The organism is Alkalihalobacillus sp. FSL W8-0930 (genome assembly GCA_037965595.1).
Classification (GTDB): Bacteria; Bacillota; Bacilli; order Bacillales; family Bacillaceae_D; genus Alkalicoccobacillus.
On the sequence record CP150183.1, the window covers coordinates 2,536,216 to 2,766,901 of the forward strand.

219 protein-coding genes, 1 tRNA gene, 1 pseudogene, 3 riboswitches and 6 other annotated features (2 of these 230 running past the window's edge) are annotated in these 230,686 nt (G+C 41.2%); of the genes and pseudogenes, 37 read left to right on the top strand and 184 right to left on the bottom strand.

Features of this window, described 5'->3' with window-relative positions:
• The 3 genes in view from NSQ54_13550 to NSQ54_13560 are tightly spaced (at most 15 nt apart) and all read left to right on the top strand, a layout consistent with a single transcriptional unit that may run on beyond the window.
• On the top strand, positions 1-40 hold the 3' portion of the coding sequence (locus tag NSQ54_13550; protein ID WYP25338.1) for a hypothetical protein. It extends 1,220 nt beyond the left edge of the window; the window shows 40 of its 1,260 coding nt (coding positions 1,221-1,260); its start codon lies off the left edge, out of view; the stop codon is at positions 38-40.
• Entirely contained in the window at positions 33-3,038 is a 3,006-nt protein-coding gene (locus NSQ54_13555; protein ID WYP25339.1) for a DEAD/DEAH box helicase, read from the top strand. The genes NSQ54_13550 and NSQ54_13555 overlap by 8 nt, the downstream gene beginning before the upstream one ends.
• Before the next feature lie 15 nt (positions 3,039-3,053).
• Positions 3,054-3,212 carry a hypothetical protein gene (locus NSQ54_13560; GenBank protein ID WYP25340.1) on the top strand — a complete coding sequence of 53 codons (159 nt, stop codon included), beginning with the start codon at positions 3,054-3,056 and terminating at the stop codon, positions 3,210-3,212.
• Between the two features lie 44 nt (positions 3,213-3,256).
• Here the strand turns inward: NSQ54_13560 and NSQ54_13565 are convergent, their stop codons facing one another.
• The 9 genes from NSQ54_13565 to NSQ54_13605 form a co-directional block, all read right to left on the bottom strand.
• Entirely contained in the window at positions 3,257-3,739 is a 483-nt protein-coding gene (locus tag NSQ54_13565) for a BsuPI-related putative proteinase inhibitor (GenBank protein WYP25341.1), read from the bottom strand.
• A gap of 12 nt (positions 3,740-3,751) precedes the next feature.
• Positions 3,752-4,573: a YitT family protein gene (locus NSQ54_13570; protein WYP25342.1), complete on the bottom strand. Its 822-nt coding sequence runs from the start codon at positions 4,571-4,573 to the stop codon at positions 3,752-3,754.
• Positions 4,574-4,610: 37 nt separating this feature from the next.
• Entirely contained in the window at positions 4,611-5,378 is a 768-nt protein-coding gene (gene yjfP / locus NSQ54_13575) for an esterase (protein WYP25343.1), read from the bottom strand.
• A gap of 139 nt (positions 5,379-5,517) precedes the next feature.
• Positions 5,518-5,793, bottom strand: a complete 276-nt coding sequence (locus NSQ54_13580; GenBank protein ID WYP25344.1) for a hypothetical protein — start codon at positions 5,791-5,793, stop codon at positions 5,518-5,520.
• A 74-nt stretch (positions 5,794-5,867) separates the two neighbouring features.
• Positions 5,868-6,239 (bottom strand): rhodanese-like domain-containing protein, encoded by a 372-nt coding sequence (locus NSQ54_13585; protein ID WYP25345.1) that lies wholly within the window; start codon positions 6,237-6,239, stop codon positions 5,868-5,870.
• Positions 6,240-6,291: 52 nt separating this feature from the next.
• Entirely contained in the window at positions 6,292-7,380 is a 1,089-nt protein-coding gene (locus NSQ54_13590) for an AI-2E family transporter (protein ID WYP25346.1), read from the bottom strand.
• 187 nt (positions 7,381-7,567) lie between these two features.
• The gene (locus NSQ54_13595; protein WYP25347.1) at positions 7,568-8,134 is read right to left on the bottom strand and encodes a hypothetical protein; all 567 of its coding nucleotides are present in this window, start codon (positions 8,132-8,134) and stop codon (positions 7,568-7,570) included.
• Positions 8,135-8,202: 68 nt separating this feature from the next.
• Positions 8,203-9,666: an acyl-CoA carboxylase subunit beta gene (locus NSQ54_13600; GenBank protein WYP28563.1), complete on the bottom strand. Its 1,464-nt coding sequence runs from the start codon at positions 9,664-9,666 to the stop codon at positions 8,203-8,205.
• Between the two features lie 276 nt (positions 9,667-9,942).
• A complete protein-coding gene (locus NSQ54_13605) occupies positions 9,943-10,773 on the bottom strand; it encodes an arginine deiminase family protein (protein ID WYP25348.1) in 831 nt (276 codons plus the stop codon).
• Between the two features lie 116 nt (positions 10,774-10,889).
• On the opposite strand from NSQ54_13605, the gene NSQ54_13610 reads away from it, so the two are divergent.
• Positions 10,890-11,084 carry a hypothetical protein gene (locus NSQ54_13610; protein ID WYP25349.1) on the top strand — a complete coding sequence of 65 codons (195 nt, stop codon included), beginning with the start codon at positions 10,890-10,892 and terminating at the stop codon, positions 11,082-11,084.
• A gap of 29 nt (positions 11,085-11,113) precedes the next feature.
• On the opposite strand, the gene NSQ54_13615 is transcribed toward NSQ54_13610, so the two are convergent.
• From NSQ54_13615 to NSQ54_13710, 20 genes are all read right to left on the bottom strand, one after another.
• Positions 11,114-11,254 carry a lmo0937 family membrane protein gene (locus NSQ54_13615; GenBank protein ID WYP25350.1) on the bottom strand — a complete coding sequence of 47 codons (141 nt, stop codon included), beginning with the start codon at positions 11,252-11,254 and terminating at the stop codon, positions 11,114-11,116.
• Between the two features lie 87 nt (positions 11,255-11,341).
• Positions 11,342-11,638 carry an IDEAL domain-containing protein gene (locus tag NSQ54_13620; protein WYP25351.1) on the bottom strand — a complete coding sequence of 99 codons (297 nt, stop codon included), beginning with the start codon at positions 11,636-11,638 and terminating at the stop codon, positions 11,342-11,344.
• Positions 11,639-11,845: 207 nt separating this feature from the next.
• Positions 11,846-12,214 (bottom strand): response regulator, encoded by a 369-nt coding sequence (locus NSQ54_13625; protein WYP25352.1) that lies wholly within the window; start codon positions 12,212-12,214, stop codon positions 11,846-11,848.
• A gap of 16 nt (positions 12,215-12,230) precedes the next feature.
• Positions 12,231-12,671, bottom strand: coding sequence for a chemotaxis protein CheW (locus NSQ54_13630; GenBank protein WYP25353.1), 441 nt, complete (start codon positions 12,669-12,671; stop codon positions 12,231-12,233).
• A 23-nt stretch (positions 12,672-12,694) separates the two neighbouring features.
• Positions 12,695-14,698 carry a chemotaxis protein CheA gene (locus tag NSQ54_13635; GenBank protein ID WYP25354.1) on the bottom strand — a complete coding sequence of 668 codons (2,004 nt, stop codon included), beginning with the start codon at positions 14,696-14,698 and terminating at the stop codon, positions 12,695-12,697.
• Positions 14,699-14,779: 81 nt separating this feature from the next.
• Positions 14,780-18,079 carry a UvrD-helicase domain-containing protein gene (locus tag NSQ54_13640; GenBank protein ID WYP25355.1) on the bottom strand — a complete coding sequence of 1,100 codons (3,300 nt, stop codon included), beginning with the start codon at positions 18,077-18,079 and terminating at the stop codon, positions 14,780-14,782.
• Positions 18,076-20,937 carry a PD-(D/E)XK nuclease family protein gene (locus NSQ54_13645; GenBank protein WYP25356.1) on the bottom strand — a complete coding sequence of 954 codons (2,862 nt, stop codon included), beginning with the start codon at positions 20,935-20,937 and terminating at the stop codon, positions 18,076-18,078. Before NSQ54_13645 ends, NSQ54_13640 begins: the two co-directional genes overlap by 4 nt.
• A 4-nt stretch (positions 20,938-20,941) precedes the next feature.
• A complete protein-coding gene (locus tag NSQ54_13650; protein WYP25357.1) occupies positions 20,942-21,391 on the bottom strand; it encodes a GNAT family N-acetyltransferase in 450 nt (149 codons plus the stop codon).
• A gap of 24 nt (positions 21,392-21,415) precedes the next feature.
• Positions 21,416-21,787 carry a DUF1516 family protein gene (locus tag NSQ54_13655; GenBank protein WYP25358.1) on the bottom strand — a complete coding sequence of 124 codons (372 nt, stop codon included), beginning with the start codon at positions 21,785-21,787 and terminating at the stop codon, positions 21,416-21,418.
• Positions 21,788-22,019: 232 nt separating this feature from the next.
• Positions 22,020-22,670: a phosphate signaling complex protein PhoU gene (phoU, locus tag NSQ54_13660; protein ID WYP25359.1), complete on the bottom strand. Its 651-nt coding sequence runs from the start codon at positions 22,668-22,670 to the stop codon at positions 22,020-22,022.
• 36 nt (positions 22,671-22,706) lie between these two features.
• Positions 22,707-23,489: a phosphate ABC transporter ATP-binding protein PstB gene (pstB, locus tag NSQ54_13665; GenBank protein WYP28564.1), complete on the bottom strand. Its 783-nt coding sequence runs from the start codon at positions 23,487-23,489 to the stop codon at positions 22,707-22,709.
• A 19-nt stretch (positions 23,490-23,508) separates the two neighbouring features.
• On the bottom strand, positions 23,509-24,318 hold the full coding sequence (pstB, locus tag NSQ54_13670) for a phosphate ABC transporter ATP-binding protein PstB (GenBank protein ID WYP25360.1): 810 nt from the start codon (positions 24,316-24,318) through the stop codon (positions 23,509-23,511).
• A 32-nt stretch (positions 24,319-24,350) separates the two neighbouring features.
• Complete coding sequence (pstA, locus tag NSQ54_13675) at positions 24,351-25,238, bottom strand: phosphate ABC transporter permease PstA (GenBank protein ID WYP25361.1); 888 nt, start codon at positions 25,236-25,238, stop codon at positions 24,351-24,353.
• Entirely contained in the window at positions 25,238-26,179 is a 942-nt protein-coding gene (pstC, locus tag NSQ54_13680) for a phosphate ABC transporter permease subunit PstC (GenBank protein ID WYP28565.1), read from the bottom strand. Before pstC ends, pstA begins: the two co-directional genes overlap by 1 nt.
• Positions 26,180-26,256: 77 nt before the next feature.
• Positions 26,257-27,198: a phosphate ABC transporter substrate-binding protein gene (locus tag NSQ54_13685; GenBank protein ID WYP25362.1), complete on the bottom strand. Its 942-nt coding sequence runs from the start codon at positions 27,196-27,198 to the stop codon at positions 26,257-26,259.
• Positions 27,199-27,405: 207 nt separating this feature from the next.
• Complete coding sequence (locus NSQ54_13690) at positions 27,406-27,882, bottom strand: DinB family protein (GenBank protein ID WYP25363.1); 477 nt, start codon at positions 27,880-27,882, stop codon at positions 27,406-27,408.
• An 85-nt stretch (positions 27,883-27,967) separates the two neighbouring features.
• Positions 27,968-28,510, bottom strand: coding sequence for an AraC family ligand binding domain-containing protein (locus NSQ54_13695; GenBank protein WYP25364.1), 543 nt, complete (start codon positions 28,508-28,510; stop codon positions 27,968-27,970).
• 11 nt (positions 28,511-28,521) lie between these two features.
• Positions 28,522-29,148 carry a methylthioribulose 1-phosphate dehydratase gene (locus tag NSQ54_13700; protein ID WYP25365.1) on the bottom strand — a complete coding sequence of 209 codons (627 nt, stop codon included), beginning with the start codon at positions 29,146-29,148 and terminating at the stop codon, positions 28,522-28,524.
• Positions 29,145-29,828 carry a 2-hydroxy-3-keto-5-methylthiopentenyl-1-phosphate phosphatase gene (locus tag NSQ54_13705; GenBank protein WYP25366.1) on the bottom strand — a complete coding sequence of 228 codons (684 nt, stop codon included), beginning with the start codon at positions 29,826-29,828 and terminating at the stop codon, positions 29,145-29,147. The genes NSQ54_13700 and NSQ54_13705 overlap by 4 nt, the downstream gene beginning before the upstream one ends.
• Positions 29,829-29,830: 2 nt before the next feature.
• On the bottom strand, positions 29,831-31,054 hold the full coding sequence (locus tag NSQ54_13710) for a 2,3-diketo-5-methylthiopentyl-1-phosphate enolase (GenBank protein ID WYP25367.1): 1,224 nt from the start codon (positions 31,052-31,054) through the stop codon (positions 29,831-29,833).
• Positions 31,055-31,130: 76 nt separating this feature from the next.
• Positions 31,131-31,239: riboswitch (SAM riboswitch) on the bottom strand.
• Positions 31,240-31,427: 188 nt separating this feature from the next.
• A riboswitch (SAM riboswitch) is annotated at positions 31,428-31,573 on the top strand.
• Positions 31,574-31,655: 82 nt separating this feature from the next.
• Here NSQ54_13710 and NSQ54_13715 point away from each other — a divergent pair.
• From NSQ54_13715 to NSQ54_13745, 7 genes are all read left to right on the top strand, one after another.
• Positions 31,656-32,759: a sugar ABC transporter substrate-binding protein gene (locus NSQ54_13715; protein ID WYP25368.1), complete on the top strand. Its 1,104-nt coding sequence runs from the start codon at positions 31,656-31,658 to the stop codon at positions 32,757-32,759.
• A gap of 8 nt (positions 32,760-32,767) precedes the next feature.
• The gene (locus tag NSQ54_13720) at positions 32,768-34,270 is read left to right on the top strand and encodes a sugar ABC transporter ATP-binding protein (protein WYP25369.1); all 1,503 of its coding nucleotides are present in this window, start codon (positions 32,768-32,770) and stop codon (positions 34,268-34,270) included.
• Positions 34,263-35,249 (top strand): ABC transporter permease, encoded by a 987-nt coding sequence (locus NSQ54_13725; GenBank protein WYP25370.1) that lies wholly within the window; start codon positions 34,263-34,265, stop codon positions 35,247-35,249. Before NSQ54_13720 ends, NSQ54_13725 begins: the two co-directional genes overlap by 8 nt.
• Before the next feature lie 14 nt (positions 35,250-35,263).
• Positions 35,264-36,475, top strand: a complete 1,212-nt coding sequence (gene mtnK, locus NSQ54_13730) for an S-methyl-5-thioribose kinase (GenBank protein ID WYP25371.1) — start codon at positions 35,264-35,266, stop codon at positions 36,473-36,475.
• Between the two features lie 12 nt (positions 36,476-36,487).
• On the top strand, positions 36,488-37,549 hold the full coding sequence (gene mtnA / locus NSQ54_13735; GenBank protein WYP25372.1) for an S-methyl-5-thioribose-1-phosphate isomerase: 1,062 nt from the start codon (positions 36,488-36,490) through the stop codon (positions 37,547-37,549).
• 54 nt (positions 37,550-37,603) lie between these two features.
• Complete coding sequence (locus NSQ54_13740; protein WYP25373.1) at positions 37,604-38,725, top strand: FAD-binding oxidoreductase; 1,122 nt, start codon at positions 37,604-37,606, stop codon at positions 38,723-38,725.
• Between the two features lie 253 nt (positions 38,726-38,978).
• Positions 38,979-40,724 (top strand): methyl-accepting chemotaxis protein, encoded by a 1,746-nt coding sequence (locus tag NSQ54_13745; protein ID WYP25374.1) that lies wholly within the window; start codon positions 38,979-38,981, stop codon positions 40,722-40,724.
• Positions 40,725-40,820: 96 nt separating this feature from the next.
• Here the strand turns inward: NSQ54_13745 and NSQ54_13750 are convergent, their stop codons facing one another.
• The 10 genes from NSQ54_13750 to NSQ54_13795 all read right to left on the bottom strand — a co-directional run bounded on the left by NSQ54_13750 (position 40,821) and on the right by NSQ54_13795 (position 48,015).
• Positions 40,821-41,483: a uracil-DNA glycosylase gene (locus tag NSQ54_13750; protein WYP25375.1), complete on the bottom strand. Its 663-nt coding sequence runs from the start codon at positions 41,481-41,483 to the stop codon at positions 40,821-40,823.
• A 68-nt stretch (positions 41,484-41,551) separates the two neighbouring features.
• Positions 41,552-41,722 (bottom strand): hypothetical protein, encoded by a 171-nt coding sequence (locus NSQ54_13755; protein WYP25376.1) that lies wholly within the window; start codon positions 41,720-41,722, stop codon positions 41,552-41,554.
• Between the two features lie 149 nt (positions 41,723-41,871).
• Positions 41,872-43,020 (bottom strand): amidohydrolase, encoded by a 1,149-nt coding sequence (locus tag NSQ54_13760; protein WYP25377.1) that lies wholly within the window; start codon positions 43,018-43,020, stop codon positions 41,872-41,874.
• Between the two features lie 97 nt (positions 43,021-43,117).
• Positions 43,118-43,399: an AbrB/MazE/SpoVT family DNA-binding domain-containing protein gene (locus NSQ54_13765; GenBank protein ID WYP25378.1), complete on the bottom strand. Its 282-nt coding sequence runs from the start codon at positions 43,397-43,399 to the stop codon at positions 43,118-43,120.
• A gap of 330 nt (positions 43,400-43,729) precedes the next feature.
• Positions 43,730-44,011 (bottom strand): 50S ribosomal protein L27, encoded by a 282-nt coding sequence (rpmA, locus tag NSQ54_13770; protein ID WYP25379.1) that lies wholly within the window; start codon positions 44,009-44,011, stop codon positions 43,730-43,732.
• 6 nt (positions 44,012-44,017) lie between these two features.
• Positions 44,018-44,353: a ribosomal-processing cysteine protease Prp gene (locus tag NSQ54_13775; GenBank protein ID WYP25380.1), complete on the bottom strand. Its 336-nt coding sequence runs from the start codon at positions 44,351-44,353 to the stop codon at positions 44,018-44,020.
• An 8-nt stretch (positions 44,354-44,361) separates the two neighbouring features.
• Positions 44,362-44,670: a 50S ribosomal protein L21 gene (gene rplU / locus NSQ54_13780; protein WYP25381.1), complete on the bottom strand. Its 309-nt coding sequence runs from the start codon at positions 44,668-44,670 to the stop codon at positions 44,362-44,364.
• Between the two features lie 12 nt (positions 44,671-44,682).
• Positions 44,683-44,760: a sequence feature (ribosomal protein L21 leader region), on the bottom strand.
• An 83-nt stretch (positions 44,761-44,843) separates the two neighbouring features.
• Positions 44,844-46,331, bottom strand: coding sequence for an Rne/Rng family ribonuclease (locus NSQ54_13785; GenBank protein ID WYP25382.1), 1,488 nt, complete (start codon positions 46,329-46,331; stop codon positions 44,844-44,846).
• A gap of 33 nt (positions 46,332-46,364) precedes the next feature.
• Positions 46,365-47,246 carry a M50 family metallopeptidase gene (locus tag NSQ54_13790; GenBank protein WYP25383.1) on the bottom strand — a complete coding sequence of 294 codons (882 nt, stop codon included), beginning with the start codon at positions 47,244-47,246 and terminating at the stop codon, positions 46,365-46,367.
• Complete coding sequence (locus tag NSQ54_13795) at positions 47,239-48,015, bottom strand: M23 family metallopeptidase (GenBank protein ID WYP25384.1); 777 nt, start codon at positions 48,013-48,015, stop codon at positions 47,239-47,241. Before NSQ54_13795 ends, NSQ54_13790 begins: the two co-directional genes overlap by 8 nt.
• Before the next feature lie 151 nt (positions 48,016-48,166).
• Here NSQ54_13795 and NSQ54_13800 point away from each other — a divergent pair, with 151 nt between their 5' ends.
• The gene (locus tag NSQ54_13800) at positions 48,167-49,084 is read left to right on the top strand and encodes an aldo/keto reductase (GenBank protein WYP25385.1); all 918 of its coding nucleotides are present in this window, start codon (positions 48,167-48,169) and stop codon (positions 49,082-49,084) included.
• Between the two features lie 72 nt (positions 49,085-49,156).
• On the opposite strand, the gene NSQ54_13805 is transcribed toward NSQ54_13800, so the two are convergent.
• Entirely contained in the window at positions 49,157-49,651 is a 495-nt protein-coding gene (locus NSQ54_13805) for a MogA/MoaB family molybdenum cofactor biosynthesis protein (GenBank protein ID WYP25386.1), read from the bottom strand.
• Positions 49,652-49,750: 99 nt separating this feature from the next.
• Here NSQ54_13805 and NSQ54_13810 point away from each other — a divergent pair, with 99 nt between their 5' ends.
• Positions 49,751-50,200, top strand: coding sequence for a cyclic pyranopterin monophosphate synthase MoaC (locus NSQ54_13810; GenBank protein ID WYP25387.1), 450 nt, complete (start codon positions 49,751-49,753; stop codon positions 50,198-50,200).
• Between the two features lie 50 nt (positions 50,201-50,250).
• On the opposite strand, the gene NSQ54_13815 is transcribed toward NSQ54_13810, so the two are convergent.
• The 20 genes from NSQ54_13815 to NSQ54_13910 all read right to left on the bottom strand — a co-directional run bounded on the left by NSQ54_13815 (position 50,251) and on the right by NSQ54_13910 (position 69,623).
• The gene (locus NSQ54_13815) at positions 50,251-50,769 is read right to left on the bottom strand and encodes a type 1 glutamine amidotransferase domain-containing protein (protein WYP25388.1); all 519 of its coding nucleotides are present in this window, start codon (positions 50,767-50,769) and stop codon (positions 50,251-50,253) included.
• A gap of 163 nt (positions 50,770-50,932) precedes the next feature.
• Positions 50,933-51,727 (bottom strand): septum site-determining protein MinD, encoded by a 795-nt coding sequence (gene minD, locus NSQ54_13820; protein ID WYP25389.1) that lies wholly within the window; start codon positions 51,725-51,727, stop codon positions 50,933-50,935.
• A 28-nt stretch (positions 51,728-51,755) separates the two neighbouring features.
• The gene (minC, locus tag NSQ54_13825) at positions 51,756-52,445 is read right to left on the bottom strand and encodes a septum site-determining protein MinC (protein ID WYP25390.1); all 690 of its coding nucleotides are present in this window, start codon (positions 52,443-52,445) and stop codon (positions 51,756-51,758) included.
• 129 nt (positions 52,446-52,574) lie between these two features.
• A complete protein-coding gene (gene mreD, locus NSQ54_13830; GenBank protein WYP25391.1) occupies positions 52,575-53,099 on the bottom strand; it encodes a rod shape-determining protein MreD in 525 nt (174 codons plus the stop codon).
• Between the two features lie 2 nt (positions 53,100-53,101).
• Complete coding sequence (gene mreC, locus NSQ54_13835) at positions 53,102-53,980, bottom strand: rod shape-determining protein MreC (protein ID WYP25392.1); 879 nt, start codon at positions 53,978-53,980, stop codon at positions 53,102-53,104.
• A 13-nt stretch (positions 53,981-53,993) separates the two neighbouring features.
• Positions 53,994-55,034: a rod shape-determining protein gene (locus tag NSQ54_13840; GenBank protein ID WYP25393.1), complete on the bottom strand. Its 1,041-nt coding sequence runs from the start codon at positions 55,032-55,034 to the stop codon at positions 53,994-53,996.
• 155 nt (positions 55,035-55,189) lie between these two features.
• Positions 55,190-55,873 carry a DNA repair protein RadC gene (gene radC / locus NSQ54_13845; protein WYP25394.1) on the bottom strand — a complete coding sequence of 228 codons (684 nt, stop codon included), beginning with the start codon at positions 55,871-55,873 and terminating at the stop codon, positions 55,190-55,192.
• Positions 55,874-55,935: 62 nt separating this feature from the next.
• Positions 55,936-56,508, bottom strand: coding sequence for a Maf family protein (locus tag NSQ54_13850; GenBank protein ID WYP25395.1), 573 nt, complete (start codon positions 56,506-56,508; stop codon positions 55,936-55,938).
• Between the two features lie 142 nt (positions 56,509-56,650).
• Positions 56,651-58,606, bottom strand: a complete 1,956-nt coding sequence (locus NSQ54_13855) for a S9 family peptidase (GenBank protein ID WYP25396.1) — start codon at positions 58,604-58,606, stop codon at positions 56,651-56,653.
• A gap of 73 nt (positions 58,607-58,679) precedes the next feature.
• On the bottom strand, positions 58,680-59,717 hold the full coding sequence (locus NSQ54_13860) for a hypothetical protein (GenBank protein ID WYP25397.1): 1,038 nt from the start codon (positions 59,715-59,717) through the stop codon (positions 58,680-58,682).
• Positions 59,718-59,820: 103 nt separating this feature from the next.
• Positions 59,821-60,612, bottom strand: coding sequence for a hypothetical protein (locus tag NSQ54_13865; protein WYP25398.1), 792 nt, complete (start codon positions 60,610-60,612; stop codon positions 59,821-59,823).
• Positions 60,609-61,232, bottom strand: coding sequence for a hypothetical protein (locus NSQ54_13870; GenBank protein WYP25399.1), 624 nt, complete (start codon positions 61,230-61,232; stop codon positions 60,609-60,611). Before NSQ54_13870 ends, NSQ54_13865 begins: the two co-directional genes overlap by 4 nt.
• A complete protein-coding gene (gene pilM, locus NSQ54_13875) occupies positions 61,232-62,203 on the bottom strand; it encodes a pilus assembly protein PilM (protein ID WYP25400.1) in 972 nt (323 codons plus the stop codon). Before pilM ends, NSQ54_13870 begins: the two co-directional genes overlap by 1 nt.
• Before the next feature lie 31 nt (positions 62,204-62,234).
• On the bottom strand, positions 62,235-63,002 hold the full coding sequence (locus tag NSQ54_13880) for an A24 family peptidase (protein WYP25401.1): 768 nt from the start codon (positions 63,000-63,002) through the stop codon (positions 62,235-62,237).
• A gap of 204 nt (positions 63,003-63,206) precedes the next feature.
• Positions 63,207-63,647: a prepilin-type N-terminal cleavage/methylation domain-containing protein gene (locus NSQ54_13885; GenBank protein ID WYP25402.1), complete on the bottom strand. Its 441-nt coding sequence runs from the start codon at positions 63,645-63,647 to the stop codon at positions 63,207-63,209.
• A 66-nt stretch (positions 63,648-63,713) separates the two neighbouring features.
• Positions 63,714-63,797: riboswitch (cyclic di-GMP riboswitch) on the bottom strand.
• A gap of 74 nt (positions 63,798-63,871) precedes the next feature.
• On the bottom strand, positions 63,872-65,080 hold the full coding sequence (locus NSQ54_13890; protein ID WYP25403.1) for a type II secretion system F family protein: 1,209 nt from the start codon (positions 65,078-65,080) through the stop codon (positions 63,872-63,874).
• Positions 65,080-66,120 carry a type IV pilus twitching motility protein PilT gene (locus tag NSQ54_13895; GenBank protein WYP25404.1) on the bottom strand — a complete coding sequence of 347 codons (1,041 nt, stop codon included), beginning with the start codon at positions 66,118-66,120 and terminating at the stop codon, positions 65,080-65,082. Before NSQ54_13895 ends, NSQ54_13890 begins: the two co-directional genes overlap by 1 nt.
• A gap of 15 nt (positions 66,121-66,135) precedes the next feature.
• Positions 66,136-67,794 (bottom strand): ATPase, T2SS/T4P/T4SS family, encoded by a 1,659-nt coding sequence (locus tag NSQ54_13900; protein ID WYP25405.1) that lies wholly within the window; start codon positions 67,792-67,794, stop codon positions 66,136-66,138.
• Positions 67,784-69,142 carry a hypothetical protein gene (locus tag NSQ54_13905; GenBank protein ID WYP25406.1) on the bottom strand — a complete coding sequence of 453 codons (1,359 nt, stop codon included), beginning with the start codon at positions 69,140-69,142 and terminating at the stop codon, positions 67,784-67,786. Before NSQ54_13905 ends, NSQ54_13900 begins: the two co-directional genes overlap by 11 nt.
• A 10-nt stretch (positions 69,143-69,152) precedes the next feature.
• Complete coding sequence (locus NSQ54_13910; GenBank protein WYP25407.1) at positions 69,153-69,623, bottom strand: hypothetical protein; 471 nt, start codon at positions 69,621-69,623, stop codon at positions 69,153-69,155.
• 153 nt (positions 69,624-69,776) lie between these two features.
• On the opposite strand from NSQ54_13910, the gene NSQ54_13915 reads away from it, so the two are divergent.
• Genes NSQ54_13915 through NSQ54_13925 form a run of 3 tightly spaced genes read left to right on the top strand, consistent with a single transcriptional unit; the run spans position 69,777 to position 72,360 of the window.
• Complete coding sequence (locus NSQ54_13915; GenBank protein ID WYP25408.1) at positions 69,777-70,142, top strand: type II secretion system protein; 366 nt, start codon at positions 69,777-69,779, stop codon at positions 70,140-70,142.
• Positions 70,139-70,561, top strand: a complete 423-nt coding sequence (locus tag NSQ54_13920; protein ID WYP25409.1) for a hypothetical protein — start codon at positions 70,139-70,141, stop codon at positions 70,559-70,561. The genes NSQ54_13915 and NSQ54_13920 overlap by 4 nt, the downstream gene beginning before the upstream one ends.
• Positions 70,552-72,360 carry a prepilin-type N-terminal cleavage/methylation domain-containing protein gene (locus tag NSQ54_13925; protein ID WYP25410.1) on the top strand — a complete coding sequence of 603 codons (1,809 nt, stop codon included), beginning with the start codon at positions 70,552-70,554 and terminating at the stop codon, positions 72,358-72,360. Before NSQ54_13920 ends, NSQ54_13925 begins: the two co-directional genes overlap by 10 nt.
• Positions 72,361-72,403: 43 nt before the next feature.
• Here the strand turns inward: NSQ54_13925 and NSQ54_13930 are convergent, their stop codons facing one another.
• The 13 genes from NSQ54_13930 to hemA form a co-directional block, all read right to left on the bottom strand.
• Entirely contained in the window at positions 72,404-73,726 is a 1,323-nt protein-coding gene (locus NSQ54_13930; GenBank protein WYP25411.1) for a folylpolyglutamate synthase/dihydrofolate synthase family protein, read from the bottom strand.
• 95 nt (positions 73,727-73,821) lie between these two features.
• Positions 73,822-74,007, bottom strand: a complete 186-nt coding sequence (locus tag NSQ54_13935; GenBank protein ID WYP25412.1) for a hypothetical protein — start codon at positions 74,005-74,007, stop codon at positions 73,822-73,824.
• Positions 74,008-74,115: 108 nt separating this feature from the next.
• Entirely contained in the window at positions 74,116-76,758 is a 2,643-nt protein-coding gene (locus NSQ54_13940; GenBank protein ID WYP25413.1) for a valine--tRNA ligase, read from the bottom strand.
• Between the two features lie 42 nt (positions 76,759-76,800).
• Positions 76,801-77,027: a binding site (T-box leader), on the bottom strand.
• Positions 77,028-77,353: 326 nt separating this feature from the next.
• Positions 77,354-78,010, bottom strand: a complete 657-nt coding sequence (locus NSQ54_13945) for a hypothetical protein (protein WYP25414.1) — start codon at positions 78,008-78,010, stop codon at positions 77,354-77,356.
• Positions 78,011-78,105: 95 nt separating this feature from the next.
• A complete protein-coding gene (ysxE, locus tag NSQ54_13950) occupies positions 78,106-79,119 on the bottom strand; it encodes a spore coat protein YsxE (protein ID WYP25415.1) in 1,014 nt (337 codons plus the stop codon).
• Entirely contained in the window at positions 79,116-80,027 is a 912-nt protein-coding gene (locus NSQ54_13955; GenBank protein WYP25416.1) for a hypothetical protein, read from the bottom strand. Before NSQ54_13955 ends, ysxE begins: the two co-directional genes overlap by 4 nt.
• A gap of 19 nt (positions 80,028-80,046) precedes the next feature.
• Entirely contained in the window at positions 80,047-81,114 is a 1,068-nt protein-coding gene (gene spoVID, locus NSQ54_13960; protein WYP25417.1) for a stage VI sporulation protein D, read from the bottom strand.
• A 139-nt stretch (positions 81,115-81,253) separates the two neighbouring features.
• Positions 81,254-82,543, bottom strand: coding sequence for a glutamate-1-semialdehyde 2,1-aminomutase (gene hemL, locus NSQ54_13965; protein WYP28566.1), 1,290 nt, complete (start codon positions 82,541-82,543; stop codon positions 81,254-81,256).
• 12 nt (positions 82,544-82,555) lie between these two features.
• Positions 82,556-83,542 carry a porphobilinogen synthase gene (hemB, locus tag NSQ54_13970; GenBank protein WYP25418.1) on the bottom strand — a complete coding sequence of 329 codons (987 nt, stop codon included), beginning with the start codon at positions 83,540-83,542 and terminating at the stop codon, positions 82,556-82,558.
• Positions 83,543-83,548: 6 nt separating this feature from the next.
• Positions 83,549-84,343, bottom strand: coding sequence for a uroporphyrinogen-III synthase (locus NSQ54_13975; protein WYP25419.1), 795 nt, complete (start codon positions 84,341-84,343; stop codon positions 83,549-83,551).
• On the bottom strand, positions 84,327-85,256 hold the full coding sequence (gene hemC / locus NSQ54_13980; GenBank protein WYP25420.1) for a hydroxymethylbilane synthase: 930 nt from the start codon (positions 85,254-85,256) through the stop codon (positions 84,327-84,329). The genes NSQ54_13975 and hemC overlap by 17 nt, the downstream gene beginning before the upstream one ends.
• Before the next feature lie 27 nt (positions 85,257-85,283).
• Entirely contained in the window at positions 85,284-86,099 is an 816-nt protein-coding gene (locus NSQ54_13985) for a cytochrome c biogenesis protein (protein WYP25421.1), read from the bottom strand.
• 16 nt (positions 86,100-86,115) lie between these two features.
• Positions 86,116-87,498 carry a glutamyl-tRNA reductase gene (hemA, locus tag NSQ54_13990; protein WYP25422.1) on the bottom strand — a complete coding sequence of 461 codons (1,383 nt, stop codon included), beginning with the start codon at positions 87,496-87,498 and terminating at the stop codon, positions 86,116-86,118.
• Positions 87,499-87,764: 266 nt separating this feature from the next.
• Here hemA and NSQ54_13995 point away from each other — a divergent pair, with 266 nt between their 5' ends.
• Together NSQ54_13995 and NSQ54_14000 are read left to right on the top strand one after the other, a co-directional pair.
• Entirely contained in the window at positions 87,765-88,220 is a 456-nt protein-coding gene (locus NSQ54_13995; protein ID WYP25423.1) for a hypothetical protein, read from the top strand.
• 180 nt (positions 88,221-88,400) lie between these two features.
• Positions 88,401-89,747 (top strand): IS4 family transposase, encoded by a 1,347-nt coding sequence (locus NSQ54_14000; GenBank protein WYP25424.1) that lies wholly within the window; start codon positions 88,401-88,403, stop codon positions 89,745-89,747.
• A gap of 397 nt (positions 89,748-90,144) precedes the next feature.
• On the opposite strand, the gene yihA is transcribed toward NSQ54_14000, so the two are convergent.
• The 15 genes and pseudogenes from yihA to ilvD all read right to left on the bottom strand — a co-directional run bounded on the left by yihA (position 90,145) and on the right by ilvD (position 109,606).
• Positions 90,145-90,726, bottom strand: a complete 582-nt coding sequence (gene yihA, locus NSQ54_14005; GenBank protein WYP25425.1) for a ribosome biogenesis GTP-binding protein YihA/YsxC — start codon at positions 90,724-90,726, stop codon at positions 90,145-90,147.
• A gap of 4 nt (positions 90,727-90,730) precedes the next feature.
• Positions 90,731-93,052 carry an endopeptidase La gene (gene lon / locus NSQ54_14010; GenBank protein WYP25426.1) on the bottom strand — a complete coding sequence of 774 codons (2,322 nt, stop codon included), beginning with the start codon at positions 93,050-93,052 and terminating at the stop codon, positions 90,731-90,733.
• Between the two features lie 206 nt (positions 93,053-93,258).
• Positions 93,259-94,929 (bottom strand): ATP-dependent protease LonB, encoded by a 1,671-nt coding sequence (lonB, locus tag NSQ54_14015; protein WYP25427.1) that lies wholly within the window; start codon positions 94,927-94,929, stop codon positions 93,259-93,261.
• A gap of 147 nt (positions 94,930-95,076) precedes the next feature.
• A complete protein-coding gene (gene clpX / locus NSQ54_14020) occupies positions 95,077-96,351 on the bottom strand; it encodes an ATP-dependent protease ATP-binding subunit ClpX (GenBank protein ID WYP25428.1) in 1,275 nt (424 codons plus the stop codon).
• 89 nt (positions 96,352-96,440) lie between these two features.
• Positions 96,441-96,599 (bottom strand): annotated as a pseudogene (locus NSQ54_14025) (ClpX C4-type zinc finger protein).
• A 331-nt stretch (positions 96,600-96,930) separates the two neighbouring features.
• The gene (tig, locus tag NSQ54_14030) at positions 96,931-98,223 is read right to left on the bottom strand and encodes a trigger factor (GenBank protein ID WYP25429.1); all 1,293 of its coding nucleotides are present in this window, start codon (positions 98,221-98,223) and stop codon (positions 96,931-96,933) included.
• A 156-nt stretch (positions 98,224-98,379) separates the two neighbouring features.
• On the bottom strand, positions 98,380-99,444 hold the full coding sequence (locus tag NSQ54_14035) for a tetratricopeptide repeat protein (GenBank protein ID WYP25430.1): 1,065 nt from the start codon (positions 99,442-99,444) through the stop codon (positions 98,380-98,382).
• Between the two features lie 163 nt (positions 99,445-99,607).
• Positions 99,608-100,186, bottom strand: coding sequence for a 3-isopropylmalate dehydratase small subunit (gene leuD, locus NSQ54_14040; GenBank protein ID WYP25431.1), 579 nt, complete (start codon positions 100,184-100,186; stop codon positions 99,608-99,610).
• Positions 100,187-101,602, bottom strand: a complete 1,416-nt coding sequence (gene leuC / locus NSQ54_14045; GenBank protein WYP25432.1) for a 3-isopropylmalate dehydratase large subunit — start codon at positions 101,600-101,602, stop codon at positions 100,187-100,189.
• A gap of 24 nt (positions 101,603-101,626) precedes the next feature.
• Positions 101,627-102,715, bottom strand: coding sequence for a 3-isopropylmalate dehydrogenase (gene leuB / locus NSQ54_14050; protein ID WYP25433.1), 1,089 nt, complete (start codon positions 102,713-102,715; stop codon positions 101,627-101,629).
• 12 nt (positions 102,716-102,727) lie between these two features.
• Positions 102,728-104,275 carry a 2-isopropylmalate synthase gene (locus tag NSQ54_14055; GenBank protein ID WYP25434.1) on the bottom strand — a complete coding sequence of 516 codons (1,548 nt, stop codon included), beginning with the start codon at positions 104,273-104,275 and terminating at the stop codon, positions 102,728-102,730.
• Positions 104,262-105,284 carry a ketol-acid reductoisomerase gene (gene ilvC / locus NSQ54_14060; protein ID WYP25435.1) on the bottom strand — a complete coding sequence of 341 codons (1,023 nt, stop codon included), beginning with the start codon at positions 105,282-105,284 and terminating at the stop codon, positions 104,262-104,264. Before ilvC ends, NSQ54_14055 begins: the two co-directional genes overlap by 14 nt.
• A 62-nt stretch (positions 105,285-105,346) precedes the next feature.
• On the bottom strand, positions 105,347-105,868 hold the full coding sequence (ilvN, locus tag NSQ54_14065; protein WYP25436.1) for an acetolactate synthase small subunit: 522 nt from the start codon (positions 105,866-105,868) through the stop codon (positions 105,347-105,349).
• The gene (ilvB, locus tag NSQ54_14070; GenBank protein WYP25437.1) at positions 105,865-107,601 is read right to left on the bottom strand and encodes an acetolactate synthase large subunit; all 1,737 of its coding nucleotides are present in this window, start codon (positions 107,599-107,601) and stop codon (positions 105,865-105,867) included. Before ilvB ends, ilvN begins: the two co-directional genes overlap by 4 nt.
• 79 nt (positions 107,602-107,680) lie before the next feature.
• Positions 107,681-107,936, bottom strand: a binding site (T-box leader).
• Between the two features lie 2 nt (positions 107,937-107,938).
• Complete coding sequence (ilvD, locus tag NSQ54_14075) at positions 107,939-109,606, bottom strand: dihydroxy-acid dehydratase (protein WYP25438.1); 1,668 nt, start codon at positions 109,604-109,606, stop codon at positions 107,939-107,941.
• Between the two features lie 341 nt (positions 109,607-109,947).
• Between ilvD and NSQ54_14080 the strand changes: the two genes are divergently transcribed.
• Together NSQ54_14080 and NSQ54_14085 are read left to right on the top strand one after the other, a co-directional pair.
• Positions 109,948-110,358 (top strand): hypothetical protein, encoded by a 411-nt coding sequence (locus NSQ54_14080; GenBank protein WYP25439.1) that lies wholly within the window; start codon positions 109,948-109,950, stop codon positions 110,356-110,358.
• An 87-nt stretch (positions 110,359-110,445) separates the two neighbouring features.
• Positions 110,446-110,874 carry a hypothetical protein gene (locus tag NSQ54_14085; protein ID WYP25440.1) on the top strand — a complete coding sequence of 143 codons (429 nt, stop codon included), beginning with the start codon at positions 110,446-110,448 and terminating at the stop codon, positions 110,872-110,874.
• A 444-nt stretch (positions 110,875-111,318) separates the two neighbouring features.
• Here the strand turns inward: NSQ54_14085 and NSQ54_14090 are convergent.
• The 12 genes from NSQ54_14090 to NSQ54_14145 all read right to left on the bottom strand — a co-directional run bounded on the left by NSQ54_14090 (position 111,319) and on the right by NSQ54_14145 (position 121,917).
• A tRNA-Gly gene (locus NSQ54_14090) sits at positions 111,319-111,389 on the bottom strand.
• Positions 111,390-111,716: 327 nt separating this feature from the next.
• Positions 111,717-112,226 (bottom strand): metallophosphoesterase, encoded by a 510-nt coding sequence (locus NSQ54_14095; GenBank protein WYP25441.1) that lies wholly within the window; start codon positions 112,224-112,226, stop codon positions 111,717-111,719.
• A gap of 14 nt (positions 112,227-112,240) precedes the next feature.
• Entirely contained in the window at positions 112,241-112,840 is a 600-nt protein-coding gene (locus NSQ54_14100) for an XTP/dITP diphosphatase (GenBank protein WYP25442.1), read from the bottom strand.
• On the bottom strand, positions 112,830-113,600 hold the full coding sequence (gene rph, locus NSQ54_14105; protein WYP25443.1) for a ribonuclease PH: 771 nt from the start codon (positions 113,598-113,600) through the stop codon (positions 112,830-112,832). The genes NSQ54_14100 and rph overlap by 11 nt, the downstream gene beginning before the upstream one ends.
• Positions 113,601-113,716: 116 nt before the next feature.
• Entirely contained in the window at positions 113,717-114,811 is a 1,095-nt protein-coding gene (locus NSQ54_14110) for a GerMN domain-containing protein (protein ID WYP25444.1), read from the bottom strand.
• A 142-nt stretch (positions 114,812-114,953) separates the two neighbouring features.
• Positions 114,954-115,754: a glutamate racemase gene (racE, locus tag NSQ54_14115; GenBank protein WYP25445.1), complete on the bottom strand. Its 801-nt coding sequence runs from the start codon at positions 115,752-115,754 to the stop codon at positions 114,954-114,956.
• A 44-nt stretch (positions 115,755-115,798) separates the two neighbouring features.
• On the bottom strand, positions 115,799-116,242 hold the full coding sequence (locus NSQ54_14120; GenBank protein WYP25446.1) for a MarR family transcriptional regulator: 444 nt from the start codon (positions 116,240-116,242) through the stop codon (positions 115,799-115,801).
• Positions 116,243-116,402: 160 nt separating this feature from the next.
• Positions 116,403-118,124, bottom strand: a complete 1,722-nt coding sequence (gene ptsP / locus NSQ54_14125) for a phosphoenolpyruvate--protein phosphotransferase (protein WYP25447.1) — start codon at positions 118,122-118,124, stop codon at positions 116,403-116,405.
• 3 nt (positions 118,125-118,127) lie between these two features.
• Positions 118,128-118,391, bottom strand: a complete 264-nt coding sequence (locus tag NSQ54_14130) for a phosphocarrier protein HPr (GenBank protein ID WYP25448.1) — start codon at positions 118,389-118,391, stop codon at positions 118,128-118,130.
• A 389-nt stretch (positions 118,392-118,780) separates the two neighbouring features.
• On the bottom strand, positions 118,781-120,013 hold the full coding sequence (locus NSQ54_14135) for an ABC transporter permease (GenBank protein ID WYP25449.1): 1,233 nt from the start codon (positions 120,011-120,013) through the stop codon (positions 118,781-118,783).
• Positions 120,006-120,695, bottom strand: a complete 690-nt coding sequence (locus NSQ54_14140; GenBank protein WYP25450.1) for an ABC transporter ATP-binding protein — start codon at positions 120,693-120,695, stop codon at positions 120,006-120,008. The genes NSQ54_14135 and NSQ54_14140 overlap by 8 nt, the downstream gene beginning before the upstream one ends.
• Positions 120,688-121,917 carry an efflux RND transporter periplasmic adaptor subunit gene (locus NSQ54_14145; GenBank protein ID WYP25451.1) on the bottom strand — a complete coding sequence of 410 codons (1,230 nt, stop codon included), beginning with the start codon at positions 121,915-121,917 and terminating at the stop codon, positions 120,688-120,690. The genes NSQ54_14140 and NSQ54_14145 overlap by 8 nt, the downstream gene beginning before the upstream one ends.
• A 260-nt stretch (positions 121,918-122,177) precedes the next feature.
• On the opposite strand from NSQ54_14145, the gene NSQ54_14150 reads away from it, so the two are divergent.
• Complete coding sequence (locus tag NSQ54_14150; GenBank protein WYP25452.1) at positions 122,178-122,402, top strand: response regulator transcription factor; 225 nt, start codon at positions 122,178-122,180, stop codon at positions 122,400-122,402.
• Positions 122,403-122,454: 52 nt separating this feature from the next.
• Here the strand turns inward: NSQ54_14150 and sdhB are convergent, their stop codons facing one another.
• From sdhB to NSQ54_14165, 3 genes are read right to left on the bottom strand one after another with little or no spacing between them, the layout of a single operon-like run.
• On the bottom strand, positions 122,455-123,204 hold the full coding sequence (sdhB, locus tag NSQ54_14155) for a succinate dehydrogenase iron-sulfur subunit (GenBank protein WYP25453.1): 750 nt from the start codon (positions 123,202-123,204) through the stop codon (positions 122,455-122,457).
• Positions 123,201-124,970: a succinate dehydrogenase flavoprotein subunit gene (gene sdhA / locus NSQ54_14160; GenBank protein ID WYP25454.1), complete on the bottom strand. Its 1,770-nt coding sequence runs from the start codon at positions 124,968-124,970 to the stop codon at positions 123,201-123,203. Before sdhA ends, sdhB begins: the two co-directional genes overlap by 4 nt.
• A gap of 42 nt (positions 124,971-125,012) precedes the next feature.
• Positions 125,013-125,621: a succinate dehydrogenase cytochrome b558 subunit gene (locus NSQ54_14165; GenBank protein WYP25455.1), complete on the bottom strand. Its 609-nt coding sequence runs from the start codon at positions 125,619-125,621 to the stop codon at positions 125,013-125,015.
• Between the two features lie 378 nt (positions 125,622-125,999).
• Here NSQ54_14165 and NSQ54_14170 point away from each other — a divergent pair, with 378 nt between their 5' ends.
• On the top strand, positions 126,000-126,407 hold the full coding sequence (locus NSQ54_14170) for a YslB family protein (protein WYP25456.1): 408 nt from the start codon (positions 126,000-126,002) through the stop codon (positions 126,405-126,407).
• 61 nt (positions 126,408-126,468) lie between these two features.
• On the opposite strand, the gene uvrC is transcribed toward NSQ54_14170, so the two are convergent.
• From uvrC to NSQ54_14200, 6 genes are all read right to left on the bottom strand, one after another.
• Positions 126,469-128,244, bottom strand: a complete 1,776-nt coding sequence (gene uvrC / locus NSQ54_14175) for an excinuclease ABC subunit UvrC (protein ID WYP25457.1) — start codon at positions 128,242-128,244, stop codon at positions 126,469-126,471.
• A gap of 91 nt (positions 128,245-128,335) precedes the next feature.
• Positions 128,336-128,650, bottom strand: a complete 315-nt coding sequence (trxA, locus tag NSQ54_14180) for a thioredoxin (protein WYP25458.1) — start codon at positions 128,648-128,650, stop codon at positions 128,336-128,338.
• Positions 128,651-128,748: 98 nt separating this feature from the next.
• The gene (locus tag NSQ54_14185; protein WYP25459.1) at positions 128,749-129,540 is read right to left on the bottom strand and encodes an amino acid ABC transporter ATP-binding protein; all 792 of its coding nucleotides are present in this window, start codon (positions 129,538-129,540) and stop codon (positions 128,749-128,751) included.
• A 17-nt stretch (positions 129,541-129,557) separates the two neighbouring features.
• The gene (locus NSQ54_14190) at positions 129,558-130,766 is read right to left on the bottom strand and encodes an amino acid ABC transporter permease (GenBank protein WYP25460.1); all 1,209 of its coding nucleotides are present in this window, start codon (positions 130,764-130,766) and stop codon (positions 129,558-129,560) included.
• A 5-nt stretch (positions 130,767-130,771) separates the two neighbouring features.
• The gene (locus NSQ54_14195) at positions 130,772-131,947 is read right to left on the bottom strand and encodes an ABC transporter permease subunit (protein ID WYP25461.1); all 1,176 of its coding nucleotides are present in this window, start codon (positions 131,945-131,947) and stop codon (positions 130,772-130,774) included.
• Between the two features lie 91 nt (positions 131,948-132,038).
• On the bottom strand, positions 132,039-133,106 hold the full coding sequence (locus NSQ54_14200) for an amino acid ABC transporter substrate-binding protein (GenBank protein ID WYP25462.1): 1,068 nt from the start codon (positions 133,104-133,106) through the stop codon (positions 132,039-132,041).
• Positions 133,107-133,448: 342 nt separating this feature from the next.
• Between NSQ54_14200 and NSQ54_14205 the strand changes: the two genes are divergently transcribed.
• Entirely contained in the window at positions 133,449-134,795 is a 1,347-nt protein-coding gene (locus tag NSQ54_14205; protein ID WYP25463.1) for an IS4 family transposase, read from the top strand.
• A 633-nt stretch (positions 134,796-135,428) separates the two neighbouring features.
• Here NSQ54_14205 and NSQ54_14210 read toward each other — a convergent pair.
• The 8 genes from NSQ54_14210 to NSQ54_14245 form a co-directional block, all read right to left on the bottom strand.
• Positions 135,429-135,845 carry a DUF350 domain-containing protein gene (locus NSQ54_14210; GenBank protein ID WYP25464.1) on the bottom strand — a complete coding sequence of 139 codons (417 nt, stop codon included), beginning with the start codon at positions 135,843-135,845 and terminating at the stop codon, positions 135,429-135,431.
• Positions 135,846-135,860: 15 nt separating this feature from the next.
• Positions 135,861-138,221 (bottom strand): endonuclease MutS2, encoded by a 2,361-nt coding sequence (locus NSQ54_14215; GenBank protein WYP25465.1) that lies wholly within the window; start codon positions 138,219-138,221, stop codon positions 135,861-135,863.
• Between the two features lie 16 nt (positions 138,222-138,237).
• Positions 138,238-139,965, bottom strand: a complete 1,728-nt coding sequence (polX, locus tag NSQ54_14220; GenBank protein WYP25466.1) for a DNA polymerase/3'-5' exonuclease PolX — start codon at positions 139,963-139,965, stop codon at positions 138,238-138,240.
• A 79-nt stretch (positions 139,966-140,044) separates the two neighbouring features.
• Positions 140,045-140,590 carry a CvpA family protein gene (locus tag NSQ54_14225; protein WYP25467.1) on the bottom strand — a complete coding sequence of 182 codons (546 nt, stop codon included), beginning with the start codon at positions 140,588-140,590 and terminating at the stop codon, positions 140,045-140,047.
• Positions 140,591-140,611: 21 nt separating this feature from the next.
• Positions 140,612-140,872, bottom strand: a complete 261-nt coding sequence (zapA, locus tag NSQ54_14230; GenBank protein ID WYP25468.1) for a cell division protein ZapA — start codon at positions 140,870-140,872, stop codon at positions 140,612-140,614.
• A 173-nt stretch (positions 140,873-141,045) separates the two neighbouring features.
• A complete protein-coding gene (pheT, locus tag NSQ54_14235) occupies positions 141,046-143,466 on the bottom strand; it encodes a phenylalanine--tRNA ligase subunit beta (protein ID WYP25469.1) in 2,421 nt (806 codons plus the stop codon).
• A gap of 18 nt (positions 143,467-143,484) precedes the next feature.
• Positions 143,485-144,519: a phenylalanine--tRNA ligase subunit alpha gene (gene pheS, locus NSQ54_14240; GenBank protein ID WYP25470.1), complete on the bottom strand. Its 1,035-nt coding sequence runs from the start codon at positions 144,517-144,519 to the stop codon at positions 143,485-143,487.
• Positions 144,520-144,565: 46 nt separating this feature from the next.
• Positions 144,566-144,796 (bottom strand) — a binding site (T-box leader).
• A 68-nt stretch (positions 144,797-144,864) separates the two neighbouring features.
• Positions 144,865-145,620, bottom strand: a complete 756-nt coding sequence (locus NSQ54_14245) for an RNA methyltransferase (protein WYP25471.1) — start codon at positions 145,618-145,620, stop codon at positions 144,865-144,867.
• A 112-nt stretch (positions 145,621-145,732) separates the two neighbouring features.
• On the opposite strand from NSQ54_14245, the gene sspI reads away from it, so the two are divergent.
• Positions 145,733-145,939 (top strand): small acid-soluble spore protein SspI, encoded by a 207-nt coding sequence (sspI, locus tag NSQ54_14250; GenBank protein ID WYP25472.1) that lies wholly within the window; start codon positions 145,733-145,735, stop codon positions 145,937-145,939.
• A 263-nt stretch (positions 145,940-146,202) separates the two neighbouring features.
• On the opposite strand, the gene NSQ54_14255 is transcribed toward sspI, so the two are convergent.
• Positions 146,203-147,285: a M42 family metallopeptidase gene (locus NSQ54_14255; protein ID WYP25473.1), complete on the bottom strand. Its 1,083-nt coding sequence runs from the start codon at positions 147,283-147,285 to the stop codon at positions 146,203-146,205.
• 175 nt (positions 147,286-147,460) lie between these two features.
• On the opposite strand from NSQ54_14255, the gene NSQ54_14260 reads away from it, so the two are divergent.
• Positions 147,461-147,856, top strand: coding sequence for a sigma-w pathway protein ysdB (locus NSQ54_14260; GenBank protein WYP25474.1), 396 nt, complete (start codon positions 147,461-147,463; stop codon positions 147,854-147,856).
• 87 nt (positions 147,857-147,943) lie between these two features.
• Here the strand turns inward: NSQ54_14260 and NSQ54_14265 are convergent, their stop codons facing one another.
• From NSQ54_14265 to dnaE, 34 genes are all read right to left on the bottom strand, one after another.
• The gene (locus tag NSQ54_14265) at positions 147,944-149,482 is read right to left on the bottom strand and encodes a cation acetate symporter (protein WYP25475.1); all 1,539 of its coding nucleotides are present in this window, start codon (positions 149,480-149,482) and stop codon (positions 147,944-147,946) included.
• On the bottom strand, positions 149,479-149,736 hold the full coding sequence (locus NSQ54_14270; GenBank protein WYP28567.1) for a DUF485 domain-containing protein: 258 nt from the start codon (positions 149,734-149,736) through the stop codon (positions 149,479-149,481). The genes NSQ54_14265 and NSQ54_14270 overlap by 4 nt, the downstream gene beginning before the upstream one ends.
• A 439-nt stretch (positions 149,737-150,175) precedes the next feature.
• Entirely contained in the window at positions 150,176-150,727 is a 552-nt protein-coding gene (locus tag NSQ54_14275; GenBank protein ID WYP25476.1) for a VTT domain-containing protein, read from the bottom strand.
• A 28-nt stretch (positions 150,728-150,755) separates the two neighbouring features.
• Positions 150,756-151,040, bottom strand: a complete 285-nt coding sequence (locus tag NSQ54_14280) for a DUF1294 domain-containing protein (GenBank protein WYP25477.1) — start codon at positions 151,038-151,040, stop codon at positions 150,756-150,758.
• 65 nt (positions 151,041-151,105) lie between these two features.
• Positions 151,106-151,465, bottom strand: a complete 360-nt coding sequence (gene rplT, locus NSQ54_14285; GenBank protein ID WYP25478.1) for a 50S ribosomal protein L20 — start codon at positions 151,463-151,465, stop codon at positions 151,106-151,108.
• Between the two features lie 34 nt (positions 151,466-151,499).
• Complete coding sequence (gene rpmI, locus NSQ54_14290) at positions 151,500-151,700, bottom strand: 50S ribosomal protein L35 (protein ID WYP25479.1); 201 nt, start codon at positions 151,698-151,700, stop codon at positions 151,500-151,502.
• Between the two features lie 38 nt (positions 151,701-151,738).
• A complete protein-coding gene (gene infC / locus NSQ54_14295; protein ID WYP25480.1) occupies positions 151,739-152,242 on the bottom strand; it encodes a translation initiation factor IF-3 in 504 nt (167 codons plus the stop codon).
• 122 nt (positions 152,243-152,364) lie between these two features.
• Positions 152,365-152,482, bottom strand: a sequence feature (ribosomal protein L20 leader region).
• Between the two features lie 61 nt (positions 152,483-152,543).
• Positions 152,544-152,924, bottom strand: coding sequence for an OsmC family protein (locus NSQ54_14300; GenBank protein ID WYP25481.1), 381 nt, complete (start codon positions 152,922-152,924; stop codon positions 152,544-152,546).
• 26 nt (positions 152,925-152,950) lie between these two features.
• Positions 152,951-154,867: a threonine--tRNA ligase gene (gene thrS / locus NSQ54_14305; GenBank protein ID WYP28568.1), complete on the bottom strand. Its 1,917-nt coding sequence runs from the start codon at positions 154,865-154,867 to the stop codon at positions 152,951-152,953.
• Between the two features lie 313 nt (positions 154,868-155,180).
• Positions 155,181-156,050 carry a putative sporulation protein YtxC gene (gene ytxC / locus NSQ54_14310; GenBank protein ID WYP25482.1) on the bottom strand — a complete coding sequence of 290 codons (870 nt, stop codon included), beginning with the start codon at positions 156,048-156,050 and terminating at the stop codon, positions 155,181-155,183.
• A 180-nt stretch (positions 156,051-156,230) separates the two neighbouring features.
• A complete protein-coding gene (gene mqnC, locus NSQ54_14315) occupies positions 156,231-157,343 on the bottom strand; it encodes a cyclic dehypoxanthinyl futalosine synthase (protein ID WYP25483.1) in 1,113 nt (370 codons plus the stop codon).
• A gap of 98 nt (positions 157,344-157,441) precedes the next feature.
• The gene (dnaI, locus tag NSQ54_14320) at positions 157,442-158,368 is read right to left on the bottom strand and encodes a primosomal protein DnaI (protein ID WYP25484.1); all 927 of its coding nucleotides are present in this window, start codon (positions 158,366-158,368) and stop codon (positions 157,442-157,444) included.
• Positions 158,369-158,370: 2 nt separating this feature from the next.
• Positions 158,371-159,819, bottom strand: a complete 1,449-nt coding sequence (locus NSQ54_14325; GenBank protein ID WYP25485.1) for a helicase DnaB — start codon at positions 159,817-159,819, stop codon at positions 158,371-158,373.
• A gap of 221 nt (positions 159,820-160,040) precedes the next feature.
• A complete protein-coding gene (nrdR, locus tag NSQ54_14330; GenBank protein WYP25486.1) occupies positions 160,041-160,496 on the bottom strand; it encodes a transcriptional regulator NrdR in 456 nt (151 codons plus the stop codon).
• A gap of 80 nt (positions 160,497-160,576) precedes the next feature.
• Positions 160,577-160,978: a DUF1499 domain-containing protein gene (locus NSQ54_14335; protein ID WYP25487.1), complete on the bottom strand. Its 402-nt coding sequence runs from the start codon at positions 160,976-160,978 to the stop codon at positions 160,577-160,579.
• A 104-nt stretch (positions 160,979-161,082) separates the two neighbouring features.
• Positions 161,083-161,463 carry an adenosylmethionine decarboxylase gene (gene speD / locus NSQ54_14340; protein ID WYP25488.1) on the bottom strand — a complete coding sequence of 127 codons (381 nt, stop codon included), beginning with the start codon at positions 161,461-161,463 and terminating at the stop codon, positions 161,083-161,085.
• Between the two features lie 220 nt (positions 161,464-161,683).
• Positions 161,684-162,706, bottom strand: coding sequence for a glyceraldehyde-3-phosphate dehydrogenase (locus NSQ54_14345; protein ID WYP25489.1), 1,023 nt, complete (start codon positions 162,704-162,706; stop codon positions 161,684-161,686).
• 145 nt (positions 162,707-162,851) lie between these two features.
• Positions 162,852-163,442 (bottom strand): dephospho-CoA kinase, encoded by a 591-nt coding sequence (coaE, locus tag NSQ54_14350; protein WYP25490.1) that lies wholly within the window; start codon positions 163,440-163,442, stop codon positions 162,852-162,854.
• A gap of 10 nt (positions 163,443-163,452) precedes the next feature.
• On the bottom strand, positions 163,453-164,094 hold the full coding sequence (ytaF, locus tag NSQ54_14355; protein WYP25491.1) for a sporulation membrane protein YtaF: 642 nt from the start codon (positions 164,092-164,094) through the stop codon (positions 163,453-163,455).
• 66 nt (positions 164,095-164,160) lie between these two features.
• On the bottom strand, positions 164,161-164,988 hold the full coding sequence (gene mutM / locus NSQ54_14360) for a DNA-formamidopyrimidine glycosylase (protein WYP25492.1): 828 nt from the start codon (positions 164,986-164,988) through the stop codon (positions 164,161-164,163).
• Between the two features lie 30 nt (positions 164,989-165,018).
• Positions 165,019-167,649, bottom strand: a complete 2,631-nt coding sequence (gene polA, locus NSQ54_14365) for a DNA polymerase I (GenBank protein ID WYP25493.1) — start codon at positions 167,647-167,649, stop codon at positions 165,019-165,021.
• Between the two features lie 258 nt (positions 167,650-167,907).
• Positions 167,908-169,695, bottom strand: a complete 1,788-nt coding sequence (locus NSQ54_14370) for an ATP-binding protein (protein WYP25494.1) — start codon at positions 169,693-169,695, stop codon at positions 167,908-167,910.
• Positions 169,688-170,407: a response regulator transcription factor gene (locus NSQ54_14375; GenBank protein ID WYP25495.1), complete on the bottom strand. Its 720-nt coding sequence runs from the start codon at positions 170,405-170,407 to the stop codon at positions 169,688-169,690. The genes NSQ54_14370 and NSQ54_14375 overlap by 8 nt, the downstream gene beginning before the upstream one ends.
• Positions 170,408-172,025: 1,618 nt before the next feature.
• On the bottom strand, positions 172,026-172,970 hold the full coding sequence (mdh, locus tag NSQ54_14380; protein ID WYP25496.1) for a malate dehydrogenase: 945 nt from the start codon (positions 172,968-172,970) through the stop codon (positions 172,026-172,028).
• A 45-nt stretch (positions 172,971-173,015) separates the two neighbouring features.
• The gene (gene icd / locus NSQ54_14385) at positions 173,016-174,287 is read right to left on the bottom strand and encodes an NADP-dependent isocitrate dehydrogenase (GenBank protein WYP25497.1); all 1,272 of its coding nucleotides are present in this window, start codon (positions 174,285-174,287) and stop codon (positions 173,016-173,018) included.
• 95 nt (positions 174,288-174,382) lie between these two features.
• A complete protein-coding gene (citZ, locus tag NSQ54_14390) occupies positions 174,383-175,498 on the bottom strand; it encodes a citrate synthase (GenBank protein WYP25498.1) in 1,116 nt (371 codons plus the stop codon).
• Positions 175,499-175,681: 183 nt separating this feature from the next.
• Positions 175,682-176,155 (bottom strand): DUF441 domain-containing protein, encoded by a 474-nt coding sequence (locus NSQ54_14395; GenBank protein ID WYP25499.1) that lies wholly within the window; start codon positions 176,153-176,155, stop codon positions 175,682-175,684.
• Positions 176,156-176,272: 117 nt separating this feature from the next.
• Positions 176,273-176,668, bottom strand: coding sequence for an FxsA family protein (locus NSQ54_14400; GenBank protein ID WYP25500.1), 396 nt, complete (start codon positions 176,666-176,668; stop codon positions 176,273-176,275).
• A 68-nt stretch (positions 176,669-176,736) separates the two neighbouring features.
• Positions 176,737-178,491 carry a pyruvate kinase gene (gene pyk / locus NSQ54_14405; protein WYP25501.1) on the bottom strand — a complete coding sequence of 585 codons (1,755 nt, stop codon included), beginning with the start codon at positions 178,489-178,491 and terminating at the stop codon, positions 176,737-176,739.
• 62 nt (positions 178,492-178,553) lie between these two features.
• Entirely contained in the window at positions 178,554-179,513 is a 960-nt protein-coding gene (gene pfkA / locus NSQ54_14410) for a 6-phosphofructokinase (protein ID WYP25502.1), read from the bottom strand.
• 162 nt (positions 179,514-179,675) lie between these two features.
• The gene (gene accA, locus NSQ54_14415) at positions 179,676-180,638 is read right to left on the bottom strand and encodes an acetyl-CoA carboxylase carboxyl transferase subunit alpha (GenBank protein WYP25503.1); all 963 of its coding nucleotides are present in this window, start codon (positions 180,636-180,638) and stop codon (positions 179,676-179,678) included.
• 19 nt (positions 180,639-180,657) lie between these two features.
• The gene (accD, locus tag NSQ54_14420) at positions 180,658-181,506 is read right to left on the bottom strand and encodes an acetyl-CoA carboxylase, carboxyltransferase subunit beta (GenBank protein ID WYP25504.1); all 849 of its coding nucleotides are present in this window, start codon (positions 181,504-181,506) and stop codon (positions 180,658-180,660) included.
• A gap of 281 nt (positions 181,507-181,787) precedes the next feature.
• On the bottom strand, positions 181,788-183,023 hold the full coding sequence (locus NSQ54_14425; protein ID WYP25505.1) for a malic enzyme-like NAD(P)-binding protein: 1,236 nt from the start codon (positions 183,021-183,023) through the stop codon (positions 181,788-181,790).
• 174 nt (positions 183,024-183,197) lie between these two features.
• Positions 183,198-186,518: a DNA polymerase III subunit alpha gene (gene dnaE, locus NSQ54_14430; protein ID WYP25506.1), complete on the bottom strand. Its 3,321-nt coding sequence runs from the start codon at positions 186,516-186,518 to the stop codon at positions 183,198-183,200.
• Positions 186,519-186,617: 99 nt separating this feature from the next.
• Between dnaE and NSQ54_14435 the strand changes: the two genes are divergently transcribed.
• The 3 genes from NSQ54_14435 to NSQ54_14445 all read left to right on the top strand — a co-directional run bounded on the left by NSQ54_14435 (position 186,618) and on the right by NSQ54_14445 (position 187,756).
• Positions 186,618-186,950 (top strand): YtrH family sporulation protein, encoded by a 333-nt coding sequence (locus NSQ54_14435; protein WYP25507.1) that lies wholly within the window; start codon positions 186,618-186,620, stop codon positions 186,948-186,950.
• Entirely contained in the window at positions 186,950-187,456 is a 507-nt protein-coding gene (gene ytrI / locus NSQ54_14440; protein ID WYP25508.1) for a sporulation membrane protein YtrI, read from the top strand. Before NSQ54_14435 ends, ytrI begins: the two co-directional genes overlap by 1 nt.
• Before the next feature lie 87 nt (positions 187,457-187,543).
• Positions 187,544-187,756: a hypothetical protein gene (locus NSQ54_14445; protein ID WYP25509.1), complete on the top strand. Its 213-nt coding sequence runs from the start codon at positions 187,544-187,546 to the stop codon at positions 187,754-187,756.
• Positions 187,757-187,801: 45 nt separating this feature from the next.
• On the opposite strand, the gene NSQ54_14450 is transcribed toward NSQ54_14445, so the two are convergent.
• Positions 187,802-188,734 (bottom strand): bifunctional oligoribonuclease/PAP phosphatase NrnA, encoded by a 933-nt coding sequence (locus tag NSQ54_14450; GenBank protein WYP25510.1) that lies wholly within the window; start codon positions 188,732-188,734, stop codon positions 187,802-187,804.
• A gap of 100 nt (positions 188,735-188,834) precedes the next feature.
• Between NSQ54_14450 and NSQ54_14455 the strand changes: the two genes are divergently transcribed.
• Complete coding sequence (locus tag NSQ54_14455) at positions 188,835-189,122, top strand: YtpI family protein (protein WYP25511.1); 288 nt, start codon at positions 188,835-188,837, stop codon at positions 189,120-189,122.
• A gap of 62 nt (positions 189,123-189,184) precedes the next feature.
• On the opposite strand, the gene NSQ54_14460 is transcribed toward NSQ54_14455, so the two are convergent.
• The 3 genes from NSQ54_14460 to NSQ54_14470 all read right to left on the bottom strand — a co-directional run bounded on the left by NSQ54_14460 (position 189,185) and on the right by NSQ54_14470 (position 191,583).
• Positions 189,185-190,489: a DRTGG domain-containing protein gene (locus NSQ54_14460; protein WYP25512.1), complete on the bottom strand. Its 1,305-nt coding sequence runs from the start codon at positions 190,487-190,489 to the stop codon at positions 189,185-189,187.
• 83 nt (positions 190,490-190,572) lie between these two features.
• On the bottom strand, positions 190,573-190,818 hold the full coding sequence (locus tag NSQ54_14465) for a hypothetical protein (protein ID WYP25513.1): 246 nt from the start codon (positions 190,816-190,818) through the stop codon (positions 190,573-190,575).
• 81 nt (positions 190,819-190,899) lie between these two features.
• Complete coding sequence (locus tag NSQ54_14470; protein WYP25514.1) at positions 190,900-191,583, bottom strand: metal-dependent hydrolase; 684 nt, start codon at positions 191,581-191,583, stop codon at positions 190,900-190,902.
• Between the two features lie 126 nt (positions 191,584-191,709).
• Here NSQ54_14470 and NSQ54_14475 point away from each other — a divergent pair, with 126 nt between their 5' ends.
• Entirely contained in the window at positions 191,710-192,819 is a 1,110-nt protein-coding gene (locus NSQ54_14475; protein ID WYP25515.1) for a Xaa-Pro peptidase family protein, read from the top strand.
• A 260-nt stretch (positions 192,820-193,079) separates the two neighbouring features.
• Here the strand turns inward: NSQ54_14475 and NSQ54_14480 are convergent, their stop codons facing one another.
• The 16 genes from NSQ54_14480 to ezrA all read right to left on the bottom strand — a co-directional run bounded on the left by NSQ54_14480 (position 193,080) and on the right by ezrA (position 208,686).
• A complete protein-coding gene (locus tag NSQ54_14480; GenBank protein ID WYP25516.1) occupies positions 193,080-193,460 on the bottom strand; it encodes a hypothetical protein in 381 nt (126 codons plus the stop codon).
• Positions 193,461-193,471: 11 nt separating this feature from the next.
• The gene (locus tag NSQ54_14485; protein ID WYP25517.1) at positions 193,472-193,627 is read right to left on the bottom strand and encodes a hypothetical protein; all 156 of its coding nucleotides are present in this window, start codon (positions 193,625-193,627) and stop codon (positions 193,472-193,474) included.
• A 67-nt stretch (positions 193,628-193,694) separates the two neighbouring features.
• Complete coding sequence (gene argH / locus NSQ54_14490) at positions 193,695-195,074, bottom strand: argininosuccinate lyase (GenBank protein ID WYP25518.1); 1,380 nt, start codon at positions 195,072-195,074, stop codon at positions 193,695-193,697.
• Entirely contained in the window at positions 195,071-196,285 is a 1,215-nt protein-coding gene (locus tag NSQ54_14495) for an argininosuccinate synthase (protein WYP25519.1), read from the bottom strand. Before NSQ54_14495 ends, argH begins: the two co-directional genes overlap by 4 nt.
• 305 nt (positions 196,286-196,590) lie before the next feature.
• Entirely contained in the window at positions 196,591-197,781 is a 1,191-nt protein-coding gene (locus tag NSQ54_14500; GenBank protein ID WYP25520.1) for an acetate kinase, read from the bottom strand.
• A gap of 244 nt (positions 197,782-198,025) precedes the next feature.
• A complete protein-coding gene (locus NSQ54_14505) occupies positions 198,026-199,006 on the bottom strand; it encodes a class I SAM-dependent methyltransferase (protein ID WYP25521.1) in 981 nt (326 codons plus the stop codon).
• Positions 199,007-199,113: 107 nt separating this feature from the next.
• On the bottom strand, positions 199,114-199,614 hold the full coding sequence (tpx, locus tag NSQ54_14510) for a thiol peroxidase (GenBank protein WYP25522.1): 501 nt from the start codon (positions 199,612-199,614) through the stop codon (positions 199,114-199,116).
• Between the two features lie 82 nt (positions 199,615-199,696).
• Positions 199,697-200,122, bottom strand: coding sequence for a GerW family sporulation protein (gene ytfJ / locus NSQ54_14515; GenBank protein WYP25523.1), 426 nt, complete (start codon positions 200,120-200,122; stop codon positions 199,697-199,699).
• Between the two features lie 26 nt (positions 200,123-200,148).
• Positions 200,149-200,778, bottom strand: coding sequence for a DUF2953 domain-containing protein (locus NSQ54_14520; GenBank protein ID WYP25524.1), 630 nt, complete (start codon positions 200,776-200,778; stop codon positions 200,149-200,151).
• A gap of 77 nt (positions 200,779-200,855) precedes the next feature.
• A complete protein-coding gene (locus NSQ54_14525; GenBank protein ID WYP25525.1) occupies positions 200,856-201,455 on the bottom strand; it encodes an RDD family protein in 600 nt (199 codons plus the stop codon).
• Between the two features lie 15 nt (positions 201,456-201,470).
• Entirely contained in the window at positions 201,471-202,454 is a 984-nt protein-coding gene (gene sppA, locus NSQ54_14530; protein ID WYP25526.1) for a signal peptide peptidase SppA, read from the bottom strand.
• Positions 202,455-202,511: 57 nt separating this feature from the next.
• Positions 202,512-204,113 (bottom strand): amidohydrolase, encoded by a 1,602-nt coding sequence (locus tag NSQ54_14535; protein WYP25527.1) that lies wholly within the window; start codon positions 204,111-204,113, stop codon positions 202,512-202,514.
• Positions 204,114-204,244: 131 nt separating this feature from the next.
• Positions 204,245-204,448 (bottom strand): alpha/beta-type small acid-soluble spore protein, encoded by a 204-nt coding sequence (locus tag NSQ54_14540; GenBank protein ID WYP25528.1) that lies wholly within the window; start codon positions 204,446-204,448, stop codon positions 204,245-204,247.
• A gap of 82 nt (positions 204,449-204,530) precedes the next feature.
• Entirely contained in the window at positions 204,531-205,736 is a 1,206-nt protein-coding gene (thiI, locus tag NSQ54_14545; protein WYP25529.1) for a tRNA uracil 4-sulfurtransferase ThiI, read from the bottom strand.
• Positions 205,733-206,884 (bottom strand): cysteine desulfurase family protein, encoded by a 1,152-nt coding sequence (locus tag NSQ54_14550; GenBank protein ID WYP25530.1) that lies wholly within the window; start codon positions 206,882-206,884, stop codon positions 205,733-205,735. The genes thiI and NSQ54_14550 overlap by 4 nt, the downstream gene beginning before the upstream one ends.
• Positions 206,885-206,997: 113 nt before the next feature.
• Positions 206,998-208,686 carry a septation ring formation regulator EzrA gene (gene ezrA / locus NSQ54_14555; protein WYP25531.1) on the bottom strand — a complete coding sequence of 563 codons (1,689 nt, stop codon included), beginning with the start codon at positions 208,684-208,686 and terminating at the stop codon, positions 206,998-207,000.
• A 255-nt stretch (positions 208,687-208,941) separates the two neighbouring features.
• On the opposite strand from ezrA, the gene hisJ reads away from it, so the two are divergent.
• Complete coding sequence (hisJ, locus tag NSQ54_14560) at positions 208,942-209,754, top strand: histidinol-phosphatase HisJ (GenBank protein ID WYP25532.1); 813 nt, start codon at positions 208,942-208,944, stop codon at positions 209,752-209,754.
• 52 nt (positions 209,755-209,806) lie between these two features.
• Here the strand turns inward: hisJ and rbsB are convergent, their stop codons facing one another.
• The 7 genes from rbsB to refZ form a co-directional block, all read right to left on the bottom strand.
• Positions 209,807-210,733, bottom strand: a complete 927-nt coding sequence (gene rbsB / locus NSQ54_14565) for a ribose ABC transporter substrate-binding protein RbsB (GenBank protein ID WYP25533.1) — start codon at positions 210,731-210,733, stop codon at positions 209,807-209,809.
• A 14-nt stretch (positions 210,734-210,747) separates the two neighbouring features.
• Positions 210,748-211,692, bottom strand: coding sequence for a ribose ABC transporter permease (gene rbsC, locus NSQ54_14570; protein ID WYP25534.1), 945 nt, complete (start codon positions 211,690-211,692; stop codon positions 210,748-210,750).
• Positions 211,679-213,178: a sugar ABC transporter ATP-binding protein gene (locus NSQ54_14575; GenBank protein ID WYP25535.1), complete on the bottom strand. Its 1,500-nt coding sequence runs from the start codon at positions 213,176-213,178 to the stop codon at positions 211,679-211,681. Before NSQ54_14575 ends, rbsC begins: the two co-directional genes overlap by 14 nt.
• A gap of 15 nt (positions 213,179-213,193) precedes the next feature.
• The gene (gene rbsD / locus NSQ54_14580) at positions 213,194-213,583 is read right to left on the bottom strand and encodes a D-ribose pyranase (GenBank protein ID WYP25536.1); all 390 of its coding nucleotides are present in this window, start codon (positions 213,581-213,583) and stop codon (positions 213,194-213,196) included.
• Complete coding sequence (gene rbsK, locus NSQ54_14585) at positions 213,580-214,458, bottom strand: ribokinase (GenBank protein WYP25537.1); 879 nt, start codon at positions 214,456-214,458, stop codon at positions 213,580-213,582. Before rbsK ends, rbsD begins: the two co-directional genes overlap by 4 nt.
• A gap of 1 nt (position 214,459) precedes the next feature.
• On the bottom strand, positions 214,460-215,440 hold the full coding sequence (locus NSQ54_14590) for a LacI family DNA-binding transcriptional regulator (GenBank protein WYP25538.1): 981 nt from the start codon (positions 215,438-215,440) through the stop codon (positions 214,460-214,462).
• 139 nt (positions 215,441-215,579) lie between these two features.
• A complete protein-coding gene (refZ, locus tag NSQ54_14595) occupies positions 215,580-216,236 on the bottom strand; it encodes a forespore capture DNA-binding protein RefZ (protein WYP25539.1) in 657 nt (218 codons plus the stop codon).
• A 188-nt stretch (positions 216,237-216,424) separates the two neighbouring features.
• Between refZ and NSQ54_14600 the strand changes: the two genes are divergently transcribed.
• Positions 216,425-216,907 carry a GAF domain-containing protein gene (locus tag NSQ54_14600; protein WYP25540.1) on the top strand — a complete coding sequence of 161 codons (483 nt, stop codon included), beginning with the start codon at positions 216,425-216,427 and terminating at the stop codon, positions 216,905-216,907.
• 345 nt (positions 216,908-217,252) lie between these two features.
• Here the strand turns inward: NSQ54_14600 and NSQ54_14605 are convergent, their stop codons facing one another.
• Entirely contained in the window at positions 217,253-219,466 is a 2,214-nt protein-coding gene (locus NSQ54_14605; protein ID WYP25541.1) for a diguanylate cyclase, read from the bottom strand.
• 459 nt (positions 219,467-219,925) lie between these two features.
• Between NSQ54_14605 and rpsD the strand changes: the two genes are divergently transcribed.
• Positions 219,926-220,528, top strand: a complete 603-nt coding sequence (rpsD, locus tag NSQ54_14610) for a 30S ribosomal protein S4 (protein ID WYP25542.1) — start codon at positions 219,926-219,928, stop codon at positions 220,526-220,528.
• Between the two features lie 97 nt (positions 220,529-220,625).
• Here rpsD and tyrS read toward each other — a convergent pair whose 3' ends face one another.
• Positions 220,626-221,870, bottom strand: a complete 1,245-nt coding sequence (gene tyrS, locus NSQ54_14615; GenBank protein WYP25543.1) for a tyrosine--tRNA ligase — start codon at positions 221,868-221,870, stop codon at positions 220,626-220,628.
• A gap of 54 nt (positions 221,871-221,924) precedes the next feature.
• Positions 221,925-222,132: a binding site (T-box leader), on the bottom strand.
• Between the two features lie 131 nt (positions 222,133-222,263).
• On the opposite strand from tyrS, the gene NSQ54_14620 reads away from it, so the two are divergent.
• The 4 genes from NSQ54_14620 to NSQ54_14635 all read left to right on the top strand — a co-directional run bounded on the left by NSQ54_14620 (position 222,264) and on the right by NSQ54_14635 (position 228,353).
• Positions 222,264-225,083, top strand: a complete 2,820-nt coding sequence (locus tag NSQ54_14620) for a transglycosylase domain-containing protein (GenBank protein WYP25544.1) — start codon at positions 222,264-222,266, stop codon at positions 225,081-225,083.
• Between the two features lie 157 nt (positions 225,084-225,240).
• Positions 225,241-226,407 carry a Gfo/Idh/MocA family oxidoreductase gene (locus NSQ54_14625; protein WYP25545.1) on the top strand — a complete coding sequence of 389 codons (1,167 nt, stop codon included), beginning with the start codon at positions 225,241-225,243 and terminating at the stop codon, positions 226,405-226,407.
• 12 nt (positions 226,408-226,419) lie between these two features.
• Positions 226,420-227,502 (top strand): Gfo/Idh/MocA family oxidoreductase, encoded by a 1,083-nt coding sequence (locus NSQ54_14630; GenBank protein WYP25546.1) that lies wholly within the window; start codon positions 226,420-226,422, stop codon positions 227,500-227,502.
• A 5-nt stretch (positions 227,503-227,507) separates the two neighbouring features.
• The gene (locus tag NSQ54_14635; GenBank protein ID WYP25547.1) at positions 227,508-228,353 is read left to right on the top strand and encodes an AraC family transcriptional regulator; all 846 of its coding nucleotides are present in this window, start codon (positions 227,508-227,510) and stop codon (positions 228,351-228,353) included.
• 44 nt (positions 228,354-228,397) lie between these two features.
• Here the strand turns inward: NSQ54_14635 and NSQ54_14640 are convergent, their stop codons facing one another.
• The 3 genes from NSQ54_14640 to acsA all read right to left on the bottom strand — a co-directional run.
• Positions 228,398-229,651 carry an MFS transporter gene (locus NSQ54_14640; protein WYP25548.1) on the bottom strand — a complete coding sequence of 418 codons (1,254 nt, stop codon included), beginning with the start codon at positions 229,649-229,651 and terminating at the stop codon, positions 228,398-228,400.
• Positions 229,648-230,133 (bottom strand): winged helix-turn-helix domain-containing protein, encoded by a 486-nt coding sequence (locus NSQ54_14645; protein WYP25549.1) that lies wholly within the window; start codon positions 230,131-230,133, stop codon positions 229,648-229,650. Before NSQ54_14645 ends, NSQ54_14640 begins: the two co-directional genes overlap by 4 nt.
• Positions 230,134-230,519: 386 nt before the next feature.
• Positions 230,520-230,686, bottom strand: partial view of an acetate--CoA ligase gene (acsA, locus tag NSQ54_14650; protein WYP25550.1) — the end only. The gene runs 1,549 nt beyond the window's last position; only the last 167 of its 1,716 coding nucleotides appear in the window; the start codon falls outside the window, past its right edge; it ends in the stop codon at positions 230,520-230,522.

Sequence of the window (230,686 nt, forward strand, 5' to 3'; positions counted from 1 at the left end):
CCGTGCATTTATCAAGGAGCTGAATGTGATCCATGCGTAAAATGATCATTCATGGAGGATGGGTAGATAAACACTTTTTTGTGTGGGCAGAACAAACCAAAAAGTCCAGATTTGATCAAGTGGATAGCTTTAAATACCCATTTCTCTATTCACCTTTTGAATTAAAATTAATGCTGTATCAAACCGACCCCCACTCCTTTTATGGCACATTTGTGCATACGGGACAGGCAGTTTTACAAGTACCTTTGCAAAACCGTCAAGTGCAGTCTCCTGCTGGGGATGCAACTGTGTATCAAGCAGATCAGCAAACAAAATATTATCCATTCCCTGTTGAAGGCATTAAGCTTACGTCAGATGAGTTTGTTGCACAGCTCGCCTTACTTAAAACGTGGTCTGACCTTCCTTTTGTTGAATTTGGTTATGACTTAAGCGTTTGGATCGACCTAGCTGATAAAGTGAAATCCTTGATTGAGGACGGTCAATTTTTGCCGGCAGCAGATGGTACATGGAAACTAAAAGAAAATCATATCCCTTTAAAATCATGGGCCGCTGCTTTACCGCAAGTAAGCTACTCATTGCATGCGGAGCAACCGAGTAGTAAAGATATAGAATCTGATCGATTAAAGGAAGAACGATTAGCCAACATTCTACACACGATTGCAGATGCCTCTATACGATCAGTCATGAATAAGCCAACTGTACAAGAAGCATTTGATGGATGGCGTGAAAGTGTCGGTGAAAAGTGGAGACCTCTCGTACAGACTCTTGCTTCTAAAGCCGCTAAACAAACTCCAATGGTTCAACCTAAGGGGCGTCTAGAGCAGGAACTTGGGACAAGTAAGCAAACCCCTTTTCAAACGGCACTTCGCGTTGAAGAACCCATTGATCCAAATGGTGAGTGGAAGGTTAAACTGTGTCTAAGCGATCGTGAACACCCTACGCACATTGTAGAAATGGCAGATCTAGAAAAGGGAGAACACCCTTGGCGCATAAACCCAATCAGTCATCTTAAAATGGATGCTGCTTCCATCTCAAAGGCCGTTCCTTTTCTAGAACAAATGAGTTTAGCGAATGCAACCGTTTCGTTAGATGCCGATGATGTTTATCTCTTATGTACAACATATGACGGCACCCTTCAAGAACTAGGTGTGCACTTAATTGTTCCTAATTGGCTAAAGCAGAAGCATTCATTTAATGTGAATTTAGCTGTTGATACACCTAAACAACAGGATATCTACAGTGAACCACTATTAAATTGGGAGAATGTTGCTGACTTTACGTATACAATTGCTATTGGAGATGTGGTGCTTTCATCTGAGGATTTCACTCAATTTGTAGAAGAAAAAAGACCTTTCATCTATCAAAATGGTCAATGGGTTGCATGGGACCCATCCATGGCAAAGAAGCTTGAATCCTACCTTGACAAGCTTGATCAACAAGCGACCTATTTAGATACCCTACTTCTTGATGAAGCGGTCGGAGAAGATGACCTTGATCTTGATGTTGAATGGGAGATTGAATGGCAGGAAGAGATGAAAGAACGGCTCACAAAAGTCTATCAGGAGGAGCCCCCTCTTATCTCTCTACCAGAAACATTTCCTGGCGAGCTTAGAGAGTATCAGCATAAGGGAGTATCCTGGCTTACCCACTTACGTCGTGCGGGCTTTGGAGGCGTATTAGCAGATGATATGGGCCTTGGCAAATCCATTCAGACCTTAGTGTATATGCTGTATGTGAAAGAGGCTCAAAAACAGGCTCAAACAGACCATTCAGAGCCGTTTCTCTTAATTTGTCCAACGTCTCTTCTATATAATTGGGCGCACGAGGCCCAGCAATTTGCTCCATCTCTGAGAGTGTTTATTCATCACGGGCAAACGCGCATTACGCAGCTTCTAGATAGTCAAGAGCTTGAAGAATGGGATTTAGTCTTAACCTCCTACCAGCTTGCTGTACGAGATGCTGAAGCCTTTCAAAACATCCATTGGAATGGAATGGTTCTTGATGAAGCACAGCATATTAAGAATGTTGATACTAAACAGCGAAGAGTGATCAAGCAATTTAAAGCAAATCACATCCTTGCTTTAACTGGTACGCCTATTGAAAACCGCTTAAGAGAGCTCTGGTCATTAATGGACGTGACAAACCCGACCTTACTTGGCCGCTATCATGCATTTCAAAATCAATTTATAAAAAAAATTGAGAAAGAAAAAGATTCAGAACGACTCGAGCAGCTACAAGCAACGATTCGCCCATTTATTTTAAGACGTAAAAAGGATGATTTAACGCTTCAGTTAAATTTACCCGAGAAGAAGGAGCAGCTTCATCACGTGCACCTTTCTCTTGAACAGGCCGCTTATTATCAAGCTGTGGTGGAGGAAGTGTCTAAGCAGCTGCATGAAGTTTCCAACATGGAACGACGTTCGCTTATCCTGAGAAGCTTAACGAGGCTCAAACAGATTTGTAATCACCCTGCTCACTTCTTGAAAACACGAGACATGGACGCACACGAATCTGGTAAGTGGGATGAATTTTTGCGAATTATTGATTCCATTCAAGAACGTGGAGAAAAGGTACTGATCTTCACTCAGTACAAAGAAATGGGCTCACTGATTACTCAAGAGCTTGAAAAACGTATGAATCATCCGGTTCCCTTTTTACACGGTAGTCTTACGAGAGCCATGAGGCAGGCCTTAATTACTGATTTCCAAACTAATGAGCAAACATCGGCTTTTGTGCTTTCCTTAAAAGCTGGAGGCGTTGGGTTAAACTTAACGGCAGCGACTCATGTGATTCATTACGACCGCTGGTGGAACCCAGCAGTTGAGAATCAAGCGACGGACCGCGCATTTCGAATTGGTCAAACCTCAGATGTAACAGTCCATAAACTGATTACAACCGGAACAGTCGAGGAACGAATTAACCGAATGCTTGTTTCAAAACAAACACTGGCCGACGAAATCTTATCCTCAGAGGCAGCTCAATTCACGGAAATGTCGGATGACGAAGTCTTACAGCTTATCCGTCTAACCAAAGAGTAAAGGAGCAATCAACGGATGGATCCTCTATTTAAAACGTATTGGTATGGCAAAAAGAAACCTTTAGAACCAATATCAAATGACATGTTACAAACAGATGATGAAGAAGGAAAAGCGTGGACCACGTTTAAGAAGGCTGTACAAGAAGCCATTCAATCTGAATCAAAGACAAAATAAAAAAAGCTCTGACTCATGGAAATACCATGGGTCAGAGCTTTTTCTTATGACTTTGTAATATCGACGTCAATCGTTGTAACTGGTAATTCTACTTCATTTTGAGGCTTGCCTACAATCTCTGCTGACAACGTATAATGTCCTTCTTCAAGATCGGCTACAGAAATGGATTCTTGAAACTTCTGGGTTCCTCCTGTTTCAATCTCCTCTTCAATTAAAGCCATTGTAAACATCATGCCTTCCGAAAATCGGTACACTTCTTCTTCTGATTCATCGGTTAATACAAGCTCATACGTTTGCGAGCTAGGATAGATCAGAGTCTGAACTTCGTCTGTTTTATTCGTTAACAGCATGTTCACACGCAGCTGCTCACTATCCTGTACGGCTTGTACTTCAAGCTGCCAGCCATTCATTTCTTCCACTCCTTGCTGATTTGATTCGTTCTCATCAGGTGCTTCTGTTTCTTGCCCACAAGCGGTTAAAGCAAAAAGAAATCCTAAAACAAGAATGGACGTAAGCATTTTGTACATGATGTTCACTCCCTATTGTTTATTGAATAATCCGTAGACGCTTGCTGTTTCAACAATATTCGTAAACGCTTCGGGATCAACATCATTAATAATCGTCTTAAGGTCATATAGCTCATAACGGGTTAACACGATAAATAATACTTCTTTATCGTCAGAGGTATATCCTCCTTTTGCAGGTACTCTTGTGATCCCCCGAACCAAGCGTTCGTGAATCGCAGCTCGCAGCTCCTCTGCATGATTCGTCACAATCATTGCAGTAAGCTTAACATATCGAGTATGGATCGCATCAATCACCCTAGACGTAACGTACAATGCAACAAGCGTATACAACGCCTTCTCTGGATCAAATAAGATACCCGCGGCCAGTACAATTAAGCTGTTTAACACAAAAAAGTAGATTCCTACCGGACGGTCACTATACCTTGCAAGAACCAAAGCGATAATGTCCAAGCCACCGGACGAGGCACCCCATCTTAGCATAAGGCCAGCACCAACTGCACCAAGCACTCCACCAAACACCGCGTTTAATAGAATATCCTGCGAGAACGCATACTCAGGTAGTACTTCGAGAAAAAAGGATGTGATGGCTACACTGATAAAGCTATAAATGGTAAAGCTTTTTCCGACCTTCATCCAGCCAAGAATCGCAACCGGAATGTTTAATAAGAATAACAGCAATCCGGTTGAAAGATCAAATAGGGATGCAATTAATTGAGAAACACCCGTAAAACCACTTGCAAACACATCTGCAGGTATTAAAAAGAAATTTAATGAAGCGGCAAGCAACGCCGACCCAATAATAATAATGATCATTTTTTGGACTTCTTTAATCATTCATACACCTCTTGTTTTATTACCCATATACCTCTTTTTATAATAAGTGTGAGGTAAACCAGTCAGTTAATTGGAATAATGCCTTTCTAGATACAGCATGCCCAGTTTCTTTTTCTGTATAAAGGGCTAGTCGTTCTGGAAAATGCTCATAATCGTGAAGTAATTCGTTATACAGTGTTGTAGAATAACGAGCAGGAACAACCTGGTCAGCTTCTCCATGCCAAATCATTAAAGGTCTTCCATTCAACTTATGAAGCTGCGTGGATAAATCAAACGTTCGGAGCTTTGCTAATGTTTCGTTCACGTGAACCTCCGGAACCTGAAAACCTTGACGGCCTATATGCTCAATTTGCATTGTAGCGAAATGTTCATAATAGGCACTACCCATTAGGCTCACAGCCGATTGTATCCACTCATATTGACTTAATGCGCCGTACGTTGTAATTCCTCCCATTGATGTGCCTGCTACACCTATTCGACTTGGATCAATCAGCCCTCGTGCTATAAAGTGATCTTTTAGTTTGTCCAGCTCTTGAATGGAGTTCATAACGATGTCCCAAAGAAGAATCGTTCGCTGCATTCCCGTGACACCGGCTTCTCTCTCGCCGTGATGCAGAGCATCAGGTAAGATTACTCGGAATCCTTTTTGTGCAAGCTGGTACGCGATATGTAAGTTTTGATCTTTTGCACTTGTTAACCCGTGAAAGAAAAAAACAACAGGTTGATTTGACTGCTGATGGAGCGATTCTTTTGCAACATGTAAGAGTGGAATATCATCTACTTGTTCTCTCACTATTGAAATCATGGTGACATATCTCCTTTTTGAAAAAGAAATAAGGGCCAGAACATAGCTTATATTTGACAAAAATACGAACGGCAAATGATTCAATTGCAGAATCATTTGCCCCTTTTTAATGATTTTTAGTTTTGTCCCAGCCTCTTACCTATTTTAATTGCTTCTGCTGCTCTTCATTGTAGCGTTGTACACTATACAATGCACCTTCGCCTACCATTTTACTATCCTCCGACTTCGGAACAGGATTTCCTAATTGATCGTCCTTTTTGGTGTGGTCTGGTGTTATTTTATCAGAGACTTTAGCGTACGAATCTTTCATAACCTTTGAAACTTGTTTACGACGTGATTCGTCATTTAACCAAATAACCGCTCCACTTACTGCTCCTGCAACTGCTGAAGCGACAAGCCATTTTTTAACTCCCATCACTACTCTCCCCTTCCTTTTCTTATTATTATAATTTCCTATTCAACTCGTACTTAAACATCAATTCTGTCGTTTCAATCTTTATAGAGCTCGTCTGTTTGTTTAACAACCCATTCGAGCCCTTCCTTCACGTCGCCTTGCCATGACAGCATCCCACCAGCAAAGTTACGAACATTCAACATTCCTTGATCTTTTAAGTAGCGCGCGACATTTTGACTTCGCTTTCCACTTCTACAAATAAACACGTAAGAAGACGTGCGATCAAAATCATCTGCAAAGCTTGGAATGGTATTCATTGGAATAAGCGGAACACCAGGAATATGCCCTTCTGCATACTCATCCAATTCGCGAACATCAATTAAAATTGGTTCCTTTGCACCCGTTAAAATAAGCTCACGTAACTCATCTTGGTCAATCTGTACAATTCCATCTTCTTCAAAAGACATACTCTCACCCTCAAATTCTTTTTATATAGTGTACGAAAGTGCCCCTGTCAAGTCAATCTACAGGTTTTCTTCGATTAAGTTTTATCAAACGGTATGTGTGTGAAACGATGACTTTACCAACAGCATAGGTTGGAACAGCAAGTAGTAACCCAAGCAATCCCGCAAAACGACTTGCTGCAAGTAATAGAAAAATAATCGTTACAGGATGGATATTTAGCTGACGACCCATAATTTGCGGTGAGATCAGATTGCTTTCAATTTGTTGAATGATTAGAACCCCAACAATAACGGCAACAACCATAAACGGTGAATCAAAGATCGCTACAATAACCGCCGGAGCCGTACCGATCCACGGCCCGATAAAGGGAATAACGTTGGTAAGCATCGCAACGATTGCAAGCACGAGGGCGTACTCTATACCGATGCTCAAATATAAAATTAAACAAAGTACACCAACACAGACACTCACCAAAATTTGGCCCTGTAGATACGAACTTAATGCATTGTCCATATCTGAAAGGATTCGTCTAGCTTCTTCTCGTTGCTTAGAAGGGATAAATTTTAAAAGAAAAGCAGGCGCTTTGTCTCCTTCTTTTAGAAGGTAGAACAATACAAATGGGACAATAACTAATACAATCACCACATTTGCGATGGCTCCCACAATTTTAGCTATATTCGAACCTATCGCACTTACGTACCCTTCCAGGTTCCCTGTAAATTGTTCAACAAGATCATTAAAGGAATTCTCGCTGGATTCCTGGAATCGTTGCACGTATTCATTCTCTTGTAACTGTAGAAGCATATCCTGACCTTGATTTATGTAGCTTGGAACATTATCAATAAAGCTTTGTGTTTGCTTTTGAATTTCCGGTCCTACGAGTAAAACACTTCCTGTTCCAAGACCAATTAATGCGAGAAACACAATTAAAATGGACAAGCCTCTTGGAACCTTCTTACTAAGCAAATTAACGAGTGGTCTCATTAAATAATAAAACACACCTGCGATCGCTATCGGTGCAAAAAGTGTTCGCACAAGTAAAGAAATTGGTTGGAAAATGAAGTCTACAAGTGAAGCTAAATAGATGATAATTAAAACTAGAGCAGTTCCAAGCCCCACTCTAAAAAATTTCGATTGAACCATATCGGGCAAATTCCTTCCTGCAACGTTTTTTTTAGTATATCACTCTTGATCTGACAACTGAAATGAGAACTTAGGCGTTTTTATAGAATATTGTGGACCGGCAATAAATATGTTTGAAGCTCTCTACCTATTCCCGAAAAGCATAGAAAAAAACGCAGACAACCAAGGAGGTTTATCTGCGTTTGCTTTAAGACTGTGTAAGTGTAAATGTGTGCTCTGGAAATGCTTCTTCGAGTTCTTTAATCATTTCAACGTCGTCAAGTTCATTTGCAGATTTCGCATATGTATCCGTAAACCGCTCTTGAAAATAACCAAGCATATCAATTGTTCGGTTAAAAACAACAAGAGAATCATGTTCACTCGCGAAATCCACTACTGCCTGATAATCTGTTGTTTCAACCGTTACATATAATTGATGATCCCCGCTTGATAACTCAATCTGAAAAGGTCGCTGTTCATATTCATTAATAACAAAAGCTCTAGGTACTGATAATGCTCTCGCTTGCTTGTCTGTCACTTGCTCTAAAGCTGTTCCCGTTACAAAGTAGTCTTTTTCGTAAGCCACAGGGACAAATGAATTGAGCTGAATATACGAAGCAAGAGCGAATGCACTTAATAAAATGGAGATCAGATGGTCATGCTTTTTTGATCTCTTCTTTATAAATCTGGGTAAATAGATGCTTCCTACCGTTATAAGAGAAAGCAAGATACCAACTAAAATGATTTGAAACGTTAATTCTGATAAAACAACCACTAAACTCTTCCTCTCCTAATCACTTAAACCAACTTATATGCTATCACAGGTTGGAATAAGAGAGAAGATTATAACGGCATATTCCCATGTTTTCGCTCAGGTAGCGTTCTCTTCTTATTGGTCAGAAATGAAAATGCCTGGATCAGCCGTTCTCTAGTCTCACCAGGTGAGATAATCTCATCGATTAATCCAACCTCAGCTGCTTTGTATGTAGACGCATACTGCTTGCGATACAAGTCCATTTTCTCTTTTTTTGTTTGTTCGGGATTTGTACTTTCCTGAATTTCTTTTGCGTAAATAATGGAAGATGCGCCTTCTGGACCCATAACTGAAATCTCTGAAGCTGGCCAAGCAAAAACAAAATCCGCTCCAATAGCTTTACTATTTAGAGCTACAAATGCCCCACCATATGCTTTTCGAGTAACAACCGTTATTCTCGGGACCGTTGCTGTGGCAAATGCGTAAATGATTTTTGCTCCATGACGAATTAACCCGGCCTGTTCTTGATCTACTCCCGGCATAAACCCACTTACATCCTCTAACACTAGTAAGGGGTAACCAAATGAATCACAGAAGCGAATAAACCGTGCTGCTTTGTCTGAGGCGTCCACATCAATGCATCCGGCCTTTACTTTTGGATTCGTGGCAATCATGCCGATCGGTTGTCCATTTAATTTAGCAAAACCAACAATCATATTGCGTGCAAATTTCTCATGAATTTCATAAAAGGAGTCTACATCGACCAGTCCACAGATGACCTTTTTGCTATCGTAGCCCTTTCTTGAATCTTCCGGTAACATATGATCGATTTGCTTTACGTTTGGTGCAACCACATCACTTGATGGAACAGGCTTCCATGCACAAAGTAATGCTCGCACCTGTTGAAATAAATGCTCCTCTGTTTGTGTTGTCACATGCGCATTCCCGCTTATGGTCGCATGCATCGTGGCGCCTCCGAGCTCCTCTGGACAACTGCTTGAACCGGTTACAGCTTGCACAACCTTAGGTCCTGTGATAAACATTTGGCTTGTTTTTTCAACCATAAAGATAAAATCAGTTAATGCAGGCGAATAGACAGCCCCTCCTGCGCACGGTCCAACGATTAACGAGATCTGTGGGATCACTCCAGAATAGGTAGCATTTCGATAAAAGATGTTCCCGTATCCCTCCAGTGCTGCAATTCCTTCCTGGATTCTAGCTCCACCCGAATCATTTAGCCCAATAATCGGAGCGCCCATATCATGCGCGAGGTCCATGATCCAAGCAATCTTCTGTGCATGAATGTTACCCAGAGATCCACCTGCTACGGTGAAATCTTGCGCATACACGCACACTTTCACTCCATGAATGGTCCCAACACCAATGACCACTCCATCGTTTGGATAAGATTTGTCTTGATCTGATCCACAAGTAAACTGCTGATACTCGGTCCAACTGCCTGAATCAAGAAGCTCATCCAATCGTTCTTGAGCCGTTTTCTTTCCCTTTTTATGTTGCTTTTCTTTTTTGACTCGCTCTTCTGATTGGATCATTTGGCGCTTAGATTCTAAGTGCTCTAATGCTTCATGGTTCACGTATCTCACCTCATTGTCTACCTTTTATATGTCCAACCAGAGCTGAGATTATACAAGAGGTCGGGAGATACCATTCATTTGATTAACAAAACACGAACATAGCACAATATCCGCTACGGGAGAATCTCTCGCTCGTCTTACTAAAAATACAAATGGCGAATGATTCAATCTTAGAATCATTCGCCATTATCTCATTGATTTTTTATTTTGCCTCAGCCTCTTCTTGGATCACCCTTACAATCTTATTAAAGGCATCGTGACACAGCGGAACGAACCACCTGATTTAATAATTTCAGAGAAAGGCACTTCGTAAAGATCGAATCCCTTTTCTGTAAGCTTTTTATTCGTATCCTTATTTTCAGGAAGAACAATAATCTTTCCTTCGCCAATGGAGAGAACATTAACCGCAAGAGAAAATTGTTCTTCCTTAGAAACCTCAATAAATGAATAATGTTCGGATAAGATCTTCACACTCTCAGGCTCAATCGCATCTGGGTAGATTAATGCCAGAGAATCAGAAACGGGATTAAACACACAGTCTAAATGCAGGTAGGAACTATCAAAATGAATAGGTTGAACGGTTTTATCTGGATGTTGTTTTTTGATGCGCTCAATAACCTCCGTACACGTTCTGCTACTTACACCTATATAGATATGGTCTCCATCAATGATGACATCCCCGCCCTCAATCGTACCTTCTGTAATTGATTCGAAGGCAATTTGTTTTTGGTCAAGGTAGGTTTTTAAAACCTGTTCTTCACCTTGACGAATAGGTCGTTCTAATGCTGCAAGATACATCGTTTGATCAAGAACAAACCCAATATCGCGTGTGAATACTTGCTCAGGGAATGATTCATCTGCAGTAAGTTCATGAATCTGAACTCCTAAAGAGGATAATGTATCAATGAGCGTTTGATGTTGTTTAAGTGCGGTAGGAATATCAATATTTGTGTCCTTGTAATGGGCCTGAATGGAATTAATCACTTCCTTAATTCGCATATAGGCCGGTGGACATAAAATGACTTCTTTTAGTGTGTCATATTCTGTACGGCAATGACTCTTCATGATAGACTCCTTCTTTCCCTTTATTTCGTTCATTCAGCCAAACAGAAAGCGCATACGAACCTGCCCCCTGGGTTTACATATACTAATGGTGAACCCGTACAAAAGGAGGGTGTCCTATGAATGTGCAACCTGATACATTGTTAACATGGATTAAACAGGATCAATATTTGTATTCTGCTTACCATTATATACAATTAAATATGAAAAATCAGGAAGATGCGTTACGTTTTATGTACGACCTTTATATTCATCCTTCGCCCATTTTGCTAAATGGGTATCAAGCATTTCAATCAAATGAGCAAAAAAGCTGACTGGTTTACATTCCAGCAGCTTTTTTTACTTATTTTCGCTTTACAAAAAGCTTATAAACAAGAACAATGGCTGCAACAATTAGTAATAGGTGAATGAGGCCTCCTGCAACCCGGAAAATAACACCTAATAACCAAACCCCTAAAATAATTAATAAAATGGTCCATAACATTCTAATCACCTCAACATTTCAAATATGCTTCTCGTTAGTTTGTGTTTCCATGTATCACTTTACTCAAAGACCCGTTAAATCTTTGAGTTATTGAAATGTTAAGTGCAGCTTAAAACCATAATCGTAAATGGTTTTTCCACTTTTATACTCTTCTTTTAAGATATGATATTCATTCGTCAAAGACATAAAGCGTTCTTTGTCTTTAGATACAAGTGATTCATCGATCGCCTCGAGCAATTGGTTTTTTTTAGTGTAATAGAGTGAGTATTCTAGAACTGCCTGTGCATAAAGAGAATAAACGGCAGCCTGGGAGCGCTTTTGCAGTTTCTTAATAATTTCAAGCTGCTTTAAAACCTCTTTATCCATTGCGAATTGGTTGCTCATCTGATATCCCCCATTTGCTTTAGATTCTGCTCGAGTTTTTTCGTTGTTGCTGTATATGTACCCCCTTCTTTCGACGGTAAAACCTGATCACACGGCTGATCTATAGGAAATGTATTTAAAAAAGCCGGATGACTCTAATAGTAGAATCACCCGGCTATAGTTAACTCTTTTTCTTTTTGTTTACTGCATTAAGAAAACAATGATCCGTTACTTTAATGAATCTGTGATCTGATGAATGGTTTCAACCACTCGTTCTTTTTGGAACGGTTTAACGATAAAGTCTTTGGCTCCAGATTGGATTGCCTCAAGGACAAGAGCTTGCTGTCCCATTGCCGAGCACATAATGACATTGGCATCAGGATCAAGCTCCTTAATCCTCTTTAATGCCTGTATGCCATCAAGCTCTGGCATGGTGATATCCATCGTCACGAGGTCCGGTTTGAGCGCTTGATATTGCTTTACTGCTTGTAAGCCGTTTTCTGCTTCACCAATTACTTGCAACCCAGCATTTACAAGAATGTCTTTAATCATCATCCGCATAAATGCTGCATCGTCCACGATTAAGATCGTAGCCATCTGTTCACCTCATTCTTTAATCCTGCATGACCTTCTCTAAATTAACTAAGCTGAACAAGCGACTTCCGAGCTTCACCACACCATCTAAGTAATGAGCTTCCACGCCTCCAACTACTTCAGGTGTGGGCTCGATTTTTTCTACTGGTATGTCCATCACATCATTTGCACCATCAACAATTAAACCAAGAATAAGCTCTTCATTGGATGTAATAAGAATTCTTGTTGTTTCATCAGCTTCTTTTTCTTCTAAACCGAGTTTTTGCCTTAAGTCAATGATGGGTGTAATCACACCACGAAGATTCATAACTCCTTTTATAAAGGGAGCAGTTCCCGGAATTCGTGTGAATGATTGCATCCGTTCAATGGACTGAATTTCACTAACTTTAATGGCGTATTCTTCTGTATGCATTTGAAAGATAATGACTTTCATTTGTTCTTCAACGATTTCAACACTCATTAGCCATTTCTCCTTTCTTTATCTTATTTTATTAACGCATTCGGATCCACGATAAGTGCCACTTCACCATCGCCAAGAATAGTGGCTCCCGAAATCGCGAACACATTTGTTAAGTAATTGCCGAGCGACTTTAACACAATATCATGCTGTCCAATTAAGGAATCAACTACTAAGCCAGCAATCTGTTCGCCTTTTTGAATAATAACCAAGGAATAAAAGTCTTCATCAAGATCAGCTACTGGTGTATTAAAGACATCTCGCATGAATACAAGTGGAACTACTTTCCCTCTAAAATCAATCACCTTTTGTCCATGCGCACTAAACAAGTCGACTTTGTTTACAATGGCTGTTTCAACAATTGATGTGAGAGGAATCGCGTATTTTTCTCCACCTGTCTCAACGAGCATGACATCAATAATGGATAACGTAAGTGGTAATTGAATTAAGAAGGTTGATCCTTTATGTAACTCTGAGTGAACGGTTACGACCCCACCTAATGATTCAAACGTGTTTCGCACAACATCAAGACCTACACCCCGTCCCGAGATGTCCGTTATTTGCTCTGCCGTACTAAAACCTGGCTCAAACAGCAACCCAAACACTTGAGAGTCGGTCAATGATCTAGCGTCTTCTTCTGTAATTAGCTGATTTTTTAAAGCTTTATTTAAAACCTTGTCCCTGCTAATTCCAGCACCATCGTCCTTAATCTCAATAAAGACGTGATTCCCACTATGATACGCTTTTAAAAGAACGGTACCTTGAGCTGGCTTACCAACTGCCATACGCGCTTCTGGTGTCTCAATTCCGTGATCAATGGAATTACGCAGCAAATGCACAAGTGGATCACCAATTTCATCAATGATTGTGCGATCAAGCTCCGTTTCAGCCCCAACAATCTCAAGATGGACTTGTTTTCCTAAATCCTTTGAAAGGTTACGAATCATCCGTGGAAAACGATTAAAGACCGTTTCAACTGGTACCATTCTCATCGTTAAAATAATCTCTTGAAGATTTCCTGTTGTGCGAGTCATTCTTTCTACCGTTTCGGTAAGCTCTGCATTCACTAACTCTCCAGAGATTTGTTCAAGTCTTCCACGATCAATGACCAGCTCTTCAAACAAGTTCATAAGTATATCCAAACGATCAATGTTTACTCGAATCGTTTTGTTATTCTCAGGCGCCTTTTGAGCATCTTTGCCTTTTTCAGGCTCCTGTTTAGTCTCACTTGGTTTTTCTTGTACTGGCTGTAGTGTCTGATCCTCTGCCTGTGTAGTGTGAACAAAGCTTGTCATTGATTGAACAACAACATCTGAGATTTCAGAGATTTTAAGGATCTTGTTTTTGATCACTTCACCTGAATCCTTTGAAACCACCGTGACTATAAAGTCACGCTCAAACTGCTCTTCCTCTAGAAGCTCTGTTGCTGGTGAGGATTTGATGACATCACCCAACTGATTCAGTACATCAAATACCATAAATACTCGAGCGGCCTTTAACATCGCCTTCTCATCAAGCTCTACTTTAATTTGATAAACAGAGTACCCTTGCTCTAAAGACTCTTCAAGTACAGTCCGCTCATATTCATCATACACTTCAAGTAGGTCCACTTGCTCCGTTGTCGCTGCTGCTTCTTTAACAGCCTGGCTTGAGCCTTTTTCAATGGCTTCAAGCTCTGCGACAAGCGATGTGACATCTAACTTCCCGTCCCCACCACTTGCAATGTCATTTACCATATTCTCAAGGGAATCAACAGATTGAAACATAATGTCAATAATCTCTGTTGTCGCCTGTTTCTTCTTATTCCGAATTAAATCCAATACGTTTTCCATGTTATGGGTTAAATGAGCTAAATCTTCATAACCCATTGTTGCCGACATGCCTTTTAACGTATGGGCTGAGCGGAAAATCTCTCCGACAATCGATTCATCTTCAGGCTGTTTCTCAAGCTTTAATAGATGATCATTCACTGCCTGCAGGTGTTCCTGACTCTCATCAAGGAACACAGCCAAATATTCTGAGTTCATCAAAACTACGTCCACCTCATTCTCTTCATTCTGCTTTTCATCTTGGTAAGAAGGTAAGATGAAATAACAATCCTATGACCTCTCTTACTTATATCGGTCCGTTTGAAGGTAGGTTTCAGTAGTTGTTGACTCTGATTTTAAATTTACCAGATGTCGAATAACCGAACGAAGATTTCTCTCTTCTTCCTCAGTTGGGTTCACTTCATGAATGGGTTGCTCCTCATCACGAAGAGCTAAGAGATAAAGTCCATCAACAGCTTGTCCTGTTGTCTGCTCATATGCCCACTTATACATCATTAATTGAACACGGTAAAAATCAATTAGTTCGGTCCCTGAATCTTCAAGTAAATTCGTTTTTAGATCAATTAGGCAAAGTGCTCCGTTCATCCTTGTAACGCGGTCGATAATTCCAGTAAGTAGCGCTCCTTCTACTTCAACTGAGAAATTCCATTCAAGATTCAGCGTCTCTCCAATAGAAACCCTTGAATATGCTTGAACAAGCGATTGCATCTCTGTTCTATAGATTGACTGACCGCGAGCTTCTTGTAACGTAAGGTCCACGGACTCTTGTACACTCCATCCAAGATCAACTAATTCACTCGCTCGGTGAACGTACGTCCCTAAGCGGTTTGCAGCGATACCAGATGTATGTGCTGTCTGAACGTGGTTACGCTGATTTGAATGAATTTTTTTCAAGTATGTTTCAACATATTGAGCAGGATTATGGTAATAGCTCATTACCTCACTCACTGAGAGTGGAACAAGCGGGGGTTTTGCCTCTGCCCTCACTTTAGGCGTAGGGATGGTCCGGCTTGTCTCTTCTGACCAAGGCTCGTACTCTCCCACATATTGTTCTGTGTACCACGTTTCATTATCTGTCTGCTCAATCATTGCAAGCCATGATGCTGCATGTGCCTTCACATTGGGGCGAATCAGGACTAGCTTATCCTTCGCTCGTGTAGAAGCCACATAAAACAATCGCTTGGCTTCTTCTATCGCTTTGCGATCTCCTTCTTGCTTTATCAGCTGGAATGCCGGAGTATCCATTATCCCATCCTCTGTTTCCAGATTCATGACAAGTCCTAGCTCAGAATGAAATCGAATCTTCCCTTTATCACCTTGAGGCTTTTGATGTAGCTGGGGTAGAAAGACAATGGGGAATTCAAGACCTTTTGAACCGTGTACGGTCATAATAGTGACCGCATTTCCTTCTGCACGCTCGATCTTGGAATCACCTTCTTTTTCACTTAACTGAATTCTTTGTTCCATGGCTTCAAGTAAGGAAGATAGACTTGTTTCTTTCTCACCAATTAGGACGTCAATGAGCTTTTCTACATTTTTCACTCGTTGTGGACCGCCCGTTTGAAGCAGCAGTGAATTCTTTAAGCCACTTTGTTCGAAAAGCTGATAAAAGCTGGCAGTTGTTGAACCGATCGTAAATGGTATCCAATCTTCCATCCACTGTCTTAGCTGCCTTATTGAGCGAACAAGTCTCTCATTTGATTGATGATTTTGATCTAAGCTTTCATCAAAGCACAGATATTCACCAATCGTTTGGCCCTCTTGACATGATTCTTTAATCGATAAGAAATCATCTATCGTTAAGCCAAACAGCGGACTTCTAAGTAGTGCTAATAAGTAAAAGTCTTCAAACGGTTCATTGATCCACTTTAAAAGCATTAAGAAATCAACAACCTCACGTCTCTCATAAAAACCAATCCCACTTTGAATTTCATAAGGGATTTGCTTTCGTTTAAGTGATTGTTCAAGCGTCTTAAGATGAGTTCTAGTTGGAATTAAAATGGCCATATCTCTCCACATTGGAGCGCACCAGTGATCCTCTCGTTGAACAATCTGATTCTGTTCCCGTTGCATTTTAAGCATTCGGTTGGCTAACAAGTCATATTCCTCTTGTTCCCCCGTAACAATTTCAACGGCCTCTTCCCCGTTATGAACGTATTCTCGATGTGCATGTAACGGTTGATACAACGTTTGATAAGCATACGTCTGTGAATCCGTCATCGCCTTTTGGAAAATGCTATTCACTGCCTCTACAATTGGCTCTACCGTGCGATAATTACGGTTCATAAGAATTCGACGGCTTTCCGACTGTAGCTCGGCATCTGATTCTAACTGATTCATGATGGAGACGTCGGCTCCTCGGAACTGATAGATTGATTGTTTAGTATCCCCAACGATAAATCGGTAGCTCGGGTTGATTCGATTCAGTACTTCTAACTGCAAAGCATTTGTATCTTGGAATTCATCAACCATTATGTGAGTATATTCACGTCTTGTTGCTTCCTGTACGGTTGGATCTTCAAGTAGTGTTAATGTTTTTTGCTGCAAATCAGTAAAGTCTAATGCCCCTTGAAACAGCTTTTGCTTTTTATATAGCTCATCAAATTGTTGAAGCAACCGGATAAACTTAGTAAGTTGATTCTTTGAATCCTGTGAGAAATCATTTAGTGTCGGTTCACCTTGTTTCTTTAAGGGCTTCCACTCACATTCAAACAACTCAAACAAGCTTGGCAATTCATCCTGCCACTTATTATTGATACGTGAAGGCATACATTCGGATAGCTCTTGAAAATATTGATCCAAGTCGTTATTAAATGGCTGTTCAAAAAAAGCAACTAATCGATCCGCGTGTTTTTGAGTTGTAGCTGACAGTCCTGATGATGGAAAAAACTGAACGGCCTTTTTTCCTTTTTGATCGAATGCCTTTAATTGCTCTTTCCATTCTTTGGTTAACGCAGTCCATTGCTTATCCCAAATATCTGAGCTATCAAACGTTTGAACGACGTTTTCACCTGGCACAAGTTCTCTTACTTGATCGTAAACTGATACTAAATAAGCACTTAGCTGATCCTTACTCAGCAAATGAATAAGAGTCTCTGCTTCTTGAAAAAATTCAACCGTCTCAAACAATTCCTCTAGTATTTCTTGCTTTAAGAGACTCGCTGACACCTCGTCTAGCACCTGAAAAGAGGCTGGTAGCCCGGCTTGATAGGCATACTGTTTTAATAATCTTTGACAGAAGCTATGAAAGGTTGAAATTGTGGCTCCTTCAAGTTTGATCTTTTGTCGATCCCAATACTCTTCCTCTTCGGGATTAGTAGATTCTTGAGCCTTCCGCTCAAGACTACCCCGGATCCTTTGTTTCATTTCTCGCGCTGCTTTTTCTGTAAAGGTGATGGCTGCAATCTGATCTAATTCCGTCCCCATTGGTGATTCGGTTTCGTGGAGACCCACATCACAAAGATGCATCAGTCGCTCTGTTAACACACGTGTTTTTCCAGAACCTGCTCCCGCTGCAATGACGATTAATGGTTCGGTTGAAAAGATCGCTTCGGTTTGCTGATCATTAAATGTCATACTCATCCTTCTAGTTGGGCCTCCTTTTGTTCATCTGTTACTCGACAAATTGGCCCGTACGGACAGCTGTCTCTGCAGTCAAGTGGCTTAACGGGAAATTCGTGGGTCATTCCCTGCCAGAGTGTTTGAACCTTCTTTTCTAGTTCGTATTTATCAAGGAACGCAGATGTACCGAGCTCCTCTTCTTTATTTTTACATTGAGCACTCACAAAGAATCTAGAACCCTTCCCAACTTCACTTTCTTTCCAAATCCCATTATTCGCGCGTTTGGAAGGTGATCGTAAGCTAATGTATGATGCTCCAATGGCTTCATACGGCTCAGTTGATTGTCGTTCTAGCTGCTCTCTTAAACTAAAACTGTACAGAGGAAGCTGAAGTTTAAGCCCTGTTCTTACTTCGTCCTCCATCTTAAGATTAGCATGACCCGTTTTGTAATCATAAATAATAAATTCTTGTCCGAGTTGATCCACTCGATCGATCTTCCCTTTTAAATGAATCGTCTCCTGATTTCCTACGGACATGTCTAGCTGAAGTGGTTTCTCTAAAGAAGTAATGCGCATATTGGCAAGCTTTGCATTATCCCAGAAATGTTTACGCTCCGCCTTCCACCAGTCAAGCAATCGATGTAACCATTGTTGTTTTAAGAGATTTAACTCTAGCTTTGAGACATGTGGACTTTCAAGTTCAACTTCCTCCCATTCATCCTCAAGCTTTTGTTTTAATAGACTTGGAACCATCTCTTTTTTCTCTTCGCTCAAGCTAGAAAATGGCATACCAATCACATCTAGTTCTTGATACAGCCATTCAATGATAGAATGAACGAGCTGTCCGATCAGAATGTGGGACACGCCGACTGCTTGTGTTTTCGGTTCATTTACACCTAGCAATCGTTCAAAAGAATAACGAATGGGACATCGTGCATAGCTTTCTAACGCCGTAATTCCAACCGTTGAATATTTAGATAAACGATCTGTCGCTTCACTGGAGATTGGCTCAAGTCCAGTTTCTAATCTTTGAATGGATTCAGTTGTCGCAATGAGATCTTCAGGTAGATCTGTTACTTCATACTGTCTACCTTTCCAATATGCTTGAATCTCCTTCTGCTCCTCTTGATGATTCGCTACCTTCTTCGTCATTCGTTTTTCAAACGTCCATGTGCCTGTGGTATCAAATTTTTCAACAAATGAAGATGGTAATAGAGGAGAATGTGGATCAACACCCTCTACATAACTAAAAACAATCTCCTTTGCAACATAAAAAAGCTGTTCAAAATACGCTTCTTGTTTTTTTCGAAAGTGAGCTTGAGTCGGCTTACCATACGGAATATCCCATGCATACAGATCTGCTTCTTGAATATATCCTGCAAGTTGCGGTCTACCCGGAAAGTGGTCAGCTCCCATTGAAGGAACAAATAACGTTTCGCCTTCAAAGTGGGCGATATGCTGCCATGTATAGGACTCAATTCCCGTTCTAATTCCAGCTTCCCCATAAAGTTCTTTGCTACCAAACGTTTCATTTATCCACGTTTGAAAAAATTCGAATGAAACAATCATGTCATCCAGTTGATACTGTCCATACTCTTTTACTTTCCATTCCAATGTTTCTTGCACTGTTTGGATAGCTTGTTTTTCACAATGTAAATCAGTTAGAGCAGACAGGTCTGTTTCTTTCGTAATGTGGTCTTCTATCCAATGATTAAGTGCCAACTCCTCTATTTCGTGTAGCAACTTCTGCAAGTAATCTGTGAAGCTTTCTTTTAGCTTCCAGCTTCCTTGATTTATCCGTTCATGTAGCTGATCGACTTGATCAATCTCCGTTTTCCCAGTACGCCTTAAGGTATAGAGCGCTTTTATATAGCGGGTTCCCTTCACTCGATAAAAAGACAAGATATCCGTGGTTAGAGCTACATGTTCACTTCTATTTTGAGGTGGGTTCAAGAGATATCTGATGAGTGTAAAGCTAGACGTTTGCTCAAGCTGAATCATGGTTGATTGTGTAGTAGGCAGGTGTTGTTCTTTTGCTTCTCTTATCCACTCTTCTCTTTCCTCTGGACGAACAACGATACCGGCTTTTCCAGTATGTTGTTGAATCTGTTGCGTCAGTCCAGTCCATTGCTCCTTATTACTCGATGCCTTTACAACCGAAACCGTTGAAGTCACTTTCGGTAATTCCTCCACTTTAAATGAATGGATGTCGTAGCCAATCGTTTGTAGGTCAGCTAACGTTTCCTCAACCATATCAAGCTTTTGAAAATTAGGCAGATAAATAGATACTGGGACATTTGCATGAAATAGCCCTTCAAGTAATTTGAATTGTAATGGAGAAAAGTCATAAAAGCCCTCGACAACCACGTGAAAAGGCAAGTCTTTTCCTGAACGAAGTAAGCTAGCTGCAAATAAAAGCTTTTGTTCGGGGTCAATCATTTTGTAGTCTTCTAGCATCGTTTCATAGGTTAAAAACGTAGGCATACATGTAGGAAACGATTCTTTTACCGCATCAATGGATAAACCAAGCCTTTTGATTTGACCATACGTATCGGCATACGCACGTGCTTTTTCTCTAGGTGAGCGAGCATCCTCCTGACGACTCGCCTCTAAAATCCGTTGAAAAAAAAGCGTTCTTTCTTGTTCCGTTAAAGAAAGAAACGCCATGTTATAAAAATCAAGTATTGAGCTAGCTAAATCATCAAACGTACCGAATGACAAAGGATAATGTGTAGACCTAGCTTTATTTAACCAGGTACCTGATGGCATTAAGTATAGAACCGTTACATGATCTTCTTTCATCCGGTCCGCATACTGTTTAACTCTTTGTTCGCTCCCTATTGCAGATAGGCTTGTACCATATACCTTTTGTTGTGCCATCTAGCTATTCTCCTTTCACGCGTACCATATCCACATGATCAATATCATCTAAAAGATAGACCTCTGAAATTGGCTCAAACCCAAATGACCGATAAAAGCGATCTAAATAATATTGAGCTTGAATTTGGATGCTGTTCTGCTTGTAATCTGCCTCAAGTGTTTGAATAGCCTGAGCCATTAGTTCTTTTCCATAGGAAGAACTTCGGAACTCTTTAGTGACAAGTACTCGACCAATTGAAGCACGCTCCCGGCGAGCTGACGGCAAAAAGAGTCTACAATATGCAGCAAGCTTGTCATTAACATATCCTGCTACATGAATGGCCTCCGCATCATTTCCATCTACTTCTTCGTATGCACAGTTTTGTTCAACGACAAATACATCCACTCTTGCTTGAAGAATGGTATAAAGCTCACTAGTTGAAAGCTCTTCAAACGATTTAATTCTCCAGTTCATTTAATCCCTCTTCTCTAGTATCCTTTATGTATTCATTCCAACATTAAATCCAAGTAATAATACAATCGTAAGTGCAATAAACCATATAAACCAATAAGCAGACGTACCGCTACGATTTCGCTTTGTTTTCCGTAAAATCACTTCCATTGCGTAAATTAAAATCAGCGACATCAATCCTTTAATAACATATTGAATCGGGAATTGATATGCGTATATGATCGCTATTCCTGACGTAACCTGACCGATATACAAAAACCAGATCATGACACGTAACAGGCGGTTTGCAAATGGCAGCTTCCATTTATATAAAATAAAAAGGATTCCAAATAAGAGCAGTAGCAAACCCCAGCTACCGATGTGAACCTTGTAATAGATTAAAAATGTTTGCGCGTCCAAGGTGCCCTCCTGCGTATTGGTTGATCGGCAATGAGCGTTGGTGCCGATTCATTGGGTAAACGTTTATGATAAAAGTGTATCATATTTTGAGAATGATCAGCTAATGCAAAAAGTGGTGTAGTGTACCATTCCTTTTCCTCTCTAGGAGAGTACTCGCACCCACTAGACTCATAAAAATAAAAAGACTGATGACTCTATTTACGAGACATCAGCCTTTTATAAGATGTAATACTTAATTCAAATCAAAATGCTCACCGTTTGATTCGTAGATCACCCATTCAGCAACGTTGGTTGCATAATCCGCAATACGCTCAATGTAACGGGCGATAAATGCGAGCTGTGTTAGCTGTTCGGCCCCGTGCTCACTTGTATCGCTTTGGAAAAGTCCTTTGATAAACTGTCCAAATTGGGCATCCACCTTATCATCAAATGCCGCCATTTTTTGGGCTACAATTAGATTTTTGGTCTGGAATGAAACCAAGGATTCTTCCAGCATTTTTCTCGCATCTAATGCCATTGTAAGAAGTTCGTGCTTTTTCTCGAGATAACTTTCTGCTTCAATACGCTTTGAAACTTTTGCCATATCTACGGTCAGATCGCCCACTCGTTCAAGATCACCCGCTATCTTCATAGCGACAATCAAACTTCGCAAATCGGTTGCAACGGGTTGTTGACGTGCAATTAACTGGAACACTTCATTGTTGATTTGTAGCTCATACTTATTAATTTGTTCATCATAAGAAATAACCTTCTTCATTACATCAAGGTCTGAATGCTCAAATGCTTGAATTGCTTGATCAAATTGACTTAATACTTCCTTACCTAAATGTGAGATTTGATCCTTTACATTTTCTAAATGCTGATGAAACGAACTACGAAGCATAATTCTCCTCCTTAAACAATGACACGTGCTTAATCATTACCCAAACTGTCCTGAAATGTATTGCTCTGTTTTTTTGTTATCCGGATTTGTAAAAATCTTATTTGTATCGCCGATCTCCATTAGCTCACCCATATAGAAAAAGGCTGTCTTATCAGATATCCGTGCCGCTTGCTGCATATTGTGTGTCACGATGACAATTGTATAGCTTTTACGTAATTCATCAATTAACTCTTCTACTTTTGATGTACTAATCGGGTCAAGGGCAGAAGTTGGCTCATCCATTAATAGTACGGATGGTTTCGTCGCAAGTGCTCGTGCGATACACAGACGTTGCTGCTGTCCACCTGATAATCCCATACCATTTGTGTGCAGTCGGTCCTTAACCTCATCCCACAAAAAGGCGTCTTTTAAGCTTTGTTCAACGAGTTCATCAAGAACCTGTTTTTTCTTAATACCGTGAACGCGTGGTCCGTATGCTACATTTTCGTAGATCGATTTTGGGAATGGGTTGGGCTTTTGAAAAACCATTCCAACTTTTTTTCGTAAATCTACTAAATCTGGTTTCCCAGACAGCAGGCTATCTCCTTTATAAACAATATCGCCTGACATCTTTACACTTGGATTCATATTAATCATCAGATTTAATGTTTTAATAAATGTTGATTTCCCACACCCTGATGGCCCAATGATCGCCGTTACCTCTGATTCATTAATATCAAACGAAACGTTCTTTAATGCATGATTGGTTCCATACCACAAATTAAAATCTTTGACATTGTATACTGTCTGTATTGCCTGTGCTTGTTTCTCCATTGTCATTGCCATGATTTAGTCCCCCTTATCCAAATCGTCCAGAGATATAATCTTCCGTCTGCTTCTCATCTGGATTAGAGAATAATTTGTCTGTACGGTTGTACTCAATTAATTTTCCATTAAAGAAGAAGGCCGTTTTGTCAGAGATACGAGATGCTTGTTGCATGTTGTGCGTCACGATCACGATTGTGTACTCTTTCTTTAGTTCAAGAATGAGTTCTTCAATTTTAGCCGTTGCAATTGGATCAAGTGCGGATGCAGGCTCATCTAAAAGTAGTACATTTGGCTTCATCATTAGCGTACGAGCAATACATAGACGTTGCTGCTGTCCACCTGATAATGAAAGAGCTGATTCTTTAAGACGATCCTTCACTTCATCCCATAATGCAGCTTTTTTCAACGAATCCTCTACTCGTTCTTTCCATTCTTTGCGAGGTACATTATGAAAACGCAAACCGTGCGTTAGGTTTTCTTGAATCGACTTTGGAAACGGATTTGGACGTTGAAACACCATGCCAATTTCTTTACGAAGTGCTACCACATTCACTTCTTTAGAAAGAAGATTTAACCCCTGGTACTCAATTTCACCTGTATTATGGGAGATCGGAATTAAATCGTTCATACGATTAATGCTTCGCAAGAACGTTGATTTCCCACATCCAGATGGTCCAATTAATGCCGTAACTGCTTGTTTGTCTATATCTAAATTTAAATGTTGAACCGCATGATTTTCCCCGTAATAAATGTTCAAATCTTTTACCGTTAAAATTTGATTTGTAGCCACAGCGCTTTCTCCACTCGCCATCTCTTGTCTTTCAGCCGTTACAATGGACATGTGAACGCCTCCCCTTATTAGTTTAAAGCTTATTATTTCGAAGCTGTTAGTTTCTTATGAAGTCTTTTACCAAACCATCTAGCAAATAGGTTAAACAAAAGTACTGCGATCACAAGAACCGCTGATGCTCCATCTGCAATTTCACGAATGTCTGGTACAAGTCCTTGTGTATTAACTTTCCAAATGTGAACAGCTAATGTTTCTGCTGGTCTAAATATATTTAATGGTGATGTTTCACTAAATGGATTAAGGTTTAACCACTCTAATCGTGGTGTTGTTAGTCCTGCTGTAAATAATAGTGCAGCTGCTTCACCGAATACACGACCTGATGCAAGAATGACACCCGTTAAGATTGACGGGAATGCAGCAGGCAGAATCACCGTACGGATTGTATCCCAATGTGTAATTCCTAAGGCAAAGCTTGCTTCCTTCTGGTCACGTGGTACACCAGTGATCGCATCTTCACAAACACGCACCATAACAGGAAGGTTAAACACTGTTAGCGCAAGAGCTCCACCGATAATCGTATAGCCCCATCCTGTGATGGAAACGAAAAGTAACAATCCAAACATCCCTACAACGATAGAAGGTAATGATGCAAGTACTTCAATACAAGTACGTATAAAGTTTGTGATTTTTCCTGGCTTTGCATACTCAGCCATATAAATTCCTCCACCAATTCCGAGTGGAACGGTGAAAACCATCGTTAAGAATAAGATATAAAATGAATTAAATAGCTGTGGCCCTATTCCTCCGCCCGCGCGAAACGAGCTTGGTGGATTTGTTAAGAAATCAAACGAAATGACGCCAAAGCCTTTATAAAAGATATAGCCTAATAGTCCAGCAAGGATAGCAATAATAATTCCTGCGATCGCTGTAAATAACCCTGTCGCAAGCTTATCAGTCATTTTTGTATTCATTAAAATGACCTCCTAGATGATAAGAATCGAATAATAATGATAAAGATGTACGACATCACAAGTAGGATTAAGCCAAGTGACCACAAGACATTGTTATCAACACTTCCTTGAACTGTGTGTCCCATATTTAACGTAATAATTGTCGTTAGTGTACCTGTAGGATCTGTTAATGATTCTGCAATAGTACGAGCATTTCCGATTACCATTTGAACCGCTAGAGCTTCCCCAAATGCTCTCGCCATTCCTAAAACGATGGCTGTCAGTAGCATCGGCCACGCTGCAGGTAATAAAACTCTGCGGATGGTTTGCCAGCGCGTTGCACCAAGTGCAAGCGAGGATTCTCTTAGTCCGTTTGGTAACGTGCGCAGTGCATCAGTCGCAATACTTGTCACCGTCGGTAGGATCATGACAGAAAGAACGATGGTTCCCGCAAGTAGACCGAAACCTTGTCCACCCACATATTGCCTAACAAACGGAACAATCACACTTAAACCGATGAACCCATAAACGACTGATGGAATTCCAACAAGTAATTCAATAACAGGCTGTAAAATTCGTTTGCCCCAGGAAGGTGCAATTTCAATCATGTAGATAGCAGCCCCAACCCCAAGCGGAGCAGCTACTAAAGCAGATAAAATGGTTACTGCAAATGATCCAAAAATAAACGGGAGTGCACCATATACTGGTCCACCATTTGCTTCACTTCGGGTTGGGTTCCAATCAAGGCCCGTTAAAAAGCTGATTGGGTTAACTCCATTCACCACAAATGCCTGAAGCCCCTTAGTCATCAGGAAGAGTGTAATAGATATAGTCGCCAAAATAATGATTGTTGCGCACCCATAAACAATGATTTTCCCCTTGCGCTCAATTTTTTCAGCGTTACGATTGTTTTTCTTTAGTAAACGGTCATGGACAGTTTGTTGCTGTGCCGCCATAACAATGGCCCCCTTGCGATAGATATAGAAGATAAAGGCTGGAGAACACCTACGAGCGGTCTTCTCTCAGCCTATTACGTTGTTTATTGTACGTCTGTTTGGTTTCCTTCTGCGTCACGCTCAACTTGCATATCCGTTGATGGGATATAGCCAAGTTCAGGAACGATTACTTGTTGAACATCTTCACTCATCATGTAATCAAGGAAAGTTTTAGCAAGACCTTCAGGCTCACCATTTGTGTAAGAGTGCATATAAGCCCAAACTGGATATTCACCAGTTGTTACATTTTCATCCGTTTGCTCTACGCCATCTAATTTTAATGGAAGAACAGTGTCATCATTGTAGTAAGAGAATGCAAGGTATCCAATTGCACCTTCTGTTTCAGAAATGATTTGTTTAACAGTATTAGAAGAATCCTCTGTAATTCCTTCAGCTGGCTCAGCACCATCTAAAGCGTAATTAACAAATGTAGCACGTGTACCAGAAGAATCTGGACGGTTTACTAGGGTAATATCAACATCTTCTCCACCAAGCTCAGACCAGTTTGTTACTTCACCTGTGAAAATGTCGATAAGTTGTTCAGATGTTACATCTTCAACGCCTACTCCTGGATGAGCAGCAGGTCCCATTCCTACTACAGCGACACGGTGGTCTACTAATTCATCAGCAGGAATTTCTTCTTTTTCTTCAGCAAATACATCAGAGTTTCCAATGTCTACAGATCCATCAGCAACTTGGCTAAGACCTTGACCAGATCCACCAGCCTGTACTTGAATGTCAGCACCAGCATTAAGACCCATAAATTCTTCAGCACCAGCAGCCATTAGTGGTTGAATCGCACTTGAACCAGATAAGACTAGTTGCCCTTCAGCCTCGCCGCTTGTTGCCTCTTCCCCATTTTCTGAGTCTGATCCACCTGTGGAATCAGTTCCTGTGTCATTGCTATCGTCTCCACTTCCACATGCCACAGCAATCACAAGTAGTGCAGATAACATCATGAATAAAAGAAGCTTTTTCAATTTCAATGTAACAACCTCCCTATTTTCTCTCCAAATGTTTTTACTAGGCGTTAGCCTCTCTTTCAACTGAAGTATAAGCTTGTTCTATTAAGGAGTTATGATCTGAATGTAAAGATTGTGTAAAGAGAAAGAAAGCGCAATCATTTATAAGCGTTTACATAACCAACATAAAAAAGAAACAAATCCAAAATTGGATTTGTTTCCGAGTGGTTACTACTCTGCTTGTTGCTCTTTTGTTGGACCATATACGCCAGGTACATTCAGTCCAGCTTGACGTAATAGAACGGTCATTTGCCCACGGTGGTGGCCTTGATGGCTTACAAGCATACGAAGAACGGCGCCTTTAGGGCTTTGGGCTCCAAAGAAATCAACCATATCAGTGAAGCTTTCGTCAGTCCATGTATGTTCAACTTGTTCTAAAAGGTTTGAACTGAATTCGTTATACGTATCCACAATTGTTTTTGCTTGATCCGGAACGGTTGAAGAAGTCTTTCCAACATTCTCAACACCTGCAATAGAGGCGAAAAACGGAATGGTAGTCGTTAGATGCCAGCCTAACCATCCTAGTGAGCTATGCCCTTCAACAATGGCTTGGTCAAGTTTCTCGTCTGTAAGTGACTCTAATACTTGTAGAGTTAATTGTTTCTCACGAGTCCACTCTTCTAAAAAATCTGCTTTTGTTCTAAACATTTCGTATCTCTCCTTATCATTCAACCAATCTTTACGTGTCTAGTATAGCCAGAATGATGGATGGAGAAAAGCAAAAGGCCTTTAATTATTGTGCTTTCTTAAAATCAGGATCATCAAACTTGTGTGCTACCCAACCTTCTGGATCAATAAATAAACGAACAGCAACAACTTGACGTTCTTCTGATAATGTAAAGAAGTGCGGAATATTAACAGGCACGGAAATCACATCACCAGGAGATAGATTTACATCAAAATATCCTGTCTCAGCACCTTTTATTACAAACGTACCAGAACCTGCAGTAATCGCACGTACCTCATCTTCTGTGTGTGTATGCACTTGCTCAAACTTTTTTAAGAGCACATCTAAGTCTGGTGTCTGTTCATTTAGGGCAATAACATCCCATTTTTTGTACCCACGACGCTCTGCAAGTGAACGAATGTCTTCATTAAATGTGGAGAGTACTTCTTCCTTATCTTTATCAGTAAGGTGACATTCATTTTGTAATCGTTCAGAAAGTTTGGTTGGGTCCCAAAATTCATATAGCACTTCCTGGCTCTCCAAAAATGCACGTACCTCAGATTCCTCTGCAATCGTTTGTCCTGTTTGACGAATATGAATGATAGCCATGTATTTTCCTCCTATTTGGTTAATTGTTTTAGTCTTAATTGGTATTCAAACAAAAATTCAAACGCCTCAAGATGTTTTTTCGCTTCAAAACTATTTTTACCCCATACTGTAATGCCGTGATTTCGGATGAGAACACCAAACACGCCTGGTTTAATCTCATTGGCAACAGCCTCTGCAAGAAATGGGAGATCCGCGTAATTTGGTACGATTGGAATGGTAATTGATGCATCCTCTTCCCATAGATTAAAGGCTTTGATCAGCTCTTGATGTTGAAATGTGATTTCACTCTCATCTGCGTATAGCTCTGAGATCACATTATTGGCAACCGTATGCACATGAAGTGAGCAACCCGCTTCTGTTTTTTCATAGATTCGTTGATGAAGGATCGTTTCCGCCGAAGGTTTTAGTGGAGTATCCTCTAAAGGCTGACTGGACTCACCAACTAGTAAAAAATCTTCAGAGGTTCGCTTACGCTTATCCCTGCCACTGGCTGTTACGAGAAACTGTAAGGGCGAATCGGCCACTTTTATGGAAAGATTACCACTTGTGCCAGGAAACCAGTCTCTTGCAGCCAATTCATCCTTTATATCCGCTAATTCGTTCCAATGAGTTGTGTATAGAAGCTTCGTTCCCTTCACCTTGTAACCTCCTCCCGTCTCTCTTCAAATTGGTGAATAATTTCATGAAAGCTAGTAAATGCTGAATGCTTAAGAGATAGCTCACGACATTTATCTAATAGAAAGGATCCACATGCAAAGACTTCATCCGCTTCCTTAGCTGCCTGCAAATCTGTAATTGAATCCCCTATCACTATTTTGTAGTACGCCTCACTTGGGTATTGTCTTAAAATCGTTGGTTTACAGCATCCACAATCATTGGAACAATGCGAATCACAACGATGTGGCCACGTGATATGAATGGTTGGTTGATCAAAACGACTTCCATTGCAGTATAAGCTGTGCGTCAGACCAAAAGGGTTAAGGACGGGTTCTACAAAGAAATCAATTCCACCACTTACAACCTTTAATGGAATGTGGTTTTCCCGTACGTATTGAAGAAACTCCGGAAACCCTTCACGGATCTCAGCCTTGTCTAACACAAATTTAATGATTTCTTCTTTATAGCTTGAAGGAATTAATTGAAATAACTTACCGACTCCTGACCGAATGGACACACGCTCAGCTAATATGTCCTCCTTGATTGCCTCCCAGCCAGGAGGATTCACATGCTGCATAATGGCGATAATATTATCTTTTGTGGTAATGGTTCCGTCAAAATCACAAAAAATAATCGGTGTCTTCTCAACTCTTTCTTTCATCTCTAATTCCCCCATAACTCAAGTGCTGTCTTTAGTTCAGGTGATACGTCCGCAGCCTCAGGTAAAGAGGTGTTCATCACACCGTAAATGGCATCTTTAAATGCCTTTGCACCGGCTCTTGCACCACCTGGATGTCCGTGGATTCCACCACCCGCGTTAATGACACACTCAAGCCCAAAGTCATGAATCAACATTGGCGTTAATCCTGGGTGGATCCCAGCTGATGGAACAGGGAAGGCTTTATTCAGTTGGCCTTTTTCTGTTAATGCATGTGCGATGGCATCCGTCTCTACTTTATCAAGGGCAACACTGCCATAAGGAGAAGGGAATAACACAAGATCTGCTCCAGCTATTCGCAATAGCTTACCGAGTAATACACGGTTTGATATGCCATGAAATGGTGAGGCAGTTAAAGCTCCAGATACAGCTGGATGCGCCATAATTGGTACGTGGATATCAGGGTCCTCAGCTAATGCCTGCAATACATCTAACCCATAAGCAAAGACATTAAATAATAGCGCTGTGGCCCCTTGATCTACGGCTTGTTTTGCTTTTTCTTTTAGTTCAAATGTCCGTCCGGTGAGATTTACTGCATAGAGCTTCTTTTCTCCCGTCTCTTCATAGACTTGGTCTATAATTCTGCTCCCTATCTCTACTCTTTTATGAAAAGGTGTTAATGGATTCTCAAATAAGATTTCATCATCTTTCACCAAATCAACTCCACCAAGAAGTTGATCTGTTAATTGCTGTGTGAATTCTTGTGTATCCTTACCAATCATTCCTTTGAAAATACTCATTAAAAGAGGACGGTCATATACACCTACCAGTTCTCTTACACCTGCTATACCAAACGATGGACCTGGAAAAGACTGCTCTAGCTCTTTTGGGAATACGATATCAATTAATTTAATTTCTCCATCAAGTGAAAGCTTTCCAAAAACAGTTGTTAGAATCGCCGGAAGATCTGCAGAGAAGTTAGCCAAAGGATACGCAATTTTAATTCGACCTATGGTACGTGACTCATTAAAAAAACTTGCAGCTTGTTCAGTTGTTTCCTCCTCAACTACTTCAATAACCTCACCCTTGTGACGCTCCAACTGCTTTTTTTCAAGTGACGGCAGATGTGTCCATGAACCAATCGTTAAACCAAGTGCGATGGACTCTGCTTTTTTATGTAGATCATGTTTTTGATCGAATACTCGATAAGTAACAGTTATAAAGCTCATCTCTCGTCTCCTCTCTATACAAACAAAACCGCCCTCTAATATGTTAAAGAGGACGGTATTAATCATTTATCTTGTCCTCTTATCTACCAAGTGATCTTGTGAGAATTAGCACCTTGAACAGACAAACGTCCAAACAGGTTGCCGGGTATCATCGGGATCTTCCCTCCACCAGCTCTTCATAAGAGTAAAATCAATATTCATATTGTAATGTTGATAAATCTACTAAGGATTATGACAGTGTCCTTCTATTCTGTCAATTAGCAAAAATCATTTTATCAGAATCTATTGACAACTGGATTCATTCCTCGTAATATGAAAACCAATTACTCTGATTGGGAAAATGAAGTTAATTCCTAACGAACTGAATATGTAACTCTTATCGAGAGCTGGCTGAGGGAATTGGCCCTGTGAAGCCCGGCAACCGACCTACTCATTCTTATATGTGAGAATGAAAACCTTTAAGGTTTTAAGGCACGGTGCTACATCCAACAGACTCATGTGGAGTCTGAAAGATAAGAGGTGGAATCCTAGTGATCAAGCCTCTTTCTTTCATGAAAGTGGCTTTTTTGATTTTACTTTATAAAGATGGAGAGATGAATGGATGAAAAAATCATTTGGATTAACAACACTCGGGGCAACAACGGCTGCTGTGTTTTTACTAACAGGATGTGGAGATGGTACATCCACTGAAGCTCAAGCTGATGTTCAGTTAGAAGGCGTACCAGAACGTTTTGCTGAAGGCGAGGGCGCTAAAGTGAAGGTTATTCGTAAGATTGGTGGAGATGATCATACGGCCCAGTATCTTGCTGGCGTACAAGAAGAAGGAAAAGCGTTAGGCTTTGAAGTAGATACATTTACAGCAAATGGAGATTCAGCAAGCTATCATGATGCCATCTCACAAGCAATTGATGCCGATTATGATGGTCTAATTCTTTCACACGGAGATGACGCAGCAACTGTCGATGCGGTAAAACGGGCAGTAGATAAAGGCATTCAAGTTGTTACGTTTGATTCCAATCCAGACCTTGAGTCTATTGAAGGGGTCACACTCACTTCACAGGACGATGAAGAGCTTGCTAGTTTAGCATTAACTCAATTACTTGAGGATTATAACGATGAAGCCAACATCCTGTACTTATGGGTTGACGGGTTTCCACCAATGGTTCGTCGTGATGCGGTCTATCAGGAAGTGCTTGCTGACAATCCAGGGATCAACGAATTAGAACGGTTTGGCGTAGCCTCTGAAGATACATCGACCCAGACTCAAAATGCTGTAGCCGCTCTTTTAAACAAATATCCTGAGGGAGAAATTGATGCTATTTTTGCAACATGGGATGCGTTTGCCATAGGTGCAGCTCGCGCACTTGAAGAAGCAGGTCGTGATGAGATTAACATTTACGGAATTGATGTATCAAACGCTGACCTTCAGATTATGCAAGAGGAGCAAAGCACATGGCAATATACAGCTGCCGTTGATCCAAAATTAATCGGAACCATTAACTTACGTCTTCTGGCAAAAAAACTCGCTGATGAAGAAACGCCACAGTTCTATGATTTGGAAGCTTCTTTGATTTCAAGTGATCAGCTAAAAGAGGCATCAAACGTCAATATGGTGTCCTTATCTGAAGTCATCCCTGAATGGGGCCAATCAGAGGCGTTTGAGGAAGACTGGATGAAAACATTAAAAGAACATAACAAGCAATAGGTGATGCTATGGAATTACAAATGGAAAAGATCTCTGTTACGTATCCTGGAGTTCGGGCACTTAACAATGCATCGCTCACGATTAAAAGCGGATCTGCCCATGCACTAATCGGTGCAAACGGCGCAGGAAAATCAACATTAATGAATGTATTATCAGGTTCTGCACCGCACTACACAGGCACCATCACATTAAATGGAGACAGCATTTCCATTCGTTCCGTTAAAGAAGCACAGGACCAAGGCATTCAAATTGTACAACAAGAAGTAGATAAGGCATTAGTTCCATATGCGACGGTTGGAGAAACGATGCAGATGCGAGCATATGGCAAAAAAAGCAGCAAGACCTTCATTCGCTGGAAAACCCTCCACGAAAAAGCATCTGCTGCACTACATTCATTAGGTATAACCATTTCTTCAAAAAAATTAGTGAGTGAATTATCACTTGCGGATAAGCAAATGGTTTTAATTGCAGCAGCTGTTATGTCTGAGTGTCAATTACTCATCTTAGATGAACCAACAGCACCACTCAGTATATCTGAGACTAAACGCCTCTTCATAATGGTTCGTGAATTGCTTGCGAAACAAGTGGCTGTTGTGTTTATATCTCATCGCCTTCCAGAGCTTTTTGAAATATGTGACGAGATTACAGTAATGAAAAATGGGTGTCATGTGTCGACTAAACAGACTTCTGACACTTCTATCAATCAAGTGGTTGAAGACATGCTAGGTGAGCCATTTACACAACAATATCCAGACCGTTTGTCCACGATTGGAGAACCATTACTAATTGCTGATTCTCTCTCGGACGGCTTTAAGGTTCAACAGGCATCTTTACATGTTCGAAGCGGGGAGATTATTGGTCTAGCAGGACTCGTTGGTGCAGGAAAAACAGAGCTTTGTAAGCTGTTATTTGGAGCAAGTCAGACTAAGTCTGGCTCCCTTACATTTAAAGGCCGAACTGTCACTTTCCAATCTCCTTATCAGGCCGTTGAGTCTGGGTTAGCGCTTATACCAGAGGAACGTCGCAAAGAAGGAGTTATGGTTCAAGAATCTATTCAAACAAATGTAACTGCCGCCACGCTAACTAAGCATAGCCGTCCGCTCGGATGGTTAAATCAATCAACACAGAAAAAGAGTGCCTCAAAAATCATCTCAGATCTCAGCATTAAAACCCCACATGCTGATGTTCTAGTGCAGCATTTATCTGGTGGTAATCAACAAAAGGTCGCGATTGGAAAATGGTTAGCGACCGATGCAGATGTGTATATATTTGATGAACCGACCAAAGGGGTGGATGTCGGTGCCCGAAAAGATATATTCACTATCATTCACGAGCTCGCCGCGCGTGGAAAAGGAATTATTTATGCCTCATGTGAACTAGCAGATGTGATTGGTATGACGGATCGGACCTACGTTCTCTATGATGAACAAATTGTGAAGGAATTACGAACGGCAGAGACAAACGAAGAAGAACTTCTCTACCTTTCTACTGGAGGAAATCAAGATGTCTGAACCTGATGTGAACCATTCTTCATCATTAACCTTTTTTCAATTTTTGTATCGTTACGGAACGATTATTCTAATCCTTTTATTAATTGTTGGCTTCTCGCTTGCGAATTCTTCCTTTCTGCAGACGAGTAACGTCATCACCATCCTAAGGTCGATTTCTATTGTTACCATTATCGCGATTGGGATTACGATCTCATTAGCAGTGGGTGGATTTGACCTCTCTGTCGGTTCAAATGCTTCACTGTCTAATGCAGTCGTCATGTCGATGTTTGTCTGGTATTCACAACCAACGCTTGTAAGTGTAGGTATTGCAATCATCGCATGTTTAGTAGTTGGTTTATTTAATGCCTTTATGATTGTAAAAATCAAAATTCCAGACTTACTCATGACGTTAGCTACCATGTTTATTATTCAAGGGGTTGCTCTTACGTACACTAGAGGAGCATCTATTTCTGAAAACATGATTATGTCTGATGGAAGCTATGCAGAGGGCTCCATCCCTTCGTTCTTTTCAAAGATTGGGCAGGTACCGTACATCATTATTATCATGTTAATCTGTGTGATTGTTGTTCATCTGTTTTTAACTTATACAAAACATGGCCGAAGCCTTTATATTATCGGTGGAAATGAAGAAGCAGCAAGACTCTCGGGCATTGCTGTTAATAAATACAAGGTGTTAGCTTACCTTCTTTCCGCTTTTTTCGCCGCACTCGGAGGCATCGTTTTAGCTTCCCGTGTGATGACTGCAGAAATTAATGCAGGTGGTTCCTATTTAATGGACGCAGTAGCAGCCGCTTTTATCGGCTTCGCTGTCTTTGGTGCCGGCAAACCGAACGCGATTGGTACATTTATTGGAGCTATTTTGATTGGTGTGTTAGCAAACGGTCTTGTAATGTTAAGCGTACCTTACTACGCAATGGACATTGTAAAAGGCTCCGTACTCGCTTTCGCCCTTGCTATTACCTATTATAAATTTAAGTAAATGGAGGAATTCCTGTGACAACCTTTACTGAACGTTATTTCACTATGACAGAACCTGAAGCCATTGAGTACGCCAAAACGTTGTCGATCTTCCCTGAAGGCTCTGCCATCACTTGCGAGGAAATTGGTGACGGAAACTTAAACTATGTGTTTCGATTAGTCGATCCGCAAACCTCTCAATCAATTATCATTAAACAAGCTGGTCCTGTTGCCAGAATTTCTGACGAGTTTAAAGTATCACCTGATCGTAATCGAATTGAACATGACATTTTAAAAATACAAGGAGAATTGGTTCCGGACTATGTACCAGAAGTTTATCACTATGATCCCATTATGAATTGTACCGTCATGGAGGATCTCTCGGATTATACGATTCTCAGGAAAGCTTTTTTACATAAACAAACGTATCCGTTGTTAAGTGATCATCTCTCTACATTTCTTGTTCAGACATTGCTACACACGTCCGACCTTGTTCTGAATCATAAAGATAAGAAAGAGCAGGTTAAAGCGTTCATTAACCCCGAGCTTTGTGAGATAACAGAAGATTTAGTCTATACAGAACCCTTTTATGACTGCCCACGAAATGAAGTATTTAGTGAGACCCTCCCCTATGTACGAGAAGAATTTTGGGGGGATGAACGGTTAGCGTTAGAAACGGCTAAGCTCAAGTTTCAATTTTTAACGAAGGCACAATCTCTGATTCATGGTGATTTTCATACGGGGTCAATCTTTGTAACGGAAAATCAAACAAAGGTGATCGATGCCGAATTTGCTTTTTACGGACCAGCTGGCTATGACATAGGTAATATCATTGCAAACCTGATCTTTGCTTATGTGAATGGTGATCAAACAATTGAGGATCCGACAGAACGTGAATCATATACAACCTACTTACTTACAACCATACAGGAAATTGTTGATCAGTTTAAAGAGAAATTCACGTATGCATTTTACGATCAAGTCACAGAACGGGTCGCCCAATACCCTGGGTTCTTGGAATACTATTTGGAGGAAATACTCATAGACACGGCTGCTGTGGTTGGTCTTGAGCTTGCGCGTAGAGTCATTGGACTTGCGCCAGTTGAAGATCTGACAAGTATAATAGATCCAACAAAACGGGCTGCTGCTGAGATTGCTTGCTTAAAAGCTGCAAAGGTGTTTATTTTAAACAGACAGGATTTCTTTCATGGTGAAGATTTTACTCGCGTCATTAGCGAATATGCGTAAGGAGAGAGAAAAATGAAGCAACTTATTGATGTCATTCAATCCGTTCGACTGTCTGATGACGAGGAGTCCTTGGTGATCTTAGATCAAACCCTTCTGCCGGGTCAAAAGGTATATGTAGAGCTAAAAGAACCTCAGGACATCTGGGATGCCATTGTCCAGCTCAAGGTGCGCGGTGCTCCCGCCATTGGTATTGCGGCAGCCTACGGGGTATATCTAGCAGTAAAGCATAGTCCGGCTGTTACAATTGAGGAGGTAAGACATACGTTCTCTGACAGCAAGGCGTACCTTGCCTCCTCCCGCCCTACTGCCGTGAATTTGTTTTGGGCCCTGGATCGAATGGAAGCTCGGTTTTTACAATTAGTCAGTCAATCAGATGGAATCGAAACAATCATAACTGGCTTACGAGAAGAAGCAACAGCGATTCAACTAGAAGATGAACAGGTCTGTGAAGCCATTGGCGAACATGCCCTTACACTTCTTGAACCTGAATATGGCATCTTAACTCATTGTAATGCTGGAACCATCGCAACAGCTAAGTACGGGACAGCACTGGCTCCGATCTATCTAGGACAGCAAAAGGGCTATGAGTTTAAAGTATTTGCTGATGAAACGCGCCCGTTACTTCAAGGTGCCCGATTAACCGCTTGGGAGCTCTCCGAAGCAAATATTGATGTGACACTGATCTGTGATAACATGGCGTCCATCGTCATGAGCGAGGGCAAAATCCAAGCAGTTCTAGTTGGCTGTGACCGAGTTGCTGCAAACGGAGATACAGCTAACAAGATTGGAACATCTGGTGTGGCCATTTTGGCAAAACATTACGGTATCCCTTTTTATGTATGTGCCCCTACTTCAACCATTGATTTTGAATGTCAAACTGGACAAGAAATTGTGATTGAAGAACGCTCGGCTGAAGAAATTACGTCAAAGTGGTATACTGAACCTATGGCACCTACCAATGTGAAAACCTACAACCCTGCTTTTGATGTCACCGATCATTCTTTGATTACAGCAATCGTAACGGAGAAAGGGATATTTAAAGCAGATCAACTTCATGAATTACGTGATCAATAAGGGTGAGCCAGTCTCACCTTTTTTATTTTTGTTTAGAAATGGGGAACGTTTCGTATGAAAAAACATGTCATTATTGGAGCAGGCATTCTCGGTGCATCCACCGCCTATCACCTTGCAAGACTTGGTGCGGATGTAACGATCATTGACCGAGATGAACCAGGACAAGCAACACAGGCAGCTGCCGGCATCATTTGCCCATGGATTTCCCAGAGACGTAACAAAGCCTGGTATTCATTAGTAAAGGCAGGAGCTGCCTACTACCCTCATCTGATAAGTAAATTAGAAGCAGATGGGGAAACGAATACAGGCTATGCGAGGGTTGGAGCGATCAGCTTACACACCGATTCTAAAAAGCTTGATGATCTCATTAAACGAGCTGAAAAGCGAAAGATTGACGCACCAGAAATGGGCGAGATTACACGCCTGACACCAGAAGAAGTTCAAGCTCTATTCCCACCCTTAGCAGAAGGTATTGAAGGCGTACATGTCAGTGGAGCTGCACGTGTAGATGGTGGGGCATTGAAGGATGCTTTGTTGCGAGCAGCTGTTAGAAATGGAGCAACATACGTTTCTGGAGATGCGGTTTTAAGAACAAATGAAGCTCATAATGTCACAGTACAAGTTGATGCCATGGTTTATCATACTGATTCTCTTATCGTGACTGCCGGCGCTTGGGCAGGTGAATTATTAGCTCAACTTGGGATAAACTTTGAAGTCAAGGCACAAAAGGCGCAAATTCTTCACCTCGATATGCACTCCAAAGAAACAGAGAATTGGCCAGTTGTTATGCCGCAGGGAGATCAATATCTTCTAGCCTTCCCGAATGGTCGAGTGGTTGCGGGTGCAACTCACGAAGATCATGTCGGCTTTGATCATCGTGTTACAGCCTCTGGTGTTTCAGAACTACTAACAAAAGCCCTTCACAATGCCCCGGGTTTAACAGACGCATCTGTTGAAGATGTTAAGGTAGGATTTAGACCCTTTACCCCTAATTTTCTCCCGGTTATTGGACGAGTCCCAGACCTCCCTTCTGTTCTTGTGGCAAACGGACTCGGCGCATCTGGATTAACAATGGGACCTTATATCGGAGCTGAGCTGGCTAAAATGGCTTTGGATGAAGAATCCTCGATTGACTTGGCTCACTATGATTTAGAGAATGCTATTAAAGAGACGTAAAAATAATACCAAAAAATTAATGAGAAAATGGCGAATGATTTTACGATCGAATCATTCGCCATTCCTTTTTTTTGCAAAACGAGCGAGGAATTCTCCTTCAGCGGACACTGTGCTATGTTCGTGTTTTGCTAACCACATCAATGTTATGTCCCATCGTCTTTGTTCCCTCCTCCTTTCTTCAAAAATATAATTTCCAACCCTATTCATAACGATTAATTTTCTGACGATAGATGGAGTATGGAGGGATACACACTTGAAAAAGAAAAAAAGATTGTTACATCGCATCTCAGTTAAACTCACTTTGTTTATTGTAGCTTCTTTAATTGTTTCTACAGCTCTAACAGCAGGAATAGGCTATTTTTTTGCCAAAGAGCAGTTAACAACCGCAGGAAAGCTAGACATTCAACATTCAGTAGATGCTACCCTGTCATTGTTAGAATCTTTACAACTAGATGTTGAAGCGGGTACATTAGCACTCGATGAAGCACAGGAACGTGCACGAGTCCTCATTTCCGGTCCTAATATAGAATCTGGTTATGATGCGAACCACTCTAATATTACGTACAAAAAGGACGGCTACATTGTTGCCTATTTGGATGATTACACTGTCCAGCTTCATCCAACGAATCCGATTGGAGAAATTCCAGGAGATACGACCGTTCAAGAAATGCTTGTTGCCTCTGCTACTCAGGCGGCTCCAGAAAACCGTTATACAGAATATGAACGCACTCAGGAAAATGGGGAAATGGTTGATAAGATTGCGTATATGACTTATTTTGAACCATGGAACTGGCACATTGGTATGACAGCAACTAAAACCGAATTTTATGAAGAAGTAGAGGCTTTCAAAGTCTTTATGATTTGGACTATTATTATCATATCAGTGGCCACAGTTGCCCTATCATACCTTGTTATTCGTAAAAAGGTCCGTACATTGGGACAAGTTGCTACCGTGGCTAACCAGATTTCTGATGGCAACCTTCAAGTGAACGAATTACCAACGGGATCAGACGAGATTGGTCAAATAGGACTTGCATTTAATAAAATGTCTAAGCAACTCCAAACCTTACTTTCCAGCTTACAGGAGAAAGGCTCCAATGTACTTGAGCAAGCAACCGAGCTTTCTGCGATCTCAGAACAAACATCAGCTAGCAGTGAAGAAATTGTACGAGCGATTGATGAAATCCGCTCTGGTACTCAAGAACAAGCGGCACACTTAGAGCAGACAACCAATCAAACAAGCGACTTGAATCAATCTGTTCTTGCTATGAATGATCAAAAGGATTCAATAAACCAAGCGACCGAGCGTTCAAGTCAAGCAGTCGCAAAAGGGAAAGAAATCATTTCAACATTAGAGAGATCAAATCAAGCCTCTTTAGATGCTTCAGACCGTATAAGTGTTGGCGTGACGAATCTCTACTTAAAGATACAAGATATTTCAGGTATCACAGCCGTTATTACTAGCATTGCGGAGCAAACCAACCTTCTAGCTTTAAATGCAAGTATTGAAGCTGCACGAGCCGGGGAACAAGGTCGTGGATTTGCTGTTGTTGCAAGTGAAGTGAGAAAGCTAGCGGAGCAAGCTAATGTTCGAACGAATGAGATTAAACAAATGATTGAAAGCATTGAGAAAGAAACGGAGAAAACCGTGTTATTAATGGGAGAAACAGGGACATATTCTTCAGAGCTTAGTAAAGCTGTTAAACAGACGTCTAATGAATTTATAGAAATTGATACCGCCATATCTACGATCGCTACGACGATCAAACAACTAGAATCTGAATTAGTCCATGTCACAACTTCTACCGATACGATTCAAGAAGCGATTGAACACGCTTCAAGTGTATCAGAGGAAACTGCCGCTTCTGTTGAAGAAATGTCAGCATCCTTAGAAGAGCAAGGAAATGCCATTCAAACTGTAGCAAAAACGGCCGAAAGCTTAACTGGATTAAACCAACAGCTACAAGAGGATTTATCTTATTATCGGTATGAAAAATAAACTGTATGATTTACGGTGCAAAAAATAAAAGAGCAACTGGTTCAATCGTTGAACCAGTTGCTCTTTTTAATTGTTTTTAAGTATGATTTAATTGCTTTATCTTTTCAGTTGTATCTCTGTAGTTAAGTAGTCTTTTAACTTTTGCATATCATCTTCAATAGCTACTTTTAGCTTTTGATTGTAGAAGATCGATGCTGGGTGAAAGGTTGGGAAGATGGTGTACGTTTTATCAGATGGGATATATCGGTTGCTCTCAAGTGATTCTACCTGCAAAATGTTTGCTTGAAAAGGGGTTCCATGAACATCGGTTAACCGCTCCTTCATGCCGGTCAGCCTTCTAAAAGCGACTCCTCCTAATGTGACAATCACCTTAGGATCAACCTCTTCTATTTGTGCATCAAGCAAAGGGGCATGCGCCAAAATTTCTGCCTGGTTCGGTGTACGATTCCCACGTTGGTCTATTGGTTTCTCATAACCCGGCTTTGTCTTTTGGTACGGACGGCTGCGTATCACACTGGTAATGTACACATCTTCTCGTGTTAACCCCAGCCACGTAAAATAGTCGTCCATCACTTGACCTGCTTTACCAATAAAGGGTCTATTTTCAATAACCTCCTGTCGTCCGGGAGCTTCCCCTACAAGCATTATCTCTGCGTCTTCTTTGCCTGCACCCATTAAGAACCCGGTACATGCATAGGGTTCCATTCGTTCTTTACATAGTTGGATCAATTCGTTTGTTACTTTTCTCTTTGAAGTCACGCTTCTCCCCTCCTAAAAAACAAATACCACCTAATATAGGTGGCTATCTGAATCATTCGTATCTCTTCTTATATCTTACAATGTTCTTGTTGTTCTCGAAGCCTAGCTCGTTCGATAATTAAAATAATTTGAGTGATGGATCGTTTGCGCAATCGCTCATCATCTGATTGGATCACTCTTTTTTGTAAGCGCTTAACATCAGCAGTTTCAGCATCATTTAAAAAATCCAGGTGTCCCACCTGTAAGCTCCTCCCTGCTTATAACTTTCCATTTATTCTATTCTAGTATAACTGATCTTGAGACTAAAAAAAAGAAAGGAAAGCAATTTGTCTAGTTAAAACAAAAGAACTTTCCTTACTAGTATAGCCGTCCCGCATCCAATATAAACCTATTGCTTCTCGCGCGTATAGACTGTTTCTCCATTTATTAAGGTTTCTTCTACCTTAGCCATAAGCGCAAACGGGGATTCACTCCAAATAACCAAATCGGCATCCAGTCCTTTTTTTAGTGAACCAAGCTGATCGGCGAGTCCGATATGAACGGCCGCTTGGCTGGTAATCGCCTTCAAAGCCGTCTCTTCTGATACTCCGTGATTAACCGCTGTTTTAACGGTTGTTAACAAATGATCAATCGTTACCACAGGATGATCTGTTGTAATCGCAAATGGAATACCTCTCTTCTCAAACAGAACCATAGTATCCCAAGCTTTGTTTGCGAGCTCTTGTTTAGACTTTGCAGACATGGTTGGACCTACTGCAATAGGAACAAGATTTGTTGCTAGATGATCCAAAATCAAATGACCTTCTGTACAATGCTCAATTGTCACATCAATATTAAATTCATTCTTAATACGCAATACCGTAACAATATCATCGGCACGGTGCGCATGAACCCTTAGTGGGATTTCACGACGTATCACCTTTGCAAGCTGCTCGAGTCCAAGGTCACGTGATGTTACCGCACCGTTTTCGAGCGACTTCTGGTAATCCTCCGCCCGCATTAATTCTTTTCGCAAAAGGCCTGCCACACCCATACGTGTAACCGCAGATTTCCCTTTTGACCCATGAACCTTCTTTGGATTTTCACCAAGTGCTGCTTTCATACCTGAGGGGCTCTTGATAATCATGTCATCTACAACATGGCCAATCGTTTTAACCGCAACGATTTCTCCACCAATAACGTTTGCGCTCCCAGGCAGAATCTGTACGGTTGTGACACCATTTTTCCTTGCTTCTAAAAATCCTTTGTCTTGTGGGCTAATTCCATCAAGTGACCGGACGTATGGTGTAGATGCATCAGATGTTTCGTTAAAGTCATGTCCTTCAATTCCAAGACCTTCGGGGTGCACACCTAGATGGGTATGAACATCGATTAAACCAGGTGTCACATATTTCCCGGACAAATCAACGACTTCCGCTTCAGATGGTATGGTTAAGTCATTACCTATCGCTTCAATTTCACTTCCATTAATAATAAGCTGTGCTTTTTCTATGTATTCATTCCCTGTCCATACTGTTGCGTTAATATATGCTTTCATTCTGACACACCTTTCTTATGATCTACTCTTTACTTCGTGTTACGAAGGATAAGGTTGATTTTAGACTGACTTTCATCTGAAAGTCAGTCTACTAGATTTACTTTTGGTCCATATATTTTTGTAGTTCGTTCATCACTTTCTCAGCGCCTTCAGGACTAAGAATAATGTGTCCATCTGCTAGAGAAATGTTGTCATCTGAGCTTTCTCCAGTCACCATACACGCACGGTACGGCTGATACTTCTCAAGAATGATTTGCTCACCATCAACTAAGATCGCTAGAGGCGTCTTGATTTCAATTTCAAGCATATTTCTTAATTCTTTTGGTATAACAATTCTTCCAAGTTGATCTAGCTTACGTACAATACCTGTTGATTTCATGTTAAATCACGACTCCTTCTATTCAATCTTTTTCCGCATTCTTTGTTGCAACAATTGAGGGACGATTCCAGAAAAACGGAAGTGACTGACAACTCATTGTATGCCCTTTTATTTTATATCACATCAAAGTCTTTTAACAGAGAAATTGGTAAAATACTCTTTTAACACTCGAATGGTAATAGGTAAATTACATTTTTTTCTTGTTCATAAAGTAGATTACTAAAACGACACGATCGATTGTAAAGGGATCAGACTTTTGACTTAGCGTGATAGACATACTCTCATCACAACAAAAAAAGCTCTTTCACCTGAGTGAGAGAGCTTTTTTCATTAAGATGCAGGATATACACTAACTTGCTTACGATCACGACCAACACGTTCGAATTTCACAACGCCGTCCACTTTCGCAAAAAGAGTGTCATCTCCACCTTTTCCAACATTCGTTCCAGGATAGATACGAGTACCACGCTGGCGAACAAGGATGCTTCCGCCTGTTACAGACTGACCATCTGCACGCTTCGTACCAAGACGTTTAGACTCAGAGTCACGACCGTTCTTTGTACTACCTACCCCTTTTTTGGATGCGAAAAATTGTAGATTCATTTTCAACATGAAAATTCACCTCCTGTCTGTTATGGATATGAATGCTTCATATTCTTCTTCCATAGATTTAAGTGACAAGACCATTCCTTCAAGAAGAAGCTGCACATCTCTATGCTGTGCTTCCGTTAAAGAGTCTGGCACTGTACAACTTAAATACCCTCCATCGTCTTCCATTTGAACAATAAGCTCTGTCTGGCATAATACCTGAACAGCGTTTACTGCACCAATAGACACGGCAGAAGCTCCGGCACATACCAAATCATGGCCATAAGGACCTGATTCAGCATGTCCCGACATTGAAAAAGATGCAATGCGACCTGTTGTAAGTCGATTTATACGAACTTTAATCATATCAAACCTTACACGTTGATAGCGTCGATCACTACTTTAGTGTATGGCTGACGATGACCTTGCTTACGACGGTAGTTTTTCTTAGCTTTCATTTTGTAAACGATGATTTTTTTGTCACGGCCGTGTTTTTCAACTTTACCAGTAACAGTAGCACCTTCTACTAATGGAGCTCCAACTTTTGTTTCATCTCCACTAACGAAAAGAACTTTATCAAACGTTACCACTTCGTCAACATCAGCAAAAAGCTTTTCGATGTAGATCGTGTCTCCAGCTTGAACCTTTAACTGCTTTCCACCTGTTTCAATAATTGCGTACATATCTGCACCTCCTTATATACTCAGACTCGCCATTTCAGGTAAGAAGACAAAGTCTCTTTTAAAACCTGTTCCGAGCGGTTGTAGTTCTTTGGGTGCAACCAAATAACTAACATGTTTCATCATATCATAAATAAAAATATGAAGTCAATAACATTTCGCGCGTCTTTACAGGTTTAATACGTGCTTATAAGGCGCTCTGCTTCCGCTTTTTCTCCTACATATTGAATAGCATATGAATGGGAATGCAGATCTATTGGATGAACGGTAAACAGCTCAAGTCCAAGCGTTTGCTCAAGACGTATTTTATGTTCATTTCTTTCTCCAAACAAGACTGGTTGAACCTCTCTCGGGAGTTTAATGACAACAGCTTCTGCTTGATCACGATACTCCCAAAGCTCTCTTTCAATTTTAAAAGCTAACGATTCATTTGAAAGAAGATAGCCTGTCCCTCTGCAAACCGGACATTCTGTTTGCAGACTTTTTTGTAAGCTCTCCTTCACTTTCTTTCGAGTAACTTCCATAAGACCAAGCTTAGTTAGGCCACGTACACTCGTCTGTGTCCGGTCTTTTCTAAGTGTTGCCTCAAGAGCTTTTGTGAGCTTTACTTTATGTGCTTCGTTTCGCAGATCAATAAAATCAATAAGGATAATCCCTCCAAGATCACGGAGACGCAACTGCCTGCATATCTCGTCTACAGCTTCTAGATTCACCTTTAATACAGTGTCCTCAAGCTTTGTTTTCCCAGTGAATTTACCTGTGTTTACGTCCACAACTGTCATTGCTTCTGTCTGATCGAACACTAAAAACGCTCCACTTTTTAGCCAAATCTGCCTTCTGGTAGCCAAATCAAGCTGTCGATCGATCTCATACTCAGTAAAGATGTTTTTTTGACCACGGTATAATGTCGTCTTCAAAGAGAGCTGCATAAACGCCAGAAATTGATCCATTCGTTTTTTACCGCCCAGATCATCTACAACGATTTCAGAAAGACCACTTGACGCATAGTCCTTTAACGTTTGATCAATAAAGCCCGGGGCAGGCATAATCAGTGCGGGTACTCGCTTAGACTTAGCATCCTGAACTGCTCGTTGCCATTCTTCTCTTAACCCATCCAACTCAGCAAGTAGAGTTGATTCGGTTTGAGCTTCAGCAGCCGTGCGTAGGATTAAGCCCTCTGGATGACTCAGCCACTGTTCAGCCTTCAATCGCCATTGCTCTCTACTCTCTGATGTTTTAAATTTTTTAGACACTGCAATATACTCACTATGAGGCAAGTACACCAAATGGTGACCTGGAATCGTCACGACATTTGTTACCCGACATCCTTTTGTTCCGATCTCTTCTTTTGTAACCTGTACGATTAATTCTGCTCCCTGATGAACATAGTGAGAAATGCTTTTATGCTTCTTTGTCTCACTGTCCTCCTCACTACAGTAAAAGGATAAGAGATCATCCCGGTATAGAAACGCATTTTTTTCACGACCAATATTCACAAATGCTGCTTGCATACCGGGAAGAACCTTCTCCACTCTTGCTTTATAAATCGCACCCACAATTCGCTGTTGATGCGGCTGCTCGATCATCAGATTGACAACCCGTTCATTTTCTATCACCGCAGCCCTTTTCTCACGTGTCGCTGCATTAATGACTAACTTACCCACTCAGAAGACACTCCCTCTATTCCCTATCTAGACCTATTGTACCTTAACTTGAATGGAATTTATACGTGGAGGAGTTTTCGAGATTGCGGTTAATGGTTCTGTCAGCTTACGGTCAAATAACGCTTGTAAAACGAGTGACTCTGACACTTGTTGCTTATCATTCTCAAATCGAAATTCATGGCGGTAGCCTCTTCTTAGTAATCGTACAGCTTCACGAACTGGAATTTCTGATGGAACGAATAAAACAAGTGGTTTATCTTCTTTATTAGGCAGATGGTTTCTTTCCGTTAAAAATCGCATAAAGCGATAATGCCGCTGCCTCCACTCAAGATAGTTGTTAATGACTAGAAACAGTAGGACAAGAATCATATTTAAGTGAAATGGAAGAATTAATGTACATAACGCAACAAGGAACAAAACTGACACCGAGCTTATAATAGAAGCTAGATGCGCCTTTTTGTAAGACCAACGCTCCATAAACCAGAGCTGGACTAGCTTCCCGCCATCCAAGGGAAGTATCGGTAGAAGATTAAAGCAGAGAATGACCAAATTGTGCCATACAAATAATTCATGCCAATAAGAGGACCAGCTACTTGTTTGAACGAGTAAAAAGGAAAGGCCAATCATCCACAGATGTTGAATGGGGCCTGATAAGATAACGATCAATTCCTCTTTAATTGGTTTGTTACCACTCTCTTCTACCTCAGCAACCCCTCCAAATGGGAGGAGTTCAATCTTACGTAGCTTCCATTTAAAATGAAGGGCCGCTGCCGCATGTCCAAGTTCGTGAATAAAGACGATTAAAAAAAGTAAAATCGCTTCTCGAAAATAGCCCGTAAGAAGCCCGATCGCAAGGACAATCCAAAAAAAAGGATTAATTCGAACAATCGATAGAAGATTCCAAACCTTAATCAAACGAAATCACTTCGTTTGGGTTAATATATTCTTCGCCTTTCTTTAGCGCGAAATAATAAATCCCTTTGTCTCCTTCACTGTTTGACACTGTACCTAACTGACTCCCTGCTTGGATGTGATCATAAATATTAACTGTAATTTCATTTAACATGCCGTAGGTTGATTCGGTTCCATCATAATGTTGAAGAATAACCGTTTTACCAGTGTCTTCTTTATCAGTGACATCCGTAACATAGCCTCCTGTTGCAGCATGAACGTCAATACCCTCTCCCGTTTCAATCATGACTCCTCGTCCATTTTGATCAAAGTTTTCACGAACGGTTCCAGATGCAGGTACTGCATAAGGCGTGACTTTTACCGGAGGTTCTTTCACTTGAGTTGGTTCTTGTTCAGTAGAGGGTAATAGCGTAATAGGGCGTCCAAAATTTGATTCATACCAGTTGCTAATGGCCGCAAACTGAAATTCTTGCTCAAATGTGTGACTAACCGCTTTTTTAATTGGACTTAAGCTCGCTTGTTCATTCTGATAGATAATGAGTAAACTAACAAAAACTAAGGTACAAAAAAATGTGCGTAAAACAAAGGTACCTGATGTAAAGAATGACTTTGGTGATGGTTGTTCATTCTCTGTTTTAACTGGAAAGCTTTCTTTTACTTTTGTTTCGGTTGGTCGTATTCTTGTAAAAGAGGTTGCTCCCTTTTGATTGTTCCGATTTGCTTTACGTTTTGCTTCCATACGTTTACGAATGTGCTGTAGCTCTTTTGACACCATGCCACGCTCCTTATCCCAGCAAATATGCTTGTACTTTACTTTATGACTGCGGATGCAGGAGTATGTCCATTCGCTATAGATGAAGACGGTTGATTCAGAAGGAGATCGGGAAGAGAAGGATGATGACACTAAAAAAGGAGTGAAATTTATGAATAAAAGACAGCTCGGTTCTTCTGATTTGAAGATAAGTGAATTAGGTCTTGGAGGAATGTCTCTAGGAACCGATGTAAGGAAAGCCACATCCATTGTTGATGAGGCCATTGATCAAGGCGTAAATTATATCGATACCGCAGATTTATATGATCAGGGTGAAAATGAAGAAATCATTGGACAAGCCATTAAATCTCGTCGAAAAGACATCATTTTAGCTACAAAAGGTGGCAATCGATTTGAAAAAGGAAAAGAAGGCTGGGAATGGGATCCTTCCAAAAAGCATATCCAGCAAGCGGTAAAGGATAGCTTACGTCGATTACAAACGGATTACATTGATTTGTATCAACTCCATGGTGGCACAATTGATGACCCTATTGATGAGACCATTGAGGCGTTTGAGGAATTAAAACAAGAAGGCGTTATCCGTGAGTACGGCATTTCATCGATTCGTCCGAATGTTATTCGTGAATATCTTAAAAAGTCTTCCATTGTGAGTATCATGATGCAGTACAGCTTACTTGATCGTCGATCTGAAGAGTGGTTCGATCTACTGTCTAAGCATCAAGTGAGTGTGGTTACAAGAGGTTCCATTGCCAAAGGGATCTTAAGTAATCGTCCATTACATGAAAACAAATCAGTCTCAGAAAAGGGATACTTAACGTACTCTACTAGTGAGCTTGAAACGCTGCAGCAAGAGCTTAAGGTACGTTTTGGAAGTGACCGTTCACTTATAGATGTGGCCTTCCATTATAACCTGGCACACACCCCTGTTGCGTCTGTGATTGGAGGAGCAAGCAGCCAGGAACAAGTACGTGATCAAATTCAAGCCGTTCAAACAGCTGGGCTGACGGTAGAAGAAATTACCTGGCTTAAGTCCGTAACAAAAGCTGACTTGTATGAGCAGCATCGTTAAAACATACAAACGGCAAATGATTCGTCTCAGAATCATTTGCCGTTTTTCGTTTATATCATTCAATCTCATTTTTCATTGTCCTTCAGCAATCTCTCGAACCACATTTTTCAGCTCAGGTACGATGATCTTTTCCATCCCTAGTTTAACGGCCGCCGTTGTGCCTGGTAAGGAGAAGATCGCCTTCCCGTCCCTTACACCTGCAATGGCTCGGCTTGTGATTGCCGCTGTTCCAATCTCTTCGCTAAAGCTAATATACCGAAAGATTTCCCCAAAACCTGGCATTTCCTTATCTAAACTATCTCTTACAGCTTCGTATGTTGTATCCTCTATCGCTATTCCAGTGCCTCCACTAATTATAACAACATCCACATCTGCTCTTGCAGCCGCCACTTTCAGCCATCTCTGAATACTACTATAATCATCTTTACAAATCTGATACTCCGTTACAGTGTGCCCTGTCTGTTCTAACTGAGCTCTCATCTCTTTCCCATTTAAATCGGTTTCATAGGTTCTTGTTGAAGAAACAGTCAAAATCATACATCTAACTACATGTTTCGATTGAATCATGACGAAGTAGCCTCCTTTAATTGACAGTATGTCTAGTTTTCTATTATGATTACACAGTGTATAGTTTGTCCTGAAGCAAGCTGAAATGGAGGAGAATGAATGAACAGGCAAAAGCGATCGTCCAAACCAAATTTCTTATCACTAGCCCGTTCCTTCTCATCAGCCAGCGAACGAACAGCTATAGCGAATACAACGATTGAATGTAGTAAACGAATTTACTCGCTTATCCAAGAAGGGAAAATTCAAGAGGAAGAGCTTTGTCACTCTGCTAGGGTAGCTGGTACATTAGCTGCCAAAAATGCGGGACAGTTCATTCCTTATTGTCACACACAATCGACTGATACTCTTCGAATTGAATTTACGTGGGACAATCACACATTGTCGATTCAATCCTTTGTTCAAGCGAAAACATCAACCTCACTTGATACTCTTGCAATGATTGCTGTTTCTACTGCAGCCCTTACCATCTTTGATGTTTGTAAGGAGTTTGATAAAGGGATGGTCATTGGACCTACCTACTTATCTCGTAAAAGTGATGATTCTAAATAAACTCATACAAAACAGCCAGCAGTCATAACTGCTGGCTATTTATGTGCGATTTAAGCACCTAATATATTTAATGATTCACGATTGAAGGCTGGAATGTCATCTGGTGTACGACTCGTCACTAGATTGCCACCACATACAACCACTTCTTCATCCTTCACCGTTGCTCCTGCATTTTCAAGGTCTTTTAAAATTGATGTAAAGCCTGTTACGGTACGTCCTTTAAGTACGTCCGCATTCACTAATAACTGTGGACCATGACAAATTGCAAAGATCGGCTTACCTGCATCAGCAAACTCTTTTGTAAATGCAACAAAGCGTTCATCCGCACGCAAAATATCAGGTGAGAAGCCTCCTGGTAGAAGAAGCGCATCAAAGTCTTGTGGACTCACTTCAGTAATTGCTTTATCAATCGTTACCTTTTCATCTCCCTGTTTCCCTGTAACTGTCTTACCACTTTCATTCTCAATTGTTGTGATAGTATGTCCAGCTTCTTTATAAGCTTTTACCGGATCAGTATACTCCACATCTTCAAAATAATCTGTAATAAGAACTGCTATGTTTTTACCCATCTCTATCACTCCTATTTGTGTTGTTACTAGAAGTGTACCCGGTGCACATAGAGCTAAACGTAAGAATGACTCGCAGTAAATTTTCTTAATTAACTGATATTTTCAAACAAATTAAAAAAGGCAACCCTGCAGTTATAGCAGGATTGACCTCCAATTAAACAGATTATCGAACTCTAAAGAAATTCTTTATTTTTGCTAGCATGCCTTTTTGCTCATCTAACGATTGAAGAGGTACATTCTCACCTAGAATGCGTCTAGCAATGTTGCGATAAGCAATGGATGCCTTACTTCCATTATGTAGTGCAATCGGCTCGCCTTTGTTTGAGTATTTAATGACTTCGTCGTCATCAACAACAATCCCGATCAACTCGATCGCAAGAATGGCTGCAATTTCATCAACGTCCATCATTTCTCCATTTTGCATCATGTGACCACGGATGCGGTTAACAACGAGTCTAGGCGCCTCAATATCCTCTTTCTCAAGCAACCCGATGATTCGGTCCGCGTCACGTACAGCAGAGCGCTCAGGTGTTGTTACAACGATTGCACGATCCGCACCAGAAATGGCATTCTTAAAGCCTTGTTCAATACCTGCTGGGCAATCAATAATCACATAATCGTATTCCTGTTTCAACTCTTCAATAATCGTTTGCATTTGCGTTGGATCAACAGATGTTTTATCTTTTGTTTGAGCGGCAGGTAATAAAAACAAGCACTCAAACCGTTTATCTTTTATTAACGCTTGCTTTAAGCGGCAACGTCCTTCCACCACATCAACTAAATCATATATAATACGATTCTCAAGGCCCATTACAACATCGAGATTACGCAAGCCGATATCTGTATCCACCAGACAGACTTTTTTATTTTGCAAGGCCAATGCGGTACCAACGTTTGCGGATGTGGTTGTTTTTCCTACTCCGCCTTTTCCGCTTGTGATAACAATCGCTTCTCCCACATGTATTCCCCTTTCTCTATAGATCCCTTTACTCCTCGATCAGTTGACTTGTATTAGACGTAAGCTCTGGTCGAATATGCGCGAGTCTCTGTACACGTTCAAGTACAAACTCTGAGGTTGCATCCTTTAAAAACGCGCTTTCCATAAATGTATCTTCATGGTCAATGTCAGCAAAGCTGTAGATTTCAGAAGCTATCCGTAATTGAACAGGCGCCATTAACGATGCGGTAATCACCGCTTGACGGTTGCCTTCATATCCTGCATGCGCAATTCCTTTTAATGCACCAAGAACATGAATACTTCCAGTTGCCATCAGTGTTCCGCCTGGATTAATATCGCCAATTAGCAGTACATCTCCACGTACCTTTAACACTTGTCCCGAACGAACTATACGCGTGAGAGTTAAAAACTGACTCTCTTGTTGTCGTTTTTCTGCCTCTTCAATCGATATGACGGTCGATTCAATGGCTTCAATGGTTAAGCCACGGTCTTCTGTAATCACACTTCTAAGTTCCGCTTCTGATTCGTCGGATAAAAACCTGCGACCAACATCTACACGTACACTAACACCAGGACCTTCTTTTTGCTGGTAATAATTCGAATGAAGCTTTTCCTTCAATTCTTCAAGTAAACGATCGTAAGAACAATGCTCGTCGAGTAGAAAGACAAGTCCATCCTTTGTTCCTTTTATCGTTACGAATTGTTTTTTTTGCGTCACCTTCTATTCACCTCAGACACTCTCGTTGCAAACGATGTTCAAATTTTGACTATTTTAATCGAATCGTGCTCGAATCCCTCACTACATTCGCCATCGTCCATGAATAGTCCTCTTTTTCAAGAATATGAATTAACGTTGACGAAGGTCTGCTTGGTGATTCACATGCAGGCAAAGCTTGCGAACAGGAAAGATAGCTACAATGGCAAAAGCTAAATTAAATAGAACCGTAGGCAGTAAGCGATCCTTCGCAAATTGTCCCGCTGACCATTCTGCTACGCCAAGCATTTGGATAATGCCATATTGATAGTATTCAAAAAAGAGAATCGCCACACACGATAATACAATTGGAACGATCATGCTGTCTTGAATTCTTTTTGTAGAAAATGCAAAGAGGTAGCCAATGAAGCCAAGTCCAAAAGCATAAATTCCTAGAAATTCTGTGTACACAATATCATAGATACACCCAAAAATTAAACCAAGAATCAGGCTTTCTTTACGGCCAATAAAAATACCAATAAACACGATAACGACAATTAAGAAGCGAGGAACCATAACGGCATCCATCTGCAGGAAATTAGCAACCGCATTTGGTACGATGGTTCCTTCAATGACAAGTAAGAACAATAATAAGGCTGCAGGGTAGTAACGGCTCACACTTATTCCTCCTCTTCTAGTAGAGAAGGATCCATAGCTTCCGTTCCACGTTCTACAACATACAAGTAACTAAACGCAGAAAAGTCGGCTTCTGGTTTCACATAAGCTGTTTGAGAAAGTCCGTACTCATCAAGTTCTACTTCTTCTATTTCACCAAGAATCAATCCAGCGGGATACACATCCCCAAGGCCTGATGTTGTAACAATTTGTTCTGGTTCGATATCTGCTTCAACATCAATTTTACGTAAGATTAATAGGTTACGATCTTCATCATACCCTTCAATAAAACCATAACCAGGAATGTCTTCTCCGTCCATAATTTGCGCAGATACTTGGTTAGAAGGATCGTTATCTGATAAAAGCTGGACATAGGATGTGAACTTAGATGTTTGTTTCACCTTTCCAACAAGTCCTCCGTTTGAATCAACAACAGCCATATCAGCAGCAATATTATGATCTGCACCCAAGTTAATCCCCACATACTGTGTCCAGCGATCTGGGTTACGGTGAATAACCGTTGCTGGTCGTTTCACATAATCATTTAACGTATCCTGCAAATCAAGCATGTCCTGTAAGGTTTCATTTTCATTCGCTAACTGATTTCGCTCAACTGAGATTTGTGCATACTCATCTAACCTTGATTTGAGTAATTGATTTTCTTCGTAGATATCTTTAATATCACGAACATTCTCAATAAATCCGCCAATGGCATGAGCTGGTGTGGAAAATAAGTTTTGAACCCATCCAACCGAGTCCCGAACAAGCTGCTCCGGACCCGTTGGATTTTCTCTTCCACTTGTTGAATAACCAATTAACGCAACAAGTATAATTAAACTTACAAGTAAAATAATTAATTTCTTATTTGAAAAAAACGATGGCACTTAGATCACCCACTTACGATTTCCGATCAGAACGAGACGTTATACCCGCTTTTGAACGAAACAAATGTAAATTCTCTAGCGCGCGTCCTGTTCCGATCGCCACACAATCAAGTGGATCCTCTGCAACGATCACTGGCATATTCGTTTCATCACTTAACACGCGATCTAAATTACGAAGCAATGCTCCACCACCGGTCATAACAATGCCGCGGTCCATAATGTCTGCCGCAAGCTCTGGTGGTGATTGTTCTAATGTATTCTTTACAGATTCAACAATCGTTGACACCGTATCAGCTAAGGCTTTTGAAATTTCTTCGCCTGTCACCGTAATTGTTTTTGGTAGACCTGACACAAGGTCACGTCCACGAATGTCCATTTCACTCACTTCTTCAGGAGAACTTGCAGAACCGATTTCTAGCTTTAATGTCTCCGCTGTACGCTCTCCAATCATAAGACTGTACGTTTTTTTAACGTATTGAATAATGGCATCGTCCATTTCATCACCGGCTACACGGATGGACTGGCTAGTAACAATTCCTCCAAGAGAAATAATCGCTACCTCCGTTGTTCCCCCACCGATATCAACAACCATACTTCCTGTTGGTTCCCATACAGGCAGGTCTGCACCGATTGCAGCTGCAAACGGCTCTTCTAATGTATAAGCTTCCTTCGCCCCAGCTTGTTTTGTAGCGTCCTCTACCGCACGTTTTTCAACGGCAGTAATTCCACTTGGTACACAAACCATAACCGATGGCTTACGAGTAAACACAGAACGATTTTTCTGTGCTTGGCGAATAAAATATTTAAGCATTGTCGCTGTTGTATCAAAGTCGGCAATAACGCCATCCTTCATCGGACGAATCGCAACAATATTTCCCGGTGTACGACCGATCATATTTTTTGCGTCATTTCCGACAGCTTCAATCGAATTTGTATCTGTACGTAATGCAACAACCGACGGCTCTCGCAAAACGATCCCTTTTCCTTTTGTATATACAAGCGTATTCGCTGTTCCTAAGTCAATTCCAATATCTCTTGAAAACCCACCAAACATCTATGTATCTCCCTTCATGACAGATCCGAAATCATAACCTTTATTATATCGAATAACAAAGGAAAAAAATAGCCTAATCTTGCCCCAAGAAAGAATATAAGCCTTTATACTCGGATCAACCCACTTTTTTACTGTACTCTTTACACAATCGGCCCTTATCCTACATGGCCTTGCTCCTTTAAACTGATAAATGTGCGATCTCCTATAATAATGTGGTCGAGTAGTTCAATCCCTAAAACGCGCCCCGCCTCGTAGAGCCGTTTTGTTACGTCGATGTCTTCCCGACTAGGGCTCGGATCCCCACTTGGATGATTATGCAGACAGATTATGGAGGCCGAAGAACGCCTAAGCGCCTCTTTAAATACCTCTCTCGGATGAACAATACTTGCGTTTAAGCTGCCTATGAAAACCGTATGGCGAAAAATGACCTGGTTTTTTGTATTTAAATACAAGCAGACAAAATGCTCCTGCTTTAAAAAACGCATATCCTCCATCACAAGAGAAGAGACATCTTCTGGCGAGCGGATAACATACCGATCCTTCGTTTGCAAAGTATGGATACGTCTACCGAGCTCCATCGCTGCACTCAGTTCAACTGCCTTAGCTAAACCGATCCCATCAATAGAACAAAGCTCTTCAATGGTCGCCTCCTTTAATAAATCGAGCCCATCAAAGTTTGACAGGACCTTTCCTGCAAGATCGATAACAGAATCCTTTTTAGAGCCTGTGCGCAGCAAAATGGCGATGATTTCTTGATTCGTTAATACACTAGCTCCTAGTTGGAGCAAACGTTCACGAGGTCTTTCTGTTACGGGGACATCTCGAATGAGGAGTGTCAATTAACGTTCTCCTTTCTAACATGCACGAATTTGAGGGGAAACATGTGTTGATTTCACTTTCTCTAAAGCTTTGGGTAAATGGAGAAGGGTTGAAGTCTTCTTGCTGTTTCGGCAATGGGTAGTCCCATAACGGAGTAATAATCACCTTTAATTTCTTTTATTAATGTTGCTCCTAGCCCTTGAATTCCGTATGAACCCGCTTTGTCAAAGGGTTCTCCAGAATTAATGTATTGTTCAATCTCTTGGTCCGTTAGATCATACATATAGACATCCGTTTGAGTAAAAAAAGAAGTATTATTTGTGTCGGAGATAATGGTGACGCCTGTTAATACTTGATGATTTGTTCCTGATAACTGAGTAAGCATGCGTTTCGCTGATTGGCGATTTGAGGGCTTTCCAAGAATGACATCATCAATCACAACGATGGTATCCGCTCCAATAACGACTGCATTTGGATGCAATGAAAATACAGCTTCTGCTTTCTTTTTTGAGAGATGCAAGACCGCATCTTGAGGCGTCCAGTCTGGCTCAAGTCGTTCATCTGTTTCACTTGTTCGGATACTAAATTGAAAACCAATTTGCTGAAGTAATTCTTTACGTCTTGGGGAGCTTGAGGCTAAAATAAGTGGTTTCATGAAGGGAACACCTCTACATTCTTTTTCCTTTATTGTACAGGCTTCTTATTAGAATACCAAACTCTTATTAAAGGAACAATCTATATTCAGAAAAATAAGACAAAACAAGAAAAAGAGAGCCCGATGGACTCCCCTTTTCTTCTTATAGATACTGATCGAACCACTGACCAATAGCTTCTAGTCTTCTTAAGCGCAAGCTTGGTTTTCCGCTTCGTGAAAGCTCGTGATTGGCCTCTGGGAAACGAATAAACGTAGTTGTTTTCTCGCGACGCTTAAGAGCGATGTAGAGCTGCTCAGCTTGCTCAATCGGACAACGGTAATCTTTTTCACCGTGTAAAATGAGTAATGGTGTTTCAATTTGGTTGACATAAGCAAGTGGAGAGTGCTTCCAAAGCTTATCTGTCTCATTTAAGTCTGCTTGGATTTGCCATTCTGTAAAGTAGTAGCCGATGTCACTCACACCATAAAAGCTCGTCCAGTTACAGATCGAACGCTGAGTGACAGCCGCCTTAAACCGATTTGTATGGCCGACAATCCAGTTTGTCATAAAGCCGCCGTAGCTTCCGCCTGTAACGCCAAGGCGCGTTTCATCGATCCAAGGATTCTGTTTAAGGGTATGATCAACTGCTGCCATAATATCGCGATAATCACCACCGCCATAATCGCCGCGAACCGCATTTACAAATTCTTGACCGTAACCTAAGCTTCCTCGTGGATTGAGATACAACACAGCAAACCCACGCGCTGTTAACGTTTGAAATTCATGCATATAGCTATTTGCATACATAGCATGAGGGCCACCGTGAATCTCAACAATTAACGGGTAGGACTCCCCTTCACTAAAGCCTGCTGGTTTCATTAGCCACCCTTGTAGCTCATGACCTTCTTCATGCGTAAATCGGATTTCTTCAGCTGGCACCACTTCGAGTTCATCAAGGACAGAATCATTACTTGTCGTGAGCCTTGTGACCTCATTCGATTTCACCTGTGTCAGGTACAAGTCTCCAGGATGATCAGATGAACTAATTCCCGCTACCATCGTCTGACCATCAGGATGAACAGCGAACCCGTACACGTGCTGGTCTCCTGTTAGAAGCGCCTCTCTAGTACCATCTGTACTCACTTGATACACATCGACATTCCCATTAGAAGAAACGATTAACGAGATGGACTGACTATCTTGGCTCCAGACAAGGCCAGGATCCACTGTGTTTTGCAGAAAGTCTGCAGCTACAACTGGTCCTAGTTGAACATCCCAATCCGTTGTTAGCTTGGTCCATGTAGTGGTTGCAAGCTCTAACAAGTAGATTTCAAAATGAGTTGCATTCTCATACTCTCGTTCATGAGCGCGCATCGCAATATACGCTCCATCAGGAGAAACACTCGCATCACTAATTACATGTGTTTGATCTGTTAATTGAACCATTTCCTTTGTTTCAACAGAAATGATTAGTAAATCATTTGTGAATACAAAGTCTGTATCCTTTTGATTCACAGACGTAACCAACACTTGCTGGCTATCACTCATCCAGTCAAGGAGAGTGTAAGAGATCTCGCCACTTGTTAGCTGGGTATGCTTGTTTGATTGAATGTCAACCGTAAACACATGCGTGTATTCGCCTTTCCAAAATCCGCTTGCATCTGATTTATATTTCATTTTATTAACAACTAACGGTTCAAGCTCATCGTCTTCTTTTTCTTCTTCCGGAAGCTGACTACTCTTATAGGCAATCTGTGTTCCATCAGGAGACCATTTAAAATCAGTTACTCCCTTTTTCTCATCAGTCAGCTGCTTCGGTTCGCCCCATCCACTTAACATAAATACCTGTGGTGTTCCTGTACGGTTAGAGATGAACGCGAGAACCTCTTCTTTTGGTGACCATTGTGGTAACCGATTAACATGTCCCCCCTGCGTCAATTGTACAGGTGCTTCGGAACCTGTGAGAGTTGTTTTCATTAACTCTGCTGCATATGTGTTTTTCTCATTATGTAAGGTCGTTTCTACAAAGACCAATTGCTCACCATTAGAAGAAAGCGCAGGTGACGTCACACTGCGCAATTGAAGAAGATCTTCAGGTGTGATGACTCGTTTACTCATTCCGACACGTCCTTTTTCTCAAAATGTTCACACTACTAGAATAACAGGTTCTCACTCTTTCGACAAAAATCAGTTACTCATTTTCGTTTAAATCTTCCATACTTTTTTTGTAGATTGGCATAATATCTAAAATAAGCTGTTGCGCCTTCCAGACATCTTCCGTTTCACCTTGGAGAAGCTGACTTGATTCAGCAAGCTTTGCCATTACGGTTTGCGCAGAAGCCTTAACCTCTTCCGTTGCCGATTCCATCATCGCATCGCGTTGATTTTCAAGTTGTGTTAATTGCTGTGTTAATGCTGTCATTTCCGCGTCTCCATAAGTAGTTTCACTTAAATTCTTTGCAGATGCTTCCGCAACTTCAGCTATATTAACTCCCGCCTGATTAAACCATTTTCCAACTTCGGTCTGCTCACCCGTTAGTGCAGGAAATTCGTATTTCTTCACAAACGCATCATGACCTGCTTCTTTATACAACTCAACTAATTGAATCGCTTCTTCTTTTGTACCAGCTGTTGCAATGTATAAAAGCTCTGCGTCTCCCCCAGATTCAATTGTTACCGGGAATCCATCTTTTTTAAATGTTTCTGATACCTGCTTACTTGCCTCACTTGTTGAGAACGCACCACCTTGAATCACATAAAACTCTGTTTCAGATGGTTCGGAGGCTTGAGGGTCAACGGGCGGGGCAGGTGTGGTTGAAACGTCTACTGCTTCGCCACTTGGATCCTGCGTAACCCCTCCATTTGTCACAGTGAGCGTAACAAACCCTAGGCTTATTCCGATTAAAATAGCTGAAGCGACTGCTGCGACGAGTGCCCAGGGGAGAGCCTTTCCCTTTTGATAGAATGACGTGAAACTTTGTTTTTTTATAGTCGGTTTCTTTTTTGTAGAATCGCTTTTCTTCGTTTCATCCCATAGAAAAATCTCTCGGTTCTCTTCTTTAGAAGGGGGTACAGGCGGATTTTTCTCCACTACATGATCTGGTTCTGGAAACACCCATTCTGTTTCAGGCTTTTTCTTTTTTTCTTGAGGTTTATGCTTGTCCCTTAAATCTGTCCCTGTCCCATCTTTTGAAAACTGAAAGGAAATGGACCGCTTCTTCTCTTCCATCACAGCTGCCTCCTTCTGCCTTCTTTACTTGATAGATATGATAGAAGGTAGATTGATAGAACAAAAAAAAGAAGCGTTCCAGCTGGAAGCTTCTTTTTATCTATTACCTCGGATAAAGTGGATTGGTTTTCTCAGAACGATCTGGATAGGTTCGATACGGTGCTGATGGTTCAAGCGTCTCTGCTAAGCTCGGATAATAGAAGGATGATACCATCACATAAAAATCAAAGCTCTCCGGCTCAACCTCTTCTTCCACACCTGCATCCTGCATTTCCTTAAAGCTATCATAGGAAATTGAGTCTACTGACAAGATTCGTGAATAGTGCTCTAATTCTTGAACAAATTTTGCAATGCCTGCGTATTCCGTTGTACGCACTTGAACCAGAGCTTGAATCGGTTCTACATTTGGAATGGTCCAATCAACCATGAGATCAGGGTCAATAACAGGCTCCGTTGCCTCAATCTCTTCTTCTCCAGGCTCAAGCTCAATCGTCATTTCTTCTTCTGAAGTCTCCTCTACCTCATTAAAGGTAATCACTCGATTGGACTGTGGAAAGCTCTGATTTCCTTGATAATTCACCTGCTCAATTTGTACATTAGCAATCGCTTCTGCTTGAGAGAGTGCAAGGATGACATCGTCTTCAAGCGGGACAACTGGTAGCTTCTGCTGTAAGACCGCACTAGGTAAAATAGGAGCATCATCTGTTAATACCTGTTCTTGATTTTGAGCCGCCTCAAGCTCTACAAGAGCCACAGCTACATCATTCTCAGCTTGCTGTAGACTTGTTTGTGCAGGCTTTATAAACTGCCAATAGCTTAAGATGCACCCAATAAAAACGAGTCCAAAGATCAACGAAAGGATGACCCATCTTCTTTTTGTCATATGAATCCTCACGGTTGCTCAACCTCCTCGTCCCCGTTTACTTCTTGTAAGTTCAAGGCTAACTCGTAGGTCGCCTCATAACGAGGTAGGATGCGAGGTTCGTCGCTACTAGCCTCTTCTTCCTCATCCACATTTTGTTCTGCAACTGCCTCTGTACCGATCTCACCCATTCGAACGGCATCAACATATGGACTTTGAGATAGTTCATGATAGTATTGTGCGGCTTCCTGCATTTGATCAAAGCTGACCGACAATTCTAGTAGTCCGTCTCGTTGGTAAAAATAACGAATAAAAAAACCACGCTCTGGCAGAAGTTGAATGAGTTCCTCTGTAAAAGCAGAGGTCTCCACACGATAGCTTTCAAGCTGTAAAATAGCTTCTTGCAGCTGTTGCTCCGGTGTCTGGTCTGCTGTAAATGTTCCGGCCGCAGCTTCAAGCTCTACTTTTTGCAGCTGAAGCTCCGCCTCCTCATTCACCGCAACTGTTCGTTCACGTTCGAGATTACTATAGTAAAAAAGAAAAGCAAATACAGCGATAAGAATAAGAACGATTGTCGCAATCCCTATCACAAGAGGCGTTACATCTCGTTTATACCGCTCTGGTAAAAGGTTGATTTCTTGAGGTTGTCGCATTAGCGTACCTCTTTTCTCAGCATTAAGCCAAGGGCGTCGTAATATCTTGCTGGTACATAGGTGTCAGTAAATTCAAGCTGAGAGATCACCTTCATTGATTGAAAAAACAGCGTGCATTCCTCAATAATCACATTCATTGCGATCATATCTCCACTGACCACCATTCTCTCAATGGCCATTTCCCCTTTTAACACAGAGTATTGATAGAAACTAATGACTTTTTCAACCTCTTCTAAAACCGTCTGAATTTCTTCCTTAAGAGCATCTGCATCTAGCTTCCAGCGTAGCTCGTTGTTGCGTATCTCCCAGCGTTCCTCATCGTAGGAAAGAGGCCATGTACGCGAAAAAAGCGGCTTGCCATTAGCTAAGATTGTAATATTAACAAGCGACACATCAAATTGAACCGAAATCGTAAGAGGATGTTCTGTAAGCAGTCCTTGTTCTGTAAAAAGTCGGTAGCTACAGGCTGATGTTAAATCAGCAGCATTAGGCTGCCATCCCATTTGCTCCATTAACTCAACATATTCATTCATGACATTTTCTTTTGAGACATATAAGAGCAGTTCCTTTGTCTCCTCATTCTCACGCAGCTTTTGATAATCAAATAGTGGATCTTCAAAAGGCAGAACTAGCGTATCACCAGCATCTATGTACAGCTGCCCTTTAATTTCCTCATCGGGTACGGTTGCCGCTACTTCATGGCGACGGATAAGAAGCTGACTATCAGGAACACACAATTGGACGAGATTATTTTTTTTACATTCCCATTCACCCTGCTGCGCTTCAAGAACGCGCTTGATGCCTTCTTTATCAACAATTTTGCCACGGTGAATGAGACCTGGAGGAAGATATACTTCACCGAAAATTTGAATAGCTTTTAGATCGGCTCGTTTACTTCCTACATACCGAATCACATGGTCTTTAAACACAAGTGCATGTCTCTGTTGTTTTCTACCACTAAATATCCCCATACCCGATTCTCCTATATCTGTTTATATTGAATTACCACATCATGAATTGTTCGGTATACCATTGAATAAGGTCTGCTCCAAAGAAATAAGCAGTTAAAGCACCTGCAGCTATAAAAGGCCCAAACGGAATAGGTTGGCCACGCTCTACCTTATTCATTCGTTTGGCGATCAGACCTACAATTGCCCCGTAGGAGGAAGCCAAAAACAAAGTAAGTAAAACAAGCTTCCAGCCAAGGACCAGCCCAAGAACAGCAAACAATTTAATATCGCCCCCACCCATACCTCCTCGACTAACAACCGCTATTAATAGAAGTAGCGAGAATCCAATTGCGGCACCCGCCAACGGATCCCACCACGTGGAAAGCGGTGCAAAAAAGAGACGAACCACAACAAGAGGAACCGCAAAAAAGAGCAGGATCTTGTCTGGAATTAACATATAACGCATATCACTCACAAAAATAATCGCAAGCATTGAAACAAACAGTAAAGCCACAATCGTTTCTGTTGTCCAACCAAACCAATAGAAGGAAAAAGCAAACAAAAAGCCAGTCATAAGTTCAGTTGACGGATATAGAAACGAGATTTTGGTATCACATGTCCGGCAAGACCCACGTTGAAGTAAGAAGGATAACACCGGAATGAGCTCTCGCGCTTCAAGTGTCCGATCACACTTCGTGCAATGAGAGCGAGGTGTGACCACCGACTCACCAACTGGCACACGGAGCCCAACCACATTATAAAAAGAACCAAATACTAAGCCAACAAGTGCCAAATACGCCACAATGATGCCTTCTATCATGCATTCACCTCTATTAGTAGAATTAGTCTGATTTTCATGAAACTATATACCTATAAGGATATCTGTTTTTAATTGGAAGTTCAATTGGGTTATTTAATATATATTAGATGACTTATTTAATACTTACTTATTTGGTCTCAAAGATTGGTGAATAAAAGAAAGACTAATGATTAGAATCATTAGTCTTTCTTTTATAATAATTCCTTATGGTAAATTAACGCCGTCTCTTCTGTTTTCTCCACGTAAATCCTTAAGATCTTTCCTCAAAATGTCTTTGTTTCCATTTACTTCTCTAAGAACCACATTGTATTCGCTTCCTGTGAATGTAACTTTAGATAAATTCTTATCATAAATTTTGTTCTTATTACCTGGCATTACAGGGTCTTCAATTAATCCTTCTTTAACTAATTGATCTAGTGTATATGTACTACCATCACCGACTTGTGTAGCTTTCGCTGTTTTTACAGCATTCACCATCTGTTCGGCATTAGCGATATGTGCATCTTTCTGTGTGTTTGCAATAATTCCTCCGATACTTGGAATCGCGATTGCTGAAATAATTCCTAAGATCACAACTACTGCAAGAAGCTCAATAAGTGTAAGCCCTTTTTGGTTTTTTAAATGCTTTTTTAGTAATGCTCTCATAATTGTTACTCCTCCATTTTTTGTTTTTTGATAAACAACAAAAAACCGACCTCGCATGCCAAATATGACATTGCCGGCCGGTTGCACTACTAGCTCCAATCTATCCAAGTGCCCAAATACAGATAGATTTTCAACGCTTTCCGAGTTGTATTTACGTGATGAAGTTTCTTGTTGACTTATTAACTATAGATTATCTTATGTGAATCTGTTTGTCTAGTACTTTTTTACCCTATACTTGTAAATATTTTAAACATAGGAACCATAATAGCTAGAACAATCGTCCCTACTATCCCTGCCAATAGGATGATCATTGTTGGTTCTATCAAAGCTTTAATCTGATCGGTTGCTGCTTCTACCTCGGCTTCATAGAATTCAGCTGCTTTTTCAAGCATGGCATCTAGGGATCCGGATTTTTCGCCTACGCTAATCATTTGTGTCACAAGAGGCGGAAAGGCCCAATGTGCTTCTAGTGGAGATGAGAGAGTATTTCCTGCCTGTAATGACTTTCTAGCATCCTTTATTACGTGGGCAATAACCTGATTCTCTGCTACTTTTTCAACAATGGTTAAGGCTTGAAGCACAGGCACAGAGCTTTGAAACAAGGCGCCGAGAGTTTGAGTGACACGTGCGAGTTCTGACTTTTGCAACAATCCACCGAATATCGGCAAACGTAATAAAACGGTATCAAGTAAGATACGAGATTGCGGATTCTTACGCCCAGCCCTCCAACCAAGAACAATGGAGACTACTAGTAAAGGTATAGTCCACCAAAAAATAAGTGCATAGTCACCGGCTACTATTACAAATTTAGTTATGGCAGGTAATTCCTCTCCAAAACCTGCAAACATACCAGCAAAGGTTGGTACAACAAAAACAAGTAAGAAAATAATGATAGCAATTGCTACAATTCCAACAAAGATCGGGTATGTTAAAGTAGCTAACACTTTTTGTTTTAGACGGTGTTGTTTCTCATAATAAATTGCCAATCGTTCTAGGATTTCATCTAATTGTCCACCTGCTTCGCCTGCCTTCAACATGTTCACAAATAAGGGAGGAAAAAGGTCAATTTGTTTGGAAGAGGCTGCGGATAATGATTTCCCTGCCCTTACATCTTCCTCAATGAACGTTAAAGCCGACCGTAGATGTTTACTTGATGTTTGTTTTTTTAAAACATGAATTGCTTCAATCACAGGCACACCCGCTTTAAGCAAGGTAGAAAATTGCCTAAGGAACAATACGAAGTCCTTTGGTTTCACCTTAGGCTTTAGAATTTGGATGTCTTGATACAAGCCCTGCTGTAATTCGTTAATGGCCGTAACTGAAATTCGTTTTTCTTTTAATAGCTCTATGGCTGCAGCCTCGTCAATTGCTTGTGTTTTACCTTTAACCGGCTTTCCAAAAGGGTCTCTTCCTGTATATGAAAAAGTCGCCATTAACTTACATTCCCCTTTGAGTAAATTGATAGAACCTCTGGACTTAGTACTTCTTGTTTTACAAGCTCCGCCATCGATGTATCCATCGTCATCATTCCTTCAGCTCTACTTGTTTGAATGACATTTTGGATTTGGTGTATCTTTTCATTTCGAATTAAGTTTTTCACTGCTGAATTATTAATTAAAATTTCGGTAGCTGCTCGACGACTTTTATGGTCTGCTGTGCGGAAAAGACGTTGCGAAATGACCGCGTGTAACACCGAAGCCAGTTGAATGCGAACCTGAGCCTGCTGCCCGGGTGGAAACACATCGATGATCCGGTCAATGGTAGACGGAGCATCCGTAGTGTGCAATGTACCAAGAACTAAATGTCCCGTCTCCGCAGCAGTAATAGCTGTAGAGATGGTTTCAAGGTCACGCATTTCTCCTACTAAAATAATGTCAGGATCTTGCCTCAAACAACCTTTTAAGCCATTCGCAAAGTTTTTCGTATCGAACCCAACCTCGCGTTGATTGACAACAGACTTCTGATGGCGGTGCAGATATTCAATTGGATCCTCAAGTGTAATGATATGCTTTGCTTCAGTGCGATTCACTTGATCGATCATTGCCGCAAGAGTGGTTGATTTCCCACTTCCAGTTGGCCCCGTCACTAGAACTAATCCTTGAGGCTGCTGCACAATATCTTTTAAAATCGGCGGCATATTAAGTTCATCCAGCTTAGGTATTGTAGTTGGAATAACCCGTATGGCCATTCCAATACACGAGCGTTGAAAGTAGGCGTTAATGCGGAACCTGGATACTCTAGGAATCCCAAAGGAGAAATCTAGCTCTCCCTTTTTTTCAAATTCATTCATTAGGTCCTGAGGAATAATTGCTTCTGCCATTTGTCTAGTATCATCTGGGGTCAGCTTGTCTTCCCCATATGAGGCCAGCTCGCCATTTATCCGAAAAATAGGTGCTGTACCAACAGTTACATGGATATCCGAAGCACCTTTTGTAAAAGCAGTTGAAAGTAACGTTTCCAGTTTTTCTTTCATCTTGTTACCCTCCTCTTAATGATGTAATGTCACGTGAAGCACTTCTTCCAATGTTGTTAAGCCTTGTTTAACCTTTAACAAACCATCATCTAATAAAAAAATCATACCGTTATTTGTTGCATACTCATGTATGTTTTGAAGGGTTTCTTTGTTCATAAGCAGCTGACGGATGGTTTCATCGATGATTAGCATCTCATGAATAGCAATCCTTCCTAAATAGCCTGTGTCACTACAATGACTACAGCCTTCACCTCGGTGTAGCTGAGTGACAGTCATGCCCCGTTTCTCAAATTGATCACGCTCGAGCTCATTTGGAGCATGTGCTTGTCTGCAGCTCGGACAAATTCTTCGTACCAGACGTTGACCAACTACCCCTGATAAACCAGAAGCCACTAAATAAGGTTCAATACCCATTTCTATTAAGCGGGGAATCGCTGCAATGGCACTATTTGTGTGAAGTGTACTTAAAACCAGATGTCCTGTTAACGATGCACGAACCGCAATTTCTGCTGTTTCAGTATCGCGTATTTCCCCAATCATCACGATATTTGGATCTTGTCTTAGGATGGCGCGAAGTCCTTTGGCAAAGGTTAGGCCTACCTGGCTGTTTACCTGAACTTGATTAATACCGTTGATGTGATACTCCACTGGGTCTTCTACCGTAACAATATTTACTTGATCCGTATTTAAATGATGTAACCCTGCATATAAAGTAGAGGTTTTTCCTGAACCAGTTGGTCCTGTTAATAAAATAAGGCCTGATGGATTGTTTAACATTTCACGGAATATTTTTTCATGTACTTGATTTAGTCCTAAAGATTTTAAGTTTGATCGTTCACCCAGTCCAGCAAGCAGACGAATAACTATCTTTTCACCAAAAATAGTTGGTAGAGTTGATATACGCATATCAACCTGTTCAGATTTAATAACCAATCTTAACCGCCCATCCTGTGGGAGACGGTTTTCGGTAATGTTTAACTCCCCCATAATCTTAATTCGCGCAGTTAGCGCACTTAAAATAGAGGATGAATACGTACGCTCGGTACGCAGCATGCCATCGATCCGGTAGCGTACCATAAACGTTGTTTCAAGCGGATCTATATGAATATCACTCGCACGTTGATTTAATCCATGCTGAAGCAGCTGATCTACTAACTTAATGATCGGTGCATCCTGCTCGCTTGCAACAGGCTCTTCAAGAGGAACGGGTTCTGTTTTTGCAGTCTCGTCTTCAATTAACGAATCATTGATCTGGTAGTATCGCTCGATCGCTTCCATTACTTCAGCTCGAACCGCAATTTGTGGCTCTACTTGAAACCCAGTAATCATCTGCAAATCGTCTATTGCAAAATAATCAAGAGGATCAGCCATGGCTACCTGCAGGAGATCTTCTTGCTTTCCAATTGGAATCAAGGTATATTTTCTTGCTAGCTCTTCTGGAATTAGCTTTAATACGTGCGTATCCACAGCCGTTCGATATAGATTTACATGCGTAATGCCTAGTTGCGTTTGCAAAGCTTTAATGAGTTCATGTTCAGTAATTAGTTCTCTTTCAAGAAGCGCATCCCCTAATCGTTGGCCGGAGCGTTTTTCTTGTAAGACCACTTGAACCTGATCACTGCTTAGATAACCTGCTTCAACTAATAAGTCACCAATTTTCTTTTTAACTCTCATCTTTCTGCTCCTCATCTGATGGTTCGGACTCCCCTTTTACTGGCTCGTTATCTTCCAATGGCACTTCAGTTTCTGCCGGTTGAGTCTGTAAGGAGGGATCCGTAGTAGAGTTATTCCCCTCAGAATTCTCGGTTACGTTAGGTGTTTGCCCTTCTGGTAGGTCAATAATGACTGGCTGAAGATCCTGATCAATGAGTGGTTCAGGCTCTGGCTCAGGTAACGCGTACACGCTCCGTTCTTCAATATCGGGTTTTGCTGCCACATAATCTCTCGCAAGAAGAAGCTTTTCTCCTTCTACCTGGTTGGCTCCAACTTCCTTACGATATAATGTTGCTGCAAAGCCTTGTTTTCCGTTTTCAATAAGCTGTGAATCTCCTGCACGACGCTTCTTTGAGTACTGAACTTCAAGACGAGGTTGAATGGTTTCTTGATCTTCAATGACAAGCTCATATTCAAGTAAGTAAGGTGTTCCTTGAAGCTCAACAATCAATCCGTCACCTGAAAAGGTTGTATGTAATGCTAACGATGCGTAGTTTGGGTTATAAAAAATCAAATCACGATGATCTTCGTTTACCGATGCACTAAACCCAATATCCGTTGCGTAAGGTAACTTGCTTGGGCTGTGATGCTCAATAAGCTCAAGATTAGATTTAGCCATCACTTGATACACAGCTGAAGCAAACAAATCAAGACTTTCTCCTCCAACCACCACCTGATTCATCTCATCGAGTGCATCTTTTAACGAAAAAGTTTGTCTTGGTTCAAGCACATATCCATCTAATGCTTGCGCCCATTGTTGTAAGAGAGTGGATTCCAAATAAGGCTTGTACACATTAGCAAGTTCGGTTTGAGCGTCTTCCAACCCAACAATGTAAGGAGCAAGATGGATGGATATAGGTGTATTCTGCTGCTCATTCACTTGACGTTCAAGCTCTTCCTTTAAGCTCGGGATATCCACTAGCCCTTGTAAATCAGCCGATTCAATTTGCCCAATTGCTTCTGTTAAGAGGGTGACGTCAATAGTAGCAGCTTGGTCGTCGCTTTCAGGTGAGTCTATATTTAGTTCAGGCATTTGTACCTGCAATGCCTCACCAGGAAGTAAAACGCTTGAATCATATAAATGTAAAGCGATCTTCTGACTATTTCTTCGCTCTTCCATCTGCTTCAAAAGCTCTGCTTGTGCCTCATCAGGTGTAAGCCCACCCACTTCTACGCCGGAAATCACCGTTCCTGCTTGATACTCACCTGCCAATGCTTTCATATCGATAAACCGACCAACAAACAAGCTTGCTATAAAGAGACAAGTCATAAGCGACACGATTAGGCCAATTTTCAAAAAAGATTTCATCTTTTATCCATTACTCCTCTATTTTAATTCGTCTGCGGCGCCCCGTCATTAATTCTTCGGACTCATCCACTTCTACTTCTGTTAATGCTTGTTTTCGTATAAGAACAGGCTCTGGAGCCTCTTCGGTAGCAACTGGAATCATTGGCTCTGAGACAACATCCTTCGGTTCCTCCGTGCTCGCCACTTTCGCAAAAGCAGACTCTCCTTGAGGGAACATCCATTCAAAGGTTGTATCCTCTTGTTCTCTCTCAAGACATGTCGCAAGAATCAAACTTGCTAGAATTAGTAACACAACAGATAGAGTCAATGTTAACGGTAGAGAAAACAATAGGTAGGATGCAGAAGCCGCCAAAGCGATCCCGACAGATGCCCCAATGACTATTAGCTTTAACTTAATGGAGAGTTGAAGCGTTTTTAAAAGCATAAATACTAAACTAACAACAAAAATCGCTCCCATAAAAAAAGAGAGTGTATATGCCATACACATTCACCAGCCTTTTTTGACTATAAAACAAGGTAATCTATTGTTCTTTATAATTATTTAGATACAGGTAGATCAGACTTATTGTATAATAAAGTAAAAGTTTTGGATACATATGATTAGGAATATTTTTTCACGACAGGAGTCAGTGATATGAGTAGAAATGAAAAGGGTTTAACCTTAATAGAATTACTTGCTTCAATGGTGATCCTATCAATCTTTGCCATCGGATTTGCAACGATGCTAATGAACGGTATAAAGGCAAATGAACGAAACCAAATTGTGATGGAAGCGACACTTGTTGCGCAGTCTGAGATAGAGGAAATGCGTTTGAATAAAGCGCCAGATTTCTGTAAAAAGAATACTAGTTCAAAAGATGGGTTCACTGTAACTCGTACGATACAAGCAGAGAATCAATTATGTCACGTAACGGTTAAGGTTGATTACTCAAATCTACTTTTAGAGCCAGTTCTACTAGAAACCGAACTAAACATTCCAAAGGCGGTAAGCTCACGATGAAAACCATCATTCAAAGTCAAAAAGGAGCAGCACTTCCCGTGGTTCTTGGAATTATTGTTGTTGGCACATTAGTCGGACTTGGTTTGCTCGGCTTTCTTTTTAATGAAATTAGCAAAAGCCAAACGGTGACTGAATCTATTCAAGCGAAGTATGCAGCGGAAGCAGGTGCAGAAACATTACTAAGTATGATCGAGCATAAACCAGCGGAGCTTATTGATATTCAGAAGAAGAGTTGTTCAGCTGGCAAAGTATCTACTAAAAAAATGAATGAGTATGATGTGAAGGTGAATTGTATAATGACCGAAAAGAATATTACATTAACGAGCACGGCAAGCGGTGACCAGTCACATACAACAACCGTCACTTTAGATGTGAAAAAAACATCCCCACTTGAACTTGAGGTGAGCTCATGGGAATAAAAGATCAATTAAAAAATCAAAAAGGTCTAACACTCATAGAGGTATTAGCTAGTGCTGCAATACTCATTATTGTTCTAGGAATTGGTATGGCTGCCCTCGGGCAAAGTTCTGTATTAACTAGCAAAGTCCAAGGAGAATCGCAGGATCGACAGGATGTGCAGGTTGGACTTTTAGAGCTTACGAATGCTGTACAATCAGCGACTGAACTTAAAGAACTTGAAGACGGAACCGGTTTTGAATTATTTAGTAATGATACACTCTTTAAAACTTATTGGTTAGTAGGTAACGAATTAAAATCAGAGTCCAAGGATGGACATGTGCAAATTAGTGGTGTACAAAACATGAGTTTTCATGCTAACAGTGGCATAACTCTCGATATTGCAAATTTAAAAGAACCAGTGGTCCTTTCTACTAGAGGTGGAATCTTTCAAACCGAATTATCAGATGATGTTGATAACTTCAAAGATATCGTGTGCGTAAGAAAAGATCAAGTGGATGGCAGTACAGTAAAAAAAGAAAAGGATTTCTCAGGGTATAGTCAATTTGAAAATATATCCTTAATCCCTCATGAGTCAAAAAAATTCTCAATAGTATGTGATACTACTACTGGAACCATATCAATAAATGATAATGTTAACGTTAACCTTACTGAGGGTAGTATACGTATAATAACAAACAATTTAAAAATTGACCAAAATTCATCCTTAACAGTGAGTAATGGCAGCATTTCGTTACCAAAGTCTCTTCCGCTCTCAAATACAAAGATGATCCCTAATTCAAATGTTGAGATTTATCATAATTCAAGGATGAATAGTGGTGGCAGCTTAGAAATTGGAGGAAGATTTAAGAGCACTGGGAATAGTGTATCTCTAACTAGTAATAATAATATGATAGTTTCAGGGGATTTCATTGGAAACTTTATGGGAACAGTTGAGAGCAAAGGAAGTATCTATGTAAATGGATCCTTATCTACACTTAATAATCAATTAAAAATAATTAGTCAAAAAGATATTATTGTTAATAAAAATATGGTTTTAGATTTTCAAAGCACCATGACTAGTATCGATGGATCTATATACATTAATGGATCGGTTACGAACAAGAATAACGAAACGGTAATTAAAAGTGGAGCAAATTTATTTATAGCAGGTACGCTAGAAAACAAATTTAAGAGCAAAATAGATACTAAAGGATGGGTATTTATAAATGGGAATTTAAACAATCCAAGCAATCAACCTGAAATTATAAGTGGAGGAGATATTACAGTATTGGGCGATGTAACTAACGCTGAAGAAGCCAAATTGATCAGTGATGCCTCTATTTATATTTCTGGAAATCTTATTTCAGATCAAAAATTTGAATTTCAATCTAAAAATGATATTGTTGTTAAAGGGAATGTGATAAATACCCAAAATGGAAAAATTTCATTAACAAAAGGATCTTTTTTCATTGGAGGAAAACTACACATGGATAGGTTAAACATTATTAATGTTGCTAACAACCTATATGTACAGAATGGACTACATATGGTTGAAACAACTAAATTAAATGTTAGTAACGATTCATTTGTTAATGGAGAAATCCAACTTCCAACTAATTCATATTCTACTGAAGGTGCATACTTTCATACAGAGAATTCATTAACCTATACCGGACCAATCAATGGCTTTCAAACAAACTCTTCCAACTTTAAAGTATTAAATTATAATGATAATATACAAGTAAGTTCAATAGATACGTTATCAACATTTCCATCTTTTCCTAAAACTCCTGTGTTTCCATCGGAATTGTTTAAATAAAAAGCAAACCCCTGATTCTAATAAAACAGGGGTTCTTTTTTTATCAAACTAAATTATACTTTCTGGTTTGGTTTTCCTTCAAATACCCCCGAACCTCCGAAATAAAATACAAAGATCCCGTCAGTAATATAACTTCATCCTTACTCCAGCTACTCATCATCTCATCAAGCGCCACTTTCCAGTCCTCATTCACTGAAGCCGAGATCCACTCTGGCGTATGCTCAAGTAACTCTTGTGGTTCGGCTGCTCTAAAAAAGTCGAAGCTTGTCCATGTAATGTGTATATGTGTATTGGTAAATGGGGCGAGCAGTTTGTTGACGTCTTTTTCTTTTGTCATACCTGCAAGCATCTTAATCTTATAGGTTGGATAATGGTTTGAGAGGGTTGTGGCTAATGCCTTCATGCCCTCTTCGTTATGTGCGCCATCGGCAATGACAAGTGGCTGATCTGAAAGTTGTTCAAACCGGCCCGGCCAATTGGTTTCAGCTAATCCCTTTTTGCATGCATCATCTGAGATATGGTAATGGGTGTGCTCTCTAAGATAGAACATCGCCATTAGCGCCACACTTGCATTTTCAAGCTGATGATCGCCTCTCATCGATGTTTTTAAATGAGTTAATCTTCCCAACGGTGAATCAAAGGTAAAGCTTTGTCCATTTTGGTTTACTTTAATTGCCGTCTTGTAAAAGTCTTCTCCTAGTTGAAAGAACGATGTATCTCGTTCAATCGCTGTTTCTTTTAATACAGCTTGTGCATCTAAGTTGGAGACTGCTGATAGCACGGGAATGCCTTTCTTGATAATTCCCGCTTTTTCTGCAGCAATTTCTTCAATCGTTGATCCAAGGATGTGCATATGGTCATGTCCGATGGATGTAATGACAGATAAAAGCGGTTTAATCACATTGGTTGAATCAAGTCTTCCCCCAAGACCTACTTCAACGAGAACGATATCAGGCTGCGCTACGTTAGCAAAATGCTCAAACATGATAGCTGTGATCACTTCAAATTCCGTAGGTGATTCAAGCTCTGTTTGTGCCAGTTCTTCCACAAGCGGTCGCACTTTATTTGCTGCAGCAATCAAATCATTTTCTGAAATTGGGTTTCCATTAATCGAAATACGCTCCTCAAAGCATTCCATATAGGGAGATGTAAATGTCCCGACTTGGTACCCACTCGCTTCAAGCATATGACGCATAAAGCTAACAGTTGATCCTTTTCCGTTTGTTCCAGCTACATGAATCATATTTAATTTGGACTCTGGGTTCCCTAATCGTTCCAGCATCCAGTCCATTCGCTTTAAGCCGGGTTTAATCCCAAAAGGTAATAGACTGTGAATCCAATTAATGGTCTCTTCTCTTGTATTCATGTTCACTCCCCCACTCTGTGTCCCTGTCTACTGTCTATATTATAGCGAGGATTCGATATAAAATTCAATATGTCAAAAGAGGTAGAAACATATGGTTAGACATTCTTCTTGTTTTTGTCATTGAGGTTTCCACCAATTTTATATGCTAGAATCACCGACGTATGGATGAGAACCCCTATAAGCAATGAGCTTATAAGATCTCCTGTTAGGAAAGCTAAAAGATAGACAAATCCGCCAGTTCCAATCATCACTATAGTCAACCAAGCAATGAATGCACTCACAGCGTGCCTCCTTGTTTATCATTTGCTGATGAATATTCCACAAGGAATGACAACATTCCTTTTATGAAAAAAGCCAAAGTGATCAAATAATCACTTTGGCTCCATTTCTTATGCTTTTAACTCTGCAATACGTGCTTCAACGGTTTTACGTTGTTCAGTGTAATCAGCTTGTTTTTTCTTTTCTTCTTCAATTACTTTGGCTGGTGCTTTCGCCACAAAGCCTTCGTTACTTAGCTTTTTGTCTACTCGTTCGACTTCTTTTGTTAAACGAGTTAATTCTTTTTTAAGACGGGCTACTTCTTCTTCGATGTTTAACAAACCAGCCAGTGGTAAAAATAGCTCCACTCCACTTAATACTTGAGACATGGACTTTTCTGGTGCTTCGATACCTGTTGAGATCTCAAGCTTACTAGGGTTACAGAACTTTTCAATAAATGCTTGACCTCTTTGTAATTGAGCCAAGCTCTTCTCATTAGCTGGACGTACCAATAACTCAATTTGTTTACTCATAGGAACATTCAGTTCTGAACGAATGGTACGAACTGAACGAATGACTTCTTTTAGCTGATTCATATCTTCAATTGATTCTTCAAATATGAATTCTGAATGAACAATTGGCCAGTCAGCAACCGTAATCGATTCACCTTTGTGTGGAAGGTGCTGCCAAATTTCTTCCGTGATAAACGGCATGATTGGGTGCAGCATTCTCATCGTTTGATCTAATACATAAGCAAGAACGGAACGAGTGGTTTGTTTCGCTGCCTCGTCTTCCCCATATAGAGAAAGCTTAGCCATTTCAATGTACCAGTCGCACAGATCATCCCAGATGAAGTTGTATAACAATCTTCCTACTTCACCAAACTCATATTTATCAATCAAACGAGTAACTTCCTTAATCGTATCTTGAAGTCGAGTGAGGATCCATTTATCGGCAACGGTTTTCTCACCGCTTAAGTCGATGTCATCATATCCCATATCTTCCATATTCATCAACGCAAAACGAGAGGCATTCCAGATCTTATTACCGAAATTCCATGTTGCTTCGACTTTTTCCCAGTAAAAGCGCAAATCATTTCCCGGGGAACTTCCGGTAGTTAAGAAAAAGCGCAGGGCGTCTGTGCCATATTTGTCAATAACATCATGAGGATCCACTCCGTTACCAAGTGATTTACTCATCTTACGGCCATCCTCTGCACGAATTAATCCGTGGATTAAGACGTCATTAAATGGACGCTCTCCTGTAAACTCAATTCCTTGGAAGATCATACGAGCGACCCAGAAAAAGATAATATCGTATCCTGTTACAAGCGCACTAGTTGGGTAGAAGCGTTTGAAGTCAATCGCTTCCTCATCTGGCCAGCCCATTGTAGAAAACGGCCAAAGTGCTGAACTAAACCATGTATCAAGAACATCCTCATCCTGCGTCCAGTTCTCCGCATCTTCAGGTGCCTCGTGACCAACATAGATTTCTCCCGTTTCATTATGATACCAAGCTGGAATCCGGTGTCCCCACCAAAGCTGACGAGAAATACACCAGTCACGAATATTATCCATCCAACGAAGATACGTTTTTTCAAAGCGATCTGGAACAAAGTTTACTTTGTCGTCTGTTTTTTGAAGGGCAACTGCTGCATCTGCTAATGGCTGCATGTTGACAAACCATTGCGTAGATAAATACGGCTCTACAACAGCTCCGCTTCGCTCAGAGTGACCAACAGAATGGACATGCTCTTCAATTTTAAAGAGAATCCCTTGTTCTTGCAGATCAGATACAATCTGTTTACGACAATCAAATCGATCTAGACCTTGATACGTTGCTGCATTTTCGTTCATGGTTCCATCTTCATTCATCACAAGAATGCGTTCAAGATTATGACGGTTACCAATCTCAAAGTCATTCGGGTCATGTGCTGGCGTAATTTTAACAGCACCTGAACCAAACTCCATATCTACATAATCGTCGGCAACGATTGGAATTTCGCGTCCAACAATCGGTAAAGTAACCGTTTTGCCAATAAGATGTGCGTAGCGCTCGTCTTTAGGGTGGACAGCTACCGCAGTATCTCCAAGCATTGTTTCTGGTCTAGTAGTTGCCACTTCGATCGTTCCACTACCATCTGTTAGTGGATAATTCATGTGATAGAAAGCACCCGTCACATCTTCGTGGATAACCTCGATATCGGATAAAGCCGTTTTGGTAGCTGGATCCCAGTTAATAATGTATTCGCCACGATAAATTAATCCTTTGTTGTAAAGTTTAACAAATACCTCGTTAACGGCTTTAGATAACCCTTCGTCCAATGTAAAGCGCTCGCGGGAATAATCAACGGAAATCCCGATTTTAGCCCATTGACTACGGATAAACTGAGCGTATTCCTCTTTCCACTCCCACGACTTTTCTACAAAAGCATCTCTTCCTAAATCATAACGAGAAATTCCTTCTTCTTTAAGCTTGGCTTCTACTTTTGCTTGTGTGGCAATTCCGGCATGGTCCATTCCTGGTAACCACAATGTATCAAAGCCCTGCATCCGTTTTGTACGAGCAAGGATGTCTTGTAATGTTGCATCCCACGCATGACCAAGGTGAAGTTTTCCTGTTACGTTTGGAGGTGGAATAACGATTGAGTAAGGTGTTTTGCTTTCATCTCCTGTTGCTTCAAAAAACTTTCCTTTCACCCAATAGTCATACCATTTTGCTTCTGTTTCTTGTGGGTTGTACTTTGTTGGCATTTCCTTTTTTTGTTGTGCCATTGTGATAAGCCTCCTTTTTTTCATACAAAAAAACCCTTCATCTCAAAGGACGAAGAGTTCGCGGTACCACCTTTGTTTGCACAAAGGCAGATCATCTCTACTTTATGCACACTCAATCTGTTAACGGCCAGCACCCGTCCTTACCTACTTACGTTCAGCAAGGCTGCTCACGGGCGACCTTCTACTTAACCTACCTAAGAAATCTTCCAGCCTAAGGATTTCTCTTTCTGTGAGGGGTTACGTATACTCTTCCCGATCTCTGCATGTCTATTTTCGAATATAGTCTATTCTATCCTGTTTCTATCTCTTTCGTCAATATCAGCATAGCCTATTTTCTACGCTTCTAACCAAGATTCATTGCATAACTTTTTGTGGTGCATAGTATGTAAACAAAATGGTTCCATTAGCGAAAGGGGAGATTGGGTTGCTACGTCGTGGGTATAATAGACCTCCCTATTGTCCACCACCTAAGAAGTGGGGCATATGGTCATACTTTAAAGCCATTTGCTATCAATGTCTGCTGCCGATTATTTGTTTTCAAGCCATTCGTTTGCTTATCTTTCCAACAACCATTGATTTTATCTTATTAGTTGCCCTAATTGTATTCTATTGCTCGATTTCGTTGAAGCTTTTTTGATGGGAGTGTCGTCCACCAATACATGGCATAACAGCCCACAGCTAAGATCATGCTGCTAGTTGTTGTGATCGGGAACATTAAAATATCGTCCCACAAAGACATACTCACCATACACAACCCTGTCCCTAACGCTACACTTACCCAGCCAATGATTGTCCAGAGGAGCGGGCGTCCAATGGTGGGACGATAAATGGTCGTGTACGTTAAGATGGCTAATCCTCCATAACCAAACACAGCAAAAATAAGGATCGGTACAACGGAGGCATGTGTTAAAGTAGCTCCACTATTTCCGTAACTGGCCATACTCATAAAATGAACAGCTGCCTGCAAAAAGAAAAAGACACTTATAATTAGAAACCCTTTTCCAACCATGGATAATAGCCCTTGGCGCCAAGTTGTTCGTTGCAGCATGACCATTTGGCGTTCTAGTTCAGTAGGAGAATGGTACTCTATCTGTGCTTTCGTTTCATTCTGATCTAAAGCAAGCTGCTCCTTAAATGTAAGAAGCAGCTGGTCGCATGTTTTTTGGGACAAGCCTTTTGATTGAAGATACTCTTTCATCATGTGGAGAAGCGACGTATCCTGCGTTTGCTCTTTATTCTGCCCATCTTCCAACTTCAGCACCTCCAATCAACCAGATCAACTCTATTTGACTCAAATCAATGATAATAAATACAGTATAAGGAAATGAGTTTAGTTCTGCAAGAGATCTATGTTTGAGATTCTGTTGACGTCGGTAAAAGCCTGGAAGCTAATCGTTGAGATTTTCTCATGGAAAGGAGACGCTTCTCTAACCGTTGCACATGCGCTAATTCACTCCACTCCGATTCCTTTCGATGATACGCATCTACTGCATACACTACGGGTTCGGGAAAACAAAGGTAACTGCATAAGAGTTGTTTTTCTTCATCCAGTAAAGGTAAGTGATGCTCATATCTAGCGAACCACCTTAAAACTTCTTCGTCGGACCACTGTGCATATGGAAAACTGTATCTGCAAAACGTGGCTAAGTCCCGGGCTGGTGTATCAAGACTGACACGTTCAAAGTTAAAGAGAAGCGGATCATTTTCCGGAGTAAACAAGGCATGGTTCCGAGAAAGTCTACCATGATTCAATACACTTCGATACTTTCCTTTTTCCTTAGCCGCTTCATACCAGTTATTTAATTGAAACTTAGCCACTTCAGCCATTTGATCAAGTAGATGAACATGGGTTAGAAAAGTTAATTCAAAAGGTGACATATATATTTTTTGCTCGGCTTGGTCCGCAAAGTGCATAAAGGTTAATTGTCGTGATTCCCACCGTTTTAAAAGTTCCTGGTAAGATTGCTCAAGCTGTTCAAGTGAAAGCTCCTGCGTCTTTACAGTCATCCGGTGAATGACACCCATTTGGTCGATAATTTTCTCTTCCATTGACTCTCTGGCCGTATACTCAGGTGATTCTACCCATGGCATCAAATAATAACTGGAATCTCCTACTGTGATTGTGTATTCACCAAATTTTGTAGGGATTAGGGGAATGGCTTGTTTGTAGCCGAGCTTCGTTAATCGATGCATGGCATGGACTAATTCATCTGCCTGTGATTGAGACAACGTGGTTTCCTTTAAAGCAAAAACGCCTCTTTGTGACTCAAGCTTTTTTACCTTTCCTAATGACTCGACACGTTCAGGGTATAAGTCATAATGGAATAAGATCGCTTCTAAAAATGACTGTTGTTGGTTCACTTTGACTGATCCCTCCTATCCAGCCAATCTGCTAGTCTCTCTACGATTTGTTTTGACCGATTCCACTCGTCCGTGCACCGTACAAACATGGAATGGAGTGTTTCTTCGGATAACACTCGCGGATCGATCTGACTGATCGCTTCTAATTCATAAGGAATGAGGCATTCAGCTAACAAAAGACGAGCTTGAAGCTCAGAAAAAGCAGGATACACTTCATTTATATGCTTAAGACCCATTTCGATCTCTTCTGTTTCTAACTCCGCACTTAGGTTCTTTAACCATTGACTGAGAGACGCATAGCCTTCCTCAGGATAATCCGTTCCACCGTTCCAATGAAGCATCCCATGAACGCTACCCGCTTGTCCCGCAAGTTGAAGCGGATCAAGTAGAGGCAATTTTTCCTCTTCTGCATACTTGCTCTGAATCGCTGCTGCTTTTTTTAAACGTCTTTTGCCTTCATGAACCATATTCCGTAAAGTAGGCTGAACCGACTCTGGGAAGCGCCAGATCTTTTTCTCAAGTGTGAAAAGATTTGGTGCTTCCCGCTTTGTCCGGTTTATATCCGTCTCTGCTTTTAAGCCATATTCAATCATCAATCCGAGTATGGTACCCCATACCTGTCCATTTCCCTTATACACAAATGGTTCCGTCACTTCATCATGAATGGTCGTCCAGGAAGAGTCCAAAGAAAGATACGCATCTTTATCCTTCGTTCGTATCATGCGATCGGTAAGAACAATTGGCGCGCGGGTGCAATGATCGCGCCAATTGATGTGCCAGTTCAAGAGATCCTGATCATCCCAATGTCTCATTCGCTTTAGACCATGGTCGGTTTCAATAAGATCCTCTCCAATTATCTTTGCATGCTTCCAGCCATACTGACCCTTTAATTCATTAACCAAATCCATCTAAGCACTCCCCCTCCATCTAGGATTGGACGGGAATGTAGAGAATCTGACCGGCTTCCACGTGATCCGCTTCCAATCGATTTGTTCGAATGAGCTGACTCGTTGATACATCATATCGATTTGCAATCGTATCAAGTGATTCATCCTCTTGAATGATGCACATCTTTACTCTTGTAAATTGCTCTTCACTTTTAGCCATCATTCCTGTTAAATAAAGTGCATTTTCTTCGCGCTCTTCCGTTGCTTGGTATGTTGGCTCATGGGTTGGTTCTTCTTCTGGTGTGCGTTCCTGTTGATCTTCATAATACGCATCTTTTCTTTTGTTTTCTTGCGTATAAACCTCTGGTTGTTTTGGTGCCAGAGTGATTCTTTGAAGGTCAGATACTGTTGCATCCTCATCTGCATAAGCAGGAGGTTCGATCTCTACCTCAGCACGAACGGCTTCTTCTTGCTCTTCTTCTTGCTCTTCTTCTTGCTCTTCTTCTTGCTCTTCTTCCACTGCGACCTCAGGCTCAGGTGACGGCAATTGATACGCTTCATAGGCAAAAGACGTGTCTACTGCTTGCTCTTCTTGCCCTTGTTCAACCTCCACTTCCTCTTGAACCGCTTCTTCCTCTTCTACACGACTCGAAGGCTCGTCTTGTGTAGTCATTCCACTGATCGATATGTCAGCCGTTAATTGAATGCAGCTCTTATCAGGTACATCGTAATCAAACGATTCAACTTCAACATAGATGTCCTGCAAATTTTGAATTCGATCTAATGGAATGGTCACATCAATCGGAAAAAAGTGTTTCAAATCACCTTTCCCATTCTCAGACACGTTCACTTCCTCGATCGAACGGAATGAGGTCTGCTCACGGTATCCATCTTCATCATCAATGGCGTCATCTTGGTCTGAATCGGCGAGAAGATATTCTCCTACCAGACGTAGCCCACCGACAATACTAACCTGGTTTCCACTCTCCTTAATGGTTATTTCCGGTGATAATGACATACCGAGAATTTCTTCTATTTCCTGTCCTTTATTCAGCCATACCGATTCTTCTACCGTTAATGTTAATTTTGAGGGATGTTCCTGCGTCATTCTAATTCCTCCTTATTAAATCAAATCCATACAATCATGACTATACAATCCGTACATGAAAAGACTATGAGTTACGCTTGCGTTTTATGACAAAAAAAAGACCTCTCTACGTGTATGTAGAGAGATCGTCTTCTATTCTTTATTTCGTAATCTTTGCAAAAGCACGTTCTGCTGCAGCAATGGTTGTCTCAATATCGTCATCCGTATGCTTTGTAGAGAGGAACATTCCTTCAAATTGGGAAGGTGGTAGTGAGATCCCTTCCTCTAGCATATGTCTAAAGTACTGAGAGAAAATGGACAGATCGGATGTCTGTGCCTTTTCAAAGCAGTCCACTGTTTCATTCGTGAAAAAGAGACCGATCATTGAACCTGCGCGGTTAATATGATGAGGAATGTCATGCTTTTTAGCAGCTGCAGACAATCCTTCTTCTAAACGTTTGGCTTTTGCTGAAAATACGTCGTAATCTGCTTCTGATAGTTGAGATAACGTTTCGTACCCTGCTGTCATAGCAAGTGGGTTCCCAGATAACGTACCCGCTTGGTAGATTGGACCGCTTGGCGCAATTTGCTCCATGATCTCACGTTTTCCACCAAAGGCCCCAACCGGTAGTCCGCCCCCGATTACTTTTCCTAAGCATGTTAAATCAGGAGTCACTCCAAATGTACCTTGCGCACAGTGATAGCCAACTCTGAAACCTGTCATAACCTCATCAAAGATAAGTAGCGTGCCATTATTCTCTGTTAGCTCACGTAATGTCTCAAGAAAACCAGGTTCTGGAGGCACAACCCCCATGTTTCCCGCAACAGGCTCAACGATTACAGCGGCTAAATCATCTCCGAATTCGTTAAAGGCATAACGTACACTTTCCACATCATTATAAGGCACTGTTAGCGTGTTTTTAGCAACTGATTCAGGAACACCAGGACTATCAGGTAAGCCAAGTGTAGCTACACCAGATCCTGCTTTAATTAGTAGTGAATCACCATGCCCGTGATAGCAGCCAGTGAACTTCAAAATCTTAGACCTTCCTGTAAACCCTCTAGCTAAACGCAAAGCACTCATTGTTGCTTCCGTTCCAGAGTTCACCATCCGTACCACTTCAATCGATGGAACACGCTCAATGACAAGCTTAGCAAGCTTTGTTTCTAGCTCACTTGGTGCACCAAAGCTTGTCCCTTTTTCCGTTGTCTTTTTAATTTGTTCAACAACTTGTGGATCGGCGTGACCTAGAATTAATGGACCCCATGAAAGCACATAGTCAATGTATTCATTGCCATCAATATCTCGAATCCTCGAACCGCTTCCGCTCTCCATGTAAACAGGGTTCATATCCACTGATTTAAATGCACGTACAGGGCTATTCACACCACCTGGCATCAATGGTTTTGCCTGTTCAAAGGCTGCTTCTGATTTAGAATAATTCATAATCTGACCGCTCCTTTATCTATTTGACTCGTTCATCCATTTTACAGCATCTTTTGCGTGATACGTTAAAATAAGATCCGCTCCAGCTCGCTTCATGCTAAGTAGTTTCTCAAGCACAACCTCACGTTCGTTGATCCACCCGTTTAACGCTGCTGCCTTTACCATTGCATATTCTCCACTTACATTGTACGCAACAAGAGGCACACCTGAGTAATCCTTCACTTCACGAATAATATCAAGATAAGACAAAGCCGGCTTCACAATTAAAAAGTCTGCTCCCTCATCTAAGTCTGATTGAGCTTCACGAATCGCCTCTTCACGGTTTGCAGGGTCCATTTGGTATGTTTTCCGATCACCAAAGGAAGGTGCACCGTGTGCCGCATCGCGGAATGGGCCATAAAAGGCCGAGGCATACTTCACAGAGTAAGCCATAATTGGAATATGGGTGAATCCAGCCTCATCTAAACCGTGGCGGATTGCTGTAACAAATCCATCCATCATATTAGAAGGAGCAATGATATCAGCTCCTGCTTTCGCTTGCGAAATAGCCGTTTGAGCAAGAATAGAAAGAGAAGGGTCGTTATCAATTTCGCCGTCTTTAATGACGCCACAGTGACCATGATCTGTGAATTGACATAGACATGTATCAGCGATAACCGTTAACTCAGGGTATGCTTCTTTAATGATTCGAGTGGCTTCTTGTACGATCCCGTGATCATGGAAGGCCTGTGTTCCTTCTGCATCCTTTTCTGCCGGAAGACCAAAAAGAATAATAGACGGAATGCCAAGCTCAACTACTTCTTTTACTTCATTTAACACTTCATGAAGTGGCCATTGAAACACGCCAGGCATGGAAGCAACCTCGGTTACCTCACTTCCTGATTCCTTCACAAAAATCGGATAAATAAAATCATCCTGACTTAATGTGGTTTCTCTAATCATTCTCCGTATAGAGGCAGACTGTCTTAGGCGACGATGCCGATCAAACGTTAATTCTGACATGGTGCTTCACTCCTTATTTAAACGAACCATTTCTTCTATCATGGCTTTTGTTGTATACACAGCAGGTATCGCATCTACCTCAAGACCATGATTTTTTGCCTCAATCGCTGTAATCGGTCCAATACAGATGATTTTAGCACCTGGGAATAAGTGCCCTGTCCCGCCGTCTAAACGGCTACAAATGGCGCAGTAATGCCTGACGGTTGACGCACTTGTAAACGTTAGATAGGTAGGCTGTACTGAGCTTGCTGCGATTGCCTCAAGTTGTTTTCCGGCTTCAGTTGGCTGAAACGTTTCATAAACCGGTAAATCAGTGACAACACGCGCTGATTCCTTTAAACGGTTTGCCAACAGCGGACGCGCTAAGTTCCCTCTAGGAATCAGAATGTGATCACCTATCTGCGTTTGTGAGAGTAGTGACTCGGCTAGAGACCCTGCTTCATAGTGTGTCGGCATGAGATTCACACGAATCCCGTAGCCCTCAAGCATTTTTGTTGTTTGTGTTCCAACAGATGCAACCTTCATTGATTGACGGATGATCATGAGTTCTTGCTCTGTTAAAGAATCCAAGAAAAATCTCACACCATTTACACTTGTAAATACAATCCATTGAAACGAATGAAGCTTACTCATCAATCGCACATGTTGTTCATGACTTAGGCACGGACGAACATTAATTAGCGGTACCTGAATTGCTTTTGCTCCTAGGCGTTCAACTTGCCTAGCAAAAACCTCGGCTTGTGTCGGAGCCCGCGTAATAAGAATCCGTGCTCCATCTAATGAATTAGGAATCAAGGTCACGCTTAACCTTCTCTAAAATGTCCTTTGCTCCTTGATCGAGTAACGCTTGCGCAACGGACTTGCCTAGCTCCTCTGGAGAAGCTCCAGTCTTTGTTTCATGTAAAAGTACTTTTCCATCAGGTGAACCAACTAAACCCGTTAACTCAAGCTGGCTATCTTTTAGCGTAGCGTAGCCGGCAATTGGAACCTGACACCCGCCCTCAAGCGTATGCAAAAAGCTGCGTTCCGCTCGCACCGTTTGAGAGGTTGTTGGGCAATTTAATTTTGCTAGTAACTCAATAAGCTCTTGGTCATTCGTTCGACACTCAAGCCCTAGAGCCCCCTGGCCTACAGCTGGAACACAAACGTCCGGTTCAAGATACTCTGTAACAAAGTCTTCTGTATAACCGAGTCGATTCAGTCCGGCAGCTGCCAAAATAATCGCACTGAATGATTCTTCTTTTAGCTTTCGTAATCTCGTCTCTACATTTCCACGAATCCACTGTACCTCAAGGTCCGGTCGCTTCGCTAAAATTTGAGAAGAACGTCTTAAGCTACTTGTCCCAACAATGGCACCACTCGGTAAGTCTGCTAGCTTCACGTGTCCTTCTGAGATTAACGCATCTCGAGGATCTTCTCTTGTTGTAATCGCTCCAAGCGTAAAACCTTCTGGTAAAACGGAAGGTACGTCCTTCATACTATGAACCGCCAGATCAATTTCGCCTTCTTCAAGTGCTTGTTCAATTTCCTTTACAAACAATCCTTTACCGCCGACTTTAGATAAGGTGACATCTAAGATACGGTCTCCTTTGGTAACGATCTCTTTGATTTCGAATTGATAAAGCAGGTTAAGCTGCTTTAATTGTTCAATGACCCACCTTGTTTGAGTTAATGCTAAATTACTTCTTCTTGTTCCTAAAACAATCGTACGCATAACGTCCTCCATTTCTTCTCGCTGTCATCAAGTCCAGATATGAAAGGTAGAATATTGACCTGATAAAAAGTAATTGATTAACAAAACTAAAAACGCACTAATGTTTAACAGTATCGTCTGGTATCCTCTTCTATAGTTTACCACACGCTGGTAAAGATACACCCCATAAACGATTAAGGTCAGCATGGACGTAAGAGTCTTTACATCAGTCCACGGTAAGGTCCCATATTCAACGGATGACCAAACAAAGCCAAAAATCACTCCCATTAGCATAAGCGGAAAACCAATAGATGCTGTTAAGAATGAATAACGTTCCAAAAAGGGAATCGGTCCAAAGCGTTCTAACCGGTTACTCCATTTTTTCTTTTTTAACATTTGATGCTGAAGCACATAAAGAATCGAAAACGAGAAGCTTAATGTGAACGCTGTATATGAAAGCAGGATAAAACTAATATGTAGCACAAGCAGCTCCGATTGCAGCATACTCGCTAAATACGTTGGCACTTCAGTATGTGGCTTAAAAAGACTCATTGTCATCATACTGAAGCCAACAACATTCATCACAAAAATAAGAAAATCAACTTTAAAACGTAGGTTGATCACTAAAGAAATCGTGACAACACTCCATGCATAAAAAAAGAGCCCCTCAAATGGGGTAACGATTGGAAATCTCCCCACTTCCAGTGCTCTCAAGACAAAGTAAACTGTCTGTAAGCTCCAGACAATTGAAAGCAACCAGAAAGCCACAACATTGACTTTCCGGTTGTTAAAAATAAAATCAATAAAGTATCCGAGGACACTGAAGCTGTATAAAATAACAGTAATAGGATAAATCCAATTCATATTAGGAACTCCTCACTTAAGAACGGACAGCCACCTTATCTTCAGAAGGAACTGTCGCAAACGATACGTGTTTGCTCTGTTCCCATTGATCCTCAGCTGCGCGCATGGACGCCTGCTTCTCTTGTTCTGCTAGCTCAAGCTCAAGAGCAAACATCTTTGTCACCATATCAAGTGACTCATTTGGATCCTCTTCGCCCGCTAGCTCTTTAATACGAGTAATCGGATCCTTAAGCAGCTGATTCACAATACTTTTTGTATGCTTACGCAGGACTTTACGGTCGCGCTCAGAGAGATGAGGCAACTTACGTTCAATGCTCTCCATCGTATCAGCTTGTACAGCTAAAGCCTTTGAACGTAGCGCTGTAATAACAGGAACCACTCCAAGTGTGTTTAACCACTGGTTAAATTGAACAAGCTCCGCTTCAATTAAAAGTCCAATCTTTTCAGCTTCTTTTTCTCTCTCAGCTAGATTTGACTCAACGATATTTTGAAGATCATCAATATCATATAGATAGACATCATCGAATTCACCAATAGCTGGTTCAATATCACGAGGAACCGCAATATCTACGATAAATAATGGGCGCCCTTTTCTTTTTTTCAAAGCAGCCGCTACGTTCTGTTTCGTTACAACGAAATCGCGTGAACCTGTAGAACTAATAAATACATCCGCATCAATCAACGCATCTTCAAGCTCATCAAACGCTCTTGCTTTACCAGAGAAACGATTTGCTAGCTCTTTTGCTTTTTCTTCCGTACGATTGATAACCGTAATTTCGGCAGCACCATTTGAATGCAGATGCTTAGCTGTGAGCTCGCTCATTTTTCCGGCTCCAAGTACAAGTACATTCTTCTTATCAAAGCTTCCAAAAATACGTTTCCCTAGCTCAACCCCAGCGTAGCTTACAGAAACAGCCTGCTGAGAAATATCTGTTAGAGAATGAGCTTTTTTCGCAAACGTCACCGCTTGTTTAAATAACTCATTAAAGATGGTACCCGTCACTTGTTCTGTTTGTGCAAGCAGGAATTGAGACTTAACCTGTCCCAGGATTTGAGTTTCTCCTAGAATCATTGAATCAAGTCCAGCCGTCACACGCATCAAGTGCTCAATGGCCACATCATTTTCTTTTATATGAAGATAAGGTGTAATCTCATCTTTTGAAATATCAAACCAATCCGACAGAAATGTTTTCGTAAAATGACGACCGGTATGAAGCTGATCGGCAACGACGTACACTTCTGTCCGATTACAGGTAGATATAATTACACATTCTAGTATGCTCTTTGACACACGTAATTGTTTTAAAGCAGCGGGGAGCTCCGTTTCCTGAAATGCAACTTTTTCTCTCATCTCAACCGGGGCTGTTTTATAATTTAATCCCACTTGTATTATGTGCATGTGTCGCTCACCCCTTAAAAAATATTACGGTCTATGTGCTTACCTATTAACATTGTACTCGGTTTCATTCATCCATTAGTATAACATGTAAATGAACATTCTCATCGTAAATTTATGTGAACTTTTTCTCATGTTGTGCTACCATAAATTCAAGTTTAACAAACTAACCCTGTTAATGGTATGCCTTTTGACTCATTTCGGCAAATGATCTGCTTACCACAAAATCGGAGGTATGAATTCTGAGAAAAGGAAAAGCCGTTTCAATTATGCCCGGTGTCTTGCTCATCGGACTTGGCAGCTACTTTTTATTGCAAGCCTTCCCGCAACTAGCAGGAAATCAGCTTTTAACCTGGCCATCTATTTTATTAATCATTGGATTGTCTCTTTTGTTTCAAAGTAAGTATGACGGCTTTCTTTCGTTCCCTGGCGCACTCTTGATTGGACTTGCTATTCACTATCACGGGATGCAGCTCGTCTCGTTTTGGCCGAGCCATTTGGGTATGTATCCGCTCATTATCAGTATGTCCTTTTTATTCCTTTATACTCGAACAAAACATCAGGGTCTCGTTCCAGGCATTCTGTTATTTTTGCTCGCACTATTTATGCTCTCACCATGGAAACTGTATTTGCAAAACCCAGCCTTTCTTCCGTTTGGAGACTATTTTTGGCCGGTCGTACTTATAGTGATAGGTGTCATTATGCTTTATCAGAAGAAGAGATAAGATGGGGGCGAGACATTAGTGTTACGAGTCAAACACGCATATAGCAAATAATCCGCTACAGGAGAATCCCTCGCTTTCCGCGGGTACGGCCCATAGCCGTCAAGTTAAGTAAAATCGGTTTAACTATAGACGATTCTTCGTTAGGATGGGGGTTTAACCAGTCCTAGGGAGGGATCGTTTGTGTCTTTAAAAGAGGAGTTCAGTACGTTTGCGAAAACCGTGTTGGACGTTTTATCTGTACCGAACCTTCGCCAATCTGCCCGAGATGTTGGGTTTGTACAGCGTCTAAAGAAATTAAAACCTGAGGATTTCCTAAGTATTTGTTCCTTTCTTCCTCAACCCGTCGGTGCGACAGAGTTAACACAGCTTTGCGGGGCTCTTTCACGTGAATCCAATACCCACCTTTCCAAACAAGCCTTACATCAACGCTTCGATGAAAAAGGAGCGGCTTTTTTGAAGCATGTGTTTTTTCAATTGGCGGCCAAACAAGAGTTGATGGCCATGCCACCTCTTCCTGAGACCCCGTTTTCTCGGATCCGCATCTTAGATGCGACTTCATTTGAACGACCAAAGAAAGATGGTACTTCTTCAGATGGAGCGAAAATTCATTTAGAGTATGAGCTATATGAGGGGAAATTTTTGCATACCTTACTTTCCGGTTCAAGAGAAAGTGACCATCACGCCGCCTATGCATTAGCCGATACGATTCAACCAGGTGATTTGATCATCCGTGATCTCGGCTACTTTTCTGGCGACCATTTGAAACAAATCGATCGTGCAGGCGCTTCTTATATCACGCGGACGCCGGCCAATATGACCTATTGGACTAGAGATGATCAAGGGGAACGAATCCAAATCAAACCAGAAGAAGATGCGAAGCAGCTAGAACCGGGAGCGATCAAAGATTATGGGGTCATCCAATTAGGGGTCAAAGGAAAGAACACCCTTCAAACCCGTGTCATCGTGCAACGATTGACAGAGGATCAACAAAACAAGAGGAAAGCCGGTTTACGAAAAAGAAGACGGAAAGGGGGTCATACCCAATCCGCCGACAAAAAGGATCATACCCAAATCCTTGCCACTAACCTAACACAGGAAGAAATGGATGTGCAAGCATTGTATCCGATGTATTCCTTACGCTGGCAAGTCGAGATTCTTTTCAAAACGTGGAAATCCCTTTTCGCCATTGATCACGTGCGCGCGATGAATCCAGATCGGTTTCTCTGCCACATGTATGGGAAACTTATACACATTCTGCTTTCCTCGATGGTGGCGTTTCAATGCCGGTTCTATCTTCATCAAAAGCACCACCTCGAAGGCAGTGAATACAAGTGTATCCATCATGCCAAAAGGGCTATAGAAGAGTCAAAAGGATACGCTCTCTATCATCGTTCTTCATTAGAAGACGTTCTAGAAAATATCTACGAGAGCATTTACCGACATGGACGAAAAGACCATCGCCACCGCCATCAAAGTCCCTATGACATCTTACAGATCGCCTATGAAACACATGCGCGTGTGGAGTAAAACGGTAGAATCCGGTGCAAAAAAAAATAGAAAAAGAGCCAATCTACCCATACGTACCCTGATGGAAAATACTAGATCCACTACAAGAGAAAGGATGAGCTCTTTCTTTTTCCTTTCTTAACTTGACGGCTATGGGGTACGGCCTCAGCCCCTTCCGCGGAAAGGCCACCGCTGAAATGTCTTCACCTCGCACTGTTTCCGCAGGAGTCTCGGGTTCTCCTTTCGCTCGTCGTAGTAAAAAAACGAATGGCGAATGATTCTATAGTAGAATCATTCGCCATTTCCTCATTGATTTTTAGTTTTGTCTTAATCTCGTCTTTTACCTTGTTATCTGACCATGCGGAATTCCCAACAGAGCGAATCCGTGTACACTTTTTCAAAACGTTTAGTTGATAACTTAAATCATTTTCTGAATCGCACGCCAGACGGTTTCTCGTCCGTAGCCGGTTTCAGATGAGAATAAGAACAATTGATCTTCTTCACGTAACTCAAGCTCGTCCGAAATGATTTTAAGATGCTTCTGCCATTTTGATTTTGCGATCTTGTCGCCCTTAGTCGCCACAACAATAACTGGAATCTCAAAATGATGCAACCAATCATACATCAGCTTGTCCTCTTTCGAAGGCTTGTGTCTAAAATCGACGAGCAATAATACCGCTTTTAACTGCTCGCGCTCCATAAAGAACTGCTCAATCATTTTTCCCCATTGATCTCTTACTGATTTTGCCACTTTAGCAAACCCGTATCCTGGGACATCAACAAAATGAATCTTCTCATTAATTTCATAGAAATTGAGAGTTTGTGTCTTACCGGGCTGTCCAGACGTTCTCGCCAGGCTTTTCCGGTTAATCATTTTGTTAATAAATGATGATTTACCCACATTAGACCTTCCTGCCAAGGCAATCTCCGGCAGAAAGGTATTAGGATATTGTTCAGGTTTTACAGCAATATATTTAAGATCAACCTTTGTAATTTTCATATGATCATTCCCCTAAAGCGTGTTCCAACACCTGATCCAGATGTGACACGAGTATAAATTGAAGCTCATCGCGTACACTCTTTGGAATATCATCAAGGTCTTTTTCATTATCTTGCGGTATAATAATGGTCTTTAACCCTGCACGATGCGCGCTCATTGATTTTTCTTTTAGTCCGCCAATTGGCAGAACTCTACCTCTTAATGTGATCTCACCAGTCATTCCTACTTCACGTTTCACATATCGACCTGTTAACGCAGAGATTAAGGCTGTTGCCATCGTAATACCTGCGGATGGACCATCCTTAGGAGTGGCGCCTTCTGGAACGTGAATATGAATATCCATGTTTTCATGGAAGGAAGAGTCTATCTTTAGTTCATTTGAACGAGAGCGAATGTAGCTAAATGCCGCTTGAGCCGACTCTTTCATAACGTCTCCAAGCTTTCCTGTTAACGTCAGCTTACCCTTACCAGGTACAACTGATACCTCAATTGATAATGTATCACCACCAACTGACGTATAAGCAAGTCCAGTAGCTGCACCAATTTGATTTTCTTCCTCTGCTAGGCCATAACGGAAACGTGGTTTACCGAGCATCTCTTCAACTACTTTTTCGGTCACATTTACACGTTTCTTTTCCCCAGTTACAAGGATTTTTGCTGCCTTCCGACAAAGTGTTGCCATTTGTCGTTCAAGATTACGTACTCCCGCTTCACGTGTGTAGTAACGGATGATTTTTTGCAGGGCTTCGTTCGCCACACGCATTTTATTACCGTTTAATCCGTGTTCTTTAATCTGTTTTGGAAGCAGATAGGTTTTAGCGATCTCCATTTTCTCAAGCTCTGTGTATCCAGCAATCGAAATGATTTCCATTCGGTCAAGTAATGGTCCAGGAATGGTATTCAGGTTGTTTGCTGTCGTCACAAACATGACTTTAGACAAATCATATGGCTCTTCAATGTAGTGATCACTAAATGTGTTGTTTTGTTCAGGATCAAGTACCTCAAGCAATGCAGAAGAAGGATCTCCCCTAAAATCTTGAGCCATCTTATCAATTTCATCCAGTAAAAAGACAGGATTAATGGTTCCTGCTTTTTTCATTCCCTGAATTAAACGTCCTGGCATCGCTCCAACATACGTGCGTCGATGTCCGCGAATTTCGGCTTCATCACGAACGCCTCCAAGCGACATTCGAACAAATTCTCGATTCAGTGAACGAGCAATGGAACGAGCAAGAGAGGTTTTCCCTACTCCAGGAGGGCCAGTTAAGCATAGAATTGGACCTTTGAGCTCTTGAGTAAGCTGTCTGACCGCTAAATATTCTAACACACGCTCTTTTACTTTTTCGAGTCCGTAATGATCCTCATTTAATACTTCTTCAGAATGATTCACATCAAGTTGATCGTCCGTTTCATTAACCCATGGGAGCTGGATCAGCCAGTCTAAATAAGTCCGTAAAACAGAGCTCTCCGCTGAGCTCGCAGGCATCTTTTCGAAGCGATCAAGTTCCTTTAATGCCTTTTCCTTTGTTGAGGCAGGCATTTCCGTTGCTTCAATCTGCTCTCGTAAGCTACTTACTTCACCAGAGCGTCCATCTTTATCCCCAAGCTCTTTTTGGATGGCTTTCATTTGTTCACGCAGATAATATTCTTTTTGCGTTTTTTCCATCGACTTCTTAACACGTTGGCTAATTTTCTTCTCAAGTCCAAGGATCTCTTGTTCGTTATTTAAAATGTCAATTAGCTTCACAAGGCGTGCATGAATAGAGCTTGTTTCAAGTAATTCCTGCTTCTGTTGTAGCTTAAGTGGCAAATTAGCTGCAATCACATCAGTTAGCCGACTTGCATCAGTAATATCGGCAACTGTGGCCACGGTCTCAGCAGACACCTTCTTTGAAAGCTTAGAGAACTGCTCAAACATAGACATGACGTGCCTCATCATCGCTTGTACTTCAGGCGTAACGTCCGTATCTTCTTCATGAACGGTTGAGATCTCAACGTGTAAATAAGACTCGTTTGTAATGTAACGCTCAATTTTTGCTCGCTGAAGTCCTTCCACATGAATACGAACCGTACCATTTGAAAGCTTTGTCATTTCATTCACACGAGCTAGCGTACCAACCGTGTAGATATCTTCTTCTGTTGGTTGATCAAGTTTAATTTCTTTCTGAGTAGACAGAAAAATTTCCTGGTCATCTTCCATCGCTTGCTGCAAAGCCTCTACAGATTTTGTTCTTCCTACATCAAGATGTAACACCATCTTTGGAAAAACCAATAATCCACGTAAAGGCAGAAGCGGAATATGCCGTTTCTTTTCTGTTTCGACCATCCGCGAACACCTCCGAATTCCTGTTCCAGACAAATCAGACGAGGATTAGTTTCTTAGTAGACCCTAATCCTCGTTCTGTTATCGTAGTCTATGCGTTCTTGCTGTTTTACGCGCACATTATGTCAATATTTCTTTTCATAACTAATCGCTTTTAAAGCTACTCAAGCACTTTCTCAATTCTATCTTATCCAGGTTTTTTTGTCTATTTATACAGACGTAGCAATTGATCCTTTTGTACCAGCCTGTGCCGGGATCGTTTCTTCTTTGATGGATGGTAATAATGCAAGTTCAAGAACATCGTCTAATGTGGAAACTGGTATGACTTCCACCCCTTCAATTTCCTGAAGAATCGTTTGGGCATTTTCTACAGGAATGATGACCTTCGTCGCCCCTGCTAATTTAGCCGCTTCTACCTTCGCTACTACGCCACCAATTGGCTTAACCTGACCACGAATACTAAGTTCTCCCGTCATAGCGAGATCATGCCTAATTGGTTGTTCATGAATGGCTGAATAAATGCCACAAGCAATGGCGATCCCCGCTGATGGGCCGTCCACTGGACCCCCACCCGGGAAGTTTACATGAATATCGTAATCCGCTGTTGGTGTTCCCATTCTCCGAAGAACCGTAACGACGTTTTCAACAGAGCCTTTAGCCATACTTTTGCGTCGGATGGAACGAGCTTGAGTACCTGTGCTCTCTTCCTCCGCAATGCCTGTAATGTTAATCGTCCCTTTTTGCATATGCGGGATGACGTTCACTTCAATTTCTAGAAGCGCCCCTAAATTTGGACCATACACAGCTAGTCCATTGACAAGCCCAATGGCCGGCTCATCATGGATGCGTTTTTCTGGACGTGGCGTGATTTGTCCAGCGTGAAGCACCCACTCAATGTCACTCACTTGAATCTGTTTTCGACCTTCAGCTGTTGCCAACCCTGATGCAATTTGAATGATATTTACAGTTTCACGTCCGTTTGTAGCATATCTTGATATCTTCATCCCTGCTTGCTCTTCAAGCTCAAACTTTATCTTTTGTGCAGCATTTTCCGCTATTTTTATAATTTCCTCAGGCTTTAACGCCCGGAAAAATACCTCCATACAGCGAGATCGGATCGCTGGTGGAATTTCATCTGGTTGTCTCGTTGTTGCAGCAATTAAGCGAAAATCAGCAGGCAATCCCTTTTGGAAAATCTCATGAATATGCTTGGGTATGTTTGCATTTTCTTCACTGTAGTACACACTTTCTAAAAATACTTTTCGATCTTCTAGTACCTTCAAAAGCTTGTTCTGTTGAATGGAGTGTAATTCACCAATCTCGTCAATAAATAAAACGCCACCGTGTGCTTTTGATACGGCCCCTTGTTTCGGTTGCGGAATCCCAGCCTGGCCCATTGCTCCCGCTCCTTGATAAATTGGGTCATGAACGGAGCCAATCAGTGGGTCTGCAATCCCCCGCTCATCAAATCTAGCGGTTGTCCCATCTAGTTCAACAAACACAGCCTCTTTTGAAAAAGGTGAGCCTGCATGTGTTTTGGCTTCTTTTAATACCAATCGTGCTGCGGCTGTTTTCCCGACGCCTGGCGGACCATATATAATCACGTGTTGAGGGTTAGGTCCACACATTGCTGCTTTTAAGGCGCGAATACCCTCTTTTTGTCCGACAATATCTTCAAACCCGCTCGGACGGACCTTTTCAGACAATGGCTCCGTTAACGTAATCGCTCGCATTTTTCGTAATTGTTCCATCTCTTTCTTTGATTCTTTATCGATGCTCACTCGTTGACTACGCTGCCCCTTTAACAAATTCCAAAAATAGAGGCCGATTACTACACCAAAAAATAGTTGTACAATTAACACAATACCTGTCCAGTTCACACCATTTCCTCCTGTCACTCACTAATCTGTGCTTAGTATGACCGAACCATCGTTGACTCATTACGGCATATTTGTCTAAAGCATAGTAAATGTTGGAAAGGTGTGCCTAAACAAAAAAGAGCAGCGACTGCTCGCTGCTCTTTTTGATTATGCACTTTCTTTTGGTTTTCTAGTATCAATCGTGATTTCCGTACCATCGTCTGTTTTAAGGATTGGTGTAGCACCTTCAGTGATACATTTATCGTGAATAATACATTTCACAATGTCCTCACGTGATGGTAAATCAAACATGACATCAAGCATAATGCCTTCAATAATAGAGCGAAGTCCACGAGCACCTGTTTTACGTTCAATCGCTTTGTTAGCAATCTCCGTTAACGCTGCTTCTGTAAATTCAAGCTCAACATCATCAAGCTCTAAAAGCTTTTGATATTGTTTCACAAGCGCATTCTTTGGTTGAGTTAGAATCTCAACAAGCGCTTTTGAATCAAGTGGCTCTAGGCTTGAGATAACAGGTAGTCGACCGATAAATTCTGGAATTAATCCAAAACGTAATAAGTCTTCCGGAAGAACTTTTGCTAGGTATTCACCTGGTTTTAGTTCTTCTTGTTTTGTATCAGAGCCAAATCCGATAATCTTCTTACCTAGACGGCGCTTAATGATTTGTTCGATGCCATCAAATGCTCCTCCACAGATGAAGAGAACGTTTGTTGTATCAATTTGAATAAATTCTTGATGAGGATGCTTACGTCCGCCTTGAGGTGGAACACTTGCTGTCGTTCCTTCAAGAATTTTTAATAGGGCTTGTTGCACCCCTTCACCAGATACATCACGAGTAATTGACGGGTTCTCGGACTTACGAGCTACCTTATCAATTTCATCAATGTAAATGATTCCTTTTTCAGCTTTCTCAACGTCATAATCTGCTGCTTGGATCAGTTTAAGTAAAATGTTCTCTACATCTTCCCCAACATAACCAGCCTCAGTAAGTGACGTGGCGTCCGCTACTGCAAATGGTACATTTAAAATACGTGCTAGCGTTTGAGCAAGTAACGTTTTACCACTACCAGTAGGTCCAATCATACAAATGTTACTCTTAGCCAGCTCAACTTCTTCAGAGCGGCTTAATGAGTTAATACGCTTATAGTGATTGTAAACTGCTACAGAAAGTGACTTTTTCGCATTTCCTTGACCAATAACATAATCATCTAATACTTCACAGATTTCATATGGCTTTGGAATTTCTTGAAACTCTACTTCTTCTTCTGTTCCAAGCTCTTCTTCTACAATTTCTGTACATAATTCAATACATTCATCACATATATACACACCAGGTCCAGCAACAAGCTTGCGAACTTGGTCTTGAGTTTTTCCACAGAAAGAACACTTTAATTGTCCCTTTTCCTCGTTAAACTTAAACATGAGATCACCCCTCACAAAATATTGTACCATTCGCATCGGTGTCATGACCATATATAAGCATTGTCATGAACCTGCGCTGTACATTATCGCTTAGACCCGAATTCCCCTTCAATGATATCTGTGCACATTTCAACACATTCATCACAAATGTAAACGCCTGGTCCAGCGATTATCTTTCTTACTTGCGCTTCCGTCTTGCTACAGAACGAACATGAAAGTCCCTTACTCTTATCAGCCAAATAAATCACCCCTATAAACTAAACGATTCATCCTCGGAATTCAACTAAAAAGCATTTCATTTCTCTTCTGTTTCTACGAGTTTCAGACATTGTAGCATACTTTAGGTAGTGCGACACTCATTTGCTCTTCTATGTACGGTATCATGCATACATGTGTGTTATAGGTTAGTTTATGTTAAGACACTGTATACATTCAAGATAATTGCTTGAAAACCCTTTTTTTCAAAAGATTTTTCTTACAGTCTCCTAAGCATGTTCAAAAATGGACTTCATCATACATCTGAATCGGTAGAAGAAAAACAAGGTGCGTCCGAGTCCGCACCTTGTTTCTATGTGGTCATTAAGCCGTTTTGCTTTCTTCTACAAGAAGATCAATCGCCTTTTGAATCTTAAGATCTGCTTTAAGATTCTCAACTCCACCTTGTGCAGTGAAAATTGTACGAATCTCATCCACAGGACGTTGATACATTTCAGCCATTTTTTCTAGCTCTTTATCAACATCTTCATCAGATACTTCGATTTCTTCTTTAATAGAGATCGCTTCAAGTACTAGATTTGCTTTTACGCGTTTACCAGCGTCTTCTTTAAACTGCTCGCGCATCGCTTCTTCGTTTTGTCCAGAGAACTGGTAGTACGTCTCAAGATCCATACCTTGGCTTTGTAGACGTTGACCAAATTCTTGAAGCATACGATCTGTTTCAGTTGTGATCATTGCTTCTGGAATATCAATTGTTGCATTTTCAGTTGCTTGCTCGATTAGGGTTTCACGAGTAGCATTTTCAGCTGTATCTTTTTTCTGCTTTTCAAGCTTTTCTTTTACTTCTTTTTTAAGCTCGTCCAAAGTTTCAACGTTTTCGTTTACATCCTTAGCAAACTCATCGTTAAGCTCAGGAAGCTCTTTACGCTTGATTTCGTGAACTTTCACTTTAAATGTAGCAGGTTGTCCAGCTAAATCTTCAGCATGATACTCTTCAGGGAATGTTACTTCAACATCTTTCTCATCTCCAGTTTTCAAGCCAACAAGCTGCTCTTCAAATCCTGGGATAAATGAGTTTGAACCAACTTCTAGAGAGTAGTTCTCAGCCGTTCCGCCTTCAAACGCTTCACCGTTAGCGAAACCTTCGAAGTCAATAACAGCTGTATCGCCGTCTTCAATTGCTCCATCTTCAATTACAACAAGCTCAGCTTGATGACCTTGTAGATGTTTAAGTTCTGCGTCGATATCCTCTTCTGTTACTTCTGTTTCTTGAGCTTCTACTTGAAGACCTTTGTACTCTCCAAGTTCAACTTCAGGCTTCACTGTAACTGTTGCTTTGAAAACAAGCTCGCTTCCTTTTTCCATTTTCTCGATGTCGATGTCAGGACGATCCACTGGAGTAATACCAGCTTCGTCAACTGCACTAGCATAAGCTTCTGGAAGAAGAAGATCTAATGCATCTTGGTAAAGAGACTCTACACCAAATTGCTTTTCAAAAAGGCTACGAGGTACTTTCCCTTTACGGAATCCAGGGATGTTTACTTTCTTAGATACTTTTTTAAACGCTTCGTCTAAAGCTTGTGTTACCTTTTCAGCTTCAACTTCTACTGTTAATACTCCTTGATTTCCTTCTTGCTTTTCCCATTTTGCACTCATTCGTGTTCCCTCCAACTATATCTTCGTTCTAAAAACGATTGATTTCCGTTATACATGATTGACAACCACACTATTATAACATAAAGCCCTTGCTTTTCAATGGAAGCACTAGAATTAGCAAAAGGCGCACGTAAAAATTTTTAGATTATGTATGTACTAATCGTCCGTTTCACTAAAATGAGGTAGTCCATGTCTAAAAACTTGACCCTCTAATTCCTCAATAAACTCGATTTTCTCAAGCACTTCGGATCGTTTTGTTTTAAAAGCTTCCACAATCTCCATCTCATGATAATCACTTGCAATTCTCTCGCAGGCAATGATTGTGAAGGCAGCTGCATAGCCGTTCTCTTCTGATTCTTCCGGTAAAAAAGGAAAGACTGAAAGTGAATGCAGAACCATTAATTGAGTAGACATTTCTAAAAGGATCGGATCCTCTTGCTCCAAATATTCTACTAGAAGTTGCTTCATTTTTGAAATAAAATGAGTCAGGCTCCCTCCATTCTTAAGCGTTTCAGGTACAACAACTTGAGTTTGTCCAAGTTTAGTTATCGATATCTCACGAGTCACATTCCAATCCATTAGGTATTGCAAAGCATAACTTTGAAGCAACCAATCATGAGTCGGGTCTTCTATGTAGGCGATAAAAGCTTCTGTAGCTTGACGTTGATTTCTCTTACCTAGATTTTGTATAGCTTGCCATTCAAGCTCAGGATTTGACGATTGAAGGTTATCTAAGTCCTCTCGCTCTACCTCATCTGGTTCATCTCCATCTATTGTATGGTCGACAAGAGGTAGACTCTCTGTCATTTGCCTACTAAAGTGTAGCAGCTTATAGAGACTTTCTGCATGTTGTGGTGGAAAGCGGTTTTCAGCTAATACAGCATCTAACAGCTCGATCACTTCTTCATATCTAGAAAGCTGAACAAGCAATGAAATATGTACCTGCAAGTTTTCAAAGTAGTCTCCTGTACCTTCTCTTAGTAGCTTATCGGTCAGGTTTACAGCCTCTTCTAGCCTACCGAGTTCTACTAAACTGAGCATTTTTCCAAATCGAACCTTTGCGTTATCTGGTTCAATCGATTCGGCTTGCTCAAAATACTCATGTGCTTCCTTCCCATCCTTAGCTTTCAGAGCATCCATCCCAAGTTCAAGCAGTCTACGTACTAACCCAGGATAGAGAATAATATTGTTTTGGTTGTTCTTGTGAGATTTGTCGGTCATTCGTTTTGCTCCCGCTCTAATTGGACTCATCGTTTGTCTAAAGCTAGGTAAAGTGTACCAGTTCACCTTTCCTATTACAAATGCAAAAACATTCGGCCTTCACTTTAGAAAAACGGAGATACCTTTTGACAAAGATACCTCCGACTTTTATTTAATGTACCCTTTAGCGCGCTTCTTCAAACGCTTTGATCTTCTCTTCATGAAGAAGGGTTAATCCAATTTCATCCCAGCCATTCAACAACATTTTCTTCCAATACGGATCGATGATAAAACTAGCTTCAAATCCTTCACCTTTTACCGTTTGCTCTTCTAAGTCAACTGTTAAGGAATACAAGCCACTTTCTGCCTTCTCAAGAAGTTCGTTTACTTCTTGTTCACTTAAGCGAATAGGAAGCATACCATTTTTCACACAGTTATTATAGAAAATATCAGCAAAACTGGGTGCAATAATCACCTTAAAGCCATAGTCATTTAATGCCCAAGGAGCGTGCTCTCTTGAAGAGCCACAACCGAAGTTATTACCCGCAATAAGAACGGACGCACCTGCTGCTTCCGGTTTATTCAAAGCAAACTCAGGGTTATCTGAGCCATCCGAGAGAAAACGCCAGTCAAAAAAGAGAAACTGTCCAAAGCCCGTTCGTTCTACTCGCTTTAGGAACTGCTTTGGAATAATTTGATCTGTATCCACATTTACACGATTTAGGGCAGCCGTTTGACCTGTATGAATCGTTAATGGCTCCATTTACTTCACCCCTTCCGTTTTAAATGTTCTAACATCGACAAAATGACCGGCAATGGCCGTAGCCGCAGCCATTTCAGGACTTACTAAATGTGTTCTAGATCCCTTCCCTTGTCTACCCTCAAAGTTACGATTCGACGTAGAGGCACATCGTTCGCCCTCAGGAACAACATCAGGATTCATACTTAAGCACATACTACAGCCGGACTCACGCCACTCAAATCCTGCCTCTTTAAATACTTCATCAAGCCCTTCTTTCTCTGCTTGCTTCTTCACTCTTTGAGAACCCGGAACAACGAGTGCACGAACATGATCTGCTACTTTTCTACCTTGAATAATATCAGCAGCAGCTCGCAAATCGCTGATGCGGGAGTTTGTACAGGAGCCAATAAACACATGCTGTACTTCAATAGAAGAAATCGGTGTACCTGGAGTTAAATCCATGTACTCAAGCGCCTGCTCAATCCCTCTTTTTTCTGACTCGGATTGCGCATCTTTAGGAGATGGTACAACTTCAGATATACGCACTCCTTGGGAAGGATCTGTCCCCCATGTAACCATTGGTTCTATTTCAGACGAATCAATAATTACCGTACGATCATATACGGCTCCTTCATCTGTTGCCAGTTCGCTCCACTGATGCTTAATCACTTCAAATTCCTCGCCCTTTGGAACAAATTGACGGCCCTCAAGGTAGTCAAAGGTTACTTGATCGGGACTAATTAGGCCCGCTTTTGCACCAGCTTCAATTGACATATTACAGATCGTCATCCGTTCTTCCATCGTTAATCCTCGAATGGCATCCCCAGTAAATTCAATAATGGAACCCGTGCCGACATCCACGCCAAATTTTGAAATAATTGCAAGAATAACGTCTTTCGCAGAAATTCCTGTACCCAGTTGACCTGTTATACGCACTTCAAGGGTCTTAGGCTTTGATTGCCATAAAGATTGAGTAGCCAGAACATGTTCTACTTCACTTGTACCGATTCCGAATGCAATCGCACCAAACGCACCATGTGTAGATGTGTGACTATCACCACAAACGATGGTTTTTCCAGGCTGTGTTAACCCAAGTTCAGGTCCAATCACATGGACAATCCCATTTTCCGGGCTTTTTAAGTCAGCAATCTCAATGCCAAATTCATTGCAGTTTTCAGCAAGGGTATCCATTTGTTTTCTTGCAATCATATCCGTAATATCGTAACGATTAACTGTTGGCACATTATGATCCATTGTGGCAAATGTGAGATCAGGTCGCCTTACCTTTCTACCAGCTAAACGTAAACCTTCAAAGGCTTGAGGAGACGTTACTTCATGTACAAGATGCAAGTCAATATAGAGTAGACTTGGTTTCCCCTCTTCTGCGGTTACTTCATGGGCATTCCAGATTTTTTCAATGATTGTTTTAGGTGCCATTTGCGATTCCTCCTCTTTCTGACATTAGTTCGTTTGTTCGGTACCTATATAAGCAAGAACAGCGTCTGTCATCTCTGTTGTTGTCACTGCTTCTTGATTTCCGTATACTAGGTCAGCTGTCCGCACGCCTGAATCAAGCGCTGCATTGATTGCAGACATCACTGCTTCTGCTTCTTTTTCCATTTTAAACGCGTATTTTAACATCATCGCTACAGATGCAATGGTAGCAAGTGGGTTAGCTAAACCTTTACCAGCAATGTCTGGAGCTGAACCATGAATCGGTTCATAAATTCCTGGACCCTCTGCACTTAAGCTAGCTGAAGGAAGTAAGCCAAGTGACCCAGAGATCATTGAAGCCTCATCACTAAGAATATCGCCAAATAAATTCTCGGTTACTAGCACATCAAATTGACGAGGATTACGAATTAGCTGCATGGCTGCATTATCAACAAGCATATGCTCAAGCGTCACATGTGGAAATTCTTCTGCTATTTCGTTTGCGATTTGTCTCCACAAGCGACTTGATTCGAGTACATTTGCTTTGTCTACTGACATGACCTTTTTGCCTCTTAGCTCTGCTAATTCAAAGGCCATCCGGATAATTCGTTCAATTTCACTTCGCTTGTAAGATAATGTGTCAACAGCAGCTTCTTCTCCGTCAACGTCCAAGCGCTCGCTCGGTTCGCCGAAATATAGACCGCCTGTTAATTCTCTAACAATGAGTAAATCAATGCCTTTTACAACATCTTCTTTAATAGTAGACTCCGAAACCAGGCTATTATAGATCGACACAGGACGTAAATTCGAAAACAGCTCCAGCTCTTTGCGAATGCGTAATAACCCTTTTTCTGGACGCAGGTGAGCCGGATTGCTATCCCACTTCGGACCTCCAACAGCTCCAAGTAAAATGGCATCACTTTCTCTGCAACGATCCAGCGTCTCTTGTGGCAGTGGACTTTCAAATTGATCAATAGCCGTTCCACCAATCGCTGCCGACTGATAAGAAAATTCATGTCCAAACAGGTCCCCAATTTTATCTAACACACGTACAGCTTCCGTTACAACCTCAGGTCCAATCCCGTCTCCTGGTAAAAGCGTTATCTGTTTTTTCATTGTTTAAATCTCCTATATATTTACCTTATTCGTTTGTTCCTGTTCATAGGCTTTACGGATCAACGTCCGGTTTACAGCATTGATATAGGCTTTAGCCGAGGCTTCTAGTACATCATGTGCTGTACCTCTACCTGAAGACTCAAACCCTGCGTACTTCACTTGTACATAAACTTCCGCTAGTGCGTCGCCGCCACCATTTACTGACTGGATACGATAGTCTTCTAAACTAACAGGTCCTTCGATAACCCGTTCTAGTGTGTTATAAATGGCTTCTACGCTACCTGATCCTGTTGCAGCCTCTTGAGCCATTTCACCTGATGGTAGCTTCATTGTAATGGCTGCTGTTGGAATGTTGTTTGTTCCATAGTTGACCTGAACCGTTTGAAGCTCATATGACTCTTGAATGGCATCTGTCATCGTTTCAGTCATTAAGGCAAACAAATCGTCTTCCGTCACTTCTTTCTTTTTATCACAAAGATCTTTAAACGCATCAAAGATTTGCTGGAATTGCGCACTATCACCTGCAAAGCCTAGCTCCGTCAGCTTTTCTTTAAATGCATGTCTACCTGAGTGTTTTCCAAGAACCATTGAGCTCTCATGAACACCGACTAGCTCTGGAGTAATAATTTCATAGGTTTCTTTGTTTTTCAGCATGCCATCCTGGTGGATACCAGATTCATGAGCAAATGCATTAGCGCCAACAACCGCTTTATTTCCTGGAACCGGCATATTTGCTAACTTACTAACAAGAGAGCTTGTGCGTTTAATTTCTTTTAACGTTAAGCCAGTGTCTGCTTTGTAGTAGTCTTTGCGGATATTTAGAGCAACAGCAATTTCTTCAAGTGCGGCATTTCCTGCTCGTTCACCAATTCCATTTACGGTACATTCTACTTGACCTGCGCCATTTTGAATGGCAGCTAGTGAATTCGCGACAGCCATACCAAGATCGTTATGATTGTGCGTAGACAAGACCACCTTATCGATGCTCGGTACATGTTCCTTCATATAAGCAAACATATTTCCAATCTCATGTGGCGTTGTGAACCCAACTGTGTCAGGTAAGTTAATAACTGTAGCTCCAGCTTGAATCGCTTCTTCGACTAAACGAGCTAGGAAAGGAAGCTCCGCACGACTAGCATCTTCTGCTGAAAACTGGACATGAGGGAACTTGGATGCTGCAAGTCTCACACTTTGAACCGCTCTCTCTACTACCTGATCAGGTGTCATATTCAGCTTGTATTGCATGTGAATCGGAGAAGATGCAATAAAGACGTGAAGTCTTGGCTCTGCACTATCTTTTAAGGCTTCCCATGCAGTATCAATATCTGATTGTACGGCACGAGCCAGGCCAGTGATTGAGCTATTTTTGATGGTACGGGCAATTTGTTGAACGGATTGAAAGTCTCCTTTTGAAGAGGCTGGAAAACCAGCCTCCATAATGTCCACTCCAAGGCGTTCAAGCTGTCTTGCAATTTCAAGCTTTTCTTCTAGATTCAAACTGACTCCAGCTGACTGCTCTCCATCGCGCAACGTGGTGTCAAAGACATTAATTTTTCGCACTGCCCACCACTCCTTTTGATTTGCCTTTCACAAACGGCATCATTTCACGAAGCTCACGACCTACTACTTCAATTGGATGATTTTTCTCAGCTTCATTAATTGCTGTATACTCAGGACGATTTGCTTGGTTCTCAAGGATCCATCCTTTTGCAAACTTACCTGTTTGGATGTCAGACAGAATACCTTTCATTGCTTTTTTCGTTTCGTCTGTTACGATACGAGGTCCAGCTTGGAAGTCTCCCCATTGAGCTGTATCAGAGATTGAATAGCGCATCGTTTCAAGTCCACCTTCATACATTAGATCAACGATTAGTTTTAATTCATGTAAACATTCAAAGTAGGCAACTTCCGGCTGGTACCCAGCTTCAGTTAACGTTTCGAACCCAGCTTTTACAAGGGCAGCTGTACCACCGCATAATACGGCTTGCTCACCGAATAGATCCGTTTCCGTTTCTTCTTTAAATGTAGTTTCAAGCACACCTGCTCGAGCAGCACCGATTTGTTTTGCATAAGCAAGAGCTGTCTCTTTTGCTTGACCTGTTGCATCTTGGAATACAGCGATTAGTCCTGGAACGCCTGCGCCTTCTTCAAATGTACGACGAACTAGATGTCCTGGACCTTTTGGAGCTACTAAGAATACATCTACGTTAGATGGTGGAACGATTTGGTTAAAGTGAATGTTAAAACCATGAGCAAATACAAGTGCTTTTCCTTCTGTTAGCTCTGGCTCGATTTCGTTTTTGTAGATCGTTGGTTGGTACTCATCTGGAAGAAGGATCATGATTAGATCAGCTTGTGCTGACGCATCTCTTACCGTTTGAACATCAAATCCATCTTCTGCTGCTTTATCCCATGATTTCCCTTGGCGTAATCCAACAACTACTTGAACACCGCTTTCGCGAAGGTTTAATGCGTGTGCATGACCTTGTGAACCATATCCAATGATTGCAACTGTTTTTCCTTGTAGTAGTCCTTCATTTACATCACCGTTGTAATATACTTTTGCCATTAGAAATCTCTCCTCTTTTTTAAATAGATAGTTTGATATATTTGGAATGTCACTTGTTCCTGTTAGTTAATTAAGCTAAGTCTGTTTGGATCAGCTAAGACTTTTTTAGAACTACGACTTAGTGCTGTCTCCCCTGTTCTGGCGAGCTCCTTAATACCATACGGACGAAGGAGATCAATAAGCGCCTCAACCTTTTCATGGTCACCGACCACTTGGAGCGTCATGCTCTCACGCCCAATATCAATCGTTTGAGCACGGAACGTGTTTACAAGAGCAGCAATTTCACCACGTTGTTCGGGAAAGGCAACAATTTTAATGAGAGCAAGCTCCCTGGCGATAATTGACTCATCGGTGATGTCCTTTACCTTTAAGACATCAACCTGCTTATGGAGCTGTTTTAATACCTGTTCGATGTTATTCATCGTGTCCACCACAACAACAAAAGTCATTCTTGATACGGAAGGGTTTTCCGTTACACCAACGGTAATACTCTCAATGTTGTAGTGTCTTCTTGCAAACAATCCAGTGATTCGGTTTAACACACCTGAGCTATTGTTTACAAGTGTAGAAATGGTTCGCTTCATGGTCTAATCCCCTCCATTTCGTGATGCCCTTTACCTGGACAAATCATTGGATAAACATTTTCTTCCTGAGCCACTCTACAGTCCATCAAGACCGGACCATCGTGTGCAAGCATTTCTTCAATCGCTGACTCCATATCCTTTAACTCTTCCACTTTCATCGCTTTAATGGAGTATGCCTCCGCCAGTTTTACGAAATCAGGCTGGATCGGGAAAAGCGAATTTGAATAACGCTCTCCATGGAAAAGCTGTTGCCACTGGCGAACCATTCCAAGCGATGCATTATTCACGATGACAATTTTCACTGGCAAGTTAAGCTCTTGTAAAATGGACATTTCCTGCAGCGTCATCTGGAATCCAGCATCACCGATGATGGATACAACGGTTGATTGGGGTTCAGCAATCTGAGCACCAATCGCTGCCGGAAAACCAAAGCCCATTGTTCCAAGTCCACCTGATGTCACCCAGCGATTGGGCTTATCAAATTTATAGAACTGTGCTGACCACATTTGATGCTGACCAACGTCCGTGGTCACGATTGCTTCCCCTTTTGTTTTTTGATAGATCTTTTCAATCAAATGCTGTGGTTTGATCGTTTCATCCTCTTGCTTATACCAAAGTGGAAAGTCTGTTTTCTTTAGCTGCAGACTGGCCTTCCAATCTGCGTGATCTGCTTGTTCGCCTTGCTCAGCGATTAACATCTTAAGTGCTTCTTTTGCATCTCCTACAACTGGAATCTGCGTTTCAATATTTTTGCCGATTTCTGCTGGATCTACATCAATGTGCGCAATCGTAGCATTCGGAGCAAAAAAATCTAATTTACCAGTAAGACGGTCATCAAAACGAGCGCCAATGTTGATTAATAAGTCTGCTTCATGAAGCGCCATATTGGCGGCATACGTACCGTGCATTCCAGCCATCCCTAAATGCAATTCATGGTTCCCTGGGAAGTTCCCTAAACCAAGTAGTGTGTTCACAACTGGAATTTGCTGTTGTTCCACGTATTCATATAAATACTCGCTTGCTTTAGCATGAAGGATCCCTGCTCCTGCTAAGATAACCGGCTTCTTCGCTTGGGTAACGGCTTCTGCAAGCTTACGAATTTGTTGGCGATTTGGAATAACAGTTGGTTGGTAACCCGGTAAATTCACATCTCCACTGTAGTCAAATAACCCAGAATCTTGCGACACATCTTTCGGTAAATCAATTAGGACTGGACCCGGTCTTCCCGTAGTCGCAATATGGAAAGCTTCTTTAATGATTCTCGGAAACTCTTCAACAGATCTTACTTGAAAATTATGCTTTGTAATTGGCATCGTAATCCCTAGCATATCCGCTTCTTGGAAAGCGTCTGTTCCAATCACTGTTTTTGCTACTTGGCCCGTAATGACAACAAGTGGAAGAGAGTCAATCATCGCATCCGCAATTCCGGTTACGACATTTGTCGCTCCTGGCCCGGAGGTAACAACACATACTCCCGGCTTTCCAGAAACTCTCGCATATCCTTCTGCCGCATGGATGGCCCCTTGTTCATGCCTTGCTAAAATATGACGAATGCCCGTTTTATAGATTTCATCATAGGTTGGAAGAATGGCTCCTCCTGGATAACCAAAGATGACTTCAACGTTCTCTTTTGCTAATGCTTCAATCAGCATTCCTGAACCCGATAGTACTTTTGGTGCCTCTTGGTTCTCAATGTTCACAACAAGCTCCTGTTTTTTTGTTTTCGTTGACATCTTTGCTCCTCCTTTTTAGTCCAAAGCGTATGGGAATATAAAAAAAATCTTTCCGCGCCCAACAAGCCACGTTTGTAGCTGAAGGGGCGAAAAGATTAGCTTTTCACGGTACCACCCTAATTCACCAAAAATTAATTTGGTCTCATGGACAAAGCGTTCTGTCCGTTTTAATAACGAGTGCTGGTACACCCGGTCCCCCTAGTAAATCAGCCCTTAGCTGATTGTTCAGTAAGACTCTCTGAGGTGAGTTTCGGAATATCTTCTGCACCGCTTCTCAGCAACGCGGCTCTCTTTAGCAGAAAGGATATTCGTACTTTCCTCATCAACAATTTAGCAATTATATTTTCATGACTCCGCCTGTATTAGCAGAGGTTACTAGTTTCGAGTAACGGGCTAGATAGCCTTTTTTCACTTTTGGTTCTGGCTCTGTCCAGCCAACCTTGCGGCGAGCTAGCTCTTCTTCATCTACCAATAAATGAATGCCTCTATTCGGAAGATCAATCTTGATCGTATCTCCATTTTCAACAAAGGCAATCGGTCCACCCTCGGCAGCTTCTGGAGAAATATGTCCAATCGAGATTCCTCGTGATGCGCCTGAGAATCGGCCATCTGTAATTAAAGCAACCTTTGTCCCAAGTCCTCGACCTTGAATAGCTGAGGTTGGTGCGAGCATTTCCGGCATTCCCGGTCCACCCTTAGGTCCTTCACTTCGAATGACAACCACATGTCCTTCTTTTACTTCACCTTTGTTAATCTTCTCTTGTGCTTCTTCTTGAGATTCAAAGACAATCGCTTCGCCTTCAAATACTTGGATTGAAGGATCAACGGCACCCACTTTGATAACAGCTCCATCTGGTGCAAGGTTTCCAAATAAAATGGATAACCCTCCCACTGGACTATATGCTGTCTCTTTGTTTCGTATCACATCATTATTTGTTACTTCTGCGTCTTTCACATTTTCATAGAGGCTTTTCCCAGTGATCGTAATTCGATCCGGGTGAACGGCCCCTTCGATTTCACAGAGTTGTTTGATAATGGCGCTTACGCCACCAGCTTGATGAACATCATCCATCGAATAGTCAGACGCCGGGCTAATCTTACTCAAGTAAGGAATTCGCTCTGCCACTTCATTAATTCGGTTAAGATCATATTCTACTTCCGCTTCATGAGCGATTGCTAATGTATGAAGAACCGTATTCGTTGATCCACCCATTGCCATATCAAGGGCAAATGCATCATCAATTGTTTCTTGAGTAACGATATCACGTGGACGAATATCTTTTTCAATTAAGTTCATTAGGTGTTTAGCAGCATCTTTGATTAATTGGTGACGCTTATTGGACGTTGCTACAATGGTTCCGTTACCCGGAAGTGCAAGTCCCAGCATTTCCATTAATGAGTTCATGGAGTTTGCTGTAAACATTCCCGAACAGGAGCCACATGTCGGACAAGCTTGCTGTTCAATTTCAAGCAGCTCTTCTCGTGTCATTTTCCCGGAAGAAAAAGCTCCTACTCCTTCAAATACTGAAACAAGGGAAAGACTCTCGCCCTCTTTTGTTCGACCCGCTTCCATCGGTCCACCTGATACAAAGACTGACGGTACGTTCGTTCGAACGGACGCCATTAACATTCCCGGTGTAATCTTGTCACAGTTTGGAATGTAGAACACTCCATCAAACCAGTGAGCGTTAATGACCGTTTCAGCCGCATCGCAGATAATCTCGCGACTTGGTAGGGAATATCTCATTCCGATATGTCCCATGGCAATTCCATCATCTACACCAATCGTGTTGAATTCAAATGGAATTCCACCTGCTTCGATAATCGCTTCCTTGGCAACCTCTGCAAATTTATTTAAATGCATGTGCCCGGGAATAATATCAATATATGAATTACAGACTCCGATAAACGGTTTGTCCATATCCTCTTCTCTAACACCCGCTGCTCGAAGTAAGCTTCTGTGAGGTGCACGATCGATTCCTTTTTTGATCATATTACTTCTCATTGCTACCCGCTCCCACATCAGTGTAATCTGTTTATTTGGCCACATATAACATTGTCATGGGCATAAACACGTGTGAATCTTCCGTCAACTTTCATTAGAGAGAAGACTCAAAAAACTTTGTCAGCATTTCTTACGTTGTTTGTTAAAAGTGTTTTGTTATTGAGACTTATCATACGCCTCTTACTAGCGAGGGTCAACCGTTTTTACGAAAATAATTAGATAATTTAGATAGATTCAATTATTGTATGCGGTTACATCCTTGCCAACAAAAAGTTTCAAGATTTCTAAAATTATTGTCATACTTTTTATAAAAACGGGGATAGTAGTCTTAGGTGATGAAAATGAAACGAACAAAAAACATGTTTCAGAAAATGTCCGAGTTTAAACTATTCTCTTTTCTGTTTAAGAAACAATCGCTTACACATCTCGTGCTTGTGAACGACCAGTGGAAACAGTGTCCTGATTCAATGGATAAGAAATTGTGTGAGCTGCTTCATCAACGCAATTTTTATCCAACCGCTAACCAGATGATCTACGGGGTACGAACGAACGTCGCTTTAATCCCTTACAAGCTAGCGTTTGTTAAAGCGAGTTCAGAAGCGAAGCAAGAGCGTATTCGCAGAGTCCTTCGAAAAAAAGGATGGACCGTTTACTTCTACACGCCGGAGAACGTGACAAGTGAGAATCCCTCGTGGCTTCAAACGATCACGGCTAGCTCAAGTCAACCAAAAAACGCCTATCTGCAAACGTAATCGCAGATGGCGTTTTTTTGGTTGATTTTATTGTTCGTGTGTTAGACTAAAGGGCGCAGAGAATAAAGAATTTGAGGTGCGCCATTATTGAGTAATCCAAGCATACGAATAAAAAAGATTTGGGAAGACGAGACTCTTATAGAATGTCATTTAGAGTTTTTGACTACAAGTAGTAAAGTGTCTTTAGATGTCTACACAACAAATGCTGATCTAGAAGAGTTAAGACAAGGGATCATTCACTTTAACCCGGGCGCAGGGGCAGAATGGATTTGGACATCAGGTGAGAATACGGATGATGCGACTCATTATCTATCTGTACGATTTTTTAACCATACGAACAGAGGACATATTGGTCTTGAGATCATTCTTGATAATAAACAAGACGTTCCTGCGTTTCTTTATTCACATTTTTATATTCTGACAGAGTTAAATCAGCTTGATGACTTTGCATGGAAACTAAAACAATTGATTAATGAGGAAGTTTCTGAGATAGAGGGTTTAATGCCTACTTCTTAATCTTTCTACCGCAACGAAAAAACGATCTCACGCATCAAATTGCGTGAGATCGTTTTGACAAACTATGTATACATCTTCGTTGACGTCCCAGGAGAGATTCGAACTCCCGACCGACGGCTTAGCTTACCACTATGACTTTCGCCACCAGAGATCTGTTTGTGGTCTGGACTATATCTTCACCATTTCAGGTGCGACACGTATAGTCTCTACGGATCCTCATTGCACATATGTACACTACTCAGCATACCTCTCATACGAGCCTTTCTGCTTGAGTATAATCAATCTGATTACAAGTTTCCTCGGTATTACCAACAGCAAATGCTGGTCAGGCTTCACCGATACAGTGTCGTCCACTTTACAGGTTCTTGTTTCCCTGTAAAGGCTCCTAATATTCTTGAAGGCCGTTGCTCTATCCAGCTGAGCTACTGGGACAAAAAAAAGAAAAGCGGGTGATGAGAATCGAACTCACATCATCAGCTTGGAAGGCTGAGGTTTTACCACTAAACTACACCCGCATGGTTTAGATCGCTTTTTAAAAAGTAATATCAGCGACGAATATAAATATACCGTATTTGAAGATAGATGTCAACAGGTTATTTGTTTTATTTTATATTTAAATGTGAAGTTGTGAATAAGGGATTTGTCAGGTATGAATCCGCTTCAGGAGAAACCCTCGCTTTCCGCGGACACGGCTTCAGCCTCATCCGTGGAAGATCACCACTGCTGAGTCTTCAGACACGTGTTTTTCCGCAGGAGTCTCGGGTTCTCCCTCCGCTAATTAGAGTAAATGACTCTTACATTTCCGAAATTCATACTTTTTTCGTTCACCCTTCATTCTACAACTACCTCTTAAACGTTCCACCGAGCTCTGGCATTTCTTGATCGTCATACGTGTAGTAGGTGACCTTAATTTCTTGTTCTGTTAGTTCACAGATGCAATAGGTTTGGTCTCTACTTCCTGATGGTAAGCGGATGCTGCCAGGGTTGATGAAGACAATTCCTTTCTCCTCAAAGCATGTGGCAACATGTGTGTGGCCGAATGAGGCCACTTTAGCGCCTACTTCCTCGGCTCGAAGCATAAACGCATTTAAATGACTTTTTACTTGGAATAAGTGTCCGTGTGTAAAGTACATCCGTCCATAATTCGTTTCTTCGATCCACTCTTCGGGGAAAGGCTGCCCCATATCGCAATTCCCTTTTACACCTATCACTCCAGCAAGTGGTCCTTTCTCTGGTTCAAGCTCTGAATCTCCGCAATGAAAGATCTTATCTACGTCTTGTCGTTTCCGATCAAGTAGTTGTTTAAGCTCATCAGTCCAACCGTGACTATCACTTATGATCAAAGCTTTCATGTGTGACCACTCCCTTACAAGTTAAATAAATTTTTATATTTAAGTAGCTCCTGTATGGCTTTGCCTCTATGGCTGCGTTCATTTTTTTCATCGGATGTTAGCTCCGCCGCCGTCTTTCCGAGTGGGGGAACATAAAAGATTGGGTCATAACCAAAGCCATTCTCTCCTGAACGACTTGTTGCAATGGCACCCTCAAATTGACCTTTAAAGAAAATCGTTTCTTCGTCTGGCTGAGCAACAGCCATCACACAGACAAATCGTGCCGTTCGTTGACCTTCCGGGACATCTTGTAATTCTAGAAGCACCTTATCGATATTCGCCTGATCATCCTTTTGCTCTCCTGCGTACCTTGCAGAGTACACACCCGGCTCACCGTTTAGAGCATCTACTTCTAACCCTGAATCATCGGCAATGACCGTGCGATTAAGTAGCTTAGAAAGTGTTTCTGCTTTGATAGCTGCATTTTCATGAAAGGTCACGCCCGTTTCAGGGATATCTGAAATGGTTGGGTAATCAAGCAACGACTTTACAATCGTTCCTTCCCCCTCAAGCAGTTGCTTAAACTCGTTGATTTTTCCTTTATTGGTTGTCGCAATGATTAGTTCAGTTGCCATCTGCCCCTACTCCTTTTGTATCCTGGATACGGTCACTCGTCTGGCCAAGATGTTCTTTTTGCAAGGCAACGAGCTCCTGAATTCCTTTTTCAGCTACGTCCAACATCGCATTCAATTCACTTCTAGAAAATACGGCTTCCTCACCCGTACCTTGAACTTCGACTAATGATCCACTTCCAGTCATTACTACGTTCATGTCCACATCAGCCGTTGAATCCTCCGCATAACAAAGGTCTAAGAGCACTTGTTTTGTATCGTCAATTCCTACTGAGATAGCAGCCAAAAAGTCAGTCACAGGCCACTCTGTCATTCGTTCTTCACCCATCGCTTTTTCAAAGGCTAAACACATCGCAACAAATGCACCTGTAATGGCAGCCGTACGTGTGCCTCCATCTGCTTGAATGACGTCACAGTCAATCCAAATGGTTTTTTCACCCATTTTATTTAAGTCTACAACGGTGCGAAGTGCCCGTCCAATCAAGCGTTGAATTTCCATCGTTCTACCGGTTACTTTTCCTTTAGAGGATTCACGAATGGTTCGATCTTGCGTTGCTCTTGGAAGCATCGCATATTCAGCTGTAATCCAGCCCTTACCTTTTCCTCTAAGAAACGGAGGGACTCGGTCTTCAAGGCTCGCATTACAAATCACCTTTGTATCTCCCATCGAAATTAGAACAGAGCCTTCTGGGTGTTTTGTGAAATGCATGTCCAGTGTTACGTCTCGTAAGTCATTTACTTGTCTACCATCTATTCGTTCCATATGAATCGATCCTTTTCTATTTAAAAAATGAAAAGAGAAGGGCTACCCGCTCCTTCTCTACCTCTATCTATTATAAAGTCTCCCCCCAAAAACGCAAAGGTAAAAGCGAAACATTTTTATAGAGTGTGATCATTTACCTGCTTTGGTCTTGAAACGGGTTCAGCTGGTTCTCCTTCTTGATTTAAGACAGATGCTTCTCCGTTCACTTCAATTGAGACTTTATCCACCCCTGCTTGTTCAGTTAATGTCAGCACTAACATATTCAAAACATCTTGAGATACAGCCATATTTTCACTGCTTTCTAAAATATGTTCGTTAAAATCAAGCGTTAGTGTTCCATCTTTCACCTCAGGGTCAGCCAGCAAGTTCGCTTTTGTTTGTATGCCTGACACAAGTGACGTTCCAATAGAAGGTCCTTCAATTAATTCATTCACAGCCATTGTGAGCGCATCTTCTCCAGCTTCAACCCTTCTTGTAACAGGAACATAGTAACGTGAATCACCTTGATGTCCCATAAAATAAAGAACTACTTCTTCACTATTCACTAAATCTACCACCTGATTGGATTCAAGGTTAATCCCGTCGGAGCGACTGACACCATCCCCGATCGGTGTTTTGTTGAGTGGCATGACCTCTTGATCATATCCATTAATTCGAATTTGCACCTTTTCAACAGAGTCAAATTGAGTAAGTGTCCATGTGATTGCCTGAAGGATTTGCTGTTCTTTAGCTGCATCATACCCCTCAAACTCTTTTGAAAAGTCAGCGACAGCAATTTTTTCTTCTTCATTTAAATTCACTGTTACACTCGTACCCGCTGGCAGGACAGCTTGGAAGCCACTAGGTAATAATTCAGACACTGGGCCATCCGCTACTAAGTATTCAAGTGATTGCTTCAGCACCCCTTCTTGTTTTGGCAGCGTTAACGTCTGTGGAACAACTAAGCCATTCGCATCTAGTAAGTACAATTCGCGTTGAACGGTCTCTGCTGATTCGGCTGCTTGCTCATTATCATCTTCTTGCACATCTTCATCACTCACCTCATCAACCGTTCCTGCCTCATCTAATTCAATTTCTTCTGTATCCTCTACATAATTCACTTGAGGTTCATCCATTTTCGTTGAAACATCTTTTGACCCTATTGAACACCCGGTTGTCACAAGTGTAGCTGCTAAGATAAGTGGAGCACCTGTTTTTAAGTACTTTCGCATGATTTGTTTCCCTCCCTAGATAGTTTGTACTTTCATGTATACGAGCCTATCCTCAAATTAGACCTGCAAAGTTTAGACAAACTGTTTGTTGCACAAAAAAAAGAAGATCCACCTTGGACCTTCGTTTTTATTCATTCTTTAATTAGTGATCAATTACAATCGTCTCAACCTTACCTACGTCAATTTCTAACCATTGGCTTGCCAATCGCTTAAACAGTTCTTCTTCCCCTGTTGTATAAAACGTATGGTTAGGCACTCTCTCTCCTGTATAAGCCGTTTCCCCGTGGAATAGAAGACCACTGACTTCTCTCGCTGTCTCTTCTCCTGATGAAATCAGCGTAATGGATGGCCCAGACCACTTTTTAATAAGTGGTGCAAGAAGAGGATAATGCGTACAACCTAAGATGAGTGTATCAAAGCCTTTGCCTGTTAAAGGAGCCAATGTGTCAGCGACAATTTGACTTGCTTCGTCTCCGTCGAAAATCCCTTGTTCAACAAGTGGAACAAAAGGTGGGCAGGCCAGGCTCTCTACTTGAACCGAACTATTAATAGAGGTTAGTGCTTTTGAATAAGCACCACTTTTAATCGTACCACTGGTTCCAATCACTGCAACATGTTCCTTTTTTGTTGCTTTAAGGGCACTTGAGGCACCAGGATAAATGACTCCTACTACAGGGATATCAAGTGTTTTCTTTACTTCTTCTAACACTACTGCTGCTGCCGTGTTGCAAGCAATGACAAGCATTTTAATATTTTTTGTTTGCAGGTAACGAATCATTTGCCACGTGTACGTACGCACTTCTTCCTTTGGACGTGGACCATACGGACAACGCTTAGAATCTCCTACATAAACAATCTCTTCCTTAGGCAGCTGACGCATAAGTTCCTTTGCAACCGTCAATCCGCCAAGGCCTGAATCAATGACACCAATCGGTCTATCCACCATGTCTCCCTCAATTTCTATCTATATCTGAACCATACTTGGGTTTATTTCTTACCTTTCACTGCTTTCATCTGATCATGGAGTAAGTTTAGACTTTTCTCAAGCGTATCCACTTGTTCTTGTGAGAAGTCCGCTAAAATATCTTCAAGGTAATCCTGTCGCTTCACAATCACTTCATGGATAATTGTTTTTCCTTTATCCAGAAGGTGAATGCGAACGACTCTGCGATCATTTGCATCTTTTACGCGGGCGACCAGTTCGCTTTTTTCCATCCGATCAATCAGATCTGTTGTTGTACTAAAAGCTAAATACATACTGGTTGAAAGCTCGCCAATTGTCATATCCCCTTTTTCCTTAAGCCATTGAAGCGCTACAAATTGAGGGGGAGTGATGGGAAACTGTGAAAGAATGACTCGACCTTTTTGTTTAACCATATCTGCTACTCTGCGTAGGGAACGTTCAATATCTTCAATTTGTTCATGGGTCATTCATCGCACCTCCTATCCATTCCAACTTCTATCTATTCTCATTTTATTGTCTCTTTTTTCATATCGGAATTCAAGTGTTAGTAAACAAATGTCTCTAAACGTCCTTGTTCTTAAAACAAATAAAACGGACACCTAAAAAGGAGTCCGTTTTATCAACCTGTTACTCAGAAATATAATTCTCACGAACAAGCTTTGCCACTTCGTCTGCAGTATCAAGCTCAAGAGCTTTCTGTGCAAACTCGGCCAATTCTTTTTTAGATAGCTTTAGAAGTTGACTTCTAGCTGGAAGAATAGATGTAGCACTCATGCTAAACTCATCTAAACCTAAGCCAAGCAGAAGCGGAATTGCCACTTCGTCTCCAGCCATTTCTCCGCACATACCTACCCACTTACCTTCTTTATGAGCGGCTTTAATCACCATCTCAACTAAACGAAGAATCGCTGGGTGGTAAGGCTGATACAAGTATGAAACCTGTTCATTCATGCGATCAGCTGCGAATGTGTATTGAATTAAGTCATTTGTTCCGATACTAAAGAAATCTACTTCCTTCGCAAATTGAGGAGCAGCTACTGCAGTAGATGGAATTTCTACCATGATACCAACCTCAATTGAATCAGAAACAGCGATTCCTTCAGCAACAAGCTTGTCCTTTTCTTCATTAAGCAAAGCTTTTGCTTGGCGTAATTCTTCAAGAACAGCAATCATCGGGAACATGATCTTAAGATTTCCAAACGCACTTGCACGAAGTAGCGCACGAAGTTGAACGCGGAATAGGTCCTGTTGCTCAAGACAAAGTCTAATCGCACGGAATCCTAGAAACGGGTTCATTTCCTTTGGAAGATTTAAGTATGGAAGTTCTTTATCGCCACCAATATCTAATGTACGGATAACAACTGGTTTCCCTTCCATACGCTCCACAACTTCTTTATACGCTTCGAATTGTTCTTCCTCAGAAGGAAGATTGTCTCGACCCATATAAAGAAACTCAGTACGGTATAAACCAATACCTTCTGCTCCATTAGCAATAACACCTTCTAAATCCTTAGGCGTACCAATGTTTGCAGCAAGCTCAACGTGTTCACCATCTGATGTAGTTGTTTGATCATTTACAAGCTTAGCCCATTCCTCTTTTTGCTTAAGGAAATCAGCTTTCTTTTGCTCAAACGAAGCTAACACGTCTTCAGATGGGTTGATCACAACCTCGCCATCAATTCCGTCCACAATTACGATGTCGCCGGTTTGAATGGATTTCGTGGCTTCCTTTGTACCAACAACCGCAGGAATTTCCAGTGAACGAGACATGATTGCAGAATGCGAGGTCCGACCACCGATATCTGTTGCAAACCCTTTAATAAATAATGGGTTTAACTGAGCAGTATCTGAAGGAGTAAGATCTTCAGCAATAACAATCGTTTCTTCGCTAATTGTAGCAAGTGATCCAGCTTCAATTCCTAGAAGATGACCAATTACACGTCTTGAAACGTCGCGAATATCCGATGCACGTTCTTTCATGTATTCGTTATCCATATTTTCGAAAATAGTAATAAATTGATCTGCTACTTCATTAAGAGCAAATTCAGCGTTACGTTTCTCATTCGTAATCTTATCCTTAACTGAATCAATAAGCTCAGGGTCACTTAGAACCAAGAGATGGGCAGCAAAAATTTCAGCCTTATCTGCACCGAGATTTTGTTCAGTTTTATCTTTAATGGCAGACAGCTCTTCCTTTGACACGCTTAGAGCGTTTTCAAAGCGCTCAATCTCAGCACTCGGATTAGATGCTTCTGAAGAGCTGATTGAAAAATCAGGCTCTTCATGCACATAGGCCTTTGCAATAGCAATGCCATGGGAAGCTGCGATGCCAGAAATTACTTGTGGCATGTATTATTCCCCTAACTCGTTTTTGATGATTTCTTCGATTGCAGCTAGTGCTTCGTCTGCATCAGATCCTTCAGCTTTGATTGTTACTTCTGCACCTTGGCCTACACCAAGAGACATAACGCCCATGATGGATTTAAGATTTACAGACTTACCTTTAAACTCAAGTGTGATATCAGAAGAGAATTGACCAGCTTTGTTAACTAGTTGAGTTGCTGGACGTGCGTGAATTCCTGTTTCTGCTGTAATCTTATACGTTTTTTCTGCCATAATGAATCAGCCTCTTTTCTACATAATAATTTGAGATTGCAGGTTCTTTTTAGACTTTCAGCTACTATATGCAGAATGTCTGAAGAAGCACCTATTTTAGTTCAAAAAAAAGAATAGCATATTACCGTACAATAGAACAGACTTTTTCTGCCTGATCAAAAAAGTTATACCCCATTCATAACCTAAGTACATGTATTTCGCTTCTCTTCTGCAGGAGAAGGATTTATTTTAATAAATAGAAGCCACGTGTAGCAGTAGATCATGAATAGTATATCATACACAAAATTTATTTATCAATCTTTAGTCCTTAGTGTACAGCCTTTTTTTAAGAACATACGTGAAAACCCATTCCTCTTAAAAAGTTTCTAAAGGAATGGGTCGCTTCATACCTATTCGTATTTTAATGCATCTACTGGCTGAAGCTTGGACGCTTTGATTGATGGTAATAAACCAAAGATAATTCCTACCAGCATAGAAAATACAAGTGCCCCAACTATAGCTGAGATGGAAATATAGAACGGCATATCCATAATATTTGAGATCATTTTCGCTCCGCCAATTCCAAGTAACACACCAATGGCCCCGCCGACACTTGTTAGAACAATCGCCTCGGTTAAAAATTGCAGGAGGATCATATAACGCTTTGCCCCTAATGCTTTTTTGATTCCGATTTCTCTTGTACGTTCTGTTACAGAAACAAGCATAATGTTCATAACTCCGATACCACCTACAAGCAATGAAATACTTGCAATTCCACCAAGTAAAAATGCAAATGCCTGATTGGCAGCTTCTAAGTCAGCTGTAATGGCTTGAAGATCAGGGATACGGTACTGAGCTGTTTCAAAGTCAGGTAAATCAGCATTTAACATGCTGGCAGTAAGTTGCCCCGCCTCTTCAATCGCATCCGGTCCAACAGCTTTAACTAAGATCTGAGTTGGAGCATCGTACCCACCAATAACTGGCCATATCCCTTTTGAAAGGTATAGCTTTGGCTGTACATAATCATCAAAAAACATGTCCCCTCCTGTTTTTTGATCAGTGAACACTCCTACTACTCGAAATGGAGTCCCTTTTATATCAATGGTTTGCCCTACGGCTTCTTCCCCTTCAAACAATTCATTCCTCGTACCATCATTAATCATAACAAGCTGCGACGCCCCGTCCAACTCTTCATCCGTGAGCATTCTGCCCTCGAGAATATCAATTGGAAACAAATCAAAGTATGTCGAATCAACCGCATAAGGCTCTGGATAAGACATATTCATTTGGTGGTACGTATCAATACTCCAAGTCTTATGGAATAATGCGACCGTATCAACTAGTGGATCTGTAGTAATTTGGTCTAATACATCTTCAGAAATGGGTGGAGCCGTTATACTTGTCTCTCCACCACCCCAGTAATAATCTTCTTCTCCAATTAGAGATGCATCCTCATACGTCACTTGAATCGTGTTATTCCCCATACCAATGATACTGCTTTTTAACATTTCACTTTGCCCTTGAATCATCGATACAATCGCAATAATCGCTGCGATCCCTATAATGACACCAAGCATGGTCAGAATTGAACGCATCTTATGAGCAAAGATGGATTGAAAGGATAGCTTAATATTCTCAAGCATGAACTGGCTCTCCTTTCTCTTCTACAAACAGCTTCCCATCTCGGATAAAAATCGTCCGATCAGCTTTATCTGCTACTTCCTTGTCGTGCGTAATCATGACAATCGTAATACCCTCATTATTTAATTCTGTAAAGAGATCGAGAATTTGTTCACTCGTTTTTGTATCAAGAGCTCCCGTCGGCTCATCCGCTAAAATAAAGGAAGGCTCATTAACAAGCGCACGCGCGATGGCAACACGCTGTTTTTGACCCCCAGAAAGACTTGATGGTTTGAAGCTTGCACGTTCAGATAATCCAACCTTCGCCAATACATCAAGTGCTTTTTCACGGCGAATTTTTTTCTTCACACCACTATAAATTAATGGCATTTCGACGTTTTGCTGTGCGGTGAGACGTGGCATTAAATGGAACGTTTGAAACACAAATCCGATCGAACGGTTTCGAATTTCTGCCAAGTAATTATCTTTTCCAGCAAGCATATTCACATCATTTAAGTTGTACGCACCAGATGTCGGCTTATCTAAACAGCCAAGGATGTTCATTAGTGTTGATTTGCCTGAACCGGATGGTCCCATAATTGCAACAAACTCGCCTTTTTCAATCGTAAGGTTAATATCTTTTAAAATAGGAACAGAGTCTTTTCCTAGTTTATAAGACTTAAAGATCTTTGATAGCTTAATCATTGAACATTTCCTCATCAAATAAGACCGCTTCGTCTCCTTCAATTGGAGCTGGATCAGGGAACGTAATGTAATCGTCATTTGTCAATCCACTTAAAATTTCAACGGTGTACATTTCATCATTTGTTTCGCCAACCTCAACCTCTTGCTTGATCCATGTCATTTCTTCACTGACTTTCCACACGTATGAAAGACCATCTTCCTCAAAAACGGTATCTTGATATAAGAGAACTTGATCCGTTTCCTCTTCTTCAAAATCCCCCATCATTGGTTCAACATTTACGTGGTAACCAATTTCAAGTCCATCATGTTCAGGTAAGACAACGGTGAACGGGTACTTAGATGTTTGGGGATTACTTTCTTCGTAATACCCATCATAGCTATCCTCTTCACTAGAAACAGGTAGTTTTCCAATTTCAGTAACCGTTCCAATCCATTCGCCTTCTTGTCCGTTTTTAGCGGTTACTAATACTTCAGATCCTTCTTCTAATGTACCGATTAGCAGTTCATTAATTTGACTTTTTATTAAGTAATCTCCATTGGTTATAATTTGAATAAACGGTGCGTTTGCAGCTTCGTTTTGTGCTCCATCGGCAATATCTGCATTAATCGATTGAACAATTCCTGTGGTTTTACTAACAACGACTTTGTCATTTGTTTCATTTGTTTTCTTAAGTGCATCTAAATGCTTTTGAGTTTGTCCTGTTTCCAGGTTGATTACTTTTAGATCATAGTTTGCCTGATCCAGCTCTTCCTGAAGCATTTCTTTTTCTTCTTTTTCAGCGTTCTTGATTGATTTTGTTAACTTATCAATCTTTTTCTGAGATTGATTGATTTGAAGATAAGCCATTTCAAGCTCCATTTGTGTTTGCTCAATCTCTAGGCTTGTATCTTCTACTTCAAGAGGTTCATATTCAAAAAGTGGATCTCCTTCTTGAATCTCGTCCCCTTCTTGTACAAAGGTTTCTTTAATCTTTCCAAGTTCGGGATTCATAAATACCTTTTCTTGCTTTTCTGCTTCGATTTTTCCAGTGAATGCCTGCATCGGATACGATTCCATTCCCATTCCGAAGTCCCCAACCCTCATTGGGAATATCTCGCCTTCACCAAACTCTGCGTTTGCTGCATTCGCATTTGTAAAATGCCATACACCAAATCCCGTGCCCCCAACAACCAGTACACTTGCTAAGACAATACCTGATACAATCAAAGCTCGTTTGCCCAATTCTTTCGCCCCTTAAATGTTCAAAATTATTCCATTTGTTATATTATCAGTGAGAATTCAAGATTAGGCAATATCAAAACAGTAAATTAAATCTAATATTTTTATAAAGTTTATAAAATTACACACAATTTACCATCATTCAATTTGAAAATTCTTGCAGAAAGTGTCGCACCAATCGTTTTCCCTATACATATACTGTCATGACTTAACCCTTACCGGAACACCGGTAGCTCTAGCCCGAGCATGAAGGAGTGAACTCATTGAAAGGAGCAGAATTCGGACCTAAACCTTTACTTACAAAAAGGGAACGTGAGGTATTCGAACTACTCGTTCAAGATAAGACGACGAAGGATATTGCTCAAGACCTATTCATCAGTGAAAAAACTGTTCGAAATCACATTTCTAATACGATGCAAAAGCTTGGAGTAAAGGGGCGCTCTCAAGCAGTCATTGAACTTATTAGATTAGGTGAATTAACAATATAATTTATGCAACAAAAAAAGACTGAAGTCATGGACTTCAGTCTTTTTATCATGATCAACCACCAAAGAAATTCTTGAATGATTGAAGAGCTGTTGAGCGGTTTAGCGCCGCAATAGAAGTTGTTAAAGGAATACCTTTAGGGCAAGATTGAACACAGTTTTGGGAGTTTCCGCAATTCATTAAACCGCCTTCACCCATTAGTGCATTCAAGCGTTCAGCCTTGTTCATTTCACCTGTTGGATGAGCGTTAAACAGACGAACCTGCGAAAGCGCAGCTGGTCCAATAAACTCTGATTTGCTGTTTACATTTGGACAAGATTCTAAGCACACGCCACATGTCATACATTTGGATAATTCGTATGCCCATTGACGTTTTGACTCAGCCATTCTTGGTCCAGGACCTAGGTCATATGTTCCATCAATCGGAATCCAGGCTTTTACTTTTTTCAATGAATCAAACATTCTACTACGGTCAACCATTAAATCACGGACAACCGGGAAGGTTTTCATTGGTTCAAGATGAATCGGTTGTTCTAGTTTATCAATCAAGGCAGTACATGATTGACGTGGCTTGCCATTGATAACCATTGAACAAGCTCCACATACTTCCTCAAGACAGTTCATATCCCAGGCAATCGGTGTTGTTTGCTCACCTTTTGCATTCACTGGATTTCTTCTAAATTCCATTAGAGCCGAAATGACGTTCATATTCGCACGATAAGGAATATGAAACTCTTCTACATAACTATCTCCATTTGGCTCATCCTGGCGAGTTACTTTAAAATGAATTAGTTTTTCACTCATGATTTAGCCACTCCTTGTTTTTTCTGAGAGTAATCACGCTTACGAGGTTTAATGAGCGATGTGTCGACATCTTCATAAACAAAGTCAGGTGCATTTGTCTCAGCGTTATAGCTTGCTCTTGTTGTTTTCAAGAACTCTTCATCGTTACGTTCAGGGAAATCAGGCTTATAGTGAGCCCCGCGGCTTTCATTACGGTTATATGCTCCAAGTGTAATCACTCGCGCCAGATCTAGCATGGAACCAAGCTGTCTTGTGAATGCAGCTCCTTGGTTGCTCCATTTCGCTGTATCATTGATATTAATATTGTTAAAGCGTTCCATAAGCTCTTGGATCTTTTCGTCTGTCTTCAGTAATGCATCATTGTAACGAACAACGGTTACGTTATCAGTCATCCATTCTCCAAGCTCTTTATGAAGTACATACGCATTTTCTTTTCCATCAAGCGTTAGAATCTTATCGTAAGCTGCTTGCTCTTTGCGAACTTCTTCACTGAATAAAGAAGATGACATTGCATCTGTTGATTTCTCAAGTCCATTGATGTATTCAACCGCTTTAGGACCAGCAACAATTCCTCCGTAAATGGCAGAAAGAAGTGAGTTCGCACCAAGTCTGTTTGCACCATGCTGAGAATAATCACATTCTCCCGCTGCAAACAATCCTGGAATATTTGTCATTTGATCATAATCGATCCACATTCCACCCATTGAATAGTGAACCGCAGGGAAGATTTTCATTGGTACTTTTCTTGGATCATCACCCATGAACTTTTCATAGATTTCCATGATTCCGCCAAGCTTAATATCAAGCTCTTTCGGATCCTTATGAGAAAGGTCAAGATAGACCATGTTCTCCCCATTAATTCCTAGTTTATCGTCCACACATACTGAGAAGATCTCACGTGTTGCGATATCACGAGGAACAAGGTTTCCATACGCTGGATATTTCTCTTCAAGGAAGTACCAAGGCTTACCGTCTTTATACGTCCATACACGACCACCTTCTCCACGAGCTGATTCACTCATTAAACGAAGCTTATCATCTCCTGGAATGGCAGTTGGGTGAATCTGAATAAACTCACCATTAGCATAGTCAACACCTTGCTTGTACAGCTTAGCTGCCGCAAACCCTGTGTTGATAACCGAGTTCGTTGATTTACCGAAGATAATACCTGGACCACCAGTTGCCATAATCACTGCATCAGCAGGAAAACTCTCAATCTTAGAAGAACTTAATTCCTGTGCGGTGATTCCACGACATGTGCCTTCGTCATCAACGATTGCAGATAGGAATTCCCAACCTTCATACTTTGTTACGAGACCACTCGTTTCATGTCTACGAACCTGCTCGTCCAACGCATATAAAAGCTGCTGACCAGTTGTAGCACCCGCAAATGCCGTACGATGGTGCTGTGTTCCTCCAAAACGACGGAAATCAAGCAGCCCTTCTGGTGTACGGTTAAACATAACGCCCATACGGTCAAGAAGGTGAATAATTCCAGGTGCTGCTTCAGTCATTGCTTTAACGGGCGGTTGGTTTGCTAAGAAATCGCCACCATAAATAGAGTCATCAAAGTGTTCCCAAGGAGAATCTCCTTCCCCTTTTGTATTAACAGCTCCATTGATACCGCCCTGCGCACAGACTGAGTGTGAACGCTTTACTGGTACAATGGAAAATAAATCTACTGGTACGCCTTTTTCTGCTGCTTTAATTGTGGCCATCAAGCCTGCTAAGCCACCACCAACAACAACGATTTTGCCTTTGCTCATACTTGACTCACTCCTTCAATATACGCTCAAAACAATCATATTTTAGACAAATGCGAAAATGGCACGAAGACCAACAATCGTCATCACGATAAAGATACCCAGTGTTACAAATGTTGAGATTTGCTGAGACTTTGGAGTGACTGTAATACCCCAAGATACAGCAAATGACCATAGTCCATTTGCAAAGTGGAATGTAGCCGCTACAACTCCAACAATATAGAACGCAATCATAAATGGATTGCTAAAAATATTCGCCATCATATCAAAATCTACTGTCGCGCCTCTTGCTGCTGCAATTCGCGTTTCCCATACGTGCCATGTAATAAAGATTACGAGGATAATTCCTGTTACTCTTTGAATACGGAACATCCAGTTTCTGAAATAACTATATTGAAACGAATTATTTTTTGCTTGAAACGCTATATAAACGCCATAAATAGCATGATAAAGCAATGGAATGAAAATAATGAAAATTTCAAGCGCATAACGGAAAGGAAGGCTTTCCATAAAATGTGCGGCTGAATTAAATGCTTCAGCGCCTCTTGTTGCGAAATGGTTTACAACAAAGTGTTGAATTAAAAATACTCCTATTGGTATTACACCTAGTAAAGAATGTAGTCTACGAAACAGATATTCACGATTTTCAGGCATACTAGTTCCCCCCACATAAAATTTAACCAATCAGCGTATGTTCTCTTTTTCTATTTTTCTTATAAACAGATCCTCCTGACATCGCTTACTGAAATATCATAGGTTAATAGGTAATAAAATCCGACAAATTAATTGTACTCCGATCAGATAAACCCGTCAAGAAACCGTATACAATTTACACTTAAGAAATTCTAACATATTCTTCAATTGACGGGTTCAGACCATTTCATTTTAAAAAGTAAAGGTTAAAATTGTTGATAAATAAAGTAAGAAGAAGAGATTCATTGTTATAATAATGAACATAAAAAAATCACCTTGATACCTATAGAAATTTTTACGGAGTGCTTTATACTAGATTAAGAGAGGTGTTAACTAGATATGGAACCAAAGGTTGAACTAGAAACGTCTAATTTCGGATATGACCTTATCCGAAATGATGTATTATCCGAACTACTCGGAACAGAAAAAGAGACTTTACTTTACTGGGTCGGCAAATCAACAGCAAGATCATATCCTCTGGAGACAACAGATGAGTTGATTTCCTTTTTCGAAAAAGCACAGTGGGGCACGCTGTCACTAGTAAAAGAAAAACCCTATGAAAAAACATTTGAACTAACTGGACCTTGGATGGGCAAAAAAGATCAACGCTGCTATCAGCTTGAGGCTGGTTTTCTTGCCCAACAGCATGAAACGCAAACTCAGGCTACAGCTGTAGCTGTGTTATCAGAAAAACGTCAGCTTGTTCAGATCCAAGTAACCATTGATCGTCACGATCCACTTGATTAGTACAAGAGAGCTACATATAAAAAACGGCGATGCACCCTGATTGGGGAACATTCGCCGTTTTTTACGATTCTTCGTTTAGTTTAGTTAAAATGGCTTCTGCAACAGATTGTGGGATCCCTTGCTCCACAATCTCCTCTACTTTTGCATCTTTCATTTTTTTCACAGATCCAAAATGCTTTAGAAGCTTTTGCTTTCGCTTGGAACCAACACCTGGTATATCATCCAACACAGACTGGAAGAACGTCTTCGAACGAACAGACCGGTGAAACGTAATCGCAAAGCGGTGAACTTCATCTTGAATACGTTGTAATAAATAAAATTCCTGGCTATCGCGCTCAAGAGGGATCACTACTGGCGGAGAACCCTTAAGTAATTGTGAGGTCCGGTGTTTTTCATCCTTAGCCAGACCACATACAGGAATACCTAGCCCAAGCTCGTCCTCAATGACTTCCTGTGCCGCACTGATTTGCCCTCTTCCTCCATCAATCACAATTAAGTCTGGTAGAGGCAGGTCTTCTTTTAAGAGCCTGATATATCGTCTGCGAACCACTTCTCGCATGGATGCATAATCATCCGGACCTTCAACCGTTTTGATCTTGTATTTTCGATAGTCCTTCCGACTAGGCTTTCCATCAAGAAAGGTAATCATCGTAGATACAGGATCCGTCCCTTGCGTGTTTGAATTATCAAACGCCTCGATGCGATATGGTGTTGCAATATCCATGGCTTTTCCTAATCGTTCAATCGCATTTATGGTTCGATTTTCATCTTTTTCAATTAAAGAGAACTTTTCTTTTAATGCCACTTTTGCATTTTCTGAAGCAAGATCCAACAGTTCTTTTTTGGTGCCGCGCTTTGGAACCAGAACTTTCACTTCAAGAAGTTCGTTCATAAGTTCCGCATCAACCTCACTTGGAACAAGAATTTCCTGAGGTTTGATATGCTGCTTCTGCAGGTAAAATTGACCGACAAATGTCATTAAGTCTTCAGCGGCTTCTTTATAAAATGGAAATAGGGAAACATCCCGTTCAATCAATTTTCCTTGCCTTACAAAGAATACTTGTACACACATCCAGCCCTTATCATAAGCAAAGGCAAACACATCTCGATCCACATGATCATTCGCAGTCATTTTTTGCTTCTCAATGATGGCATCCATATGGGAAATCGTATCTCGGATTTCCTTTGCCCGTTCAAAATCAAGTTCCTCTGAGGCTTTCATCATACGTTCCGTTAATGTTTCCTTCACTTCGGAATGCCCATACTTTAAGAAACGACTAATGCCCTGAATCATTTCCTGGTTTTGCTCATCTGTTACTTCATATACACAAGGAGCAAGGCATTGACCAATGTGATAGTACAAACAAACACTATCAGGCATATTTCTACACTTGCGTAATGGATAAATGCGATCGAGCAATTTTTTTGTTTCATTTGCTGCTCCAGCATTCGGATAAGGGCCAAAATATTTCCCTCCATCCTTTTTCACCTGTCTTGTGGTAAGTAATCTTGGATGCTTTTCGTTTGTGATCTTTAAATAGGGATACGTTTTATCATCTTTCAGCATAACATTGTATTTTGGGTCATGCTTTTTAATGAGATTCATTTCAAGGATAAGGGCTTCAATGTTTGAACTGGTAACGATATATTCAAAATCGACAATTTCGCTAACGAGTCGCTGAGTTTTAGCATCATGTGATCCGGTAAAATAAGAACGCACCCGATTACGAAGAACTTTCGCTTTACCAACATAGATGATGGTCCCTTGGCGATCCTTCATCAGGTAACAGCCTGGCTGATTAGGAAGTATCGTCAGCTTTTCTTTAAGCTGGCTCATTCGACTCCCCCCTTTTCTAATAGGTTTTACAAGAATACATAGAAAAACCGCTTTCTGCAAGAGAAAGCGGTTCTACACGTGCAAGAGGAACTTACAGATGTTTGTTAACTAGCTCAGCTAGAGCCTCTTTTGGTTGGAAACCAACCACTTGGTCTACTACTTCTCCGTCTTTAAACACAAGAAGTGTAGGAATGCTCATTACACTGTATTTCCCAGCTGTTTCTTGATTCTCATCAACATCCAGCTTTGCAATTTTAATCTTATCGCCCATTTCTGAATCAAGCTCTTCAAGAACGGGTGCAATCATTTTACAAGGTCCACACCATGGAGCCCAGAAATCAGCAAGAACAACACCACTACTTGTTTCAGAAGAAAACGTTTGGTCTGTTACATTCACAATTGCCATGATAAATCCTCCTTTAAATCCTATAACTTAGGTTTCAAATGTATTATAGCACTCAAATATGTTGGATGCGAATGAATTGCTTACAAAACCAAAATGCATTACAAAATTTTTGATAAAAAGGCTTTTGTTCTCTCATGTTTGGGATTGTCAAAAAGCTCCGTAGGCGTTCCCATCTCAACCAGCTCACCTTGATCAAATAAGATGATACGATCGGCTACCTCGCGCGCAAAACTCATTTCATGAGTTACCACAAGCATCGTCATACCCGTTGTACATAATTCCTTCATTACATCTAACACCTCTTTAACCATCTCTGGATCCAGTGCTGACGTCGGCTCATCAAACAGCATGATCTTCGGACGCATGGCAAGTGCTCGCGCAATGGCTACACGCTGCTGTTGACCTCCAGATAGTTGACCAGGGTATTTGTTTGCTTGCTCCGGAATTCCTACACGCTCCAGTAACTCAAGGGCTATACTCTCTGCTTTCGCCTTAGGCCACTTTTTAACCCAGATCGGAGACAACGTAATATTTTTCAATATCGTTAGGTGTGGAAACAAGTTAAATGACTGAAACACCATCCCTGTTTCCTTACGAATGGCATCGACAGCCGCATTGTCCTCATTGAGCTCTGTACGATCAACTGTAATTCTTCCTTTTTGAATTTTCTCAAGGGCATTGATCGTGCGGATAAACGTTGATTTCCCAGACCCAGAAGGTCCAAGAATACAAACAATCTCTCCTTGTTTAATGGATACATCTACATCTTTTAATACGTGCAGCTCATTACTGTACCACTTATTTACACCCTCACACACGATAATATCTTCTCTTTCATGTAAAGGAATACTAGGATCAAATTCAACTAGCACTTCTGTTTCTTTGCTCATGCTTTTGGCCTCCATTCTTAATTATGTCCGACACTTAGTGACCGTTCCAGCTTGCGACTAGTGACCGACATCGTAAAACAAATAACCCAGAACAATAATGCAACAAAGACAAACACTTCTTTTTGAGTTCCTAAAAATTCGGGATTAGAGGTAACCGTTCGTCCAATCCCTAGAATATCCAACAAACCTACTGTGGCAACAAGAGTTGTATCTTTAAGAATAGAGATCGACTGCCCTACCATTGAAGGGATGGTTACACGTAGTGCCTGCGGAAGAACAATAAACACCGTTGTTTTAAATGTACTAAGCCCTAGAGCATGGGAGGCTTCCACTTGACTATTCGGTACAGACTGTAGTCCTCCTCTTACATTCTCAGCAATATAAGCAGAGTTAAAGATGACTAAACCCACCATTGCCCGTACCACGTTATCAACAGTTACGCCACCAGGTAAAAACAACGGAACCATAATCTGAGCCATAAACAAAATAGTAATTAAAGGAACACCACGAATGACTTCAATATAGATCACACTAATTGTACGAACGATAGGTAACTTACTTGCTCGCCCTAATGCAAACAACACGCCTATCGGGAAGGAAAAAACAATGGCAATGGTTGCAAGCATCATGGTAAGCATTAAGCCACCCCATGTATTTGTTCGCACCTCTGGTAAGATGCCAAAGCCTTGTATAAAAAATAACACAAGAATAAAACAGAGAATCCATGCGTAGCCGACAACCTTTTTGAGGTATGGAACAATCATCCCGATCCCCACTCCAACGCCTAAACTAACTAAGGCTCCAACTAGCCAAAATCGAGACGAACCTGAGATAAACGGTAAGACTATTGAAACAAGATAGACAGTGGTCACTGAGAAAAACATGATCGTTGATATGCCTCGTTTGGCTCCATATGTAAGACCAATAAACAGGCTTACTAAGAGCAAGGCAGTCCACACTCTCCAAAGCTGCTCAATCGGGTACTGGCCCACCATAAACAGCTTAAAATTAGCGGAAATGACTTCCCAACGCGCCGTAAAGAAGGTCCAGCCTGCAATATTCTTAATTAATAAAACCGCAAGAGCAAGTAATGTAATAGTGAGGATGGAACTAAACCATGAATAAAACAAATTCTTCTTAAGCCATGCACCTGGACTAAGTCTTACTTCAGCAGGCATAGGCGATCTAGTCGTGGACTTTATCTGTTGAAGTTTTTCCGTGTTCATTCCATTCACCTCTCTACCAATGCGGTGTATTTGTTATAAATGTTCATAATGATGGATGTCACAACACTAATTGTTAAGTAAGCAAGTAACATAATCGTTATTACTTCAATCGCTCTACCTGTTTGGTTTAATGTCGTACTTCCTACACTAAACAAATCCGGATACCCAACTGCCACTGCTAAACTAGAGTTTTTCGCTAAGCCAAGATATTGACTTGTGACGGGTGGGATAATTGTGCGAATGGCCTGCGGAAATGTAACGAAACGTAAAATTTTTGATGAGCTTAAGCCCAAAGCTTCTGCTGCCTCAATTTGACCTTTTGGAACAGCCAGAATACCTCCTCTAACAATTTCAGCGATATAGGTAGCTGTGTACATAACGAGTGCAAACAGAATCGCTGCAAATTCCGGAGAAAAACGATAGCCTCCAACCGAACCTGTCCCCGTATGTTCAGGTAAGCTTAATGAAGCAGGAAATTCTCCAAGTACTAGATAACCGACGCCAATTCCAATAATCAGAACGCCTATTAGCCAAAGACTTGGGTAAAGCTTTTTCCCCTGTTCAATTTGTTGTTTGTTTTTCCACTTAAATGTTAAAAAGGCTGCGATCAGTAGAACAAGAAGTAAAGCCAGCCAAATCCACAGACTTGAGTTCGCATCAAACCAAGGAAAGACAAAACCACGGTTACTTATGATAAATCCATAATTGGCATTTACATCTTGGATGCGCGGCATTGCCAGCATAACTGCAAAATACCAAAAGAAGATTTGAACTAAAACGGGTGTATTTCTGAAAATCTCTATGTACCAGGTTGATAATGTTCGAAGCAACCAGTTACTCGATAACCGACTAATACCAACTAGAACTCCAACAATTGTAGTTAGCACAATCCCTACAATCGAGACCTTTAATGTATTAAGAAATCCAACGTATAGCGCACGGACAAATGTATCAGAAGGAGAAAAGCTGACCACTGTTTCCCCAATAGGAAAAGAAGCACGATTCGTTAAAAATTGAAAACTAAGTCCAAGACCTGCTCGGTTTAAGCCAGCCATAGCATTCGTCGCTAAGAAAACAATAAACCCAATAATGAACACTAAAAATAGAAGCTGCCATATGAGATTCAAGTATTTTTGATTACGCCAAAAAGGCGGTCGTTTGTGAGTAGATGGCTCTGCCAATGGATGTCATCCTTTCCTCATAGTTACCTATTAATTGATGAAAATAGCCTGCCTCCCAATCGAAGCAGGCTACTTCTATAAATGAATTGGTTTATCTAAATGGTGGAGAGTATAATAACCCGCCATCGGTGTATAGAGCGTTTAGACCTCGTTCAAGCTCGAATGGGCTGTCTGCACCTAGGTTACGATCGTAGATCTCTGCATAGTTGCCAACCTGCTTGATAATTTGATAAGCAAAATCATTCTCGAGTCCAAGCTGCTCTCCTAAGTTCTCTTCAACACCTAGGAAACGTGCAATATCCGGATCCTCCGTATCTAAGAAATCATCTACATTTTCAGATGTGATCCCAAATTCTTCAGCTTGGATCGTAGCGTTTGTTGCCCAGAACATGATTTCTAGGAATTGATCATCTCCATCTAGAACGGCTGGGCCGAGTGGCTCCTTCGAGAGAACTTCATTTAAGATGACGTGCCCTGATGGATCCTGTAGCGTCTCGAGTCTTGAAATCAGACCAGATTGATCCGTTGTCCAAGCATCAATGGTTCCTGACTCGTAGGCAGCAATTAAACTATCTTGATCAGAGAAGGTTACGGATTCAAAGTCAATTCCCCGTTTACTCATCTGATCCGCTAAGTTCAGCTCGGTGGTAGTACCTTGCTCTACCCCTATTCTTGCTCCTGCTAAATCTTCCAGAGTTTCAATTCCGCTATCAGATGGAGCCATCATGCCTTGCCCATCGTAGAAAGTGGTAGGTCCGAAATTTAAACCGATCTCCACGTCACGGTTTAGCGTAAGTGTCGTGTTACGGATAAGCATATCGACTTCGCCTGTTTGCAAGGCAGTAAAGCGTTCTTGAGCAGACAAAGGTCTAAATTCGACAGCATCTGCATCTCCAATTATTGCAGCAGCCATTACTTTTCCAAACTCGATATCAAAACCTTCGTATGCTCCATCTGAACCAACGTATCCAAAACCAGGAAGCTGATCATTGGCCCCCATAATCAATTCTCCACGATCTTGTATCGCAGAGATCGTGTTTCCGGAGTTTGCAGATTGACCTCCATTTTCCTCAGCTGGAGTGTCCGTTTCCTCGGAACAAGCGACAAGTAGTGCAGCAAAACTCGTTACAACCATTCCATTTACCATCCACTTTTTCATTCTTCTAGCGTCCCCCTTACAATTCGTATAAAGTAACTATGTTAGTTATATACTAGTTGAATTCTAAATACATTTAATTGGTCAAATTATCTGACTATATAATTTTAGAAAAATATAGATTTTACACATATTGATTCACATTTAGATAACTAATTTCCAATTGAGTCTAGTAGTTGGATGAGGAATGAAGTAGTACCTAAACATTACGAATTACGCCGCTCCAGTGGAAACTTCGCTTTCCGTGGGTACGGCCCATAGCCGTCAAGTTAAGTAAAATCGGTTTAACTATAGACGATTCTTCGTTAGGATGGGGGTTTAACCAGTCCTAGGGAGGGATCGTTTGTGTCTTTAAAAGAGGAGTTCAGTACGTTTGCGAAAACCGTGTTGGACGTTTTATCTGTACCGAACCTTCGCCAATCTGCCCGAGATGTTGGGTTTGTACAGCGTCTAAAGAAATTAAAACCTGAGGATTTCCTAAGTATTTGTTCCTTTCTTCCTCAACCCGTCGGTGCGACAGAGTTAACACAGCTTTGCGGGGCTCTTTCACGTGAATCCAATACCCACCTTTCCAAACAAGCCTTACATCAACGCTTCGATGAAAAAGGAGCGGCTTTTTTGAAGCATGTGTTTTTTCAATTGGCGGCCAAACAAGAGTTGATGGCCATGCCACCTCTTCCTGAGACCCCGTTTTCTCGGATCCGCATCTTAGATGCGACTTCATTTGAACGACCAAAGAAAGATGGTACTTCTTCAGATGGAGCGAAAATTCATTTAGAGTATGAGCTATATGAGGGGAAATTTTTGCATACCTTACTTTCCGGTTCAAGAGAAAGTGACCATCACGCCGCCTATGCATTAGCCGATACGATTCAACCAGGTGATTTGATCATCCGTGATCTCGGCTACTTTTCTGGCGACCATTTGAAACAAATCGATCGTGCAGGCGCTTCTTATATCACGCGGACGCCGGCCAATATGACCTATTGGACTAGAGATGATCAAGGGGAACGAATCCAAATCAAACCAGAAGAAGATGCGAAGCAGCTAGAACCGGGAGCGATCAAAGATTATGGGGTCATCCAATTAGGGGTCAAAGGAAAGAACACCCTTCAAACCCGTGTCATCGTGCAACGATTGACAGAGGATCAACAAAACAAGAGGAAAGCCGGTTTACGAAAAAGAAGACGGAAAGGGGGTCATACCCAATCCGCCGACAAAAAGGATCATACCCAAATCCTTGCCACTAACCTAACACAGGAAGAAATGGATGTGCAAGCATTGTATCCGATGTATTCCTTACGCTGGCAAGTCGAGATTCTTTTCAAAACGTGGAAATCCCTTTTCGCCATTGATCACGTGCGCGCGATGAATCCAGATCGGTTTCTCTGCCACATGTATGGGAAACTTATACACATTCTGCTTTCCTCGATGGTGGCGTTTCAATGCCGGTTCTATCTTCATCAAAAGCACCACCTCGAAGGCAGTGAATACAAGTGTATCCATCATGCCAAAAGGGCTATAGAAGAGTCAAAAGGATACGCTCTCTATCATCGTTCTTCATTAGAAGACGTTCTAGAAAATATCTACGAGAGCATTTACCGACATGGACGAAAAGACCATCGCCACCGCCATCAAAGTCCCTATGACATCTTACAGATCGCCTATGAAACACATGCGCGTGTGGAGTAAAACGGTAGAATCCGGTGCAAAAAAAAATAGAAAAAGAGCCAATCTACCCATACGTACCCTGATGGAAAATACTAGATCCACTACAAGAGAAAGGATGAGCTCTTTCTTTTTCCTTTCTTAACTTGACGGCTATGGGGTACGGCCTCAGCCTCCTCCGCGGAAGGACACCGCTACTGAGTCTTCACCACGCACTATTCCCACAGGAGTCTACGTTTCCACTTCCGCTAAATTCAGGTTACAAAAAAAGAGGGTGAGACATTATTTATAATTAAAAAAAATGGCGAATGATTCAACAATCGAATCATTCGCCATTCGTAATTTTATCTGAACAAGCGGAGGAAGAACCCGAGACTCCTACGGAACAGAACGTGGTGAAGACACTTTAGCGGCGCTTTTCCCGCTAAAGGGGCTGAGGCCGTTCCCGCAGGTGCGAGGGATTCTCCCGTAGCGGATATTGCGCTATGTTCGTGTTTTGCTATCAACACTAATGTTTCGACTCCATTCTTTTTTGTCGCTTACTTAAAAACAAGCACTATCCTAGTTCAACCACAAAAAAATCACTCCGGCGATCAGCAGTACACCGCAACAGGCGTATAAGACTTTTGCTAGCTTTTCCATTGCTTCTCCCCTATCTTAACGTGTGTGTATGCCTGCTCCGATCACGTAGGAGAGGCCGATTGAGATGATCATAGAAATGAGCCCTACTGCTCTATTATCGTTTTTAATTTCCTCATCTACTTTAAATGAAGGCATTAAGAACTCGAAAATAAAATAGCTGAGCAACAACAAAACAAATCCAATCGCTCCCCACATTAGCATAATAAGAAGGGAATCTGCGTTTTGAATAGAGTGTCTAAAAATATTGGCTACTCCAAAGATCTTTCCACTAGTCGCCATCGCAACGGCGACATTTCCTTTTTTGATTTCAACCCAGTTCCGGTAGGACGTAACCGTTTCAAAAATGGCTAAAAATACGACTAATGCTAAAATACTCACACTGTATAAAGCAAGCGTGCGTACATATTCGTTCTCAATGATTAACTGTTCCATCGTTTCAGCCTTTCTTTATTTAAGTTCTATAACCGTGTTTCCGAGTCCTCCATCTTTTGAATCGGCATCTCTAGCTGTTTTCACTCGTGGGTGTTTATCAACTAACTGTTTTACACCCTTGCGCAATGCACCGGTTCCCTTTCCATGAATGATCGACACTTGGTGATAACCAGCAAGTAGGGCATCATCAATATACTTTTCAACACGGTGCATCGCTTCATCATACCGTTCTCCACGTAAATCAAGCTCTGGTTTCACATGAGTTCCAGTGCTTCTCAGTGTAGCCATTGGCCTTGTCTCAATCGGTTTCGCTTTTTCAGTAATAAGGATATCTTTTAGGTCAACCTTCATCTTCATGATTCCCATTTGAACTTGATACTCATCGCTACCAAGATCAGCAAGGACGGTTCCTTTTTGACCGAAGCTTAGAACTTTGACTTCATCACCAGCAATCGGTTTTCGATTTGCTTGTTGAGCCATTTTCTTTACACGTTTTTGCTTACTCGTCAGCTTCGGTGCTGCTTCATCAAGGTGCTTTTTCGCCTCAATGATTTGGTGTTCTTTTACCGCAAGACCTTGTTTTTGTAGATCTCTTAACTCTGCGATAATGACTTCTGCTTCTTCTGTAGCATCCTTTACTGCTTTCTCGGCTTTTTCTTCAGCTAGCCTTAAGATATTCTCTTTCTCCGACTCAAGCTCAGCAAGCTTTTCCTCAAGCTCAGCATGGAGCTTCGCTGAATCCTTTCGAAGCTGAGTCGCTTCGTCTGATTCTTTTTGGACACGCTTTTGACTTTCTTCAAGAGAAGCAATAACGGTTTCCATTTGCGTTGAATCAAGATCAATCTGTTCTTTTGCTTTCTCAATGATCTCTTCACCTAAACCGAGTCTTCTAGAGATGGCAAATGCATTGCTTCGACCTGGAACACCAATAAGTAAACGGTATGTTGGGCGAAGCGTTTCTACATCAAATTCCACGCTCGCATTGATCGCTCCCTCACGATTATATGCATACCCCTTTAACTCACTATAGTGAGTCGTTGCCATGACACAAGCTCCACGGCGATAGATTGTATCAAGGATGGAGATAGCTAGTGCGGCCCCTTCCGTCGGATCTGTTCCTGCTCCGAGTTCATCAATTAATACAAGGCTGTCTGCATTCATTTGATCTAAGATTCGTACGATGTTTGTCATATGGGAAGAGAACGTACTCAAGCTTTGTTCAATCGACTGTTCATCCCCAATGTCCGCAAAGATTGATGTATACACTGCGAGCTCAGAATCATGCTCTGCTGGTACTTGGAGACCTGACTGAGCCATTAATGTTAAGAGTCCAACAGTTTTTAAAGTAACTGTCTTTCCTCCGGTGTTTGGCCCAGTAATGATCAATGAACGATAGTCTCCGCCTAGCTGTAGCGAGATGGGAACAACAGACGTCGGATCAAGTAGTGGATGTCTTGCATCCCTTAAATTCGTAAATCCTTTACGATTTAATTTAGGCTTAGACGCTTTTAGCTTTTTAGCATGATTTGCCTTTGCAAAAATAAAGTCAAACTGTGCGAGAATCGTTAAGTTTAGTAAAAGAGCTTCGCCGTCTTCAGCCACTCGATCTGAGAGCATCCGTAAAATCCGTTCAATCTCCTGGGCTTCCTTTACACGAGCCTCACGCAATTGGTTGTTTAGTATCACAACAGCTTGGGGTTCAATAAATAAAGTGGCTCCTGATGCTGATTGATCGTGGACAATCCCTCCAAAGGACCCGCGATACTCCTGTTTTACAGGAATCACATACCGATCGTTACGAATTGTAATAATTGAATCAGAGAGCATTTTTTGTGTGTTTTGGGATTTTGTTAATGATTCGAGCTTTGAACGTACATTGGATTCAAAGCTGCGTACCTGGTGACGTAATGTACGAAGCTCTGAACTTGCAGAATCCATCACTTGACCGTAATCATCTATGCATTGGTTAATGCTGCGTTCTAAGTCACGTAAAGACTCAAGCTGAGAGGCATAGTCCGAGAGTAATGGGATATGCGTTTTCTCTTCTTCTACAACCTCTTCAATAAACGATTTCATCTGTCTTCCACCATAAAGTGTTGAGCTAATTCCTACAAGCTCCGTGGCACTTAACACTCCACCGATTTGAGCACGTTTCACTTCAGCCTTGACGTCTTTAATTCCACCAAGTGGAATATGCCCTTTGAGTCTAAGAACTTCCACTCCCTCGGCTGTTTCCTCCTGCCAACGCTGAATTTCATCGAGGTCCGTTGAAGGAGCTAATGTTTCAACTTTCTCTCTACCTAAAGAACAAGATACATGCTCTAGGAGCTGTTTTTTCATTTTTGTATATTCTAATACACGCATTACATGTTCCATATATGAACTCCTTTTTTTATCGTTTCAATCGTTCTGATTTCGCTGTTTGTAAATACGTCTGTAGACGCTCAAACGACCATGTATTTAAAATGGCATCCATTGGGATACCAGCTTTTCTAGCTACTCCAACACCATATTTCATAAATGACAAACGATCAAGATGATGCGCGTCCGTATTAATAGCAATTGGTACACCATGCTCGTAGGCGAGTCGCACCCAATGTGCAGATAAATCGAGTCGTTCTGGACTCGCATTAAGCTCCAAGGCCGTTCCGCTTTCAGCAGCCCACTTAATTAATGCAGGCACATCCACAGCATAGCCTTCTCGTCTCTCAATGATTCGACCAGTTGGATGAGCAATCAAATCAACATGAGGGTTAAAAAGAGCGTTCTTTAAACGTTCCATAATGACTTCTTCTTTTTGGGAAAAAGAAGAATGAATTGATGCGATGACAAAATCAATTTCTTCTAGTACATCATCTTCATAATCGAGTGAACCATCAGGTAAAATATCCATTTCAATTCCCGTGAAAATGTGGATATCCGATTCTTTGCGTAAAGTACGGATTTCCTCATGTTGGTTCTTAAGCCTCTCAACCGATAGTCCGTTTGCCACCTGCAGAAATTTCGAATGATCGGTGATGGCAAGATGTGTATACCCACGGTCTTTAGCGCCTTGAACCATTTCTTTTATTGAATGGGCGCCGTCACTCCATACTGTGTGCATATGAAGGTCTGACTTGATATGAGACTCTGATACATAGTCCTTATCTGATTGGCTTACAAGCTCATCGCGTCCTAACCGCGCCTCAGGAGGTACGTAGGCCAATCCAAAATGCCCATAAAACGCCTCTTCATCTTTAAACGTTGTTGTTTCACCTGTTTCCTTATCTAGTACACCATACTCACTTATTTGTTCTCCACGTTCTTTAGCAAGTTGTCTTAGCTTCACATTGTGCTCTTTTGAACCCGTGAAATGTAATAGGGCTGAAGCAAATTCAACGTCTTCTACCAACCTGAAATCGACACCAATGACAAATTCCTCGATTGCGATTTCAATGGACACCTTTGTTTCACCTGCTCCAATGACTTGCTGGATCCCATCCATAGCGAGTAATTGCTCAACCACTTTCTCGCGATCATCTGTTGAAAGGATGAAGTCGATATCCTTCACCGTCTCTTCCATTCTTCTTAAGCTACCAGCGAGTTCATAACGAATGATACCATCCATTTGCTGCAGTTTATCCAACAAAAACGTTGCGGCTTTGAGTGCGATGGCGATCCCTACTCGTTCAGGACGGGTTTGAAACGCTTCTATCGATTTTAGTATTTTCTCTTCTGTTTTCGCACCAAACCCTGCCATGCCACGTAGTTTCTCCTCCAGACAGGCTTGTCTAAGCGATTCCATATCTGTAATCCCTAATTCCTGATAAAGTTTACCAACCTTTTTCCCACCAACTCCAGGTAACTTTAGAAGAGGTAGTAATCCACTTGGAATGGATGCTTGTAACTCTTCAAGCAAGCTTGAATGACCTGTCTCTTTTAATTCCTCAATAACAGAGGCTGTTCCTTTTCCAATTCCATCAATCTTCTCTGGTTTTTCAATCTCTTCTAAGGTCCAGGCAACGGATTCGAGTGCCTTCGCTGCTTTTCTGTAAGCAGAAATCTTAAAGGTATTCTCACCTTTGATCTCTAGATGAATCGCAATGGATTCGAGTACTTGAATCACTTTCTTTTTGTCCATATCTCTACTCCAATCCTTATGATGGTCTTAATTAAAGGTAAAAAAGGCAGACTCACTTGAGCCAGCCTTTTTTAACCTCCTAAAAATCTTGACTGATCCATAGGTCCTTGATCCAATCAGATAAAAATGGTGTGTGATTCAACATAAATTGCGCAACAATTGAATCTTGCATAAATCCTTGAACAACATCAATTTGCAGAACAGCAGCTACATATAACAGCACAAAGACAATTAAGTATGTTTCAACGATACAAAGGATGCCTCCAAGCAGCTTATTAATCGTACGTAATATAGGTAGATGAGCAACAAAATCGAGCATGGTTCCTACAATGTGTAATATGATACGTGTCGCAAAGAACAAGATCGCAAAAGCAATAGCGCGATAATACACATCTTCTGTATTAAATGCTTGAATCAGCATTCCTCCGATGCCATCGCCGTCAAATTCAGGGAAGGGAATGATCAACCTGAACTGAATGTTATCAGCTAAGTTACCTGAATACCTATACGCAACATATAACGATATAATAAAACCTGTTAAGTGGATGAGTTGAAGAATAAATCCTCTTCTTCTCCCTACAAAAAAGCTAAATACTAGCATCAGTAAAATAATGATACTTAACATGATTCTGACTCTCCTGTCTTGCTAAATTTCTTTATGGTCTTCATCTTTCATGGACAGTTGTTTTTCTAGTTTTTTATATTCGCTAACGGCATTAACTGCGGTGAGCACGGCGAGGCGAGTTGTATCTAGATATGGATTTCTTCGTTTCATTTCTCTCATTTGTTTGTCAACAAAACGAACAACCTCTTTAACGTGAGCAGGCTCCTCTTGACCAACAATTGTATATTGCTGACCATAAATCGAGACTGTTGTTCGATGTTTTTTGTCATTTTGATCCGCCACCCCAAAAGCCCCCTCGTTCACCTTATTGTGCCAAGTCATTACATATAATCGACTTCGGCTCAATTTTGAGTCAAGAAAAACCCCTAGCTTATATGATAACACGAAGCATCAGTCTTTCAAACAAAACTCTTTTTCAAATGAAAAGAGGCCCTGTCATAGGACCTCTTTAGCACTTATTGGCGCAGTGTTGCTCCTGCATCGGATTCTAGTTTTTGAAGAATGACCTGGTGAACTTCTTCCACTTCTGCATCTGTTAATGTTTTTTCCGGATCAAGATACGTGAGTGAGAACGCTAGAGATTTCTTACCCGTCTCTAAATGCTCTCCTTCGTAATGATCAAACAGTTGAACGGATGTCAGCAAGCTTCCACCTGCCCCTTTAATGATTTGCTCGATCTCAGCTGCCGTTTGATCTTGATTCACAACGAGTGCAATATCACGTCCAATCGATGGGAACCTCGGTAATGGCTTGTATTGAATTAGTGATACATCCGTTTGAAGTAATGCTTGTAAGTCTAATTCAAAGACATATGTTTCACGTAAATCTGAATCGCGTTGTACGGTTGGGTGAAGCTGTCCTAGATAGCCAACCACCTGATCATTCATGGTTACCTCAGCTGTACGGCCAGGGTGGAGGTGAGGACGCGTTGACGGTTTAAAGCTTATGGTCTCTTCAAGTCCTAGCTCTGCTACCAACCCTTCAATCATTCCCTTCACAACAAAGAAATCAACAACCTTTTTCTCGCCTTGCCAAGTATTTTCCTGCCAAATGCCTGTTAGCGCACCAGCTACATATTCATGCTCGGATGGTTGTGTTGTTAATGTTTCTTCGTTTGAACGGAAGATGGAGCCGATCTCGTATACGTGCATGTTCGCATTCTTGCGGTTTACATTATAAGACAACACATCATAAAGATGAGGCAGTAAGCTTGTTCTCATCGTACTGCGTTCTTCACTCATAGGCATAGATAACTGGATCAATGTTTGATCCTCACGTTTGTACGCATTCGCTTTAGCTGGGCTTGTTAATGAATACGTCAGAACCTGACTTAGGCCAACACCTTCAAAGTAACTAGCGACGCGACGTCTTTTTGCCTGAAACGGTGTGAGCGAGCCTTGAGATGTAGTTCCCTCTGGAAGCGTTGCTGGAATGTTATCATAGCCATATATTCTTGCTACTTCCTCGTACAAATCCTCTTGAATTTGCAAGTCAGGACGGCGCATAGGTGCAGTCACGATGAACCCTTCATCTGTTTGTTCAAATTGGAAGGAAAGCTGCTTGATGATCGCTGCTGTTTCCTCGCTTGTTAAGTCCATACCAAGTCGTTGGTTCATTTTTGTTAGATTCAGCTCAATTTTAGGCTCTGTTATTGTGCGTGCATCAGCAATCGCTGCGTCTGAAAGAATAGAACCTGCTGCAAGCTCATGAATAAGCTTTGCGGCTCGTTTGGCTGCATGCGGTGTACGCTCAGGATTCACGCCCTTTTCAAAACGCGCGCTAGAATCACTGCGAACACCTGCTACGCGTGACGATTGGCGTATCAATGAAGAATGGAAAACGGCTGCTTCAAGTAATACAGTCGTTGTTGTCTCATCTACTTCAGTGCTTTTACCACCCATTACCCCTGCTAAAGCAATTGGATCTTCTCCATCAGTAATTACCAGATTTTCACCTGTTAACGAACGTGTTTGCCCATCTAATGTGACAAGTTCTTCGCCATCATTCGCACGGCGAACAAGGATTTGCTTTGAACTTACTTTATCGTAATCAAATGCGTGTAATGGCTGACCATATTCAAGGAGAACATAATTCGTTACATCCACTACATTGTTAATTGGACGAATTCCAGCTGCCATTAATCGGTTCTGAAGCCAAAGTGGTGAAGCTCCAACCTTAACATCCTTGATGACAACCGCTTCGTAATAGCTTGTTTCTTCTTTGTTTTCTACTTCAACAGAGATGAGTTCACTTGCGCTCGCAGCATCTTCCTCTACATTCTCCTCTGGAAGTGTCACGTCTTTTCCGTAAAGAGCTGCTACTTCGTAAGCAACACCAAGCATATTCAAGCAATCAGAACGGTTCGGAGTTAAGTCTAACTCAAGCACTTCGTCTGACAGGTTTAACGCATCAAGGGCATCCGTTCCAGGAGCAATGGCTTCAGAAAACACATAAATGCCTTCTGCTACATCCTTCGCAATGACGTTTGAATCGATTCCAAGCTCTTGAAGAGAACAAATCATTCCTTGAGATAATTCTCCGCGTAATTTTGCTTTTTTGATTTTCATGTCACCTGGAAGTCGTGCTCCAACTTTTGCGACAACAACCGTTTGACCTTCAGCGATGTTTGCAGCTCCACAAATAATTTGAACAGGCTCTTCCTCGCCAATATCGACCTGACAGATCGATAATTTATCTGCATCCGGGTGCTGCGTACATGATTTAACATATCCTACAACAACGGAGGAAGCACCTTGATTTAAGCTATGAACAAAATCAATTTCTACTCCACCACGTGTCATTTTTTCAGCAATGTCTGCTGCCGTTACATCATTCACATCTACATATTGTTTTAACCAGTTATATGAAACAAGCATTATTTATTCTCCCCTTCCTTAAACCCTTTTGAACTGTGCAAGAAAACGTTTGTCGTTTGTATAGAAATGACGGATATCATCAATGCCGTATTTAAGCATAGCAAGTCTCTCTACACCCATTCCAAAAGCAAACCCACTGTATTCGTTTGGATCAAACCCGCTCATTTCTAACACTTTTGGATGGACCATTCCTGCTCCAAGTACTTCAATCCAGCCTGACTGTTTACATACTCGACATCCTTTTCCTCCACATAATGCACATGTTACATCTACCTCAACAGATGGTTCTGTAAATGGGAAGAAGCTTGGACGAAGTCGGATTTCACGATTTTCTCCAAAGAACCGTTTAACAAACGAATCAAGAACACCTCTTAGGTCACTCATGCGTACGTTATGATCAATGTAAAGACCTTCAATTTGCATAAATTGATGGGAATGAGTCGCATCATCATTGTCACGTCTGAATACTCGACCTGGACAAATAACTTTAACCGGACCTACCCCACCATGTTCTTCCATCGTTCTTGCCTGTACGGGTGATGTTTGCGTACGAAGCAACAGCTCTTCTGTGAAATAAAAGGAATCCTGCATATCACGCGCTGGATGATCCTTTGGTAAGTTTAATGCTTCAAAATTGTAGTAGTCTGTCTCTACCTCTGGACCCTCTGCTACTGAAAAACCAAGTCCAATAAAGATATCCTCTACTTCTTCAACAACGGCTTGAAGAGGATGCTTTGTTCCCTTTTCAATAGGTCGTCCAGGCATGGTGACATCAAGCTTTTGTTCTTCCAGCTGCTTTGCTACTCGAATGTCTTCAAGTGCCTGTTCCTTTTCATCTAGCTTAGATTTAATTTCATCTCGTACTTCGTTAGCCATTTGCCCAACTTTTGGTCGTTCTTCAGCAGATAGCTTTCCCATACCACGCAAAACTTCCGTGATTGGTCCTTTTTTTCCTAAGTATGAAACACGAACCTCTTGTAGTGCTCGACCGTCCTCTGCTGCTTCGATCTTTCCAAGTGCCTCCTGAAGAAGCGCTTCTAATGTTTCCTTCATGTTCATTCCTCCTGCTTGATAAAATAAAAAAAGAGCCTCTCTCCCAAAAAGGGACGAAAGACTCGCGGTACCACCCTAGTTTAAAAAACAGATGTCGCCATCTATTTTAAACGCTCTAACGGATAACGGCTTAAAGCCGGAAACATTTTCGCTACTCGCGCGCTAATGTCTGCTCCAGAGTGAATTCAACCTCTCCATTTCCTTAAGATGCTCGCAGCATACACATCTTTCTCTGAAAGGTGGTAAGGGGTTTACTATGTTCCTTCTTCGCATTTTTCATGTATGAATCTGTTATTCATTATAATAAATTCGCTTCTTAATCGCAACACCAACAGAGAAAATGCATTACGTTCTTAAATGATAAAGTAAAATACCGGCCGCAATCGCTACATTTAAGGACTCCGCCTTCCCATGAATCGGAATATATAGGTTCTGATCTGTTTTGTTTAACAGATCCGGCTGAACTCCTTCTCCTTCGTTCCCTAAGATCAACGCAAAGCTCTCCGTTGGTTGAACCTCTGTATAAATGGAGGCATCTTGAAGGGATGTGCCAAAAACAGGAACTCCTGCTTGTTTAAACGCATCTATCCAGTCAGCAAGTTCATCTTTTATTACAGGGATATGGAATATGGAGCCCTGAGAAGACCTTAAAACCTTACTGTTATACAAATCCACCGACCCTTTTTCAACGATGACGCCATCTACTCCAACAGCGTCGGCTGTTCGGATTAATGTACCGATGTTCCCAGGATCCTGAACGCGATCAATTAATAAATACCGTCCTGGCTCAGCTGACAATTCCTGCTGAACTGGTATTGTACATACGGCAATAATGCCTTGTGGGGAATCCGTTTCACTTAATTCCTTTAAGACGCTGTCATTTGTTAGAATTATGGTTCTGTCGTCTACATTCCAGCTAGTAGGAATGACCTCTTCATTCGTCACAAGAACAGCAACCATTTCAATTCCCGCACGTAATGATTCCTCCACTAAATGAAAGCCCTCAATTAGAAATTGATTTGCTTTTTCTCTGCCTCTTTTTTTATGTAGTTTTTTCCATTGTTTAATTTGTTCATTCTTACTTGAATCAATTTGTTTCATCTCATTCACCTTTCCACTTCATCATCCATCTACATCTTTCCTCAGCATATTCTACTTTAAACAAGCCATACTACATTGTATACAGATTTTCATTAAAAAAGGAGAGATTTATATGGGTTTTAACCTACGCGGCGCAATTATGGCCAACATTCATGGACATAGTGAACAAGAAGTAGAGGCAACGATCGTTGATGCCATTCAAAATGGTGAAGAGAAAATGCTACCAGGACTAGGCGTGATGTTTGAAGTGTATTGGAAGGAAGCAAACGAGGAACAAAAAAATGAAATTTGCGATATGATTAGTAAAGGATTGCAATAAAGATAAAAAAGCTTGAAGATAACTAATAATTAATTAAAAAATGGCGAATGATTCTGTAATCGAATCATTCGCCATTCGTGGTTTTATTAAACTAGCGGAAGGAGAACCCGAGACTCCTACGGAACAGAACGCGGTGAAGACACTGTAGCGGCGCTTTTTCCGCGCAAGGGGCTGAGGCCGTTCCCGGCGGGTGCGAGGGATTCTCCTGCAGCGGATTTGCTGCTATGTTCGTGTTTAAATCATGTCCCATTCTCTTCTTTTTATTATGAATACGTAATGGTTTTCACGGTTTCTGTATCAAGCTTTTTAATTACTTCCACGATTAGCTTCACTGCATTCTCATAGTCATCGCGGTGCAGAATGGCTGCATGTGTATGAATGTAACGAGTGGCAACCGTAATGGAAAGAGACGGAACCCCATTTGCAGTAAGATGAATCGCACCTGAGTCTGTTCCTCCGCCTGCCATTGATTCGAATTGATAAGGAATATTGTGCTCATCCGCTGTTTTTACAACAAAGTCACGTAGTCCCTTATGCGCAATCATTGACGCATCGTATAACACAATCTGAGGCCCATTTCCCATTTTTGCAAGGGCTTCGTTTTCTGTAATCCCCGGAGTATCTCCGGCAATTCCCACGTCAACCCCAAAGCCGATATCTGGCTGGATAAGTGCAGCTGATGTTTTTGCCCCTCTTAAACCAACCTCTTCTTGAACGGTCCCTACTCCGTAAACCGTATTCGGATGATCCACGTCTTTAAGCAGTCTTAATACATCGATCGCGATGGCACAGCCGATACGGTTATCCCATGCTTTCGCCATAAGTAACTTCTCGTTTTTCATGACGGTGAATTCACACACTGGTACAATCGCATCACCAGGACGCACACCAAATTCCTCTGCTTGTTCTTTGCTCTCCGCTCCGATATCAATAAACATATCCTTGATCTCGACCGGTTTCTTTCTCGCTTCTGGAGTTAAAATGTGCGGCGGCTTTGAACCGATAATACCTGGCACTTCACCATGTTCGGTTACAACCGTTACTCGTTGAGCCAGCATCACCTGTCCCCACCAGCCTCCTACTGTTTGAAACCGAAGAAACCCTTTACTATCAATAGATGTAACCATAAAGCCGATTTCATCTAAGTGACCTGCAACCATAATTTTTGGTCCTTTTTGTGAGCCAGTTTTCTTAGCAACCAAGCTTCCAAGTCTGTCCGTATACACGTCATCTGCATAGGGAGCGATATATGTATTCATGACCTTCCGAGCTTCTGCTTCAAAACCAGATATTCCTTTTGCATCCGTTAAATCCTTCAACATTTTAAGCTGTTTATCTTCTTGCATGCCATTGCCTCCTTAGACTGTTATTCACCCGAGGAAAAGTAGATTTCTCCTCTTTATAAAATTTATTTTATTTTTTTCTAAAAAAGGTGCAACCCTTTTCTCTTTCATTCGTATAGCATAGCATAAGACGAACGTAAATTCATAATTTCGATGAAGCCAAGGAGGCTCAGATCACATGATGGTTATTATCTTTAGACTCATGTTTCTACTAGCCATTTTAATTGTCGTATACAGTATTGTAAAATACTTTTTCCATCCTTTACGAAAGCTCGAGAAAGCACACAGTCACCAGCAATTTTTCTTTTTAGATGATCCAAAAGATGTTCGCAAAAACTTCTCACTTACGTACAAGGGCGTTATGTTTGAAGGGGAAAAATATATGGGAGCCACTGAATCCTCATTTGATATTGTGACAATCTATATTTGGACAAAGGATTATAATGCCTTGCAGGGCCTCGGACGAGATGATTTTCAATATATCGAGGAAGATATTAAAACGCGCTACCCTAAAGCAAACGTTGAATGGAAATCTCCTATAAAAGAATTCCTACGTGATCAGCGGAAGGAATAGTGACTGGGACGTAACAGATTATTTCTTAAAAAGATACGAATGGCGAATGATTCAATTATTGAATCATTCGCCATTTTTATTTTAAACTTATGAAGCTGAATCTCGGTATCCGGTATTTGCTTTTACCTTAACCTCTGCATACTTACTTGCATCCGATTTTTGTTTTGATAATAAGGTTCCGATAACGCCACCAAGGAATCCAGCAGGGACGGATATGATGGCCGGGTTTGTTAACGGAAAGATTGGTGTACCGGTAATAATAGCCGAGCCATCCGCTGCAAAAACGTTTGGACTCAAAGACACTAAGATAATGGCTGTGAGAAGTCCTGTAACCATCGCCCAAATCGCACCGCTTGTGTTGAATCGTTTCCAATAAATCGTGTAGACGATAACTGGAAGATTTGCACTGGCAGCCACACAAAAGGCCAATGCAACTAGAAAGGCGACGTTCATATTCTGGGCAAACAGGGCTAAGATGATTGAAAATACGGCAACCCCTACAGAAGCAGAACGCGCGGCAATCACTTGTTCCTTCTCTGTTGCTTTACCTTTTCGAATGATTTGATTAAAAATATCATGAGCAAAGGCAGAGGCTCCTGATAATACTAACCCTGCAACCACTGCTAGAATCGTAGCAAAGGCTACGGCTGCAACAAAGGACATAAACAACTCTCCACCTAATGCTTCAGCTAGTAATGGAGCGGCCATGTTTCCTGCGCTATTCGCGGCCACAATGGCATCTCTTCCTACAAATGCAGCGGCACCAAAACCTAGGAAGATGGTAAGCACATAAAAGATTCCCACGATCCATGTGGCTGTTACAACAGAACTACGAGCTGTTTTTGCATCCCGAACTGTAAAGAATCGCATCAGAATATGAGGAAGTCCTGCTGTTCCAAGCACAAGTGCCAGCATGAGTGAAATGGAATCAAGCGGTGCACGACCCTGTAAGCCTGGATTTAGAAAATCTGCTCCATGATCTGTAACCGTTTTCATTTCATTGAACATACCTAAAATATTGAAGTTGAATTTAAAGAGAACCATAACGGAAATGACAAGCGTTGCCACCATAAGCAGCACGGCTTTAATGATTTGTACCCAGCTTGTTGCTGTCATTCCTCCAAATAAAACGTAGATCGTCATCATAACCCCAACGAGAGCGACGGCCCAAGAATAATTAATTCCAAATAGTAATTGAATGAGTGCACCAGCTCCAACAAGCTGAGCGATCATATAGAAGATTACAATGGTGATTGTACTAAAAGCTGCCACACCACGGACTTTTCTGGCGTCAAACCTTGCATGAATCATATCCGCAAGCGTATATTTACCAAGATTTCGCAAAGGTTCTGCAACGATGAATAATACAACTAAATAGGCTACGAGGTAACCAATACTATAGAAGAAGCCGTCAAACCCAAACAGGGCAATCGCACCAGCTATTCCTAAAAATGAAGCTGCTGATAGATAGTCTCCGGCAATAGCTAACCCATTCTGCCATCCGGTAAGTCCTCCACCCGCTGTGTAAAATTCACTAGCTGTTTTTGTTCGCTTTGCTGCATAGTAGGTAATGACAAGGGTACTTCCTACTATGAGGAAAAAGAGAGAGATCACCATCCAACTCATTCAGAATGTCCCCCTTTGTATTCAGATAAGATCTCATCTGCTTTTTGATCAAACCTGGCTGCTTTTCTTACATAAAGAATACAAAGAGTCCATGTCATCACAAACTGGGCAATGGCAAGTATCCAGACCCAAGTAATACTACCAATTGCAGGATTGTTCAAAATCGTGGTGTAGGAAGCTAAGATGGGAAGTGAAAAGTAAAAGAGTAAGAAGAAGACGGTAAGCGGAATGATAAAGCGTTTCTTTTCTTGCATCAATTCTTTAAACTTGGTGCTTTTTTCGACCTGACTGTACTGAAGTGGAGGATTTGCATCTGTCTTTGATTTAACCTGACTCAACTGAATCACCCTTCTCTCTTTAGCAGTATATTTGCAGTCAAACAGTCTAACATACTATTAATGTAAATTAGGTGGAAGGGTCTGTCAATTAAAAAATTAAAGCGCTTTCAATATTTATGAATGAGAGTATATAAAAGACGAATAATTCAATGAGTGAATCATTCGTCTATCTTGTTTTTATGGTACCAGCGAAGGGAAAATGCGAGACTCCTGTGGATAAGTACGCGGTGAAGACACTGCCGCGGTGCCCTTCCGCGGAAGGGGCTGAGGCCGTACCCACGGAAAGCGAGTATTTTCCCGTAGCGGATACTATATTTGAGGCATTTAAGTCATGAACGATTTTACTCCAATCTCATTATCGAGTCACGACTTGGTCACTCCAATTTCTACTAAGTATTATTAATAAGATTAAGAAACTAGCAAGAATCAGTAAGCCTACTGTGTTTAAGTTATAAAGTAGGTTACCAAATGATGTGTACACAATGGCCATTGGAATATTCATTATAAATGATTGCTTCATATATTCTGTTACATTTTCTGATTTCTCCATGGCATAAAACGATAGAACATGAAAATGGACAAACGGAACTAATCGAAATAACGAGAGCTGCCATACATTTAGAGCGGGATCTTTCTTTAACACCTTTTCTTTTAATCTGGCTAGTCGTTTGTGAAGCCAAGGAACGTATGATAGCAATAGATAAAAACTAAGAGACGATCCCATTAAACCAACAAACGAATAAATTGATCCTAGCACTCCTCCAAAAAGAAATCCCCCGACGATACAAATAAGTAAGACAGGAATAAATAGCACCTGTCTAATCAAGTGAAACAGAATAAAGAAAAAAGGTCCCAGCCAACCTGCCTGTTCGATAAATTGAGTAATTGGTTCTACGTATTCTTTCAAGCTGCAACAAACTCCCCTCTTGCATACCTTATGCTTGTATTGCTCCCAGGATGAATAAAAGTAAACTAAGATGAACAAGCATTAGAATGGGGAGTCCGAGTGAAAATGTTAGATGCTTCGTTTTATGCCTACGTAAACGCATGCCAAGAAAGGAACCGAAAACGCCACCCAGTAATGCAATGCCAAGCAACGTTTTCTCCGGAGTTCTACGCATCTGTTTAATCGCTCTTTGTTTGTCTTGAGCCATACTATAATATCCAACAATGGACATTATAAAATAATAGATCAGCAGAATGGCTACTACTTCATACATGATACTCCCTCACCCTCTATAAAAGAAAAAAAGCGCAGTCAACAGACGGCGCTTTTCTCTTATCATTAACCTTTAAGGCTAGTTTTTGCTTTTTCAGCTAAAGCTGTGAAAGCAGCTTCATCATTCACTGCTAGATCAGCAAGCATTTTACGGTTCACGTTGATTTCAGCAAGCTTTAATCCGTGCATTAAACGGCTGTAAGACAAACCGTTGATGCGTGCAGCTGCGTTAATACGTGTGATCCAAAGCTTACGGAAATCACGTTTCTTTTGACGACGGTCACGGTAAGCATAAAGTAATGCTTTCATTACCTGTCCTTGTGCTGATTTGAATAACGTATGCTTAGAACCATAATATCCTTTAGCTAACTTTAAAACTTTCTTACGACGACGACGAGCGACATATCCGCCTTTTACTCTTGGCATCGCTAATCCCTCCTTTATAATCCAACCAGATCAATTATTTTTTGTACGTTAACATTTGACGAATGCGTTTGAAGTCTCCAGAGTGAACCATAGCTGACTTACGTAGCTTACGTTTTTGCTTTTGAGACTTGTTACGGAACATGTGGCTAGTAAAACCGTGTGAACGTTTTAGTTTGCCGCTCCCAGTACGTTTGAAACGCTTAGCAGCGCCTCGGTGTGTTTTCATTTTTGGCATGAATCTAATCCTCCTTTAATGTGGTTCAAGACAGGCTTTTATTTCTCCGCATTCGGAGCAAGCACAAGGAACATGCTACGGCCTTCCATTTTTGGTCTCGCTTCAATAGTGGCAATGTCTTCACACTCTTTAGCCAGACGTTCAAGAACGACACGACCAATTTGAGAATGAGTAATTGCACGTCCACGGAACCTAATAGCTGCCTTAACCTTGTCGCCCTTCTCTAGAAACTTACGTGCATTACGTAGTTTCGTATTGAAGTCATGATCCTCAATCGTTGGGCTCAGACGGACTTCTTTAGTGTTAATGATTTTTTGGTTTTTGCGTGCTTCTTTGTCTTTCTTCTGCTGCTCATAGCGGTATTTTCCATAATCCATTATGCGGCAAACAGGCGGTTTTGCATTTGGTGCGACGCACACAAGGTCAAGATTGACGTTTTGGGCCATTTCTAGCGCTTCAAACTTTGATTTCACACCGATTTGATCGCCATTTGCACCAATAAGCCTTACTTCACGGGCACGAATCCCTTCATTGACCAACATGTCTTTACTAATAATGAGCCACCTCCACTGGATTTTGATCTTGCAGACTGTATATCGTCTAAACAGGTCATCATCATTGACGTGTGTACAAGAAAGTAACAGCAGTACGCTTTAACAAGATCCCACACAAAAAAGTGTGGACGCACTGCGCCCACACTGAAAACTCGTTAATACTGAAAACGAATGATACCTACCGACTTCGGTCGATCAGGTGAGAAGCGGGCGCTTCTGCTTTCCTATAGTTTGTTTAACACACTCTTAGAATAATATCATAGGCAAAACTGGCTGTCAACCTACTGATTTATTTTAATGAAAAAGTCTCTGTGACACGAATGCTTTTGTTTACCGATTGAACGATTGGACAATTTTTTGTGGCGAGGTCCAACGCCTTTTGAATCGTACTTTCTGGCACGTCCGTCCCTGTTATTACAAAGTGGAGGGACACATCCGTCACTTCGTTCACTCCATCAGCATTTCGGATCACGTCAGCTGACAATACGATGTTATCATAGGAAATACGTTTCTTTTTAAGAATTTTCCTGAACACGCCCCCGCTACACACTGCAATGGATGAAACGAGTAATTGATAAGGTCTAAACCCATAGTCCTCATCTCCAGATACGTGCAGCGTATCAAATGAAGTGGTAAGTGTAAATCCGTGCTCGGTCATTTGAAAATCCAAATGAGTCCCCTCCCTTCGTTTATTTATTACAGTCGGTGTGTTGAGATTTCTTCAACTACTTGAGCAAGGAAGGCATCTTTATCTACTACCTGTTGATCCTGCTCACCGTACTTACGAACATTCACTGTTCCATCTGCTACTTCTTTGTCACCTAATACAAGCATGTAAGGTGTTTTCTTCATTTGAGCTTCACGGATTTTATATCCGATCTTCTCGTTACGCTCATCAAGCTGAACACGTACACCCATTCCTTCAAACAGTGATTTTACTTCCTGTGCATACTCCAAGTGTGCTTCTGGAGAAACGGGGATCACTTGAACTTGTACAGGAGCTAACCATGTTGGGAACGCTCCACCGAAGTGTTCGATTAAGATCGCAATAAAGCGGTCAATGGAACCGAATACTGCACGGTGAATAACAATTGGACGATCTTTCTCACCTTGCTCATTAACATATGTCAGATCAAACTTCTCTGGCATTTGGAAATCAAGCTGGATTGTTGCACATTGGTGACTACGTTTTAATGCATCCTTGATGTGGAAGTCAATTTTAGGACCGTAGAATGCTCCATCCCCTTCATTTAAGATGTAATCCACATTTAAGTCCTTTAAGACATTCTCAAGTGACTGCTCTGCTTGTTCCCATAGCTCGTCTGCTCCCATGGAGTCTTCCGGACGAGTAGAAAGCTCTACAGAGTAATCAAAGCCAAATGTGCTATAAATTTGATCAACAAGACCAAATACTTGCTTTAGCTCATCTTCAATTTGATTTGGTGCCACAAAGATATGCGCGTCATCTTGTGTAAATGTACGAACACGTAGCATTCCGTTTAACGATCCACTTAGCTCATGGCGGTGAACTTGACCAAACTCAGCCATACGAATCGGAAGGTCACGATACGAGTGCTGCGCATTTTTATAAATTAACATATGGCCAGGGCAGTTCATTGGCTTAAGCGCAAAACGCTTATCATCTACATCTGAGAAGTACATGTTCTCATGGTAGTGATCCCAGTGACCTGATTGCTCCCATAAACGTTGGTTCATCATTAGAGGCGTGCGAACTTCCTGATAACCAGCTTTTGTATATAAGTTACGTGAGAAATTCTCAAGCTCTGTACGAATTGTTTGTCCGTTTGGAAGAAAGAACGGCATACCTGGAGCTTCTTCTGAGAACATGAATAACTCTAACTCACGACCGAGCTTACGGTGATCGCGTTCTTTCGCTTGACGCAATAATTCTAGATGCTCATCTAAGTCAGCTTGCTTAAAGAATGCTGTCCCATAAATGCGTTGTAGCATCTTGTTGTCGCTATTCCCTCTCCAGTAAGCACCAGCTAGGTTTTGAAGCTTAAAGGCTTTGATTTTGTTTGTTGATGGAACGTGAATTCCACGGCATAAATCAAAGAATTCCCCTTGCTCATAGATTGTTACTTGTTCCCCTTCAGGAATCGCTTCAAGTAGCTCTTGCTTATACTCATCTTCACCAAATTTCACTTTGGCTTCCTCACGGCTTACTTCAAGACGCTGGATTTCAAGATTTTCTGAGACAATCTTTTTCATTTCTTTTTCGATTTTTGGTAAGTCCTCTTGAGTGATGGACTCCTCTGAATCGATATCATAATAGAAGCCATCTTCAATAACAGGACCGACACCAAGCTTCACATTTTTAAACAAACGACGAACCGCTTGAGCCATTAAGTGAGCCGTACTATGTCTAAGGACCTCCAATGCTTCATCTGATTCAGGTGTGATAATAGCAACCTCGCCACTCTCTGGAATTGGGCGCTTTAGATCAATCAATTGACCATTAATCTTACCTGCAATTGCTTTTTTCTTAAGTCCAGGACTAATTGATGCTGCTACATCTTCTGTTGTTGATCCTTTTGGAAACTCCTTCTTCGCTCCATCAGGGAAAATAAGTTCTAATTGTTCCATGTACATTCTCTCCTTTTTTGTAAATATGAGCACAAAAAAAACACTCGTCCCTTCCAATGAAGGGGCGAGTGTGGTTCGCGGTTCCACCCTAATGTCCGTACTACGGCTTATCATACAGATAACGGCTGCGTGCCGGCACCGGTTACTATCATTCCCCGATGCAGTTCAAAGGTGGTAAGCTCATACATCTAGTTTAGAGGCTCTCAGCATATGCCTCATTCTCTGAAAACTATCTTATATGCCTCGTGTCCTCATCTACACTGATTAGATCATCATAATCTTAATATGTAGTATATTATAGGGAGGCATACGGAAAAAATCAAGTGGGTTCACATTTTTTATCGACTTGGTCTTTTAGTGGATAGAGATGAAGACGTTCTTCAAAGATCGACTGAATCGAAGCAATCAGACCATTCTCTGGCTCATTCGTAAATAAATGCACCTCAGTTGGGACCATGCTTACAAGAGGACTAATTAACATGTCCTGCACATCCATACCCTCTTCAAAAATTAAATCTTCCTCAAGATAAAAAAGAATTTCATCACGTGTAAGCTCTCGGAACCTGTCATCATACAACGTAAATACTTGATCATGAACAATATATACTCGACTTACCTTAGCAGGAGTGTTCCTGAGATGCTGGCGATAGTTTTCAAGCATATGCTGATAATCCTGTTCTAACATATATTCATCAATGGCCATCTCTACACAATCTATAAGTAGTTCTCCATACTCTCTAAGACGAAACGTTAAAAATGGTTCATAATAAAAAGACGTTTCCTGTTCAAGGTTTGTCGCAAATGCCTGGTAGATAAATTCTTTCCGATTAAAAAATAATTCAATATCCGGTAAGTCGTCTATGTCGCCATCAAGGATGCGTTTTGCAATGGAAAGGATTTGATACTGTTCTTCATGATCAGTGAAATAAAACATCGTTTCAATAATCGATAGCAGCCACTCTTCTTCCTTACTGTTAATCACAAAGTCTGTTAACAAAGAAGCTAAAAGCGGGTGAAACGAATCATAGAAGCTCACATGACGATCTTCATAGTGAACAAACAGCGTCCCTGCATCATGAACTTGTATGTCCGCACCAAGGCCATAGGGCTGATATTTATGAACATAGTGCGTTAATTCTTGATAGAGTTTATGACAATCTAGCTTTTCTTCAAAATGAATGGCGATCAACCGATATTCCCCCTAACCTTATCAAACTCTTTTCAACGTGTCCTTATGCCAATCTTGGGCTCTATTTCATCCTATGTATAAATAAGTGGAACATGACCGAATCAGATGGCTTTTTCGTCCGACATATTCCTCCAAACAAAAAAAGCTTCCTGCCATTAAGACAAGAAGCGTTTTAGTCATTTAGTTTTGCATGATAAAGTCTTTTTCAGCGGATTCTTCCTCGTCAAACACACGAACAATATCATAAGCGGTTGTACGTTGTGCAGGAATTTTACCGGCTTCACGAATTAAACGAAGAGTTAAATTCGTATTTACTTTGTGAGTTGTATTGGCAGCTGATACCACGTTCTCTTCCATCATGGTTGAACCAAAATCGTTACACCCAAAATGAAGTGATTGCTTGCCGACTTCTGGACCCATGGTTACCCATGAAGACTGGAAGTTAGGAATGTTATCTAAGAAGATGCGAGAAATTGCTACATTCTTCAGATAGTCTTCTTTTGTCAATTTCTTCAATCGACGTAAACCGGTATTCTCAGGCTGAAGCAACCAAGAAATAAAGGCTGTGAAGCATTCCGTTTCATCTTGAGCATCTCTCACGCGTTGCAGATGCAAGGCACGCTCTTCAAACGATTCTCCGAAACCAATAACCATAGTAGCCGATCCAAACATACCAACCTTCTTGCTTGCCTTCATCGCATCCATCCACTGTTCCCAAGTAACCTTTAAGCGACTAACACGCAGTCTCGTTTCTTCAGTAAGAATTTCAGCTCCACCACCTGGCATACTATCAAGCCCAGCCGCATGAAGCTCACGAAGAACTTCCTCAACTGACAAGTCAGATACCTCAGCAATTTTCCAGATTTCAGCAGGAGAGAAAGAATGCATCCAAATATCAGGAAAACGTTCTTTAATTCCTTTTAACAGATTCGTATAATAATCAAGCTTTAAGTTAGGATTGGTTCCACCCTGCATTAGAATTTCTGTTCCACCTACATCAAGAGTTTCTTGAATTTTAGAGAAGATCACTTCATCATCAAGAACATACCCTTCTTTTGAATTAGGCGGACGATAAAATGCACAAAAACTGCAATATGTATCACAGAAATTCGTATAGTTTACATTTCGTCCGATGACAAATGTTGTAACGGGCTCAGGGTGCCATTTTTTCATAATCGTATCAGCGGCTTTCCCTAGCTTTTCAAGGTCATCACTCTCATATAATTTTACAGCGTCCTCCATGGAAATACGTTCTCCATTGACGGCGCGTTCAAGTATTTCATCAACGCTCATGTTGTAACCCCCATCACCTTTTAAAGGATAATTTCATCGTATCATAGATAAATAGAAACTTCCAATTGACGAACTTACATAAAAACGGAGAAGCAACGTTAGCTTCTCCGATTCTCCCCTTTAATCATAATAGGCTCTGTATAGTGCTTGATGCGCTCCATAATACGCATAGCTTTGAGCTCTTCTGTACCACCTTTGTCTGAATACGCAAGATGGCGTTCCAACTCATCATAATCATAGTTCGAAGTAAAAAGAGTAGGGAGCTTTTCAAGCATCCGGTGCTGCAAAATAGCACCTAGTACATCATCTCTCGTCCAGCTTGAAGTCGTTTCTGCTCCAATATCATCTAATATTAATACTTGTGCTTTTTTAACAGCTTCAAGCTTTTCTTGAAACGAACCATCAGAGATCGATTGGCGCATCTCTCGAAAGAAATCAGGGGCGAAAATAATAAATGTTTCGATACCACGGTCTTTTAATTCATTCGCAACCGCACCCATCAAGTAGGTTTTCCCAACGCCAAATTTGCCGTATAAGTATAATCCATTCCCATCTTCTCCAGGTTTTGCATTCATCGCAAATTGAAGAGCTGCGCGGCTTGCTTCCATTCGATCCGTTCCGTGCTCTAATTGCTCAAAGCTAGCCGAAAGAATTTCTTTTGGAATATAAAGAGATTGAATCAGTGTTTGTTCCTGCTTTTGCTTTTCAGCCTGAACCTTTAGGCTACAGGCATGATACCTAAGCTCCAGATGCTTACGATCTACATAAAGCTCAGGCTGATACCCTTGCATTAAGTTCGGACAACGTGTGAGCCCTGGACAGTTATCACAGTTCTCTCTCTCTTTTTTGTACTCATAAAGCTTATTAAGCCCCGTTTGAACCATCTCACTTGTCACATTTGGATGCTCGTCTAAAAATTGAATAATGTATGGACTTTTGAGCAAAGCATCCTTCGCACGATCCAATCGTTTTTGAAGCTCATCATTTCCGTCCCATTTGGAAAGCGCTGTGTCTATACGTTCCACAATTATCCTCCCTTCTGTTGTTTTGATCGTCTTAATTCTTCAAGCATACTCTCAAAGCTTTGTTTTGATTGTTGCTCTGTATCATTCGACTGTTTGGTTTTTGTTTCACTTGCCGAAGCCGTTTCCGCTTTTGCTTGCTCTTGGGATTGCTTTTCTTCAAGTAGCCATTTCGGAAGCTTGTCTTTCTTGCGATTTCGTTTCCCTTGTTGCTTTTGTGTGGAATATGAATCGGTGGCTTCCGCTTTGTTTTGTTTCTCTTGCTTTGCCAGTTGCATTGCTTCATGTACAAGCTTTACTTTTTTCCTCGACCAATGACCCGCAATCTTATGGACAAGTGGTTTGGAAAGCTTCATATCATATTGATATAATACGTAGTCCAATAAAACATTGGCAACACCAGGTAACAATTGATAATCAAGAATCAACCCTTCTACAATCTTCGCATCAGCTGGTGCAACCTGGGCACCCTCAGAGCGTAGTTCAAGAAGTCTTAGTGGCGAAGTCTCTTCGTAAAAGAGAATCGTCTTCTCTTCATCTGTTGTTGGTTCCTTCTGATTCATTGTACGCTCATTCATCGGCTGTGTTCTCAGACCAAGTCCAGGTGGATTACTTCCATACTCCAAGCGGTACCAGTCCTGTGCTTTTTTTCTTAACAATTCCAAATCAACTCGTTCATCTGGTCCGACTGCTTGTGAGACAATCTTACTCATTTCAAGCGGATCCACACGATAAACAAAAGCCAGTCGAATCACCGTTTCTTCGACTTCCTTTGTGATCGCCTGTTCGGGAACCACAAAGCTTGAGAGTGCATTTTTCATGAGCTCCAGGTCAAAGTCTTCAAAAGAAAAGCCTTGTTTATCATGTCGGGAAAGAATCGTTTTATTTGTATAGTTCGTCAGTGCTTCCCCTGTTTCAGATCGTAAGTTTGAAACCATCTCAGAGTGATGTAATGATGTATACACTTCATCAAATGAATAGGTTAACTCTGTATACTCAGATGTCGGAACCGCATCTACTGAAAAGCGGTTACGTAATTCTCTAAATTGGGTTTTCCCTAATCGATTAAAAAGATACACACTAAGTACATCATTTTCAAAAAATTGTTTAGGTGTCATAGGTGGTTGTAGTTCATAAAGATACCGACTCTCTGAATCACCCTTTTGTTTATAGCTTTTAAGTAGTCCGATTCCTTCTAGCTTTTTACGTTCTTCAAAGATCTCTGCTAGTGAGAGCTCTGTCATTAACATAAGCTGCCGATGCGTTTGCTCGGAGCTTACCCATTGATCTCTTTCTAAATGTGCCCATAAGGTTGTATATAAACCGTTTGCTACCGTGCCTATTAACGGTTGATAGAGTAATACCATTACTTTTTGATCCATATCAGTTAAATAATCAGCCGTTCGAACGGTATATCTATCAACAGGAAGCAGCTCTCTCCAGTGCCAGCTCAACGTAGTGCCCCCCTTGTTTCTTCAATCGTGCTCATAGTGTAACACGTTCCCTCTTTTTCTGCGCCTCATAAATCTGGCAAAGCAGGAAATTAGACTAATGGAATATTCAAGTTAAATAGAGTGTAAAACACGAACGGCAAATGATTCAGTCTACGAATCATTTGCCTTCTTTAAACCATGTTTAGTTGTCCGTCTATAAGTCAGTGAAAATAGTAAATGTCTTACTCCTTGTTCATTAAATCCGTTAATTCTTTAATGAACACATTAATATCTTTAAATTGGCGATAGACGGAAGCAAAGCGTACGTACGCCACATCATCAATGTCGGCCAGTCTTTCCATTACTAATTCTCCAACGTCTTGACTCAGCATTTCGTTCTTCCCAGATCCTCTTAAATCTCTTTCCACATTGTTTACAACGTTCTCTAATGTTTCAAGGGGAACCGGTCGTTTTTCACATGCACGAATAAGTCCTCTTAAAATTTTGTCTCGACTGAACTCTTGGCGCGTCCCGTCCTTTTTTACAACAATTAATGGAACCTCTTCAACCGTTTCAAAGGTTGTAAATCGGTTTCCACACGATTCACATTCTCTTCGTCTCCGGATTGAACGAGCTTCATCACTTGGCCTAGAATCCAGTACCCTTGTACCATTAAAATGGCATGTGGGACATCGCATGTAATCATCTCCAACCTTACACAAGTCAAGTCTTCTTTCTACCATTTATTTTATAAAAAAAGACGGGCGCTGACAAGCGGTTATAATAGTTGCTCCCCTAAGCCAGACCCGATATATATAAGTTGTTTATCCAATTTCGTATACATTGACTCAAGCATGCGTTTGCTTTTTCCAAAATCCGATGGCAAGACCGTATTATATGAGCATGAAAAATCCACCGCTGTTTTAAATGGTCTTACCGTAATCACAGACGCTACAAGCAAGAACTTCTGCCCGGATGACTGCTCAATAATGATTTCTCCACGTTCTCGTTCCGTTCGTTTTAAATTGTAGCCAGACTCTTTTACAACGGCTTCGATTGCTTCAATAACCTTATCTTTGTTTCCTTTGTAATATCTAGTCTGAAGCGATTCATTGCTGTGTTTTTCCCCAGTCTCAGCGTGACTTCTCGTTAAAAAATGCCAGGTCTCTTTTAATCCCATATGAACCCCTCTTTCTCTACAAAAATCAGTAAGCGTTATCATTAGTATAAACTAAAAAAGCGAATCTGCCAAAAGGCAAATTCACTTTCCTACATACGTTGTAATTAATTAGATTCAACAGCCACTTTTTTAGGCTGAACTGGTCCCATACCTCGAGGCACTTCAATGACTTCGCTAGATGTTGAATGAAGTTCCTGAGCTATATAATTGGAAGCCAGGTGCGGATCTAAATCTCCACAGGTATATACATCTATACTCGCATAGCCGTGCTCAGGAAAACTGTGAATTGTTAAGTGAGATTCTGAAATAATAACTACTCCACTCACTCCATGAGGGGCAAACTTATGAAAAGCTACCTCTCTTACTTCAGCTCCTGCTTTTAACGCGGCATCAACAAAAACCTGTTCAATAAAGTCCATATTATTCAACTTTTCTACATTACAACCCCATAGTTCTGCAATAACATGCCGACCCATTGTGTCCATAAGTTGAATCCCCCTTTACAGTATTAATCATGCCTTTCCAAGCATGCAGTACCACCTATACACACGGGGGAAAGTTAGTCCGATGAGGTCCTAACCCTTTCTGTGTAGAGATCATACCTTGTTTGCCGCTCACGGCTCACGACAACAAGTATACTGTTTTTCAGATACCAATGCAATAGACTCAAATAAGAAACTTGTCATTAATTGCGAGTACACTCGTTTATACGGTTATTTCTTTTTTTAGGCGAGAAGCAACGTAATTCATCAAATCAACCACTCGACATGAGTATCCCCATTCATTGTCATACCAAGCAAGAACCTTTAATTGACGACTGCCTTGAACACTAGTAGATAACCCGTCAATGACAGACGACTGTTCTTCCCCATTAAAATCAATGGAAACAAGCGGCTCATCTGTAATCCCAAGTATCCCGGAAAGCTCGGAGCTTGCCGCTTTCCTAAATGCCGTGTTCACCATCTCTGCTGTCACATCTGACTTCAATTGAACAACTAGATCTACGAGCGACACATTTGGTGTTGGAACTCGTAATGCCATCCCGTGAAGCTTCCCCTCAAGCTGAGGCAGCACCTTAGATATCGCTTTTGCTGCTCCAGTGGAGGTAGGTATGATGGATTGGCCACAGGATCTGGCTCTACGCAAATCTTTATGAGGGTTATCAATATTTTTCTGGTCATTTGTGTAAGAATGTACGGTTGTCATCATTCCGCTCTCAATTCCAAATGTTTGATCAAGAACTTTTGCAACCGGTGCCAAACAATTTGTTGTGCAAGAAGCATTTGAAATAATATGGTGATGCTCAGCCTGATATTCGTGTTCGTTCACACCCATGACAATCGTGATATCTTCATCCTTTGCAGGTGCTGTAATTAGTACTTTTTTTGCTCCTGCTTGTAAGTGGTAACCTGCTGTCTCTTTTGTTTTAAATTTCCCTGTTGCTTCAATGACAATATCAATCTCTAGCTCCTGCCACGGAAGATTTATTGGATCTCTTGACTGTAATAGCCTAATTTCATGACCATCTACATATAACTGACCATCCTGAACATCCACTGACAGAGGAAATATTCCATGTACACTATCATATTTGATCAGATGTGCAAGCGTCTCAGCCGGATACGTTGCATTAATAGCTACCACACGAACCTTGTGATCAAGCATAGCCTTACGAAAGACCATTCGTCCAATACGTCCAAACCCGTTGATCGCTACTTTTGTTTTCATCATGATCCCACCCTTTATAATGTTATACTTTATGATCGATTATGTTATATAGTATAACACATTAACGTTAAATGCGAATGATTTTCTTAAATATAATAAAAAAACCTACTAAAAATCAGCGATACTGATCTTTAGTAGGTCATAATTATAAATTCCATAACTTTACTATACGATGCACTTCATCTTTCGTGTCTTCCTTGGTGCCATGATTATGAATGACTCCATCTGCCCGTTCTACTTTCTCATCAATCGGCATTTGAGCATTGATCCGTGATCGGGCTTGTTCCATTCCCGCTTGATCACGGGACATTAATCGTTCAAGCTGAAGCCCTGGTTCAACATAAACTAATAGAACTTTATCCACCAGATGAAATAACTCACTTTCATATAAAAGGGGAATATCCATGACGACATGCTCATGCCCTTGCCTCAGATAAGCCTCCGCTTTCGACACTAACTCAGATCTCACCACAGGATGAACAATGGCATTTAGCTTCAAACGCATGCTCTCATTTGAAAAGATCCGTTCACCAAGCATTGCACGGTTAATGGAGCCATCTTCATTTAGAATGTCACGTCCAAATGTCTGGACTACCTGATGATAAGCTGCACCGTCGATCTCCATTACTTCTCTTGCAATCACATCGGCGTCTACGACAGGAATCCCTTCCTGACGTATCATCGCTGCAACAGTTGATTTTCCCGTCGCAATGCCGCCGGTTAGTCCAATAATCATTAGTTCCTCCTTACATCTTCCAAATCCCTATAATAATGAGTAGAACTCCAGGAATAAAAGCGAGTCGATTGATCCAAGATATACTCGCAAAACGAAATCCACTTTTCATGCCGAGCATGAGAAAGAAGCCACTCATAAATGCAACGCAGACTGCAAGAAGCCAAGGTGCGTACCCTAGTAACGCCGCTCCAACACCTGCTCCAAATGCATCAAGCGATAAAGCTGCCCCTAGTAAGAGTGCTTCCCTTCCTGTAATAGCACCTGATTGATCCATATCTGCTTTTAAAGGCTCTCTTAACACATGAATCACAAATCCAAAGATTCGCAGTTGAAAACTAAATGGATGTTCTTTTTTCTTCCGCACCGGCTTTGGTTTCTTTTTAGCTGGAGCATACACCTGCCATAGCGTGAACAATCCGATTGCGATAAGTAAAATAGCCCCAATTGCTTCCGCTACATCCTGTGACAGATAAAGAACAATTGTTTTTCCGAGTGCCATTGCGATCAGAATGGATGCCCCCGAACAACACGCAATAAATAGCAGAGACACAAAGGGAATTTTCATTTTACGAAGTCCGTATGTCAACCCTACCCCGTAGCTATCAAGACTTAGGGCGAATGCAAGCACAACTAATGCAACAAAACCAGACATGAATAGAAGCTCCTTTCTTTAGGCGATCATGTTTTAGCATATGAAAGGAGCTTATTCAATGTACCTTTAGTTCACTTGACATGTTGGACAATAATGAGTACCCCGTCCTCCAACAACAATTCGAATAATGGTGTCATCACAGTGTTTGCACGGTTCATTTTTACGACCGTAAACTTCAAGCGTTTGTTGAAACATGCCCATTTCTCCCTGGCCATTTACATAGGACTTTATGGAGCTGCCCCCAAGCTTAACGGCTTCTGATAATGTTTCAACAATACTATGGTGGAGCCGCTTAAATTCTTCATCCGTCAAGGTGTGGGCAAGCCGTTCAGGATGAATACGGGCTCTGAACAACGCTTCGTCTACGTAGATATTTCCAAGACCAACGACCGTTTTTTGATCTAAGAGAAACGGTTTTATCTTACGTGTTGTCTTCCGACTTGCGTTCGTGAGCAATTCAATTGTAAATGCATCATCGAATGGCTCTACTCCAAGCTGAATTAAAGGCATTGTTTCTTCTTCTTTTCCCTTTTCAAAAAGGTGCATCGTTCCAAACTTACGAACATCCTGATATCTCAGCTCTGTCCCGTCAGAGAAGCCAAATGTCACATGGGTATGAGGAACTGGCTCGTCCTCTTCTTTATACACTCCATACCTTCCTTCCATACGAAGGTGAGAGACCATCACTAGATCGTCGAGATCAAAAAGCAAGAACTTCCCTCTTCTTCTCATGGAATGGATCGTTTGTCCCTTTATTTCAGTTGTAAACTCCGCCGGATCGGCAGGTCGTTTAATAATGTTTGGCCACGCAATCTCAACCGACTGAATGGTCTTTCCTACAACCAATTCTTCGAGTGTTCGTTTGACTGTTTCTACTTCAGGTAATTCCGGCATGTATCATACGCATCCTTTACTTTATTCACTCTATTTTGCTTCGTACCACGTATCGCCAACCGAAACATCCGCCTTAAGAGGTACATTTAATTCCAAAGCGGCTTCCATCACCTCTGGTACGATTTTTTTCATTTGTTCGAGCTCTTCCTCTGGCACTTCAAAAATCAATTCATCATGCACTTGCAACAGCATCCGACTTTTTAATTGTTCGGATTCAAGACGTTCGGCCATGTCGATCATTGCTTTCTTAATAATGTCTGCAGCTGTACCTTGAATCGGTGTGTTCATTGCCGTTCGTTCAGCAAAGCTTCGTAAGTTAAAGTTGCGGCTTACGAGCTCAGGTAAATAACGTCTCCGTTGCATTAACGTTGAGACATACCCTTTTTCACGAGCATCTTCAACGACATTTGACATATACGCCTTCACATTAGGATAACTCTCCAAGTAACGTTCAATAAATTCAGCCGCTTCCTTACGGGTGATGTTTAAGCTTTGAGATAATCCATAATCACTAATACCATACACAATTCCAAAGTTTACAGCCTTAGAGCTTCTCCGCATATCTGATGTAACCTCAGACTCACCTACATGAAAGACGTCCATTGCTGTTTTTGTATGGATGTCCATATCATTTCTGAACGCCTCCATTAAGCCCTGATCTTCTGAAATGTGAGCAAGAACCCGCAGCTCAATTTGAGAATAATCCGCAGCTAGGATCGACCAGCCAGGTTCAGACGGAATAAAGGCTTTACGAATTGTCCGTCCCTCTTCTAATCGAATCGGAATGTTTTGCAGGTTTGGGTCCGTCGAGCTTAGTCGTCCAGTTTGTGTGAGTGCTTGATTGTAACGAGTGTGAATACGTCCCGTACTTTCATCAACAACCTTAAGTAGCCCTTCAATGTAGGTTGAATAAAGCTTACCTAACTGACGATACAGTAGAATATGCTCAATGATTTTATGTTCACCGGCAAGCTTCTCTAGAACGTCTGCAGATGTGGAATACCCCGTTTTTGTTTTCTTGACTGGCGGTAAACCTAATGTCTCAAACAGCACTTCACCAAGCTGCTTAGGTGAATTAATATTAAAGCTTGTCCCCGCTAAATCATGGATCGTTTCCTCAAGTGTTTTTAACCGTTCTGATAAATCTTCACCCATTTGTTTAAGCTGAGATGAATCAACCTTGATTCCCGTTGTTTCCATTCGTCCAAGCACAACAGACAAAGGCATTTCCAGATCAAAAAAGAGTTCAGATTGATTGTTCTCTTCAAGCTCTTTCTCTAAGTCCTCTTTTAAATTGAAGATAGCCGAAGCTTTACGTCCTAAATGATCTTTTAAGGCATCTTCTTCAGGAACACGTTGTTTAGCTCCCTTTCCATATACCGTCTCATCATCGTGAACAATCGATAAGCCTTTACGCTGAGCAATATCACTCATGCCATGAGAGGAAACAGATGGATCAAGTAAATAAGAAGCAATTAACAAATCAAACTCAACACCATCAAGTTCGATATCCTGCCACCCGAGTGCGACCACTGTTCGTTTTGCATCAAATACCCATTTTTTCTTCGCTTCATCCTTAGCCCATTCAACAAACAGCTCTGAATCGATCGCTACTGTCGTCGGGATAAAAAAGGTTCCATTTTCATTTGTAACAGCAAAGCCTTCAATTGGTGCGTGATGATAATGATCACCAAGAACCTCTGCCACTAGAGCTGCCGGACTAGCGAGGTGCTCTTCCGTTACTTCTTGCACAAGTTTAATGTCCATTTCACTTAGTTCTTCTGAAGGTGTCTCCCCGTTTTCATTTGGAAGTCGATTCAAAAGGGAAGAGAAGTCCAGATCCTTAAAGAAGGCCGACACTTCTGCTACCTCGTAGTCACCAAAGGCTAGGTCGTCAATTCCTAGATCAACTGGTACTTCTGTATAAATCGTAGCAAGTTTTTTACTCATTAAGGCTTGCTCACGGTGCTCAACAAGACGTTCTTTCATTTTCTTACCTGAAACCTGGTCAACAGAATCAAGAACCGTCTCAACAGAACCAAATTCTTTTAATAGCTTCAGTGCTGTTTTCTCACCGATTCCTGGGACACCAGGAATATTATCCGAGGAATCACCCATTAATCCTTTTAGATCAATAATCTGCTTAGCAGAAATCCCATATTTTTCATCTATGGCCTGAGGATCATATCGATCCATATTGGTGATCCCTTTTTTCGTTAAATGTACTTCAACTTTATCTGTAACAAGCTGAAGTAAATCCTTATCTCCAGAGATCACTTTCACATTCCAGCCTTCTTGCTCGGCTCGACTGGCAAGCGTTCCAATAATATCATCCGCTTCATAATCAGTCGCTTCATGACGTTTAATGCCATACGTATCAAGAAGCTGACGAATAAATGGAAGCTGTTCTGACAGCTCTGGTGGTGTTTTTTGTCTTGTTCCTTTATATTCTGAAAAGGTCTTATGACGGAACGTTGATTTTCCAGCATCAAAAGCTACCAACATATGCGTTGGCTTTTCGTCCTCGAGTATCTTTAAAAGCATCGTTGTGAAACCGTACACCGCATTTGTATATATTCCTTTATCATTCGACAAAAGCGGTAACGCAAAAAAAGCTCGGTACGCAATACTATTTCCATCAATTAAGATTAGTTTCTTCATATGGGTCCGCCTCATTTCTCTGGTTATCCTTCTAACAATTGTACCATAGGCAAACTTAAATAGAAAAAGTCGAGAAATGAAGACACAAAAAGAGGACGAAAGCATAAGGGGGAGCTTTCGTCCTTCAAGGGGGTGAACAATATCATCCAGCCAGGGTTAGTGGGACTGGAATTATCATTCGTGGTAGACCGTTCACTTATTGAGTATAAGGATAAGCTGTTAAACGGTCATAAAGGCATTGTAAATGTTTTGTAAAGATTAAAAGATTTCTTCTTGTTGCTCTTTTGGAAAAACAAGTGTAAAAACAGTGCCTTCCCCTTGCTTACTTTTTACTTGTATACTTGCATGATGCGCCTCCGCTAAGTGTTTCACAATCGCTAGACCTAGACCGGTTCCACCGGAATTACGGCTTCGCGCTCGGTCCACACGGTAAAAGCGCTCAAATACTCGAGGAATCTCTGTTTCTTCCATACCAATCCCTGTATCCGACACCTTTAGTTCAACAGACCCCTGTTTCCCCTTCACACTCACTTTCACTTCGCCGTTCGCAGGAGTGTACATGATTGCATTGTTTATAATGTTAATCAGAATTTGCTTCATACGTTCGGGGTCCCCATGCATCGTTGAATCCCCTGTGGTTTCTAGCGATAAGTTAATTTCTTTCGCTACAGCCTTTTCAGATAGCATGGTCACAACCTCTTCAGCGATTTGCTCGAGTGTCATGTTTGTCCAGTGAACCTGAAAATTAGAGCGTTCCACTTTAGACAGCTCGAGTAAATCGTGAATTAAGCTCTGTAACCTCTCACTTTCTTTTAAAATGATCTTCAAGAATTTCTCTCGTAACTCTTCTTGATCCATGGCTCCATCTAGCAATGTCTCAGAGAACCCTTTAATCGACGTAATCGGGGTTTTCAGCTCATGCGACACATTCGCTACAAAGTCTTTACGAATTTGTTCAAGCTTCTTCTGTTCAGTAATATCATGTAAGACAAGTGTCATTCCTCTCATCTTACCCGATGCATCTAATACCGGCGCTCCATATACATCATACACTTTCGCCATATATGGTTCGCCAAGTGTCAGCTGATCTCTCTGTTTTGTCTCTGTAATAAATACCGATTGAATGAATTGAACCAACCCGGACTCGTCCATCACGTCATGATACAGTCGATTTAACCATGCTTGATCTTCAACCTGGAAAATCATCCGACTTGCTTTATTCATAACAGAAATGTCACCACGAACATTAATGAGAAGTAACCCGCTTCCCATGTTCTCGATGAGTGTTTCCATTCGTTCTTGTTGTGCTTGATGACGTTTTGAAATGTAATCTAAATTATAAGCTAACATATTAAGCGACCTGCTTAGCTGACCGATTTCTGCATGCTGATTTTCGAAGGTGCGTGCAGAATAGTCCCCTTTAGCTAATCGTTTCGCCACCTTAACTGATTCATCAATCGGCTTCATCATCTCTTTTGTCACTCTAAAAGCTAAGAAAGAAATAAGTGAAACCGCAATAAAAAAGCTCGCTCCAATAATCAACCAAATTGTTCGATCAACAGAGTTTAAATCCTCCATTGGTAACCCTAATCGAAAATACCCTACCTTGGCATTTGAGTCGTCGTATATTGGTACAGCATAATAAAGAAGCTCTTGATCTAATGTTTGGCTATAACGTATTTCAAACCCATCTTCATCTAAATCTGCCTCCCGAATTTCAGGTCGATCCAGATGGTTATCTAAAGGCTGTCCCGTTTCCGCTGATTCACCTAATACCTGTCCTTCTAGATCGATAATGGTTACACGGGCAAGAACGCGCTCGCTTATAATTTCTGCTAACTGATCCAAATTAGAGTCTAACGTTTGATCCCCTCTAAGTTCTTGAACCATGTATGAGCCTAATTGTGCCTCACTCTCTAGCCTTTCGGTGATTGTTTTTAAATAAAAGTCCTTATACCATTGTCCTATCGTCAGTCCAAGCCCAGACATGACAATGAGTGTAATTAACGTAACGGTAGAAATTAAACGAAAACGCAGCTTATGCATCTAGCAACGGTTCTTCCATTTTGTACCCTAGACCACGGATGGTTTTAATATAAACGGGTTTCTTTGTATTTGGTTCGATTTTCTCTCGTAAGTGGCTGATGTGGACATCTACAATTCGAGTATCCCCTACAAATTCATAATCCCATACCGCATTTAGCAACTGATCTCGTGTGAGTACTCGACCTTTATGATTCGCAAGATATAATAGCAGTTCAAATTCTTTTGGTGTCAGTGATAATGCCTGTCCTCTGCAGTTCACTTCATAATTTTCCGGAAAGATGTCAACCTCTCCAATTCGAATCATTTCAGAAACGTCTTCAGTAGACTGCGGCTGCTGATTCGCTTGTGCCGCTCTTCGCAAAATCGCACGTATTCTTGCCACTACCTCTCTCGGACTAAACGGCTTTGTCATATAATCATCCGCACCCAGTTCAAGGCCTAATACCTTATCAAATTCATCGTCCTTTGCCGTTAGCATAAGGATAGGTGTTTGCACTTTGCTGATGCGGAGTTGTTTACACACATCGATTCCATCCATTTCGGGTAGCATTAAATCGAGCACGATTAGATCAAATGGCTGTTGTTTTGCTAATTCGAGCCCTTCTGCACCGTCTTTCGCTGTTTCAACTTCATACCCTGCCTGTTCAAGATTAAATTGGAGTAACGTTACAATTGATTCCTCGTCGTCTACTACTAAAAGTCGTTTTCCCATAAAGGATACCCTACACTCCTTACATTTTAATTGAACAGTCTTTTCTCTCTATTTACATGTAGTATAACAAATTTTATCCAAACTTTTGCGATAATCTTTACATAAGTTAATAAATGCTTCGATGAGCTTACTAGAATCTTAGAGACTCGGTCTCATTAAAATCGAAGTTTGGAGCACCATATCCGCTACCGGAATGGCTGGCACGCTTTCCTAGGGAAGGCGCTGAACTAAATTGGCTACGCCAATTCATTTCACCTCTGCCTTTTCGTCCCTTAGGAGTCGGCCGGCCATTCCGTCCACTCGGTTTGTTTCTTGCACAATCAGGTTTAAGCAACGAACTAGTTTAGCGTTCTTTATGCCGCTACCAGAATAGCCGGCACGCTTTCCTAGGGAAGGCGCTGAACTAAATTGGCTGTCGCCAATTCATTTCACCTCTGCCTTTTCGTCCCTTAGGAGTCGGCCGGCTATTCTGTTCGCTGTTTTGTTTCTTTGAATACAATTAAGACACACTTTATCAAGTTGTAAGAATCGAGATATTTGCCAAATCATTTAGTCCATTGTGAAAACAATATTAATATTTATCTATAGGGTGCTCTTGTTTAGGTCTCCGTTTCTAATGGCATTTGATACACCCCAGTAGATAAAGCGAAATATAGCGGTGTTTAGGCATAAAATCCAAAAGTATTCAAAAGCACTGTAATTCGGAACACTGATTAAAATGGAGTTTATAAATACTAAGCTTAGAGAAAAATACTCTATCACAGTGTCTTTAAACCCAATGTTCTTATACAATACTTTTGTTTTCGTAAAGTTAAAAACGTCTTTCAATTCTTTTGTACGATACCCTTTAATAGCTCCGAGACTGATAACATAAATTCCTAAAGCAGGTCCATAATCAATACTTACTATCCAGGTCAATGCGCAATACAATAAAGTAAATAGAATGAGAACTATTATCTATCTCTCCTCGTAATATTAGTCGGTCGAGCACGTAACGTTAATCATGCTTACCAGAAATCATTCATTACATTTAGATAACCTTCTACATATATGTACTACAAATTCGATAATTAGAATCGTAATCCTGTATCATTTTTTAGGTATTTATTTTTTATTGTCTATAACAATGATCTTATAAATTATTATCACTAATTAGCGGACGGAATGGTCGGCCGACTCTAAGGGATGTAAGGGCAGGGTTGAAATAAACTGGTGTATGCCAGGTTAGTTCAACGCCCTCCCTAGGAAAGCGTGCCGACCATTCAGGGAGCGGCATTAAAAGCACCAAATTAAAATCACAAATGTTATTCTAAACCTTAAGTATTAAGATCAGCGCTTTCAGTTGCTAGCTTTTTTCTCTTTTGATAAGAATGGTTCACTCACATACACCACCAACTAGCGGACGGAATGGTCGGCCGACTCCTAAGGGATCTAAGGGCAGGGTTGAAATGAACTGGCGCATGCCAGGTTAGTTCAACGCCCTCCCTAGGAAAGCGTGCCGGCCATTCAGGGAGCGGCAGCGGTATATAGTCTCTCATTCCGATTCTAGTGTTCTAACGATATGCATTTGCAAAAAAACAAGCCACACAAAAGCGTGGCTTGTTTCTTTTTATCCAGATTATTCGTTTGGCAGAGCTTCCATTACATTACGTACGGAATCTGCTGAGCGATCTAATTGGTTTTTCTCTTCTTCTGTTAGGTCTAGCTCGATGATCTTCTCAATTCCGTCTCCACCGAGAATCGTTGGAACTCCTAGGTATAGATCGTCGTAACCGTACTCTCCTTCAAGATAAGCAATCGTTGGTAACACACGCTTCTTATCTTTTAGGATTGCTTCAACCATTTGAGTCAGAGAAGCAGCCGGAGCGTAGTATGCACTACCATTCCCAAGTAATCCGACAATCTCTCCGCCACCTTTACGAGTACGCTCAACGATTTCGCTGATACGTTCCTCAGAAAGTAGGCTTTGAAGGGGAACGCCACCTGCTGCCGAATAACGAATTAACGGCACCATGTCGTCTCCATGACCACCAAGCACAAATCCAGTAATGTCTTCTACAGAGATGTTTAATTCCTCTGCAATAAATGTACGGAAGCGTGCTGTGTCAAGCACACCGGATTGACCGATAACACGGTTTTTTGGGAACCCAGATTCCTTATAAACCGTATATGTCATCGCATCAGCCGGATTCGTAAGCACGATGATATAGCAATTAGGTGAGTGTTTCACAACTTCTTTTGTCACAGATTTCATGATACCGGCATTTGTGCTAACAAGATCATCACGACTCATGCCCGGCTTACGAGCGATGCCGGCTGTAATGACAACCACATCGGAGTCTTTAGTATCTTCATAGCTTGATGTACCGGTAATCTTTGCATCTGTCCCTTGAACTGGCGTTGATTCAAACATATCTAACGCTTTCCCTTTAGTTGGTCCTTCCATGTTTGGAATATCAACAAGAACCACATCTCCCAGCTCTTTTTGAGCAACCATCAAGGCGGTTGTAGCTCCTGTGAAGCCACCTCCAACTACTGAGATCTTTCTGCGTTTAATAGCCATTTGCTGTTCACTCCTTTAATCAATATCATCTGACTCTCTACAAACTTATGAGAGGTTTTTGATTAGTTCATCTGCAAAGCCTGAGCATGAAACCTCAGTTGCACCATCCATCAGTCTAGCGAAGTCATACGTTACAACTTTACTAGCGATGGTTTTGTCCATAGAGTTCATGATAAGATCAGCAGCTTCGTTCCAGTTTAGGTGGCGAAGTAAAAGCTCACCTGATAATAGAACAGAAGATGGATTCACTTTATCAAGCCCAGCATATTTAGGAGCTGTACCGTGAGTTGCTTCAAAGATAGCATGTCCAGTGTCATAGTTGATGTTAGCTCCTGGAGCGATACCAATTCCACCAACTTGTGCAGCTAGTGCATCAGAGATATAGTCTCCGTTTAAGTTCATTGTTGCTACAACATCAAATTCTTTTGGACGAGTAAGGATTTGTTGTAAGAAGATATCAGCAATTGAGTCTTTTACAACAATCTTACCTGCAGCTTCAGCTTCAGATTGTGCTTTATCTGCAGCTTCTCTTCCTTCTGCTTCTACGATCTTGTCATATTGAGCCCATGTAAATACTTTATCACCGTACTCACGTTCAGCAAGCTCGTAACCCCACGTTTTAAACGCGCCTTCAGTGAACTTCATAATGTTTCCTTTATGAACAAGCGTTACACTCTTACGTCCTTCAGTTAGAGCATAATCAATAGCTGCACGAACTAAGCGCTCCGTTCCTTCTTTAGAAACAGGCTTGATTCCGATTCCTGATGTTTCAGGGAAACGAATTTTCTTTGCGCCCATTTCGTTTTTCAAGAATTCGATCAGCTTTTTCACTTCATCTGATCCTTCTTGATACTCAATTCCAGCGTAGATATCTTCAGAGTTTTCACGGAAAATGACCATGTCTACTTCTTCTGGACGTTTAACTGGAGAAGGTACCCCGTCAAAATAACGAACTGGACGTAAGCAAGTATAAAGATCAAGCTCTTGTCTAAGTGCTACGTTTAAAGAACGAATTCCGCCACCAACTGGAGTCGTTAGAGGTCCTTTAATTGCAATTAGATATTCACGAACGGCATCAAGCGTTTCTTCTGGTAGCCAGCTACCTGTTTCGTTAAACGCTTTTTCACCTGCTAAAATTTCTTTCCATACAATTTTCTTTTCGCCGTTATATGCTTTTTCAACTGCAGCGTCTAATACACGAGAAGCTGCTGCCCAGATATCGGGACCAATTCCATCTCCTTCGATATAAGGGATAATCGGCTCATTAGGTACATCCAACACACCATTGTTTACTTTAATAATCTCTCCACTAGACATAATATAGACCTCCTGAAAAGTTTTGACCGATGCATTGATCGGACATACTGAAAATTATATGTACTAGGAGGGGTTCCCCTCCTGTAACACCTTGATTAACGTTGCTCTAAAGGAACAAATTCTTGCTTACCAGGTCCAACATATTCAGCTCTTGGACGAATTAAACGGTTATTTGCATATTGTTCAAGAATATGAGCTGTCCATCCTGATGTGCGACTAATCGCAAAAATTGGAGTAAACAAATCATGATCGATTCCTAAACTATGATAAACACTCGCAGAATAAAAGTCTACATTTGGAAGAAGACCTTTTTCATTGGTTACGAGTTCCTCGATACGTACAGACATATCATACCACTTTGTTTCTCCAGTTGTGTCTGTTAATTGCTTAGACATATCGCGCAGGAACTTCGCGCGCGGGTCACCGTTTTTATAAACACGATGTCCAAATCCCATGATCTTTTCTTTGTTATCAAATGCATTCTTAATATATGACTCTACTTGATTAACATCGCCAATCTCTGAAAGCATTTTCATAACTGCTTCATTTGCTCCTCCATGAAGAGGGCCTTTAAGAGCACCGATTGCTGCAGTCACACCAGAATAAACATCTGATAACGTCGCAACACAGACGCGAGCAGTAAAGGTTGATGCATTTAACTCATGATCAGCATGAAGTACAAGGGCTTTGTTAAACGCAGTGACTTCAAGATCATTTGGTTCCTCTCCTTTAAGCATATAAAGGAAGTTAGCAGCAAAGCTTAAATCCTTATTTGGCTTAACAGGCTCCTTACCTTGGCGAATTCTAGAAAACGCTGTCACAATCGTTGGAATTTGAGCCTGGATGCGTAACGCTTTTGCACGATTTGCTTCTTCTTCCATCTTATCAGCATCAGGGTCAAACAATCCAAGTGTTGAAATAGCTGTACGTAAAACAGCCATTGGATGAACCTGATCTAATGGTAAGGATTTTAATTGATCAATCACTTGTTCAGGCACTTCTGCATGATGAGCAAGTTCATTGGTGAAATCTTTTAGTTCATCTTGATTTGGTAATCGACCGTTCCAAAGAATATAAACAACTTCTTCGAAACTAGCATGTTCAGTCAAATCGTTAATGTCATAGCCTTGATACGTTAGAACATCATCAATAATTGAACTTACACTAGACGTTGTAGCTACAATACCTTCTAAACCTTTTGTAGTAGTCACGCAGATCTCCCCTTTTTAATCAAACTTTAATGTACTAAAAAGTAAATGCTTTCATTTCAGTTTTCAGAGATACCATTACTAATTGAAATGTGGCTCTTTCGTTCTCAATTATCTTACCTTGCCTGTCATCAATGCTCAATAAAAGCGACTTCATTTTTTATGAAGCTGACGGTTACATAGACGTTATCCGCCAAGATTCATAAAAAATGTGACCGCCTTCATTGTTAGATACGCAGCACCGGCCCCTATTAATGGACCTACTGCTACTCCGTTTAGAACAGCAACAGCAAAGATGGTTCCAATGACAAGTGCTACTGTGATATGAGGGTCATTTTGTAAGAGATCTATTCCATTTGCAGCAATAAGTGCAACGAGTACACCTGAGCCAAGCGCAATCCAAGCGTAGGATGACTTAGCAGCCTCAGCAAGATGTTTAAAACCAATGTCACCCGTTACGATGGGTGTTAATACAGCAATCGTAATAACGGTTACACCAATGTTTAAGCCTTTTTGCTGAAGAAGCGGGAATAGCTTATCTCCAAGCCCAATCCATTTCACAACGAGCAGAAATACAACAGCAATCAAGAGCGATTGATTTCTCGCCACGATTGCAATCCCCATTAGAATCAACATAAACAAGGTGGCATGAGAAATCAAAGTATTGACCCAACTTTCCTCTTAGCAATTCATAGTTATCATATCATAGTTTAATTCATTCCGCTATATCTGTCGATTGGAGCAGAATCTGCCAACCAAAGTAAGAATATTATACATTTATCGACGTGGCCTAACAATAATTTGTCCTTTTTGAAAAAGATGATACATCCACTTTACCGCTAACGCCTTAACAGCAGCTCTTGAGAAGGGAAGGAACAGTAAAAGACCAAGAAGATCTGTAAAGAATCCCGGAAGAAACAGACATAACGCACCAAGAAAGATACAAATTCCATCTAACACGGCTCCAGTTGGTGGTTGGCCACTTCTTGCCTGCATTTTCATAAGTCGTACAGCTTGTAATCCTTCTTTCCTGGCAAGTAGGATCCCAAGGATACTCGTCACAATCATTAAAGCGATCGTGGCCCAGATGCCAACCCATTGAACCATAAAATAAATCCCAGCAATCTCTATCGCGGGAACAACAACCGCTAGTGCAATAATATATTTTTTCATGCTAAAACTCCTCAAATTTAAAAATGGAGATAAAAAAACTGGAGAAGGAAATCCTTCTCCAGCATTTATTATAGTACACTCGCGTGACCTCTGTAAATGTCACCGCGTGCTCCATCAACCGTGACCTCTTCACCATCAACGAATAGTTTTAAAGCTCCTTCCACACCTACAATAACTGGTGTAGCAAGATTTAGTCCAACGACCGCCGCATGAGACGTTAAGCCGCCTTCTTCTGTAATAACCGCTGCTGCTTTTTCAAAGGCAGGGATCATATCTTTGTCTGTGCTGTAGGTAACAAGGATTGCACCTTCAACCATTTTTTCGTTTGCTTCTGCTGCTGTAGTCGCAACAACAACTTTTCCAGATGCAGAACGGCGACCGATTCCTTGTCCTTTTGCAACGACTTCACCGATAATGTGAACCTTAAGTAGGTTTGTCGTACCAGGCTCACCAACCGGAACACCTGCTGAGATAACAACAAGATCACCTTGATTGATGCGTCCAGACTTTCTAGCGCGTTCTACCGTTGATTCTAGCATTTCATCTGTTGTTCCAGCTCTTTCACCTAGAAGCGGCTCTACACCCCATACTAGATTCAACTTGCGATACTCACGTTCATTGCCAGTAACCGCTAAGATTGGAGATTTCGGACGATATTTAGAAGCAATTCGAGCTGTATAACCACTTTCAGTAGCTGTTAAGATAGCTGCTGCGTTTAGTGATTCAGCAGTGAATACCACTGATTGTCCAACTGCACTTGTAATAGATGGCTTGGCTTCTTTTGTTTTTCTTCTTAAGATCGCTTCGTAGTTTAGAGCTTTCTCTGTTCTTGTTGCAATATTGTGCATCGTCTGAACAGCTTCAACAGGATAGTCCCCAGCTGCCGTTTCACCCGATAGCATGATTGCATCCGTACCATCAAAGATCGCATTCGCCACGTCACTTGCTTCTGCACGAGTCGGACGAGGGTTACGTTGCATAGAATCAAGCATTTGAGTAGCCGTAATAACAGGCTTCGCAACAGCGTTACATTTTTTGATTAGCATTTTTTGTACAAGTGGTACCTCTTCTGCTGGAATTTCAACACCAAGGTCTCCACGAGCAACCATTAAGCCGTCAGATACTTCAAGGATTTCGTCGATATTATCGACACCCTCTTGGTTTTCAATCTTAGGGATGATCCCGATTGAATGTGCATCATTTTGCTCTAGTAATTCACGGATTTCTAGTACATCGGATGCTCTGCGTACGAAAGAGGCAGCAACAAAGTCAACATTCTGCTCAATACCAAATTTAATATCTGCAGCATCCTTATCTGTAATTCCAGGTAAGTCTACACTTACATTTGGAACGTTACAGCCTTTTTTGTTTTTAAGTACTCCGTTGTTCAGTACTTTAGTTTTGATTTCATCTTGACCAATTTCCATTACTTCAAGACCAATTAGCCCGTCATCTAATAAGATGGTAGAGCCTGGCTCTACATCATTTACAAGACCTGGATATGTAATCGAGATCTTTTCGCAGTTTCCGACTACTTCTTTCATGGAAACGATTAACTCTTGACCTGCTTTTAATTCTGCCACTCCACCTTCAAGTGTTTGAGTGCGGATTTCTGGACCTTTTGTGTCTAAAAGAATTGCAACTGTTTTACCTGTTTTCTTTGAAGCTTCACGGATGTTAAGAATGCGAGCACCGTGCTCTTCAAAATCTCCGTGAGAGAAATTTAATCTAGCCACATTCATTCCTGCTTCGATCAGCTGAACCAGCTGTTCTACTGATTCACTTGCAGGTCCTATTGTACATACGATCTTTGTTTTACGCATAAATTCCTCCTGAGTGATTAGATGTCTTACTTTTTAATACAAATTAAAAATTCCGTCACTGCTTAGATAGACAGTTCTTGAGATAACATGTACATGTCTAAATCTACTGTATGCTTTTTAGATAACGCTTCATCAATATCATGATAGACAAGCTTGTTCTGTTGAATACCTACTGTTACACCTGACTTCCCTTCAAGCAATAGATCAACAGCCTTTGCTCCTAGACGGCTAGCAAGTACACGGTCAGCTCCAGTTGGAGATCCACCACGTTGAATATGCCCAAGCACAGTTACTCGTGTCTCCATATTTGTTGCTTCTTTTAGACGTTGTCCAAATTCCATGCCGCTGCCTACACCTTCAGCTACAATGATAATACTATGTTTTTTACCGCGCTCTTGTCCACGTTTTAGACGATATGTGATTTGGTCGAAGTCATAGTCTGCTTCTGGAATCAAGATCGTTTCTGCACCGTCAGCTAGTCCAGCCCATAGAGCCAAATCTCCTGCATGACGTCCCATTACTTCAATGATGTACGTGCGCTCATGAGAAGTAGCTGTATCACGAATTTTGTCAATTGCATCAATAACCGTATTTAGGGCTGTATCAAAACCAATTGTAAAGTCGGTCCCAGGAATATCGTTGTCGATGGTTCCAGGTACACCAATTGTTGGGAAGCCATGTCCTGTAAGCTTTTGAGCCCCTTGGAATGAACCATCTCCACCAATAACAACTAAACCTTCTATTCCAAATTTCTTTAATTGTTCGATTCCTTTTTGCTGACCTTCAAGCGTTTTGAATTCTTCGCAACGTGCTGTATAAAGCATCGTTCCACCACGATGAATGATATCGCCTACAGAACCAAGTTCCATCTTCTTAATGTCTCCAGCGATTAAACCAGCATAACCGTAGTAGATCCCGTACACTTCTATGTCATGGTAGATGGCTTTTCGCACAACTGCACGAATGGCAGCATTCATACCTGGAGAATCTCCACCACTTGTTAATACACCAATTCTTTTCAAACTATTTCCTCCTTCACTCACTCGAGAAAAACATTTAACATGTTTCCATTCTATTTTATCATGCTCTCAATTAAAAAAAATACCATGTTCATATAAAGAATACAAACTTTCAACAAAAAAAGAAGGATTCTTGTGTCAAGAATCCTTCTTTCTCCTATCTATTCACAGTATTTCTATTGAATGGCTACCCATTAGCTTATACTTTTCGTGTCTTGATAAAAGAAGTTCGTCCTCTGTGTGCACACTTAATTCTTGTAAGGATTGTTCAATCACTCGTCCAATACTTTCGGCTTGTGTCTTAACGTCTAGATGAGCGCCACCTTTTGGTTCGTAGATGATTTCATCTATCACTTCAAGTTTCTTTAAGTCTGGAGCAGTAATCATCATCGTTTCTGCAGCTCTTTGTGCTTGTGTTGAGTCCTTCCACAGCAAGGCTGCCGCTCCTTCAGGAGAAATAACGGAGTATGTGGAGTTCTCCAGCATGTGAATATGATCTGCTACTCCTAACGCTAGGGCTCCACCGCTTCCACCTTCTCCAATGACGATTGAAATAACAGGAACTTTTAATCCAGCCATCTCAAGAAGATTACGTGCAATCGCCTCACTTTGTCCACGTTCCTCAGACTCTTTTCCGGGGTCTGCTCCTTTTGTATCAATAAAACAGATAATTGGTCGTTTAAACTTCTCAGCCTGTTTCATTAATCGTAGAGCTTTCCGGTACCCTTCAGGTCTAGGCGATCCAAAGTTACGACGAATATTTTCCTTTGTATCCTTACCTCGCTGGTGCCCAATAACGGTAACAGCCTGACCATTAAACTTTGCAATTCCACCTACAATGGCTTCGTCTTCACTGAACAAACGGTCTCCATGAAGTTCAATAAAGTCTTCAAACAACTGGTTAATATAGTCAAGTGTTGTAGGTCTTTTGCTGTTACGTGCAATTTGAACCCGTTCCCAAGGCTTCAAATTGCCGTAAATTTCTTTTTCCAGTTCGTGTAGACGGTCTTCCATTCGCTTGATCTCTGCAGATAAATCAATATCCTTTTCATGTGCAAAGGTTTGCAGCTCTTCTATCTTTTCTTTTAATTCATTAATTGGCTTTTCAAATACCATTTCATTTCCCATTAGTACGTAACTCCCTTCTTTAGGACGGCGTGTGCATGTCTAGAATTTTTGTGAGTGTGTCTTTCATATCATGCCTTGGGATAACTTTATCAAGTTGTCCATGCTTCAATAAAAACTCTGCCGTCTGAAAGTCTTCTGGAAGTTCTTGCCTTGTTGTTTGTTCAATGATTCGACGTCCTGCGAAACCAATTAATGCACGAGGCTCTGCAAAATTGTAATCTCCTAGAGAAGCAAAACTAGCCGAGACTCCCCCCGTTGTAGGGTGTGTCATAATGGAAATGTACAATCCACCAGAACGGTTTAGCATCTGAAGAGCTGAGCTAGTTTTAGCCATCTGCATTAAGCTCAGTACACCCTCTTGCATACGTGCCCCACCAGAAGCGGTAAACAAAATAAGTGGTCGCTTCAGTTCGATCGCTTTTTCGATTGCTCTTGTAATTTTCTCGCCAACAACCGAACCCATGCTGCCCATACGAAAACGAGAATCCATAATCGCAATGACTACTGGAAACGCGTTAATTGTTCCTTCACCAGTGACTACAGCTTCGTTAAGTTTTGTCTTTTTCCGATCAGAATCTAGCTTTTCTTCATAACCAGGAAAATTGAGAGGGTTTTTGCCAATCATTCCTTTGTCATATTCAACAAAAGAGTTCTCATCAAGTAAAAAGTCAATTCGCTCGTATGCACTCATCCGGTGATGGTGGCCACATGAAGGACAAACCTGTAAGTTCTTTTTAAAATCCTTCGTATAGAGGATGGTTCCACAGTTTTGACATTTTGTCATTAATCCTTCTGGTACTTCTTGCTTCGCCCGTTCAGAAGGGATCGTTGCGTAACGTTTTTTCTTTGAAAATAAATCTTTAAGCATATTTGCACCTCACTAGCATCCAACGTCCACCTAAAGGATCGTCGATTGCTGAACAAGTAGTAGTAGGGTCTCTTAAAAGAGATCCAGGTAAAACATATACAATATAATATCTAAAAATAATATATAAGAACTACATGACAATTTCAATCAAACTAAAAAAGAATGATTTACCTTGACTATATTCTATGACCGGTCCAAGCATTCCTGCCGAAATCAATTATAACATACAACAAGCCGGCGGTTATCCTCCGGCTTGTTGTATGTATAATCCATCTTGTGTGTTATTCGTTAATTAGTGTTAACTCTCTTGTGCGCGCTGCTACTTCTTCAGGGTCCACTTTAATTCTAGCAACTCCTGTTTCCATCGCTGTTTTTGCTACGGCTGCTGCCACAGCTGGCGCTACACGAGCGTCGAATGGCGCTGGGATAACATAATCTGTTGTTAAATCAGATTCATCAATTAAGTTTGCAATCGCATAGACTGCTGCTACTTTCATTTCCTCGTTAATATGTGTTGCTCTTACATCTAGTGCGCCACGGAAAATTCCAGGGAACGCTAACACATTATTTACTTGGTTCGGGAAATCTGAACGTCCCGTGCCAATAACAGATGCACCAGCTGCTTTTGCATCTTCTGGCATAATTTCTGGAACTGGATTCGCCATAGCAAAAATGATTGGATCGTCATTCATGCTTTCAACCATTTCTTTTGTTACTGCACCTTCAGCAGATACACCAATAAAGACATCGGATCCTTTGATAACGTCAGCAAGAGAACCTTCTTGGCGTTTTGCATTTGTATGTTTTGCAACTGAATCTTTAACTGGGTTCATTCCGTAAGATCTGCCTTCGAAAATGGCACCTTTTGTATCACACATCACGATTTCACGTACACCCATGCTAAGCATTAGTTTAATAATCGCAATCCCTGCAGCTCCAGCACCGTTCGCTACAACCTTAATTTCAGAAAGCTTTTTGCCACTTAATTTAAGCGCATTAATTAATCCAGCAAGAGTAACGATTGCTGTACCGTGTTGATCATCGTGGAAAATCGGAATATTGGTTTCTTTCTTTAATCTTTCTTCAATTTCAAAGCAATCAGGAGCCGCAATATCTTCTAGATTCACCCCACCAAATGTTGGCTCAAGAAGTTTAACTGTTTGTACAATCTCGTCAACACTGTTTGTACGTAAGCAAATCGGGAATGCATCTACACCGGCAAAAGACTTAAATAGTACGGCTTTACCTTCCATTACAGGCAAAGAAGCTTCAGGTCCAATATTTCCAAGTCCAAGTACTGCTGTACCATTACTTACAACCGCAACCATGTTACCTTTCATCGTGTATTCGAATACATTTTCAACATCTTCAAAGATCTCTTTGCACGGCTCTGCTACGCCTGGAGAATAAGCTAAGCTGAGATCTCTAGCATTTTTGACTGGAACTTTCGCTTTCGATTCTAGTTTCCCTTTGTTTAATCTGTGAATGTGTAGGGCTTCTTCTCTTGTCGTTGGCAAAATATCCACTCTCCTCTTTTTTATATACAATGACCTACTCCGGGCCTGTCCTCTAACAAACACACTCATTATAAACAAAAGTTTCGGACCCGCCAAGTGTGTGAAGGGTTAAGTTCAGAAAATCTCAATTTTTTTAGTTTAAAAAGTCTATGATTCTCTTATTTTACCTTCTTATTATTGAACCACGATATTCTCTTCTCCCACTAAATGATTTAATTCAGTAATAAGAGATTGGTTTAGATCGACTCCACTGGGTAGAGTTTTTCTTTCATTTGTATCTGCAAAGTAAAGCACAACTTGGGTGTCACCCTTTGATTTTAAAAGCATTGGTTCAATCTGTGACCATTTGTTAGATGACTGCTTAGACAATCGAATAAAAAGACGATCTTTATGCCGTCCCTTTAATGAATCTAACGGGACCGCCTGATCCATTATAAATTGTTGTCTATCACGGCTGTTATCCATTTTGCCTTCAAGGAAGAGCAGACCATTTGGCTTAAGAAGTTCCGCGCACTCTTTCCATGCTTTAGGAAAAACAGTCACTTCACAATGACCACTCTCATCGCCAAGCTTTACAAATGCCATAGGGTCCCCTTTTTTGGTTGTAATTCTACGTACATCTTCCACCAGACCCGCAATTCGCACTTTTCCTTTTTTCGTTAAAGCTTGTTCAATTGTTACTCGATTGTACTGACTTAACACCTGTTTATACTCAGTGACAGGATGTCCGGACAAATAAAAGCCAAGTGCCTGCTTCTCATACATCAGCTTCTCTGTAGGAAGCAGAGGTTCAGCTTCTAAATAATCGGGCAAATCAGGATTAAGTGTGAACAACCCTTCTGTTTCCGCTTGAAACTCTCTTACGCTTTCTCCGTATTCAACCGCTTCATCTAACGAACGTAGCAGTGTGGATCGCTCGAGTCCCCATTCATCAAATACACCTGCTTTAATTAAGCTTTCAACCGCTCGTTTTGACACAATCTGTGGATGTAGCCTTGTACAAAGATCAAATAAATGTTCAAATGGCTTAATTGAACGCTCACGAATCAATTCCTGTACAGCACCTACTCCAACATGTTCAATAGACAGCAATCCAAATCGAATTCCCTTCTCATCGTATGTAAATAAGTGTCCACTCCGACTAATAGATGGAGGTAGTATCGTTTGTCCCTGTTGCCTAGCTTCGGTTAGGTATAATGCTAACTTCTCTTGATTATGCCATACCGATGACAGAAGTGCAGTATAAAATGCTGAAGAATAGTGGGTTTTTACATAAGCAAGCTGATAACTTAAGAGGCTGTATGCAACGGCATGACTTCGATTGAACCCATAATTCGCAAAGCGTTCGATTAACGTATACGCACGTGTAGCAACAGACTCTTCATATCCAAGCTCGATTGAACGAGAAACAAAGGTCTCTTTTTGTTGATGAAGCGTCCCCTCATCTTTTTTGCTGATGGCCCTTCGGAGAAGATCAGCCTCCGCTAATGAGTAACCAGCAAGCTTAGATGCAAGTTGCATGATTTGCTCTTGATAAACAAGAACGCCATATGTTGGTTTTAATATGGCTTCAACGTCTTTATGCAGGTAATCAATCGTTCGCTTCTCTTGTTTTCCTTCAATATAAACAGAGATGTACTCCATCGGACCCGGTCGGTACAGGGCATTAACCGCAACGATATCTTCAAACTCAGTAGGTTTTAGTCGAGTTAATACACTTCTCATACCCTCGGATTCCAATTGAAAGACTCCGGTTGTATTCCCACTTGCAAGCAATGCAAATGTTGCACGGTCATCTAACGGGAGCTTCAGGAGTGAGAATGATTGCTTTGTTTGTTGTTTAATAGCTGCAGTAATCGTTTCGAGCAATGTTAAGTTTCTGAGTCCAAGAAAATCGAACTTTAACAAACCAATGTCTTCAACAACCTCCATGGAAGCTTGTGTTAGAGCAACGCGGTCCCTACCTTTTTGAAGCGCTAAACGATTTGTCAAAGGCTCCGCGCTAATAATGACGCCAGCCGCGTGCGTTGACGTATGCCTTGGTAACCCTTCAATTGTTTTAGCTGCATCAATTAATTCAGCTGCCACTTGGTTGTCTGCATAGAGCTGATAGAGTATCTTACTTTGATCAAGCGCTTTTTGAATGGTCATTTTTGGAGTGGCAGGCACTTCCCTTACAACTCGTTCAAGTAACCCCGGCTCAGTACTGATGACTTTCGCAGTCGCTCGCAGCGCTGCTCTTGCAGCAAAGGTACCAAACGTAAGAATTTGCGCCACATGGTTTGAGCCATACTTTTCCTCTACATATTCAATGACTTCATCCCGCCGATGATCCGGAAAGTCAATATCGATATCTGGCAATGTGACTCGTTCCGGGTTCAAGAATCGCTCAAACAAAAGGTTATAATGGATCGGATCTACATGTGTAATATACAAGCAATACGCAACAAGTGAGCCAGCTGCTGACCCACGCCCTGGTCCAGCTAAAATCCCTTGATTCCTGGCAAACTTCATAAAATCCCATACGATTAGAAAATAGTCGTTAAAGCCCATATCCTCGATCACTGAGAGTTCATAATCCAATCGCTCTTTGATCGCCTCTTTGTTAGCCTGATTCGTATATCTCTCATGTAAGCCTTGCTCACATAACGTGCGTAAATAAGCTGAAGAGGACTGATTTGTTAGTGGGTATTTGGGTAATTGACGGTCTAGTGGTAATGAGAGATTGACTGAATCAGCTAGCTCTACAGAATGTTGAAGGGCTTGTGGAAAAGCATGGAACCATTCCGTCATTTCACTAGTGGATGGTAAGCTGCCTTCTTCAATCTCTACTTGATCCGGGTGAATGCCTAAGTCAATTGCTCGCAACAATTTATAGCTGGTTTGATCTTCTCTGTTTAGATAGTGAATAGGTTTAGCTGCAATTACATTTATGTTCTCCTGCTCGGCAAACATCACTAACTGATTCTGAAACGTCTCATCACCATCTAAAAGTAATTCAAGGTACCATGTCTGATTAGAACCACTCCAGCTTTCTATCCACTGAACAATTGATCGCTGACTATTTGCTTTAATCCACCGAGACACAAACATTTGTTTATAGGGAATGATAATGGCACAGTCTGTGACTTCAGCCGCTATCCACTCTTGCTTTGTCAGAAATTGTTCTTTATCTTCCTTCATTCCAAGCATTGTGGCGAGCTTTAACAAGCGGCGATACCCTTTGTTTGATTTTGCAATTAGACGAAGAGAAAAGCGCTCATCATGACCTTTCTTTGTCGGTTCAGATACCGTAATTTCCATTCCTATGAGTGGTTTCATTCCGTGTTTTACACATGCCTGATAGAAAGGAACCGCACCGTACATTACGTGATGATCAGTCAGAGCTAGGGCCTCATAGCCACGTTGTTTAGCGGTTTGAACAAGCTCATCGATTCGAATAGATGAGTTCAATAAACTGTATTCACTATAGATCGCGGTTTGAACAGCACCCATGTTTTTATTCTCCTTTCTTTATCTAGTGGATTATCTGTCATACTTTTAAAGGCTTGACTCATATATATAAGGACGACCCTATACGAGGAGGCGCCTACTTTGACGAGAGAAATGCTTGCAACGCTTGTAATTGATTTCTTTGTTGCATTTGGTGTCATTATTGGTGGTGCATTAATTGGCGGTATTGGAGCTTTCCTACTCGGAAAACCACCGTTACTTGCCATTCATAATCTAGCAGGTAGTTTGAAGATCTGGGCCATCGTTGCCGCGCTTGGAGGTACTTTTGATGCTATCACAACGCTTGAAAGAGGTCTTTTCAGTGGAATTCATGATGATATTTACAAAACACTGATGATGGTCTTTGCTGCTTTATGTGGAGCGCATACAGGGACAATCTTGATCCAGTGGATTGTTGGAGAGCCTTTATCATAATGAGAATTCCATCTAATGTATCACGACCTGGCTGGTTACGTTTTTTCGCAGGAATCATGCTTGGTAGTATTGTAGGATGGGTCTTCTTTTTATATCAGTACGGGCAAATTTATGATGGTCTGATTGTTACACGAATTCAACAGGACCTGAAAATTGAAACGCTCCAAGAACGCATTGAACAGCTTGTAAGTGAACAAAAAAGTCAAAACGCCGAAAATCAAAAAAAGCTTACGATTCAACAAATTGAAGTTCACTTTAAGATGGATTCACGACTTACCCTTGATCAACTCACTCTTTATGACATTCGCCAGTCCATTCTATCAGAGCTTGCCTATCTAGAGCGAAAAGATATTGAGTCTGTTCATCATACAAAGGATTTATTAATTCGAACCATTGAAAATAAAACCTTCACTGTTGAAGAAAAGAATTATCGAGTGAAAATCAATGAAGTGTATTTATTTACCACTTTGCATCTTTATGCCGAAATTGAAGTGGATCATCGTTAATTTATCTGAAATTTCATCAAAAGACTGGATTTAGCTTACTTTTCCTTTATACTAGAATATAGACATAAGGTTAGGAGGCCATCCACTATGGACATGACTGGTAAAGATATGGTCATTAATCGTAAGGATATGGCACGAAAAAAACTTGCAAAGCTTAAAGCAGGTCAAAGTGCCTTCGCAGAAACAAATGAAGTTGCTGATCTTTTGCGGAAGCTAGCCAAGGAAGACGGCGTGGCTTTTCAAGAGGATCATACTGATTTAGGCGCCTGGTTTATTCCTGAGACAGAGAAAAGTGAATAAGAGAGTAAGGAGAGGACTTCTGCTGAAGGCCTCTTTTTTTGAATCTTAATGACTCTCACATGCTTTGATGAGCTTACTCACAATCTCGTCTGTCTCTTCCCAAGAATAGGCCGTTGCCCCTGAAGCTAATGCATGTCCGCCACCTTGATGCTCTGCTGCAATCGTGTTAATGACTGGTCCACGTGAACGCAACCTTACACGAATCCGATCCTCTTCTTCCACAAAGAAAACCCAAGCCATAAGCCCCTCTACTGAAGAAAAGCTATTAATTAATTGAGAAGACTCATTACTCGTCACATTAAATTGATCAAGTACTTCTTTTTGTAATTTCATCACACCTACCCGTTCTGCATGAATCTCAAAATGCTGCAACACATATCCTTCAAATCGCGTCATTTTTAGATCTCTTTTATACAGCTCTGCATAAAAAGCATTTACATCAATGTCTTGCTCTAAAAGTAAAGCAGTACGGCGTAAGGTTTGTGGCATTGTATTTGGATATCTGAATCTACCAGTGTCTCCAACAATTCCAGCATACAATAATAAAGAAGAGCTTTTTGTTAAATGAAGAGAGTTAGACTGCTCCACCAACTCAACAATCATTTCACTTGTAGAGCTTGCCGCAACATCTACCCATACGACATCCCCGTACGGCTCAACGTTTGGATGATGATCGATTTTAACGAGGTTTGCACCCTTATGATAGCGATCATCACTAATTCGGTCTGTGTTCGCACTATCACACACAATGACAAGCGCTCCGTTGTAAACCTCATCAGAGATTGTATTCATTTCACCTAAAAATTGCAGCGATGGCTCAACATCTCCAACCGTGTATATCTGTTTTTCCGGATAAGATTCTTTTAAAATCGTTGCTAAGCCCAACTGTGAACCGAGTGCATCCGGATCGGGTCTGATATGTCTGTGTATAATGATCGTATCATGTGCTTTAATTAAATCGATTATGTTGCTTTTCATCTTTTTTGAGGCTCCTTTGGGATCATTTAATGTAAGATCTAGTAATTTCGAACGGGTCACGCTACAATGCAAGTATGATCTGTTTTAGGGAGGGTGAACAATGGACAGGCTACTCATTATTTTAATTGTTTTGACTGGAGTCTTTTTTCTCTATAACCGCATTCAGGCATGGAGAAAACCCGATTCATTAATTAAAAAGATTTACGAAACTCGCTCCAGACTTTTTCTAGGGTTGTTTTTACTTGTATTCAGCTTAAACTTACTTATTATTCCTAGAGGAATCATTGATATTATTATTGGACTCGTGTTAATTGTTTTTGCACTTGCTAATACGATTTATGGGTATAAAGCATATAAACACTATATTGATCAGGCAGAGCCATCTTGAATAGAAATGGTTGAACCCATAAGCCATGCGATTGGCTTATGGGTTATTGTTTTTATATCCAGTTAATCAATTAATTGAGCCATCACTAATGCCTTCCCTACAATTCGTTCAGCGTCGTAGAGCTCTACGTCTATTTTTGCATGCTTTCTTCCAAGCTCCAAAACATTTGGAATGACTGTGATCAAGTTATCAATTTGAACTGGCTTTAAAAAGTACAAGGTCATATTCTCAACCACTAAGTCACCTTTGGAGCGTGATCGTAAAATTCTGCTCCCTGCCTCTGTAACAAGTGTTGTCATTACCCCGTAAGAAACGGTTCCTAAATGATTACTCATCTGTGGCGAAATCAAACATTGATATTGTCCTTCTATTCCAGGAACTTGTTCCATTCGGCTCACCACAATATCTTCTATCGTTTCTCCAACTTGTGGCTGGCGTTGAATCATCTGCAGTGCTTTTAAGACGTCCTGTCTGCTCACAATACCTGTAAGGTGGTTTTGCGAATCAACAACAGGAAGTAGCTCAATTCCCTCCCACACCATCACATGAGCAGCAGAAGCTACAGATGTTCGCTCGCTTACCGTAATCGGATCCGCTGTCATGACTTTATCAATGGTCGTTTGCTTAGAAATGTCTACTACATCCTTCGCAGCAATCATTCCTTTAACCTTTGTATGCTTGTCCACAACAGGATAACGACTATGTCCAGTTTGCTCATTAAGCTCATGCCAACGATGAACCACATCGTCCGTATAGAGTAATGACGTTTCTTCTAGTGGGATGAGAATATCATTTACGAGGATAATCTCTTTTTTTATTAATTGATCATAAATGGCCCGATTGATCATGGCTGCTACAGTAAATGTATCATAGGTCGTTGAAATGATAGGCAAATCCAGCTCATCTGCTAATTTCACAATATGAGGATCTGTATCAAACCCACCTGTAATTAACACGGCAGAGCCAGCTTCCAATGCTAGCTTATGTGAATCATAACGATTTCCAACAATTAATAAATTGCCTGCAGTCACGTAACGCATCATCGCATCTTTTGTCATTGCACCAATGACAAAGCGATTTAGCGTTTTATGTAGGCCCTGTTTTCCACCGAGAACCTGACCTTCAACAATATTAACAATTTCGGCATATGTTAGTTTTTCAATATTTTCTTTTTTCTTTTTTTCAATCCGAATGGTCCCTACTCGTTCAATTGTACTGACAAGACCTTGATTCTCCGCTTCTTTTATTGCCCGGTAGGCTGTACCTTCACTTAAGGAAAGAGCTTTGGCAATTCGACGGACCGATATTTTCTCGCCCACGTGCAATTGCGTTATATAATCAAGAATTTGCTCATGCTTTGTAGCCATCTGCTCTCACGCCCTTATTCTTCCAGCTCGTCAATGATTCGTATGTAGCTTTATTATACGTCTGAAAGAATAGGGCTTCAAGTTCATTCGTAATCGTTTTGTCTAACTCTAGTAGGAACCGTTTCTCTTTGCGTTTGCTTTTGTGTTTGATTTTTGGTATTCGCGCGAACCCAGGCCATGAGATTACTGAGTAAGACAATCCCTGCAAAGACAAGCCAACTAAGCGCAAACCAACCTTTTACTCCACTCTCTCCTAAAGGTAAGTATTGAATTCCGTATGAGATGAGGACTCCTGCTAGCAACAAACAAATAAAGTATCGCTGTTTCAACTGTACTCACTCCTTTTCTGCTATCCTATGTAAGCTTGTACAAAAAAAGACCAGCATTAGCCGGTCAGAGTCTTACTGTTCTTATAATGTGAGTTCGTCACCTGGCTGCATAACCTGTCCAACTCCTGCTTCAAGCATTGAAACAAATGCTTCCGGATCCTGTTCAATTCCAGGAAACGTGTTGTAATGAATCGGCACAACTTTTGTTGCTTGTACCCACTCTGCTGCCGCCGCAGCATCCTCTGGTCCCATTGTTAACGTATCTCCAATTGGCAAGAAGGCAAGATCAATATTGTTCCGCTCCCCGATGATTTTCATGTCTCCAAATAACGCAGTGTCTCCTGCATGGTAAATCGTTTTACCTTCCGCTGAAAAAAGAATACCCGCGGGCATACCCGTGTAGACAATCGTTTGATTTTCTTCATCGATTGCTGAAGATCCATGAAAGGCTTGCGTTAATTTCACTTTGCCGAATTCAAACTCATGTGCTCCACCAATATGTAGAGGCTGTGTTTTCACACCTTGCCAGCTTAGGTAAGTAGCCAGCTCAAAGGTCCCGATAACGAGTGCATCATTCTTCTTTGCAAGTTCTACGGTGTCCCCTACATGATCGTTGTGACCATGAGAAAGCAGAATGACATCTACCTTTTGATCTTCAACCTTCAAATCGGTTTGTTCATTTCCATTAATAAAGGGATCGATTAAAATCGTTGTCCCATTTGTTTCAATTTTTACAACAGAATGTCCATGGTAGCTAATCTTCATTCGCTCATCTCCTTTTATCAAATGCTCACTCTTATCTCTAACCGATATTCCCCTCTTTAAAACGCTACATTCGAACGACTTCATAAAATTATGGTAAAGTAGAACAAACAATAAAGGAGGATCAACATGTCACTCACACGACTCGAAACCATTCAACACGCACTCCGTGAACAACAAGTTGCTGCAGCTTTTATACAAGGCAAAGAAAATGTATTTTACTTAACGGGATTTCGTACAGATCCCCACGAGCGAATCGTTGCACTCATTATTTTACCAGATGAAGCACCTTTTCTCATTGTGCCAGGCATGGAGAAATCATTGGTCCAAAAAGCCGGATGGACTGGAGAGATTCTTACATATAGCGACACCGATAATCCTTGGGATGTTCTAGGACAGTCGATTTCTCGTTACACATTAAAAGGAGACTCGTTATGGGTAGAAAAACGCCTGATCCCTCTTGAGAGAGCAGAAGCGCTTCAAACCCTGTTTGGCATTCATCAGATGCATGATGCAGAACCCGCATTAATGAGTCTACGCTCCATTAAATCAGAGAAAGAAATCGGTGTTCTTCGTGAAGCCGCTAGTCTCGCTGACCTAGGTGTGCAAATTGGCGTTGAAGCGATTGCTGAGGGGCGTAAGGAGATAGACATTCTAGCAACGATTGAATACGAATTAAAACGTAAAGGCATTACGGAGATGGCTTTTCAAACCACAGTAATAAGTGGTGCAAACTCTGCCGATCCGCACGGGAAACCGGGCATAAAAACGATTCAGCATGGAGATCTTGTCTTATTTGATCTTGGTGTTGTCCTTGATGGGTATTGCTCAGACATCACCCGAACAGTTGCGTATGGTGATCTATCCGATGAATTACACCATGTGTATCAAACGGTACTAGAGGCGCAAACGGGTGCGATCTCCCTTTGTAAACCTGGAACAGAGCTTGGAGCTCTTGACCGCAAGGCTCGCTCCATTATCACAGAAGCAGGATACGGAGAGTACTTCCCGCATCGTTTAGGCCACGGGTTAGGCGCTGACGTCCATGAGCTGCCTTCAATCAATGAAACAAATACGGAACCACTTAAAGCCGGGATGACGTTCACCATTGAACCTGGTATCTATCTACCAAACAAAGGTGGCGTCCGCATTGAAGATGACGTGTTAATCACTGATGATGGATACGAGCTGTTAACGAAGTATCCAAAGGAATTACAGATTGTGAAGCCAACGAATTAACTAAGAGGCTGGATATAAAAACACGAATATAGCACATTATCCGCTACAGGAGAATTCCTCCCACCCGCGGGGTACGGCCTCAGCCCCTTACGCGGAAACCCACCGCTACAGTGTCTTCACCGCGTACTGTTCCACAGGAGTGTCGGGCTCACACCCGCTCATTTTGTTATAAATACAAAAGGCGAATGATTTGAGTATTGAAATCATTCGCCTTTTTGACATTAAGTTTTAGTTTTCAGTCTCGCCCCAGCCGTTTTGTCTCAATCCTTATACCAGCCCCATGTATACAGGTGATCTGTTTCATCAATAAAGCGGATATCAAAGGACTCAAGCTTTGGGAATTTCTTCTCGAGAATCGCTTTATACTGCTCTCTCGAACGTTTTGGATCAATCTGAAGGAACTCAACCATTTGATCCACCTCTGCTTTCGCCACGTCTCCCTTTACAACCGTTTGACCTGTTTCGTATTCGTACTTATTTGGACTATCGTATTCCCACTCGTGCTCCGTCCCGTTTTCAACGACAGTCACACGCAGTGAAAAGACTTCCATGAGTTCAAATCCGCTTGCCACCGCTTGCAGTGGAGAGCTTACAATGGTAAGAAACATAAAACCTATCAGAATACGAGTTAGACATTTCATGGCGCACCTCTTTAAAACCGTTCGTTAGTCGATTTTTTAGGAGAAGCTTGCTTTGTATCTTGTTCGATTGTTCCCATGTTATACGAATCCATTAGCTGTTGATTTACTTCTTTTTCGCCTTCAGTCATTTCAGTTACCCATTCGTTTTCTTGGTTCTCTTTAGCCATAACAAAAACCTCCTGCCACTAGTCTTTTTACAGTCCTAGTATGGCAAGAGGTTTGCTAAATTATGTGTTACTCGTTTTCTAAAATGGCTGTTGCTTTCTCAAGAGCAATTTTAACTTGCTCAAAGCCTGTTCCACCTGCACTATTTCGTCTCGCTACAACTGTTTTGGGCTCGAGTACCTCATAGATATCCTGCTCAAATAATGGATGAGCTGCTTGGAAATCTTCGTAGCTAAGATCGAGTAAGAACACACCTTTGTTAATGGCCGTTAACACGAGTTTCCCCACAACTTCATGTGCATCACGGAATGGAAGTCCTTTTGCTGCTAAATAATCAGCAAGCTCCGTCGCATTTGAAAAGTCGTTATGGACTGCTTTTTCCATGACTTCAGTCCGGACATCCATCGTATCAATCATTCCAGCAAAGATTTTTAACGATCCTTTAACCGTATGAACCGCATCAAACATCCCTTCCTTATCTTCTTGCATATCCTTGTTATAAGCAAGAGGAAGTCCTTTTAATGTGGTAAGCAGTGAAAATAATCCTCCATAGACTCGTCCTGTTTTCCCACGAATCAATTCAGCCATGTCCGGATTTTTCTTCTGAGGCATGATGCTGCTTCCAGTTGCAAACGCATCGTCCATCTCAATGAATTGAAACTCTTGGGAAGACCATAGAATTAATTCCTCACATAAGCGGGACAGGTGCATCATCGTTACAGAAGCGGCACTTAAAAATTCAACAATGAAATCACGATCGCTGACAGCATCCAGACTATTTTCATAAATGCTATCAAAGCCTAGAAGCTCCGCAGAATACGCACGGTCAATGGGAAACGTGGTCCCAGCTAATGCGCCTGCACCGAGTGGTGATACATTTACACGTTTTAAGCTATCTTCAAAGCGACCAAAATCACGCTCTAGCATCCAGAAGTAAGCCATCAGGTGATGAGCAAACGAAACGGGCTGCGCGCGCTGAAGATGAGTATAACCAGGAATTAAGGTCTCAACATGATTGGAAGCTTGATTTAAAAGAGCCTGTTGAACGTTACGCACTGCATCCATAATGTTCTTCGTTTCATTGCGTAAGTACAAATGCATATCTGTGGCAACCTGATCATTCCGGCTTCTACCCGTGTGGAGTTTTCCACCGACTGGTCCAATTTCATCGATTAAAAGTTTCTCCAGATTTAAATGAATGTCTTCATTTTGAACAGAGAATTCAAGCTCACCAGCTTTAGCTTTTTCTCTTAAGATTTCAAGACCTGCTTTAATTTGCTCTGTTTCTTCAGAAGTCAGAATTCCACATTTCCCAAGCATCGTTACATGAGCGATGCTTCCTTGTATATCTTCCATCACAAGGGCCTGATCAAAACCGATGGATGCACCGAATGCATCCACCCATTCCTCAGCGGTTTTTGTGAATCTTCCGCCCCAAAGCTTTGTCACAGTGTAACCTCTTTTTTCGTTTCTTTATTAATCATGCTATGAACTTTGGTTGGAAGACCCCAAAGTGAGATAAACCCGATTGCTGCATTGTGATCAAACTCATCATCAGGCGTATACGTAGCAAGCTTCTCGTTATAAAGAGAGAGCTCAGACTTACGGCCTTCTACGATAGCATGACCTTTAAATAATTTCACACGTACAACACCCGTTACAGACTTCTGTGTTTCTTTTAAGAAGGCTTGAAGAGCTGGTTGTAATGGTGAGAACCAAAGACCTTCATAAATTAGTTCTGTTAGTTTCTTTTCAACAACTGGTTTAAAATGAGCCATTTCTTTAGGCAGTGTTAGGTCCTCTAACTCTTTATGAGCGTTAAGAAGTGTAATCGCACCTGGACATTCATATACTTCACGTGATTTAATTCCTACTAGACGGTTCTCAACATGGTCGATGCGTCCTACACCGTGCTTCCCGGCTACATCATTTAGATGTAGGATAAGCTCTGCTAATGGGTATGCAACGCCATCGATGGAAACAGGAACCCCTTTATCGAATCCAATTTCAATCACATCCGCCACATCTGGTGTTTTATCAAGTGGAGCTGTTAGCTCATATGCACCTTCTGGTGGAGTAGCCCATGGGTCTTCAAGAATTCCACATTCATTACTACGGCCCCATAAGTTTTGGTCAACTGAATAAGGGTTATCAAGATCTACAGGAATTGGAATGTTGTGTTTTTTCGCATATTCAATCTCTTCATCACGAGACCAAGCCCACTCACGAACAGGAGCCAATACTTTCAGATCTGGATTTAAAGCTTGGATGGAAACTTCAAAACGAACCTGATCATTTCCTTTACCTGTACAACCGTGAGCAACAGCTGTTGCTCCTGTTTGCTCTGCAATCTCAACTAACTTTTTGGAGATTAATGGACGAGAAAGTGCTGAAACCAGTGGATATTTTTGCTCGTACATTGCATGAGATTGAAGTGCAGGAAGAACAAAGTCTTCTGCAAATTCTTTTTTCGCATCTATTGAATAGGATTGAATGGCTCCTACCGATAGTGCCTTCTGTTTTACGAAATCAAGATCTTTCCCTTCACCTACGTCAAGCCCTACTGCAATGACGTCATACCCTTTATCTGTAAGCCACTTTACAGCGACTGATGTATCTAATCCTCCGGAATAAGCTAAAACCACTTTCTCTTTACTCATAACTAGTCCCTCCAATGAATATTCATACTCTTTTTATTATTTTTATACAAACATATTCAAAAAAAATGCATCTACGTTTTATTTAGATGAAGATCGAATGCATAAGCAATCATCTTTTCTTATTAATATACATAACTTTAACAAGCCTTTGCTGTTTTGGCAAGAGGAAACTGCATATTTCTTAATTATTTTTTTAACCATAGTTGACTCCTTATTCCTATGCCACAAACCCACTTTTTGTTCTGAAGAATAAACAAAAAGATGCCATCCCCTTTTAAAAAGAGGATAGCACCTTATAAGATAGCTTATACACTTGCTAGTCTTACTGTATCACGAGCGATCATGACTTCTTCATTTGTTGGAATAATGATCACTTTAACTGGTGAGTGCGGGAAGTTGATAAACGCTTCTTTTCCACGAACTTCGTTAAGAGATGGATCAAAGTATACACCCATGAATTCAAGTCCACGTAATACACGCTCACGGATGGTTATACTATTTTCACCGATACCTGCAGTAAAGACGATAGCATCAACACCACTCATACGAGCTGCATACGAACCGATGTATTTATGGATACGTGAAGTAAACACGTTAAGAGCTGTTTCTGCACGCTCATCCCCTGCATCTGCCTTCTCTTGGATATCACGAAGATCACTTGAGAATCCAGTTAATCCAAGTAGACCACTTCTCTTGTTAAGCGTATCAAGAACTTCAACTGCCGTTTGGCCCGTTTTCTCCATAATGAATGGAATGAGTGCTGGATCTAAGTTACCAGAACGAGTTCCCATTGTTACACCAGCAAGTGGTGTAAAGCCCATTGATGTATCGATTGATTTTCCACCTTCAATTGCAGCAATACTTGCTCCGTTTCCAAGGTGGCACGAAAGAATGCGTAGCTGTTCAATTGGACGATCTAGTAGCTCTGCAGCGCGTTCAGATACATACTTGTGAGAAGTACCGTGGAAGCCATATTTACGAATACCAAATTCTTTGTAGTATTCATACGGAAGGCTGTATAAAAATGATTCTTCAGGCATTGATTGATGGAATGCTGTATCAAAAACGGCTACAGCAGGAACATTTGGAAGAATTTCTTTAAACGCTTTAATTCCTACAATATTAGCTGGGTTATGAAGCGGCGCAAGCTCCGAAACGGTTTCAATTCCTTTTAATACTTCATCTGTAATGAGTACAGAATCATTAAACAACTCTCCACCATGTACAACACGGTGTCCAATTGCATTAATTTCGTCGAGAGATTTAATAATTCCAAGGCCTGTTAATTTCTCAAGCAAAAGCTTAACAGCTACTTCGTGGTTTGGAATATCTGTAATTGTTTCGTCCTTTTCTCCATTAACAGAGATTTGGAATACTCCGTTTTCTAGACCAATTCGTTCTACTAAACCAATTGTTAAGACTTCTTCTTCAGGCATGGTAAGCAACTGAAATTTCAAAGATGAACTTCCAGCATTAATTGCAATAATTTTAGACATTAAAAAAGCCCACTCCTTTTTATAGACACCCATCTCTTTATCATAAGGTTGTCCTTCTTATCATATTTAAGCACCGAAATCCTTGTAATTCAAGTGTTACAAGCGATTTTAAAGGAAAGTCAGTGAATTCTGAATACGTCAACTCAGGATGAAATCTGTTCTAGTAATTGCTAATTATCCCCTTTTAAACGTCTTTAAAGCGCTTCATTTTTCAATACATCCGGTCTACGTATTCTGTGTTGTATTACAGCTTTAATTCCTCTTCAAACCATTTATTAATTTGTTTCATCATATCAGCCAGTGCTTCTTTTTTATCAAATGAAGGAAGTTCAGCTAGAAGCGCATGTCTAGGGACAATCGTTTTCTCGCCTTTCTTTTGCACAAGTAAGAAGCTTTTTCCATGTTGTTTTTCATTAAACATCGTCTTAGGCAATTGTAGCAAGGCAAGGATCGTTGTGTGTTCTTTTAAATAAGCGTGCAACGACTCTGCTTGATCACTTTCAAACAAAAAGTTTGGTACAAGATACAGGGCATATCCACCAGGATGAAGTGAGCGAATGCCTTGCTCAATCATTAAATGGTGAATAAACGCATGTCCTTCTTCCGCCTTTAATTCATACGTAGAAGCGACTTCATCCTTAGGATAATAGCCAATTGGCAAATCAGTAACGACGAGCTCACCCGGCGATAATGCCACTTGCAAACTATCCTGATGGAATAGATCTACTTGGTGCTTTTGAAGATTCGCATTCATGTAGGCAATTTGAAGGAGTGTTTCATCTGCTTCAAATCCACTTGCCTCCATTTTTAGTGGAGAATGATTTAGAATCGTTGTTAGTAAATTACCGGTCCCTACAGCTAAATCTAATAAACGTATAGGAGACGTTTGTTTTGAGGTGACTTTATTGATTAAGTATGAAGCAAATAGACTGACTGCATCCGGAGTCATCGAATGATGCGGCTGCACAGCCCCTTTCATCCCCTTTAACACGCACATTTGGAAAACTTTCCGCACAGTCTCACCCTCAAGTGATTCACTATCTATCTGACTTAGTATGCGCAAAAGCTCTTCATCTGTTTCATTTGCTTGTCCAGTTCGTCCTTGAAAAATAACTTCTCCTACTTTAGCAATGGCTTCGAGATACGTTACATCTGTTTGTTTCTCAATTCGCATTGCTCCTTCATCTATACAACGGTACAATTCATCAAATGTTAAAGTAGCCAAACTTGTACAACTCCTTATTACGGTTTGTGACACTGTTCGTTATTGTACAGGAGATTGCGCCAGTACACAACGAAATCCCGCTGAGGCCTCAGCGGGATCACGTAAACTTACTTAGCTTCTCTTGCAGCAGCAATTGCCTTTTCGTAATCAGGATGATTTGTTGCCTCAGACACATACTCAACATGAACGAGCGTACCATTTGTATCAATGACAAACACCGCACGTGCAAGTAAACGTAACTCCTCCATTACTAAACCGTACGCTTGACCAAATGATAGGTCCTTATGGTCAGAAAGAGTTTGTACATGCTCAAGTCCTGATGCTGCACACCAACGCTTTTGAGCAAATGGTAGGTCTACACTGATTGTTAAAACCTCTACATTATCAATTGTACCTGCTTCTTCATTAAAACGACGTGTTTGCGCGTCGCATACACCTGTATCAATGGAAGGAATCACACTAATTAGTTTTACACTTTCCTTAGCGTCTGCAAGACGGTATTCAGAAAGGTCGTTTGCTAGAACTGAGAAATCAGGAGCTTTTTGTCCTACTTGAACTTCAGTTCCTAGAATCGTCATTGGATTTTCTTTAAATGTAATAGTTGCCATGTCTCGTGTCCTCCTTAGATTGTGTTGCTTTAATCTATATCATACTTTAAGAGTGAACGGACTAGCAAGGCATTCGGACAAGTTAGATCGGTGGATGTTCAGTATCTCTTCCTTTTTCATGAGAAGAAGAACGGAGCATGCTCTGGATTTTTTCAGCGACCTGTGGAGCTAGATCAAGAAGTCTTTCATATAGATGCGTTTGACTGTCTAAATGAATCATTTTAATTCCTGATTTACCAACAACTAAAAAAGCAATTGGTGTAATCGATACACCGCCTCCACTTCCTCCACCAAAGGGATGCGTATGTTCTGGTGATTGTTGACCTTTATGCTCAATGATAAATTCGCTTCCGCCTGCTGCAAACCCGAATCCTACTTTAGAAACTGGCATAATGACGCTACCATCAGGTGTTTCAACAGGGTCACCTACAATTGTATTCACATCAACCATTTCTTTTAGGTTTTCCATGGCTGTTTTCATTAGACCTTGTATTGGGTGATCTGACATGATGTATCCTCCTTTAATTGTTTCATTTAATGTGACTCGGCCATCGGACGTTTTTTCCAATGCCATAATACCGATAGTCCTGCTCGAATAGCATGTCCGATCCGAAAGGAAAACATGCACTGTAACTGAGTGTGCGTTCCAGGCGTCTTATACAAAGGGGCGATCTGAAGTTCAGGTAGGCGTGGGAAGGTCACGTATAGGTTTAAGAGGCCTACAAGCATTGATTTAATCGTCCACAAGTAGCCAACTGTTTGTGCGGTCACCATGGCATCCCCCACTCCACACTCTGTTTGCCATTTTAGTTTATGTATATAAATATGTTTGAACCTTGTGCGAATAAGAGAATGGAAACTAAGGAGATACCCTTCCCATTCCTTGATCTTCTGAAAAACCATGAACAAATTAACGAGGCTAAGTGTTTTTTTCTTGGTTGTTTCTTCGCTATCAGTTTGTTCAGGTTCTGTTTTAACAACACTGGCTGTTTTTTGGGTATCGGGTAACTCATATGTGTATATTCGAAGGGTAAGGACAGTGAATGTGCATTGTAGCGTCTGCTTTTGATCAATAAAGGAGTAGTTTAAACTTACATTGATTTTTAAGAAGCATAACCAGACAATAAGAGCAGTGGTGAGTAAAAAAATACTAATCCAGATCATTGTTTCGCTCCTTTCAGGCTCTTATTGTGTCCCACTTAACCAAAAATAACCTGCCCATGATGGACAGGTTATGTTCATTATTTCTTATCATGTATCACACTTGTATCTGCTACAAGATCATGAAGCCCTCGTTTCGTTGGAACAAACGCAACAAACAGATAAAGAATCATGAAAACCGGGAATGTGAAAATTTGAAGATGATAAAACAATCGACCGATTCCTTCTCGAAAGATCATTTGCTTCCAGCTTAATGGCTGCCCATTGTCTGAGACAACCTTGATGCCAAGAACCATTTTCCCGACGGTTTTGCCTATGAACTTTGTCATGATTGCATAGTAGATGAAGAAGGTGATTGCGTACACAAACGTTAATGTAGCAAATGGTCCAATTGTTTGGACACCTTCTCCCAAAAATGTAAACCACGAGAGAATGAAAATACTATTCAAAGAAGAAAGCACAACCTGATCAAGCAGAAATGCCCAGAACCTCACCCAAAATCCAGCATACTGAACAGCTGCTACTTCTTGTTGCATAGCTGTTGGCTCGTTTCCTATCGGTTGAAGATTATCCTCTTCCTGTACGTGTAGCTCATCCGTTGTTTGAATGGGTTCCTGACTCTTCTTTAAGCGAGCCCTCCTTGAGCGAGCAAGAGGAGTTGACGCATGTTGATTCATCATAAGAAACTCCCCTTCCTATTCAGCGTATAAATATTTTAAAGTTGGCGCACGGTTTTCAGAGATTAGTTTTTGTAGCATGGTAATCTCTGGATCCTGACCAAACATTTTGTGAGCCGTTAATCCAAGGAAATTATAAAGACCCATTGAGTAATTATAACTCACAACTTGGTACGTTCCGCCACCTAGATCTTCACTTAATAACTCAATTGTATCGTCAAGGCTACCAAGTTCATCAACTAAACCGTTCTCTAGTGCTTGTTTCCCACTATAGATTCGACCATCTCCAATGTTACGAACCGTTTCTTCATCCATGCCGCGCCCTTCAGCGATGATTCGAACAAATTCATCATAGGACTCATCAACAAATGCTTGAAGGATCTCACGTTCTTCATCTGTCATTTCTTTATACGGAGACATAATATCTTTATATGGACCACTTTTTATCGTATTAAATTTAACGCCATAGTTTTCTGCCAGCTCTGCAAAGTTAATCGATTCCATGATTACCCCAATAGAGCCTGTGATTGTGTTCGGATTGGCAACAACTTTGTCAGCTGGAGCTGCAATATAATATCCACCTGAGGCTGCCATCCCTCCCATTGATATGTACACGGTCTTCTCGTATTCATCTTGAGCTTCTAAAATCTTTTCGTAAATTTCGGCACTTTCAAGCACCCCACCACCCGGTGTATTCACTCGAATGATAATACCGTCTACTTCTTGATCGAGACTAGCATTTTCAAGTTGAGTTAGAAATGCCTGATGATCATACATTCCTGTGTCAAAAATAGATTGAGTCCCAAGATCTTGAATGACTCCGTCGAGAGTTAAAACAACAATCTTACCACTCGTTCCTGGTTGGATTACTTCCTCTCCAAATTCAGAGCCAGTGTATTCCTCCAGGTCTAAGCTTGCAAAGCCGACAGCAAGATTTGTAATGGTTGAGATGATTAGTAAACCTGCTACGACCGCCAAAGCTGTCCAACGTTTCCAGTTCATAATTCCACTCCTTTAAAGCATTTTAAACCACCTATCACTATACCATAAAAAACCAGTTTACCGTGCTTCTTTTTCATACATGACCGTGTTATCAACGATGGTCATTAATACATCCGCTGATAAATACTCTTCAATGTCACACGTAAACAAATTATGAGATAGCACGGTAAAGTCCGCGTCAAAGCCTAATGCGATTTTGCCTCTTCTTTCTTCCATTCCAATTGCATATGCGCTTCCAGTAGTAAACAATTGTACTGCTTCAAATCGGCTTAATTTCTGTGCAGGCAAATATCCATCATGCACGTCTTCATCAGGGTGACGACGAGTTAGAGCTGCATGCATCCCAAGCAATGGACCAGGCGGTTCAATAGGTGCATCTGATCCACCAGCACAATGTAATCCCGCGTCTAATAACGTTTTCCAGGCGAACGACGAAGCCAGGCGCTTTTGACCTAACCGATCTTCTACCCACGGAAAATCTGTGGCAACAAAACGAGGCTGCAGGTCGAGAATGGCTTCAAGCGGTTTAATCCGCTCAATGAGTTCAGGACGAGCGACCTGTAAATGAATCAAACGGTCACGCCCTTCAACTGGTGGGTATTCCTCTAGTGCATTAATTGCTTGTTCGAGGGCCGCGTCTCCAATCACATGCACAGCTACTGGCATGTGGTGTTCTCTCGCTTTTTGAACAAGTGCTTTAAACTCATCTTCGGTGTGCATAAAGACACCATAATTTTCAGGATCATCTGAATATGGTTCTGAGAGTCTTGCTGTTCTTCCCCCTAACGCCCCATCCGCAAAAATTTTCATGGATCCAATTTCAAGATAATCGGTGAGCTTACCTGGTCCATATCCACTTTTTTTCATTGCATCGATTTGCTCATGATGAATGAGGAAATTGGTCCTGAAGCGAAACCCTTCCTTATGTATTAACGATTGAAACACATCTAAGGTTTCAGAAAATCCATTATAATAATTCATATCCTCTGTATGACCACCAGTTATTCCGTGAGTAAGCAAGTCCTGAACCGAAAGCTTTAAGGCTTGATAGACATACTGACGATCTACAGGAGGCATTACCTCTTTAATTAAATCAACTGCTGTATCCATTAAGTATCCAGTCGGTTCCCCTTGAGCATCACGCTCAATCACTCCACCTGGAGGATCTGGTGTTTCTTTTGTAATGCCAGCGAGCATCAAGGCTTCTGAATTAACTAAGGCTGCGTGACGACATACTCTAGATGCATATAAAGGTTTGTTTGGACTAATGTTATCTAATTCGTATCTTGTAAATATTTTTTGGTCTGGAAAATTATATTCATTCCAACCTTCCGCAATGACCCATTTTTCTTCTATATTTTCCTGTGCTTTTTTGATAAGCCAGCTTTCCATTTCATGAGACGATGTGGCTTGTGATAAATCAAGCCGTAATAGTTTTTCTCCGTGACCAATCATATGTAGATGACTGTCAACAAATCCTGGATACACAAAGCCTCCCGCTACATCCTTGATTTCTGTGATACTCTCTTTAAATTGTTCAAGTAACTGTTCTTTTGATCCCATCGCTGCAATTCTTCCATCTACAACATAAACCGCTTCCACTGTCGCATCTTGCTCAGCAAGCGTAAAAAACGTTCCGTTCTGCCAAAGAGTCCCCATCTTAATCTTCCCTTCGTGAAATGTTGCCTACATTAACTATCGTGACAGAAACATTTCCATTCGGCAATATTTTTGTACACAACGAAAGAGGGGAAGCTCAATGCTTCCCCCCGAATCCAAAACGTATGAAATTAATAGCTGCCGCCACCAAGTTGCTTTTCAGCCGCTTGTACTAGACGTTTAGTGATCTCTCCACCTACAGAGCCGTTAGCACGTGCTGTAGTATCAGCTCCAAGTTGAACACCAAACTCAGAAGCGATTTCGTACTTCATTTTGTCAAGAGCTTGTTGTACTCCAGGTACTAAAAGATCGTTTGAACTTTTGTTGTCTGCCATGTTGTTTCACCTCCCTCGGTACTTATAGAATGACCCGAGAGAGCAGAAACATACAAAAAGAAATTTGGTAAAATTTATTTAATTAAAATAGATCTTCTATTGCTTGTTCAACATCATCTAAATTCGTTAAGTCAATTGTCTCTATTCCTTCTACTGCGCGCGTCACATGTTCCTCTACCTTAATGTACTGCTCAAACTTATTCGCGTGCTTACGAGAAGGTTTCGTTTTTGAATCGGATGGTAAAAAGATTGTACAGCAATCTTCATATGGCAAGATTGATGTTTCATATGTGCCGATCTTCTTTGCCAAATCCATGACCTCTAACTTATCCATTGTAATCAATGGACGGATAACTGGATAATTCGTTACCTCATTAATGGTATGAATGCTATGCAAGGTTTGACTTGCCACCTGGCCTAGGCTATCTCCCGTTGCAATTCCTAGGAAGCCTTTGTCCTCCGCTACCTTTGTGGCGATACGCATCATCATTCGGCGCATGATCGTCATTTGAAAATTGCTTGGAGCTTCATCACGAATATGCGTCTGAACATCCGTGAATGGTACAACGTGAAGCTTTATATTTCCTCCAAAGGAATTCAGCCTTTTAGCCAAATCCATGACCTTTTGTTTTGCACGTTCACTTGTATAAGGTGGGCTGTGAAAGTGGATTGCTTCAAGGTCAGCTCCACGCTTCATTGCAAGATATCCTGCTACCGGACTATCAATTCCGCCCGAAAGCATAAGTAATAATTTACCACTTGTTCCTGCTGGCAATCCTCCAGCCCCTTTAAACGAACTGGTTGTAATGTATGCCGCTGTCTCTCTGACCTCAACATGAATGGTCGCATCCGGATGATGCACATCAACTGTTAAATGCTCGGTATGTGCGAGTACATACCCACCAATTTTGTGATTTAACGTTTGTGAGTCAACAGGGAACGGCTTATACGCACGGCGTGTGACAATTTTAAATGTGCGAATAGTTCCTTCTGATTCTTGAACGGCTTTTAATGCGGCTTTTTGCATATCCTCTACTACATGATCAACACGTATTGCTAAGCTAAAGGAATGGATCCCAAAAATATCTTTTAATAATTCAACAATTGGCGCAGGTTCTGCCTCATTTAATTCAACAATAATTCGACCAAATGTCCGCTTAACCTTAATGCCTTGTATTGGCTTAAGTACGTGTCGAATATTTGAAAGGAGCTGCTTCTCAAATGCCACCCGGTTTTTCCCTTTTAAAGCTAATTCACCGTAACGTATTAAAATATGATCATACTTCATACTCGTTCTTTCACCACTTTTCTAATTCTAGGCAGGAGTTGATCCATTGCCGTTATAAATGCTTCTATTTCTTGTTCAGTTGAATCATAAGATAAACTGATGCGGATGGCGCTGCCTGCAACTTCCTCTGATTTCCCCATTGCTAGTAACACTCTACTTGGTTCAAGTTGTTTAGATGAACAAGCTGACTGTGTGGATACATAGATCTCTTGTTCAGCAAGCTCTTGAATAATGACCTCAGGTTTATACCCTGGCGCTGAAAAATTAACAATGTGTGGCGCTCCTCGTTCAGGGTGCGAATTTAAAACAAGAGCATCAGAATGAGCAGCATAGTCTACAAGCCGCTTGCGAAGTCTCAGAAGCTTTTGTCTTTCTCTTTTCGCCCTCTCAAGCTCCATTTTATACGCTTTAGCCATCGCCGCAGCACCTGCTACATGTTCAGTTCCACCTCTATAACCAAACTCTTGATCTCCACCATGAAGTAACGGGGTTAATTGAAGGTTTGGCCTTATATAAAGGAGTGCTGTACCTTTTAAGCCATGAATTTTATGAGCTGACATAGTTAAAAGATCAATTTTAGCTTTTTTAATCGATAACGAGACCTTCCCAGCTCCTTGAACATGATCAACATGAAACCGCACATGAGGATACCGGGCAAGTAACGCGCCCATTTCCTCCACAGGTTGTATTGTACCAGTTTCATTATTGACATGACTAATCGATACTAGGGATGTCTCCTTAGTAATGGCTTGCTCAAGCTCATTTATAGAAAGGCATCCATATTCATCAACAGGCAAATATGTTACACGATACCCGTTCGTTTCAAGCCATTTAAAGGTTTCATTTACGGAAGCATGTTCGCTTGCTGTTGTGATAAGATGTGTTCCCTTTTGAAAGGAAGATTGGAGCGTTCCTTTGATTGCCAAGTTGTTGCTCTCTGTTCCACTTGCTGTAAATAAAATCGATGACGGTTCGACTTCAAGTAATTCAGCCATAAGAGCTCGTGACCGATTAAGAACTTTCTCGGATTCAACGCCTAATCGATGAAGGGAAGAAGCATTCCCGAAGAATTGCTTCGACACCGTTAGATAGGTATTCAGAACCTCTTCATTTGGAGCGGTTGTTGCACTGTTATCTAAATAAATCATGTCGTTCAGACTCCTTTTTGTGCATCCGTATATACTAGCATCATCTCATGAAATTGACAAAGACGGGCGGTTAGAAGGCGTAAAAAAACCCCTTCCATAGAAGGAGCTTTTCCCTACGCAGAAACATGTTCTGATACCCGCTCTACGACCCCTTTTTCATAGGGTTCCACCGCACGCACAGCACATTCAATCGCTTCATCATATTCGTAATTTCTGAACAACCGTTCGGCTTGTGCAAGCAATTGACGTGTTTCGTCACTACGATTGCGGTAACGGTTGCTGTACTGAATCACTCGTTCAGCAAGCTCTGCTGACTTAATAGTTTCAGCAATGAGTTCATCATTCGCTTCAATTAAAGCGATAGCCTCTTCAACCTTTTCTGTCACTTGTTTCATCTCAAGGGGAACCTGGTCTAAAAGCTCCACAGCTTCTTGAATGTTCTTGTCTCCTGCTTCCAATTGTTCAAGTGCTCTGGCTGGCAGACCAGGAATATTGCTCTTCCGTATCACTCGTTTTCCTTCTAATACGACCGAGCGGAGCCTTGAAATAGTTTCTTTTGCTTTTAATTCTTCTTCACGTAATTCATAAAGCTTACCAGAGCCTTGCTTAATATAGTCGGCTAACTCATCTAAACGTTCTTCCCACTCTAAGACCATTTCATGAATCGACGTAAAGGTTTGTTTTTCATTCTCTGTTACATCAACGATTACTTGAAGCTGGTTCGTCATTTCCGTAAGCTGCTTCTGAAGATGTTCCTTTGATTCAACTTCCTCTTGCGCTAATCGATAACTCTTTTGAACATGTGCAAGTTCACTAAGAAGTGTGTGCAGTTCCTGACTTGTTCGATCAAGCTGATGCTTCAAATGAGGGAGCTGTTCTAATGTCTTTTTCTTTGATTGAACTTCTTCATCAAGCGTGTCATAAATTTGTTCAATCTGATTATGAATGATATCCATGCGTTCATTTGCAGCTTCAGTATCAAGATTCTTTAATAATGTTTGAATCTCTTCGACTTCCTGCTTCATATCTTCGAGCTTCGGCTCTAGTGCTAGTGGATCAAGCTGATAGCCCTTTTCTTTCATATCTGAAATACCAAGCTCTAAATTCTTTATCTCAGCAGGTAATGTAGTTCTGATTTGTACCATCATCTTTGGTAAAACCTCTGCTTGTGCTTCTACTTGAATCAAGATTTCTTTTAATTGAAGAAGTTCTTGTCGGGCTTGGAGGTAACTACCTGACTTCGTCGCCTCATCAAATGAAGCAAGTCCTGCTTTTACATGACTCATGTTTTCGTCTAACAAACGAATCGCTTCATAAAAAGATCCCCGCTTTTTCAACAGGTCGCTTGAAAGTCTTGTATACGTTTCCCGTAACTCACCGATTTCGTTGCGGTTTTTCTGTTCGCTTGTAACTAACTGCTCAATTTCATCAATCATAATATCGAGTTCACTGTCAATTGTATCTAAGCGCTCATGAGTAGACTGAACAAGCTCTTTTGCTTTTTTAATTTGATACTTGTTTGCATGCTCTTCAATATCAAAAAGTGTCTCTTCAATGTTTGGCATGATCTGACCGACAATCTCATCCCAATTGCTTCTCCACACCTCAAATTTTTCTTCCGTTTCACCAGCCATTTGAAGTTGCTTTACCTTTGCTATTTCATCAGGAATCGGCCTGGTTGAAATACCATTCTTCTTTTCCTCCAGCTTATCAACGTCCTTGTAGATATTTTTTCGTATGTACATGCCTACTAAATAGGCGATTATCGCGATTGCAAGAATAATGAGAATTAAATAAACCACTTGAGGGACTCCCTTCTCTAGCTCCAGTAAGACAAATTCATGTGATGAAAATGGTAACTGAGTTAATATATATGTAATTTCTCTAACAATCCTCAAAATCCTCTTTTTTTCGTAAGATTATCGAGTTCTTTCTACAATTAAGTATGTATTATGATACCATGAAACCAACTATTTGTGTTCTCTTTTGTAGGAATGGTTTTGTTTATCCTGTGTCTAACACAAATAGCCCATCTGAATGAAAAGGGAGAGATCAATTTGCTTAAATATGATGGACATATTCACACCCCTTTTTGTCCACATGGTACGAAAGATGAGTTAAATCGGTATTGTGAACAAGCCATTAAGGAAGGGTTATCCGGCATAACATTTACTGAGCATGCCCCTCTTCCTGAAAATTTTGTTGATCCTGCCCCTACTCAGGATAGTGCCATGCCTAAAAGTCAGCTGTATCAATACATTGAACAAGTACAAGCTGTAAGAACACAGTATAAGGATCAACTAACGGTTGGAGTCGGTCTTGAAGTAGACTTTATTGAAGGCTACGAGAAAGAGGTCACTACCTTATTAAATGAAGTTGGACCAATGCTCACAGACAGTATTTTGTCGGTGCATTTTCTAAAGGTGCAAAATCAGTATATGTGTATGGATTTTAGTCCAGAGCTTTTCCAAGAAATTGCCGATTTACTAGGTTCAGTGGATGCCGCTCATCAGTTGTATTACGAAACGGTACATAAGTCAGTCCAAGCTGATTTAGGACCCTATAAACCAAAGCGCGTTGGCCATATTACTCTTGCGAATAAGTTTCAAAAAAGGGTGCAGCCTACTCGGTCATTTGCCAAGGAGATTGATCAACTTCTCCTAGCGATAAAAGAACGTGGGTATGCCCTTGATTATAATCTTGCCGGCTTGCGTAAGCCATTATGTAAAGAAAGCTATCCACCATATGATGTAGCAGTGCAAGCAGCTTCTATGGAAATTCCATTGATTTTTGGATCTGATTCTCACCAAGCAAAGGAAGTATCGATTGCTTGGAGCGAGTATAATGGCATTCAGTTGTCAACTCCATAATAAGAAATGCCTCCAGGGATCCAGGTCCTTTGGAGGCATATTTAATACTTGGTTATTTTTTGATAAGCTCTAAATCTACAGGAATAAAGTCTTCAACTTCCTCGCCGTTTAAGACACTATTAGCTGCTTCTAATGCTTCATATCCAATAATGGTTGGCTGCTGTGCAACTGTTCCAGCCATGCGGTCGTTGCCTACTGCTTCTACTGCATCAATTGTCGCATCAAAACCGATAATGACGATATCATCTTGTCCTGCAGCTTCAATGGCTTCAAGTGCTCCTAATGCCATTTCATCATTGTGAGCAAATACACCTTCGATATCGCTGTTTCCTTGAAGAATGTTCTCCATAACCGTTAATCCTTCTGCGCGGTCAAAGTTTGCCGTTTGCTTCGCGACTACATCAAGCGACTCATTAGCAATATTATTAAAGCCTTCCCCGCGCTCACGTGCAGCAGAAGATCCTGGGATCCCTTCAAGTTCAGCCACTTTAGCACCTTCACCAACTAATTCAACCATGAGTTCACCTGCAAGCTCTCCTCCTGCGATATTATCTGAGGCGATATGTGTAACCACCTCACCGCCATCAGCACCACGGTCTACTGTGATAACCGGAATGTCTGCGTTATTTGCTGCTTCAATTGCAGCTGTTACAGCTGAAGAGTCTGTTGGATTAATAACAATTAAGTCAACACCACGTTGAATTAAATCCTCAACATCACTGATCTGCTTTGAACTATCATCCTGTGCATCAACAGTCACTAATACTAAACCAAGTTCAGATGCCTTAACCTCCGCTCCTTCTTCTAATGTCACAAAGAACGGGTTATTTAATGTAGACACTGAAAATCCAACTGTAAAGTCTTCACTGCTACCTTCTGTGCCCTCGTTATCATTGCTTTCACTAACAGGTGATTCAGTTGAACAAGCTCCCATTAGTAGTACAGTACTTAGTCCTGTTGCCGCTAACCATTTTTTCATCTCTACTCTCTCCTTTAAGCTGTTTTTTTGCGGTCAATTAATACCGCTAATAAAATGACACTACCTTTTACTACTTGTTGAAAGAATGAACTAACCCCCAATAAATTAAGCCCATTGTTCAACACACCTATGATCAAGGCACCAATCAATGTGCCGACGATCCATCCTCTACCTCCGGTTAAGCTTGTACCACCAAGTACAACAGCAGCAATCGCATCAAGCTCGTACATGGAGCCGGCAGTAGGTTGAGCAGAATTTAATCGAGACGTAAGAATCACTCCTGCAACCGCTGCCAGAAACCCTGTTAAGGAATATACATAAATTTTAATTCTGTCTACTTTAATACCAGAAAGGATAGAAGCTTCTTCATTTCCTCCTACTGCGTAGACCCGTCGACCAAACGTTGTTTTCTTAAGAACCATATATAAGATGACAAAACTAACTAACATCGTAATGGCAGGCATTGGAATTCCAAAAAAGTAACCGCCACCAATCATTTGGAAAAGCGTAGAATCACCTAAACCGGTGATTGGCTTTCCATCTGTAAACATTAAGGTTGCACCACGGAAGATCGTCATCGTTGCAAGTGTTGCAATAAACGGAGCAACCTTCCCTTTAGAAATAATTAATCCGTTAATCGCACCAAGGCCTGTCCCAATGATGAGACCTAAAGCGATTGCAAGAACAGGATCAACACCCGCTGCAAGTAAGGAAGCTGTAACTGCACCTGATAAGGCTAAAATGGCGCCGACAGATAAGTCAATTCCGCCAGTTAGAATAACAAAGGTCATCCCAAAAGCGATGAGTGCATTAATGGAAACCTGTCTAAGAACATTTAATAGGTTCGAAAAGGATAAAAACCCTGGATTTAAAATACTAATGATTACCACAATGATGAATAAACCGATAAATGGTCCGAGTGTGGTGGCCAATGACTTCATATGTTTATTTGCGAACATGTTTGTCTCCTCCTGTGGCGTAGTGCATAATGGTCTCTTCTGTTAAATCATCTCGGTCCAAAATACTCATTAACTTCCCTTCAAACATAACGGCCGCTCGAGTACTTAACCCAATAATTTCTGGTAGTTCAGAGGAAACCATAATAATGGCCACACCAAGTTTTGCTAGTTCATTCATAATGAGATAGATTTCTTTTTTGGCACCAACATCAACACCTCTAGTTGGTTCATCAAGAATTAGTACCTTCGGATCAGTTCCTAGCCATTTAGCAATGACGACCTTTTGTTGATTCCCACCACTTAATGACTTGGCCAGCTGGTTTGGTCCCGAAGCTCGAACACCAAGCTTTTGTACAAGCTCATCATGCAATTGTTTTTCCTTAGATGATTGAACCCAGCCAGAACTTGATATCGCTTTCAAATTCACTAAGTTAAGATTATCCTTGATAGAAAAATCCGTAATTAACCCTTTTGTTTTACGATCTTCAGATACAAACCCTAACCCTTGTTGGATCGCATCGGATGGATTTCCGAGCTTTATGGCTTGCCCGTCAAGTTCAATCAGTCCATCGTCTGCCTTCCGGTAACCAAAAATGGTCTCAACAACCTCTGATCTTCCAGCCCCCATTAAACCGGCAATACCAAAAATCTCACCTGAGCGTACACTAAATGAAATATCATGAAACTCGCCTCTACGAGTAAGCCCTTTCACTTCAAGCTTCGTTTCACCAGGATTCAGATCGTGATCCGGATATCTACCACCAAGTTCACGTCCAACCATCATTCGGACGATCTCATCAAAATCTGTGTTAGCTATGACCTTTGTGCCAACATATTGACCATCTCTTAAAATCGTAATGCGTCCGCAAAGCGAGAAGATCTCTTCCATCCGATGAGAAATGTAAACAAAGGTAACACCCTTTTTCTGCAGAGAGCGAACAGCTTCAAACAATGTATCGATTTCGCGATCCGTTAAAGCGGCCGTAGGCTCATCCATAATAATAATATCGGCATTTGTCATGAGAGCTTTTGCAATTTCAATTAATTGTTGTTTTCCGACCGAAAGTCTCCCTGCACGCTCTGTTGCTTTCACTTGAAGGCCGAGCTCACTTAATTTCTCTTCAGCTAAACGATTCATTTCCTTTGTTTTCAGCCAGCCTGTTCGTCCAACCGTTTGTTCATTCCCTAGGAACAAGTTTTCAGCCACAGTTAACTCTGGCAATATATTTAACTCCTGATGAATAACAGCAATTCCATCTAGCTCTGCTTCTTTTGGATGTTTATAATGGACCGCTTTTCCTTTAACTGAAATGGACCCTTCATTGGAGCTGTAGATTCCTGTGAGAATTTTCATCAATGTTGATTTCCCGGCGCCGTTTTCACCCATTAACGCATGGATTTCTCCCTTCTCAAGGGAAAATGAAACGTCTTTTAGAACATGGTTGCCACTAAATGATTTATGAATTCCTTCCATTTGAACAATCATATCTGAACCCCCTTTTTAGAAAATGACTCCTGCGCGGAGGATGACATTTGCGTAAGGTGTGCTCTCACCTGTGCGTATAATCACCTTTGCCTTAGATGTTTCTTGTTTCAATTTTTCATGAGGCAAATAGTAGGTTGGGATCTCTTGCCTAGAGAAAATTTGATGAATGTATGAGTTCTGTGTCTTGATTTCATCAGCTAAGATAAAGGCTTCAACCTCCATATCCATTAAAAGCTCAGTAAGTACATCCAAAAAGCTAGGTACACCTAATTTGATCGACAAATCGATACATTCAACACCTTGAGGTACAGGTAATCCACAATCAGCAATAACAATCTGATCTGTGTGACCAAGTGAAGCTAACACTCTTGCAATGTCTCGGTTTAACATCCCGTGTTTTTTCATGTTAACTCCTTCTTTACTAGATATTGATGTACTTCCTCATATGTTGGCATTCCACCTTGCGCTCCTAAAGCCTGAACGGAAAGTGCTGCTGCTGCATTCGCATAAATAATTGATTGCTCGAGGCTTTCTCCATTTGCAAGCGTTGCGGCTAAGGCACCATTAAATGTATCGCCTGCTCCAGTGGTATCAACAAGCTGTACAGAGTGACCAGCCACCTGCTTCCGCTGACCAGCTTCGTGCCAGCTTACGCCCGCTTCCCCCTCGGTCATAATCACTTTTTCCTGATACTCATTTGAATCTTTAAATAACAGCTCGTACTCCGTCTCATTTGGCGTAATGTAATCGGCTATTGATAACACAGTGTCAGATAGCGGATAGGCCGGTGCCGGGTTTAAGATAACCTTCGTTTGATGCTTTTGACAGATTGCAAGTGTTCTTTCAACAGCTTCGAGTGGAATTTCTAATTGGATTAGTACAATATCACTATCTGCTAACACTTGTTCAAATTGATTAATGTATTCAACTGTTACTTCGTCGTTCGCTCCGGGAGTTATGATAATTCGATTATCTTGATCCGAGAGAATAATTGAAGCAATACCCGAGCTACAATCTGTAACCGGTTCCACATTTGAGACATCAACTCCCTCATTTGCCAAACCATCTAATAGAATCTTGCCAAATGGGTCATCCCCCACTCGACCGATCATTCGTACCGTTGCACCAAGTCTTGCAGCCGCTACAGCCTGGTTTGCCCCTTTGCCGCCTGGCATCGTAACAAAGCTTTCACCTTTTATCGTTTCCCCTTGCTTAGGAAAAACCGCTGTACTCGTCACCATATCCATGTTGATACTACCAACTATTGTTACGTTCCCCATACTACTCTCCTCCTACTGAGGTTTCTCTAATCGTTAATGTTGTTTTAAATTCATGTCTATATGACTGCAGTTCTTTCTTTTCTATCATCGTCATTAGTAGTTTTGTTGCACGTTCGCCCATTTCGTAAATAGGCTGTTGCACGGTTGATAGAGACGGTGTAAGCATCTGCCCTAACGAAATTCCATCAAATCCAATGACCTTGATATCGTTTGGAATCGATTTATGACACTTATATGCTGCCCGCATGGCTCCAGCTGCTGTCACGTCACTGCTTGCAAAAATGCCATCAATTAAAGGGTACATATCAAGAAGCTTACTTGTAGCCATTTCCGATTGACCAATTTCAAAGCCTGAATCAATAACTACATGAGCGATCGAGTGTTTTTCGATCACTTCCTTGAATCCTTCATAGCGATCATCCGCTGATGTAACACCTACAGGACCTCGAAGGTGAGCAATAAATGTACAGCCTTGCTCGACTAAATGCTCTGTAGCATCCATCGCTCCTTGTTTGTTGCTGGAAACGACTATTGGGATATCCTCACTAATATAACGGTCTAGAGCAACGACAGGAATATTTGTAGAAAGAATATGTTCCACTGATTCTGTCCCTGTTACAATAATGAGACCGTCAGCATATTTTTGTTGGAGCACTTGAATATATTTTTGTTCTTTATCTTGTTTGTTATCAGTGTTACATAATACAACGGTGAAACCTTCTGCAGTAGCCGCATCCTCCACTGCTCGTGCCAGTTCAGGGAAAAACGGATTTGAAATGTCAGGTACAAACAACCCAATAATTCCAGACGTTTTATGATACAGCGATCTCGCCACTGCGTTCGGTTGATAATTTAATGTCTTAATTGCTTTTTTAACAGCTTCTTCTGATTCTTTACTTACATAGCCTTTTTGATTTAACACTCTTGAAACAGTAGCCACAGAGACATTCGCCTGTTTTGCTACATCTTTTATTGTTGTCATGACTTTTTTCGCCTCACATCATGTAACCGGTTACACATAATATAAATCTGAATCAACTTCGTGTCAATCTTTTTTTGTCGAATGAGGGTGAACGCAAAAAAACGAACGTTCCTACTAGAGGGAAGCTCGCCTTCATGAATTAATACATTTGTTTAATACGAATATGGGGTTTTGATTGAATGTGAACACTTGGATCTGTGCTTAAACCTGATGCAATCCACGCTTCTAAGTGATCCATATATCGATCAATAAAATAGGATTCTTTAGGGTTTAATTGAAAGAGCTCCCACAAATATTGTGGAGACATAAAAGGTAATGTAATCATACTTCGTAACTGAATGATGACAAAATCAACCGGTTGTCTACGGAACTCCCCGACTGCCATACCATGTTTAATCAAACGTGAAAATTCATGCTTCTCTTTTTGAAGGTAGGTCGCCATCACTTCCCTAACGAGCGTTGAATCAACAGACATCTCACGGTGGACCATTCGGGCAAGTTGATGCTGTGAACGCTGATAGTTAATCAACGAGCGAACAAAGGTAAGTAAACGATCATATGCGGATTCACGTTCATTATATAAACTCTCTCGATCTAATTCTTTTATATACCCTTCATAAAATTGAATGAGCAGCGTTTCAAATAACCCTTTCTTCCCGCCAAAATAATAAGAAACCAAAGCAATATTAACAGACGCGTCTTGTGCAATATCTCTGACTGAAGTGCCATGATAGCCTTGCCTTTGAAACAATGCAGTAGCGGACGTTAAAATCTTTACCTTGGTTACTTCACTCATATGATCCCTCCGTTTAGTTAAGTGGTTATGTACCTTTTCGCTTTCTATCCCCATTCCCCTGCACCCTCAAACAAACTCAACGAATAAATCGTCTGACAAATTCCTTATTGAAATCTATTTTTTTGCTGAATTCACGTGCATCATGTAAACTATAGTCGATTAATACGTAATGAAAGCGAGTGAATCTCATGTTCCAATCCTCTACTTATTCTGATAATCAAGAAAAAGCGTACACGTTATTAAATAAACAACTAGATGCTTTACTCGAGGGAGAGACAGACCAGGTGGCAAACCTAGCAAACGCTAGTGCCCTTTTAAATCAGTTTTTAAATGATGTGAACTGGGTCGGATTCTACCTAACAAAGGAAGAACAATCGTTAATTCTTGGACCATTCCAGGGAATGCCTGCATGTGTTCATATTGAATTTGGTAAAGGTGTTTGTGGGACTGCCGCAGCGAAGCAAGAGACCATTCGTGTAGCGGATGTACACCAATTCCCTGGCCATATTGCATGTGACGCAGCGTCCCGTTCAGAAATTGTTATTCCTCTTATTAAAGATGGAAAAACAATTGGGGTATTAGATATCGACAGCCCTAGCCTGGAACGCTTTAACGAGGAAGACGAGAAGTATTTGAAGCAGTTTGCGGAAATTCTTGTGAAGCATCTGTAATGATTAGGAATGGTAAGTTAGTCTAAAAAAAGACGGCGCGACATTACTTGAATGTAGCGGGTAAAACACGAATATAGCTAATAATCCGCTACAGAAGAATCCCTCGCACCCACAAGAACGGCCTCAGCCCCTTTCGCGGAAAGGGCGCCGCTACAGTGTCTTCATCGCGTTCTGTTCCGTAGGAGTCTCGGGTTCTCCTTCCGCTCGTCTTACTAAAATACGAAAAACATGAATGGCGAATGATTCTACGATCGAATCATTCGCCATTTTCTAATTGATTTATAGTTTTGTCTGAGCCCCTTTTTGCATATTTAATTATTTTTTCGGGCTCTGTTATTTTATATTCTAACCTTCTGCTACTCGAGGCAGTTCGATCATCACTCGGTTTTTTCCTTCATCTTTTGCTTTGTACAGACCAGTGTCGGCTGATTTGAAGAGACACTCCGATGAACGAGAGAGTGACTTGCTCTTATCCCAATGAGAGACTCCACAGGATATGGTAACCGCAGGACTTGTTTGAAGGGCGACTGCTTTAACAATTCGTTTGGCAATCTCTGTTCCGACACGAAGATCCACTTTAGGTAGATATATCGCCAATTCCTCCCCACCCCACCTTGCAGCAACGTCTGTTTCGCGGATATTTGCTTGAATGATACTTGCCACCTGCTTTAAGATTTCATCTCCGATTTGGTGTCCAAATGAGTCATTAATTTGCTTAAAGTCATCAATATCAATGAGTAAAAATGTTCCCTTCTCATGTTCTAAAAGAGATTCCTCCATCGATTCTTCTAAATAATTTCTAGAGTGCAGATTTGTTAAATGGTCCGTAATGACCAGCTTCTCTAGTTCCTCATGTAAAAGCGTGTTCGTAAAAGCTAATGTTGAATGATGTACTAACGATTGAAGTAATTTAAAACTCTCAAAGGTAAAGTGATAAGATTCCTGATGAAATGCAAATACAGCACCGTGTAAAGCATCCTTATGTACCATCGGAATCGCAAGCAATGATGAAAATGGCCCGCTCTTGATATCTTGGTGTAACCCAGTATCTCCAATATAAATAGGGTCTTTTTTTTGTACTAACTGCTCTATAATTGAATGAAGATCCAATTCATGTTGATTCGATTGTAGATAAGGCGTTCCACTTTGGTGAATCACAGATTGTTCTGTTCGATCAAACAAAAGAAACCCGACTTCCTCTGCGCCAAAAGCATCTTTAATCTGGTGTGTCATATTCTCCGTTAAATCATTTAAATTTAACGTACTATTAATTTGGTGAGTTGCACGATTAATTAGTTTTAAATCATGTATAAGATCTCTGGATTGTTGATAAAGCTCTGCATTTTCCAACGCATTTCCACCTGTATCAGCCAAAATCTCAATAAAAGAGATCTCTGTCTCAGGTAAAGGCACCAATGAGGTGGCATGAATTTCTAGCACGCCATAAATTCCTTGTTTGCCACGTAATGGCATATACAAGTCAAGAATCTGTTGGGTATGGTTTCGTTCTACCTGATTCGCTCCAGTAAGATAGGCCTGCTCAGCTTTTAAATGCATACCTTCTGATCCGTAGATGAATGGTTTAATCGGTAGCTCTTCTTGAACCTCCCACTCGTGAGAAAGCATTAAATAGACGTCAAATGTAGGATAGGTCTGCTTAATTGCATACACAATCTTTGCAAGCACTTCACTTATATCCATGGTTGAGTGGACTTTCTTTGTTACCTCTAAAAGCAAATCTTTCTTTTTCGCTTCCCTTTCATTGTGTTCCGCTTGATAACCTTTTTCTAAAAGTGGTTGCAGCCACAGGGCCATATTCTGAAAAGTAGCGACCCACTCTTGGCGAAGCTTTGGTATCTCAGAGATCAAACAGCCGGCACACTGCCCCTCGAAAATAATCGGAAGCACCATATAACGACAATGGTCATCTGAGTCCACCATCATACAAGTTGCATGTCCTTTTGCTAACAACTGGTTTTGGATGGTTTGCTTGGCCTCCCTCAAAACCTCAAAAGAAAAAGCGTTTTCACCTCTTGCGTGTTTTAACTGATCTTCCGTCCACTCAAATAGTGTACATTCAAAGGGGAGCAAGCTCTTACCTTGTTCGTTAAACAATGCATTGATTAACGCTCGAAACGTAATCTCATAGTTCGCCGCACTCAGCAAGAACTCTGCATGAAATGTACAATTACTTGCAAGTAGCTTCTGTTCAATACGCTGCAGAAGAAGACCCAGCTTGTCTCTCTTACATAGTTCCTCTCGACTCATTACTCCAAATTTAATAGGAGGATGGTCAGCTACCTGAAACGACCGATTAGATTCGATATAGATGTACTCCTCGCCACCCACGTCTGAATCTTGATTACAATAGGAAAGAAACGCGCGATTAAGCTCATCACTCGAAGATCCTATTTGTTTGGCAGAAACGAGTCCCGAATCTGTCCAAATCATATAGATACATGATTCTCCCTCAATCAGTTGCTCCCCCTCTATAGGAACTAATTTGTCCCATAAAGGTGTAAACTCATTAGATTGAAAGTAAACATTTAACTCGTTCATTGTTATCACCACCATAGACCAAGACTAATGTCCCGTTTTTTATGAATCTATGTATACAAATACCTTACTTAAGACCGATATAAACCCGTATCATTTGTTTAAACACAACTTTTTAGATGAAAAACGGAAATAGTTTAAATATTTAGTGAGAATATAGATTGATTATAATGTAATACCTTCCAAATTGCTATGACTATTTTCTCATATAGTGAGGCATCTCCTCATTCAGTCATTGACTTCTTACCCGAATCTAGATATAATCAAGTTTGTGTGAAATGAGACAGCCAAGGTAAGCTTAGTATAGATTGATTCTATTCCTCGAAGCGGCTGCGTATTTGAGGTGTACCGCGTAACTTCCTGCTGTCGAAGCGAAGGTGCATGAAAATAGAACGTCTAGTCTAGGAGATTGCCACGAGGTTGTTATTTTGCAACATTCAAAATAACAGGAGGATTCACCTTATGTCACGTTATACAGGTCCATCTTGGAAGTTATCCCGTCGTCTTGGGATTTCACTTACAGGAACAGGTAAAGAATTAGAAAAGCGTCCTTACGCTCCAGGTCAACACGGTCCAAACCAAAGAAAGAAACTTTCTGAGTACGGATTACAATTACAAGAAAAGCAAAAGCTTCGTCACATGTACGGAGTAAATGAGCGTCAATTCCGTCGCACATTTGATATTGCTGGTAAAATGAACGGAATCCACGGTGAGAACTTCATGGTCTTACTTGAGTCTCGTTTAGATAACCTTGTGTACCGTCTAGGTCTTGCTCGCACTCGTCGTGCAGCTCGTCAACTAGTTAACCACGGTCACGTTACTGTTGATGGTAAGCGCGTTGATATTCCTTCATACCGCGTAACACCAGGTCAACAAATTGGTCTTCGTGAAACTTCACAAAACCTATCTGCTGTTAAAGAAGCAATCGAAGTAAACAACTTCGTACCAGCTTACGTAACATTTGACGCAGAAAAACTTGAAGGTACGTTCACTCGTCTTCCAGAGCGCACTGAACTTCCTGCTGAAATCACTGAAGCTCTTATCGTTGAGTTCTACTCTCGTTAAGCTGCTAAAAAACCTCGACTTGTTATTCAACAAGTTGAGGTTTTTTTATACTAAAAACAGCAACCCTCATCAGGTTGCTGCCTCTCTCACACTATTCTTACAGCGTAATCTTCACAAACTTACGCTTCCCAACTTGCACGATTAATCCATCAGTAATGGTAACTTCCGTCTTAATGTCAGTAACTTTCTCTTCGTTCATCTTCACGCCACCGTTTTGAATCATACGACGAGCTTCTCCTTTTGATGGAAGGAGTCCAAGTTCTACTACTAGATCGATGATACCAATTTGTGCGTCTTTTTCCCATTTCACAACGGGCATATCGTCTGGTAATGCATTCTTTTGGAACACGGTTTCAAAGTAGCTTCTAGCTTCTTTGGCTGCTTCTTGTCCGTGGTACATTTCAACAAGCTTGCTCCCAAGGTTCATTTTGGCATCACGCGGGTGAATGGAACCATCTTCTAGGCCTTTCTCTAGGATGTCTACTTCTTCTAATGGAAGATCGGTTGCTAGTCTAAAGTATTTCACCATTAGTTCATCAGGGATCGACATTGATTTACCAAAGATTTCGTTTGGTGCCTCGTCAATTCCGATGTAGTTGTTTAGAGACTTAGACATTTTTCGTACGCCATCAAGTCCTTCAATTAATGGAAGCGTCATCGCGACTTGCTTTTCTTGTCCGTACGCTTCTTGAAGCTGACGTCCCATAAGTAGGTTGAACTTCTGATCTGTTCCTCCTACTTCGATATCAGACTTCATCGCAACTGAATCGTATCCTTGCATTAATGGGTAGAAAAATTCATGGATTGAGATTGGTTGCTGAGATTTGTAGCGTTTTTCAAAGTCATCACGTTCTAACAAGCGAGCAACCGTTAAGTTACTTGCAAGCTTGATGACATCTTCAAAGTTTAAGGCTTTTAACCACTCGGAGTTATACATAAGAGTGACTTTATCCATATCAAGCACTTTACTGTACTGTTCTACATAGGTTCTGGCATTTTCCATTACTTGTTCGTTTGTTAACGCTTTTCTTGTTTCAGACTTTCCAGTTGGATCTCCGATTCGACCAGTAAAGTCACCAATTAACAGCTGAATTTCATGACCATATTCCTGGAACTGACGCAGCTTGTGCAAGACAACCGTGTGACCAATGTGCACGTCTGGTGCAGAAGGGTCCATCCCAAGCTTAATTTTGAGCGGGACACCTGTTGCTACTGATTGTTCGATCTTCTCCTTAAACGCGTGCTCTGGCGCAATTTCAACGACCCCACGCATTAATTCCTTCACTTGTGTTTCGACTAACTGCTTTTGCTCTGCGGTTAACTCTCTCTTGGACTCAGCCATACCATTCAACCTCCGATTAATCTCTTTTTGCACACAAAAAAACCCGTCTCCTAAAAAAGGGACGAGGTTATCGCGGTACCACCCTTGTTGAAAAGCATGTGCTTTCCCACTCAGTCTATAACGGCATTCACCGTTCTTTGCTTCTACACAAAGAAAAAGCTCCAGGCTGTAATTCTTTCAGCATCTCGTACTGGCTTGCACCTACCGCCAGCTCTCTTTAATCGATGTGTACTGAAATACTCCGACCCTTCCGCGCTTGTGATTTCATTCAATTGTTACAGTTTTAACACAAACAGATGACATAGTCAATAAATAAGAGAAACCTTCTCTGATAGCATTTCATCTCATCTTAACCTATGCTATACTGTTTCTGATTATTTAGGGAGGTATGTTATGTCCATGTTTTCTCGTTTGAAAGAGAGAATACACCTACTATATAAAAAACTAGATGATATTCAATTATTCCGCAAAGTAGGCATTACTTATCAAGTATTTTGGAACCTATTCTTGCTTTTTATTATTTTCGGATTGATGTCACTCTTTTTTGTTGGGGGTACTGCAGCAGGTTACTTTGCTTCATTAGTAAAAGATGAACCATTGCAGAATGCAGAAGAGATGACGACTAAAATTCATAATTATGAAGAAACCAGTCAGGTCTTTTTTGCTGGTGACACCTACATGGGTGAGTTACCGTCAGATTTAGAGCGTCATGAAGTGGCCTTAGATGACATATCAGATTATGTTAAGCAGGCCATTGTTGCAACAGAAGATGAATACTTTTATGAGCACGAAGGGATTGTGCCTAAGGCTATATTCCGTGCTACATATCAAGAATTTGCAAATGCTTCAACCCAAACAGGGGGAAGTACGTTAACTCAACAGTTAATTAAACAGCAAATTTTATCAAGCGAGGTTTCCTTTGATCGAAAAGCAACGGAAATCTTACTCGCTATGCGTCTAGAGCACTTTATGAGTAAGGAAGATATTTTAGAGGCTTATCTAAATGTTGTTCCATTTGGACGCAATGCATCAGGAAATCAAATAGCGGGTGTGCAATCTGCAGCGACTGGGATTTTTGGTGTCGATGCGAAGGATTTAAACTTAGCACAGTCAGCCTTTATTGCCGGACTTCCTCAAAGTCCATTCGGATACACGCCATTTACTTCAACGGGTGAAGTAAAAGAATCGCTTGATCCTGCATTAAATCGGATGAATACTGTTCTTACTCGAATGAATTCAGAAGGTTACATTTCTGATGAAGAATTACAAGAGGCGTTAGACTATGATATTGCAGGCGATTTCACAGACCCTACACCTCCTATCACGGAGAAATATCATTACCTGACATATGAAGTCATGAGAAGAGCAACGCCAATTGTCGTTGAGGCAAAAATGAAAGAAGATGAAGTGAACCTTGACGAGATGAGTGATGCAAAGCGAGCTGAAACACTTGATGCTTACTACCAGGCGGCTTCAAATGAGCTTTCTAGTAACGGCTATCGGATTCATACAACGATCAACCAAGATGTGTATGATGAGATGCAAAAAGCAGTGAAGGATGACAGCCTCTTTGGTCCTGAGAAAAAAGGTGAAATCGAAGAAGTCGGAGCTGTTCTACAAGAAAATAAAACGGGTGCAATTATCGGTTTTGTCGCGGGGCGCGAGGAAGGTAGCTCTGATAAGCAATTTAACCATGCAACTCAAGCAAACCGACAAACAGGATCAACGATGAAACCACTGCTTGGCTATGCTCCAGCAATGGAAATCGGTGCGATCCAGCCAGGGCTTGTTATACCTGATACACCGATGAAGTATAAAGATGGAAAGCCAGTAAAGAACTTTGATTCTGGACACAAAGGGTTACAATCAGCAAGAAAATCTCTTGCACAGTCTCGAAATGTACCGGCTGTTCGTGCACAGAACATGGTGCCACATGACAAAGCTCGGGAAACTCTTCAAAATTTAGGTATTCCTTTAGCAAATGAAGAGCTTCCGTATGAGTCTACCGTGCTTGGAACTCTTAACATAAGCGTTGAAGAAAATACAAATGCGTATTCTACGTTTGGGAACGGCGGAAAACGCGTGGAATCGTATATGATTGATCGAATTGAAAAAGCTGATGGAGATGTGGTATACGAGCATGAAGAAAAAGTAACAGATGTCTTCACGCCTCAAACAACCTATCTAACCATCGATATGATGCGTGATGTGCTTAAGCCCGGCGGAACAGCAAGCAGTGTACCAGGTAACCTAAACTTTAAAGCAGATTGGGCTGGAAAAACGGGTACAACTCAAAACGTTCGTGACTCTTGGTTTATGGCGACCAACCCAAATGTGACGCTTGGTGTCTGGATTGGTTATGACTCCGAGTATCAAATTGAACAAACCGTAAATGGCCTTCGCTACGGACCACGAAACCAGAAGATCTGGACGAATATCGCGAATGCCGCACACAAAGCAGACGCTGAGCTTATGGCTCCATCCGAATCATTTAAGCAACCAGAGGGCATTGTGGCGAAGAAAATTTGTAGTTTAACAGGTACCTCCCCTTCTAAAGCGTGTGAAGAGGCTGACCTTGTGACAACAGATTTGTTTAATTCAAACTATCTACCGAACTCTACTGATAACTTACAGTCAGAACGGTATGTGACGATTAACGGGAAAAACTACAAAGCTCGTAGCAATACTCCGGATGAATTTACGGAACGAGGATTGTCTGTATCAGGAGACTTATTCGGTGTGGGAGATGTCTCATCGTATTTACCTGACTCAATAAGTGGCGTAGTTAGCAACGAAGAAGCTCCCGATAATGGGAATACACCAGGAACGGTTTCGGGGGTATCACTTAGTGGTGACTCATTAAATTGGGCAAAACATGATGCAAGTGATATTGTTGGCTACCGTATCTATCGAGCTGATAATGGTAGCAATGACTTTAACGTGGTTCAATCTGTAAAAGGCAATGAGTCCACAAACTACAGTGTAGGAAATGGAACGTATGCCTATTATGTAACAGCTGTTGACTCAGTAGGTAACGAGTCTGGTGCATCTGACATTGCTCGAGCCGGTGATTGGTCTGACGAGGACGAAGCCGATGAAGAAGCAGAACAAGATGATGAGTCAGATACTGATTCAGACGAAGACGCGGATGATGAGGATTCAGAAGATACCAATGAAGAAGATACTTCTGATGAAGACTCAGACGATAACTAAAGCAACAAAAAGACGAGACATCCATGTGATGCTCGTCTTTTTCTATTCCAGAGAGAACAACCACGTATAAATGTCCCTCCACTTTCATTAATCAGAACCAAGTATGTTTTGGTGAATTCCTTTACACTAACAGTAATACAGATAAAGGAGGGTCTATATGTCTGAGATAACTCGTATTGGTGTGATTGGTATAGGTAATATGGGAAGTGCTCATGCAGACTATCTGTATGAGAGCCGCATTAAAGGCGCTAAGTTAACGGCGATTCTCGAGGAGCGAGTAGATCGAATCAAAGAAATTGAACACAAATATTCCGAGGAGCAAGTCACCATATTTTCTGACGAAAGTGCTTTTTTTCAATCTGATTTAGTAGATGCCGTCATTATTGCGACTCCACACTACAGTCATCCTTCCTTAGCGATTACAGCCTTTCAGCATGGGTTACATGTGCTTGTGGAAAAACCAGCTGGAGTCTACACAAAACAAGTTCGTGAAATGAACGAAGAAGCCGAAAAAAACACATTGGTTTTTTCAATGATGTATAATCAACGTATGAATCCTCTGTACCAAAAGCTAAGAGAAATGATCCATTCAAACGAGCTTGGCTCTATTCGACGTATCAATTGGATTATCACCGATTGGTATCGCTCTCAAAGCTACTATGATTCAAGTGATTGGCGTGCCACATGGGAAGGTGAAGGCGGTGGTGTGTTGATTAACCAGTGCCCCCATCAACTTGATCTCATGTACTGGCTGACTGATATGATTCCATCGAGAATTCGGGCCTTCTGTCATTTCGGAAAGTACCGCCACATCGAAGTTGAAGATGATGTAACTGCGTACTTAGAGTACGACAATGGAGCAACAGCTGTGTTCGTTACTACAACAGGAGAAGCGCCTGGAACGAATCGTCTTGAGCTGACAGGCGACCGTGGAAAAATAGTGATCGAGCATGATCAGCTTACTTTTTGGCGGTTAAGAGAGTCAGAGACGGCGTTTAATGAAAGATATTCAGGTGGATTTGGCATGCCAGAATCATGGACATGTGAGATTCCAACACCTGGACTCCATTTAGCACATGAGGGGATCACTCAAAATTTTGTCCGCGCCATTCAACACGGAGAGCCACTTATTGCCCCTGGGCATGAAGGCATTATCGGCCTTACCTTATCAAATGCGATGCAGCTGTCTACATGGACAGATCATTGGATAGACCTTCCAATTGATGAAGAGTTATATGCTAAGAAACTAAATGAACAGATTGCGCAATCTACATTTGAAAAGAACACATCAAAACAATCACTAGACGTTAAAGACACTCATTAAAAGGAGGAGCATATGAACCGAAACGATGGCATGAACTACGCACCCAAGGGTAAACCAAAACGAGTGGTAGAGGAAAATACGTTTCATTTTGCTGCGATGGCCTTAGATCATGGTCATATTTATGGGATGTGTCAAGGACTGATTGATGCAGGCGCCACGTTAACAAAGGTATACGATCCAGATCCCGAAAAAATGAAAGCGCTTAAAAGTAAGTTTCCAACGGTGGAATGTGTCACGTCAGAAGCTGATATTCTGGAAGATCCCGTGATTCAATTAGTAGCCGCTGCTGCTATTCCTAGTAAGCGAAGCTCCCTTGGAAACCGTGTGATGCAGCATGGTAAGGACTATTTTACCGACAAAACCCCATTTACAACGCTTGGGCAGCTTGAAGAAACGAAAAAGGTTGTGCAAGCTACCAAACAAAAATATATGGTTTATTATAGCGAGCGACTTCACGTAGAATCAGCAGTGTACGCTGGGCAGCTCGTACAGGATGGCGCGATTGGAGATGTTATTCAAGTGACAGGCTTTGGACCTCATCGTTTAAATGCACCTAGTCGCCCTGACTGGTTTTTTGAGAGAGATAAATATGGTGGCATCCTATGTGATATCGGTAGTCATCAGATTGAGCAATTTCTTTATTATACAGGTAATTCAGATGCCAGAGTTTTACACAGCAAAGTAGCAAACTACACATCCAAACAATATCCTGAGCTTGAGGATTATGGTGATGCAACACTGGTTGGTGGAAATGGTGCAACTCATTTCTTTCGCGTGGATTGGCATACACCAGATGGTTTAGGAGTCTGGGGTGATGGACGTTTGTTCCTAACCGGTACAAAAGGTACAATTGAAATTCGAAAGTATATAGATGTTGCCAAGGATACGGCAGGAGATCATGTCTATCTTGTAAATAATGACGGCGAACAGTATTTTCACGTTTCCGGAGAAGTAGGCTTTCCGTTTTTCGGAGAGTTGATTCTTGATTGTATCCATCGAACAGAAAACGCCATGACTCAAGAACATGCATTTAAAGCAGCTGAGTTATGTCTGCTTGCTCAAGAACAAGCTGAAATCATTCACACGTCGGAATAGCCTGGATGAATACAGATTCGTATCACATCCCACATCTTTCCATGAATTACTTGCAGAATCACACCTATCAGGTGGCATTTCATTCCCACCAGGAAGCTGAGTTATTTTATTTTCATGAAGGAAAATGTACGTACTTAGTAGGAGATCGCATCTTTCATTTGGCAGCGGGTGATTTAATTTTAATGAACGGCTTAACCCTTCATCGTCCAAAGCTTTTTGCTGACCATGCGTACGTTCGAACAACCATTCATTTTGATCAGACTTATTTTAAGACCCTTCTCGCTCCGATGAATATGGAAAAACTAGTGGACCCATTTACATCCCTCTCTTCTCTTCACTTGTCCTTTCGCGGTGAAGAGAAGCAAAAGGTGGAGCAATACCTTATGTCGATGATGGCCTGTAAGGAGAAGGATACGGAGGTCGCCTCGTTTCGTTTTCAACTGTTATTCATGGACCTATTAAGTTTTCTTTTTCCTTACTACCAAGAGCCATTTACACAGAAGACACTCAGGCAAACGGAAAAAGAACGTCATGTTCAAAAGATCATCTCTTTGATTGAAACGCACTATCATACAGACTTTCATTTAGAAAAACTAGAAGAAGAGCTGCACTTGAGCAAATACTATCTTTCTAAGATCTTTAAAGAAATCACTGGTGTAACCATTTTCAAATACCTTCACCAGAAACGTATTAATCAAGCGAAGGTTCATATGATGCTAGATGAATCAATCAGTATCACGGAGCTTGGCTACCAGACAGGGTTTAAGTACCCTTCCCATTTCTCACGGGTCTTTAAACAACTAACAGGAATCACTCCCGAACAATATCGTAAGGCTGTATCGGATCTATAAAAAAAAGTTGGACTAAGGTCACTGTCCGACTCTTTTTTTGTTTCTCACGCTTTTTTTAGTTCATTGTTTGGAAACAGACGAGCCTCTTCAATCTTAGGAAGCTTTCTTAAGATCGAGCTTGATAACCAGCTTAGACTAAAAATAATCATGGCCACACCGCAAATGAAAACCGGCACAATAGGTGTAAAAGCAGATCCAATCACCCCTCCAATTAAGCCTCCAAGAGGAGCTCCAATGGCTGATGCACTTGATAGCACCGTAATCACGCGACCAATAAATGAGGTCTCCACCTGTTGTTGAATGGCTGAAAAGATTAGGATGTTAATTACTCCAATGGAGATAGCGCCCGTACAAAAGAGCACGATCGACGGGATGACAGGAAGAATGGCAGCTCCAATCCACATCAACCCAGTTATGCTAAAACTACTTATGACTAGACGCCCAAAGTCTAGTTCCTTTATCTTCGGAGTTAGAATGGCTCCTATCATAAATCCAAAAGACAAAGAGGCAAGATAAAATCCGTAAATGGCTTCGTTTTCGTCCCCTTTAATTAATGCAAAGGCAGGTAAATTAGGTACCATAATACCCATTGCCAAATTAACAAATACTATGGAAACAATCATCTTTGGTATTAGTGAGTCTTTTATATAGTGAATACCTGCTTTTAAATCGGTTGTATAACCAGACATTAGTTGAGGAAAAGAATTCGTTTTTTCCGGCAGTGAAGGTTGCTTGAAGTTAAAAAATAGGTAAGTCATAGAACTGAAGAGATGACAACTTGCTGTAATGAAAATAGCGTAAACAGGTCCAACAAAAACCACGAGAATACCTGCACCAGCTAGAAAAGCAATGTCCATCCCCTCTCTAATCGTATGTAAAAAGGAATTGGCTTTGATGATATGATCTTTACCAACAATAATAGGAGTGATCGTCGATTCAATTGGATACGTAAATTGTGAAATGAGGGCAACAGTAAATAACAGAACGAGGACATAGAATACATTTAAACCTGTGGTTAAATAAAACAGTGGGATCGTAAACAGAAGAGCTGATTTTAACAACCCACTCACAATTAACCCTTTCTTATAAGTCACATAATTAGCGAAGGGAGCAACCAGAAATGCGAGCGTACTTGCAAGAGTAATTGAAAAATACGCAAGTCCTGAAAATAAAACATTCTCTGTTAAATGAAGCACTAAAAGCATTCCGGAAACTGCATAAACCCCTCCCCCCACACCATTAATTAATATGCCCGTCAGAAAGATCAGAAAGTTACGTTCTCTCACAAAAGATTTCACTCTTCTTCTCCTCCTTCTTGTTCAAATTTCCTCATGTTAAACTCAATCATGTAAGGCTTTTGTTGAACTGAATCATCTTTACTTTCCTCAAAGGATTTTTTGCCGTACTTCAGATAAAGCTCTCTTATATCCTTATTTAATTCCGTGACTAGCTTATCCGATAATAAAACGTGAGCGTGACTCCCCTCCACTAGATCTTCATCTGTCACCTGCTTTGGACCCTTAAATACAGTTGCTTTCGATCGGTAATACTTTTCCACTACACCCTTATTCGTTTCAGTATGATCGATCTCTAGAATTCCATGTTTATAAAGCTGCTGAATATGATAGTAAATGGTTCCTGCATTTTTGCCGAGTTCCACAGATGTTTGCTTTGGTGTCATTGGCTTTTCATGAAGTAGCGCAATAATCCGAGAGCGCAGAGGATCTGAAATAACCTTTTGCTGCTTTAATGTGACTTTCATAAATTCTTGATCGTCCATTACATTCACCTCTTAATTTGTATTTGTTAATCGATTTAATAATCCAAATCATTAATTTAGATTCATTATACGATTTAACTTTTTAAATCGCAAGTGTTTTTTTAAAATGAAGAAAAGGCTAGTACATAACTTTATTATGAATAGTCAAACATGAACATAGCACCAATTCCGCTACTGGATAATCCCTCGCACCTGCGGGAACGGCCTCAGCCCCTTTCGCGGAAAGGGCACCGCTACAGTGTCTTCACCGCGTTCTGTTCCGTAGGAGTCTCGGGTTCTCCTTCCGCTTGTTTTGTTAAAAACAAATGGCGAATGATTCGATTGTAGAATCATTCGCCATTTTTAAGTGTTGATCTTTAGTTATGTCCCAGCCTCTACCGATACAATTAATCTTCCATTGTTGATAAATCACCCGTTGGCAAATCAAGCTCCCATGCCTTTAACACGCGACGCATGATTTTCCCACTTCTTGTTTTAGGAAGTCCTTTGCGGAACTCAATTTCACGAGGAGCGGCATGAGCAGATAATCCTTCTTTAACGAATACACGAATCT

What these genes read in the sequence shown, in the direction of transcription:
- NSQ54_13555 (WYP25339.1), top strand. Translation starts at nt 33, where the DNA reads ATGCGTAAAATGATCATTCATGGAGGATGGGTAGATAAACACTTTTTT.
- NSQ54_13560 (WYP25340.1), top strand. Translation starts at nt 3,054, where the DNA reads ATGGATCCTCTATTTAAAACGTATTGGTATGGCAAAAAGAAACCTTTA.
- NSQ54_13565 (WYP25341.1), bottom strand. Translation starts at nt 3,739, where the DNA reads ATGTACAAAATGCTTACGTCCATTCTTGTTTTAGGATTTCTTTTTGCT.
- NSQ54_13570 (WYP25342.1), bottom strand. Translation starts at nt 4,573, where the DNA reads ATGATTAAAGAAGTCCAAAAAATGATCATTATTATTATTGGGTCGGCG.
- yjfP (WYP25343.1), bottom strand. Translation starts at nt 5,378, where the DNA reads ATGATTTCAATAGTGAGAGAACAAGTAGATGATATTCCACTCTTACAT.
- NSQ54_13580 (WYP25344.1), bottom strand. Translation starts at nt 5,793, where the DNA reads ATGGGAGTTAAAAAATGGCTTGTCGCTTCAGCAGTTGCAGGAGCAGTA.
- NSQ54_13585 (WYP25345.1), bottom strand. Translation starts at nt 6,239, where the DNA reads ATGTCTTTTGAAGAAGATGGAATTGTACAGATTGACCAAGATGAGTTA.
- NSQ54_13590 (WYP25346.1), bottom strand. Translation starts at nt 7,380, where the DNA reads ATGGTTCAATCGAAATTTTTTAGAGTGGGGCTTGGAACTGCTCTAGTT.
- NSQ54_13600 (WYP28563.1), bottom strand. Translation starts at nt 9,666, where the DNA reads ATGATCCAATCAGAAGAGCGAGTCAAAAAAGAAAAGCAACATAAAAAG.
- NSQ54_13605 (WYP25348.1), bottom strand. Translation starts at nt 10,773, where the DNA reads ATGAAGAGTCATTGCCGTACAGAATATGACACACTAAAAGAAGTCATT.
- NSQ54_13610 (WYP25349.1), top strand. Translation starts at nt 10,890, where the DNA reads ATGAATGTGCAACCTGATACATTGTTAACATGGATTAAACAGGATCAA.
- NSQ54_13615 (WYP25350.1), bottom strand. Translation starts at nt 11,254, where the DNA reads ATGTTATGGACCATTTTATTAATTATTTTAGGGGTTTGGTTATTAGGT.
- NSQ54_13620 (WYP25351.1), bottom strand. Translation starts at nt 11,638, where the DNA reads ATGAGCAACCAATTCGCAATGGATAAAGAGGTTTTAAAGCAGCTTGAA.
- NSQ54_13625 (WYP25352.1), bottom strand. Translation starts at nt 12,214, where the DNA reads ATGGCTACGATCTTAATCGTGGACGATGCAGCATTTATGCGGATGATG.
- NSQ54_13630 (WYP25353.1), bottom strand. Translation starts at nt 12,671, where the DNA reads ATGAGTGTTGAAATCGTTGAAGAACAAATGAAAGTCATTATCTTTCAA.
- NSQ54_13640 (WYP25355.1), bottom strand. Translation starts at nt 18,079, where the DNA reads ATGAGTATGACATTTAATGATCAGCAAACCGAAGCGATCTTTTCAACC.
- NSQ54_13645 (WYP25356.1), bottom strand. Translation starts at nt 20,937, where the DNA reads ATGGCACAACAAAAGGTATATGGTACAAGCCTATCTGCAATAGGGAGC.
- NSQ54_13650 (WYP25357.1), bottom strand. Translation starts at nt 21,391, where the DNA reads ATGAACTGGAGAATTAAATCGTTTGAAGAGCTTTCAACTAGTGAGCTT.
- phoU (WYP25359.1), bottom strand. Translation starts at nt 22,670, where the DNA reads ATGCTTCGTAGTTCGTTTCATCAGCATTTAGAAAATGTAAAGGATCAA.
- pstB (WYP28564.1), bottom strand. Translation starts at nt 23,489, where the DNA reads ATGACAATGGAGAAACAAGCACAGGCAATACAGACAGTATACAATGTC.
- pstB (WYP25360.1), bottom strand. Translation starts at nt 24,318, where the DNA reads ATGTCCATTGTAACGGCTGAAAGACAAGAGATGGCGAGTGGAGAAAGC.
- pstA (WYP25361.1), bottom strand. Translation starts at nt 25,238, where the DNA reads ATGAATACAAAAATGACTGATAAGCTTGCGACAGGGTTATTTACAGCG.
- NSQ54_13690 (WYP25363.1), bottom strand. Translation starts at nt 27,882, where the DNA reads ATGTTTAGAACAAAAGCAGATTTTTTAGAAGAGTGGACTCGTGAGAAA.
- NSQ54_13695 (WYP25364.1), bottom strand. Translation starts at nt 28,510, where the DNA reads ATGGCTATCATTCATATTCGTCAAACAGGACAAACGATTGCAGAGGAA.
- NSQ54_13705 (WYP25366.1), bottom strand. Translation starts at nt 29,828, where the DNA reads ATGAAAGAAAGAGTTGAGAAGACACCGATTATTTTTTGTGATTTTGAC.
- NSQ54_13710 (WYP25367.1), bottom strand. Translation starts at nt 31,054, where the DNA reads ATGAGCTTTATAACTGTTACTTATCGAGTATTCGATCAAAAACATGAT.
- NSQ54_13715 (WYP25368.1), top strand. Translation starts at nt 31,656, where the DNA reads ATGAAAAAATCATTTGGATTAACAACACTCGGGGCAACAACGGCTGCT.
- NSQ54_13720 (WYP25369.1), top strand. Translation starts at nt 32,768, where the DNA reads ATGGAATTACAAATGGAAAAGATCTCTGTTACGTATCCTGGAGTTCGG.
- NSQ54_13725 (WYP25370.1), top strand. Translation starts at nt 34,263, where the DNA reads ATGTCTGAACCTGATGTGAACCATTCTTCATCATTAACCTTTTTTCAA.
- mtnA (WYP25372.1), top strand. Translation starts at nt 36,488, where the DNA reads ATGAAGCAACTTATTGATGTCATTCAATCCGTTCGACTGTCTGATGAC.
- NSQ54_13740 (WYP25373.1), top strand. Translation starts at nt 37,604, where the DNA reads ATGAAAAAACATGTCATTATTGGAGCAGGCATTCTCGGTGCATCCACC.
- NSQ54_13760 (WYP25377.1), bottom strand. Translation starts at nt 43,020, where the DNA reads ATGAAAGCATATATTAACGCAACAGTATGGACAGGGAATGAATACATA.
- NSQ54_13765 (WYP25378.1), bottom strand. Translation starts at nt 43,399, where the DNA reads ATGAAATCAACAGGTATTGTACGTAAGCTAGATCAACTTGGAAGAATT.
- rpmA (WYP25379.1), bottom strand. Translation starts at nt 44,011, where the DNA reads ATGTTGAAAATGAATCTACAATTTTTCGCATCCAAAAAAGGGGTAGGT.
- NSQ54_13775 (WYP25380.1), bottom strand. Translation starts at nt 44,353, where the DNA reads ATGATTAAAGTTCGTATAAATCGACTTACAACAGGTCGCATTGCATCT.
- rplU (WYP25381.1), bottom strand. Translation starts at nt 44,670, where the DNA reads ATGTACGCAATTATTGAAACAGGTGGAAAGCAGTTAAAGGTTCAAGCT.
- NSQ54_13800 (WYP25385.1), top strand. Translation starts at nt 48,167, where the DNA reads ATGAATAAAAGACAGCTCGGTTCTTCTGATTTGAAGATAAGTGAATTA.
- NSQ54_13805 (WYP25386.1), bottom strand. Translation starts at nt 49,651, where the DNA reads ATGATTCAATCGAAACATGTAGTTAGATGTATGATTTTGACTGTTTCT.
- NSQ54_13810 (WYP25387.1), top strand. Translation starts at nt 49,751, where the DNA reads ATGAACAGGCAAAAGCGATCGTCCAAACCAAATTTCTTATCACTAGCC.
- NSQ54_13815 (WYP25388.1), bottom strand. Translation starts at nt 50,769, where the DNA reads ATGGGTAAAAACATAGCAGTTCTTATTACAGATTATTTTGAAGATGTG.
- NSQ54_13840 (WYP25393.1), bottom strand. Translation starts at nt 55,034, where the DNA reads ATGTTTGGTGGGTTTTCAAGAGATATTGGAATTGACTTAGGAACAGCG.
- NSQ54_13850 (WYP25395.1), bottom strand. Translation starts at nt 56,508, where the DNA reads ATGAAACCACTTATTTTAGCCTCAAGCTCCCCAAGACGTAAAGAATTA.
- NSQ54_13855 (WYP25396.1), bottom strand. Translation starts at nt 58,606, where the DNA reads ATGAGTAAACGAGTCATCACACCTGAAGATCTTCTTCAATTGCGCAGT.
- NSQ54_13860 (WYP25397.1), bottom strand. Translation starts at nt 59,717, where the DNA reads ATGGAAGAGAAGAAGCGGTCCATTTCCTTTCAGTTTTCAAAAGATGGG.
- NSQ54_13870 (WYP25399.1), bottom strand. Translation starts at nt 61,232, where the DNA reads ATGCGACAACCTCAAGAAATCAACCTTTTACCAGAGCGGTATAAACGA.
- pilM (WYP25400.1), bottom strand. Translation starts at nt 62,203, where the DNA reads ATGGGGATATTTAGTGGTAGAAAACAACAGAGACATGCACTTGTGTTT.
- NSQ54_13880 (WYP25401.1), bottom strand. Translation starts at nt 63,002, where the DNA reads ATGATAGAAGGCATCATTGTGGCGTATTTGGCACTTGTTGGCTTAGTA.
- NSQ54_13885 (WYP25402.1), bottom strand. Translation starts at nt 63,647, where the DNA reads ATGAGAGCATTACTAAAAAAGCATTTAAAAAACCAAAAAGGGCTTACA.
- NSQ54_13890 (WYP25403.1), bottom strand. Translation starts at nt 65,080, where the DNA reads ATGGCGACTTTTTCATATACAGGAAGAGACCCTTTTGGAAAGCCGGTT.
- NSQ54_13895 (WYP25404.1), bottom strand. Translation starts at nt 66,120, where the DNA reads ATGAAAGAAAAACTGGAAACGTTACTTTCAACTGCTTTTACAAAAGGT.
- NSQ54_13900 (WYP25405.1), bottom strand. Translation starts at nt 67,794, where the DNA reads ATGAGAGTTAAAAAGAAAATTGGTGACTTATTAGTTGAAGCAGGTTAT.
- NSQ54_13905 (WYP25406.1), bottom strand. Translation starts at nt 69,142, where the DNA reads ATGAAATCTTTTTTGAAAATTGGCCTAATCGTGTCGCTTATGACTTGT.
- NSQ54_13910 (WYP25407.1), bottom strand. Translation starts at nt 69,623, where the DNA reads ATGGCATATACACTCTCTTTTTTTATGGGAGCGATTTTTGTTGTTAGT.
- NSQ54_13915 (WYP25408.1), top strand. Translation starts at nt 69,777, where the DNA reads ATGAGTAGAAATGAAAAGGGTTTAACCTTAATAGAATTACTTGCTTCA.
- NSQ54_13920 (WYP25409.1), top strand. Translation starts at nt 70,139, where the DNA reads ATGAAAACCATCATTCAAAGTCAAAAAGGAGCAGCACTTCCCGTGGTT.
- NSQ54_13925 (WYP25410.1), top strand. Translation starts at nt 70,552, where the DNA reads ATGGGAATAAAAGATCAATTAAAAAATCAAAAAGGTCTAACACTCATA.
- NSQ54_13930 (WYP25411.1), bottom strand. Translation starts at nt 73,726, where the DNA reads ATGAATACAAGAGAAGAGACCATTAATTGGATTCACAGTCTATTACCT.
- NSQ54_13940 (WYP25413.1), bottom strand. Translation starts at nt 76,758, where the DNA reads ATGGCACAACAAAAAAAGGAAATGCCAACAAAGTACAACCCACAAGAA.
- NSQ54_13955 (WYP25416.1), bottom strand. Translation starts at nt 80,027, where the DNA reads ATGGATTTGGTTAATGAATTAAAGGGTCAGTATGGCTGGAAGCATGCA.
- spoVID (WYP25417.1), bottom strand. Translation starts at nt 81,114, where the DNA reads ATGACGCAGGAACATCCCTCAAAATTAACATTAACGGTAGAAGAATCG.
- hemB (WYP25418.1), bottom strand. Translation starts at nt 83,542, where the DNA reads ATGTCAGAATTAACGTTTGATCGGCATCGTCGCCTAAGACAGTCTGCC.
- hemC (WYP25420.1), bottom strand. Translation starts at nt 85,256, where the DNA reads ATGCGTACGATTGTTTTAGGAACAAGAAGAAGTAATTTAGCATTAACT.
- NSQ54_13985 (WYP25421.1), bottom strand. Translation starts at nt 86,099, where the DNA reads ATGAATTGGATTTATCCTATTACTGTTATTTTATACAGCTTCAGTGTC.
- hemA (WYP25422.1), bottom strand. Translation starts at nt 87,498, where the DNA reads ATGCACATAATACAAGTGGGATTAAATTATAAAACAGCCCCGGTTGAG.
- NSQ54_13995 (WYP25423.1), top strand. Translation starts at nt 87,765, where the DNA reads ATGCCCGGTGTCTTGCTCATCGGACTTGGCAGCTACTTTTTATTGCAA.
- yihA (WYP25425.1), bottom strand. Translation starts at nt 90,726, where the DNA reads ATGAAAATTACAAAGGTTGATCTTAAATATATTGCTGTAAAACCTGAA.
- lon (WYP25426.1), bottom strand. Translation starts at nt 93,052, where the DNA reads ATGGTCGAAACAGAAAAGAAACGGCATATTCCGCTTCTGCCTTTACGT.
- clpX (WYP25428.1), bottom strand. Translation starts at nt 96,351, where the DNA reads ATGTTTAAGTTTAACGAGGAAAAGGGACAATTAAAGTGTTCTTTCTGT.
- tig (WYP25429.1), bottom strand. Translation starts at nt 98,223, where the DNA reads ATGAGTGCAAAATGGGAAAAGCAAGAAGGAAATCAAGGAGTATTAACA.
- NSQ54_14035 (WYP25430.1), bottom strand. Translation starts at nt 99,444, where the DNA reads ATGACCGACAAATCTCACAAGAACAACCAAAACAATATTATTCTCTAT.
- leuD (WYP25431.1), bottom strand. Translation starts at nt 100,186, where the DNA reads ATGGAGCCATTAACGATTCATACAGGTCAAACGGCTGCCCTAAATCGT.
- leuC (WYP25432.1), bottom strand. Translation starts at nt 101,602, where the DNA reads ATGGCACCTAAAACAATCATTGAAAAAATCTGGAATGCCCATGAAGTA.
- leuB (WYP25433.1), bottom strand. Translation starts at nt 102,715, where the DNA reads ATGAAAAAACAGATAACGCTTTTACCAGGAGACGGGATTGGACCTGAG.
- ilvC (WYP25435.1), bottom strand. Translation starts at nt 105,284, where the DNA reads ATGGCAAAAGTATATTACAACGGTGATGTAAATGAAGGACTACTACAA.
- ilvN (WYP25436.1), bottom strand. Translation starts at nt 105,868, where the DNA reads ATGAAGCGAACCATTTCTACACTTGTAAACAATAGCTCAGGTGTGTTA.
- ilvB (WYP25437.1), bottom strand. Translation starts at nt 107,601, where the DNA reads ATGTCAACGAAAACAAAAAAACAGGAGCTTGTTGTGAACATTGAGAAC.
- ilvD (WYP25438.1), bottom strand. Translation starts at nt 109,606, where the DNA reads ATGAGAAGTAATATGATCAAAAAAGGAATCGATCGTGCACCTCACAGA.
- NSQ54_14080 (WYP25439.1), top strand. Translation starts at nt 109,948, where the DNA reads ATGAAACGAACAAAAAACATGTTTCAGAAAATGTCCGAGTTTAAACTA.
- NSQ54_14095 (WYP25441.1), bottom strand. Translation starts at nt 112,226, where the DNA reads ATGAAAGCTTTGATCATAAGTGATAGTCACGGTTGGACTGATGAGCTT.
- NSQ54_14100 (WYP25442.1), bottom strand. Translation starts at nt 112,840, where the DNA reads ATGGCAACTGAACTAATCATTGCGACAACCAATAAAGGAAAAATCAAC.
- rph (WYP25443.1), bottom strand. Translation starts at nt 113,600, where the DNA reads ATGGAACGAATAGATGGTAGACAAGTAAATGACTTACGAGACGTAACA.
- NSQ54_14110 (WYP25444.1), bottom strand. Translation starts at nt 114,811, where the DNA reads ATGCGAAAGTACTTAAAAACAGGTGCTCCACTTATCTTAGCAGCTACA.
- NSQ54_14120 (WYP25446.1), bottom strand. Translation starts at nt 116,242, where the DNA reads ATGACCCATGAACAAATTGAAGATATTGAACGTTCCCTACGCAGAGTA.
- ptsP (WYP25447.1), bottom strand. Translation starts at nt 118,124, where the DNA reads ATGCCACAAGTAATTTCTGGCATCGCAGCTTCCCATGGCATTGCTATT.
- NSQ54_14130 (WYP25448.1), bottom strand. Translation starts at nt 118,391, where the DNA reads ATGGCAGAAAAAACGTATAAGATTACAGCAGAAACAGGAATTCACGCA.
- NSQ54_14135 (WYP25449.1), bottom strand. Translation starts at nt 120,013, where the DNA reads ATGCTTGAGAATATTAAGCTATCCTTTCAATCCATCTTTGCTCATAAG.
- NSQ54_14140 (WYP25450.1), bottom strand. Translation starts at nt 120,695, where the DNA reads ATGATTAAGCTATCAAAGATCTTTAAGTCTTATAAACTAGGAAAAGAC.
- sdhB (WYP25453.1), bottom strand. Translation starts at nt 123,204, where the DNA reads ATGAGTGAAAAACTAATTCATTTTAAAGTAACTCGCCAGGATGAGCCA.
- sdhA (WYP25454.1), bottom strand. Translation starts at nt 124,970, where the DNA reads ATGAGCAAAGGCAAAATCGTTGTTGTTGGTGGTGGCTTAGCAGGCTTG.
- NSQ54_14165 (WYP25455.1), bottom strand. Translation starts at nt 125,621, where the DNA reads ATGCCTGAAAATCGTGAATATCTGTTTCGTAGACTACATTCTTTACTA.
- NSQ54_14170 (WYP25456.1), top strand. Translation starts at nt 126,000, where the DNA reads ATGGAACCAAAGGTTGAACTAGAAACGTCTAATTTCGGATATGACCTT.
- uvrC (WYP25457.1), bottom strand. Translation starts at nt 128,244, where the DNA reads ATGAGCCAGCTTAAAGAAAAGCTGACGATACTTCCTAATCAGCCAGGC.
- trxA (WYP25458.1), bottom strand. Translation starts at nt 128,650, where the DNA reads ATGGCAATTGTGAATGTAACAGACCAAACGTTTTCTTCTGAAACAAGT.
- NSQ54_14185 (WYP25459.1), bottom strand. Translation starts at nt 129,540, where the DNA reads ATGAGCAAAGAAACAGAAGTGCTAGTTGAATTTGATCCTAGTATTCCT.
- NSQ54_14190 (WYP25460.1), bottom strand. Translation starts at nt 130,766, where the DNA reads ATGAACACGGAAAAACTTCAACAGATAAAGTCCACGACTAGATCGCCT.
- NSQ54_14200 (WYP25462.1), bottom strand. Translation starts at nt 133,106, where the DNA reads ATGAAAAAGTGGATGGTAAATGGAATGGTTGTAACGAGTTTTGCTGCA.
- NSQ54_14210 (WYP25464.1), bottom strand. Translation starts at nt 135,845, where the DNA reads ATGGAACAGTTAATCATTGAGAACGAATATGTACGCACGCTTGCTTTA.
- NSQ54_14215 (WYP25465.1), bottom strand. Translation starts at nt 138,221, where the DNA reads ATGGAACATGTAATGCGTGTATTAGAATATACAAAAATGAAAAAACAG.
- polX (WYP25466.1), bottom strand. Translation starts at nt 139,965, where the DNA reads ATGGACAAAAAGAAAGTGATTCAAGTACTCGAATCCATTGCGATTCAT.
- NSQ54_14225 (WYP25467.1), bottom strand. Translation starts at nt 140,590, where the DNA reads ATGTTAAGTATCATTATTTTACTGATGCTAGTATTTAGCTTTTTTGTA.
- pheT (WYP25469.1), bottom strand. Translation starts at nt 143,466, where the DNA reads ATGCTTGTTTCATATAACTGGTTAAAACAATATGTAGATGTGAATGAT.
- pheS (WYP25470.1), bottom strand. Translation starts at nt 144,519, where the DNA reads ATGAAGGAAACATTAGAAGCGCTTCTTCAGGAGGCACTTGGAAAGATC.
- NSQ54_14245 (WYP25471.1), bottom strand. Translation starts at nt 145,620, where the DNA reads ATGAAACAAATTGATTCAAGTAAGAATGAACAAATTAAACAATGGAAA.
- sspI (WYP25472.1), top strand. Translation starts at nt 145,733, where the DNA reads ATGGGTTTTAACCTACGCGGCGCAATTATGGCCAACATTCATGGACAT.
- NSQ54_14255 (WYP25473.1), bottom strand. Translation starts at nt 147,285, where the DNA reads ATGCAAGAAGATAAACAGCTTAAAATGTTGAAGGATTTAACGGATGCA.
- NSQ54_14260 (WYP25474.1), top strand. Translation starts at nt 147,461, where the DNA reads ATGATGGTTATTATCTTTAGACTCATGTTTCTACTAGCCATTTTAATT.
- NSQ54_14265 (WYP25475.1), bottom strand. Translation starts at nt 149,482, where the DNA reads ATGAGTTGGATGGTGATCTCTCTCTTTTTCCTCATAGTAGGAAGTACC.
- NSQ54_14270 (WYP28567.1), bottom strand. Translation starts at nt 149,736, where the DNA reads ATGCAAGAAAAGAAACGCTTTATCATTCCGCTTACCGTCTTCTTCTTA.
- NSQ54_14280 (WYP25477.1), bottom strand. Translation starts at nt 151,040, where the DNA reads ATGTATGAAGTAGTAGCCATTCTGCTGATCTATTATTTTATAATGTCC.
- rplT (WYP25478.1), bottom strand. Translation starts at nt 151,465, where the DNA reads ATGCCAAGAGTAAAAGGCGGATATGTCGCTCGTCGTCGTCGTAAGAAA.
- rpmI (WYP25479.1), bottom strand. Translation starts at nt 151,700, where the DNA reads ATGCCAAAAATGAAAACACACCGAGGCGCTGCTAAGCGTTTCAAACGT.
- infC (WYP25480.1), bottom strand. Translation starts at nt 152,242, where the DNA reads ATGTTGGTCAATGAAGGGATTCGTGCCCGTGAAGTAAGGCTTATTGGT.
- thrS (WYP28568.1), bottom strand. Translation starts at nt 154,867, where the DNA reads ATGTACATGGAACAATTAGAACTTATTTTCCCTGATGGAGCGAAGAAG.
- mqnC (WYP25483.1), bottom strand. Translation starts at nt 157,343, where the DNA reads ATGAGCGTTGATGAAATACTTGAACGCGCCGTCAATGGAGAACGTATT.
- nrdR (WYP25486.1), bottom strand. Translation starts at nt 160,496, where the DNA reads ATGCGATGTCCCACATGCCATTTTAATGGTACAAGGGTACTGGATTCT.
- NSQ54_14335 (WYP25487.1), bottom strand. Translation starts at nt 160,978, where the DNA reads ATGGGATTAAAAGAGACCTGGCATTTTTTAACGAGAAGTCACGCTGAG.
- speD (WYP25488.1), bottom strand. Translation starts at nt 161,463, where the DNA reads ATGGACACAATGGGTCGGCATGTTATTGCAGAACTATGGGGTTGTAAT.
- NSQ54_14345 (WYP25489.1), bottom strand. Translation starts at nt 162,706, where the DNA reads ATGAAAACAAAAGTAGCGATCAACGGGTTTGGACGTATTGGACGAATG.
- coaE (WYP25490.1), bottom strand. Translation starts at nt 163,442, where the DNA reads ATGATTATTGGACTAACCGGCGGCATTGCGACGGGAAAATCAACTGTT.
- ytaF (WYP25491.1), bottom strand. Translation starts at nt 164,094, where the DNA reads ATGTCTGGTTTTGTTGCATTAGTTGTGCTTGCATTCGCCCTAAGTCTT.
- mutM (WYP25492.1), bottom strand. Translation starts at nt 164,988, where the DNA reads ATGCCGGAATTACCTGAAGTAGAAACAGTCAAACGAACACTCGAAGAA.
- polA (WYP25493.1), bottom strand. Translation starts at nt 167,649, where the DNA reads ATGAAGAAACTAATCTTAATTGATGGAAATAGTATTGCGTACCGAGCT.
- NSQ54_14370 (WYP25494.1), bottom strand. Translation starts at nt 169,695, where the DNA reads ATGCATAAGCTGCGTTTTCGTTTAATTTCTACCGTTACGTTAATTACA.
- NSQ54_14375 (WYP25495.1), bottom strand. Translation starts at nt 170,407, where the DNA reads ATGGGAAAACGACTTTTAGTAGTAGACGACGAGGAATCAATTGTAACG.
- mdh (WYP25496.1), bottom strand. Translation starts at nt 172,970, where the DNA reads ATGGCTATTAAACGCAGAAAGATCTCAGTAGTTGGAGGTGGCTTCACA.
- icd (WYP25497.1), bottom strand. Translation starts at nt 174,287, where the DNA reads ATGTCTAGTGGAGAGATTATTAAAGTAAACAATGGTGTGTTGGATGTA.
- NSQ54_14400 (WYP25500.1), bottom strand. Translation starts at nt 176,668, where the DNA reads ATGAAAAAATATATTATTGCACTAGCGGTTGTTGTTCCCGCGATAGAG.
- pyk (WYP25501.1), bottom strand. Translation starts at nt 178,491, where the DNA reads ATGCGTAAAACAAAGATCGTATGTACAATAGGACCTGCAAGTGAATCA.
- accA (WYP25503.1), bottom strand. Translation starts at nt 180,638, where the DNA reads ATGGGAAATGAAATGGTATTTGAAAAGCCAATTAATGAATTAAAAGAA.
- accD (WYP25504.1), bottom strand. Translation starts at nt 181,506, where the DNA reads ATGCTTAAAGATTTATTTTCAAAGAAAAAACGTTACGCAACGATCCCT.
- dnaE (WYP25506.1), bottom strand. Translation starts at nt 186,518, where the DNA reads ATGGGTGCTGTTCAAACCGCGATCTATAGTGAATACAGTTTATTGAAC.
- ytrI (WYP25508.1), top strand. Translation starts at nt 186,950, where the DNA reads ATGAGAATTCCATCTAATGTATCACGACCTGGCTGGTTACGTTTTTTC.
- NSQ54_14445 (WYP25509.1), top strand. Translation starts at nt 187,544, where the DNA reads ATGGACATGACTGGTAAAGATATGGTCATTAATCGTAAGGATATGGCA.
- NSQ54_14450 (WYP25510.1), bottom strand. Translation starts at nt 188,734, where the DNA reads ATGAAAAGCAACATAATCGATTTAATTAAAGCACATGATACGATCATT.
- NSQ54_14455 (WYP25511.1), top strand. Translation starts at nt 188,835, where the DNA reads ATGGACAGGCTACTCATTATTTTAATTGTTTTGACTGGAGTCTTTTTT.
- NSQ54_14460 (WYP25512.1), bottom strand. Translation starts at nt 190,489, where the DNA reads ATGGCTACAAAGCATGAGCAAATTCTTGATTATATAACGCAATTGCAC.
- NSQ54_14470 (WYP25514.1), bottom strand. Translation starts at nt 191,583, where the DNA reads ATGAAGATTAGCTACCATGGACATTCTGTTGTAAAAATTGAAACAAAT.
- NSQ54_14475 (WYP25515.1), top strand. Translation starts at nt 191,710, where the DNA reads ATGTCACTCACACGACTCGAAACCATTCAACACGCACTCCGTGAACAA.
- NSQ54_14480 (WYP25516.1), bottom strand. Translation starts at nt 193,460, where the DNA reads ATGAAATGTCTAACTCGTATTCTGATAGGTTTTATGTTTCTTACCATT.
- NSQ54_14485 (WYP25517.1), bottom strand. Translation starts at nt 193,627, where the DNA reads ATGGCTAAAGAGAACCAAGAAAACGAATGGGTAACTGAAATGACTGAA.
- NSQ54_14495 (WYP25519.1), bottom strand. Translation starts at nt 196,285, where the DNA reads ATGAGTAAAGAGAAAGTGGTTTTAGCTTATTCCGGAGGATTAGATACA.
- NSQ54_14500 (WYP25520.1), bottom strand. Translation starts at nt 197,781, where the DNA reads ATGTCTAAAATTATTGCAATTAATGCTGGAAGTTCATCTTTGAAATTT.
- tpx (WYP25522.1), bottom strand. Translation starts at nt 199,614, where the DNA reads ATGGCAACTATTACATTTAAAGAAAATCCAATGACGATTCTAGGAACT.
- ytfJ (WYP25523.1), bottom strand. Translation starts at nt 200,122, where the DNA reads ATGTCAGATCACCCAATACAAGGTCTAATGAAAACAGCCATGGAAAAC.
- NSQ54_14520 (WYP25524.1), bottom strand. Translation starts at nt 200,778, where the DNA reads ATGATCTGGATTAGTATTTTTTTACTCACCACTGCTCTTATTGTCTGG.
- NSQ54_14525 (WYP25525.1), bottom strand. Translation starts at nt 201,455, where the DNA reads ATGATGAATCAACATGCGTCAACTCCTCTTGCTCGCTCAAGGAGGGCT.
- sppA (WYP25526.1), bottom strand. Translation starts at nt 202,454, where the DNA reads ATGAACTGGAAACGTTGGACAGCTTTGGCGGTCGTAGCAGGTTTACTA.
- NSQ54_14535 (WYP25527.1), bottom strand. Translation starts at nt 204,113, where the DNA reads ATGGGGACTCTTTGGCAGAACGGAACGTTTTTTACGCTTGCTGAGCAA.
- NSQ54_14540 (WYP25528.1), bottom strand. Translation starts at nt 204,448, where the DNA reads ATGGCAGACAACAAAAGTTCAAACGATCTTTTAGTACCTGGAGTACAA.
- thiI (WYP25529.1), bottom strand. Translation starts at nt 205,736, where the DNA reads ATGAAGTATGATCATATTTTAATACGTTACGGTGAATTAGCTTTAAAA.
- NSQ54_14550 (WYP25530.1), bottom strand. Translation starts at nt 206,884, where the DNA reads ATGATTTATTTAGATAACAGTGCAACAACCGCTCCAAATGAAGAGGTT.
- rbsB (WYP25533.1), bottom strand. Translation starts at nt 210,733, where the DNA reads ATGAAAAAATGGTTAGCGGCAACAGGACTAAGTACTGTACTACTAATG.
- rbsC (WYP25534.1), bottom strand. Translation starts at nt 211,692, where the DNA reads ATGTTCGCAAATAAACATATGAAGTCATTGGCCACCACACTCGGACCA.
- NSQ54_14575 (WYP25535.1), bottom strand. Translation starts at nt 213,178, where the DNA reads ATGATTGTTCAAATGGAAGGAATTCATAAATCATTTAGTGGCAACCAT.
- rbsD (WYP25536.1), bottom strand. Translation starts at nt 213,583, where the DNA reads ATGAAAAAACACGGGATGTTAAACCGAGACATTGCAAGAGTGTTAGCT.
- rbsK (WYP25537.1), bottom strand. Translation starts at nt 214,458, where the DNA reads ATGGGGAACGTAACAATAGTTGGTAGTATCAACATGGATATGGTGACG.
- NSQ54_14590 (WYP25538.1), bottom strand. Translation starts at nt 215,440, where the DNA reads ATGACAACAATAAAAGATGTAGCAAAACAGGCGAATGTCTCTGTGGCT.
- refZ (WYP25539.1), bottom strand. Translation starts at nt 216,236, where the DNA reads ATGAGTGAAGTAACCAAGGTAAAGATTTTAACGTCCGCTACTGCATTG.
- NSQ54_14600 (WYP25540.1), top strand. Translation starts at nt 216,425, where the DNA reads ATGTTCCAATCCTCTACTTATTCTGATAATCAAGAAAAAGCGTACACG.
- NSQ54_14605 (WYP25541.1), bottom strand. Translation starts at nt 219,466, where the DNA reads ATGAACGAGTTAAATGTTTACTTTCAATCTAATGAGTTTACACCTTTA.
- rpsD (WYP25542.1), top strand. Translation starts at nt 219,926, where the DNA reads ATGTCACGTTATACAGGTCCATCTTGGAAGTTATCCCGTCGTCTTGGG.
- tyrS (WYP25543.1), bottom strand. Translation starts at nt 221,870, where the DNA reads ATGGCTGAGTCCAAGAGAGAGTTAACCGCAGAGCAAAAGCAGTTAGTC.
- NSQ54_14620 (WYP25544.1), top strand. Translation starts at nt 222,264, where the DNA reads ATGTCCATGTTTTCTCGTTTGAAAGAGAGAATACACCTACTATATAAA.
- NSQ54_14625 (WYP25545.1), top strand. Translation starts at nt 225,241, where the DNA reads ATGTCTGAGATAACTCGTATTGGTGTGATTGGTATAGGTAATATGGGA.
- NSQ54_14630 (WYP25546.1), top strand. Translation starts at nt 226,420, where the DNA reads ATGAACCGAAACGATGGCATGAACTACGCACCCAAGGGTAAACCAAAA.
- NSQ54_14635 (WYP25547.1), top strand. Translation starts at nt 227,508, where the DNA reads ATGAATACAGATTCGTATCACATCCCACATCTTTCCATGAATTACTTG.
- NSQ54_14645 (WYP25549.1), bottom strand. Translation starts at nt 230,133, where the DNA reads ATGGACGATCAAGAATTTATGAAAGTCACATTAAAGCAGCAAAAGGTT.